This is a genomic window from Brachybacterium sp. AOP29-B2-41 (assembly GCF_052378395.1).
Lineage (GTDB): Bacteria > Actinomycetota > Actinomycetes > Actinomycetales > Dermabacteraceae > Brachybacterium.
Window position 1 is genome coordinate 1 of the sequence record NZ_JBQSXR010000005.1, and the last position, 224,229, is coordinate 224,229.

The window sequence follows — 224,229 nt, forward strand, 5'->3', positions numbered from 1 at the left end:
GCGCACCCCCGTCAAGCCAGAACGACCATTTCCGAAGTGGCCTCGACCACACACGCCTTCCGGCGGCCTTGCGATTGCCAAAAGGCCTGGTCACGGCGCTCTCTTCGCGCTGGTTCCGCGCACCGGCTCATTCCTCGGGTCCTCGAGCACGCCGGTACCCGGGACTCAGGGGTGGGGCACTACTCCTCGGTGGAGAGCGACGATGCCTCCGCTGAGGTTCCGGTACTGGGTCTGCTCGAGGCCGGCGTCGATGAACCATCGGCGCAGCAGCTCCTGGTCCGGCCATTCGAGGATGGACTCCGCGAGGTACTCGTAGGCGTCGACCGTGGTCGCGACCTTGCCCGCCACCGCCGGCAGAGCACGCAGCAGGTACTTCTCGTACACGGTGCGGAACGGCTTCCAGGTGGGAGTCGAGAACTCGCAGACGACGATCCGGCCGCCGGGCCTGACAACCCGGGCCATCTCTGACAGCGCAGTTCTCGGCTCCTGCACGTTGCGCAGCCCGAAGGAGATGACGGCGGCGTCGAAGGAGTCGGTCGCGAAGGGCAGGTGCTGGGCGTCGGCACCCACGAAGGGCACCGGGGCACCACGGCGGCGGCCCTCGGCCATCATCCCGAGGGAGAAGTCTGCTGCGACTACCCGGGCCCCCGCGCGGGCGATCGCGGTGGTCGAGGTTCCGGTGCCGGCGGCGAGGTCCATGACCACATCGCCCTGCTCTATGTCGAGCGCCTCGACCATCAGCTCACGCCACATCCCCACCTGCCCCATGGCGGCGACGTCGTTCATCAGGTCATAACGTTTGGCGATACCGTCGAACATCGTCGCGACGTCGTACGGCTGCTTCTCGAGATCGGCACGGCTCATGCTCCGATCTTCCCACGCAAGTCGTCGCTCGCGGACCGACTGCGGCCCATCCGGCATCCGCTGGAAGAATGGGGACGGGCGCCCCGCACCGTCGGCGCCCCAGGCCCGCCCTCAGGAGGAGAACCCGAATGACCGATGCCAGCTCTGCACGCTCCGCAGCCATCAGCTCCCTGTCCATCCCTCAGGAGCTGCTTCCGGCCGACGGTCGCTTCGGCTCCGGCCCGTCGCGGATCCGTGCGGCGCAGATGGAGGCGCTGCAGTCGGTCTCGCGCTCGGTGCTCGGCACCTCTCACCGCCAGGCTCCGGTCAAGGACGTGGTGGGGCGGGTGCGCTCAGGACTGTCCGAGCTGTTCGCTCTGCCGGAGGGCTATGAGGTGGTGCTCGGGAACGGCGGCTCCACCGCATTCTGGGACGTGGCCGTGTTCGAGCTGATCGAGCGTCGCTCCCAGCATCTGGTGCTCGGAGAGTTCTCGCAGAAGTTCGCCTCCGAGGCCGCGGGCGCCCCGCACCTCGAAGATCCCGAGATTCTGCGCTCCGAACCCGGGGCGCTGCCTCAGGCAGCTGCGAACCCTGATGTCGATGCCTACGCCTGGCCGCACAACGAGACCTCGACCGGTGTGATGGCGCCGGTGCAGCGTCCGGCCGGTGCGGGCCAGGACCAGCTGGTCCTGGTCGATGCGACGTCGGTGGCCGGCGCCGCCGCGGTGGACATCTCGCAGACGGATGCGTACTACTTCGCCCCGCAGAAGGCATTCGCCTCGGACGGAGGCCTGTGGCTCAGCGTCCTGTCCCCCGCCGCGATCGAGCGTGCGCAGCGCCTCGGAGCAGCGAGCGACCGGTGGACGCCGTCGTTCCTCTCGCTCACGAGCGCGATCGAGAACTCCCGCAAGAACCAGACGTTGAACACTCCCGCGGTCGCCACCCTCGTGCTGCTCGCGGAGCAGATCGAATGGATGCTGGCGCAGGGCGGTCTGGCATGGGCGGACGCCCGGACCAGGGCCACCAGCGGAATGCTCCATGAGTGGGCCGCCCGACGCGACGAGATTACGCCCTTCGTCGCGGATGCTGCTGCGCGATCGCAGGTCGTGACCACCTTGGATGTGGACGAGGCGATCGATGCCACGGCGATCACCTCAGTGCTGCGCGCACACGGTGTGGTCGACATCGAGCCGTACCGGAAGCTGGGACGCAACCAGCTGCGGATCGCGACCTTCCCCGCCGTCGGCGAGGACGACACCGCGGCGCTGATCTCCGTGCTCGATCACGTGCTGGACGCGAGCCGCGACGCCTGACGCACACCCCGCAGAACACGACGGCCGGGCCATCCCTGTGGGGTGGTCCGGCCGTCATCATGTTCGGTCGAGTTGGGGCGGGCGTACCGGGAGGGCGAGCGCAGAGGCGGGCTGCCCGGTTCTCTCCCCCGACGTCGGTCAGTGTCGGGGCGGGATGAGGATCTGCCGCAGCAGTGTGGAGGCGTCCCGCAGGCCATCCCGCTGCGCAGGGGTGGCCTCGCCGAGCCGGGCGCGGAGCCACGCATCGCGCTGCTCGCGCCCCGCGAGCACCACCTGCAGGCCCTCTTCGGTCAACGTCACCCGGACCTGCCTGCCGTCGCCGGGGTGAGCGGCCCGCTCCACGAGTCCCGCCTCCTCCAGTCGCCCCAGGATCCTGGTCATCACCGGTGGGCTGACATGTTCGAAGTCAGCGAGGGCGCCGGGGGTGGATTCGCCGGCGCGCTGCAGGTAGGCCAGCACCGAGAACTGCGGCGCGGAGACGGCATCGGAGGCGGTGTGGGAGCGCAGGATCCTGGAGGAGACCAGCAGCACCCGCTGCAGCTCGGCAGCGAGCTCCGCGACCTGGGTCGCCTCAGCTGCGTCCACCCGCCCGGACGCCTCCACGCCCTCGGCGAGAGGACGCTGAGGATCCCTCGCGTCCGCCTCGCCGATGCCGGGGCTCACAGCAGCAGGCCCTCGATCGCGCCGCGCAGGAAGTACACGACGAACATCGCAGCGATGAGGTACATCAGCCAGTGCACCTCGCGGGCCTTGCCGCGCACCACCCGGATCAGCACGTACATGACGAAGCCTGCACCCATGCCGACGGTGATGGAGTAGGCGAAGGGCATCAGGATGATGGTGAGGAACGCGGGCACCGCGACCTCGACATCAGAGAAGTCGATGTCGGTGATCTGGGTCATCATCAGGAAGCCGACCATCACCAGCGCTGGGGTGGCCGCCTCGTAGGGGACCATCGCGACCAGCGGTGAGAGGAAGGTCGAGAGCAGGAACAGCACGCCCACCACGATCGCGGCGAGGCCGGTCCTGGCTCCCTCCGCCACCCCGGAGGTCGACTCGACGAAGCTGGTGTTCGAGGACACGCCGCCCAGGCCACCGGCGATGGCGGCGGCGGAGTCGACGACCAGGATCCGCTGGGAATGCGGGATGTCCCCGTCCTCCTCCACGAGGCCTGCACCGGAGGCGACGCCGACCATCGTGCCCATGGTGTCGAAGAAGTCGGCCAGCAGCAGGGAGAAGACGATGACGGTCGCTCCGATGACACCGGCAGCGGTGATCCCGCCGATGGGGTCCACCGTGAACAGGGTCGCGAAGTCTGGCATCTGGACCGGGAACTCGGAGATCGCCGGGACGTTCATCGCCCAGCCGCCGGGGTTGCCGGCTCCGGAGCCGTCGGGGGCGGCGAAGGCGCCGAGGTGCAGCACTCGCTCGATGACCATCGAGAGCACGGTCGCGGTGATGATCGCGATCAGGATCGCTCCGGGCACCTTGCGGATCCAGAGCACGAACATCAGCAGCAGACCGGTGACGAACACGAAGGTGGGCCAGCCGGTGAGCGAGCCGTCGTTGCCCAGCTGCACCGGGGTGCCTGCGGCGGTGGTCACGAACTTCGCGTTGAACAGACCGAGGAAGGCGATGAACAGGCCGATGCCCACGGCGATGGCGGTCTTGAGGAAGGGCGGGACCGCGTCGAACACCGCTTTGCGGAAGCCGGTGAACACCAGCACGAGGATCACGACGCCCTCGAGCAGCACCATCCCCATGGCACCGCCCCAGGTCATCCCGGGCAGCGGCACCACGGAATAGGCCAGGTAGGCGTTCAGGCCCAGTCCCGCTGCGAGGGCGAGCGGGAACTTGGCCCATGCCCCCATGAAGATGCTCAGCAGACCCGCGATGAGGGCGGTGCCCGCGGCGACCGCGGGGAGGTTCGGCTCGGCGCCGCCTCCGAGGTACATGCCGGTCGAATCGGGGACGGTGCCGATGATCAACGGATTCAGCACCACGATGTAGCACATCGAGAAGAAGGTCACCAGGCCGCCACGGATCTCCCTGCTGAGCGTCGATCCACGCTCTGAGATCTTGAAGTAGCGGTCCAGTCCGGACCGGGGAGCCACGGCCGTCGAGCCGGTGGTCGAGGAGGGGGACGAGGGTTCAGCCTGCTGCATGGGACGAATCGTATCCGTCCTCGACCCTGCCGTTCCCCCCGGCCCGCCTGCGTCAGTCCTGCATCACGTCCAGGGGGTTCTCGACCTCCAGCGAACGGGCGTAGCGGTAGTCGTCCGCCAGCTGCAGCTGTGCCCCGGCGGCTTCGTCGACCACCACGACGACGTCCGGGTGGAGCTGCAGGACGGTCGCCGGCCAGCGTGAGCTGATCGCGCCCTCGACGAGCTGGGCGATGGCAGCGGCCTTGCCGGCCCCGGTCGCGATGAGCACGATCCGGCGCGCCTCGAGGATGGTGCCCAGCCCCTGGCTGAGAGCCCGCACCGGGACGTCGGCGGGCCTGTCGAAGTACCGGGAGTTGTCCGTGATGGTGGAGCGGGTCAATCCGACCACCCGGGTGCGGGAGTTCAGGGAGCTGCCGGGCTCGTTGAAGGCGATGTGCCCATTGGAGCCGATGCCCAGGATCTGCAGGTCCACTCCCCCCGCCTCAGCGATCTGGTGATCGTAGGAGACGGCCTCGGCGATCGGGTCGGCGGCTGCACCGTTCGGGGAGACGACGGCGGCATCGTCGATATCGATGTGATCGGTGAAGTTCTCGCGGATGAAGCGGTGGTAGCTCTGCTCGTGCCCCGCGGGCAGTCCCACGTACTCGTCGAGCAGGAAGGCGCGGCTGCCGGCGAAGGACAGGCCCTCCTCCCGGTGTCGACGGATCAGCTCGGTGTAGGCGGGAACCGGGGACGACCCCGTGGCCAGGCCCAGCACGGCACCGGAGGCGCTGGCCTCCTGGAGCGTGCGTGCGAAGGTGTCGGCGACGACCTGCGCGCCTGCTTCGGCGTCGGCCACGATGTGGATCTCCATACGGTCCTGCCCTTCCGTCCCGGTGCGCCTCGGGGCGCTCCTGCTGGTCTGTCCTGCGCGTTCTCAGAAGCTTCAGAGCATAGCGGCCGACGGACCCGCTCTCGGTGCGCGGCGGGGCCGACCGTCGCGACGGAGATGAAGCAGACACGACGACGCTGCCGCACACCTGGTGTGGGGCAGCGTCGTCGTGTCTGCTGGACGGGCGGGCCGGCTCAGTCCGAGTGGCCCGCTCGGCTCACTTCTTCTTGCCGGAGTTCGCGGCGTACTCGAACGCGGCGCGCGGGGTCTCGGTCTGCGGGATACCGATGATGTCGCGGCGGGAGATCAGGTTGGTAACCCAGCCTGCGACGACGGAGGCCTTGCGGCCGAAGGTCGGCATCGCGTACACGTGGTAAGAGCGGGCCATCACCCAGGCCGGCAGGCCGCGGATGTCGAGCTCCTTCTCGCCCAGCTGCAGGCGGCCGACGCCCTTGTACATGCCGAGGGTCGCCATGACGCCGAGGTTCTTGTGGTAGTAGTCCACGAGCGGACGTCCCTGCACGGAGCGCGCGATGTTGTCGGCCAGGCGCTTGGCCTGACGGACCGCGTGCTGTGCGTTGGGCGGGCAGAACTTGCCCTCGCCCGAGGCGAGATCCGGCACCGCGGCGCAGTCGCCGGCGGCGAAGACATCGTCCATCGGGCCGTCGACGCCGTTGACGCGCAGATCCGCGAGCGCCTCGAGCTTGCCCATCAGCGGGCCACGCTCGGTGACGACGGGAAGGTCGGAGACGTCGGGGTCCGAGAGTACCGGGGCGGGCTTCACGCCGGCGTTCCACACCAGCAGGTCGGTCTCGAACTCGTCGCCGTCGCTGGTCTTGATCACGCCGTTCTCGGCGGAGTTCAGGAAGGTCTCGAGCTTGACCTCGATGCCGCGCTCGCGCAGCTGGTTCAGCACGTAGGCGCGCTGGTCCTCGGTGAGCTCGGGGAAGATGAACGGCGCGCCGTCGACGAGCACGAAGCGAATGTCCGAGGCGTGCAGGTCGGGGTAGTAGCGCAGTGCGTCACGGACCATGTCCTCGGTCTCGGCGACAGCCTCGCCACCGGCGAAGCCACCACCGATGAAGGTGAAGGTGAGCAGGCGCTTGCGCACTGCCGGGTCCTTGGTGGAGGCGGCTTCTGCGAGGTTTCCGAGGATGCGGTCGCGCACGGCGGCAGCCTCTTCGACCTGCTTGAAGCCGATCGCGTTCTCTGCCAGGCCCGGGATGGGCAGCAGGCGCGGCACGGCACCGAGGCCGACGACCAGGTAGTCGTAGGCGATCTCGAGCTTCTCGCCCTCTTCCATGTCCACGACGACGGTCTTCTCGGCGCTGCGGATCGCGGAGACTGCGCCGGTGACGACCTTCGCACCGGGGAGCACCTTGCGCAGGGGCGCAAGGACGTCACGCGGGTGGATGCTGCCTGCGCCGACCTCGGGGAGGAAAGGCGCGTAGGTCATGTACGGGCGAGGGTCGACGACCGTGATCGCGACCTCCGCGCCGAGGGTCTTGCGCAGCTCGGACGCGGTCGTCAGACCGACGGAACCACCGCCGAGGATGAGGACATGGGGCTTACCGCCGAAAGTGTTGGTCATGCCCCCAGCCTAGAACCGTATGGCGTCCGAGACAAAAAGTATGAGACGAAATTGGCCATCCACGGCTCACGCAGGCGCTGAAGAGGCCTCACGGCACCGCATCGAGCAGGTCCAGGGCGATCCCATCGAGGATATCGTGCTCGCTGGTGCGGGTCTCGGTGATCGCTGCGGCCGCCGCCACCCGGCTGACGATCCGGGACCAGATCAGGGCTCCGGCTCCGATCACATCGATGCGACCTGGGTGGATGACCGGTCGGAGGGAGCGCTGCTGCCTGGTCTCCCCGAGCAGGGTCCGGCAGATCGACTCGACCTGATCGATCGGCAGGCTGGCACCGTGGGTGACGTCGGGACGATAGTCCTGGATCCCGGCGGCCACGGCAGTGACGGTGGTCACTGTCCCCGCGACACCGACCAGAGCGGCGGTTCGCTGCAGCGGCACCTCGGCCTCGGCGGCGTCGAGATGAGCGTCGATGTCCGCCGTGGCGGCGGCGATCTCGGCCGCCGTGGGCGGGTCCGAGTGCAGGTGACGCTCCGTCATGCGGACCGAGCCGATGTCCATGCTGATGCGGTGGGTCGGGGTCTGTGTGCCGAGCACCAGCTCGGTGGACCCGCCGCCGATGTCGACCACCAGCCGTGGGCCGTCAGGCAGGCCCTGCACGGTGCTGACCGCGCCTCGGAAGGAGAGGGCCGCTTCTTCCTCCCCGCTGATGACCTCGGGCTCCACCCCGAGGATCTCGCGGATCCCGTCGATGAACAGGTCTCGGTTGGCGGCGTCGCGGGTCGCCGAGGTGGCGACGAAGCGGATCTCCTGACGGGTGACGGCGTGGCGATCGATGAGGATCCGATAGCGGCGTGCGGCCTCGAGAGTGCGCTCCACGGCGACGGGGTCGAACTGCCCGGTGCGGTCCACGCCGAGCCCCAGTCGCACCATCTCCAGCTGCCGCTCGAGGTCGACCATCTCACCGGATGCCTCGTCCCGGCGTGCGATCAGCAGCCGGATCGAGTTCGTGCCGCAGTCGATCGCGGCGACGGGGGCGCTCATCGCGTCTCCGCCTGTTCCGCCGGGGCATCTCCGCAGCGGCAGCGCAGCTCGCCGGCTCCGTCGATGCGCGGCAGCACGAGGTCGGCGATCGGGTTGACGCCAGGGCCCTCTGCGAGGGCCTGCCCGGCGAGCGCGTGGAAGCATTTGACGCGGGTCGGCATCCCGCCGGCGCTGACGTGGTGGACCTCCTCGGCGTCGCCGAGCTCCTCGCGACGTGCGAGGTACCGCTCATGAGCGGCGCGATATGCGCTCGAGAGAGCCTCGTCCTGTGCCAGCTGCTCGGTGAGCTCGGCCATCAGGCCGGTGGCCTCGAGCCGGGAGAGCTCGAGGGTCAGCCAGGGCAGGGTCAGGTAGAGGGAGCTCGGGAAGGGCGTCCCGTCCTCGAGGCGAGGCGCGGTGCGCACCACGGCGGGACGGCCGCAGCTGCAGCGGCGGGCGATGGAGACCACCCCGCGCATGTCCCGGCCGAGCTGCTCGCGCATGACCTCGAGGTCATCCGCGGTGGTCGGGGTCTCGTAGGGCAGAGGAGAAAGTGTTGTCACTGATCGGGATCCTGGTCGGTGGTGTCGTCGGCGGGGTCCTGCTCGGAGACGTCGTCGTCGGTCGACCCCGTCTCATCGGGGATGTCATCGGCGGTCAGGCGGCTGGAGCCTTCCACGCTCTCCCAGAGGACGGAGAACCATTCGCCCTCCTTCGCCGCCTCCTGGGCCTGCTCGGCCTCGGTGAGCGGCACGCCCTGGCCGGAGGTGTCGGTGAGCCGGTACTGGGTCTCCCCCGGCATCGCGAACAGCAGGCGCTCACGGGCGCGCGCGGCGACGTAGGCCGGGTCCTCCCAACGGGCGACCTGGGTGCGCAGATCCTCGACCTGCTGCTCCTGCTGTGAGACCTGTGCGCTCAGCTCGGAGAGCTGCTGGCGCTGGGCCACGTAGGAGTTCACCGTGGGCACGAGTGCGGCCAGGGCGACGACCACCAGGGCCACCAGCGCGAGGGTGCGCCGGGTGATGGTGATCCCCGGCCCCTCCTCCTGAGGGCTTGCCGCGCTGTTGCCGGTGGACGGGCGCGAGGCCGCGACCGGACCGCGCGAACGGGCCGGCACGGCCTTCTTGGACGCCGTGCGCGAGGTGGTGGCAGCAGGACGAGAGGAGGTCCGCGCGCTGGGTCGCCGGCCTCCGGACGCAGCGACCGGGCGCCTCGTCGATCGCGGGGCGCCCGGTCGTCTGCTGGTCATGGCTCGAGGTTACAACCTCGAGCTGAGGACTCAGGCCATTTGCTGCCTGCCTGAATCCCTACGTCTCATTGCTCGCTCAGGCGGTGTACTGAATGCCTGAGCTCCTACCGCTCGTTCCTCGCAGTACGTCGCTCAGGAGGTGAAACGCGGGAACGCGGAGGCGCCAGCGTAGCGCGCTGCCTCGCCCAGCTCCTCCTCGATGCGCAGCAGCTGGTTGTACTTGGCCACGCGCTCCCCACGGGCGGGGGCGCCCGACTTGATCTGGCCGCAGTTGGTGGCCACAGCGAGATCGGCGATCGTGGTGTCCTCGGTCTCACCGGAGCGGTGGGACATCATCGCGGTGAAGCCAGCGCGGTGCGCGAGGTCCACTGCGTCGAGGGTCTCGGACAGCGAGCCGATCTGGTTGACCTTCACCAGCAGCGCATTTGCGGAGCCCTCGGTGATACCGCGGGAGAGGCGCTCGGGGTTGGTGACGAAGAGGTCGTCGCCGACGAGCTGGGTCTTGGCACCGAGACGATCGGTCATGGCCTTCCAGCCCTCCCAGTCGTCCTCATCCAGCGGGTCCTCGATGGAGACCAGCGGGTATGCGTCGACCAGCTCGGCGTAGTACTCGACCATCTCGGCGGCAGTCTTCTGCGCGCCTTCGAAGGTGTAGGAGCCGTCCTTGTAGAACTCGGAGGCGGCGACGTCGAGCGCGAGCGCGACCTCGGTGCCGACCTCGAAGCCCGCCTTGCCGATGGCCTCGACGATCAGGTCGAGAGCGGCGCGGTTGGAGTCGAGGTTCGGCGCGAAGCCGCCCTCGTCGCCCAGGCCCGTGGCCAGCCCGCGCTCCTTGAGGACGGACTTCAGTGCGTGGTACACCTCGGCGCCGACGCGCATCGCCTCGGAGAAGGTCTCCGCGCCGATCGGCGCGATCATGAACTCCTGGATGTCGACGTTGGAGTCCGCGTGCGAGCCGCCGTTGAGGATGTTCATCATCGGCACCGGCAGGATGTGGGCGTTCGGGCCGCCGACGTACTGGTACAGCGGGATGCCGGCGGAGTCCGCGGCAGCGCGAGCGACGGCGAGCGAGACGCCGAGGATGGCGTTGGCGCCGACGGTGCCCTTGTTCTTGGTGCCGTCGAGCTCGAGCATCGCGGCGTCGATCGCACGCTGCTCCTGGACATCCATGCCCAGGATCTTCGGCTGGATATCGGCGACCACTGCGGCGACGGCGTCCAGGACGCCCTTGCCCAGGTAGCGGGACTTGTCGCCGTCACGACGCTCGACGGCCTCGAAAGCACCGGTGGAGGCGCCGGAGGGGACCGCGGCGCGGGCGAACGTTCCGTCATCGAGCAGGATCTCCACCTCGACGGTGGGGTTTCCTCGGGAGTCGAGGATCTCGCGGGCGTGCAGGGCATCGATCAGGGCTGCCATGGGCTGTTCCTTCCGTCGGGTGATGTTCCGTCACGTCCGGTCGGCGCTGACCGTCCATCAGACAGTCTAGGCCGTGCCTCCCGCATCCCGCTCCCGAGTGCCCTCGGTTGCGCTCCGGGACGATTCCTCCTCCGCGGCGAGCTGCGTCCGGGTCCTGGTGAGCAGGGCGCGCAGCGCCGTCTCCGGGTCATCGTCGCGGGACTCGGCGACTGCCACCAGGTCCAGCAGCGCTCGCGCGAGATCTGCTCCCCAGCTGCCGGCGTCCTCTGCCGCCGCGGCCTGATCGGCGGCGGCCAGGAGCTCTTCGAGGCGGCCCTCGGAACGGGCCCGGTGCACCACCTTCGCGGCGGACTGCAGAGCAGGCAGCTGCGCGGGGATGCCGTCGAACCAGCCCTTGCGTCGGTGCCCGCGCTCGGCGTTCTCTGCGGCTTTCACCGCGTGCCACTGGGCGATGATCTGGTCGACGTCCTCGGGATCCCGGAGCGCCTGCTCACGCATGGCTCCGAACACGTGGGGGTTGCGCCGCTCCATCTTCGCGACGAAAGCACGAGCCACGTCATCAACATCCCACGAGGGATCCCCCTCCTGCCCGACCCGGGCGTGGAAGAGGATCTGGAACAGCAGGTCGCCGAGCTCGTCAGCGAGCGCCCCAGGGCCGTGGGCGGCGGGGTCGTCGATCACCTCGAGGACTTCGTGGGTCTCCTCCAGGAGATATCGGGCCAGCGAGGCATGGGTCTGCTGGTGCGTCCAGGCGTCCCCGTCGGGCGCTCGCAGCGCGTCCATCACTGCGACCGCCCGCAGCAGCGCCCCGCCACGGGGGTCCGGGGCGGCGGGCTCGGGCGCCGAAGTCGCAGGCTCGAGCGTCGAGGTCGCAGGCTCGGGCACGGCCGCGAGTTCGAGCTCAAGCTCAAGCTCGAGCTCAGACTCGGGCGCGGGCTGTTCGGGAACGGAGGGCCGCTGAGGTCGGTTCACAGGCGCGAGGCTACTTCGCCGGGGCTCGGGACGTGATCTCCTCCGCCGCTGCCGGGACCAGCGTGCGCAGGATCTCGCGCGCCCAGTCCAGCAGCTCATGGTCCCGCAGCTCGGTGACACCGAAACGAGAGGTCGTCGGTCTGGGCACCAGCACCTGCCGGGTCGCGGGCTTGAGCAAGGTGCCCGGATAGAGCCGCTTCATGCGCATCGCGGCGGAGTCGAGCACCTCGAGGTGCGCGAAGCGGATCATCTTGCCCTGTGCCTGGACCTCGTCGACGCCGGCCGCGCGGGCATCGATCCGGAACCGGGCGACATCCAGCAGCACCTCCACGGAGGCTGGCAGCGCGCCATAGCGATCGGAGAGCTCGGCACGGATCTGGTCGATCTCCGCCATCTCACGCACCGCGGAGAGCTTCGAGTACGCCTCGAGACGCAGCCGCTCGGAGCCGATGTAGTCGTGCGGGATGTGGGCGTCCAGCGGGAGCTCCACTCGGATCTCCTTCTCGGGCGCCTTGCCCTCGCCGCGGAAGGCGGCCACGGCCTCCCCCACCATCCGCACGTACAGGTCGAAGCCGACCCCGGCGATGTGGCCGGACTGCTCCCCGCCCAGCAGGTTGCCGGCGCCGCGGATCTCGAGGTCCTTCATCGCCACCTTCATGCCGGCACCGAGATCGGTGTTCGTGGCCAGAGTGGTCAGGCGATCGTGCGCGAGCTCGGTGAGCGGCTTGGTCGCGTTGTAGAGGAAGTACGAGTAGGCGCGCTCGCTCGAGCGCCCCACCCGGCCGCGCAGCTGGTGCAGCTGGGAGAGGCCGAACTTGTCGGCGTGCTCGACGATCAGGGTGTTGGCGTTGGCGATGTCCAGCCCGGTCTCGACGATGGTGGTGCACACCAGCACATCGAAATCCCGTTCCCAGAAGTCGACGATCACGCGTTCGAGCTGGTGCTCGTTCATCTTGCCGTGGGCGACCTGCACCCGGGCATCGGGCACCAGCTCCCGGAGGTGGGCGGCGACCCGATCGATGTCCTCGACCCGGTTGTGGATGTAGAACACCTGCCCCTCGCGCAGCAGCTCACGACGGATCGCGGCGGTGACCTGCTTGTCCTCCTGCGCGCCGACGTAGGTCAGCACCGGGTGACGCTCCTCGGGCGGGGTGGCGAGGATCGAGAGCTCGCGGATGCCGGTGACGGCCATCTCAAGGGTGCGCGGGATCGGCGTGGCGGACATGGACAGCACGTCCACGTTCGTGCGCATCGCCTTGAGGGTCTCCTTGTGCTCGACGCCGAAGCGCTGCTCCTCGTCGATGATCAGCAGACCCAGGTCCTTGAATCGCACGTTACCGGTGAGCAGACGGTGGGTGCCGATGACGACGTCGACGGTACCGTCGGCGACGCCTTCGATCGTGGCTTTGGAATCCGCGGGATTCTGGAAGCGGGAGAGACCTCGCACCGTCACGGGGAATCCGGTGTAGCGCTCGGTGAAGGTGTCCAGATGCTGCTGGGCGAGCAGGGTGGTGGGCGCGAGGATCGCCACCTGCTTGCCATCCTGCACCGCCTTGAACGCGGCACGCACCGCGATCTCCGTCTTGCCGTAGCCCACGTCGCCGAGGATCAGTCGATCCATCGGCACCGACTTCTCCATATCGCGCTTCACATCGTCGATGGTGGAGAGCTGATCGGGCGTCTCGACGAACTCGAAGGAATCCTCGAGCTCCCGCTGCCAGGGCGTGTCCGGTCCGAAATCGTGGCCGGGCGCGGACTGCCGTGCCGAGTACAGCCGCACCAGCTCGTCGGCGATCTCGCGGATCGCCCGTCGGGCCTTCGACTTCGTCTTGGCCCAGTCCGCGCCACCCATGCGGTTGACGCTGGGATCCTCGCCGCCGACGTACTTGGTGACCTGGTCGAGCTGGTCGCTGGGGACGTAGAGCCGGTCACCGGGCTGGCCCTTCTTCGAGGGCGCATATTCGATGACCAGGTACTCGCGAGTGGTGCGCTTGGCCCCGGTGCCGACGGTGCGGCTGGTCATCTCCACGAACCTGCCCACCCCGTGATGAGCATGGACCACGTGGTCCCCGGGACGGAGCTGGAGCGGGTCCACGACGTTGCGGCGGCGCGAGGGCATCTTCCGCTCCTCGCCGCGCCGCGCTCCCGATTTGCCGGTGAGGTCGCGCTCGGAGGTGAGCACGAGCCGGAGCTCCTCGTCGATGAGACCTTCGACGAAGGGGCCGACGGTGACCACGGCCTCGCCCGGGGCGACAGGCGCCTCGAGCGCGGCGGAATAAACTGCGGGAAGCCCCTCGCCGCGCAGGTTCTCCGCGACGTGGCGGGCACCGCCGGGGCCGACCATGGTGGAGATGACCGTCCAGCCCTCGAGGCGTCGACGCTCGAGGTCCTTCGCGGCGTCCCCTGGCTTGCCGGAGTAGCCGGGGTGGGTGGTGGAGGCGGTGGTGACGTCGACGTCCGTATCGAGCCCGAAGGCGGCGAGGGTGAACCAGGGGCGCCCGCCCTCGCGGGCGTGGCCCTTGGCCTCGGACAGCGGCACGAAGCTCGCCGCACCTACGTCGATCGGCAGGCCGCCACCGGCGGCGGCGCTGGACCAGGCCGCGGCGAGGAACTCATCCGTGGTGGCGACCAGCTCGTCGGCCCGGGCTCGCGCCTTCTCGGGATCCAGGATGAGGAACCGAGCCCCGGCGGGGAGCACGTCGGCGACCTGCTCCATCTCCCCCACCAGCACCGGGCTGAGGGACTCCATGCCGTCCGCGGCGATGCCGTCCGCGATCCTCAGCAGCAGATCCCGCACACCAGGCAGCTCCTCGGCGCGGGCACGGGCACGCTCCCTCACCGCAGGGGTCAGCAGGATCTCGCGGCAGGGCGGGGCGTCGAGCCCCCGCGGCGCGGGATCCAGGGACCGCTGATCGGCGATGGAGAAGTAGCGGACGTCGTCGATCTCGTCGCCGAAGAGGTCCACGCGGACCGGATGCGGTTCAGTGGGCGGGAAGACATCCAGGATGCCGCCGCGCACGGCGAACTCCCCGCGCTTCTCGACCATGTCCACACGCACATAGGCGGCGTCGACGAGATCCCGTTCCAGATCTTCGAGCGGGTAGGTCTCCCCCACGGCGGCGCGCACCGGCCGCAGATCGCCCAGTCCGGTGGCGATCGGCTGCAGCAGGGAGCGCACCGGCATCAGCAGCACGCGGACCGGGATCTCGGTCTCGGGGTGCGCGATGCGTCGCAGGGTGGCCAGTCGCTTGGCGACCGTATCCGCGCGGGGGGAGAGCCGCTCATGCGGCAGGGTCTCCCAGGCTGGCAGCTCGGCCAGGTGCTCGGTGCCGACCAGGGCCGTCAGCGCCGCCCGCATGTCTTCGGTGGCCCGGGTGGTGGCGGTGACCACGACCAGGGGCTGTTCGGCGCTCGCCTGCCGCGCGAGATCGGCGACCAGGAAGGGGAACAGCCCGGTGGCGGCGACGATGCTCCCGCCTTCGCCGCTCTCGGTGCCCGCGGCGATCAGCTCGCGGACTGCCGTGAGGTCGCGCCCGGCGGCGAGCTGGTCCAGGAGCGGTCGCAGCGGAGGCTGCTGGGTGGTCTGGACGGGGGCGGTGGTCTGGGCGGTCATCGGACCTCTCGGGAGTGGAAGCGCTGCTGGGCGGCGGTGAGGCCCTCGAGGATCACGGACTCGACCGCGTCGGCCGCATCGGTGATCAGCAGCTCGAGGGTCTTTCGCTCGGTGGAGCTGAAGGGGGCGAGCACATGGTCGGCGGTGTCGCGGTTGCCGGGCGGCCTGCCGACGCCGACCCGCACCCGCAGGTAGTCCTTGGTGCCCAGGGCCTTGGTGATGTCGCGCAGGCCGTTGTGACCGCCCTCCCCGCCGCCGCGCTTGAGGCGGAGCGCGTCGAAGGGGATGTCGACCTCGTCGTGCACCACGACCACCTGCTCGGGCGCGATGTCGTAATAGGCGGCCAGCGCCTTGACCGGCCCGCCGGAGACATTCATGTAGGAGGTGGTCTTGGCGAGGATGACCCGCTCGTCAGCGCCGGGGAGGCCGAGCCGTCCCTCGAGGACCACCGCCTGGGCCCGACGGGCCGCGGTGAATCGACCGCCGCCGGCGTCCGCGATGTGGTCGAGGACCATCTGGCCGACGTTGTGCCGGGTCGCGGCATACTTCGGGCCCGGATTGCCGAGGCCCACCACCAGATAGGGGCCTGGCCGGCGTTCGCTGGCGGTCATGGGCTGCTCCTTGCTGCTGCTCGATGCTGCGTGCTGCCGCTCGCTGCTGCGTCGTACGGTCCGCTGCTGTCGGCATATCTCGTCGGGATCGGCGCTCAATGCTGCCCGCCGATCTCCGCCCGACCTGGGACGGTCCCGACTTGCGACGGGATCAGCACCGGAAAGGCTCGAGGCGGGGCGGGCTCGACTCGAGACAGGCTCGAAGCGACGCAGAGCGCACAACCCCGGACACAGTACCGGGGCGCCGCGCACAGCGCGACGCCCCGGTCCATGGGGTGTGAGCAACGGAGCGGGGCGACAGCGGCACTGAGCCCGCTGTCTCCGCTCCGGGAGGTCACTTCTCCTCGGCGGACTCTTCCGAGGCCGCGGCCTGGCCCTCGGACTCCTCGTCGGACTCCTCTTCGACGCGCGGGAGCTGCACGGAGGCGACCAGGATCTCGGCGTCGGTGACCAGCTCGGCATCGCCGGGCAGGGTGACGTCGCCGGCGAACAGCTGGTAGCCGTCCTCGGTGCCCTCGACCGAGACCTCGACCTCCTGCGGGACGTTCAGCGCGTCGACCAGGAGGGTGAGGGTCTGCAGGTCGACGAATGCAGCGGCGGGCGCGACGGGCTCGCCGACGAGGATGACCGGGATCTCGACCTCGACCTTCTCGCCCTTGCGGACGGTGATCAGGTCGAGGTGGTTCAGGGTGCGCTTGAGCGGGTGGCGCTGGATCTCCTTGATCAGCGCGAGGTGCGTGGTGCCATCCGTGAGCTGGAGCTCGAGCAGCGCGTTGGGGTTACGGGCGGCCAGGGCGGTGGCGTGACCGGGCAGCGAGAGGTGGAGGGGGGCCTCGCCGTGGCCGTACAGGACGGCGGGGACCAGGCTCTGGGTGCGCAGGCGGCGGGCGGCGCCCTTGCCGAAGTCCTCGCGCAGTTCGACGTTCAGCTTCTCAGCCATGGGGGTGCTCCTCGTAGATGCGTTGGCTCGACGATGAGCGACGCCACGAGGCACAGGGAGCGGGCTCCCGGTACTCCGCACCGCGTCGATCACGGAGGGGCCGCAGCCCGCTCCCTCGCCGAAGTGACCTGGTGACAATAGCACGCGCGAAGGCGCCGCACTCCGAGGACGTGAGGGGCGCCGCATCGGGCGCCGCGGCGCCCTGCGCACTCCCCCGCCCGAAGCGCCAGGGACCTACGTCCCTGCAGGTCACAGCATCTTCTTCGCGACCAAGGTCCCTGCGACGGAGCCGATCTCGAGAATACGGTGCTCTTAGTCCCTGTCACACCACCACGACCCGTTCCCCCGGTGTCGTCGACCGAAAGGCTCTCCCGTGACTGCCACCGCCGTTCCCTCCGCCTCGTCCGTCCCCTCCGCCACCACTGCTGCCGCGACTCACTCCACCCTCACCGGCGCCGAGAAGAGCGGGTGGGGCTACACGGTGCTCGGCGTCACGCGCCTCATGGTCGGATTCACCTTCCTGTGGGCGTTCCTCGACAAGACCTTCGGGCTGGGCTTCGCCACCCCCACCGAGAACTCCTGGCTGAACGGCGGGTCTCCCACCACCGGGTTCCTCGGCGGCTCGATCGCCGGAGGAAACCCCTTCGCACAGGTCTGGGAGTTCTTCCTCTCGATCAACCCGCTCACGGACGTGCTGTTCATGGTCGGTCTGCTCGGCATCGGCGTGGCTCTGATGCTCGGCATCGGCACCCGGGTGGCGGCGGTGTCCGCCGCGGCGATGTACACGCTGATGTATCTGGCGGCCTTCCCCATCGCCACGAACCCGCTCTACGACGATCACCTGCTGATGGCCGTGATCGTGATCGCTATGGCCGGCCTCGCCGCAGGCGACCACGTGGGCTTCGGGAAGTCCTGGAACCGGCTCGTGAAGGGCAATCGCTTCCTCATCTGAGCTGACCGCCGCTGACCACCGAGCGCAGCCCCGGTGCGCGTCCGACGAAATAGAGAACGACCCCGTCTCCCTGCAGGGGGGGGACGGGGTCGCTCTCTTGTGCCCGGGTGCGCCGGGCTCGCCGGGCTCGCCGGGTGCGCCGGGTGCGCCGGGTGCGGTCAGACTTCGCCGTCGAAGAGGCTGGTGACCGAGCCCTCGTCGAAGACGGCTCGGATCGCTCGTGCCAGCAACGGTGCGATCGACAGCTGGGTGAGGCGGTCGAACTGCTTCTCGGGGGGCACCGGCAGGGTGTTGGTGCAGACGATCTCCCGCACGGAGCTGTTCTTCAGCCGCTCGGTGGCGGGATCGGAGAGGATCGCGTGGGTGGTCGCGATGACCACGGAGGACGCTCCGCCTGCCAGCAGGGCGTCGGACGCCTGGACGATGGTGCCCGCCGTGTCGATCATGTCGTCGACCAGGATGCAGGTCTTGCCCTCGACGTCACCGATCACGCGCTTGGCCACAGCCTGGTTGGGCCGGTTGATGTCGCGGGACTTGTGGACGAAGGCGAGGTTCACACCGCCGAGCCGCTTGGCCCACTGCTCCGCCACCCGGATCCGACCAGCATCCGGCGAGACCACGGCGATGTCTTCTTCGCCGTACTTCTCCTGGATGTACTCGGCGAGGATCGGCAGCGCCATCAGGTGATCGACCGGGCGGTTGAAGTAGCCCTGCACCTGAGGGGCGTGCAGGTCCACGGAGATCATGCGGTCCACGCCGGCGGTCTCGTACATGTCCGCCATCAGGCGCGCCGAGATCGGCTCACGACCGCGGTGCTTCTTGTCCTGGCGTGCGTACGGGAAGCTCGGTGCGATCGCGGTGATCCGCTTGGCCGATGCGCGCTTGAGCGCATCGATCATGATCAGGTGCTCCATCACCCAGGTGTTGATCGGCGCGGGGTGGGACTGCAGCACGAAGACGTCGGTGCCGCGCACGGACTCGCCGTAGCGCACGTAGATCTCCCCGTTGGCGAAGTCCCAGGCGTCCATCGGCAAGACCTCGACGCCGAGCTCGGCGGCGACCTCCTGCGCGAGGACGGGGTGTGCCCGTCCGGATGCGAGGACCAGTCGCTTCTCTCCGGGGGTGACGATTCCGCTCATCGCTGCTCGTGCTCCTTGTGCTCATCGGCGGCAGTTCCTGCAGGCGTCTCGGCAGCGGACCCATCGTCAGCGCCGAGGGCAGCGCGTGCCGCGCCCTCGGCCGCGGTCCCCGCGCGGCGTCGCAGCGTCCATCCTTCCATGTTCCGCTGCGAGACCGCGTTCACGCCCAGGGCCCCGGGGGGCACGTCCTTGCGAACCGTGGTGCCGGCGCCGGTGGCCGCTCCGTCCCCGATGACGACGGGGGCCACGAGCACGTTGTGGGAGCCGACGCGCACGTGCTTGCCGATCGTGGTGCGGTGCTTGTTCACGCCGTCGTAGTTGGCGAAGATCGTGCCGGCGCCGATGTTGGTTCCCTCCCCGATCTCGGCGTCGCCGACGTAGCTGAGGTGGGGCACCTTCGCGCCATCGCCGATCTTCGCGTTCTTGGTCTCGACGAATCCGCCGATCTTGCCCTTCGCCCCGAGGTCGGTCCCAGCGCGCAGGTAGGAGAACGGACCCACCGTCGCTCCCGCGCCGATCACTGCCAGCAGCGCGTGGGAGCGGACCACCTCGGCACCCGGCCCCACCTCGGTGTCACGCAGCGTGGTGTCCGGTCCGATCACGGCTTCCTCGCCGATGTCGCTCGCACCGTGGAGCTGGACTCCGGGCAGGATGATCGCGTCCTGGCCGATGGAGACATCGGAGTCGATCCAGGTGGTGGCGGGATCCACGATCGTGACGCCGGCGCGCATATGCCGCTCGAGCGTGCGGCGGTTCATCTCCGCGCCGAGCTGGGCGAGCTGGACCTTGTCGTTGACGCCCTCGACCATCATCACGTCCTCGGTGACGACGGCCCGCACGGAGCGGCCGTCCGCCTGCGCGATGGCGAGCACGTCGGTGAGGTACATCTCGCCCTGCGCATTGTCGGTGCCGATGCGTCCGAGCGCGTCACGCAGCACGGCGAGATCGAAGGCGTAGATCCCGGAGTTGATCTCGTCGATCGCGCGCTGCGCGTCGTCGGCGTCCTTGTGCTCGACGATGCCGAGGACCTCGGTGCCGTCCTCGCTGCGCAGGATGCGGCCGTAACCGGTGGGGTCGGGGACGCGGGCGCTGAGCACGGTGGCCGCAGCCCCGGCGCCTTCATGCGCGGCGACCAGGTCGCGCAGGGTCGCCGGATCGAGCAGCGGCACGTCGCCGTAGGTGACCAGCACGGTGCCCTCCGCGGCGGTGACCTGCTCGAGGCCGCACTGGACGGCGCGCCCGGTGCCGGGGATCTCGTCCTGATCGGCGACGGACACCTCGGAGGCGTGCTCCGCGAGGTGCTCGGCGACGCGATCACGCTCGTGACGGAGCACGACCACCAGCTCGCCGGGGCTCGTGCCCTCAGCGGCGGTCACGGCGTGCACCAGCAGAGATCTGCCCCCGATCTCGTGAAGGACCTTGGGCTTTCGGGACTTCATTCGGGTCCCGGCACCGGCGGCCAGAACTATCACGGCGGCGGGGGCAGTGGTCTCAGCGATTCCCACGTCTGCGGCTCCTCGGGATCGACGGGTGAGGTCTGCGGCACCGCCGCAGGGGCGGTGAGCGTTCCGCCATCAGGACTCGAACCTGAAATTTCAGAACCAAAATCTGAGGTGTTGCCGATTACACCATGGCGGATCGCGTCCGGCAGGGCCTGGCGACGAGCCGGCTCCTCAGGGATCCGGAACGGGCACCCAGCGCCACGGACGCGGCCTGATCCTATCGTCCGTGGCGCCCCTCCCGGACCTCGTCGAGTCCATCGGTGGCACAGGTCGCTCTACCGCCTGCGCCGCTCGGCGACCTGCCGAGCGCGACGTCGTGACGTGCCGAATGCGGTATCGCGCCGTGCCGAGTGCGGTATCGCGGCGTGCCGAGTGCGGTATCGCGGCGTGCCGAGAGGGGTGTGGAAGACTCCGACCATGGCGGAGAACGGGGCAGCCCGCGGTCGATCGACCCGGATGACGGGCAAGGAGCGGCGCGAGCAGCTGGTGGCGGTGGGCCGGCAGCTGTTCGCCGAGAAGGGCTTCGACATGACCACGGTCGAGGAGATCGCGGCCCGTGCCAAGGTCTCCAAGCCGATCGTGTACGAGCACTTCGGAGGCAAGGAAGGGCTGTACGCGGTGGTCGTGGACCGCGAGGTCTCCACGCTGCTGGGGGACCTGGAGAGCTCCCTCCAGAATCAGCGGGAGCACCCCCGGGTGCTGATGGAGCGGGCCGCGCTGGCGTTCCTCGCCTACATCGACGAGAACGAGGACGGCTTCCGCATCCTCGTGCGGGACTCCCCCGTCAGCCACACCCTCGGCACCTTCTCCTCCCTGCTGACAGATGTGGCCGGACGCGTCGAGGAGATCCTCGCCGCCCAGCTCACCCTCCATTCGTATCCGCCTCGAGACGCTGCCCTGTACGCGCAGATGCTGGTGGGGATGGTCGCGTACACCGGTCAGTGGTGGCTCGAGACCCGCGAGCCCCAGAAGGAGATCGTCGCGGCACGCATGGTCAATCTGTCCTGGTACGGACTCAGCGCCCTGCAGAAGACCCCGGCTCTGCGCGGCGACACCCACAGCTGAGCGGCACCTAGACTCGGCTCATGCCCCCTATGCCTGAGGACGCCGACGCATGCCGCCACGACGAGGTCGACCGCATCGTCGAAGGCTGGCAGAGGGCACGCGCCGATCTGGACGTCGCACCGCTGGCGGTGTTCTCCCGCATCTCCCGACTCTCGAGGTATCTCGAGGTCGCCCGCCGCAGTGCCTTCACGGACGCGGGCCTCGAGGGATGGGAGTTCGACATGCTCTCCGCGCTGCGCCGCAGCGGCGAGGATGCCCTCTCCCCCGGCGCACTCATGCACGAGACGCTGGTGACCAGCGGCACCATGACGACCCGGATCGACAAGCTGGTCGCACGGGATCTGGTGAGCAAGAACCGCAGCCCGCACGACGGCCGCGCGGTCGAGGTGAGGCTGCGAGCCGATGGCGTCGCCCGGGTCGATGCGGCGATGGAGCGGCTGCTGGACGCGGAGCAGGAGCTGCTCGAGCCGCTCGCCCCCGACGGACGCTCCAGCCTCGCCGACACCCTGCGCTCTCTGCTGCTGACCTTCGAGTCGGAGACGCCCCGCTCAATGTGAGGGCTTCCCGTGCGGTGGCCGTCGACTCTCTCGTCGCCTCCATCAGCACCGCCGCCACCAGCACCGCCGCCACCAGAGTCGTCGACCGGTCCCGAGGCCCTCGGCCGCAATCAGCGCCGCTGACCGCTCCCAGAGCCGTTCACCGCCATCAGGAATTGTGAGCTGCACGATTCTTCGACAGTCCAGGGTCGCCTGAAGCGCCCGAGCACGCGACCGTTGAGGATGTCTGGCCGTTCGCCCCGCCGCCCCGTCTCCCCGCCATTCCGCCACGACCCACCGACACCACTCTTGAGGACTTCATCGCATGGCTCATCTGCTCGGCACCCAATCCCTGCACGTCGCGCTGCCCGACCGCGTGCTGCTGGATGACATCACCGTCGGGATCGACGAGGGCGACCGGATCGGGGTGGTGGGGCGCAATGGTGATGGCAAGTCCACCCTGCTGCGGCTGTTGGCGCGTTTCAGGGAGCCCGACGAGGGCCGGGTCACCGTGCGCGGCGGGGTCCGGGTCGGTGTGCTGAGCCAGCAGGACGAGGCGACAGCCGAGACCAGCGTGCATGAGCGCGTGCTCGGCGATCGACCGGACTACGAGTGGGCCTCGGATCCGCGGATCCGCGATGTGCTCGAAGGACTGCTCGGGGGCATCGACCTGGATGCTCCGCTGACCGATCTCTCCGGCGGCCAGCTGCGGCGCGTCCACCTGGCAGAGCTGCTCGTGGGCGACTGGGACGTGCTCCTGCTCGATGAGCCCACCAACCATCTCGACGTCGAGGGGATCTCCTGGCTCGCGGAGCATCTGCGCCGACGCTGGAGCCCGAAGGATGGCGGGCTGGTGGTGATCACGCACGACCGCTGGTTCCTCGACGCGGTGTGCACCCGGATGTGGGAGGTGCACGACGGGATCGTCGAGCCCTTCGAGGGCGGCTACGCGGCCTATGTGCTGCAGCGCGTCGAGCGGGACCGGCAGGCGGCGACCATCGAGTCGAAGCGGCAGAACCTGATGCGCAAGGAGCTGGCCTGGCTGCGCCGGGGTGCACCTGCCCGGACCGCGAAGCCGAAGTTCCGCATCGATGCCGCCAATGAGCTGATCGCCGGGGAGCCGCCGGTGCGGGACACCGTCGAGCTGACCCAGCTGGCGACCTCGCGGCTGGGCCGCGACGTGATCGATGTGCTCGATGTCGACGCCGGTTATGACGATCTCACCGTGCTGCGCGATGTCACCCTGCATATCGGGCCAGCGGATCGCATCGGCGTGCTGGGCCCCAACGGGGCCGGCAAGTCCACGCTGCTCGCACTGATCACCGGGGACCTCGAGCCGCAGGCGGGCCGGGTCAAGCGGGGCAAGACGGTGACTGTCCGCCAGGTGTCGCAGCGGCTCGAGGGGCTCGAGGAGCATCTGAACTCCAGGGTCAGCGATGTGGTGGCGAAGTACCGCACCACCTTCCGGGCAGGGAAGGACGAGGTCTCCCCCGGACAGCTGCTGGAGCGTCTCGGCTTCACGACGGCGCATCAGAAGGTTCTGGTGGGAGCACTCTCCGGTGGGCAGCAGCGACGCCTGAACCTGCTGTTCACCCTCCTTGAGGAGCCCAATGTGCTCGTGCTCGACGAGCCGACGAACGACATGGACACCGACATGCTCGCTGCCATGGAGGATCTGCTGGACACCTGGCCCGGGCCGCTGATCGTCGTCTCCCACGACCGGTACCTGCTGGAGCGGGTCACCGATATCCAGTACGCGGTGCTCGACGGTGCGGTGAGGCATGTGCCGGGCGGCGTCGAGCAGTACCTCGCGCTGCGGGCAGAGGGCCTGCGTGAGGATGCGGCATCTGGTGGGTCCTCGTCGGCGAAGGGCGCGGCTGGACGCTCTGCGGGAGCGAAGGCTGCGGGGTCGAAATCTGCGGGAGCGAAGTCAGCGGGTGGCTCCGCTGGCGCTGGCGGCGGCGCGTCCGAGTCCGCATCGAATGTGTCGGGGGCGCAGGCTCATACGGCGCAGAAGGAGCTCGGTGCGATCGAGCGGAGGATGAAGAAGCTCGACAAGCAGACGACGTCGCTGCATTCCACACTCGCGGCGCACGACCAGTCCGACTATGTCGGGCTGCAGAAGATCACCGATGAGCTGCGCGCTGTCGAGGCGGAGATCGAGGAGCTCGAGGAGCGCTGGCTGGAGCTGTCCGAGCTGCTCGAGTGAGGGCGGTCCGGAATCCCTGGAGGCCTCGTGCAGGGACTCCTTACAGGCCGTCGATTTACTGGCTGTCGAGTTGCCAGCTGTCGAGCTACCAGCTGTCGATGATGTCGAGGTGCGGAGTGAAGATGTAGTCGGTGCGCCCCTGGAGGAGCCAGTGCCGATTGCGTCGGGCATTGCGAAATCTCGGATGCGGATCGGTGAGATCGAGAGCCCTGCGCTCCACTCGTGCGAAGGCTCGATGGAACGAAGCATTGGGATCCTCTGGACCACCCGGGGGAACGCCCGCGATCGGGTCGCGCCGTTCTTCGTCGGCGCCGGGATGTACTGCGGAGACCGTGTCATCGTCGGGCGCGCCGCTTTCGGGGTCTGACGCATCTCTCATCTGTCGTGCTGACTCGTCCAGGAGTCTGAGCCCGGTGCCGAGGGGGTCGAAGTTGATGCCCCGTCGCCTGGCCTTCTGTCCGTATCGGCTTGTCCACTCGACAGTGCGTCTGACGCCGTTCTCGTCGGTGATGACCCGGGCTCTCTCGCCGGATTCTTCCTTCTGGTTGTCGCCGACGCACACGCCGTTGCCGTTGAGAAGAGAGGTGGGGCCTCCCTGCGACCAGGGAACGATGTGATCGTTCTGCCGGATGTTCGCGTCGCAGTAGGGCGCGCGACAGGTCTGGTGACCCAGGCGAAGGAATCGGGCGAGGGCGGGCGGGAACTCACGGGAGACGGAATCGACGGCGACGAGCTGCCCGTCCTCTGGGTCGAGGTAGAGCCGACGGAGGGCCATGGTCAGATCGGGGTCGTCCACATCTGACGTCGCCGCATCGAGCATCTCCTGGCGGATGTGTTCGTACGGCACCGGGCCGTAGCCCTCGATGGTGGCGGCGTCGGCGTGCTCGGGTGCGAGCAGGGAGCGGTCCGTGATGATGACGGCGATCTCCAGCGTGGAGGGGTCGATCCCTTCTCCGCGTCCGATCAGGGCATCGGCGAAGAGGTCCGCCATGATCTGCTGATGGCCGCGCCGGTCGCCGTGGGCGCGAGCCTTCTCCGCAGCCACCGAGAGCCCTTTGCGGATTCGGGCCCCGTCGAGCGCCGGCAGGTGCGCGGTGACAGTGCACATGCCGTGCTCACCCCGGCGCACAGTGATGCTGCGATCTCGCTTCGCTGTGCGGTGGCGGTCCGCAGCGCCACGAGGGTCCAGTCCGTGCAGCACCTTGGCTGCTTCACCGGCCAACTCTTCAGGGCCGCAGCCATCGAGGTAGGGCAGGTGGGCCGCGAGGATCTCATCGACCTGGGTGCGCTGAGCGGGGGTTGCCGGCCCCATCGTGCGACCCACCTTGTGCGCAGAGGTGGCAAGGATCCGGCCCTGCGCGAGCGCGGTGAGCATGCCGGGCATGGAGAGGACCAGCCGGCGAGAGGAGGACATCGACTGGCCGACGCAGGACTTCGACTGCTTCAGGGCTTTCGATGTCTCCGAGCGTGCGATCTTCACCGCCTGCTTCGGCGTGTCCTCGCGGCGCAGGGAATCTTCCTTGACCACGTGCTCCAGGTGGACCAGCGCCCGTGCCTGCACCGCTGCGATCGCACCGTTCAGATCCTGGACCCGCGACAGCAGCGAGATGGTCTCGGACGCGGCCAGCTTCTCCAGCGCGAACGACCCGTCCGCACCGATCTCAGCAAGCACGGAACGCACAGCGGTGATGTCGGTGTCACCGATCCACAGCTCTTCGTCGTTCGCGGAGATCGGGAGTGTGCTGCGCCGCCGAATGCGTGCCGCGACGGACCGGGGCCCTGACACCTCCGAGCCCGAGCCCGATCCTTCGCCCGCACCCGCATGGCGAGACGCATCACCAGAAACGCCGCGCCCGGCCTCCTGGGAGTCTGCATCATCACTGTGCGACTGATCTGTCATGGCGCCATTTTCGCACACCTATTCGACGAAAGGAAGGCGCGAGGGAACTCTACCAATCAGTAATCTTGAATTGTGGATAACTGGGAGTGTGGAGGAACCGTCGCGGCAACTGCGAAGTGCGGGAACGGCACTATCCTGCTATTCACGGGCAGCATACGAAGCGGCCAGGCGGCCTCATCGAAGCAGGTCCAGATGTTGTACAACTGAGGGCGCCAAGACACCACATCCACACAGACATTTCCAATCGCTGCTTTCTCTTGCATTATTCACAGACGGAGCCATATAGTCACGTGGGACACGCACGACCGGCGTCCGGACACCGAAATAGCGATCCCTTTACCATCAACTTCGCAATCACAGATCGCACCGAGAGGAACAGCAGGTAGCCGCGGATGACCAGTTTGTCCGCGCTCGATGGGCACCTGGAAGTGCCCCGTACAGAACGAGGTCTCCGGCTACCGGTGGCGATGCTCAGCGCATTGGAAGGTGGCCAGCGCGTCGGAAGGTGGTCAGCGCATTGGAAGGTGGTCAGCGCGTTGGAAAATGGCCAGCGCGTTGGAAGATCGTGAGCCCCATAGAGCCCATGGAGTCCCAGCTCGATCGAGGCCCCGAAACGACGATCTCGCTGCCGGCAGAGTGAAGAGCCCCGACGCATAAGCGCGAGACTCCGTCGCTCGACGCTCAGCTCGCTTCGAGCACGCTCGCCCCCGGCGCGGAACCCCGCGCCACCAGGCAGCTCTCGACGAGTCCATCGCGCATCAGTCCCGCGGCGATTCCTCGGGCCTGCGCTTCGTCCTCGACCAGCACGGCGACCGTCGGCCCTGAGCCGCTGACCAGCGCGGCCGGCGCTCCCAGCCGTTCGGCGGCCTCGACCACCGGCTCCAGGCGCGGATGCAGCGCGAACGCTGCGGCCTGCAGATCGTTGTGCAGGGTATCCGCCAGCAGTTCGAGGTTCGCGCCGCTGAGCGCCTGCAGCTGCCGCTCATCCAGATCCGGCTGCTCGGGCAGTGCACGCCCGTTCGTCAACGAGATCTCGTCGAACTTCCGGAACACCTCCGGCGTCGAGAGGTGACCGCCGGGGACCGCGAGCAGCCAGGTCCATTCGCCATGGGTGAGCACGGTGGTGAGGTCGGTGCCGTTGCCGCGCCCCAGCGCCGTGTGGCCGAGCATCGCGAAGGGGACGTCGGCTCCCAGCTGCGCTCCGAGCTCGCGCAGCTTCTCGCTGCCGAGCCCGGTCCCCCACAGGCGGTCGAGCGCGACCAGCGTCGCCGCGGCGTCCGCCGACCCGCCGCCCATGCCGCCGGCGATCGGCACCTGCTTGTGGATGTGCAGCGCAGCGCCGACCTCCAGAGCGCATTCCTCACGCAGCAGCTGAGCCGCCCGCAGGGCGAGGTTGCTGCCATCCAGAGGGAGCTCTCCGGGGACTTCCGAGGTGAGCTCCAGGCTGAGAGTGCTCGCACGGGTCGCGGTGACCGTCTCGTAGAGGTCGACTGCCTGGAACACCGTGGCCAGGGAGTGATAACCGCGTCCGTCAACCCCGCCCACCATGAGCGACAGATTGATCTTCCCCGGGGCGCGGACGACCACGCGGTCCAGTGCGGACGGCATCAGAGGGCCTCACCCTCGGTCCGTGCCAGCCCCTGTTCCGCCCGGGCGATGGCCCGGAACTGATCGATCTCCAAGGTCTCGCCACGGGCGCCGGGGTCGATGCCGGCGGCGCGCAGGATCTGCTCGGAACGCGGTGCGGTCCCAGCCCAGCCGGCGAGCGCGGCACGCAGTGTCTTGCGGCGCTGGGCGAAGGCGGCATCGATGATCGTGAAGACCGACTCCCGCTCCTCGGCGGTGCCGAGCGGCTGCTCGTGCCGCACCAGCTCCACGAGCGCCGAGTCGACGTTGGGAACCGGCCAGAAGATCTGTCGGGAGATCTTCCCCGCATGCACGGCCCGCCCGTACCAGGCGAGCTTCACGCTGGGGCCGCCATAGGTGCGCGAGCCCGGGCCGGCGATGAGACGGTCCACCACCTCGGACTGCACCATCACGAGGGCCGAGCGGAGGGAGTCGAAGCGCTCGAGCATCGTGAGCAGGATGGGGGTGGCGACGTTGTAGGGAAGATTGGCGACCAGCGCGGTCGGCTCACCCGCTCGGGGCAGCGCAGGCAGCTCGGTCACCTGAAGGGCGTCGTCGTGGAGGAGCTGGAAGCGGTCGTCCTCGACGCCACGGGCACGCAGCGTGAGCGGGAGCAGCTCGGCCAGGCCGCGATCCAGCTCGACGGCGACCACGTCGGCCCCCGTCTCGAGCAGGCCGAGCGTCAGGGACCCCAGTCCGGGTCCTACCTCGAGCACCGCCTGCCCCGGCTCCACGTGGGCACGGCCGACGATGGTCCGCACGGTGTTCGGGTCCATCACGAAGTTCTGCCCGCGCTGCTTCGAGGGCCGGATGCCCGCGGCCTCGGCGAGGTCACGGATATCGCGCGCGGTGAGCAGGAGCCCTGCGCTGGGCGTCGTCTCGCCGCTCATGCCGCCACCTCCAGAGGCCATCGGTAGACATCCTGGGTGGTGGTGCGGATCGCGCGGCATGCCTGCTCCAGGTCGGTGCCCGTCACCTCGGCGATGGTGGCCATGGTGTGAGGGATCAGGTAGGAGGAGTTGGGTCGCCCGCGGTAGGGCACCGGGGTGAGGAAGGGTGCGTCGGTCTCGACCATCACCTGACCGAGTCCCACCTCCGCGAGCGCGGTGCGCAGGTAGCCGGCGCTGCTGAAGGTCACGGTCCCGGCGAAGGAGAGGAACCAGCCGCGATCCACGCAGGTGCGCGCGAACTCGGCATCGCCGGAGAAGCAGTGGAAGACGGTGCGTTCGGGGGCGCCATCGGCCTCGAGGACTTCGAGGACGTCGCGATGGGCGTCCCGGTCATGGATCTGCAGCGGCAGATCGAGTTCCCTGGCGAGCGCGATGTGGGCGCGGAACGACTCGATCTGGGCGGTGCGGGCCTGGTCGTCGTCCCGTGAGGTGCGGAACCAGTCCAGCCCCGTCTCCCCCACGACCACCATTCCGGGGCCGCGCAGCAGTTCGGACACCTCGGCGATCGCCTCATCCAGCCCCACCAGTTCACGGCCCTTTTGGTCCTTGCCCCGTGCATGGAGCGCCGCCTCGTTGGGGTGCACGGCGATACCGCCGCGCAGGGTGGGCGGGCATGTCTCCGAGGCGAGCAGTGCCGCGGTCCAGCGCACCGCCTCGAGATCTGAACCGATCGTGATCTGCGCATCGACGCCGACGGCGGCGGCCCGTGCGACATGGTCGAGCACGCTGAGCTGCTCGTCTCCGTCGGCGAAGTCGAGATGGCAGTGGTTGTCGATCACAGGGAAGGGCAGCGGCTCCGGGATCGCGGGCCAGGAGCGGTCACGCTTCTTCCCGCGAGGATCGATGTCCTCACGGTCGCGCACCGGTGGCGGGACCGCGGCGCCGGACGGGTTCTGGTGCTCAGACGGCATGCGACCATGGTAGGAGGATCAGGGTGAACCCAGGACCAACGGGGCGCCCCCGAGCCGCGAGCGTGACCAGACTGTGCCCGGTTCGGCCAGAGAGGGACCTCAAGCCGGCGCGCTGAGTGAGGTGCGACGCATCCCACCACTCCGGTGCGATAGCTCACGGGCCCGGAGCGAGCGGTGAAGGCCACGATGTGGCAAGATGAGTCGTCGTTGTGCGTCCTTTCGTGCACCCGAGCGCCCCGATTCCTCACGGACCGGGTTCGGGTCGCTGCTCGGGACGGGCGTCAACGCCAGTTCACCCTCCGGACCGTCAAGGAGCATCCCATGGCAGTGCCCAAGTTCAAGATGTCCCGTGCGCGCACGCACTCCCGCCGCTCGCAGTGGAAGGCCAACAACGCCGACCTCGTGCAGGTGACGGTTCGTGGCCGCACCGCTTCCGTGCCGCGTCGCCTCGCAAAGGCGTACCAGCGCGGCCTCCTCCAGATCGAGGACTGATCGACGTACTGCGAGCTTGCGAGCGGTAGGAAATCAGTCGAGTAGTCGCAGACTGATCTCGATCAAGGAGTGATCCGGCGCGGGCCCAGCCCGCTCCACCGAGATCTCCGCCGACGCCCCCGACAGCAGCTGCTGTCGGGGGCGTCGTCATGTTCGCTTCTGTTCGGTGGCAGCGATGATCCGCGCCCCGTCAGCCACGGAGTCGCGGCTGCGGTGCTGCAGCCGCAGTCCCTCACCGCGGCGAGTCAACCGCGATGCCTCAGCTGCGCCGCTTCAGCGCGAGGTCGTAGAGCTCACTCGCGCCGACCCCGGGATGCGCCCGGGCGAGCTCCTTGGCGGCATCCTTGAGCCGCTCCCCTGCCGCAGCCCGGGCCAGCACCTGCTCGACGAGGCTCTCAGCAGTGACGGCGGCGGGCTCGGCCCCTGCCACCACGAGCACCACCTCTCCGAGCACGTCGCCGTCGGCGGCCCAGGCAGCGAGCTCGGCCAGCGTGCCGCGCACGATCTCCTCATGGGTCTTGGTCAGCTCCCGGGCGACAGCGCCGCGGCGGTCCACCCCGAAGGCCTCAGCCATCGCGGCGAGCGTGGCGGCGGTGCGGCGCGGCGACTCGAAGAAGACCATGGTGCGCAGTTCGGATGCGAGCGGTTCCAGCGCTGAGGCCTTGCGGCCCTCGCGCCGCGGAGGGAAGCCCTCGAAGGTGAAGTGGTCCGGGGCGATCCCGGAGGCGGCCAGCGCGGTCAGCACCGCCGAGGGGCCGGGGATCACGGTGACCCGGAAGCCCGCCTCGGCCGCCGCCCGCACTGCCTCGAAGCCCGGGTCGGAGACCACCGGCATCCCGGCATCGGTGACGATCAGCACCCGCTGCCCTGCCGCGAGCGCTTCGAGCAGCACGCCCGTCCGTTCGGCCTCGTTGTGCTCGTGGTACGAGAGGATCCGCCCGCTGGTCTCCACCTCGAGATCGCGCACCAGGCGGGCGAGCCGTCTGGTGTCCTCGGCGGCGATCAGGTCCGCCTCGGCCAGCGCACGCATCAGGCGCACCGAGGCGTCGAGCGGATTGCCGATAGGGGTGGCGGCGAGGGTGAGGACTCCGGGTTCGAGCATCTGGCCATGCTAACCAGCCTGCGGCTCGCGGGCACTCCGCTGTCGCTCCCCGCGCGCCCCGCTGCTCCCGCCGGGTGATGTCCTAGCATGTGCGGGTGCACACGGAGGAGGAAGCCACCCACCGCGCCCCCGTCGAGGACGAGCCGGGCGCGCTGCTCGCCTCCTACCGTCGGCGGCTGAAGACCTTCGACCTGCCGCTGTCCCGGATGGCATGGGCCGGGGCGATGGCTGTGTTCGGGCTGGCACTGGTGCTGCGCCTGTGGGGCCTGGGGTCTGTCGAGGAGCTGATCTTCGACGAGACCTATTACGTCAAGGACGGCTACGCCATCACCCAGGAGGGTGTGGAGATGTCCTGGCCCGAGGAGCCGGACGCCGCCTTCGAGGCCGGGGATGTGGACTCCTACGAGCCCAAGGGCGCGTACGTGGTCCATCCTCCGCTGGGCAAGTGGCTGATCGGCGGCGGGATGCTGCTGCTGGGCGCGGACAACCCCTGGGGCTGGAGGATCTCCTCGGCGGTGCTGGGCTCGATCGCGGTGCTGCTGCTGGCACGGATCGGCCGACGGCTGTTCCGCTCGACCACCGCCGGTCTGATCGCGGGCCTGCTGCTGGCGATCGACGGGGTGTCCCTGGTCCACTCCCGCACCAGCCTGCTGGACCCCTTCTTGATGTTCTTCGTGCTCGCGGCGTTCGGTGCACTGCTGATCGACCGTGATCGCTTCCGCGAGCGACTCGCGCTGGCCTCGGCGGCGATGCACGCCAGCGCCGAGAGCGCCCCTCCGCTCGGGGTCTCAGGCGGGATCCGGCCCTGGCGCCTGCTGGCCGGCCTGCTGCTGGGGATGGCCTGCTCGGTGAAGTGGTCCGGGCTCTACTTCGTCGCGGTGTTCGGGATCATGACGGTGCTGTGGGACTGGTGGGCGCGCCGCACCATCGCCCAGCGCGACTGGCTGCTGGGCGGCCTGGTCCGGGATGCCGTGCCCGCCTTCCTCGCGATCGTCGGCATCGCGCTGGTCACCTATGTGGCGTCGTTCGCCGGCTGGTTCGCCTCTGCGGTCGGCTACAACCGCCACCTCACGGCGGAGCAGGACATGGCCACCGGCAACGGGGTGCTCGACTCGCTGTTGTCGCTGTGGCTCTACCACCGCCAGGCCTATTCCTTCCACGTCGGGCTGGATTCGGAGCATCCCTATGCGGCGCACCCTGCGGGCTGGCTGCTGCAGCTGCGCCCCACGAACTTCTACTACCGCTCCTACGAGTATGGGGAGCAGGGATGCGAGGTCGCCAAGTGCGGCGCGCACATCCTCTCGGTCGGCAATCCGCTGATCTGGTGGCTGGGGACGCTGGCGCTCCTGGTGACGCTGGTGATCGCGGTGGTCTTCCGGGATGGACGGGGCTGGGCAGCGCTGTCGGGAATCGCCGCCGGCTACCTCCCGTGGCTGATGTACACCGACCGCACGATCTTCACCTTCTACGCCGTGGCGTTCTCGCCCTGGCTGATCCTGTGCCTGGCCTATGTGATGACGCTGGTGATCGGTCCCGCCGGCGCGGACAGGGAACGACGGCTGGCGGGCGGTCTGTTCGTCGGCTCCCTGCTGGTGCTGATCGTCCTGGTCTCCGCGTTCTTCTGGCCGGTATGGACCGGCCAGGTGCTCGACGTCGAGCAGTGGCGGTACCGCATGTGGCTGCCGTCCTGGACCTGAGCCGACACGGTACGTCGCGGCAGCACCGGCCGCTACGATTGCCCCATGGCCCCAGATTCCTCAGCGCTGCGTGATCTCGCCCGCGACCTCGGTGTCAGCACCCAGTACTGGGGCTGGGACGGCACCCTCAAAGATGTCGCCGACGACACCTTGCACGCGATCCTCGGCGCGCTCGGTGCGCCCGCGAGCACCGAGGAGGACATCGCCTCCGTACGGCGCGCGCGTGAACGTGCCCCTTGGGAGCGCACGCTCCCCCCGGTGACCGTGCTGCGCGAGGACCGCGCCACCACGGTTCCCGTCCATATCGAGCACGGCACAGCGGTGAGCCTGCACCTGCGGCTCGAGGACGGCGGCCGCCGCGACCTCCATCAGGCTGAGGACCACACCCCGCCCTTCGAGCTCGACGGGACGCTGCGGGGCCGCGCACGCTTCTACGTGCCGCTCGGACTGCCGCTGGGCTGGCATCGACTGGTCGCCGAGACCTCGCAGGGCCCGGTCGAAGCGGACCTCGTGGTCACGCCCGCCCGGCTGACCGTCCACGCCGAGTACGCCGCCCGGCGCGCATTCGGGATCCAGGCCCAGCTGTACTCGGTGCGCTCGGAGCGCTCCTGGGGCATCGGCGACCTCGCCGACATGCGCGATCTCGCCGCGATCAGCGGCGCCCGCCACGGAGCAGACTTCCTACTGGTCAATCCCCTGCACGCCTCCTACCCGACCCCGCCTGTCGAGCCGTCCCCCTATCTGCCGGTCACCCGCCGCTTCACCAGTGCGCTGTACCTGCGCATCGAGGACGTCCCTGAGCACCGGGAGCTGTCCGACTTCGCCCGGCAGCGAGTGAGTCTCCTGCGCGAGGGCGTGTCCGACTGGAACGACCGCGTGGACCGCCTCGAACGCGACGAGGTGCTCACGGCAAAGCTGCAGGCGCTCGAGGAGCTGTTCGCGGTGCCGCTGACCGCGGGGCGCCGAGCGCTGCTGGATGCCTACCGTGCCCGTGAGGGGCAGGGGCTGGAGGACTTCGCGCTGTGGTCCGCGATCGCGGAGTCGGTGCGCGGCACGGCCGATGAGGCCTGCCTGCAGAACCTCGATGAGGCCACCCTCGAGCAGGCCCGTCGCGAGCTGTCCGGGCGGATCGACTTCCACGTCTGGACGCAGTGGCTGCTGGACGAGCAGATGAGCGCCGCCCAGACCGCGGCGCGCGATGCCGGGATGCGGATCGGGATCATGCACGATCTCGCCGTCGGGGTCGAGCAGATCGGTGCGGACTCCTGGCGGCTGCGCAACGTGCTCGCCGCCGGTGTCGGCGTCGGTGCGCCGGCCGATCAGTACAACCAGCAGGGCCAGAACTGGCATCAGCCGCCGTGGCATCCCGAGCGGCTGCGCGACGCCGCCTATCGGCCGTGGCGGGACATGCTGCGCACCCTGATGCGCCATGCGGGGGCGCTGCGGATCGATCATGTGCTCGGGCTGTTCCGGCTGTGGTGGATCCCTGAGGGTCATGGGGCGGCCGACGGCGCCTACGTCTCCTACGACCATGAGGCGATGATCGGCATCCTCGTCCTGGAGGCGCAGCGCTCGAACACCCTGGTAGTCGGGGAGGACCTCGGCACCTTCGAGCCGTGGGTGCGGGACTACCTCGTGGACCGCGGCATCCTGGGCACCTCGATCCTGTGGTTCGAGTACGACGGCGAGGGCCGTCCGCTGCGCGCCGAGGACTACCGCACCCTGTGCATGGCCTCGGTCAACACCCACGATCTGCCGCCCACGGCCGGCTACCTGGCGGGCGACCATGTGGCGCTGCGCCACGAGCTGGGACTGCTCGAGCGGGATCTCGCCGAGGAGCTCGAGGCTGACGCGACCGGTCGCGAGCAGGTGCTCGACGTGCTGCGCGGCGAGGGGCTGCTCGCCCCGGGCGCGGATATCGAGCAGACCGTGCTGGCCCTGCACCGCCACCTGGCACGGACCCCGTCGATGCTGCTGGGCGTCTCGCTCGTGGACTGCGTCGGTGAGCGGCGCATCCAGAACCAGCCCGGCACCGACGAGGAGTACCCGAACTGGCGGATCCCGCTGGCGGACGCCGATGGCACCCCGGTGTCGATCGACGACATCGCGACCGACGAGCGCACCGCGCGCCTGCTGGCGGCGGTGCGCGAGGGCATCAGCTCGCGGTGACCTGACCCCACTCGGCCCGCCGGTCGAGGAACTCGCGGGCTGCGGCCTGCGCACCCTCGAGGTTGTGGTGGGCGCCCCAGCCGCACTGGACCTCATTGGCGGCGGGCACCTCGGTCGCGGTCAGCAGATCCTGCAGCGTGGCCTCGAGGACGGGGGCGAAGCCCTCGGTGGAGTGGTCGCCCACCAGCAGCACGTAGAAGCCGGTGCGGCAGCCCATCGGGGAGACGTCCAGGACGTCGCCGGAGTGGTTGCGCATGTGCTCGGCCATCATGTGCTCGAGCGAATGGACAGTCTCGGACTCGAGGTGGGCGACATTGGGCTGGGTGAAGCGCACATCGAGCTTCGTCAGCACGTCACCACCGGGCAGCTCCTTGCGATCCGCGATGCGGAGGTAGGGCGCGGCGACGGTGCGGTGGTCGAGGTTGAAGCTCTCGACGTTCATGCGGGGCTGCTCGGTCATCGGTGATGCTCCTTCGTGGGCTCGTTCATGGGGCTGGGTCGAGGCTGGTTCGGGGCTGGGTCGGGGCTGGTTCTTGGTCAGCGGCTGGAACGTGAGGTCCGGCCGCGGACCACGCCGACGAATTGCTGGCGCACCGGATCGTCCGCTGCGCGCGGCCAGGCCAGGGCGATACGGGTGGGCTCAGCATCGTGCAGCGGCCGGGCGACGGCATCCTTGCGGTGGTGGAGCCGGGCGAGCGAGAGGGGGACGCGGGTGTAGCCGACTCCTGCGGCGACGACGGCGATCCGTTCTGCCGCGTCGTCGGGGAGGGCGGAGGGGATCTCGGTCTCGTCCACCAGGTCCTCCTCGCCGACCTCGTCGAGCAGGCTGAGCACATTCTCGGTGCCCACCATGATCGCGGCGCGCTCCTCCCACAGCGAGACCATGTGCAGCTCCTCCGCCACCAGCGGCAGACGCACGAAGCACATGTCGACCTCTCCTGCCGTGAGCGCCTCGTGCTGGCGCGAGAGCGGGACGGGGACCAGCTCGAGCCAGGCGTCCCGGTGGCCGGACTTCCATCGGCGCAGGAAACGGTCAGGTTCGACGCCGGGCACGAAGCCGACGCGCAGGGGGGTGGAGTGCATGCCCCCAGCCTACGGCTCCTCGGTCTGTTCTCTCTGCTCCTGCCAGGCTTGTTACGGCCTGCTCTACCGCTCGGGCTGCTCCCGCTGGGTCTAGTCCTGCTGGCTCTGCTCCCGCTGGGTCTGTTCCCGCTGGGCGCGGGCGAGCACTCGCAGCAGATCGGCGGTGAAGCGGCCGGGCGCCTTGAGGTTCACCATGTGGTCGCCGTAGGGAAGCAGCTCCAGACGGCCATGCGGGGCGGCTGCGACGAGGCTCCGCTCATGTGAGCGCAGGTGGTCGCTCCGGCCGTGCAGGAAGGTGACCGGAGCATCGATCCGGCGCAGATCGTCGTGCAGGTCCAAGGAAGCAACCGCGGCGAAGGCGGGGGCGATCACGGAGGCGTCCGCTCGGCCGCCGCGCAGGTAGGCCCGAGCTCCGTCCTGCCCGAGGATCCAGGTGAAAGGGTCACCGCTCCTGCCGCTGCGCATGCCCGGCACGAGATCTGTGCCCCGGATCAGTGCCCCGTACAGGCGGGCTCCACGCGGGCCAGGTTGAAGGGCCGCCCCGCAGGCGGTGAGCGAGCCGAGTGCCCCCGGGACTGCGGCGAGACGCGCGGCGACGTGGATCGCGAGCATGCCGCCGAGGGAGCTGCCCACCAGGTGCACCGGTTCGCCGATGCACTGGTGGCTGTGGAGGACTGCATCCTCGATCGCTGTCACGGCGGCCGGGAGCGTGAACGGCTCACCGCGGCGGGTGCCGTGGCCGGGCAGGTCCGGGGTGACCACCCGGTGCCCCGCGGCGCGCAGGGAGGGCAGCTGGAGGTCCCACTGGCTATGCGAGGTGCGGGTGCCGTGCACCAGGACGACCGGCCAGGGGCCCGGCAGCTGTGCCGCACCGTCGGTGGCGTCCAGCAAGGCGGCGTCAGCGGCATCCAGCGCGGCGGCGTCTGCGGCGTCCTTCGCGGCGGCGTGGTCTGTGTTCATTCCGTCATGCTCACACCAGCGCGCTCGCCCGTGCGGAGCGGTCCAGCAGCTTCGCGAACCGCTTCGGTCGGGAGAGGTTCGCGATATGACCGGCATCGGAGAGGATCACCAGCTCCGCATCCCGGGCGGCCTCGATGAACAGTGCCTCGTGGCGTCGGAACGGATCGTGCTCGCCGTTGATGAACGTGATCGGGACGTCGATCTCCGCGATATCTGCGAGCAGATCGAGACCGCCGATGAGCCGCACCACGGCACGGACCACCCCATGGGCGCGACCACCGCCGTAATAGCGCTTGGCCGCCTTGCGGGTGTGACGGCGGGCGAAGGCGCGGGCCACCCGGGCGTCGGAATCGCCGGGCAGCCAGTCCTTCATCGAGATCCACAGCCCGTAGAGCCGGGCCGTCGCGGGTCCCGGCACGATGGTGCAGTCCGCCGCGACCACCCCGGCCAATCGGCTCGGATGGGTGCCGGCCCAGTGCAGGGTCAGGTAGCCGCCGAGGGACAGCCCGACCAGCAGCGGACGCTCCGCGCACGCGCCGACGGCATCCTCGATCGTCGCCAGCGCACCGTCGAGGCTGAACTCCTCGTCACGACGACGGCCATGCCCGGGAAGATCCGGGGCGATCACCTCATAGCCCCGCTCGCGCAGCCGTCGCACCTGCCCCTTCCACATCGTCCGTGAGGAACGGATGGCATGGATCAGCACGATGCTCTGCGTCATGGTCGTCCGCTCCCCGCTCAGCCCTGCCCGCCGCACGATCTTCCCGGACGACAGCGTAGCGCCGTCCGCGCGGGCACCGGGAGGCCGGGCCACGCGCTCGACCAGATGAGCAGGAGGGTGAGCAGGGGGTGAGCAGGGCGGGTGAGCATGTCCCGTGAACAGGACGGGTGAGCACGGATAGCCTTCGCCCATGCCCAGCTACCGCATGCATGTGCCCATCGGGACGCTCCACCCCGGCTGCTCCCCCGGCGATGTCATGGAGCAGGCCGTGCTCGCCCTCGGCACCCTGCACGTGGTCGAGCAGAAGGAGGTGGAAGCACCTCTGGTGGCCGGACGACGGGTCGGGCGGGTGGCACTGCGCTTCGCGGTCGACGCGAGCGTTCGCAGCACGGAGGATGCTGTCGCGCGCCATGCCCTTGCGGTGGTCATCGAGCATCTCGAGGACACGGCCGCCCGCGTGGCCCCGGGCAGCGCCGTGGTGCTCACCCGAGGCATGGGCGGCCGGTTCCACCCGATTCCCACGACAGCCGGGGCCTGAGAGACGTCAGGCGTGCGGAATGCGGCCGATGGGGGCAATACCGATGGTGCATCATGAGCGCATGAGAATCGCAGTGACGGGAGGCTCGGGAAAGCTTGGACGCACGGTGGTCAGCAGCCTCCGTGACCACGGACATCTGGTCGTGAATCTCGACCAGTCAGGGGAACGGGGCTCCGGTTTCGTGCGCATCGACCTGCGCGATGCCGGCCAGGTGCTCGACGCGCTCACCGGCATCGATGAACAGGCACCTGAGGGGTTCGACGCCGTCGTGCACCTCAGCGCGATTCCGGCGCCGGGGCTCGCGACCAACACTGCGACGTTCCAGAACAACCTCCTCAGCACCTACAACGTGTTCAACGCCGCGATCAAGGCCGGCATCACGAACATCGTGACCGCCTCGAGCGAGACGGTGCTGGGACTGCCCTTCGACACCCCACCCCCGTATATCCCGGTCGACGAGGACTACGCGGCGCGCCCGGAATCGACCTACTCGCTCTCGAAGCACCTCGAGGAGCAGATGGCGATCGAGCTGACGCGCTGGCATCCGGAGCTGAAGATCATCGCACTGCGCTTCTCCAACGTCATGGATGAGGCGGACTACGCCGAGTTCCCGTCCTTCGATGCCGATGCGACGCTGCGCAAATGGAATCTCTGGGGTTACGTCGACGGCCGTGACGGCGCCGAGGCCGTGCGTCTCGCGCTCGAGCACCGGGCCCCTGGCTTCGACCGCTTCATCATCGCCGCCGCCGATACCGTGATGTCGCGCGACAACACCGAGCTCGTCGCCGAGGTCTTCCCTGATGTCCCCGTGCACGGCGACATCGCGGGCAACGGGACGCTGCTGTCGATCGACAGGGCCCGCACCGTCCTGGGCTTCGAGCCGAAGCACAGCTGGCGCAGACCGGTGTGAGGACCGGAGCCCCGTAACTCCAGAGCGCGGGCCCGGGCGGAGGAGTGCTCGAGCACGCGGCGTCGACGTCGTGCTGAGCCCTCCGGCTGAGGTCCTCCGGCTGACGCTGCGCTCGCCCTATCCGTCGATCGGCTGCGGGGCCCGCGCCTCGTCCGCCAGCTCGCGGGCGAGGGAATCTGGCTGATCGCAGAGGTCCGCGCCATCGGTTCCGAGACAGGTCTCCCCGAGCAGCTCGAGCAGCATTCCCGCAGGAATGTCCGTCCTCTCGTGCATCGGGCTGATCGCGCTGACGGTCCACTCCACGGAGGTCGCACCGGGCAAGGGCGCCTGACCCAGCCCCTCGGCCTGCGGCTTCGCCGCGACATGCTGCGGGACGATGGCGATGCCGAGCCCGCGCCTGACCAGGTCGAGCAGGGTGTGGACGTCGTTGACGCTGCAGCGCACCCGGCGGGAGATCCCATGCGCGGCCAGCAACTCATCGTTCAGCGTGCGCACACCCCAGGAAGCACCGAAGTCCACGAACGCCTGCCCGTCCAGCAGATCCCAGCTGAGCCCCGAGTGCGAGGCCAGCGGATGAGCAGGCGGCAGGAGCGCCACCAGCGGCTCATGGCCGAGCGGCAGATGCCGTACGGCCCCCAGATGCCGAGTGGTCGCGACGAAGGCGACGTCGAGGTGCCCGGTGCGCACGGCATCGACCAGCTCATGGGAACCGGACTGGACGAACTCTGTCTCCACCAGGGGATACCGGCGATGGAAGCGCTCCAGGAGTGCGGCGACGTCGACGAGGCCGAGGCACTGCTCGGCACCGACCCTCAGCGAGCCGGTGACGGTGCGGCTGACCCTGACCACGGCGTCGCGGGCCCGCGCCGCCTCATCGAGGATCGCCCGGGCGTGCGGGAGCAGCGCATAGCCCGCGGGGGTGGGCTCGACCCGGCGGGTGGTGCGGTCGAAGAGCGGCGTGCCGAGCTCCGTCTCCAGACTGCGGATCGCCGAGGACAGTCCCGATTGGGAGATGCCCGCGAGGTCCGCGGCGCGCGTGAAGTGCCGCTCCTCCGCGAGGGCGACCACATATTCCATCTGGCGAAGCTCCATTGACCACTCCTGCTTCTCAATCTCATCGATGCAAGCTGTTGGACGTGTAGATTACGCGCTTCTAGTCTGCCCTGCATGACATCAGTTCCCACCCTCACCCTGAACTCCGGCCACCGCATCCCCCAGCTCGGCTACGGCGTCTTCAAAGTTGCGCCGGCTGAGGCCGAGGAAGCAGTGAGCACCGCCCTGGAGCTGGGCTACCGGCATATCGACACCGCCGCGATCTACGGCAATGAAGAGGGCGTCGGCGCTGCGATCGCGCGCAGCGGCATCCCGCGCGACGAGCTGTTCGTGACCACCAAGCTGTGGAATGACCAGCAGGCGGGCGAGGCCCCGCACGACGCGATCCGCACGAGTCTGGAGAAGCTGGGCCTCGACTACGTCGACCTCTACCTCACGCACTGGCCGACCCCCGAGAAGAACACCTACTCCAACGCCTGGGAGAAGCTCATCGAGATCCGCGACGCGGGTCTCTCCCGCTCCATCGGGGTCTCGAACCATCTTCCCGAGCATCTGGATCGCATCGTCAAGGACACGGGAGTCGTCCCCGCTGTCGACCAGATCGAGCTGCACCCGGCCCATCAGCAGAGCGACATCCTGGCCTGGGGTGCCGAGCACGGCATGCACATCGAGTCGTGGGGCCCGCTGGGGCAGGGCAAGTACCCTCTGTTCGAAGCTCCGGCCGTCGCCGCAGCCGCAGCAACGCATGAGGTGTCTCCCGCTCAGGTGGTGCTCCGCTGGCACCTGCAGCGCGGCATCATCGTCTTCCCGAAGTCCGTGCACCGCGAGCGCATGGCCCAGAACCTCGACGTGTTCGGCTTCGAGCTCACCGCGGACGAGGTCTCCAGGATCGACGCCCTCGATCCTCGTGACGGCTCCGGACGCGTGGGCGGCCACCCGCTCGAGGTCAACTGACCGCCCCGCCTTCCGCGAGCAACCTCCACCCCACACGACGACCAAGGGACACGATCTCGACCATGAAGACCTTCACACTGCCGGGCACGGACATCACCGTTCCCAATGTGACCCTGGGACTGATGCGCATCCAGGACAAGACCGATGACGAGGTGCGGACCCTGATCCGTACCGCTCGGGAATCCGGCATCAGCTTCCTCGATCACGCCGACGTCTACGGCTCCGACCTCCACGGCTGCGAGCGACGCTTCGCCGAGGCTCTCCAGCTCTCCGCGAGCGAGCGTGCCGACTGGGTGATCCAGACGAAGGCCGGGATCGTGCCCTCGGGGCCCTACTTCGACTTCTCCTACGAGCACATCATCGAGTCCGTCGAAGGATCGCTCAAGGCCCTGGGCACCGACTACATCGACATCCTCCTCCTGCACCGGCCGGACGCGCTGGTGGAGCCCGAAGAGGTCGCTCGGGCCTTCGACGAGCTCGAGGCCGCGGGCAAGGTCCGTGCCTTCGGAGTCTCCAACCACACGCCCCGCCAGATCGATCTGCTGCGCAAGTTCGTGCGGCAGCCGATCGTCGCCAATCAGGTGCAGCTCTCCATCACGCACTCACCGCTGATCGCCCAGGGCGTGGCGGCCAACATGCAGGCGCTCGATCAGTCGATCACCCGCGACGACGGCCTGATCGACTACTGCCGGCTCCACGACATCACGCTCCAGGCGTGGTCGCCGTTCCAGGCCGGGTTCTTCAACGGACCGTTCCTCGGCTCGCCGGACTATCCGGAGCTGAACGAGGTCATCGATCGGCTCGCGGCGAAGTACGACGTCCCCGCGATCGCGATCGCCGTCGCCTGGATCACGCGCCATCCCGCTCGGATGCAGGTCGTCCTCGGCACCACCACGCCGCAGCGGGTGGCTGATGCGGCGCTCGGCTCCGAGGTTCCTCTCGAGCGTTCGGAGTGGTACGACCTGTTCCGCGCTGCGGGGTACACGGTCCCCTGAGCCCGCCGGCACACATAGCAGAAGCGGCCTCTGCCTGGATGAACTTCCAGGTCAGAGGCCGCTTCTTCGATCGATCTGCGGTGGAGCTAGGGGGATTCGAACCCCCGACCTTCTCATTGCGAACGAGACGCGCTACCAACTGCGCCATAGCCCCATGTCGCTGGGCGACCCCGATAGATTAGCATCGCGGCTGCGGTGCTGTCGCATCGTGATCCGCGCCTTGACGAAGGTCACAGGGGAGGTCACAGCGGAGGTCACAGCGGCGGTCACAGGGGAGGTTGCAGAGGAGGCAAGGCGGCGTTCGCAGCGTTCACCCGGCGCGCACCGCGCCGAGCTCACCGCTGCGCGTCGCGCAGCTCCTGGAGTTCCTCCTGCACGGTGTCGAGCACCGCGAGGCGCTCCTGCCCGGTGCAGGCCACATAGGCGGGCTGGAGGTGGTCGGGGCGCTCCACACCGTCGTCGCCGGGCCAGGTGCGCAGCGAGCCACCGGCGCGGCGCAGGATGTGGAAGCCGGCCGCCACGTCCCAGGAGTTGATCGCGGTCAGGGCCGTCGCGTCGGCCCAGCCGGCGGCGACATAGGCGAGCTCGAGCGCCGCCGAGCCGAGATGCCGCACCGCGGAGACCTCGTCCTCGAGGGAACGGAGGGAGCGTGCCGCATAGTCGGGGAACTGGGAGCCGACGCGCTGACCGGGGAACCCTGCCAGCACCAGGGCGTCGGGCGCCGGCCGGGTGGCGCGTGGGCGCAGCACTCGACCGTTCAGGGTCGCGTCACCATCTGCCGCGGCGAACACCTGGCCGAGCACCGGAGCGTCGATCACGCCGGCGACCAGCTCGTCACCGATCGTCACACCGATCGAGATGCAGAACAGCGGCAGGCCAGCGGCGAAGTTGCTGGTGCCATCGATGGGGTCCACGTAGAAGCTGACCGCCGGCTCGTCACTGGTGTCTCCGGCAGGCTGCTCGGCGGGACGCTCCCCGCCCTCCTCGCCGACGATCCGGGCGCTGGGCAGCAGCCGTCGCAGCTCGGAGACGATGATCTCTTCGCTCGCCCGGTCGTGCTCGGTGACGATGTCGTGGCTGGAGGTCTTGTACTCGCGGGCCAGGCCGTCGCGGTCCAACCCGCGGATGTACTCGGCTGCCGCGAAGGCTGCGGCGGTCGCGATGTCCAGCAGGTGCGAGGGCGAGGGGACGGCGGCGGACGGGGGACGGGGCGCGTTGGTGTTCATCGCGGCCAGGCTAGCCCGCACCGCGCGGTCCCGGGCGGGAGGACGGGGTGCGGACAGCCGGCCCCTGGGCCACTCTCCGGCTGTGTCCTCCCGCCGAACTCCCCCGCTCACCCCAGCAGGTGGCGCAGGTACGGGCTCATCAGCAGACCGTCGGGGTCCGCGGCCTCGCGCACGGCCCGAAAATCGTCGAAGCGTGGATGGAGCCGGGCGAGCTCACGGGCACCGAGCCAGTGCTGCTTGCCCCAGTGGGGGCGGGCGCCGAAGTTCGCGAGAGTCCGTTGCACCAGCAGCAGGTACGGGCCCGCCTCCTCTGCGTGATAGCGGTGAGCGGCGAGATAGACGGTGTCGCGCTGATAGGCGGTGGACAGCCACACGTCATCGGCCGCGGCGCGGCGGATCTCGAGCGGGAAGGTCACGCGAACGCGCTCTGACTCGATACGGGAGCGCAGCGCCACGAAAGCCTCCTCGAAGCGCTCCGCGGGCAGGGCCCATTCGGACTCGTGGAACCGCACTCGCCGCGGTGCCGCGTAGACGGTGGCGGAGTCGTCGACCACCCGGGAGCCGGCGAACGAGCGTGAGGCGATCTCGGCGACGGGTCTGCTCAGCCGCGGCACCAGAGCCGCTGCGCGGCACAGCAGCTCCCAGGCGCCGTTGCCGAGCACCTCCTGCTGCAGGAGCTCAGCCGCCCGAGCGGGGCGCTCCCGCAGGGCATCGGCCGGCAGCCGATGCATGGTGCGCACGGTCGCCCGGTCGGTGCGGGGGAACCAGAAGATCTCGTGGTGGTCGTTCCTGAAGGAGTCCGCGAGGAAGGATCCGACGGCGGGGTCGAGCGCCCGGGTGCTCTCGACGAGCTCGAGGCGGTAGGCCGGCACGCACTGCAGGGTGACCTCGAGCACCACCCCGATCGTGCCGAGCCCCAGCCGTGCCGCCGCGAAGAGCTCGGGGTCCCTGGTCGGGGAGGTGTCCACGACCGAGCCGTCCGTCAGCACCAGCCGCAGGGCGCGCACCATCCCCGCGAAGCCCGTGAAGGTCGCTCCGGTGCCATGAGTGCCGGTCTGGATCGCCCCGGCGATCGACTGCCGGTCGATGTCCCCCATCACCGACAGCGCGAGCCCGTAGGGGGCCAGCAGCTCGGCGACCGCCCACAGCCGTGTTCCGCCGCGCAGCGTGACCAGCCCGGTGGCCGGGTCCGCGCTGACCAGACCCTGGTAGCCGTCGAGGCTCAGGGTGATCCCGTCGGTCGCGACGAGCGCGGAGAACGAGTGCCCGCCGCCGAGCACCCGCAGGGAGCAGCCGCGGGCGCGGGCGGCGTGCACCGCCTCGACCACCCCGTCCTGTGAGGTGGGGCGCAGCTCCTGCTGCGGAGTCCAGCGCACAGCTCCGCTCCAGGTGCGCATCGACGTGCTGCTCGTCCTCATCGGCCGCTCCTCCGGGGCTCGCTGGATGGTCCGCCCGCGGCCCGGAGGGCACCGGTGCGAGAAGGGTTCAGAGGAAGACTGCACCCTCACCGCGGTAGGTGGGGAGGAAACCGGAGATCTCCTCGCCCTGCACGAGGACGTACGCCGCGAAGTGCTCGGCAGGTTCGCCCGCCTTCGCATGCCGCAGCCAGACGGTGTCCCCGACGCGGAGGGCGTCGGCCGCGGGACCGATGACGGGAGTCTGCACCTCCCCCGCCGCCTCCTGCGGGGCGAAGGCGAGGCCGGGTGGATGCGCGATGGTGGGCAGGCGATCCTCCGCCGGCACACCGCTGGCGATCCAGCCGCCGCCGAGCAGGGTCGCGACCCCCGGGGCCGGCCTGCGCACCACGCTCACGCCGAGCAGCAGCGCGGCATGCGGGGTGAAGTCCCGGTAGTGGTCGAACAGCCCCGGACCGACCAGCCCGGAACCGGCGGCGATCTCCGTGACGGCTCCTTCCGCGGCGGTGGACTCGATCGAACCGGTGCCGCCGCCGTTGACGAACTCGAGCTCGACGAGATCGCTCACCGTGGCGACCACCTCTGCGCGTCGGGCAGCGACGTCTGGGCGGGAGAGGCGCTTCATGGCCCGCACCGCGGCACCGTACGGGGTCGCGGCCGCGTCGGTCACCCCGGCGATGTGCCCCTCATACGCCATCAGCCCCACCAGGGCGACTCGTGGCCGGGCCAGCACCTCGCGGGCGAGAGCGACGGCCTGATCGACGCTCCGCACGGGTGACCGCAGCGCTCCGAACCGCAACCCGGGAAGACCGGGAAGAGGGGCATAGGAGACGTCGAGCTCGAGCGCGATCCGGATTCGCCGCCCTCCGACACGGGGGTGGAGATCAGCGGTGGCATCCAGGATCAGGTCGAGCTGCGCGGACTCGTCGACCATCAGCGTGATGGCGTCCAGGGCCTCCGGGCGGGTCGCGAGGCGTCGCAGCGCCCCGCGCTCGGCAGTCGGGTAAGCGACGACGACGTCCCGGGCGCCGTGGTGCACGAGCCACAGCGCCTCAGGGAGTGTGAAGGCGAGGATGCCCGCGTACCCGGGCCGGGCGAGCACCCGCTCGAGCAGGCCTCGCACTCGCAGGGATTTCGAGGCGACGCGCAGCGGGGTGCCGGCGGCGCGGCGCGCGAGGTCCGCGGCATTGGCGTCGAAGGCGTCGAGGTCGAGCACCGCGACCGGCCGCTCGTGGATGCCCGTGCGAGCGAGCAGCTCGTCGAGGTCCTCGAGACGGCGGCCTTCGAGCATCTCAGGCCCGTCGGCGGGCGAGGATCTCGTCGAGATGGAGGTCCTGGGCTGGTGCGAAGGTCTCGTCGACCGCCTCGAGCTCCTCGACCTGTCCGCTCTCCAGCGGCACCGAGGTGGCCAGCATGCTCTGACGATGGGCGGCATGGCGGGTTGCGAGGTCGTCCACCTCGCCGCGCAGCGTGTAGGTGGGACGGGGCACAGAGCGGGGAGTCCACTCCCCCGGCCGGGTGGTCTGCTGGAGGGCGCGCTCGGCGGCATCCTCGAGTGGAGTGCTCTCGGCCGGTGCAGAAGAAGCGACGGGCTCGACGGCGTCGACCACCGTCGCCGGGGTGGTCGAGCTGTCCGCTGCAGTCGCACGGCGGCGGGCGGTCTCCTGCTCAGCTCGCTCCTGGCGGGCGCGGGTCGCGGCGAAAGTCTGCCGGGACCTCCGCTCGAGCTCGCTTCGGCGCAGCCCCACCAGGTAGATCGCGGTGCCGGTCAGCGCGATCACCGGCAGCCACCAGGTGACGGTCTCGGCGACGGCGAGGCCGATCAGCACTGCCGTGACGAGAAGCATGCCGACCAGCACGAGGCGCAGCAGACGGCGGGAGCGGGCACGCTCCTGGACAGGGTCGATGCGGGTACCCGGCTCGGCATCGAATCGGGGACGACGCGTGGGATCGGCGGGGCGCAGGAGCAGACGGTCCTGAGACATGGGCGGGTTCACCTCGGTAGGCATGCGGCGGGCGTGGACGGCCGCGGAGAGGTCCCGCGCCTGGGAGGTCATCTCGGCCTCGTCCGCGGCGCGGGCACGGCCCATCACCTCACGACGGCTTGCTGTGCGCGGCAGGGCATAGGCCAGCCACAGCAGCAGCAGGATGCCGAAGAGGACGGCTCCAAGATTGATCGACTCCACACCCACACACTAATGACACGACTGTGATTCCCCTGGTCACGTCGTGGGCGTGTCGGGAGGAAACTCTCGTTGAAGTCGTCTCAGCACTCCGCGGCCGTCATCACCCGTGACCACTTCCTCCGCGGTGAGGGCGAAGACGAGGTGGTCGCGCCACGCGCCGTCGACATGGATCGCCGCGCGCCGCATCCCCTCCGGCCGCAGGTGGAGCTTCTCGACCACGCGCAGGCTCGCGACGTTCTCAGGGCGCACCGTGACCTCGATGCGATGCAGTCCGAGCTCGGCGAAGAGGTGATCGATGACCAGTGCCACCGACCGCGGCACCAGACCACGCCCCGCCTCCTCGCGGTCGATCCAGTATCCGAGCACCGCGGAGCGCAGTGCGCCGTACTGGATCGGGCCGGCGGTGATCTGCCCGAGGACCGCGCCGCCCCGGCGCGTGATCGCGAGCGGGAGGTGGGTCCCCAGTCGTGCCTGCTCCTCGTTCCAGCGCCGGAGGGTGCGGAAATTGATCGGGGCCCGGCGGCGCTCAGGATCGCTTGCGTCCCACGGACGCAACCAGTCGGCATTGCGCTCTCGCAGCCGGTCGAAGTCGGTGCGGTCCCGCCGCCGCAGGGGTCGTAGGGTCAGCTCCCCGTCGTGCAGGGCCAGCGGCCACACGTGAACCATCGCGTCATCGTAGTCGGCCACGTCCCCACCGACTGTCCCTTCCCCACCGACACGCCATCCCTGGAGTCCAGCTGTCCCTGGAGTCCCAGCTGTCCGTGGAGCCTCAGCTGCTCCTGGAGCTCATATGCCCCATATGGGAGCCTGTCCCCATGGATCCCGAGATGCTGGCCTCGAAGAAGCGGGAGCTGCGCAGGCAGCTGCGAGCCCATCGGGCTGCGGCCTATGGCGGGGAGCACGGTGCGGCCCGACGGGCCAGCGAAGCTCAGCAGCTGCTCGGGCACGCCTCACCCCTGATCACCGCCGTCGAGGCGGCCGTGACCGCGGCGCGGGCTGCAGGGACGGCGCTGCCGCTGGTCGCCGCCTATCACCCCACTCCCTCAGAGGCCGATGTGATGCCGCTGGCCCGCCGGCTCGCGCAGGCGGGGGCCCGCCTGGTGTTCCCCGCCGCCGACGCCGGCACCGAGCTCGAATGGATCGCGTGGGACGGCGACTCCGACTTCCAGGACTCCCCCGGGCGCGGCTTCGGCAAGGAACCGCGCGGTGAGCGCCTGGGCACCGGCGCTCTCCACGAGGTGATGCTCGTGCTCGCCCCCGCCGTGGCCGTGGACCGCTCGGCGACCCGGATCGGTCACGGGGCGGGCTATTACGACCGTTCGCTGACCACGATCCCGCCGAGTGCACAGGTGGTGGCGGTGGTCCACCCGAGCGAGCTGCTCGAGGAGGGGGCCCTGGTGCGCGGCGAGCATGATGTGCCGATCCCGCGCGTGCTCACGGCCGACGGTCTGGTCTCGCTGATCACGTCCGAGGGATCCTGAGGGCTCTGCAGTCGTAAGATGGTCGGCGGTCGGCCCTGCGGCGGACCCGTGCCCATCGATCATCCCGGAGGATCCCGCGTGCCCACGTACGTCTATGCCTGCAAGAGCTGCGCGCATCGTTTCGAGCAGTACCAGAGCTTCAGTGAAGATTCCCTGGTGACCTGTCCCGAGTGCGCAGAGGATGCGCTGCGCAAGGTCTTCGACTCGGTCGGCATCGTCTTCAAGGGATCGGGCTTCTACTCGACCGACTCCCAGACCTCGGGCGCGTCCACCTCCTCCACGGGCTCCGCGAGCTCCGCTGGCGGCGAGTCCACGAGCTCCTCCGCGCCTGCCACTGCCACCGAGTCGAGCACCGCCTCCGCCCCGGCCGCCGCATCGACCACCAGCGCCCAGCCGGTCCCCGCCGCAGCCTCCTGATCTCGCGCCCTGCCCGGGCCCTCTCACCGGGTCGGGATGCACAGCTCATCCCTTCCGCGACCGTTCCTCCCCACCGGGAGGTCATCCACCGCGAGGCCTCCAGCGCCCCGCAGCTACGGTCGGCGACCTAGCGTCCAGGCATGCTCTCCCGACTCCGCAGTCATCTTCCCCACTGGCGCCGTGCACTGCGCCGCCGTCGACGCCTGCTGGCACTGCTGGCCCTCGCGGTCGCGGTCACGGCGGTGCTGCCCTCGCTCCTGCCACCTTCGGCCCGGGGTGTTCAGGTGATCGTCGCGGACGAGGACCTGCCCGCCGGGACGGTGGTGGGACCGGAACATCTGCGCACGGTGCGCACGGCGGAACAGCTGCTTCCCGCAGAGGCCCCGACCGCAGCCGAGCACGTGCTCGGTCGCGCCACCACCCATCCGGTTCCTGCCGGCGCCCCGCTCCTGGACGTTTTCCTCTCCGGAGAGGGACAGCCATCGCTCCCCGAGGGCGCGGTGCTGATGGTGGTTCCCATCCCCGATCTGCTCGCCCCGCATCTGAGTCCGGGGACCCATGTCGAGCTGCTTCCCGCGGATCCCGCTCTGGACTCCCCCGGTGCCATCACCGCCCAGGTGGTCGAGGCCGCCCCGACGACTCCCTCCACCGTCGGGCTGGGAGGTGCCGGCTCCGGTTCGACCCAGATCCTGGTGGCCGTGGACCGTGCCAGTTCTGGAGAACTGGCTCACGCTCTCGGCGCGGGCACCGTCATGGTCGCGGTGATCGGCTAGAGTCCGTGCGGAACCGCTAGCGCGGATCCTCCCCATCCCCGACCCGAGAAGGATGACCCCATGAAGGGTCTCAAGAACTTCGTCATGCAGGGCAACGTCATCGACCTGGCGGTCGGTGTCGTCATCGGCGGCGCCTTCACCGCTCTGATCGGTGCGTTCGTCGCCAATCTGATCCAGCCCGTGATCAACGTCTTCGGCGGCACCAACGTCAACGGACTCTCGTTCAAGATCATCGACGCGAATGAGGCCACCCGGGTGGACCTCGGTGCTGTCCTCTCCGCGGTCATCGCCTTCCTGATCACCGCTGCCGTCGTCTACTTCGTCTTCGTGCTGCCGATCTCCAGCGCACGCAAGCTCGATCGCAAGCGTCGTGGCCTGCCCGAGGAGGAGGAGACTGCGGTGTCCGAGGACATCGTCCTGCTCACCGAGATCCGTGACGCGCTCACGGCGCAGCGTGGTGGCCCCGTCCAGCCCGGCGGCACCACCCCGCAGGTCTGACTCACATGAGCGGTGCTTCGGCACCATCATCCACCGGCGCGGGTCGGGACCATCGGGTCCCGGCTCGCGCCGTTTGCGATGCCTCCCCCGCCGCGCCCGCCTCACCCGCCTCACCCGCCTCACCCGCACCGGAGCCGGTGCCCTCCCCCATCGATGAAGACTCAATCGACGCCGTCATCTCCTGGTTCTCGCGCACCGGGCGCGACCTCCCCTGGCGCCATCAGGGGGTCTCCGCCTGGGCCATCCTGGTCTCCGAGGTGATGCTCCAGCAGACCCCGGTGGTCCGGGTGCTGCCGCGATGGCGGGAATGGATGAGCTGCTGGCCGACTCCCGCCGATCTCGCCGACGCCCCGACCGCTGAGGTCCTGCGCCGCTGGGATCGGCTGGGCTATCCCCGGCGGGCACTGCGGCTGCAGGAGTGCGCCCGCGCGATAGTGCGTGAGCACGGTGGGGAGGTGCCCATCGGCGAGGAGGTGCTGCGTTCGCTGCCCGGGGTTGGTGAGTACACCGCCGCTGCGGTCACCGCCTTCGCGCATCACCGTCGGGCCGTCGTCGTGGACACCAATATCCGGCGCGTGCTGACCCGCTCCCGTCGAGGTCGAGCGCTCCCGGACCGCTCCTACAGCGCGGCCGAGCGCAGCCTCGCCGCACGCAGCCTGCCCTCCCAGCCGGAACGCTCCGTCGCCTGGAACCAGGCGGTGATGGAGCTGGGGGCGCTGGTCTGCACGGCACGGTCACCGCGCTGCGAGGAATGCCCGCTGGCCGCCCAGGGCTGTGCATGGCTGGCCGCGGGACGCCCCGCCCCGGAGACGGACACCCGACGGCGCCAGGCCTTCGAGGGTACGGATCGGCAGATGCGGGGCATGATCATGGCGCTGCTGCGCCGAGACGGCACCGCGACCGAGAAGGAGCTGCTCGACCTGGACCAGGACGATACGGCTCGGGTGCAGCGCTGCGCCGAGTCGCTGCTGAGCGACGGCCTCGCCGTCTCACAGGGCACCGGCCTGCGCCTGCCCTGACCCTGCACCTTTGATCCTGCACCTTTCCAGAAGGGCACGATCGCACGCTCGCTCAAGGCTGAGCAGGTGTGCCGAGCGCTGTTCAGCGCTCGCGGTCCAGGAGCTTGATCATTCGCGTGTTCCCGAGGGTGTTGGGCTTGACCCGAGCGAGATCGAGGAATTCCGCGATCCCCTCGTCCAGTGAGCGCAGCAGCTGGTTGTAGAGCTCGGGGTCCACGCTCTCGCTCATCACCTCGAAACCGTGACGGGCGAAGAATTCCACCTCGAAGGTCAGGCAGAACACCCGCTGCAATCCGAGCTGGAGGGCACGCTCGAGCAGGGCCTCCAGCAGGCGGTGGCCCAGGCCGGTTCCCCGCTGTTCGTCGTGGACCGCCAGGGTGCGCACCTCGGCGAGGTCCTCCCACATCACGTGGAGGGCACCGCAGCCGATCACCCGGCCGTGTTCGTCGGTCGCGACCAGGAATTCCTGGATCGACTCGTAGTAGGACACGAGGTCCTTGCCCAGCAGCACCCCGGTATGGGTCATGGGCTCGACCAGCGAGTTGATCGCTCGCACGTCGGCGGGCAGGGCGGGGCGGATGCTGATGCTCATGCGGGGCTCTCCTCGCCTCGGGCCGCGCTCGGAGATTCGGCGCTGACAGCGATCGGTTCATCGCCCGGCAGCCCGGGACGGGACTGCGTGCGGAATGGATCTGAGTCAGCGGGAGCCTGGACGTCGGGCTGCTGGGATGGGTCGGGCTCTGCCGTGCTCAGTTCAGCTGAGAGGCTCACTGCGGCGGAGTGCTCGGTGGCGGACTGCTCAGGGGCATCGGGCGTGGCTGCGGACTGCGGGGCAGTGGACTCCTCGAGCGCGGCGTCCCGCTCCGTATCCGCGTTCGTGTCTGCCTCTGCCGCGCGTCGCTCCGCACGCCGGTCCAGCGCACGGTGCACAGCTGTGATCAGCCGTTCGACGAGCAGGGCCATCACCACGGCAGCGATCAGCGCGACCGTGATTCCCAGCAGGTGGTTGTCCTCGAACCAGGCACCGGCGAGGGCACCGATCGAACAGGAGTAGACCGCCCAGACGAAGGTGGACAGCAGGGAGCGGGGCCAGAAGTTCCGGTGGGGATAGTGCACCGCGCCGGCGACGAGGTTGACCGCTGTGCGGCCGAAGGGGATGTAACGAGCGGTCATGAGGAAGACCAGAGCCCGCTTCTGCAGGCCCCGGTCGGCGGCCTCGACGGCGGCGCGCCCCTTGCCCTCGCGCAGGAACTTGAAGCGCTCGTAGCCGATCTTGTTGCCGACCAGGTAGCCGACGTTGTCCCCAGTCCAGGCTCCGAGCCAGGCGGCAAGACCGATCAGGAGGATCGAGGGCCTGCCCGAGCTCGACCAGAGGGAGGAGAGGGTGACGATCGTCGATTCGCTGGGCACCGACGGGAAGAAGCCATCGAACGCAGCGAATCCGTACACCACGAGATAGACCCACCAGGCATCAGCAAGGGTCAGGATCCAGGATTCAAGCTGGCCAGTCAGCGACAGCAACCAGTCGATCACGTGAGCTATCGGTCCTCTCCATGGGAATCCGCGGTCAGCCGCTCCGGAGCAGCAGGTCTCACGGGCCGTTCGTGCGCGCCGCCGAGGTCAGCGCTGCGCAGCACCGGTGCCGGCCTCACCCCGAGAGGGTGGGGCCGGCACCAGCCGAGATCAGGCGCTGGCTTCCGCGCTGTCCGTGCCCGGTGCATCCGAGCCTTCGGTCTGCGTCACGACGTCCGCGCGAGCCTGAGTCATCGACTCGAGGTCGACGACCTCGGAGATCGGTTCCAGGGTGCCGTTCTCGCCACGGCGGGTGAAGGTGAGCTCGCCCAGCAGGCCCTCGCCCTCGGCGTCGACGACGATCTCGTCGCCGACCTGGATCTGACCGAACAGGATCCGCTCGGAGAGCGTGTCCTCGATGTCGCGCTGGATGGTGCGACGCAGCGGTCGCGCACCGAGCACGGGGTCGTACCCCTTCTCGGCCAGCAGGCTCTTGGCCCCCGTGCTGAGGCTGAGCGACATGTCCTTGTCCTGGAGGCGCTTCTGCAGCTTGGCGATCTCCAGATCGACGATCTGGACGATCTCCGCCATCGAGAGCTGCGGGAAGACCACGACATCGTCGACACGGTTGAGGAACTCGGGCTTGAAGTGCTGCTTGAGCTCCTCGTGGACCTTCGACTTCATCCGCTCGTAGTCGGTGGAGAGGTCGCCGCCCGCGGTGAAGCCGAGGGACACGCCCTTGGCGATGTCCCGGGTGCCGAGGTTGGTGGTCATGATGATGATCGTGTTCTTGAAGTCCACGACCCGACCCTGGGAGTCGGTGAGGCGACCGTCCTCGAGGATCTGCAGCAGCGAGTTGAAGATGTCCACATGGGCCTTCTCCACCTCGTCGAAGAGCACCACGGAGAAGGGCTTGCGGCGCACCTTCTCGGTGAGCTGGCCGCCCTCGTCGTACCCGACATAGCCGGGAGGCGAGCCGAACAGCCGCGAGGCGGTGTGCTTCTCGCCGAACTCGGACATGTCGAGCTGGATCAGCGACTCCTCGTCGCCGAAGAGGAACTCGGCCAGCGCCTTGGCCAGCTCGGTCTTGCCGACGCCCGTGGGCCCGGCGAAGATGAACGAGCCGCCCGGACGCTTGGGGTCCTTGAGCCCCGCACGGGTGCGACGGATGGCACGGGAGATGGCCTTGATGGCCTCGTTCTGCCCGATGACCCGCTTGTGCAGCTCGTCCTCCATGTTGAGCAGACGCGAGGACTCCTCCTCCGTCAGCTTCACGATCGGGATGCCCGTCGAAGCTGCCAGCACCTCGGCGATGACCTCTTCGCTGACCGTGGTGACGGCATCGGACTCGCCGTGACGCCAGGCCTTCTCCTTCTCCTCGCGCTCCGTCTTGAGCTTCTGCTCCTCGTCCCGCAGGGAGGCGGCGAGCTCGAAGTCCTGCCCGTCGATCGCCTCCTCCTTCTTCTTGCGGGTCTCCTCGATGCGCGCGTCGAACTCCTTGAGCTCGGGCGGCGCGGTGAGCCGACGGATGCGCAGGCGGGCCCCGGCCTCATCGATCAGGTCGATCGCCTTGTCCGGCAGGAAGCGGTCGTTGACGTAGCGGTCGGCGAGGTTCGCGGCGGCCACCAGGGCGGCATCCGTGATCGTGACCTTGTGGTGCGCCTCGTAGCGATCGCGCAGACCCTTGAGGATCTCCACGGTGTGCGCCACCGACGGCTCCTCGACCTGGATCGGCTGGAAGCGGCGCTCGAGCGCCGCATCCTTCTCGATGTGCTTGCGGTACTCGTCGAGGGTGGTCGCCCCGATGGTCTGCAGCTCGCCACGGGCCAGCATCGGCTTGAGGATGCTGGCCGCATCGATCGCGCCCTCGGCGGCACCTGCACCCACGAGGGTGTGGATCTCGTCGATGAACAGGATGATGTCACCGCGGGTGCGGATCTCCTTGAGCACCTTCTTCAGGCGTTCCTCGAAGTCGCCGCGGTAGCGGGAGCCGGCAACCAGGGAGCCCAGATCCAGGGTGTAGATCTGCTTGTCCTTGAGGGTCTCGGGCACATCGCCGGCGACGACGGACTGCGCGAGCCCCTCGACCACGGCGCTCTTGCCGACACCGGGCTCACCGATCAGCACGGGGTTGTTCTTGGTACGGCGGGAGAGCACCTGCATGACCCGCTCGGCCTCGTGCTCGCGGCCGATGACCGGGTCGAGCTTGCCCTCGCGGGCGGCCTGGGTGAGGTTGCGACCGAACTGATCCAGCACCAGAGATCCGGCGGGCTGACCCTCGGCGGGGCCGCCGGCATTGGCCGGCTCCTTGCCCTGGTAGCCGGAGAGGCGCTCGATGACTTCCTGGCGCACGGCCGACGGCTCTGCCTTGAGGCGGGAGAGGACCTTGACGGCCGTCCCCTCGCCCTCGCGCAGCAGACCGAGCAGGATGTGCTCGGTGCCGATGTAGTTGTGCCCGAGCTGCAGCGCTTCGCGCAGGCTCAGCTCGAGGACCTTCTTCGCACGCGGCGTGAAGGGGATGTGGCCGGAGGGCGTCTGATTGCCCTCGCCGATGATGTCGCGGACCTGCTCGCGCACGGCATCGAGGGTCACGCCGAGAGCCTCGAGGGCCTTGGCCCCGACGCCCTCGTTCTCGTGGATCAGGCCCAGCAGGATGTGCTCGGTGCCGATGTAGTTGTGATTGAGCAGCCGTGCCTCGTCCTGCGCCAGGACGACGACGCGGCGGGCGCGATCGGTGAAGCGTTCGAACATGGTCCTCCCCCGTCCGGTGGTGGTGATGGATCGAGACTACGCGGATCCGAGGAGGATGCATCGCCTGTTCGCCGCTGGCGTGATAGCTGTTCGCCGCAGGCGTGATCGGTCGTCATTCCTGGATGCCGGTGAGCGCTCACCGGACGATTCCACTCACGTTCCCCGCTCCACTCCCAGCGGCCGACATGCACCGCCGACCTGTCGGTCGAGCTGCGTCCCCGGACGGCGGCAGCCCCTAAGATGACCCACGTCATACTTTCTGCGTGAAGGAGCATCCCATGGGCGCCATCGTCGGCGGCATCATCCTGTTCGTGCTCGGAGCCATCTCCCGCTTCGCCCTCGAGTTCGACCTGCCGGGCGTGGACTCCACGATGCTCGGCACCATCCTGATGGTCGCCGGGGCGGTGCTCTTCGTCGTGGGCCTGCTGCTCTCACTGCGCTCGCGCAAGACCGTGGTCAACACCCAGAGCGCACCGGGGCACACGGTCTCGGAGCGTCGGGATCCCCCGCCCACCGTCTGACCGTCCTGTCTGACCGTTCCGCTGTCCTGTCTGACCGTCCCGTCTGACCATTCCGTCTGACCCTCACCCCTCGTCCGACCAGAGGCGGCGCCCAGATCCGGGGTGCCGCCTCTGTCTGTCGTTGTCGGTGTTGGCGCAGGGACGGAACCGGCCAGGGGAAGGACAAGGGACCGACGGCGCGCACCTGAATGTCCACCGTCAGCCCGGGGGGATGAGGCGGCGGAGGGGCCCGGACACGGGATACGCTGGATGCCACGACCGCCCGGAGCCGCACGACGCGACGTGCCGACCGGCCTCGAGGCGCGTGACGTGCACAGCGAACGGAGAGATATGGCTGACCTGGACGTGACCCGTGCGGATGCGGTGCTGATCGGTGGAGGCATCGCCAGCGCGACCCTCGCCGCGATGCTCACCGAGCTCGAGCCGAGCTGGAACATCGTGGTCCTCGAACGGCTCCACGAGCTGGGTGCGGAGTCGAGCGACGCCTGGAACAACGCCGGCACCGGCCACAGCGCGCTCTGCGAGCTGAACTACACGCCGCAGGACGTCGACGGCTCCGTCAGCCCTGCCAAGGCGATCTCCATCAACGAGCAGTTCCAGGTCTCGAGGCAGTTCTGGGCGCATCTGGTGGAGAACGACCGCATCGGTGATCCGGCCAAGTTCATCCACACCGTCCCCCACATGAGCTTCGTGCATGGCATGGAGAACGTGGACTACCTGCGCCGTCGACATGAGGCGCTCGCCGCGAACCCGCTGTTCGACCGCATGGAGTTCACCACCGAGCACGCTCAGCTGGCCCAGTGGGCACCGCTGGTCTCCGAGGGCCGACCGGTCACCGAGACCATCGCGGCCACCCGTTCCGCCGACGGCACCGATGTCGACTTCGGGGCCCTGACCCGCCAGATGCTCGACTTCGCCTCCCGCACCGGCACCACGGTCTCGACCGGTTCCGAGGTAGTCGATCTGCGCCGCATGGGTGAGGACTGGGGCGTGATGGTCCGCTCCACCAAGGACGACTCGATCCGGGTGGTGCGCGCGCCGTTCGTCTTCGTCGGCGCCGGCGGCTACGCGCTGCCGCTGCTGCAGAAGTCGGGGATCGACGAGATCCGCGGCTTCGGCGGCTTCCCGATCTCCGGCCAGTGGCTGCGCTGCACCGATCCCGAGGTCATCGCCCGTCACGACGCGAAGGTCTACGGCAAGGCGGCGGTGGGTGCACCGCCGATGAGCGTCCCGCACCTCGACACCCGCTTCGTCGATGGAAAGCGTGCCCTGATGTTCGGCCCTTACGCCGGCTGGTCACCGAAGTTCCTCAAGACCGGCAGCTACACCGACCTCTTCGAGTCGATGAAGCCCTCGAACATCACCCAGATGATGGCGGTGGCTCCCCCGAACCTCGACCTCATGGTCTACCTCGGCTCGCAGCTCGCCGCCACCCACCACCAGCGCTTCGAAGCCCTGCGCGAATACATGCCCGCCGCGCACGAGGGCGACTGGGAGGAGATCACCGCCGGCCAGCGCGTCCAGGTGATCGCCCCTGACAGGGCCAAGCACGGCGTGCTGCAGTTCGGCACCCAGCTGATCACCGCAGCCGACGGCTCGATCGGCGGCATGCTCGGCGCCTCCCCCGGCGCTTCGACGGCCACCAGCATCATGCTGGGCCTGCTCGAGAAGATGTTCCCGCAGCGCATCGAGGCCTGGCGTCCCACGCTCACCCAGATGGTCCCGAGCTGGGGCCGATCGCTCTCCGAGGATGCTGACGAGGCGCACCGCACGCTCTCGCGCACCGCCGAGTCGCTGGGGCTGAGCCACGCCTGACCTCTCACCGGCGCGGCCGCTCCCCTGCAGGGCGCGGCCTCGTCCCCGAGCGCACGACTGAGGAAGAAGGACCACGGATGCGCATCTCGCTGATGACCACCTGCCTGGTGGATGTGATGGCGCCGGACGTCGCCCGGGCGACGGTCACGCTGTTGGAGCGGCTAGGGCACCAGGTGGTGTTCGACAAGCGCCAGACCTGCTGCGGCCAGATGCACACCAACTCCGGCTACTACACGGAGGCGGCCCCGGTGGTGCGGTCCTTCGTCGACACCTTCGAGCCTGCACTGGACACGGTCGACGCGATCGTGATGCCGTCCGGTTCCTGCGTCGGCTGCGTGCGCGACCAGCATCAGCTGGTCGCTCGGCATGAGGGCGACAGCGAGCTGGAGGAACGTGCCGCGGCGGTCTCGGCGAAGACGTACGAGCTCTCCGAGCTGCTGGTGGACGTGCTCAAGGTGACCGACGTCGGCGCATATTTCCCGCACTCGGTGACCTACCACCCCACCTGCCACTCGATGCGGTTCCTGAAGGTGGGCGCGCGTCCGCTCAAGCTGCTGCGGGCGGTGGACGGCATCGAGGTGAAGAACCTTCCCGAGTCCGATACCTGCTGCGGGTTCGGCGGCACCTTCTCCGTGAAGAACGACGCGACCAGCGATGCGATGGTGACCGACAAGGCCGCCAACGTGGTGCGCAGCGGTGCGGACTTCGTGGTCGCCGGCGATGCCTCGTGCCTGATGAACATCGGTGGCAAGCTGCGCCGCACCGGCGCCGCGCCGAAGTCGATCCACCTGGCGCAGATCCTCGCCTCGACCAAGGAGGACCCCTTCGTCCCCTCGGAGACCATCCTCGGGAGATCCGCATGAGTTCTACGAGCACAGTCCACCTCGGGATCCCCCAGGTCCGCCCTCAGCACGCCTCCCCCAGCTCGACCCTGCGGGGCGAGCGCGGCTTCCCGGAGGCCGCACGGGACGAGCTCGCGAATCCCACGCTCCGAGAGAACCTGCGCCGGGCCACCTCGACGATCCAGTCCAAGCGTGCGTCAGCAGTCCGTGAGGTGCGGGACTGGCAGAAGCTCCGCAACGCCGGCAGCGCCTTGAAGTGGCAGGTCACAGATCATCTTCCCGAGCTTCTCGAGCAGCTCGAATCCTCCGTGACCGCAGCCGGCGGCGTGGTCCACTGGGCCCGCGATGCCGAGGAGGCCGGAGAGATAGTCACCGCCCTGGCCCTCGAGCGCGGCGCGCGGGAGGTGCTGAAGGTCAAGTCGATGGCGACCCAGGAGATCGGACTGAACGAGGCGCTCGCCCACGCCGGGATCAGGGCGATCGAATCCGATCTCGCCGAGCTGATCGTTCAGCTGGCCGATGACACGCCCAGCCACATCCTGGTGCCTGCGATCCATCGCAACCGTGCGGAGATCCGGGAGATCTTCCTGGCCTCGATGCCGGACCTCGATGAGTCGATCACCGATGAGCCGGCTGAGCTCGCTGAGGCGGCACGTCGTTTCCTGCGGGAGAAGTTCCTGGACATGCCCGGCTCGGTGGCGATATCCGGGGCGAACTTCGCTATCGCGGAGACCGGCACCCTGGTGGTCGTCGAATCCGAGGGGAACGGCCGCATGTGCCTCACGCTCCCGAAGACGCTCATCTCCGTGGTGGGGATCGAGAAGATCGTGCCGACCTTCGAGGACCTCGAGGTCTTCCTGCAGCTGCTGCCCCGCTCCTCCACCGGGGAGCGCATGAACCCGTACACCACGATGTTCACCGGGGTCCATGACGGGGACGGGCCCGAGGAGTTCCATCTGGTGCTGCTGGACAACGGCCGCTCCGCGGTCCTCGAGGACCCCGAAGGCCGCAGCGCACTGCACTGCATCCGATGCTCGGCCTGCCTGAACGTGTGCCCGGTCTATGTCCGTGCCGGCGGCCACGCCTACGGCTCGACCTATCCGGGCCCGATCGGGGCGATCCTCTCCCCCCAGATGACAGGGATGAGCGGGGACGACGATCCCAACTCGACGCTCCCCTATGCCTCGAGCCTGTGCGGCGCCTGCTACGACGTGTGTCCGGTGAAGATCAACATCCCGGAGATCCTGGTCCACCTGCGGGCGAAGGACGTCGACCGCCGCCGGGAGACCCGTGGAGACTTCCACGGCACGTGGGACATGGCACTGAAGGGAGCAGGCAAGCTCATGTCCTCTCCCCGCGCCTACGACCTCGCGGTGCGCTCCGCCGGTCCCCTGACCTCTGTGCTGGGTGGGAAGAACATCGGCAAGCTCCCTGGTGTGCTCCCGCTGATACCCGGCTGGACCGATCACCGTGACCTGCCCAAGCCCGGCACTTCCTTCCGCTCCTGGTGGGACCAGCACGAGAAGGAGCGCGCAGCGGCCGACGGCGCCGCTGACCCCGTTGGCCCCGAGAGCGCCACTGGCACTGGCACTGGCACTGGCACTGGCACTGGCACTGGCACTGGCACTGGCGAGGCCGCCACGGCGCCACCCGCCGGTCCCGACGCCGCGCCGGACAGCGAGGAGCAGGCATGACCGAGTGGACCGATGCCCGCCCGCAGCGCACCCCGGGGATGAGTGCGAAGGACGAGATCCTCGCCCGACTCCGGACCGCACTGGACGCCCCGCGCCGCGACGAGATCACCGAGGCCGCCGACGTGCCGCGCAGCTATCAGCGGGCCGACGACAAGCAGGAGCTGCGCACAGCACCCGAGAAGGTCCGCGGGGTGCTGGTCCAGCGTCTGGAGGACTACACCGCGGTCGTCCACCGGACCACCCCGTCCGAGGCGCCTGCAGCGGTCGCCGCCGCCCTCGGGGCCGCCCGCACCGTGGTCGTCCCCTCCGGTCTTCCCGATGCGTGGACGACGGCGGTGGAGGCGGAGCTGATCGTCGACGACGGCAGCGCCGACCCGCACCAGCTGGATGCGATCGATGCCGTGCTGACCGGCTGCCACACCGCGATCGCGCTCACCGGCACCATCGTGCTGCGAGGCGACGAGCGGGGCGGCCGCCGCGCGATCTCGCTGGTGCCGGACCATCACGTGATCGTGGTGGACGCCGACCAGGTGGTGCTCGGCGTCCCGAAGGCGATCCAACGCATGGGCGAGCATCCCCGTGCCGCCTGGACCATGATCTCGGGACCCAGCGCCACCAGCGACATCGAGCTGGAACGGGTCGAAGGCGTGCATGGACCGCGCCGCCTCGACGTCGTGCTCATCGAGCCCGCACCGGACCCGACGCCCGAAAGCGAGCCCGAGATCCAGCCCGTGACCCAGCCCGCGACCGACCAGGAGAACACCCGATGAACGATTCCATCCCCACCGAAGGCCTCGAGCTGTCCGTCGGCGACGGCCTTCGTGACCGTGGCGAGCTGTTCACCATCGCGGCCGGGGCATATCGCGCCGAGGTCTCCGCAGTGGGGGCCATCCTCGAGTCGCTCACCCTCAGCGGCCGAGATCTGCTGGTCCGCAATCCCGAGACCGGGCCGATGAAGTTCTACCGCGGCGCGATCGTGGCCCCCTGGCCCAATCGGATCGGGGACGGCCTCTACACCTGGGACGGACAGGAGATCCAGACCCCGCTGACCGAGCCCGAACGGGGCAATGCTCTGCATGGGCTGGTGTCCTTCCAGAGGTTCACCCCGGCGACCGTCTCCGACGACGAGCTGGTGATGATCACGGAGCTGTTCCCCTCTCCTGGCTATCCCTTCCATCTGCTGCTGACGGTGCACTACGCGCTGGACCCTCAGGAGGGCCTGAGCACGACGGTGACCGCCCGCAACCTCGGCGCGCTGGACGCTCCCTATGGGGTCTGCCCGCATCCGTACCTGGTCGCCGGCCCGGAACCGCTCGATGAGTGGTCCCTGGAGTTCGACGCCGGCACCGTGCTCACCGTCACCGAGGATCGGCTCCTGCCCACCGGCACTGCAGCGATCGCGCCCGGGTCGGATTTCGACTTCCGCAGTGCGAAGGTGATCGGCTCGCTGTTCATCGACCATGCCTTCACCGACCTCGGCCGAGATCCGCAGGGACGGCTCACGATCACCGTCAGCGCCCCGGGCGGCACCGGTGTCGAACTCTCCGCAGGTCCGGAGCTGCCGTGGTTGCAGGTGCACACCGGAGACCGACCGGAGCCCGAGAACAATCGGCTCGGACTCGCTGTGGAACCGATGACCTGTCCCCCGGATGCCTTCCGCAGCGGCACGGACGTGGTGCGCCTGAGCCCCGGGGCGGAGCACGCGGCAGCCTGGACCCTGCGCGGCTGGTGAGCGGACCCGCGGAGCACACCCTGCGGCTACGGCGCGAGCCGAGCAGACCGGCGGGTGGCTCCGCGGCATCAGCGCCACAGCATCAGTTCCGCTACGGTGCGGTCGGTGTCGAAATTCTGGTTGACTGTTAAGTATGTTCATCTAACATAGTGGGCATGGTCACAGACGACCCCCCGGCGGCACTGCTGCGAGTCACCCACCTGGTCAAGCACTTCCCCGGCGCGAAAGCGCTCGACGGCGTGGACTTCGACGTCCGTGCGGGCGAGGTGCACTGCCTGCTCGGCCAGAACGGCGCGGGCAAGTCCACGCTCATCAAAGTCCTCGCCGGCGCTCACCAACCCGATGCCGGGCACATCCATTGGCAGGATGAGGCCGTGACGATCGCGTCGCCCACCAAGGCGCTCGACCTCGGCATCGCCACCATGTACCAGGAGCTCGATGTCGTCGACGGCCTGACGGTCGCGGAGAACATCTACCTCGGCCATGAGCTGTCCCACGGTGGAATCCTGCGGCATGCCGAGACCCGCGCCCGCACCCGCGACCTCCTTCGCCGCCTCGGCCACCCGGAGATCCGGCCGTCCCAGGACGTGGGCAGCCTGTCCGCAGCCGGCAAGCAGATCGTCTCCATGGCGCGCGCCCTGTCCCATGACGCCAAGGTGATCGTCATGGACGAGCCTTCTGCGGTGCTCGACCCGGAAGAGGTGGACAACCTCTTCCAGGTGGTCGAGTCGCTCACTGCCGAGGGCCTCGCCGTCATCTACATCTCCCACCGGTTGGAGGAGATCAGGCGCATCGGCGACCGGATCACCGTGCTCAAAGACGGCAGGACCGTCGCCACCGGGCTCGCCGTCGCCGACACCCCGACCGGGGATCTCATCGAGATGATGACGGGCCGCCGGGTCGAGAGCGACTTCGGCGGCGCCGGCGTCGACGAGTTCGGCGACGTGGTGCTGGAGGTCGAAGGGCTGGCGCTCGCGGGAGTGTTCGAGAACGTGAGCTTCGAGGTCCGCTCCGGGCAGATCCTCGGCCTGGCCGGCCTGGTCGGCGCCGGGCGCTCCGAGATCCTCGAGACGCTCTACGGCGCACGACCGGCAGCCGCGGGCACCGTCAGGGTCGCTGGGCGACCGATGCGCACCGGTTCTGTCACTCGCGCCGTCCGCCGTGGCATCGGACTGGCCCCCGAGGAGCGCAAGAGCCAGGGCCTGCTGCTGGATGAACCGATCTATCGCAACATCACGCTCTCCACGTTCGCCCGGTTCGCACGCGGCGGCTTCCTCGACGAGCGTGCTGAGCGTCGGGCCGCCGTGGAGCAGATCTCTGCGCTCCACCTCGCGCCGGAGGATCCGGATCGCTCGATCAGAACCCTCTCCGGAGGCAATCAGCAGAAGGCGATGCTGGCCCGCTGGCTGGTGCACGGATGCAGAGTGCTGCTGCTCGATGAGCCGACCCGCGGGGTCGACGTCGGCGCACGCGCCGAGATCTACGCCCTGATCCGGCGCCTGGCGCGACAGGGCACCGCCGTCGTCGTGGTCTCGAGCGAGATCGATGAGGTCCTGGGACTCGCAGATCAGGTCCTCGTCATCGCGGATGGTGCCGTCGTGCACGACGGCCCTGCGGCACAGATCGATGAGCACGGGGTGCTCGACCTCGTCATGGAAGGAACCGCACATGAGTGATCAGGCATCGCGCAGCGATGGAGGGGCAGCGCTGGACAGCAGCTCCCCGCCCCCGACGACCCGCACGCTGCGGCCTGTGCCGGATCCTGGAGGGCGGGGCGTACGTGCCCGCCTCGGAGGTGGCACCGGACTGGGCCGCAGCCTCGGACTCGTCGTCGCGCTGCTGCTGATCTGTCTCGTGGGCGCCCTGACCAGCGGCGACCGGTTCCTCGATGTCGACAACGTCCTCACCATCGTGCGGGGGGCGGCGGTCATCGGCGTGGTGAGCATCGGCATGACCTTCGTCATCACCGCCGGCGGCATCGACCTGTCTGTCGGCTCGGTGCTGGGCCTCGCGAGCGTCTGGGCGACCACACTCGCCACCCAGGCCATGGCAGAGGACGTGCACTGGCTCGTGATGGTCTTCACCGCAGTCGCGGTCGGCACTGCCGCAGGCATCGTCAACGGAATCGTCGTCTCCTACGGCAAGGTCGTCTCCTTCATCGCCACCTTCGCCATGCTGATCGCCGCCCGCGGCCTCGCCGAGATCATCTCCGGGCGTGGAACCCAGCTGGTCACGAACGACGGCTTCGACGACTTCTTCGGCGGCAGCCTCCTCGGTGTGCCGACCATCGTGTGGATGTTCCTCATCGTCGCGGCAGTCGGCTGGGTGGTGCTGAACCGGACCACCTTCGGCCGCCGGACGGTCGCTGTCGGCGGCAATGCGGAGGCCGCGCGCCTGGCGGGGATCAACATCAGGCGGCACACCGTCTACGTCTTCGCGCTCAGCGGCTTCACCACCGGCCTCGCAGCCGTGATGATGCTCGGGCGCACGGGTGCCGGCAGCTCGACCAACGGGACGCTGTACGAACTCGATGCGATCGCGGCCGTCGTCGTCGGCGGCACCCTCCTCATCGGTGGGCGCGGCACGATCGTCGGCACCGTGATCGGGGTGCTCATCTTCCAGACCCTGACCAACGTCTTCGTGCTGAACAACCTCTCCACCTCGGTGCAGGCGCTGGTGCAGGGCGCGATCATCGTGATCGCGGTCCTCCTCCAGCAGCGATTCGTCGTCCGCGCCAGATCGACCTGAGCCTGCCATCCCAGGCCCCTGATCCCCACTCCGATCCCGATCCCCACTTCAACGCCCACTCCGACGCCCAACCCGCCGCATTTTCGGCCTCTCCCTGCCCGCCACTCCCCCACCACCCCAAGGAGAATGCCCCATGACCGCATCAATGACGTTGCGTCGCCGTGCCACAGCCGTCTTCGCCGTGCTCGCCTCAGCAGCACTGCTCGCCTCGTGCACGGGCAACACCCCGGAGAGCACCGGCGGCGGAGCCGGCGGCAACGAATCAAATGCCGGCAGCAGCAATGACGAGACCGGAGAGACCATCACCATCGGCTTCTCCGCCCCGGCCGCCGACCACGGCTGGATGGCGGCGATGAGCACCCTCACGCAAGAGCTGGCCGCTGAGTACGACGACGTCGAGCTGTTGGTCGCCGAGGGCACGAACGACGTCAACCTGCAGATCAGCCAGATCGAGACCTTCATCAACAATGACGAGGTGGACGCTATCGTCGTGGTCCCCTTCGATGGCGCCGCGCTGACCGGCGTCGCACTGCAGGCGATGGATGCCGGGATCCCCGTCGTCAACGTCGACCGTGAATTCTCCGACCCCAACGCCGCACGTGTGACCGTGATGGGGGACAACTACGGGATGGGCCACAACGCCGGCGAGTACATCTGCGAGCGGGTGGGCGATGATCCCGACGCTGTGATCGCCGAGATCACCGGCATCTCCTCCCTGCCCCTGACCGCGGAGCGCACCCAGGGATTCGAGGATGCGCTCGGCGAATGCGGCCAAGATGTCGACAACCGCGTCGACGCGGACTTCACCGTCCAGGGCGGGGAATCTGCGACCGCCAACCTGCTGCAGGCCGCGCCCGAGATCGACGCCGTCTGGAACCACGACGACGACCAGGGTGTGGGGGTGCTGGCCGCCATCGAGAACGCCGGCCGTGACGAGTTCTTCATGGTCGGCGGTGCCGGCTCGGCGAACATGATGCGTCACATCCAGGACGGTGACTCGGTCGTCGAGGCCACCGTGGTCTACCCCTCCAGCCAGGCAGCCAACGGTGTCGCGCTGGCGCGGCTGCTCGTCCAGGGCAAGTCGCTCTCGGATCTCGTCGAGAACGAGGTCCCCCGCCAGGTCCAGCTCTTCGCCCCGGTGGTGACCAAGGAGAACGTCGACCAGTACATCGACTCGGCCTTCGAGTCCTGAGGCCTGAGGCCTGAGGCCTGAGGCCTCGTAGCGTGAAGGCCCGCCACCGATGGGTGGCGGGCCTTCATGCTGCTGAGGGGCTCTGCGGTCGCTCACCGCGCCCGCGGAGAAGCAGGGATCACTCCCCGTGCGCCTCTTCGTACGCCGTGCGGATGGTGCCGGAGATGCGGCCGCGGTCCGGGACCTCGTAGCCGGCCTCACGGGCCCACTCGCGGATCCGCGCGGAATCGTTCGAGCCGCTGCGCGCGGAGGAGGTGCCACGAGCGCGGCGGCCGCCAACACGGCGCGCCTTCTCCGTCCAGCTGCTGAGCTCCTCGCGGAGCTTCTTCGCGTTGTCCTCGGAGAGGTCGATCTCGTAGGCGACGCCATCCAGGGCGAAGCTCACCGTCTCATCGGCCTTATCGCCGGTGAGATCGTCGATGAGCTCCACGTACGTCTTCCGTGCCATAGGGGTTCTCCCTCGTTGCTGTGACTTCATACTTCTGCGCAAACTCTGGTGAGTTCGCCGTCAGCACCAAGTATCCAGTTCGGCGACGCAGATATCAATATCATTCAGATTTTCAATCAGGCGGAGTGATTCGGTTCATCCCTATCGTGGCGCTCACGATATTCTCGCTCGACCTGACGTTCGATCTCACGCTCACTGCGATCTGCCCGCATAATCGCTCGAATCGTGAACCAGAACAGCAGGCCCACGCCTATCGATGGGAGCAGCGCCCCGGCCTCAAACCAGAATCCCGAGTCCATCTCAGGCCTCAGGCTTCACAAGGGGGAACAGGATGGTCTCGCGGATCCCGAGGCCGGTCAGGGCCATCAGCAGGCGATCCACGCCCATGCCCATGCCGCCGGTCGGCGGCAGCGCGTACTCCATCGCCTCGAGGAAGTCCTCGTCCAGGCGCATCGCCTCGTCATCGCCCTGGGCCGCCAGCTCTGCCTGCTGAGCGAAGCGCTCGCGCTGGATGACGGGATCCACCAGCTCCGAATAGCCGGTGCCCAGCTCGAATCCGCGCACGTAGAGATCCCACTTCTCGACCACGCCCGGCTGCGAGCGGTGCGCGCGCACCAGGGGGCTGGTCTCGACCGGGAAGTCCCGCACGAAGGTCGGCTCGTACAGGTGATCTCCGACCTGGTGCTCGAACAGCTCCTCGACCAGCTTTCCGTGGCCGTACTTCGGGTGATCCAAGTCCAGATCCAGGGAACGTGCGATCTCGCGCAGACGCTCCGGGGTGGTCTCGGGAGTGATCTCCACGCCGAGGGATTCCGAGAGCGATCCGTAGACCGTGATCTGCGCCCATTCCCCGGAGAAGTCGTATTCAGACCCGTCGATGAGGGTCACGGTCTGCGAACCGGTCGCACGCTCAGCAGCTTCTTGGACAAGTGTCCGGGTGAGGTCGCCGATGGTGTCGTAATCCCCGTACGCCTGATAGGCCTCGAGCATCGCGAACTCCGGAGAATGCGTGGAATCAGCACCCTCGTTACGGAAATTGCGGTTGATCTCGAAGACCCGCTCGAGACCACCCACCGCAGCGCGCTTGAGGTAGAGCTCGGGAGCGATCCGCAGATACAGGTCGAGATCGAAGGCGTTCATGTGGGTCACGAACGGTCGTGCCGCCGCGCCCGAGGGGATCACCTGCAGCATCGGGGTCTCGATCTCGACGTAGTCGCGATCGTGGAAGGAGGTGCGCAGGGAGTGCATGACCTCGGCGCGCTGACGCACGGTGTCACGGGCCTCCTGCCGCACGATGAGGTCGACGTAGCGGTGCCGCACCCGGGATTCCTCGGACAGTCCGGCGTGGAGCACCGGGAGCGGGCGCACTGCCTTGGCCGCCATCTGCCACGACTCGGCGAAGATGCTCAGCTCGCCGCGCCGGGATGCGCCGACCCGGCCCTGGAAGAACACATGATCGCCGAGGTCGACATCGGCTTTGAGATCCGCCAGTCGCTGCTCGCCGATGACGGCCTGCGAGGCCATGATCTGCAGGCGCTCTCCGGCACCATCCTGGAGGGTGATGAAGGCCAGCTTGCCGGTGTTGCGCTGGAAGACGACGCGCCCGGCGACGCCCGCCACGTCCTGGGTCTCCTCGCCGGCGGCGAGGTGGCCGTACTGCGCGCGCACCTCGGCGATGGTGGTGGTCACCGGCACCGAGACGGGGTAGGCCTCCTCCCCGCGCGCCAGCAGGCGCTCCCGCTTGGACTTGCGGACCGCGACCTGGTCGGAGGTGTCCGTCGTCTCGAGGGCAGGGGAATTCTCGCTCATGACGGTGATTGTCTCATCACTGCCGCTGGGAATGCCCGCTGGATCAGGGGGCTGTCGCCACTGCCACAGCTGCATCGAGCAACCGGGTGCCCTCGACGCGCCCCGCGAGGACCACCAGGACCTCACCGCGATGGTCCTGACCGACCTGCTCGAGGGTGCCGGGGTCGAGGGCGAGCGCATAGTCCCACTCGATCTCGGCCCGGTCCACGGCCTGCGCGAGAGCGGCCCTGATCCCCGCGACCGAAGGCGCAGCCGCGAGTGCAGCGGAGATCGTGCGCGAGAGCGCGAGCGCCTGGTCCCGGCCCTCCGGGCTGAGGTAGGCGTTGCGGCTGGAACGGGCCAGTCCCGTCGGCTCGCGCTGGATCTCGACCGGCTCGATCCGCACCGGGAGGTCCAGATCAGCGACCAGCCGCTGGATGATGGCCAGCTGTTGGGCGTCCTTCCGCCCGAACACGCTCAGATCGGGAGCGGTGAGCTGCAGCAGCTTGGCCACCACCGTCACCACCCCGTCGAAGTGTCCCGGGCGCGCAGCGCCTTCGAGGATCGTGCCTGCCCGCCCTGCGGTCACGGAGACGGTGGGTGGCAGCACCGGGTACATCTCCTGGACCGAGGGGGCGAAGACCACGTCGACCAGCCCGTCGACGAGGGCGAGGTCCGCATCGAGGTCGCGCGGGTACGCCTCGAAATCCTCGCCCGGGCCGAACTGGAGGGGGTTGACGAAGTCGGTGAGGATCACGTGATCGGCGAGCCCCCGAGCGCGCTGGACCAGCGCCAGGTGCCCGGCGTGCAGGGAACCCATCGTGAAGACCGCCGCGACGGTCCCCGTCATCGCTGCGCGGTGCTCGCGCAGCTCTGCCTTGGTGCTGATGAGCGTGGTGGCACGGCGCTGGTCCGCACCATGCTGCGGCTCGCGGGAGCCAGAGTCCAGGGTCATGAATCGTCCTTCAGCGGCGGATGGTCCTCGAGCAGGTCCCGGATCAGCGCCCGGGTGCCCTCCGGGAGTCTCGCACGGCGCAGGGCCGCGAGTGCGAGGGCACGGTAGGTGGCGGAGGTGTCCCCGGGATCGCCCGGGGCCCCGGTGGCGTCCAGGTCACGCAGTGCCCCGAGGTGGGCGGTGACGGTGCCCGCGTCCCCGCGCATCACGGGTCCGGTCAGCGCCTTGTCCCCGTGACGCAGAGATTCGTCGAGCGCTGCCTCGAGCAGCGGCCGCAGGTACGCTCCCGGATCCTCGATCCCCAGCCGTGACAGTGCGTCACGGGACTGGTCCACCAGCACCACCAGATGATTCGCGGCGTGGGCCAGGGCTGCGTGGTAGAGGGGGCGATCCCCCTCCGCGACCACGACCGCGTCTCCGCCGAGCTCGACCGCCAGCGCGGCCGCGATCGGCAGCAGCTCAGGCGTGGCGGTGATTCCCATCGGGCAGCCGATCAGCCGGGCGAGATCGGCCTGGGTGCCGGTGAACGTCATCGCCGGGTGGAGGGCCAGGGTCGCGCAGCCGGCCTGGGCGAGCGGCGCCAGCACTTCGATGCCGTAGCGGCCCGAGGTGTGCATCACGAGCTGGCCGCCCGGCACCATCCCGGTCGCTGCGATGCCTGCGGCCAGAGGGGCCAGTTGGTCGTCCGGCACAGCCAGGATCAGCATCTCGCTGCGTTCGACCAGGGCCGGCACATTCAGCAGCGGCACTCCGGGCAGGAGCTGCCGAGCTCTCTCGCGGGAGTCGTCGGAGACGGCGTAGGCGCCGGTGATCGCATGGCCCTCGGCCCGCAGCGCGGCGCCGAGGACCGCACCCACCCGGCCGGCCCCGATCACACCGATGCCCAGGCGGGGCGGCATCATCGCTCCCCCTCGAGCTCCACCGGACGGGGCGGCTGCCCGGCAGGTCCGGCGAAGCTCAGGGCGGGCTGCGGCCAGTGCTGGCGGTCCCGGTAGCGGCGCAGCGTGGCCGCATCGCGCGAGAGCACGCTGTGGAGTCCGAGCACCTCGGCGCGGGGCAGGTTGCTCACGGTCACCGTCTCTCCGGCGATCCCCACCTGCAGATCGAGGACCCCGATCTTCCGGTTCAGAGGGCCGTCGTCGACGGAGAGCTGTTGGATGCGCTCGCGGGGAACGATCTCGACGTGCCTGGTCAGCAGTCCCCCACGTTTCACGAGAGCACCGGGCAGCAGCACGGTCACCTCGGTACGACGGGCGATCCAGTACGGCCGTACCTGCGTGCGGAACCCGTCGATCTCGCGTGCCGGGGCGGTGAGCAGGTGCTCGATGTAGGCCTCGTCATCCGCGGTGCCGAGCGGCACGGCGAGGTGGCCGAGGGTGGCACGCAGCTCCTCATGAGTGCCGACGGGAAGCACGTTCTCGGCGCCGTTCTCGCTGTCGTCATCGATGCCGGCGACGGTGGCGGTGGCGGCGGTCCAGCCGGGACCGCGCCAGAGCAGCGGGCGGCGCAGCTCGATGCGCTGGATCCGACCGGAGGCGATGTTGTCGGTGCGCGTGTTGGCCAGGCCCCGTCGCATCCGGAGCCCGCGGTCGGTGAACCGGGAGACGAATCCCCATCCGGATTCGATGCGGCCGAAGATGTACTTCGGGACGGCGATCGCGGCGGGCGCCAGGGCGATGAACATCGCGATGTTGATCCCGTCCTGCCAGATCGCGAGCGCGACGGCGACGGCCACGCCGATGAGGCTCATCACCACGCCGATGAGGAAGCCGATGTCCCGCGCCAGGGAGCGGATGAGCCGTTCGGTGGGCACCTGCGCGATCAGCTCACCGTCGGTGACCCCGTCGACCAGGAGCTGCTCGAGCCGTCCGGAGGCGCCGTCGGTGCTCTCGTTCTGCGGGTGCAGGTCGGCAGTACCTGCAGTTCCCGTTCCCTCGTATCGGTCGGCGCCGTCCGTGGCAGGTTCGCCCACTGTCTCCGGCGCGGAACGCTCGGCGATGCCGAGGATCCCTCGTCGGAGGTCCTCCGCCGCGGTGGACTTCACGTACTCGATGTCGAGATAGGACTCGCCGCCTCCGGCGACCTCGACGCGCACCTTCGCCAGTCCCAGCAGCCGGGCCAGCAGCGGGCGTTCGACGGAGACTGACTCGATCCGGGCCCGGGGTGCGTACTCGCGGGAGCGGCTGATCATGCCGGTGTGCAGCGAGACGCCGTCCTCATCGACCGCGTAGGTGGTGAACCACCAGCTGAGGGTCGAGAACGCGATCGCGATGATCGCAGCGGCCAGCAGCACGCCGACCCCGATGAGAGCGCGACGGATCGTGAACTCGTCGAGCAGCTGGGCGATGTTCTGCGCCGCGATCACCGCGATCACGCCGACCACGATCTTCCAGCCAGTCACCAGCGGGGTGATCGGGTGGGTGCGGTGACGCGGGGTCGAGGGATCCGGCTCGGTCGCGGCCTGGTGATCAGCCGCGTTCAGCAGTCCGCTGTCTGCGGGTGCCGGGCTGGCCGGAGCGGGCGGACCGGTAGGACTGGCCGGGCTGGTGGGACCGCCCGGGTTGGTGGGATCGTCCGGGTTGGACCGGCTGGACGGGCTGGTCGCTGAGCTGCTCACAATGCCGCCATGAGATCGATGCCGCGGTCGGTGAGCAGGGAGCGCAGGCGCTCTGCCTCGGCCTTCGGCAGACCCGGCAACGTTTCGGTGCCTCCGCCCGCGGCCGTGGTGATCGTGAGCGTCGCGAGCCCGTAGCGCCGCTCCACCGGTCCCTCACCGATCTTCACGGACTGCACGCGGCCGTACGGGATCGTGTGGACGGAGCGGAACATGATGCCGCTGGCGATCGTCAGGTCCTCCTCATCGTCCAGGTACCCGATCGCCCGAACCCTGCGCGGGGTGAACAGCAGGCTCTGGACCATGATCAGCAGAGGCAGCAGGCCGCATGCCGCGATCCACCACCATCCCGTCAGCACCGTGCCCACGATCGCGGCGATGATCAGCACCAGCCAGATGGCGTACCCGATGCTCCCCGCCATGTAACGAGCGGGGATGAGCTTCAGCGAGACGGGGCGCAGAGCCTCGGCACCGAGCAGACCCGCAGGGTCGTCGGACAGCACGCGCCCGGACCCTGCGGGGGCACCGGCAGACGCCGCGGGCGCGTCAGCGGACGCCGCAGAGGTGCCGGCAGACGCCGCGGGCGCGTCAGCGGACGCCGCAGAGGTGCCGGCAGACGCCGCGGGCGCGTCAGCGGACGCCGCAGAGGTGCTGGTGGACGCCGCGGGAACGTCAGCGACCGGTGCGTAGAGGTGCTCGTGGGGGTCGTGAGCTGAGGTCATGGGCACCATCGTGTCATCCCGCGGCCACTCGCCGCGCCCACCGTGGGAGGAAGTTGATCCGTCGAAAGTCGACACGGACGGAGCGTCCACGTAGACGCAGGGCTCAGCTGCCAGCGCCTGCGCCTTCCGCTGAGCCCTCGCCGTCCTCCGGCGGCAGCTGGCCCCAGTGCTCGACGATCACGCCCAGCACGCCGAGCACGATCCCGGCGATCGCCGCGGCAGCAGTGGGCAGGACCCCCAGCAGCGGGTCGCCAGTCCCGGTCAGGAGCAGGAACAACGCCTGACCAGCGAAGATCCCCCCGACCACCGTGCCGGTGTATGCGCAGGCACGGGCCAGCAGCACCGTGCGATAGGCGGTGGGCAGATCGATCTGGTGGCGGCGAGGGGCGAAGCTGGGGTGCTCCTTGCGCTGCTGGCTCTCGAGCATGTAGCGACGCAGCGGCAGGCCGTGCACCAGCAGCACCGCCGCCAGCGCCAGCAGCACCAGCGTGGTCAGCCAGCCTGCGATCGGCAGCGAATGGCCACGGGAGGCGAAGGCCTCGAGCATCTGCGCCCCGAAACCCGCACCGATCACGAGGATCAGCACCAGGACCGGCACGTTCAACGGCTTCACGAGATTCCGAACCCCTCGACGACCGGCCCCGGTCGCAGTCCTCCCAGGTCCGCAGCACGGGCCAGCAGAGCGTCAACCGGTCCGTGCCCCGGCAGCTGCGCCTGCGGGCGGGCGGCGTGCCAGGGAGCGAGGACGAAGGCTCGCTCGTGGGCGCGTGGGTGCGGGACCGTCAGCTGCGCGTCCTCGCTCACCCAGTCGCCGTAGGTGATGACGTCCACGTCGAGAGTGCGCGGGCCCCAGCGCACCAGGCGTTCCCGATGAGCGGCATGCTCCGCACGGTGCGCCGCCTCGAGCAGCGCGAAGGGGCCCAGCACCGTGCGCACCCCGATCACCGAGTTCAGGAAGCTGCCCTGCTCCGCGGGCCCGCCGACGGGCGCGGTCTCCAGCACCGGCCCGGTCCAGGCCACGTCGATGCCGTCCGTCGCGGCCAGGTGGGCGAGCGCGCCCTGCAGGTGCTTCTCCCGCTCCCCCAGGTTGGTCCCCAGCGCCAGGACGGCCGAGATCGGCGGGGCGTCCCGCTCGATGCTCACGGTGACGGCGCCGACGGGCAGCCCGACGGGGGCGGATGGCTTATGAACTCGGACTCCGAGACGCCGTACCAGGGGATGTCCGGTGTCCGTCAGGATCCGTGTGGCGATCCGCTCTGCGAGCGTCTCGACCAGGTCGTAGGGGCCGCCGGTCATCTCCTCGTGCACCGCTGCCGCGACCTCGGCGTAGTTCACGGTGCGAGAGAGCGCGTCGGTGGCACCCGCGGGCGCGGTGTCGAGATGGAGCGTCACATCGACCTCGAACTGCTGGCCCAGGCGCTTCTCCTCCTCGAGCACCCCGTGGTGCGCCCAGGCTCTGATTCCAGCCACCTCGATGCGGTCCAGTCGCCCCGGGCCGGTGCCCGGCTGGACGGGCTGCGCCGTCATCGTCGGATGCTCCGACGCAGACGGTCGCCCACTGTCACTGCGGCGACCGAGGATTCGACGTCATGCACGCGTACCGCCCAGGCGCCGTGCTCCGCGCTGTAGGCGCTGATGGCAGCGGTCGCCAGGTCGCGATCCACTCCGAGCGCGCTGAGGAATCGTTTCCGGGACGCCCCGATGAGCAGCGGCAGTCCGTGGGAGCTCAGCGTCGGCCAGTCGGCCAGCACCTCCCAGTTCTGCTCTCCCGTCTTGGAGAAGCCCAGGCCCGGGTCGGCGACCAGGAAGCTGTCCTCCACCCCCGCCTCGCGCAGGGCGGCGAGCCGCTCGGCGAGCTCGGCCGCGCTGTCGCGCGCCACATCGCGGTAGACGGCGAGCTCGTTCATCACGTCGCTGTGCCCGCGCCAGTGCATCGCGATGAAGACCGGCGGGGTGCCCAGGCGGGTGCGGAGCCGGGCCACCTCGCGGCCCATGTCCACGTCGGCACGTCCGGCGGAGACGTCGTTGACGATCAGCGCCCCCTCCTCCACGCTCGCCGCCGCGACGGAGGCCCTCATGGTGTCGACGCTGACCACGACATCCTTCTCCGCGAGAGCTGCGACCACCGGGAGCACCCGGCGCAGCTCCTCGTCCTCGTCCACGCGCGGTGCGCCGGGACGGGTGGACTCCCCGCCGACATCCACGATCGCGGCGCCCTGGTCGACCAGTCGGAGGCCGTGGGCGATCGCGGCGGGCGCATCGTCGTGCGCGCCGCCGTCGGAGAACGAGTCCGGGGTGACGTTCAGGACGCCCATCACCAGGGTGTCGTCGATGTCCAGCCGCTCAGGCAGACCGGAGGGGCGGCGGGGCGTGCTGCTCACTTCGCTCACGCCCTGTTGATCAGGGCCATGGCCTCGCCACGGGTGCTGGGGCTGTCGCGCAGCATTCCTCGCACGGCGCTGGTGACGGTGCGGGCGCCGGCCGCGCGCACTCCTCGCATCGACATGCACATGTGCTCGGCCTCGATCACCACGATCGCCCCGTCGGCGCCGAGCTCGTCCATCAGCGCGTCGGCGATCTGGGTGGTGAGCCGCTCCTGAACCTGGGGCCGGCGGGCGTAGACGTTCACCAGCCGGGCGAGCTTGCTGAGCCCGGTGACCGCGCCGCTGCCGGGGATGTATCCGACGTGGGCTGCGCCATGGAAGGGCAGCAGGTGGTGCTCGCACATCGAGTAGAAGGCGATGTCGCGCACCAGCACGAGCTCCTGGTGCTCGATGTCGAACGTGGTCGAGAGGGGCTCACGGGCATCCTGCGTGAGGCCCGAGAAGACCTCCGAGTACATCCGCGCCACCCGGGCTGGGGTCTCGAGCAGCCCGTCACGGTCGGGATCCTCACCGATCGCGGCGAGGATCTCCCGCACAGCGGCCTCGATCCGGGGCTGGTCCACGCTCATCTCAGCGCTCCGTCCCCTCGGTGCTGCCGTAGTCAGTGCTGCCGTAGCCGTAGCCGGTGCCGCCCTCTCCGGGGGCACCACCCTGCGGGGCGCCCGGGATCTGCGGGCCCTCACCACCGGGGTGCGGCAGCTCGGGGGCGCCCGGCTGCAGTGGCTCCCCGGCGTCGTGCGCCTCGGTACCGGTCGCGGTGATCGTCGCCCCGACGGACGGCGCGGCCAGCGCGGGACGCTCGGCGCTGGAGACCCAGACCTCGCGCGGCGGCTGCTTCTTGACATCGCGGAAGATCACGGCGAGCTCGTGCTCGTTGAGGGTCTCCCGCTCGAGCAGCTCCTCCACCAGGCGGTCCAGCACGTGACGGTTCTCCACGATCACGGCCCAGGCCTCGTCCAGCGCGGTGTCCAGCAGCATCCGGACCTCCTGATCCACGAGGCTCGCGGTCTCTGCGCTGAAGCGGGGGGCCTGCCCCTGCTGCATCCCCACGAACACCTCGTCCTGCTCGCCGGCCAGGGCGACCTGGCCCACGGCGTCGCTCATCCCGAGCTGCATCACCATGGTGCGGGCGATCTTGGTGGCGTTCTGCAGATCCGAGCTGGGACCGGTGGTGACGTCGTGGAAGATGCTCTCCTCCACCGCGTAGCCGCCGAGCGCGTAGGCCAGCCGATCCAGCAGCTCGTTGCGGGACTGGTAGTTGCGGTCCTGGGTGGGGACCACCATCGTGTAGCCGCCGGCGCGGCCGCGCGGCAGGATCGTCACCTTGGTGACGGGGGCGGAGTTGTTCATGGCCGCCGCGACCAGGGCGTGGCCGCCCTCGTGGTACGCGGTCATCTGACGTTCACGCTCGCTCATCACCTTCGAGTAGCGCTGCGGCCCCATGGAGACACGGTCGATCGCCTCATCCAGGGCGCGATTGTCGATGATCTGGTTGCCGGAGCGTGCGGTCAGCAGCGCCGCTTCGTTCAGGACGTTCGCGAGATCGGCACCGGACATGCCGATGGTGCGCTTGGCGACGTGCTCGAGGTCGACGTCGTGCGCGAGCGGCTTGCCCTTGGCATGCACGCCGAGGATCTGCAGGCGGCCCTTCATATCGGGGGCCTCGACAGCGATCTGGCGGTCGAACCGTCCCGGTCGCAGCAGCGCGGGATCCAGGATGTCCACGCGGTTGGTGGCGGCGATGAGGATGACGTTCTGGTTCTCGTCGAACCCGTCCATCTCCACCAGCATCTGGTTCAACGTCTGCTCGCGCTCGTCGTGACCGCCGCCCATGCCAGCACCGCGGTGGCGGCCGACGGCGTCGATCTCGTCGATGAAGATGATCGCCGGAGAGTTCTCCTTGGCGGTGTTGAACAGGTCGCGCACGCGGCTCGCGCCGACGCCCACGAACATCTCCACGAAGTCCGAGCCGGAGATCGAGTAGAAGGGCACGTTCGCCTCGCCTGCCACGGCCTTGGCCAGCAGGGTCTTGCCGGTGCCGGGCGGGCCGTAGAGCAGCACGCCCTTGGGGATCTTCGCGCCGACTGCCTGGTACCGCCCGGGGTCGACGAGGAACTGCTTGATCTCGTCGAGCTCCTCGACGGCCTCCTCGGCGCCTGCCACGTCCGCGAAGGTGACCTTGGGGGCCTCCTTGTTGAACAGCTTGGCCTTGGACTTCCCGAACTGCATCGCCTTGCCGCCGCCCTGGGCGTTCATGATCAGGAACCAGAACAGGCCGATGAAGATCAGCAGCGGGAGGAAGGACAGCAGCAGGGTGGACCACCAGGAGCTGCTGGCGATCTCGTCCGTGTACCCCTTGGCCGGAGCCGCGTCCTCGACGGCCTGCACCACGGCCTCACCGCGCGCGTCGACGTAGGAGAAGCGCACCTCGGTGCCCTTGTTCTCCTCGCCGTCCACGAAGTCCTCGGTCAGGACCAGGTCGACCCGCTGCTGGTTGCCGTCGATGATCTTCGCCTGCTCGACAGTGCCGCCGGCCAGCAGCTCGAGTCCCTGCTGGGTGTCGATCTGCTGATAGCCGTCGCGGCCGAACAGGGAGAACATCGCCATGCCCAGCAGCAGGGCGACGATGATCCACAGCGCCAGCCCGGTGAACGGGCGACGCTTCTTGCCGCCGGAGCTCTTGGACTTGGGGGAATCTGCCATGGGATCAGTCCTCGTAGATCGAGCGCGCGAGGACGCCCACGTAGGGGAGGTTGCGGTAGTTCTCGGCATAGTCGAGCCCGTAGCCGATGACGAATTCGTTGGGGATGTCGAAACCGACGTACTTCACGTCGATCTCCACCCGCGCCGCCTCGGGCTTGCGCAGCAGTGCGGCGATCTCGACGCTCTTGGGACCCCGTGAGCGCAGGTTGGACAGCAGCCACTTCAGGGTGAGCCCGGAATCGATGATGTCCTCGACGATGAGCACGTTGCGCCCGGTGATGTCGCCGGAGAGGTCCTTGAGGATGCGCACGACGCCCGAGGACTTGGTGCCCGAGCCGTAGGAGGAGACGGCCATCCAGTCCATCTCGACCTTGAGGTCGATCTGGCGGGCGAGATCCGCCATCACCATCACCGCGCCGCGCAGAACGCCCACGAGGACCGGCGGTTCATCCGCATAGTCCTCGGCGATCTGCTGACCGAGCTCGGCGAGGCGTTCGCGGATCTGCTGCTCGTCCAGCAGCACGCGGTCGACATCGGGGTGGGGGTGCGTCTGGGGCACGCGGATCTCCTCCATGGAACGTGGTGGGGTGCGTCCGCCGCGGATCACGGATCGAGGCGGCGCCACACCAACAGGCCGTCGCGGCGAGCGACCTCGATCCTACCTGGAACGGGCACCGCTGCCTGACCGTGCCAGGAGACCACCAGCGCATCGATCGCGAGCACCTGGCGTCGGAGCAGCGACTTCGAGGATCCGCCGGTGCTGCCGCCCTGCGGCTTTGCGCGGTCAGCGGAACGCGTGGCGTCGCGCAGGACCCGGGTGCGCAAGGGCGCCGGGGCGGCGGCCAGGGCGTGCACATCCAGGAGCAGCAGATCGCCGTCCTCGCGCAGCTCTCCCCCGTCGCGTCGCAGCGAGGGCAGCAGTGCCTGCGCCTCCCGGTCGAGATGATCCACATCAGGGCGCACCAGGTCGGCGCTGCGGGCCAGGTTCTCGTCGAGTTGTTCACCGAGGATCTCCCGCAGCAGCGGGAGTGCCTGATGCCGTACCCGTGAGCGCAGCAGGGTGGGGTCCGCATTCATCGGGTCCTCCCACCACTGGAGGTCGTGGAGGCGGCAGATCTCCTCGGTGTCGCTGCGCCGCAGTGCCGTGCGCTCGTCGCGTCCGGTGCCCAGGAAGGGACGCAGCAGAGCGCCCCGCGTGCGCGGGATCCCTGCCAACGCCCGAGGGCCCGCTCCTCGGGCGATCCCCATCAGCACCTGCTCGGCCTGGTCATCGAGCGTGTGCGCCATCAGCAGGGCGAGCGCTCCTCGCTCCTCCCGCGCAGACTCCAGGGCGTCGTGGCGGGCGGTTCGTGCCGCATTCTCGATTCCGCCGGGTGCGTCGGCATCGACCTGCACGCGCAGCACCTGCCCTTCGGCGCCGAGCTGCTGCGCCTGGATCAGGGCTCGCTCGGCGACCTCCGCCGACCCCTCCTGCAGACCGTGGTCGACGATCGCCGCCTCCGTCTCCAGGCCCATCCGCGAGCCCACCCAGACGGTCGTCGCCAGCAGGGCGAGGGAATCGGCTCCCCCGCTGAGCCCGACCAGCAGTCGAGGGGCGAGATGGCCGACGGCGGTGTCATCGGCGAGCTGTTCGATGCGCGCGGTCAGCGAGGCGCGCACGGCGGTGCGGGCGCGGGCGATCACCGGGGGCGGGCCGGCCATCAGTCGACCTGCACGATCTCGGCGGCGACCTGGTCCACTGCGGCGCGGGCCGCGGCGGCGTCCGCGCCGTCGAAGCCGTGCACCACGATCGAATAGCCGACGGTGCGACCGTCGGGCAGGACGGCCACTCCGGCGAGGGTGGCGGCACCGCCGAGATAGCCGGTCTTGCCGCGCACCAGGCCGCTCGCATCCTCAGTGCCGTCGGCGTGGAAGCGGTCGGCAAGCGTGCCCGAAAGACCCGCGATCGGGACGTCGAAGAGGATCTGCTCGAGCCTGGGCACCTCTCCGGAGGCCACCTCGGCCAGCACCGCCGAGAACAGGGCGGGCGGCACCCGGTTCTGGCGAGAGAGTCCCGAGCCGTCATGCAGCTCGAGCGCGGCGAGGTCCGTGTCCGGCACCCCGATCTCCGCAGCCAGATCTCGGATCTCGGCCTCGACGGCGGCGGCCGCCCCCACCGGCGTGGTCTCCTCGCCACGGGAGAGCGCGACCAGGTGCGCGAGCAGCTCCGCGGTGGTGTTGTCGGAGATCAGCAGGGTGTGGCGCACGATCTCCGCGAGCGGCTCGGAATGGATCTCGACCGATGGCACGTCCTCGGGCGCCACGCCCTCGGAGAGCGTCCCGGTGACCTCGAGACCCGCCTCGACCAGCAGTTCGGCGAAGCGGCGCGCCGCATCCCCGGCAGGGTCGGTGGATTTGGCGCCGTACTGCTGCCCGTCGAGCCAGCCGCCCTCCAGCGCCAGGCTGGCGGTGGGAGTCACCCACCCGCCGGCGGGGCCGTTGTTCCCCCAGGCCTCATTGGCGCCGCCGACGAGATAGGTGTCATCGAGGACCACCGAGACCTGCGTCGTGCCCTGGCTCGTGGCCAGCTCGGCAGTCCGGATCGCGAGATCGCGCAGCTCCTCCTCGCTGAGAGTCATGTCACCGCCGCCGATCAGGGTCACCACGCCGTCCTGCACGGCGGCTCGGGTGGTGAGCACCTCGTCGCCGCTGTATCGGCGCAGCACCGCGGCGGCGGTGAGCATCTTCAGCGTCGAGGCGGGCACGAGCGCGACGTCGGCCTCCCGTTCTGCGAGCACCTCACCGGTCCCGGCATCGACCACGCTGAACGCCAATCCGCTGTCGACCACGGGCAGCAGGGCTCCCGCAGCCATGCGTCCTTCGAGGTCAGCCGGGTCCACCGGGTCACCGCTGCGATCGATGGGGGGAAGCAGTTCGGAGGCTCCGAGACGTTCCCAGTCCTCCGCCACGGCACGCGGTCCGGAGGCCGGGCCCTCGTCGACCGTAGCGACGGTGAGCACCCCGGGAAAGGCGTCGGTGAGGTCCCCGAGCATGTAGAAGCTCGTGGGCACCGCCGCGCACATCACGATCGCGGTGGTGCGCCAGATGCGTTCCGTTGCTCTCAGGGCCATGACCCCACGATATGGTGTCCGGGTCATTACCAGAGGCCCACGGGGCCGGAGCAATGGAGCGGCTGTCGTGGAATTTGATGTGACCATCGAGATCCCTCGCGGGAATCGCAACAAGTACGAGGTGGACCACCACAACGGTCGGATCAGGCTCGATCGGATGCTGTTCACCGCCACGCGTTACCCGGACGACTACGGCTTCATCGAGGGGACCCTCGGCGAGGACGGCGATCCGCTGGACTGCCTGGTGCTGCTCGAGGAGCCCACCTTCCCCGGCTGCCTGATCCGCTGCCGCGCGCTCGGCATGTTCCGCATGCGGGACGAAGCCGGCGGTGACGACAAGATCATCGCGGTGCCGGTCGGCGACCAGCGTCAGGTGCGCCGCCAGGAGCTGACCGACGTCAGCGAGTTCCACCGCCTGGAGATCCAGCACTTCTTCGAGGTCTACAAGGACCTCGAGCCGGGCAAGAGCGTCGAGGGCGCGCACTGGGAGGGCCGCAGCGATGCGGAGGCGGAGATCCGTCGTTCCTACCGTCGCGCCGTCGGCACTGAGCACGCGAACGCCTTCACGCAGGAGATGTGAGCGTCCGGGGGCGACGCCGCCCCCGTCGCCACCGTCCAGAAGAGGGCCGACCCGAGCGGGTCGGCCCTCTTCTGGTTTCTCGTCCTCGTCCCCTTCGCGGGGCCCAAATTCACTTCGTGCGCATCGTCCGCGCACGAGCACTGAGCTGTGCCCGGCGCGGTACGGCGCGGTGCTCAGGCGTCCAGCGCGCTCTGCTCTCCTGCGAGCTCACCCTCGAGGGTCAGCTCCTGGGAGAAGATCTCGAGCATCGCCTCGACGACCGACTTCGACACCGCCCGGGCGCCGAGCCCCCCGATGACGGCTCCGATGCCGAAGGGCAGCAGCCGCATCAGCCACAGCTTGCCGGTCCGCGCCACCACCCGGCGGCGCACATAGCGCGAGACCTGCTTGCTGATCAGGCCGGGCACGAAGCCACCTCCGCCGTTGAGGACGGAGTGCCACTGCAGCCCCTGCTTGCCCATCGCTTTGGCGATGATCTCGGTGCCGCGCTCGCCGCCGAGCACGCCCATCAGCACCAGGCGGCGGGTGCTCTTGTCGGTCATGTCGACGCCGTGGATCTCCGCCGCGGCAAGGGTGAGGAAGGCGCAGGCCTCGGCGAAGGTGACTCCCTCGCCGACGGTCAGGCCGAGCGCTGCCGCGGTGCCGAGCCCGGGCAGCGCCGCGACGCCGCCGATCCCCGCTCCGGCGGCGGTGGTCAGCGTGGTGAATCGCTTCGTGACGCGCTCGAGCAGCTGCCGATCGGTCTCCTCGGGGTGCTTCTGGCGAAGCTTGTGCACGTAGCTGTGCGCGAGCGGGGCCTGCACCTTCAGCGCGGCATCGATCAGTGCCAGCCAGCGCTCGTCGATCTGCTCGGCGAGCTCGCCATCTGCGGGCAGCGCATCCGGGCCGTTCTGGTCATCGCGCGGGATGCTCGGGTCGCTCTGTGCCACCGTCAGCTCCGTTCTGTGGGGTCATGAACAGGGTCAAGGTACCGCCTCGTGGGGCGCCAGTCTGAAGACTCTTTGGACTGCTGGCTCTTCGGACTGTGCCCGCTCAGCCGATCATGACCTCGCCGTCGCCGAGCTCGGCGATCTCGCCGGTCAGCCCGAGCCGACGCACCGCCTCTCCGAGGTCGGCGTAGTGCGCGGTGTATCCGGCCTCCATGAATGAGCGGGGCACGGAGACGTCATGACACAGGGTGCCGCCCAGGTGGTCGGTCTCGTGCTGGAAGATGCGGGCCGTCCACCCCACGTGCTCTTCGTCGATCTCCTGCAGCCGGCCGTCGGGCAGCAGCTCGGTCGCACGCAGTCGCACCCGTCGTGAGCGCGGCACGATCGACTGCCAGCCGTCTACCGAGAGGCACCCCTCGAAGGCGTAGACCCGCTGCTCTCCGAGCAGCTCGACGACGGGATCCAGCAGGGCGCGCAGAGCGAGCGGGCGCCGCTCCAGCAGATCGTCGTCCGGGTCCTCCCCCTCCTCCGCCGCGAAGGAGTCCTCGACCACGTAGAACCGCAGCGGCAGGCCGACCTGAGGAGCTGCCAGCCCCACGCCCGGCGCCTTGTGCATCGTGATCGTCATCGCCTCGGCGAGCTCGAGCAGGAGCCCGACGTCGATCCGCCCCACAGCGGTCACGGCCTTCCTCCGCAGCGCGGGATGGCCTGCCTGCACTATCCGCAGGGGGTCGCCCTCCTTCGCACGGCGGTCCAGGATCTTCCGAGTCAGCTCAGTGATGTCCACATCGCCAGTATCCCGCAGCCCGAGCGCACTGGGCGCGCTCCAGTCGACGAGGCCGTCCGTGGATTGCGCAGAGTCTCGCACGGGCGTCGGACACGGACGGCGGAGCGGCGGAGGAGCGGGGGCGGAGCGGGGGCGGAGCGGCGGAGAGGCTCCCGCGGGCGACAGAGTCCCGAGACGTGAGACACGCCTCGCCCTGTGCACCCATCCAGATGAGAGCTGGGCTACACTTTATCGAGCCAGTGCGATGAAGCACCCCTCGTGGGAGCGACATCCACTCGGCCACGTATCACTTCACAACGGACCGTCCGGCACGTACCTGCCGGTGAAGGAGAACCACCATGGCAACAGTCACGTTCGATAATTCCTCGCGCGTCTACCCGGGACAGGAACGTCCCGCGGTCGACAACCTCAACATCGAAGTCGGGGATGGCGAATTCCTCGTGCTGGTCGGGCCCTCCGGCTCCGGCAAGTCGACCGCGCTGCGCATGCTCGCAGGCCTCGAGGAGATCGACGCAGGCCGCATCCTGATCGGCGATCGTGACGTCACCGACGTCCCGCCGAAGGACCGCGACATCGCGATGGTGTTCCAGAACTACGCGCTGTACCCGCACATGACGGTCGCCGACAACATGGGCTTCGCCCTGAAGATCGCCGGCAACCCGAAGGCCGAGATCCGCAAGCGCGTCGAGGACGCCGCCGAGATCCTCGACCTCACCGAGTACCTCGACCGTAAGCCCAAGGCGCTCTCCGGTGGTCAGCGCCAGCGTGTGGCCATGGGCCGCGCGATCGTCCGTTCGCCGCAGGTGTTCCTCATGGATGAGCCCCTGTCGAACCTCGATGCGAAGCTGCGTGTGGCGACCCGTACTCAGATCGCGTCGCTGCAGCGCCGCCTCGGCGTCACCACGGTCTACGTCACCCACGACCAGACCGAGGCCATGACCATGGGCGACCGCGTCGCAGTGCTGAACTTCGGCGTTCTGCAGCAGCTCGACACCCCGCGCCGCATGTACGACCACCCGAACAACGTGTTCGTCGCCGGCTTCATCGGCTCCCCCGCCATGAACCTGTTCGACACCAACCTCACCGATCAGGGTGCCGAGTTCGGTGGCGTCGTGGTCCCCGTGGATCGCTCGACCCTCTCGGAGACCGATCAGAGCACGGTCACCATCGGCATCCGTCCCGAGGACCTCGAGATCGCTCCCGACGGCCAGGGCATCGCCGTCGAGGTCGACCTCGTCGAGGAGCTCGGCGCGGACGCCTTCATCTACGGCCGTCGCGCAGGAAGCGAAGAGACGTCCAAGCCGTTCATCGCGCGCGTCGACGCCCGTCGCTGTTGTTTCTGGCACGTCCTCGCGGTGTGCGGTGCGTCCTGACGACGTGACATCATGCCGGGAGTGGTCGAAGCATCCCCGCTCGGGAGAGAATGGAGCAATGGCACCTCTGGAGATCACCGCGTCCCGTGCAGATCCTGCACTGCTGGACCTGCCGTGGGAGGAACCGCTGGAGCAATGGCCCGAGGACATCCTCGCCGCCCTCCCGCGAGGCATCTCCCGTCACGTCGTGCGCTTCGTACGCGTCTCGGGACGAGTCCTCGCCCTCAAGGAGATCTCCAAGAACCTCGCCCAGCGCGAGTACGACATGCTGAGGATCCTGGGACGACTCGGGATCCCCTGCGTGGAGCCCTTCGCCGTGATCTCCGGTCGCACCACTGCCACGGGTGAGCCTCTGGACGCGATGCTGATCACGCGCCATCTCCAGTTCTCCCTGCCATATCGCGCGGTGTTCAGCCAGGTATCCCGCCCGGACACGGCGCACCGCCTGCTCGACGCACTGGCCGTCCTGCTCGTCCACCTCCATCTCGAGGGCTTCTACTGGGGAGACGTCTCCCTGTCCAACACCCTCTTCCGGCGAGACGCCGGCGCCTTCGCCGCGTACCTCGTCGATGTGGAGACCGGCGCGCTCCATGAACGGCTCACCGTGGGCCAGCGCCAGTACGACCTCGACCTCGCCCGCACCAACATCATCGGTGAGCTGATGGACCTCCAGGCCGGGGACATGTTCGACCCCGACGCAGATCCCGTCGCCGTGGGCGACGACCTGGTCTCCCGCTATGAGGACCTGTGGGAGACCCTGACCTCCCGGGAACGGTTCTCCGCGGACGAACGCTGGCGGGTCTCCGCCCGGATCGAGAAGCTCAACGCGCTCGGCTTCGATGTGGGCGAGCTCGAGATCACCACCGACCTCGACGGCACCACGCTGTCGATCATGCCCAAGGTGGTCGACGCCGGGCACCACTCGCGCCGTCTGCTGAGGCTCACCGGGATCGATGCCCAGGAGAACCAGGCCCGGCGGCTGCTCAACGACCTCGACCAGTTCCGCGCCGATACCGAGCAGCAGCTCGAGGACGAGGAGTTCGTAGCTCATGAGTGGCTGAAGGAGCAGTACGAGCCGGTGGTCCGCGCGGTCCCGCGGTCGATGCGCGCCAAGCTCGAGCCCCCCGAGTTCTTCCACGAGATCCTCGAGCACAAGTGGTTCCTCTCCGAGCAGGGCGGGCAGGATGTGAGCCTGGACGACACCGTGCGGCACTACATCCTCAACGTCCTGATCCACCGGCCGGACGAGAGATCACTGGTGACCACCGAGACCTCGGCATTGCCGATCTTCGAATGAGGAGAGGAGCACGTCGCCCCATGCGTCGTGATCAACGCCGGGGCCCGGCGCGCCTGGACAACCTCAGCCTGCGCGAGCAGCTGAAGGTCGACCGGCTTCCGCTGCGCCTGCTCCAGATGATGCTGGGCCTGACAGGATTCGGCGTCTCGCTGGCGATGCTGCTCGAATCCGGGCTGGGCGGTGCCCCCTGGGACGTGCTGCACGCCGCGGTCGCGGACCGCATCGGGCTGAGCGTCGGCTCGGTGAGCATCGCCGTGAGCTTCGTGGTGCTGCTGCTGTGGATCCCGCTGCGCGAACGGATCGGGATCGGCACCGTGGCGAACTCGATCTGGGTCGGAGTGAGCATCGACCTGGGCATGCTGGTGCTCCCCGAAGCGCCCACGCTGCCGATCGCCGTGGCGATGATGATCGCCGGCGTGATCCTCAACGGCATCAGCGGCGCCGTCTACATCGGCGCCCAGCTCGGCGCCGGTCCGCGTGACGGGCTGATGACGGGATTGGGGCGCGTGCTGCGTCGACCTGTCGGCCCGGTGCGCATCGCGCTCGAGATCCTGGTGCTGGCGACCGGGTGGGCGCTGGGAGGCCCGCTCGGGGCGGGAACGGTGCTCTATGCGATCGGGCTGGGCCCGATCATCCAGCTCACCCTCCCGTACGTGACCCTACGGGTGCGGACGGACCCCGAGCGGTCAGTCCCAGCTCAGCAGCGTCGCGCGGCGCAGCCCAGTCCCTGAGGCACCCGCACGCCGAAGCTCAGCCCGGTCCCTGAGCGCCCGCACGCCGGAGAGCTCAGCCCAGTCCCTGACGCGCCCGCACGCCGGAGAGCTCGTACAGTGCGATCGCGGCCGCCACCGAGGCGTTCAGCGATTCCGCACGACCGCCCATCGGGATCGACACCACCTGGTCGCTGAGCTCTCGCGTCAGACGTGAGAGGCCCTTGCCCTCCGCGCCGACCACCAGTGCCGTCGGCTGGGTGCCGAGCTCGAGCTCGCGGGAGGTCACATCGCCGTCCGCGTCGAGGCCGAGCACGAAGACGCCCTCCTCCTTGAGCGAGGTCAGGGCGCGGTTGAGGTTGGTGACCTGGGCGACGCGGACCCGGCCTGCGGCACCGGCCGCGACCTTCCAGACGCTGGCGGTCATCGACACGCTGCGCCGCTCGGGCAGGATCACGCCATGCGCACCGAAGGCATCGGCGGAACGCAGGATCGCGCCGAGGTTGCGGGGGTCGGTGATCCCGTCAAGAGCGACCAGCAGCGGCGGCTCGAAGCGGTCAGCGGCGATGCTCAGCAGGTCGTCGAGCTCGGCGTACTCATAGGGCGGAATGGTCAGGGCGACACCCTGATGCACGGCGTGGTCAGTCATCCGGTCCAGGTCGGTGCGCTGAGCCTCCGCGATCGGCAGATTGCGGGCGGTGGCCAGACGCATGATCTCGCCCACCCGCTCGTCGCTGTCCATCCGGACCATGACGGTCAGCTGCGTGGCGGGGACGCCCTCACGCAGCGCCTCGAGCACGGCGTTGCGGCCCGCGACCTGGTCACTGCCCGGCAGCTTCCGGGCGCCCTTGGCGCCGGGACCGCGGCGCCCGGCTGCTCCACCGGATGCCGCAGCACCGCCCTTGTAGGCCTTGTGGTACGTGCGGTCCTCCGCTTTGGGCGTCGGCCCCTTGCCCTCGAGCGCACGGCGGCGCACACCGCCTGAACCGACGGTCGCGCCCTTCTTGCCCTTGCGCATCGCACCGCGTCGCGTGCTGTTCCCTGCCATCAGATGTCTCCTCAGTCCTTCAGTTCTTGGTGTCGAGGGTCCAACGGGCACCCTCGGGCCCGTCCTCGATACGAATGCCTGCAGCGATCAGGGCGTCGCGCAGCGCATCTGCGCGAGCCCAGTCCTTCTCCGCGCGAGCCGCTTCCCGGGCGGCGAGCTGGGCGGTGATCAGCGAGTCCAGTGCCGCATGCTCGGCGCCTTCAGCGCCCGTGCCGCTCCCCCACCGGTCGGAGAGGGGGTCCAGGCCCAGCACGTCCAGCATGGCGCGCAGCTGGCCCAGACCGGAGGCGATCTCTGCCTCTGCAGCGCCGGCGGCGAGCAGGGAGTTCAGGGAGGACTGCTCGCGGTGGATCACTGCGAGCGCCTCGGGGACCGCGAGGTCATCGTCCATCGCGGCCACGAAGTCTGCGGGCAGCTCGAGCGCGTGCAGCTCGGCCTCGGGTGCCGCCAGCGGATGGTCCCCGAGGAGCTGGGCGGCACGACGCGCCGTGGCGCTGAAGCGCTCCCAGACGGTCTCCGCCTCCCGCATCGCCGTCGCGTTGTACTCGACGGTGGCGCGGTAGTGGCCGCTCACCAGGGCGAGCCGTACGGCCGGCGTCGGATGCTCGGCCAGTGCCCGGGCGGCGGTGACGAAGTTGTCGAGGCTCTTGCCCATCTTCAGACCGTCCACCGTGAGCACCCCGGCATGCATCCACTGGCGGGCGAAGCCGAAGCCGGCGGCGTGGGACTGCGCCTGCTCGTTCTCATGGTGCGGGAAGCGCAGGTCCAGGCCCCCGGCGTGGAGGTCGAAGGTCTCCCCGAGATACTTGCGGCTCATGGCCGAGCACTCGAGGTGCCATCCGGGACGGCCTCGCCCGAAGGGGGTGTCCCAGGCGGCGCTGACGGGCTCCGTGTCCTTCGCCGCCTTCCACAGCGCGAAGTCGCGACGGTCCCGTTTGCCGGGCTCCATCGCCTCGCCGGCGTCCTGCATGTCCTCCAGGGACTGGCGGGTGAGCGACCCGTAGGTGGGGTGGGAGGCCACATCGAAATAGACCGAGCCGTGACCGTCGGGATAGGCGTGGCCACGCTCGATGAGCAGCTGCATCAGCTCGATCATCTCGGGCACATGGCCGGTCGCACGCGGCTCGTAGGTGGGCCGACGATTGCCGATCTCATCGAGCACGTCCTGGAATTCGCGCTCGAAGCGCAGGGACCATGCCCACCACTCGGCGCCCACCTCGGCGGACTTCACGAGGATCTTGTCGTCGATGTCGGTGACATTGCGGATATGGGTCACCGCGAGGCCGCTGCGCTCGAGCCAGCGCACCAGCACGTCGAAGGCGAGGAATGTGCGCAGATGGCCGAGGTGCGGGGCTCCCTGGGTCGTCGGGCCGCAGACGTACAACGACACCGCCCCCGCGCGCACCGGGATGAAGGGTGCGGTCGTACGGGTGGCGGTGTCATGCAGGTAGAGGCTCACGCACCCAAGGGTACTGCCCTCAGGAGCGGCCCACGGCCCACGGCTCGCGCGAAGGTCGGGCGCCCGGCCCGGCGGTTCAGTCTGTGCGAGCGCTGATCAGTCCGTGCGAGCGCTGACCTGCTTGCCGTAGAGCTCGTCGAAGGTGTCGTCATAGGACACCGCATTCTGACGACGCTTGCCCTGCACGGCGCTCACGGCGCCCTGGGCCGTCTCGATGGTGGTCTCAGGTGCCTTGAGCTTCTTGTAGACCACGAAGGCGACGGCTCCGACGACCACGCCGAGCACGATGAAGACGCCCGCGACGATCAGGAACGCGGCCCAGAACGGCAGGCCCAGCGCCTCCAGACCGTTGGCGGCGGCGAACAGCAGCATTACCCAGGCCGAGAGCAGGAGGAACAGGATCACCGCGGCGCAGGCGGCGATGATGCCCAGCTTGATCGCGAGACCGGTGAACTCCTTCTTCGCGATGTCGATCTCATCGTGCACGACACCGAGGAGCTCGTCACGGATGGACTGGACGAGCTCGCCGATGGACCGCTGGGTGGGCGGCGTGCTCGGGTCGTTCGTGGTGTTGATCATGATCTGAGCCTATCGCAGGGGGCAGGTCGTTCGAAGTTCGCGGGATGGGGATCCGTTGATCAGTCCACGGAGATCCGCTTGCGCTTCGTGGTCTCGGGCCGCGGGCCCGCGGAGGTCGTTCGACGCACCACGATGGACGGCGCGACCGCCACGTCCCGGGCCGGGCCCTCATGGCCGGAGACGCGCTCGACCAGGAACTGCGCGGCGAGCGCACCGAGTCGATCGGAGTTGGGATCCACGCTGGTCAGCTGGGACACCCCGGAGGCTGCGAGGGAGGTGTTGCCATATCCGGCCACCGCCAGCTCCTCGGGCACCGCGAAGCCGGCGTCACGTGCCGCGGCGAGCACACCGACCGCGGTGACGTCGTTCGCACAGGTGACAGCCGTGGGGACCCGGCTGCCGCGCAGCAGCATCGATCCGGCGGTCTGGCCGACCTGTTCGGTGAAGTCACCGGGCTCGACCCGCGCGACGTCACCCAGGCCGTGACGGTCCATGGCCTTGCGGAAGGCATCCGCGCGCTCCCGGGCCACGGCCGCACCGACTCCGCCGACGTGCGCGATCTCGCGGTGACCGAGTCCGACCAGATGGTCCACCAGCAGCCCCTGCCCGACCTCGTCGTCGATGCGGACGGTGTCGAACCGGCCGACGAACTCCTGCGAGCAGCCGATCCCGACGAACGGCCGACTGCCGGTGGCCGCGAGCACGCTGTCCATGTCAGCCAGGTCGGAGATCATCAGGAAGCCGTCGACGCCGAGATGGACCAGGTTCTCGATCGCATCCGTGTCGGCGGCGACCGGGTACTCGGGCATGCGGCGACGTGTGGGAACCACCACTGCGGTGCGTCCGGTCGCGGTCAGCTCGATGCGGATCGCCCGCACCAGATCAGAGATCCAGGTGTTGCGCATGGTGTTCACGAGCACCGCGACCACGCCGCGGTGCTCGGTCTCCTCGCTGAGATCCGCGAGCGGGAAGTTCAGCCGTTCGGCCGCCTCCCGGACCCGGCGGATCATCTGCGGCTTGATCTCGTCGGACTCGCGCAGCGCGCGCAGTGCGACCGCGCTGGAGATGCCCAGAGAGTTCGCGACATCGTGAAGGGTACCGCGGCCCTGATCATCGGCCTCGAGCTCAGCGGCTGTCCGCTCGACGTTCTCGATCACCTGCCCGGTGGAGCCGTCATCGGTGGCGGGTGACCCGGTGTCGGAAGCGGGGTCGATGGTCTCGTCGGAGGAAGTGGCGTCACTGCTCATGGACCCATTGAACCGCATTCTGCGACCCGATCCGGATCAGTCCGCGCGATGGAGTCGCGCGAACCCGTCGGACCGGGGGTTTTCCCCCAGTGAGACGGCGGGTGGGCACCGTGGGCCCGGTCCCCTCGCCGCGCATAGTGTCAGGGCATGGACGACTCCTCTGCCCGGGGCGCAGGGCGCTCGCGCTCCCGGCTCGCCCCCTCCGCCCTCGCCTCCGTGGTCGTGGGCGGGCTGCTGTTCTACAGCTGGTTCTGGGCAAGCCTCACCCTGCTGCTCGGCGGGCTCGCCTCCCTGCCCGCTCTCGGCACCGGCCTGCTGCTGCTGATCCCCTGGCTGCTGGTTATGCAGCTCGCTGTACGGGTGGAACGTCGGCGCGCCGTCGCCATCCACGGCATCCCCGTGATCCTTCCCCCGCGTCGGCGCTCGCGCCGCACCGGCATCTCCGGCTGGCTCAGCAACCGCTGGTTCGAGCTCGGCACCTGGGCGTTCTGGCGGGGAGTGCTGCATCACCACCTCGCGATCCTGGTCGCCGGGGCCTTCTTCACCGCGTTCGCGGTGTTCCTCTGGTTCGGCTGGACTGGGTGGGAGGCGGCTCTCGACCAGGGCACCGTGGAGGTGGGAGGGATCGAGCTCTCCCGCTGGTCGCTCGGAGCCATCGGCACCGCAGGCCTGGTGCTGGCCCTGGTGATGCTGGTGCTCGGGGCCCTCGCCGACCGAGGGCTCGCCCGGGGGCTGATCTCCGGCTCCGAGGACGATCTGCGCGAGCAGGTCGCCGAGCTGGCCGAACGCCGGCAGGGGGCGGTCGATGCCGCCGCGCAGGAGCGCCTGCGCATCGAGCGTGATCTCCATGACGGGGTGCAGCCGCGCCTCGTGAACCTCGCCATGACCCTCGGCATCGCGAAGAACACGGTCCGCACCGATCCCGATCGGGCCGAGCAGCTGGTCGGCGAGGCGCATGCGGAGGCCAAAGCCGTGATGACCGATCTGCGTCAGCTCGCGCGAGGCATCCACCCGGCCGTGCTCACCGACCGCGGGCTGGACGCCGCCCTGTCCGCGCTCGCGGCTCGTTCCCAGGTGCCGGTGGATCTGCAGGTCGACCTCGGCACCGAGAGCATGCCGGCCCTGGATCGGGAGCTCGAGGCGGTGGCCTACTTCGTGGTCGCCGAGGCGCTGACGAACATCGCCAAGCATGCCGAGGCGACGGCGGCGGACGTCTTCGTCCACCGGAACGAGTCCGCGCTGCGGGTGCGGATCCAGGACGACGGCCGAGGCGGTGCGCAGGTGCGCCGAGACGGTCTGTCCACCGGCCTGGCCGGGCTCACCGACCGGGTCCGTGCCACCGGGGGCCTGCTCGAAGTCGCAAGCCCCACCGGCGGAGGCACGGCGCTGATCGCCGTGATCCCGCTCGCAGGCCGCACCGCCCCGGTGCCAGAGCTCGCCCACCCCACCACCCAGGAGGACCTCCGATGAGGATCGTGATCGCCGACGACGCCGTGCTGCTGCGCGCAGGACTCGAGCGCCTGCTCACCGAGGCCGGGCATGAGGTGGTCGCCGCAGTCGGCGACGGCAGCGCGCTGCTCAGCGCCATCTCGCAGCATCGTCCCGACCTCGCAGTGATCGATGTGCGGATGCCACCCACCTTCACCGATGAAGGAGTCCGGGCCGCAGTGCTGATCCGGCGCCAGGATCCGGAGGTGTCGCTGCTGGTGCTCTCGCAGTACGTCGAGGAGCGCTATGCGTCCGAGCTGATCGCCGATTCCCCGTTCGGCCTGGGCTACGTGCTCAAGGACCGCGTCGCGGACGTCGACGACTTCCTGGGAGTGGTCGCGAACGTCGGAGCCGGCGGGACCTGGCTCGACCCCGAGGTGGTGCAGCAGATCTTCATCCGCTCCCGGCGCCGCCGCACCCTCGAGGGCATGACCCCGCGTGAGCGCGAGGTGCTCTCGCTGATGGCCCAGGGCCGCTCGAACCAGGCGATCGCCGACACCCTGTTCGTCTCCACCGGGAGCGTCGAGAAGCACATCTCCTCGCTGCTGGGCAAGCTCGACCTCCCTCCAGTCGACGGCGAGAACCGCCGTGTGATGGCGGTCCTGCGCTTTCTGGAATCCGAGGAACGCTGATGACCACCACCCGTCCGCCACTCCCGCCCAGCCCGGCTCCCCCGCCCAGCCCGGCCGCGACGTCCTCCTCCATCGCACCGCCGCAGTCGGCTCAGCCCATGGAGCGCCTCCTGCTCCCCGGGCAGCGACTGACCCCCTCCCCGGACCGGGACCGCCCCTGGCGTGCGCTGACCGTGCTGCTGGGCGCCATCATCGTGCTGCTGATGGTGGGCGGCCTCGCCGTCACGTCCGTCGCGAACTGGGCGTCGGGTCGCGGCTACTCCGAGATCTCCACGACCACTGGACTCGGCACTCCGGCCTCTCTGAACCTGGCCAGCCTGATGGGCACCATCCAGGTGCTGCCCTCAGATGATGTCGACGAGGTGACTCTCGCCCTGGTGGAGCCGGGCACCACGGGGCTCCCCTCACCGCGGGACACCACGCCGGCTCGACTCATCCACGACACCGACCCGACAGGCGCCACGGTGACCGTGCAGCAGCCGCAGAGCCATCTCGGGTGGCCGTGGACGGATCGCACGCGGGATCTGCTGCTGTTGGTCCCCTCCGACCTCGAGCTGTCCCTCGCGATCGACGCCGGCGTGGGCGACGTCGTGGTCGACGGCGATTTCAGCGCCTTGGACGTGCGCACCGATGTGGGCAATGTCGTGCTGGGGCCCCTCGGAGTCACCGACGCGCTGACGGTCTCCTCCGAGGTGGGTGATGTGGACATCGAGCTGGAGTCCCCGGCACCTGCCGACGCCCAGATCACCGCAGCGGTGGGCTACGTCGACCTGCAGCTGCCCACCGATTCCCGCGGCAGCATCAGCATCACCGCTGAACTGGGCGACGTGATGGTCACGGCCCCCGGCACCACCCGCTGGCATATCGACGCCGACTCGGATCTCGGAAGCGTCGGCGTGGATCCGGGCCTCACGGCCGGCTCCGACGCCGGGGACGGCACCCTCATCGTGACCGCAGGCGTCGGCGAGATCACCATCGAACGGTGACCCAGGTCGCCACGAGGCGTGACGAGGACGGGCCCCCGGTCGATGACCGGGAGCCCGTCCTGCACCGTGCTGGGCCCGGCAGGTGCCGGGCCGCAGGCTCAGCCCTTGCTGCTGAGACCCTGCTGGATGAGGTCCATCACCGAGGCATCGGCGAGCGTCTGCGTGTCACCCACCTGGCGGTTCTCGGCGACGTCCCGCAGCAGGCGCCGCATGATCTTGCCGGAGCGGGTCTTGGGCAGCTCCGAGACGATCAGCACCTTCTTCGGCTTCGCGATCGGGCCGATCTCCTTGCCCACATGGGCGCGCAGCATCTCCGGCACGGCATCCTCACCGCCGACCGCAGCGATGGCCTCGTCGTTGCCGGAGCGCAGGATCACGAAGGCGACGGGCACCTGCCCGGTGGTCTCATCGGTCGCCCCGACCACCGCGGCCTCGGCCACCCATTCATGGCTGACCAGGGCGGACTCGATCTCCATGGTGGACAGGCGGTGCCCTGAGACGTTCATGACGTCGTCCACCCGGCCCAACAGCCAGATGTCGCCGTCCTCGTCGCGCTTGGCACCGTCACCGGCGAAGTAGAGGCCCTCGAAGCGGGACCAGTAGGTCTCCTTGAACCGCTCGGGATCGCCCCAGATGCCTCGCAGCATGCCGGGCCAGGGCTGATCCAGCACCAGATAGCCGCTCTCCCCGTTCGCGACGGACTCTCCGGCGTCATTGCGCACATCGGCGCTGATCCCGGGAAGGGGCTGCTGCGCGGAGCCCGGCTTCGTCGCGGTCACGCCCGGCAGCGGGGAGATCATGATGCCGCCGGTCTCGGTCTGCCACCAGGTGTCCACGATCGGGCAGCGGTCGCCGCCGATGACCCGGCGGTACCACATCCATGCCTCGGGGTTGATGGCCTCGCCGACGCTTCCGAGCAGCCGCAGCGAGGACAGATCGAACTTGCCGGGGATGTCCTCCCCCCACTTCATCGCCGTGCGGATCGCGGTGGGCGAGGAGTAGAACTGGGTGACCTTGTACTTCTCGATGATCTCCCACCAGCGACCCTGGTGCGGGCTGTCCGGGGTCCCCTCGTAGATGACCTGCGTGGTGCGGTTGGCCATCGGCCCGTAGACCACGTAGGTGTGGCCGGTGACCCAGCCGATGTCCGCGGTGCACCAGTAGACGTCCGAGGCCGGCTTGATGTCGAAGACGTTGCGATGGGTGTACGCGGCCTGGGTGAGATAGCCACCGGTGGTGTGGATGATGCCCTTGGGCTTCCCGGTGGTGCCGGAGGTGTAGAGGATGAACAGCGGGTGCTCCGCCTCGACCGCGACCGGTGCATGCTCGGCCGAGGCGGTCTCGCGGGCCTCGTGCCACCACACGTCGCGTCCCTCGGTCCACTCGACCTCGCCACCGGTGCGGCGCACCACCAGGACGTGCTCGACGCTGGCGCCGCCCCCGGCGAGCGCAGCGTCGACAGCGGGCTTGAGCGGAAGCTGCTTGCCGCGACGGTTCTGGCCGTCGGCGGTGATGACCACCCGGGCCTCGGCATCCTCGATGCGGGAGCGCAGGGCATCGGCGCTGAAGCCGCCGAACACCACGGAGTGCGGGGCGCCGATGCGGGCACAGGCGAGCATCGCGAACACCGCCTCCGGGATCATCGGCAGGTAGATCGCGACCCGGTCGCCGGTCTTCACCCCGAGATCGGACAGCACGTTGGCCATCTTCGAGATCTCGTCCTTGACGTCCGCATAGGTGAAGGAGGCATCGGAGCCGTCCTCGTACTCCGCCAGCAGCGCGACCTGGGAGCCGTGTCCGGACTCGACATGGCGGTCCACGCAGTTGTAGGCGACGTTCAGGGTGCCGTCGGCGAACCAGCGGGCGAACGGCGGGTTGGACCAGTCGAGGGTCTCGGTGAAAGGGGTCTCCCAGCTCAGCAGGCTGGCCCGCGAGCGCCAGAAGGCGAGGTGGTCGCGCTCCGCTTCCTTGTAGAGGGAGGGTCGGCCGACCGCATTCTGGACGAACTCGGTGGGCGGGGAGAAGGTGCGAGTCTCCTGGGAGAGATTCTCGATCCCGGTGGTGGCGTCGTCGGACATCAGCACTCCTGCTACACGGGCCCCGGGTCGCCGGGGCGGATGGACGCGGACACCGTATCGCAGGAGACCCATGTCACGCGCACCGGTCACACTCCTCGAGCAGGATGCTGCCGCTCCCCCTGCCTCGAGGACAGCTCAGCGCAGCGGACGCTGATGGATCTCCAGGTGCTGCCCATCAGGGTCGGTGACGTGAACGCTGCGGAGGGCACCGCTCTCGACGACCTCCGCGGGATGCCCTGCCGTGGTCAGTCGAAGGGAGAGCTCGGCCAGGTCTCCGGTGGTCTCGAAGCCAAGACGCACCTGCAGCACATCACCGAACTCGGTGCCTGTCGACCGAGTCCTGCGATCCAGCGGACCGGGCTTGTGCAGCCCGAGCACACCCGCCCGCCCGGGGCCTCGCAGAGCGAGGAACCATTCATCGTCCGGCCCGTCAGCGCTGAACCCGAGCGGAGCCGCCCAGGTCGCGTCCCGGTGGAAGTCGTCACTGGAGAGCACTGCGGTGACAGTGAGCCGCGGATCCGGGGAGCTCGCGTCGTGGCCGCGGTACCCATAGAGGTCGATCTGTTCCTCGTTGAGCGCCACCTGCTCCCCCGCCGGTCCGGTGACAACCCCCTGCCGACCATAGGTCTCATCCCATACGTCCACCTCGTACCCTGCCGTCTGCAGGGCATGCGCCGCCACGTCGGTCTCTTCCACTGCGAGGCATAGATCGGTGTCCCCACTGCGCGCACCGGTCGCGGCACCAGCTGCCGCGTGCACCATGACCCGGCCTGCCCCGGCGACGAGCTCTCCGAAGCCGTCCTCTCCCGCAGTCACCGTGGGCGTCATCCCTAGCGTGCACAGGAAGTCGATCATCGCGGGCACATCGGCGCTGAATCTCAGCGGGAGCACGGTCATCTCGGGCACCGCGCCGGGCACGGCGGACTGGGGACTCATCTCGGTCTGGGGGCTCATCTCGGTCTCCTCCTCAGGGAACGGTCTGTCAGGGAACGGCGCGGGCGGGGCACCCATGCTCGGCTCGCGCTCAGGCATCGTCGCCACCGGCGGCGAGTTGCATCCGCAGAGCCTGTTCCACGAAGGCGCTGAGGCTCAGCGATTCATCGATCGCCCGATGCTTGACCTCGATCACGAGATCCTTCGGCAGGTACACGTTGAACTGCACCTTGGGGGTTCGGGGCACGTTCGGCTCATCCTCAACCATGCAAGAATGCTAGCATCATAGATCACTCGATTGAAGAGCAGGCGCAAAGTCTCCGCTGTGGCGCCGTCACGTGGGAGGTCATGAGGAGCACCACGATGGGCGGCGACACGGGGCCACAGCAGAGGCGGCTAACGTAGGGGACCATGGTCCCCGATCCTGCCGCCACAGCCCCGGCGCTCCTCGCCCCGGCCCGCCTGCGCTCCCTGGAGATGCGCAACCGGATCTGGCTGGCACCTATGTGCCAGTACATGGTCGAGGCGGAGGACGGCATCCCCACGGACTGGCACCTGGTGCACCTGGGAGCTCGCGCGACCGGCGGTTTCGGGCTGCTGATCACCGAGGCGACCGCGATCAGCCCGGAAGGCCGCATCAGCCCCCAGGACACGGGCCTGTGGAACGACGAGCAGGTCACCGCCTGGCGACGGATCACCAGCTTCTGCCAGGGGCAGGAAGCGAAGATCGCGGTCCAGCTCGCCCACGCCGGCCGCAAGGCCTCCACCTGGCCGGCACTGCCTCGGTTCCGCAGGCGACGCGGCACGGTGCCGGAGTTCGCCTCCGGCTGGCGCGCCGTCGGCCCCACCTCGGATCCCTTCCCCGGGCTCGACGCCCCGGATGCGCTGAGCCGTGAGGACATCTCCCGGGTGGTCGCAGACTTCGTGGCTGCGGCCCGACGTGCGGAACAGGCTGGCTTCGATGCTGTCGAGCTCCACTTCGCTCATGGCTATCTGGTCCATGAGTTCCTCTCCCCGCTCGTGAACACCCGCGACGACGAGTACGGCGGCGACGGTCCGGGACGGCGCCGGCTCGCGCTCGAGATCGCCTCCGCAGTCCGCGAGCAGTGGCCCGCCGAACGTCCTCTGATCGTGCGCATCAGTGCGACCGACTGGATCGACGGCGGCTGGGACATCGAGCAGTCCCTCGACCTCGCCCGCGAGCTCGAGGGCGTGGGAGTCGACGCCCTGCACGTCTCCACCGGCGGCGCCGTGATCGCGGACATCGCGGTCGGACCGGAGTATCAGGTGGGCTTCGCGCGCACCCTGCGCGATGCAGTGTCGATGCCGGTGGCAGCCGTGGGCCTGATCACGGACCCCGCCGGCGCCCAGACCGTGCTCGAACGGGGCGATGCGGACTTCGTCGCCGTGGGTCGTGCCGCACTGCGTGAGCCGAGCTGGCCGCAACGTGCCGCTCATGAGCTGGGGGTGCGCGATGCGGCGCTGTACCCCGGTTCGTACCAGCGGGGTTCCTGGTGAGTCTCCCCGCCAGCCGACGATGATCCTGATCACCGGAGCGACCGGCGGGATCGGCCGTGAAGTCTGCCTCGCACTGGCCGCACGAGGGGAACAGCTGGTGCTCACCGCCCGTGACAGAGACCGGCTGGAGGCCCTGGCCGCCGAGGTGCGGGCCGCCGGAGGAGGCGCCCGGGTGCTCCCCTGCGACCTGCGCGACCAGCAGGCAGTCGCCGGGCTCGCCGAGACGGTCCTGTCGGAACACGGCACACCGGAGGCGGTGGTCTCCATCGCCGGGCACTCCCTCCGCCGCACCCTCGAGGAGAGCTTCGGCAGGCCCCATGACCTGGTCCGGCTGACCGGAACGAATCTGCTGGGGCCGGCCGCCCTGATGCTGGCGATGCTGGAACCGATGTGCGCCACCGGCACTGGCCGCGTCATCGCCGTCACCAGCGCCTCCACCCGGATCCCCACCCCCGGCTGGGCCGCCTACGGGGCCTCGAAGGCGGCGCTGGACACTTGGTTGCGAGCGGTGCGACCCCAGGCCGCGCGCCATGGGGTGCGGATCGCGATCGTGGAGCTGCCGCTGGTCGCCACGGCGATGGCCGCCCCGACCTACGGCAGCTCGCCCCGCGGCGCGCTCGCTCCCGCGGACGCCGCCCGCCGGGTCCTGCACGCCCTCGATGCGCCCCGCACCCTGCTCTCCCCGCCCTGGGCACGCGCCGGCGCGGTCCTCGCCCAGGCGGCGCCCACTCTGTCCGCCGCCGCTGCGGGCCGGGCCGGGGACCTGATCCAGCGTCTCGCCTCACGAGGGCGCATGGGCGTCGGAGCCGGCGGCCCCGGAGGGCTCACGGGTGAAGAGCCCACAGGTGAAGAGCCCACCAGTGGGAGGATCGGTCCACGATGAAGCTCCTGCGTCCTTCGAGCGCCCTGCGCACCCGACTCTCCCTGCGCCCTCGCGCGGTGGTGCTCCTTGACCAACGGGGTGCGCTGACCGCCGGTGAGCTGCTCGATCAGGTGCAGCTGCACCGCCGATCACGCGGGTCCGCGGCCCAGCCGGGACTCGGTGCACTGCCCGCCGCTGCGTCGCTGCGCCAGGTGCTGGTCACCGCGCTGTCCGGGAACGGGATGCTCGAACTGCGTTCGAGCGGCAGCACCGGGCTGCCCCGCACCCAGCGTCGCGGCCCGCTCACCGTGGCCCAGCTGTCCACCCTGGCCGATCTCGGCCGACGGATCGGGATGCGGCCCGGTCAGAGGATCGCCTGCGCGGCGCCGGGGGTCCACGGCCACGGACTGCTGGTCTCCTTGGGCTCACTCGCCCTGGGAGCCACGCTCGTGGATCTGAGTCATCTGCCGGGCCCCGAGCGGGTAGCACTGCTGCACCGGAGCGCACCGGACCTGCTCACCGGCGTCCCCGTGCATCTGGTGGATCTCCTGACCGCGGACCGGGCGCTCAGCCGGGGACAGGCGCTGCGCATCCCCCGGGTGGTCTCCGGCTCCGATCAGCTATCCTCCGAGCTCCGCGCGGATCTGGCCCGGCATTTCCGGGCTCGTGTGCATGACGTCTACGGGACGACGGAGACCGGCTCGCTCACGGTCGACGGCAGGCCGCTGCGCGGGGTGCGGCTGCGCGAGGCTGACGGCCTGCTGCACGCCCGCACCCCGTTCACTGCAGGGCGCGAGCTGATCACCGATCGTGGAGAGATCTCTGAGGAGGGCATCGTCCGAGTGCTCGGACGTGCAGACGGCACGCTCTCCTCAGGCGGGATGGTGCATGACCCCGCTGCCGTGCTGCGCCTGCTGCGGTCCCAGCGCGGGGTGCTCGATGCGCGCCTGCGAGTGGTGCCGGATGAGCGTTTCGGGGTGAGGACCGTGGTCGAGGTGCAGGTCGCAGGAGCTGAGAGGGGGACGGCGCCCCGCGCGGAGGAGCTGCGGGCGCTGGTGCGCGACCGGCTGGGGGCGGCGTCGGTGCCACGTGAGGTGCTGCTCAGGAGTTCGGGACCGCTCCGCTCAGGCCTCAGCAGTCCGGAACGCTGACCGGGACCGCGGTGACCGCGAGCCCGCCCATCGCGGTCTCCTTATAGCGCGAGTTCATGTCCTTCCCCGTCTGGCGCATGGTCTCGATGACCGTGTCCAGGGAGACGAAGTGCTCGCCCGTGCCGCGCAGCGCGAAGCGGGCAGCGGTGATCGCTTTGACTGCGGCCATGGCGTTGCGCTCGATGCACGGGATCTGCACCAGACCCCCGATCGGATCGCAGGTCAGGCCCAGATTGTGCTCCATCGCGATCTCGGCGGCGTTCTCCACCTGGGCGGGTTTGCCGCCCATCGCCTCACAGAGGGCGGCCGCGGCCATCGAGCAGGCTGAGCCCACCTCGCCCTGGCAGCCCACCTCAGCGCCCGAGATCGAGGCATGCTCCTTGTACAGCGAACCGATCGCCCCGGCGGTGAGCAGGAAGCGCACCGCGATCTCGTCGGGGTCCACCCCTTCGATGTAGGTGGTGGCGAAGTACAGCACCGCCGGGACGATGCCGGCCGCGCCGTTGGTGGGCGCGGTGACCACACGTCCCCCGGCGGCATTCTCCTCGTTCACCGCGAGTGCGGCGAGCGAGACCCATTCGAAGGCGTTCATCGGCAGCCGTACCGGGTCTTCGGCCGAGAGCGAGTCGTACCAGGACGAGGCGCGACGCTTGACCTCGAGACCGCCGGGCAGGATGCCTCCGGTGCGGGTGCCCCGCTCGATGCAGTCGTGCATGGCGCGCCAGATGGTGAGCAGCCCGGCGCGGATCTCCCCGTCGCTGCGCCACTGGCGCTCCCTCAGCAGCATCGCCTCGGAGACGGAGATCCCGCGCTCCTCGCACACCCGCAGCAGCTCGTCGCCGGTGGTGAAGATGGTGAGTCCCTCGTCCTCGGCCGCGACCTCGGCGATCGAGCGGTCCATGTCCGCCTCGTCGACCACGAATCCTCCACCCACGGAGAACATCGGGCGGCGCAGGAGCTCCTGGCCCTCGGCATCCAGCGCGATGAAGGTCATCCCGTTGGAGTGCTGGGGGAGGAACGTCAGCGGGTGCAGCACGATCGAGGAGGGCCGCAGGGCGATCGCGAGGGTGCCGTCCAGCAGCAGCCCGCCCTCGGTCTCGATCTGGGCGACCCGTTCACGACCGGCCACCGGATCCACGGTCTCCGGATCAGCGCCTTCGAGGCCCATCACGACCGCGTCCAAGGTGCCGTGCCCCACTGCGGTGGCGGCGAGAGAGCCGTAGAGATGGACCTCGACATCGGCGACACGTGGGCCGAGCTCCGGATCACCGAGCACCTCGCGCGCGAACGTCCCTGCGGCCCGCATCGGCCCCACGGTGTGCGAGCTCGAGGGCCCGATACCGATCTTGAACATGTCGAAGGTACTGATGCTCATCGCGTGCCTCCTCGGCGCTTCACCTGCTCGTCATCGAGCCATGGTTCCGTCGTTCATCGTCCTCCACGTCGACGCGGGGCGCGAGTCGGCGCGCCGGAGCGTCCACGCCCCTGGCCCTTGCCGGTGCCTTCCGAGCCTCGTCCGGTGCCGGTGGAGCGTCCGCGGGCCTCTCCCCTGCCCGTGCCGGCAGAGCGCCCGCGGTCCCCCGCCTTACCCCTGCCACCAGTACCGCCGGTGGAGCGGGCACCGCTCTGACGGCCCCGTTCCTCCGGGGCGTCGCCATCACGTCCCCGGCCTCCGCCGCGGCGGGCCTGGCTCTGACCCTGGCCCCGGCCCTGGCCCTGGCCCGAACGAGTACTGCTCTGGCCCGAGCGTGCGCCGCGCTGCCCCGAGCGGGCATTGCCCTGGCCCGAACGAGCACCGTCCTCGCCATCCGGATCCTCCCAGGAGGCGCGCCGCTCCTCGTTCGCACGCCGCTCCTCCGCCTTGCCGGCGTCGGCCCCACGGTGGCGGTTGCGCCCCAGGTCGAGCTTGCGCGGCGCGCCCTTGTACTTCACGGTCGCCGGGTCCTCCGCCGGCTCGCCGGCAGGCGTCCTCCCACCGAGCTCAGAGAGGGCAGGAACCTCTGCGGAGTCGACGTCGTCGGCCCAGGTCGGTTCGACCTTGGCTCCCGCGAGGACGTTCCGGGTCTTCGCGATCTGGTGCGGCAGGGCGAGCGTGACCACACTGCCGGTCGCTCCGGCACGTGCGGTGCGCCCGGAGCGGTGCACGTACTCCTTGACGTCATCGGAGGGGTCGACGTGCACCACCATCGTGACGTCGTCGATGTGGAGGCCGCGGGCTGCGACGTCGGTCGCGACCAGCACCGGATAGGCCCCCTCGCGGAAACCGGCCAGCACGTTGGTGCGCAGCCCCTGCTGCTTGTTGCCGTGCAGGGCTGCGGCACCGATGCCGACCTCGACCAGCTCCTGCGCCACCCGCTCGGCACCGAGCTGGGTGCGCGTGAACATCAGCGTGCGTCCCTCACGGGCGCCGAGCTGCGCGGTGACCTCACGCTTGGCGGACGGGGCGATGGCCAGCACGTGGTGATCCATGGTGGCCACCGCGGCGGTCACCGGCGTGGTCTCGTGGCTGACGGGATCGACCAGGAAGTTATCGACGATCTGCTCGACCTGCCCATCCAGGGTGGCGGAGAAGAGCATCTTCTGGGTGCCCATCGGGATCGCCGCGAGGATGTCGCTGACGTCCGGCAGGAAGCCGAGGTCGGCCATGTGGTCCGCCTCGTCGATGACCGTGGTCTCCACCAGGTCCAGCTGGAGCGCGCCGCGCTCGGCGAGATCGATCAACCGGCCCGGGGTGGCCACCACGATCGACACGCCGCGGGCCACCGCGTCCGCCTGCTTCTCGATGTTCATGCCGCCGGCGACCAGCTGCGCCTTGATTCCCACGGCCCGAGCGAAGGGGTGGATGGTGTCCACGACCTGCACCGCCAGCTCGCGCGTGGGCACCAGCACCACCCCGAGCGGACGCTTGCGATGCATCTTGCGACCGCGGAAGCGGGAGGTCATCGCGAGCGTGAAGGCGAGGGTCTTGCCGGAACCGGTCTCGGCACGGGCCAGCACATCACGCCCGGCGAGCGCGTCGGGAAGGATCACGGACTGGATCTCGAAGGCGCTCTCGAGCCCCTGCTCGGCGAGGACCCCGAGGAGCTCATCGGGCAGCGCCATGTCCTCGAACCGCTCGGAACGGCGTGCTGAACTGCGGCGGGCCTTGGGCATGGTGATCCTCCTGACGAAACGGACGTCTCCATCATCCAGCATGCGGGCGTGATGAGAGAATAGGAGCGATGTTGCGCACTCTGATGACCTCGAAGATCCACCGAGCCACCGTCACGCAGGCAGACCTGCACTACGTGGGTTCGGTGACGATCGACCCTGCCCTCACGGAGGCCGCGGGTCTGGTCGAGAACGAGCAGGTCACGATCGTAGACATCACCAATGGCCACCGCCTGATCACCTACGTGATCGAGGGCGAGCGCGACAGTGGAGTGATCGGCATCAACGGCGCCGCAGCGCATCTGGTCACCCCGGGCGACCTGGTGATCATCATCGCGTACGGGCAGCTGGACGAGACGGAGGTCTCCACGCACCGCCCCCGTGTCGTCCATGTCGATGCGCAGAACCGCATCGTGGGCCTCGGCTCCGACGGCGCCGAGCCGGTTCCCGGCAGCAGCGATCAGATCGACGGCCGCACCTCGCACGGGATGCGCTGACCGCTGCCGCACCCCCTGATGTCCGGCGATTGGGCCGCGCGTCCGGCGATTGAACGACGGAACCCCCTTTCCTGCTGGCCGTCTAGGATCAGTCCGGTGTTCACGTCTTCCCTCCTCCCGCCGCTGTGAGCGGGGTTCTGGCCGGCTTCTTCATCGTCTGGTCCATGATCGGTGTGGGCTGGGTGGTCGGACGCACCGGAGTTCTCGGTCCGCACGGTCGCTATGTGCTGAACCGTTCAACCTTCTTCGTCGCCTCCCCGGCCCTGGTGCTGGTGGGGCTGCTCGAGTCCGATGTGCGCGAGGTGCTCTCGCTGCCGATGGCCGTGGCCGGCATCTCGGGGCTCGCCACCGGCGCGATCTTGATCATCGCGGTGGCGCTGTTCACCAGACGTCGAGGCGCGGACCTGGTGATGACCGCGATCAGCGGCTCCGTGGTCAACGGAGCGAACATGGGCTTCCCGATCGCCCTCTATGTGCTCGGCGACATCTCGCACGCACTGCCTGTGATCCTGTTCCAGCAGGCGGTGTACACGCCGCTGTACCTGTTCGTGCTGCATCGGGTCACCGAGAAGGACTCCTCTGGCCCCGCCGGAGTGCTGCGCAGCATCGTCGCGAACCCCACCATCATCGCCTCCGCCGTCGGCCTGCTCCTGGTGCTGGCGGGGGTGAAGATCCCGGCGGTCGCGCTCGAGCCGATCCACTCGTTCGCGGACATGGCGATCCCGGCGATGCTGCTGGCCTATGGGCTCTCCCTCTACGGCTCGCGGCCGCTGGCGAAGGCTGACGGCTATCGCGGGCTGATCGCGGTCGCCTCGGCCTCGAAGCTGCTGCTGATGCCGGTGATCGCGCTGGGAGTGGGGCTGCTGCTCGGGATGCGGGGCGCCTCGCTCTACGAGGTGGTGGTGATGGCCGCCCTGCCCACGGCGCAGAACGTCTATGTCGCTGCAGCCCGCTACCGCGCCTCGGAGAACCTCGCCCGGGACACGGTGCTGATCACCACGATCGGGACCGTGCTGGTGCTGCTGCTGATCTCGGGCCTGCTCGGGGTCTGAGCACTCCCCGAGCACGCTCGAGGGCACGGGCCCCGGCGCGGTAGGATGACCCCGTGACTCGACGGCTCCTGCTTATGCAGCCGCGTCGGACAAGGCCCGCGCCCACCCCGCGCTCCTGAGAGCGTGCCGGTGCGCACATGAGGCACCGATGCGGCTCCCCTCGCCTGCGCGAGGGTTTTTTCATGTCACGAGACGCCTGGCGGCAACCGCCGCACTGATCCTTCGGAGGACGATTCACCCATGAGCGAGGCCCCGCACCGCTACACCGCCGCCGTCGCGGACGAGATCGAGCGCCGCTGGCAGCAGCGCTGGGACGAGGACGGCACCTTCCACGCCGACAACCCCGTCGGCGAGCTGCGCGGCTCTGCCGAGTCGATCGAGCAGGCCGCCGCCACTTCCGGCGGCGCCGCCGCCGAGAAGATGTACATCATGGACATGTTCCCCTACCCCTCCGGGGCAGGGCTGCACGTGGGACATCCGCTGGGATACATCGCGACCGACGTGGTCGCCCGCCATCAGCGGATGATGGGCAAGAACGTCCTCTACACGATGGGCTACGACGCCTTCGGCCTGCCCGCCGAGCAGTACGCCGTACAGACGGGCACCCATCCGCGCATCACGACCGAGTCCAACATCGCGAACATGCGCCGCCAGCTGCACCGGCTGGGTCTGTCCCATGACTCCCGCCGTTCGCTGGCCACCACTGATCCTGAGTTCGTGAAATGGACGCAGTGGATCTTCCTGCGGATCTTCGACTCCTGGTACGACCCCGAGGCCCCGAACGCCGACGGCATCACGGGACGGGCGCGGCCGATCGCCGAGCTGCGTGAGGAGCTGCGCGGCGGCACTGTGGATCCGTTCGCCCTCGCCGACCGCCAGGGCATCGAGCTGCCCGAGGGGTGGGCGGGCCGCTCCCCCGCCGACGTCACCGCCGCCACCGACGCCGAGCTCACGGAGCTGGCCGACTCCTTCCGCCTGACCTACATCTCCGAGACCCCGGTGAACTGGTGCCCGGGTCTGGGCACCGTGCTGGCCAATGAGGAGGTCACCGCCGAGGGCCGCTCCGAACGCGGGAACTTCCCGGTCTTCACCCGCCGGCTGCGGCAGTGGAACATGCGGATCACCGCCTACGCGGACCGCCTCATCGATGATCTGGACCGGGTGGACTGGCCCGAGTCGATCCGCGCCATGCAGCGCAACTGGATCGGACGCAGCCACGGCGCGCAGATCACGTTCCCCACCGCCGGCCTGTCCTCAGCTCCCGAGGCATCCTTCGACGTGTTCACGACCCGTGCGGACACCCTGTTCGGCGCGACCTTCTGCGTGCTCTCCCCCGAGCACGCGCTGCTCACGGATCCCTCGTCCCTGCCCGCAGCATGGCCGGAGGGCACCGAGGAGTCCTGGACCGGTGGCGCAGCCACCCCGCGGGAGGCCGTGGAGTCCTACCGGGCACGTGCCGCCTCTCTCGACGAGGACGAGCGGACCGCGGACGATCGCGAGAAGACCGGCGTGTTCACCGGGCTGACCGCGACGAACCCGATGGACGGCCGCGAGCTGCCCGTCTTCACCGCGGACTACGTGCTGACCGGCTATGGCACCGGCGCGATCATGGCGGTCCCCGCCGAGGATGAGCGAGACTTCGCCTTCGCCACGAAGTTCTCGCTGCCGGTGATCCGCACCGTGCAGCCGCCTGCTGATTTCAACGGCGGCGCCTGGACCGGAGAAGGCCAGAAGATCAACTCCGCGAACGCCGATCTGGATCTGAACGGCCTGGACAAGGACGAGGCGAAGGCGCGCGCGACCGAGTACGCCGAGGAGAAGGGCTTCGGGCGTGCCCGCACCACCTTCCGGCTGCGGGACTGGCTGTTCTCGCGCCAGCGCTACTGGGGTGAGCCCTTCCCGATCGTCTACGATCCGGCGGCGCCCGAGGTGCCGATCCCGCTGCCGGAGTCGATGCTGCCGCTGGACCTGCCCGAGGTCGCGGACTTCTCCCCCAAGACCTTCGATCCCCAGGATGCGGACACCGAGCCGCAGACCCCGCTGTCGCGCGCGACGGAGTGGGCCGAGGTCGAGCTGGACTTGGGCGAGGGTCCGAAGACCTACCGTCGAGAGACGAACACGATGCCGCAGTGGGCGGGTTCGTCCTGGTACCACCTGCGCTACATCGACCCCACCGAGGATGATGTCCTGGTGCGTGCGGAGAACGAGAAGTACTGGCTCGGCGCGCCCGAGGACGGCGGCGTGGGCGGTGTGGACCTGTACGTCGGCGGGGTCGAGCACGCGGTGCTGCACCTGCTGTATGCGCGGTTCTGGCACAAGGTGCTCTTCGACCGCGGCGACGTCTCCAGCCAGGAGCCGTTCCACCGCCTGTTCAACCAGGGCTACATCCAGGCCTTCGCCTACACCGACGCCCGTGGCGTCCACGTCCCCGCCGAGGAGGTCGTCGCAGGGGCCGACGGCACCTTCACCTACCAGGGCGAACCTGTCACCCAGGAGTACGGGAAGATGGGCAAGTCGCTGAAGAACGCGGTGGCACCGGATGACATGTACGAGGAATACGGCGCCGACACCCTGCGCGTGTACGAGATGTCGATGGGACCGCTGGACCTCTCACGGCCCTGGGAGACCCGCGCCGTCGTCGGCTCCCAGCGCTTCCTGCAGCGTCTGTGGCGCCTCGTGGTCGATGAGGAGACGGGGCAGCTGACGGTCACCGACGACCCCGGGGACCGGCCCACGATGCAGGCCACCCACCGGGCGATCGATGGGGTCACCCGGGACATGGAGCGGATGCACTTCAACACCGCCATCGCGAAGCTCATCGAGCTGGTGAACCACCTGACCAAGCAGCTCACCGCCACCGGTTCCACGCCGCGTGCGGCGGTCGAGCCGCTGGTGCTGATGGTCTCTCCGCTGGCCCCGCACCTGGCCGAGGAGCTGTGGGCACGGTTGGGTCACAAGGGCAGCATCTCGCGAGTGGCGTTCCCGGTGGCGGATCCGGAGCTGCTGAAGGCCGAGCAGGTCACCTGCGTGATCCAGATCAAGGGCAAGGTGCGCCACCGCATCGAGGTGGATCCCGGGATCTCCGAGAGCGATCTCGAGGCAGCGGTGATGGCCGAGCCGCGGGTGCAGGAGCTGCTGGAGGGCCAGACCGTCCGCAAGCTGATCATCCGCGCGCCGAAGATCGTGAACATCGTGATCTGAGCTGCTCGACTGAGCTGACGGCCCCGGGAATCCGTAGGACGGGTTCCCGGGGCCGTCTGCTGCTCGGGCTCTGCAGCCCGGCCTCTGCTGCCCGGGCTCTGCTGCCCGGGCTGTCCCGCGCCGCCGACGGTTCCTCCACATCCCTCGTCCATCCACATTCCCCGGCGGTGACCGACGTCCGCAGATCGTGATTGCCTACGGTCTCGCCATGAACACTTTCTGGGGATCCGAGACCGTCGCCCTGACAGAGCTGTCCGCCGAGTTTTCCACCGACGCGGCTCAGCTGGGGGCGGTGATCACCGCTGTTGCACGCACGGTGCACGCCACGGCCTGGTTCGGTCCGGACGCGGAGGATCACCGCCGGTGCACCGATGAGGTGGTCGACACCGTGATCCGGCTGGTCGAGAAGCTGCGGGAGCGCGGCCGGCAGCTCGAGGGCGAGGCCGCGGAGCAGGACGTCTGCTCCCAGCCAGACACCGCTCCCGGGGTGGCCGGAGATCCGCTCGGCGTGCGGGCGACCCCGCCCTGGGTCCCGGACCCGGCCGTGGGACTGCCACCGCTGCAGGGGAAGGGCGGCATGGAGTGGGGGCCGATGATCGGCGGTCCCTTCATGCATCCGGACCCGCAGCGTCTGGCGGATCGACTGCCTCGGCTGCCCGATCTGGACGAGCTCTGGCCGATGATCGGCGGTCCCTTCATGCGGCCGGACCCGCTGCGGACCATCCCCGCGCCTGCTCCGCTCCCCAAGGGAGAGGAGTTCGCGCTGGATCCCGAGATCCTCGCCGAGGCGCAGCTCGATCGGAAGCTCGGACTCGGTGCGATCCCCTTCGTCGGCGCGGCGCAGACGGTGATGGGGGTCCATAGCGGCATGGGGCAGATCTTCGACCGGACGGAGCAGAATCTCGAGGAGATCGGCCTCGGGGCACTCACCCCGGCGGTCTCGGTGGTGCGAGTGCCCCACACCGTCGCCGGGGCCGTGCTCGGGAGCGACTCCGTGCCGGGGCAGGTGATCTCCGGCATCGACCAGGGGCTCGCCAACGTCATGCAGACCAGCGAGGAGGTCTCCTCTGCGATCGGGGACGGCGACCTGGCGGGCATCGTGCGCGCCGGCGAACGCGGGATGTACCGCCATGCAGGTGCGATGGCGGACATCCTCGCCGCCACCCCGGTGCCGGCCATGTCCCGGACGGCCTCGGAGCTGATCGGCACGGGCGCGGATCTCGTGGAACCCGTCAACCCGGGGGCGGCCGCTCCGCTGCGCGCGATGGAGCAGTCGACCCTGGAGTACGGGCAGCAGTGGCAGCGCGGCCTGGACGGAATCACCGATCCGGAGCGCTACTACGACCTGCGCCGTGAGTACCTCCCGGCGCCCTGGGACCCGCAAGGGTGACGTCGAACAGCGTGTCTCTGGATCTCGTTCAGGGATGGGCAGTCCTCCCCATGGCGCACCCTCGTTTGAAGCGCGATCATGGTGGGTATGACCTTCTACGGTGCCGACACCGATCAGCTGCGCGACCTAGCGAGCCGGTTCAACGGCGCCTCGGGGCGGGTCGAGGAGCTGCTGACCTCGCTGCGGGGACTGGTCCATGCGGTGAACTGGGTGGGCCCGGACGCCGATGACTTCCGGTCCCAGTACGACATCGCCCATCAGCGTGGCATGAGCAGCGCTGCTCAGGTGTCCGAGCGCGGAACCCTGCTCGAGGAAGAGGCCGACGAGCAGGATATGACCTCTTCCCCTGGTAACGGCGCGCACGGTGGCTGGAGCGCCAGAAGAGGGTCCGGTAACGGCTTCGGTGGAGGCGGCCCTTTCCCCGCCCCCGGCTCAGGCGACGACGGCTGGAAGGACTCCGCCAAGCACATCGCGAAGAATGTTGGCGAAAAGCTCTCCAGCATGGCCGAAGACAGCAAAGATGCGCCGCCGTGGTTGCGTCGCGTGGCAAAGATGGCACCGATCGCCGGCGCGATCCCTGACGTCGCAGAGGCAGTCGAGAGCTTGAAGGCAGGCGATACCGGGGGTGTGCTTGGGAACAGTGCCGAAGCTCTCGGAAGCGTGACGCCGCTACCACTCATCCAAGGACTCGCGACCGCCAACGACTTTACCGATGGACAGCTGCCAGGTAATCGATCATGGATGGAGACGAGCGGCAACTTCGCCAGCGATACTCACACCGCACGACTCGGCGAATCCATTGGGTCGAAAGTATCGGACGAACTCGGCATGGCGGAGGGAAGCACAGGGCGCAACATCATCACCTCTGGAACAGGTGCCGGAGCTGTTGGCGCGCACATGCTCCTCGCACCTGAAACCTTCGCATCCCAGCATATGACCGCAGCCGCCGACGCGTTGTTTGGGAACTGATCACACGAAGTCGGTTGCGCCCCGTGAATTCTGCCGGACGCCATTGGGCGGTGTCATCTTTGTACAGAATGACACCGCCCAGGCGACTATCCGATCAACCCCCTGCGGCTGAAGCCCCGCTCGCATTCACCTCGGAGCCGCTGACTTCGGCCGTGAGATCTTCGGCAATAGCAAGATCCAACCCGGCTTCATCCTCACGCACGCCGACCTCTACACGCTGACCGTCGTGCACCTCGCCCTTCAGGATCAGCCGGGCCAGCCCGTCGCCGATCTCCTTCTGCACCAGGCGCTTGAGGGGTCGCGCCCCGTACATCGGGTCGAAGCCCTCCGCAGCGAGCCAGCGGGTTGCGGCCTCGTCCACCTCGAGGGAGATGCGACGGTCCCGCAGCCGTGCGGCGACCTCCTGGATCTGCAGGGTGACGATGCTGGTGAGCTGCTCGCGATCCAGGGCGTCGAACATGACGATGTCGTCCAGGCGGTTGAGGAACTCCGGCTTGAAGGAGGCCCGCACCACCTGCATCACCCGTTCGTGCTTCTCCTTCTCGTCGAGCAGCTGGTCCTGGAGCGCATGGGCGCCCAGGTTCGAGGTGAGGATCATGATCGTGGAGCGGAAGTCCACGGTCCGTCCCTGGCCGTCGGTGAGCCGGCCGTCGTCGAGAACCTGCAGCAGCACGTCGAACACATCGGGGTGGGCCTTCTCGATCTCATCGAGCAGCACCACCGAGTACGGCCTGCGGCGCACGGCCTCGGTGAGCTGGCCGCCCTCGTCGTAGCCGACATAGCCCGGAGGGGCACCCATCAGCCGCGCCACGGTGTGCTTCTCGGAGTACTCCGACATGTCGATGCGGATCATCGCCCGCTCATCATCGAAGAGGAACTCCGCGAGCGTCTTGGCGAGCTCGGTCTTGCCCACCCCCGTGGGCCCCAGGAAGAGGAAGGAGCCGGTGGGACGGTCAGGGTCGGAGATGCCGGCGCGCGCTCGGCGCACCGCATCCGAGACCTCGCCGACGGCACGGGCCTGTCCGATCAGCCGCTGACCGATGATCTCCTCCATCTGCAGGAGCTTCTCGGTCTCGCCCTGCAACAGGCGACCGGCAGGGATTCCGGTCCAGGCGGAGACGACATCGGCGATGTCATCGGGGCTCACGTGGTCGGCGACCATCGGCCGTTCCTGCTCGCCGGCGATGCCTGCCTCCTGCTCCTCTGCCTCACGCAGCTGATCCTTGAGCGCCGGGATGTCGCCGTAGAGGATCTTCGAGGCAGCGGTGAGGTCGCCTTCGCGCTGAGCCCGATCGGCCTGCATGCGCAGCTGCTCGAGCTGTGCCTTGAGGTCGCCGACCAGGTTCAGACCGGCCTTCTCCCGCTCCCAGCGTGCCGAGAGCTCCTCCATCTGCTCGGTGCGGTCGGCGAGCTGGGAGCGCACGGATTCGAGCCTGGCGATGCTTCCGGGATCCTCGCTGCCGGAGAGCGCGAGCTCCTCCATCTTCAGCCGGTCCACCTGACGGCGCAGGATGTCCAGCTCCTCCGGGGAGGAGTCCAGCTCCATCCGCTGGCGGGAGGCGGCCTCGTCGACCAGGTCGATGGCCTTGTCCGGCAGCTGCCGGCCCGAGATGTAGCGCGAGGAGAGGGTCGCTGCGGCCACCAGGGCAGAGTCGGTGATGGTGACCTTGTGGTGCGCCTCGTACTTGTCCTTGAGCCCGCGCAGGATCGTCACGGTGTCCTCGACGCTCGGCTCCCCCACGAACACCTGCTGGAAGCGCCGCTCGAGCGCGGGGTCCTTCTCGATGTTCTCGCGGTACTCGTCCAGGGTGGTCGCCCCGACCATCCGCAGCTCGCCGCGGGCCAGCATCGGCTTGAGCATGTTGCCGGCATCCATCGAGCCGTCGCCGGAGCCGCCCGCGCCGACCACCGTATGGAGCTCGTCGATGAAGGTGACGATCTGACCGTTGCTGGTGCGGATCTCGTCCAGGACCGCCTTCATGCGCTCCTCGAACTCACCGCGGTACTTCGACCCCGCGACCATCGAGGAGAGGTCCAGCGAGACCAGCCGCTTCCCGCGCAGGGAGTCAGGGACATCGCCCGCGACGATGCGCTGGGCCAGACCCTCGACCACGGCGGTTTTGCCGACGCCGGGCTCGCCGATCAGCACCGGGTTGTTCTTGGTGCGGCGCGAGAGCACCTGCACGACGCGGCGGATCTCGGTGTCTCGGCCGATCACCGGATCCAGCCGACCCTCGCGGGCGAGCTCGGTGAGGTCCACCCCGAACTTCTCGAGGCTCTTGAAGGTGCCCTCGGGGTTCTGCGAATCCATCTGGTTCATTCGATCATCTCCTGGGGTCAGCTGGGTGACGGCATCGCGAAGTGCTTGAGGGGTCGCTCCGGCGGCGGCGAGCAGCCGCGCGGCGGCGTCCTTGCCGAGAGCGATGCCGATCATCAGATGCTCGGTGGACAGGTAGGTGCGGCGGGCGGTGTCCGCCTCGCGCCGGGCCGCCTCGAGCGCATCGAATCCGGTGCCGACGAAGGTGGGCGAAGAGCCTCCGCTGGTTCGCGGCAGCGAGTCGATCGCCTGCGCGGCGCGCCGGACCACCTCGAGCGGATCGGCGCCGGCTGCGTCCAGGGCGGCACGGCCGATGCCGTTGTCCTGGTCGGCCAGGGCCCACAACAGGTGCATCGAGCTGATCTGCGGGTTGCCGAGCTCGACAGCCTTCTCCGCAGCCGCGGTGACAGCTTCCTGCGAGCGGGTGGTGAACTGGAATTCCACGATGCTCCTCTCCTGGGCGCGTCGGTCGTATGAGGCGTTCGATCAGATCAACGTCAACCAAGTTGAGTCTATTCCGCTCAACTCTAAGAACTTTCGTCACTCAAGGAACTTCGGACGGAGGACCCTCCGGGCATCCGCCAGTCGTCATCCACAACAGCCTTCCACAGCCCCGGGCCTCTCCGCGAGAATGGGATCACACACCTGTAGCATCGCACTGGCACCGTGACTCGTCCGTCCAGGGGAACCGACGTCGACCACGAGCCGCACAGCGATACCTGACACCCCTGCCGCGAAAACAGAGGCCCTCATGTCCCAGCCCCCCTACCAGCAGCCTGGCGGCCAGTACATGCCCAACGGGCGCCCGCGCCCCGGTGCCACGAACTCCGCGCCCGGATCTCCGTCGTTCCAGTCGCAGCCGCGCTATATCGACTACGGCAACCCGCGCGCCTATGACACTTCGGTGCGGCCGGCGTCGGGCCTCACCGCTGCCCGTTTCGCTCCTGCGCAGATCCAACGACCCGACCAGGCCCAGCCGCAGTCGGCCTGGTCCACCCAGACCCGTCGGGTGCAGGAGGTCGCGCAGAACGCCACCCGGCTGCCGGCTGTGAGCATCATGGTGTGGCTCGCGCTGGTGGTGCTCGGCTTCTTCGTGCTGGTGGTCCTGGGCTGGTTCTTCCTCGAGTTCGTGATGACTGCGAGCTCGAGCCCGATCTGGTGGCCGGTCACGGCCTTCCTCGCAGGGATCTCCCTGCTCGTCATCGCGGGGATCATGTTCCTGGCGGACCGCTGGGATCCCCAGCCGCTGCCCCTGCTGATCATCGCGGTGTTCTGGGGAGCAGCGATCGCCGCCGGTCTCAGCTACATCCTGAACACGCTGAACTCGCTGCTGGTCTTCCTGGTCACCGGCAGCGAAGCAGCGGTGGCCTTTGCTGGCCCGGTGATCAGCGCGCCGCTGGTCGAGGAGACCACCAAGGGCCTCGGACTGCTGCTGCTGATGGTGCTCGCACGCCGCTACTTCAACGGGCCGCTGGACGGCCTGATCTACGGCGCCCTGATCGGCGGCGGCTTCGCCTTCACCGAGAACATCATCTACTACACCCGCGGGCTGGAGAGCATGGGCGCCGGGGGCGTGCTGTTCATGTTCATCCTGCGCGGGGTGATGAACATCTTCGGCCACGCGATCTACACCTCGCTCACGGGCATCATCGTCGGCTTCGTGGCGCGCAAGTGGGGCACCATCATGGGCTTCCTGGTGTTCATCCCCGCGCTGATCCCCGGGATGCTGATCCATGCGGCATGGAACTTCTTCGCCGGTCTCGGCGGCGGGATCCCGATCCTGCTGCTGATGTACGGCGCCAAGGCGCTGCTCTCACTGATATGGCTGATCACGATCGTGGCGTTGATCTGGGATGAATCCAGGCTGACCCGAGTCCGTCTGGGTGACTACGCCAACCAGGGCTGGCTCACCCACGAGGAAGTCGACATGCTCGCGACCTGGAAGGGACGGCGCGAGGGCAAGCGCTGGGCGGAGCAGATCGGTGCCAAACCGGTGATGAAGCGGTTCATCCGGGAGAGCGCCGACCTCGCTTCGATCCGTCAGCGGCTGCTCGCCGACGGCGCGAATCCCAAGGTCGTCGAGATCGAGCGGAACCTGCTCAGCCGGCTGACCTCCAACCGCCACGAGCTGCTCTCCTCCGCACGCTGATCTGAACCGGGCGCTCGCGCACCGGACGGGAGCCACCAGGGCCCCGCGTCATCGACGCGGGGCCCTCGTCATGCGGAAGCCCTGTGCTCAAGCCGCGTGCTCACTGGGGCTCAGGACCGGGCCTCACGACCGGATCTCAGGTACGGAGCTTTCAGTGCCGGGGGTCGTGCTCGTCGTCGCCGCCTGTGGAGTCACGTCCTCGCAACCGGTCGAACTGTCGACGCTCCCGTTTGGTGGGCCTGCCGGTACCGCGCTCCCTCCGGGGCGGGGCGGCAGCGAGCTGCGGCGGCGGCTCCGGGCTGTGGTCCTCATAGGCGGTGCGAGCGATCGGGGCACCCACCCGCTTGGTGAGGATCCGGGTGATGACTACGACCCGCTCACGCCCCGGGGAGCGCACCCTCAGCTCATCCCCGACCACGATCTTCTGGGCCGCCTTGGCCGGTTCACCGTTGCGCCGCACATGACCGCCGCGGCACGCCGCGGTCGCCGCCGAACGGGTGGGCATCAGGCGGGCGCTCCACAGCCAGACGTCGAGTCGGACGGTCTGCGGCCCGGCTCCTTCCAGCGACCCAGCCCCTTCCGTGGGAGTGCTCATGCGTGCTGCGGCACGCGCACCAGCGGCCACGGGTCGTGAGCCTCGAGCTGCGCGGCGACCGCGAGCAGGAGCGGCTCGTCGCCCGGCCGAGTGGCTGCCAGCTGCACGCCGAAGGGCAGCTCTCCGCCGTCGATCATCTCCCGATGGATCGGGACCGAGACGGCGGCGGTGCCGAGCATGTTCCAGGTGCTGGTCCACGGGGTGAACGCGCACTGGGCGAAGAAGTCCGCCTCGCCGTCGGAGAGCTGGAGCTCTGCAGGGAAGGCGGGGGGTGCGGCCAGAGTGGGGGTGATGACCAGATCGAACGGAGCGAACTCCTCCAGAGTGCGCCGGGAGAGCGACTGGACCCCGGAGAACGCCAGCGCCAGATCCACGCCGCTGTAGCTGCGGCCGCGTTCGCGCAGCCAGCGGGTCAGCTCGAGCAGCTTCCCCTCCTGCGCAGAGGTCAAGGGAATCGACGCCGCCCCGACGGACCACAGCGGCATGAAGGACTTCCAGTCCTCAGGGGTGAATGGGGCTCGGATCTCGACGGTCTCATGGCCGAGCCCGTGCAGGACCTCGAGGGCACGCTCGAGTCCCCGCAGAGCGGCCGGATGCACCTCGGTCTCCGCGGCCAGCGGCTCCCGCAGCACGGCGATCCGCAGCGGGGCCAGAGCCTGGGAGTCCTCCTCGAGGCGGGCGAGGTAGGAGCGTTCTGAGGCGCGCGAGGGGGTGAAGTCTCCCGTGCGCGGCCCGGCGATGAGGTCCAGCCCGGCGGCCGCATCCCGCACGCTGCGCGCGAGCACACCGTCGGTGCCCAGGCCCATCCCTTCGCTGCCGTACGGCCCGGGTGAGACCACGCCGCGGGAGGGCTTCACGCCCACGATGCCGCAGCACGCCGCAGGGATCCGGACGGATCCCCCGCCGTCGGAGCCATGCGCGAGGGGCACCACGCCGGAGGCGACCGCAGCGGCCGCTCCCCCGCTCGAACCGCCGGCGGTGCGGCGCAGATCCCAGGGGGTCCGGGCGGGCGCGCCGGTCGCCGGCTCGGTGTAGCAGGGCATGCCGAACTCCGGCGTCGTGGTCTTGCCGATGGTGAGGGTGCCGGCATCGAGGATCTTCTGTGCCACGCCGTCGGTCACGGTCGCGATGTTGCCCGCGAGGGCGGCGCTGCCGGCCTCGAAGGGGGCGCCGGCGACCTGGGTCAGGTCCTTGATCGGCAGCGGCACCCCGAGCAGCGGCAGCTGAGCGGCGAGGTCCGCTTCTCGACCGCTGCGACGCGCGTCGGCGAGCCGCTCGGAGACGGTCCGAGCCTGTTCCCGGGTGAGGTCCTCGAGCAGGTGGGCGAACGCGCCGGTCTCGGCACCGACGCCGCGGGCCGCCTCGAGAGTCCGTTCGGCGAGCTCGAGGACGTCGAGCTCTCCGCTGCGCAGGGCGGCGGCCGTCTCGAGCGCGCCGCGCGGCTCCGCGGCATTCATCGCTGCTCCCGAGAGTCGACCGAGCGCGCGCCGGCATCGAGCTGGGCGCTGACATGGTCGATGATGCCGCCCAGCGCCTCGTCGATCTGCTCCCAGGTGATCTCGAAGTCGCTCTCGTCGCCGTACCAGGGGTCACGGATGCCCGTGTCCTCGACCGGAGCCGGCGCGAAGTCCCGCACCATCCGGACCGTCCTGTCGGCCTGCTCGCGACCGAGCACGCGCTGGAGCGGCCCGACATGGTCATGGTCGAGAGCGAGCACGAGGTCGGCGCGGTGCAGCTCCTGCTCATCAAGCTGGCGTGCGCGATGGCTGACCGCATCGATGCCATGACGGCGCAGCAGGTCGCCGGCCCGCGGATCGATCGGATTTCCCACCTCCCACCCGGTGGTGCCCACGGAGGCGACCTCGGCGCGGTCGCCGAGGCCGGCCTGGTCCAGGGCCTCGCGCAGGGCGTACTCGGCCATCGGCGAGCGACAGATGTTGCCCGTGCAAACGGTCAGGATCCGGTATGTCATCGGCCCTCCTGGTCGCGAACGGGGGCCGGGTTCTCCAGCAGGTCGGCATAGTCGGGGTGGCGGTCGATCCATCCCTTGACGAACCAGCACGTGGGGCGGATATTCAGCCCTTGGCCGCGGATATCGTCCAGGGCGTAGCGCACGATCGCGGAGCCGATGCCCTGACCCGAGCGCTCGGGAGCGACGACGGTCGAACGGAGATCCCGCACCTGTACCCCGAGGCCGTCTCCGGCACCCGGTGGCAGATCCTCGTCGCCATAGGCGAGGACAGCGACCAGCTCATCGCCGTCGAGTGCCTCATAACGGTCACGGTCATCATCGTGGACCAGGCGCACCGCGCCAGGTCCGGCGGAGGTCTCATCCATGCCGGTCACGGTACACTGCCGGTCATGCCTCCGCCCCTGATCTGGCACATCACCGAACTGCCCACCTGGGAGGCAGCCGTTCGGTCAGGCTCCTACACCCGCGCGACCCGCGGCCGCGACCTGGCCGAGGAAGGGTTCCTGCACGCGTCCTGGCCGGAGCAGGTCTCGAAGGTCGCCAAGCGGGTCTATCCGGATCGTCCCTCGGATCTCGTGATCCTGGAGATCGACGTGGCTCGAGTGGAGGCCGCCGGCATCGCGGTGGACATCGAAGCGGATGTGGACGGCAAAGGTCGCGGTTACCCCCATATCAAGGGACCGTTGCCCGTGAACGCCGTGGTGCGGCTGCGGCGCACCAAATGGATCGGCCGTGAGTTCGTCGTCGTCGCCTGAATCACGGCGCCGACCGGCCCCAGCCGGTGCCCGGCCCTGTTCGACGGGCTGCGAAGCGGATCGACAGGACTGCGAGCCTGGTCGACAACGCTGCGAGGCAGATCGACAAGGTTGCGAGCGTGATCGACGTGCGGTCAGGCCCCGGCGTACCATCGGGCATGGCCAGGTCACGTCGCTCCGCGAAGTATCTCGACATCCATCCCGAGGATCCTCAGCCCCGGCTCATAGAGCAGGCGGTCTCGGTGCTGCAGGAAGGCGGCTTGATCGCCTATCCCACCGATTCCTGCTACGCCCTGGGCTGCACCCTCGGCAATGTCGAGGCGCTCGATCGGATCCGACGGATCCGACAGGTGGGGAAGGATCATCACTTCACGCTGGTCTGCGCAGACTTCGCGCAGCTGGGTCAGTTCGTGCTGGTCTCGAACCCGGTCTTCCGGCTGGTCAAGAACGCGACCCCGGGGGCCTACACCTTCATCCTCCCCGCCACGAAAGAAGTGCCGCGCAGGCTCGCCCATCCGAAGAAGCACACGGTCGGGGTGCGGATCCCGGACCATCGCGTGGCCCATGCGCTGGTGGAGGCGCTCGGCGAGCCGATCGCCTCCTCGACGCTGCTGCTGCCTGGGCAGGAGGATCCGCCCTCTGAGGCCTGGGTGGTCCAGGATCTTCTCGGCGAGCAGGTGGACGCGATCATCGACTCCGGGGAGGTCGGGATCGAGCCGACCACGGTCGTGGATCTCTCGGGCGGAGACCTGGTGATCGCCCGCGAAGGTGCCGGGGACAGCAGCCGCTTCTGACCGAGGGCGGGCGCGGCGGGGCTGCGGGTGCGGCCCGGCGCGCGTGCCCCGATGTGGGCGTCCCGGGTGCGCGTGCGTCCCGAGGGCCCGGCTCGGCGCTCTAGTCTGCCCTGCCCCGCCCTGCCCTGCCCTGCCGATCAGCGTCAGTGACCCGCCTTCACGCTCCGAGTGCTGAGCACCCTGGAGAACAGCAGGATCCCGACGGCGTAGAGCGGGACCATCCACAGGGCATAGCGCAGGGTCATCGCGTCGGCGAGCACCCCGATCAATGGCGGGGTGAGGAAGAATCCCAGGCGGGCGAACCAGCCGACCACGGTGATCCCGACTCCATGGGGCACCCCGGGAAGGTCATCCGCAGCGCGATAGGCAGCGGGGAAGAGGGTCGCCACGCCCCACCCTGCTGCGGCGAAGCCGATCACCGCGGTCACCGGCGAGGGCAGCAGCAGGGCGAAGCTCATCCCCACCATGGCGATCACACCACCGAGCCGCGCGGTCGTCCGGTCCCCCAGGCGGTCCACCACGGCATCGCCGGTGAAGCGGCCGATCGTCTGCGCCCCCTGCAGGGCCACGAACGCCATACCTGCCAGGAAGGGCGTGGCCGCGAACGTGTCCTGCATGAACAGAGCACCCCAGGTGCTGCCGGCGTCTTCGGTGGAGCCCGCGAACACCAGGACCATGCCCAGTGCAGTCACCAGGCCGAGCGCTCGCAAGCTCATCCCGGCCAGGCGGAAGCCGGTCGGTGCCGCATCGGGAACCTCTGTGGCGGAGGACGCCGACGGGGAGGCGACCGGCGTGCGCTCGGTGCTGTCCGGGCCCGGCAGCATGAAGCGCAGCGAGGCGGCAGCGAGGAGGCCGAACACGATCATGCCGATGATTCCCTGGATCCACAGCGGCAGGCCGAGCTGTGCGCAGGCGGCGCCGAGCAGGCCGCCGACCACCGCTCCGAGCGACCACCAGCCGTGGTAGCTGTTCATGATCGAGCGGCGATAGCGCCGCTCGACCCGCATGCCATGGGCGTTCATCGCGATGTCCGTGATCGCATCGGCTGCTGTCGCCAGCAGCAGCGAGCAGGTCAGCCAGAGCCAGGACCCGGAGACGTAGACCGCCAGATGCGAGACAGATGCGAGCACCTGCAGCACCACGCTCACCCGGGCGGAGCCGAAGCGGGACATCAGGCGGGCGGCGAACAGGCCAGCCAGCAATCCACCGAGAGGGCCGATGCCGATGGCGAGGCCGAAGGCGGTGTTGCTCAGCCCGATCGATTCCACCAGTTCCGGGTACCGGGGCAGGATCGCGCAGAAGGAAGCGCCGTTGAGGAAGAAGATCAGGGAGACGGCCCAGCGGGCTCGTCGCACCGACGCCGGCACGGCGGGGCGCGCAGAGGCGGCGAGCAGAGGATCGTGAGCGTTCACGGTCATCTATTCTGCGCCATACCGCGCCGGAACACACCACGGGTGGCGATCAGGTCACCGCTTCCGGCATACCGTGCCCTTCTCTGCGTTCCGCTCTGCGTTCCGTCACCGGGCCGTACCCGCGCCGTACGCTGGCAACATGTCGACACACATCGGTGCCTCCCCCGGCCAGATCGCCCCGTACGTCCTGATGCCCGGGGATCCTTATCGCGCCCGCTGGATCGCCGAGACCTTCCTCGAGGATCCCGTCCAGTACAACGACGTGCGGGGGATGCTGGGCTTCACCGGCACCTACCGCGGGATCCGGGTCTCCGCGCAGGGTTCCGGCATGGGCCAGCCGTCGATGGCGATCTATGCCCAGGAGCTCTTCGACGACTACGACGTGCAGACCATCATCCGAGTCGGCACCTGCGGCGCGCTCTCGGGGGCGGTGAACGTGAGGGACGTGATCCTGGGCGTGGCCGCCTCGACGGATTCCGCGATGAACGTGCCGCGCTTCCGGTATGTCTCCTTCGCTCCGGCCGCGGATTTCACGCTGGCCCGGATTGCGGCCGAGATCGCCGAGGACCGCATGCTGCCGCTGGTCGCCGGCGGACTCTACTCCGCCGACCAGTTCTACTCACCTGATCCGGAGACCACCCGCATCCTGGCGGGATACGGGGTGCTCGGGGTGGAGATGGAGGCTGCTGCTCTGTACACCCTCGCCGCGCAGTTCTCTCGCCGCGCGCTCGCTCTCTGCACCGTCTCGGATCACCTCCTCACCGGGGAGGAGACGAGCGCGCAGGAACGTCAGGAGACCTTCGAGGACATGATCGTGGTGGCGTTGGAATCGATCGTGCGACTGGAGACGACGCACCCCATAGCCTGAGCGGCGCGCCTCGAACAGCATCCCTGCCGGCGATTCCCGCCAGAAATGACTCGTGCCCGGCCGCCGTGAGGCGCCGGGCACGAGGAATTTCAGGGGAGCTCAGGAGAGGAAGCGCGGCACCAGATCGAAGGTGCCGTACAGCGCGACCATGCACAGCGCGAGGCCGCCGACGAAGAGGCCGACCGAGGGCTCGGTCATCGGCATCATCGACATCATGTAGAGCCCGGCGGCGAACAGCCCGAAGAGCACGATGAAGAGCACCACCGATAGGACGATGTTGTTGCCCTTCGAGGTCACGTTCTCGTCCTGATGCGTCTGCGCATCGGTCGCGTCCGCGACATGCTGGTTGCTCATGCTGCCTCTTCCTCTGTGTCACCGATCTCTGCGTCCGGCACGGGGCTCGGACGACCGTTGCCCATCTTAGACCAGGGAGGGTGTGACCGTGGCCGTGTCGCGGTGGCGGATCGCCGTGAGCAGGCTCTCGAAGATGCTGCGCCCCGCCTCGCCGTCGATCTCGGGGTGCCACTGCACGCCGAGCACGCTCGATCCGTGCTCCGCTTCGACCGCGAGGGCCAGGCCGCTGTCGTGGCGGGCCACGATCCGCAGATCGCCGCGGACGGTGCGGATCCCCTGGTGGTGGAAGGCAGTGACCTCGGCGCGGGTGCCGAGCGCGAGGGCGAGGTCGCTGGCCGCATCGAGCTGCGCCTCGACGCGGGTGGGCTCGAGACCTGTCGTGGGATGGGCGGGCAGGTCCGTCGGCAGGTGACGGTGGAGCTCCCCGCCCTCGGCGATGACGATGACCTGCAGGCCACGGCAGATCCCGAGCACCGGCACGTCATTGCGTCGGGCGGCACGGTACAGCGCCGTCTCGAAGGCGTCCCGCTCCGGGTCTGGGGTCATGTCGGTGGCGAGCGACTCCTCGCCCCAGGCGGTGGGATCGAGATCGGTGCCGCCGGTGAGCACGAGGCCGTCCAGCTCGGCGATCTCTTCGTCGCTCCATTCGTCCTGCGGGGCGATGATCACGGGTCGCGCACCGGCTTCCCGCAGGGCACGCACGTACTGCTCGTTGACCGCCACGGCATCATGGCCCGCCCAGGCGCCGGACATCATCGTGCGGGTCCCCGCGGTCACGCCGATGAGCGGGCGACGAGTGCGCTGCGCCATGATGTTGTCCCTTCCGCAGAGGAGCGATGTTCCGGGCCGTCGGTCGACGACTGGACCCAGTTCATCGCGCCGGCGGCATCGCGGGCGAACTATGTGGCGGAATGTGACAGCAGGTTTGTGACGGGGGACGGGACGGAGCCGAGGGAAGCCGGGATCAGAGCAGGGCGTCGACCTGTCGGTGCTGCTCGATCGCCTGCAGGTAGTAGCCGCGCAGCTGCTCGGCGAGCACCGGCCAGGTCCGCTTGCGCACGGACTCCTCGGCCGCTCGGCCGAAGGCCTGGCGTTTCGCATCGTCGAAGAGCAGATCGCTCGCGTGCTCTCTCAGCTCGTCGAGCATGCCCGGGGAATAGAGCCAGCCGGTGCGGCTGGGGGCGACGAGGTCCACCGGCCCTCCGCGCCGCGGGGCGATCACCGGCAGGCCGGAGGCCATGGCCTCCTGGAGGGTCTGGCCGAAGGTCTCGAGCTCACCGGGGTGGATGAACAGGTCGGCGCTGGCGAGGTGGGCGGCGAGGTCGGTGCCGGTGCGGAATCCGGCGAAGCGCGCCCGGGGCATGAGCCGGCGCAGCGACTCCCCCTCGGGCCCCTCCCCCACGATCAGCAGTCGCACGCCGGGCATGTCATGGATGACCTTGAGATCCTGGACCTGCTTCTCGGCCGCGAGCCGGCCCACGTAGATCACGAGCTTCTCGTCCGGCCGTGCATATCTCGCCCGCAGCGACGGGCTGCTCAGCTCCGGCGAGAACAGGGTGGTGTCCACGCCGCGCCGCCAGAGGTCCACCCGTTCGATGCCGTGCTGGAGGAGCTGGTCCCGGGTCGCGGTCGAGGGGGCGAGGTTCACGGTCGCGCGGTTGTGGACGTCGCGCAGCAGCTGCCAGGTGGCGTTCTCCAGGAACGGCATCCCGTACCGGGCGGTGTATCCGGGGATGTCGGTCTGATAGACGGCGACGGTGGGCACGCCTGCCTTCTGGGCGGCGACCACGGCCCGGCCGCCGAGGATCATCGGTGAAGCGAGGTGGATGACATCGGGCTGGAACTCGTCGATCCGCCGCCGCAGCGCAGCGGCACTGGTGGCGGCGATCCGCACCTCCGAATAGCCGGGCATCGGGGCCGAGGCGACGCGGCGCACCCTCACCCGTCGACCGCAGGCGGTGCGCAGGTGCTTGTCCGCTCCCGGCCACTGAGGGGCGATGATCCCGAGATCGTCACCCGTGGCGGCGAAGTGGTCCACGACGCGGAGCACGGAGCCCGTGACCCCGTTCATGTGCGGAAGGAATGATTCGGAGACGAAGAGAATCCTCACGCCATCGATGATGCTCCTGGTGCTGGTCCTCCGCGCGATGGACGCGTGACATCTGGATGAACACTTGGTCCGCATGAACACTTGGTCCACGTCTGCGGCCGAAAGCCCGGTGGAACAGTGGCCGCCGCCCGGTGGAGCAGCGGCCGCGGCCTGATCATGCGGGCGGCCGCCGCCCGATCGTGCAGAGGGCAGCCGCCCGACGGGGGCAGGGGGCGGCCGCCAGATGGGGCCGGGTGCGACCGCTGGCGCGATCCGGGTCAGAGACGCTGCGAGGCGAGCTTCGCGCCCTCCACCAGCGACTCGAGCTTCGCCCAGGCGATCTGCGGGTGGATGCGCCCGCCGAGACCGCAGTCGGTCGAGCCGATCACGCGCTCGGGGCCGACGATCTTCGCGAAGCGCTCGAGACGCTGCGCGACCAGTTCGGGGTGCTCGACCACGTTGGTGGCGTGCGAGACGATGCCGGGCACGAGCACCTTGTCGGCGGGCAGCTCGAGGTCCTGCCACACGGTCCACTCGTGCTCATGGCGCACGTTCGCCGCCTCGAAGCTGTAGTACTTCGCGTCGATCTCCAGCAGCAGCGGGGCGATGTGGCGGAACTCGATGTCGGTGGTGTGCGGGCCGTGCCAGGAGCCCCAGCAGAGATGGAAACGGGTCTGCTCGGTGGGCACGTTCACCAGGGCGCGGTTCACCGCGTCGACTCGCTTGCGGGTGAAGGTGAGGTAGTCCTCGACGCTCGGCTCGGGGTTGATCTGGTCCCAGTTCTCGGCGATCGACGGGTCGTCGACCTGCACGGTGAGTCCGGCGGCGGCGATCGCCTCGTATTCGGGGCGCATCACGTCGACCCAGGCGTCGAGGAAGGCGTCCTCGTCGCCGTAGTGATCATCGACGATGCGGCTGCCGGAGCCCGGCGAGAGGGAGTTGAGGAAGCCGTGCTCGTACCCAGCGGCCTTGAGCGCCGCCCGGATGTTCCTGGCGTCCTGGTCGACGAGCTCGCGGCCGACGTCGGAGAACGAGACCGGGCCGGTGGCCGCGGGGAACGTGGTCTGCGCGCCGACGGTGATGCCGGAGCTCGGATCCTGGTATGCCTCGGCGAAGGTGGTCCAGTCGCGACGATCGGGGAAGGTGGTCAGGCGCACGTCGCCCGGGCTCGAGCGGACCGGTTCGGCGGAGAAGTGGTCGCTGCCGGTCAGCTCCAGACCGCTGACGCGGTCGAAGATGTACGACCACCAGGAGCCGTAGTTCACGGCCGAGCCCATCAGGTGCCCGTACTCGCCGTCGTTGGGGATCGCGATGCCGATCTCGCGCTGCTTCGCCACCACGTCCACCACAGCCTGGCGCAGCACCTCGCGGAACTCGGCGGTGGGTTCGGGGGTCAGTCCGTCGGCGCCGACGGGGCGTTGCGCATTGGCCGCGATCAGCTCGGGGCTGCGAGGGAGGGAGCCGGCATGGGTGGTGAGGATCTCGGTCATGCACAGAGCCTAGGAGCAATGACGCCCCGGTCGGAAACCGGGGCGTCACAGCTGTTCATATCGGCGGGGCCCACCGGGCGGTCCGGCCCGGGCTCAGTCACGCAGCCAGGCCGGGCCCGGCTCAGTCACGCGGCCAGGTCGGGACCAGGTTGCGGTCGCCGTAGGCCTGCTCGACGCGGCGCACCGGCGGCCAGTACTTCGACTGGATCCGCATCTGGGCGCTGTCGTGGACGGAGTCGTCCTCGAGCGCGGTCCAGCTGCCGGGGTAGACGGCGACCTCGCGGGAGTACGGGTGGGTCCACTCCCCCGTGACGACCGACGCCGCGGTGTGCGGGGCGTTGACCAACGGGTTGTCCTCGGCGGGCCAGGTACCGGCCAGGACCTCCTCGGCCTCCTTCGCGATCATCAGCATCGCGTCGACGAAGCGGTCGATCTCGGCGAGGTCCTCGGACTCCGTCGGCTCCACCATCAGCGTGCCCGCCACGGGGAAGGACATGGTCGGAGCATGGAAGCCGTAGTCGATGAGCCGCTTGGCGACGTCGTCCACGGAGATCCCGGTGCGAGCGGTGAACGGGCGCAGGTCCACGATGCACTCGTGGGCCACCAGACCGTTCTCCCCGGTGTAGAGGATCTCGTAGGACTCGGAGAGGCGGCGCGCCATGTAGTTCGCCGCAAGCACCGCCGAGGCCGTCGCGTGGCGCAGCCCGTCCGGGCCCATCAGCCGGATATAGGTCCAGGTGATCGGCAGGATCGAGGGGGACCCGTAGGGCGCCTGGGAGACCGGGGCACCGCCATGGGGCTGCTCGCCCTGACCGACCACCGGGTGCTCGATCTGCTGCATGGCGGGATGGCCGGGCAGGAAGGGCGCCAGGTGCGCCTTCGCCGCGACCGGCCCGACCCCGGGGCCGCCGCCGCCGTGAGGGATGCAGAAGGTCTTGTGCAGGTTCAGGTGGGAGACGTCCCCGCCGAACTCGCCGGGGCGCGCCACCTGCAGCAGGGCGTTGAGGTTCGCGCCGTCGACGTAGACCTGACCGCCGGCGTCGTGGACCAGCTCGCAGACGGTGCGCACCTCCTCCTCGTAGACACCGTGGGTGGAGGGGTAGGTGATCATGATCGCGGCGAGCTCGTCGCCGTGATCCTTGATCTTCTGCTTGAGGTCATCGAGATCGATGTTGCCGCGGGCATCGGAGGCGACGACCACCACGCGCAGACCGGCGATGACGGCGGAGGCGGCGTTGGTGCCGTGCGCGGAGCTCGGCACCAGGCACACCTCACGGCTGCTCTCGCCGCGCGAGGCGTGGTAGGCACGGATCGCGAGCAGGCCCGCGAACTCGCCCTGCGAGCCGGCGTTGGGCTGCAGGGAGACGGTGTCGTAGCCGGTGAGGTCCGCGAGCCAGGTCTCCAGCTGGGTGATCAGCTCGAGGTAGCCGGTCACGTCCTCGCGGGGAGCGAAGGGGTGCAGGGCGTTGAAGCCCGCCCAGGTGATGCCGGCCATCTCGGTGGCGGCGTTGAGCTTCATGGTGCACGAGCCCAGCGGAATCATCCCCCGGTCCAGGGCGAAGTCACGGTCCGCGAGGCGGCGCAGGTAGCGCATCATCGCGGTCTCGGAGCGGAAGGAGGAGAACACCGGGTGCTGGAGGAAGGGGTCCTCGCGCACCAGGCCGTCCCAGCCGTTGCCGGAGTCGACCTCGGCGAGCTCCTGACCGGGGGTCGGTGCATGGGGGGCGAAGGCGGCGGCGATCGCCTCGAGGTCCGCGACGGTGGTGGTCTCGTCGAGCGAGAGGTGCACGAGGTCATCGCCCACGGTGTGCACGAGGAAGCCGGCGTCCTTCAGGGACTCCGCCACAGCGCCCGCGATACCGGTGGCCCGTACCTCGAGGGTGTCGAAGAAGCTGTCTCCGACGAGCTCGAAGCCGCTGCGGCGCAGCAGGTCCGCGAGGACTGCGGTGCGGTCGGCGACGGTGCGGCCGATGCGGGTCAGTCCCTCGGGGCCGTGATAGACGGCATACATTGCGGCCATCACGGCCAGCAGCACCTGCGCGGTGGTGATCGCGCTGGTGGCCTTCTCGCGGCGGATGTGCTGCTCGCGGGTCTGCAGGGAGAGCCGGTAGGCGGGGTTGCCGTCGGCGTCCTTCGAGACGCCCACGAGGCGTCCCGGCAGCTGGCGCTCGAGGCCCTTGCGCACGGCGACGAAACCGGCGTGCGGGCCGCCGAAGCCGAGCGGGATGCCGAAGCGCTGGGAGGTGCCGACGGTGACGTCCGCCCCGAGCGAGCCCGGGGAGGCGAGCATGGTCAGGGCCAGCAGATCGGCGGAGACGATCGCGATCGCCTTGGTGGACTTCACCTCGGCGATGACGTCGCGGGGGTCCCATACCCGGCCGGAGGCGCCCGGGTACTGGAGGAAGGCGCCGAAGTACTCGCCCTCGGGGGCTCCTTCGCGGGCGAAGTCGACCTCGCGCAGCTCGATGCCGAGCCCGTCGGCACGGCCCTGGAGCACCGCCTTGGTGGCGGGGAGGGTGTCGGCGTCGACCAGGAAGACGTTGCCGTTGCGCTTGACGTGGCGGCGGGCGAGCAGCATCGCCTCGGCGGCGGAGGTCGCCTCATCGAGGGTGGAGGCGTTGGAGAGGTCCATCCCGGTCAGATCGCAGATCATGGTCTGGAAGGTCAGCAGCGCCTCGAGGCGGCCCTGTGAGATCTCGGGCTGGTACGGGGTGTAGGCGGTGTACCAGGCAGGGTTCTCCAGCACGTTGCGCTGGATCACGGCGGGGGTGTGGGTGTCGTAGTAGCCCAGCCCGATCAGCGAGCGGTGGACCGTGTTGCGGTCGGCGAGAGCCTGCAGCTCGACCAGTGCGGCGGGCTCGGTGACGCCGGCGGGGACCACGGAGCTGACGCTCCGGGGGCCCTCGGACTGGTCCAGCAGGATCGTGCTCGGCACCGCAGCGGTCAGCATCTCGTCGAGGGACTCATAGCCCAGGACCTCGAGCATGTGACGCTGCGCGTCGGGATCGGTGCCGACGTGGCGGCGGACGAAGGAGTCGTGAGCATGCGCAGGCGATGCGGTCATGAAGGAGTGCCCCTGGATGTTGCGTGCGGTTCTGGATGGATGGAGCCGTCCGCGCAGCGGTGCGCGGCACCGGCAGGAGGCGGCTGCCCAGCGGCCGCCGCCTCCGCGACGCTCAGGCCTCGGTGAATGCCTTGTAGTCCTCGGCGCTCAGCAGATCGTCGGGCAGCGCCTCGTAGCTGGCCTTGATCAGCCAGCCCTCGTCGAAGGGCGAGGAGTTGACCAGCTCGGGCGTGTCCACGACGGCGTCGTTGATCTCGGTGACCGTGCCGCTGATCGGGGAGAACAGGTCAGAGACGGATTTGGTCGATTCGATCTCGCCCATCTCGGTGCCGGCGGTGATCTCGCCGTCCACCTCGGGCAGGTCGACGTAGACCACGTCGCCGAGCTGCTCGGCGGCGTAGTCGGTCACGCCGATGACGGCCACGCCATCGGACTCGACGCGGACCCACTCGTGGTCCTTGCTGTAGAGGAGTTCTGCGGACATGGGATCAGTCCTTCCGGAGAGGGGTTGGGGGGAAACTCGGGTGGGTTCAAGAGCAGCAGGGCCGGCGGGAGGTCGGCCCGGCATGAGATCGGTCCCGGCGGAAGGTCGGTCCCGGCGGAAGACCAGTCGCTGTTCAGTCGCAGCTCAGTCGCGACGGTAGAAGGGCATCTCGACGACACGGACCGGAAGGTCCTTGCCGCGGACATCGACGATCAGCTCGGTGCCAGCCTCGGCGACGCTGGTGCGCACGAAGCCCATCGCGATGGGGTGGCCGAGGGTCGGGGACAGCGCACCGGAGGTGATCGCCCCGACGTCTCGTCCCTCCGCGTCGCGCACCTGCGCGCCGGCGCGTGCGGCACGGCGGCCCTCCGCGACCAGGCCCACCAGGACCGGACGGTCGGTCAGATCCGCCGCCTCGATCCCCGCGCGGCCGACGAAGTCCTCCTTCGACTTCAGGGCGACGACGCGCGCCATGCCCGACTGCGCGGGGTACAGGTCCCGGCCGAGCTCGTTGCCGTACAGCGGCATCCCGGCCTCGAGGCGCAGGGTGTCGCGGCAGGCGAGGCCACAGGGGGTGAGGCGGTCCCCGCCGACGGCGGTGAGCAGCTTCCACAGCTCCGCGGCCTGGTCGTTCGGGATGTAGAGCTCGAAGCCGTCCTCGCCGGTGTATCCGGTGCGGGCGATCAGCATCGACTCCCCGCGATAGGTGGCTTCGGCGAAGCGATAGTTCTTCATCTCGGTGAGGTCCTCGGCCGAGAGTCCCTCAACCCCGCTGTCCGCGCCGAGCAGCGCATCCAGCAGGATCTGCTCGCTCTGGGGGCCCTGGACGGCGATCAGCGAGGTCCGGGAGGAGGCGTCGTCGACCTCGACGTCGAAGCCCTCCGCCCGGGCGAGCAGCTCGGCGGCGTCGACCTCGGCGTTGGAGGCGTTGGCGACCACCAGGAAGTGCTCGTCGGAGAAGCGGTAGGTGATGACGTCGTCGATCACACCGCCGTCTTCGGTCAGCAGCAGCGAATACTTCGCGCGCCCCACCGACATCGCCGACATCTTCCCGGCGAGCGCATGGTCCAGGGCCTCAGCGGCCTGGGGCCCGCGCAGATGGATCTCGCCCATATGGCTGAGGTCGAAGAGACCGGCGCTCTCCCGCACGGCCTTGTGCTCGGCAAGGTCCGAGTCGTACCGGACCGGCATGCGCCAGCCCGCGAAATCCGTGAACGTCGCACCGAGCGACTCGTGGACCGCCTCGAGGGCGGTGCTGCGCAGGTCCTGCTCAGCCATGGTGCTCCTTACTCGTCCCGGGGAGGCTTGCGCTCCCACCGTCTGCGTCCTGATCTGCCTCACGCGGCACTCTCGCGGCACGGGCGGCACCGAATCTGCCGGGCACAGCACATGCCGCACCGACCAGTGCGCCACGTCGCTGTGTCGCAGGCTCACCATACCGCCCGCGCGGCCACCGCGACGCAGGTGCAGGCACTTCAGTCGCCGGGCATCGGGCCGCGGATCCGGCGCGAGATTCAGCCTGAGAGCGGGCCGTGGATCGGTCCGTGGATCGATTCGTGGATCGGTTCGTGGATCGGTCCATGGGTCCGGCACGAGTTCGGGCCAGGGGCCCAACGACCCTCGACCTGTCCCGAGTACCTAGTACCGTGGGGTGCGTGACAACGGAAGGCACGACAGAGTGGCCGGTACGGATCCACAGCCCACGGCTGGTGATCCGGCCACCAGGCGACGCTGATCGCGCAGCGCTGATCCGCCTGATGACCGATCCCGTCACCCGGGAGTACCTCGGCGGAGCGGTCGACTACGCCTCGCGACAGGCATTGGAGCTGTCACCACTGGGGCTGACCTGGGGACGCTGGGCGCTCGCGCTCGCCGAGGACGACACCATGATCGGATCGATCTCGCTCGGTTACGACCGCGGCGAGCTCGAGATCTCCTATGCGCTGCTGCCGGAGTGGACGGGTCAGGGCTTCGCGGCGGAGTCCTGCATCGCCCTGCTGGACTGGGCCCGCCAGGAGCTCGAGGACGAACACGTCATCGCCATCAGCCAGACCCGCAACAAGCGCAGCGTGGAGCTGCTGCGCAAGCTCGGCTTCACCGTGCGCAAGGGGCTCGAGGAGTTCGGTGCCCAGCAGCTGCTTCTCGAGCGTGCGCTGAGCGTGCCGCTGCCGGAGTACGCCCAGCCCTTGCAGACCGCGGCCGACCCGCCGCCCCCAACGCGCCGCTGAGGTTCCCGGCTCGCTGCTGAGCTTCCCGGCTCGGCGCTGCGGTTCCCGGCTCGGCGCTGCGGTTCCCGGCTCGGCGCTGCGGTTCCCGGCTCGGCGCTGAGGTTCCCGGCTCGGCGCTGCGGGCTCAGTCGCGGGCGACCGGGCAGCTCATGCAGCGCGGACCGCCACGCCCGCGTCCCAGCTCGTCCCCGGCGAACTCGAGCACCTCGACCCCCTGGCCGCGAAGGTACTCGTTGGTGGCCGCGGCACGCTCGTAGGCGACCACCTTTCCCGGAGCGAGGGCCAGCACGTTGCAGCCGTCGTCCCATTGCTCACGCGCGGCGGCGTAGGCGTCCAGCGGCGGGGTGAGCACCCGCAGCGAGGGGACGCCGAGTCCGCGCGCGAGCACCTGGTCCATCTCGTCGGCCGGCCTGGCCCTCGAGACCAGCCGCTCCCCCGGGCGCTCGATCTCGAAGGTCTCCAGCGGCTCGAGCGAACCGAAGCGCAGCATTGACTCCTCGTCCACGACGGTCGTGACGGTGTCCAGATGCATCATCGAACGGCGGTGCGGCAGGGCGACCGCGACCACCCGTTCCACCGACCCGTCGGCCAGCAGATCCGCCGCGAGCCGTTCAACGCCGACCGCGCTGGTGCGCTCGGACATGCCGACGGCGACTACCTGCGGCGACAGCATCATCACGTCGCCTCCCTCGACCGTCGCTGCGCCGGCGCCGTCCCGGCCGACGATGCGCCGGGGTGCGGCGGCGCCTGCGAACTGCGGATGATGGCGGTAGATCAGCTCCAGGTGCAGGCTCTCGCGCCGCCTGGCGGGATGGCGCATCGGGCTGACGGAGACGACGTCCCCGATCCAGGCAGAGGAATCTCGGGTGAACATGTGGTTGGGCAGCGGGTCCAGGACCAGGTGCTCCTTCCCCGCTCGGTGCAGGGCGATCGAACGGGGGCTCACCCCGAGGGCGTCGAGCTCGCCGACGGTGATGCCCCCGATGAGCACCTCGATCAGCGGCCCGGGCGCGAGGTCGGCGAGGGCTTCGTGGAGGTCCTGCACGGCGATGTCCCCGAGCACCGCCGGGTCCAGGGCGCGATGCAGCAGCTCCCGGCGCAGGGCGGGATCGTCCAGCAGGTCGGTGAGCAGTCGGGTCAGCTCGAGCACCTCGACGCCCTCCCCGCGCAGCAGGTCACTGAACTGCCGATGCTGGGCCCGGGCCCGGTCGAGCCAGAGCACCTCGTCGAACAGCAGCCCTTCGCGGGAGTCGGGGGTCAGTCGTTCGAGCTCGGCGCTCGGCTCGTGCACGATCACGCGGCGCAGCGGCGAGATCTCGTCGTGCACCCCGATCGGGAGCTCTGCTGACACTGCCATATGAACTCCTCGGTTCGTCACCTGAGTGCCCTCTGCAGTGAGCGCACGTCCTGTCGGCGGTGCGAGCACGTTAGCAGAGCACGGCACACCGGCCGGTTGCCGCGGTGTGCGCACCACCCTCTCCCGGCGACCCGGTGTGCACATCCCGCCTGGCGATGGCTACGCTGGCGGGGTCCGCATCTGCTCTTGCCTCAGGAGGAACCTGTGACCGCTTCCGCGCTGTCCATCCCCACCACGACTCTCGCCGACGGCACCGCGTTCCCGCTGATCGGGTTCGGCACCTCCAGCATGAAGGGTGTCGAGGGTGCCCGCGCGATCGGCTCGGCGCTGCGCTCGGGATACCGCCTCATCGATTCGGCGGCCCAGTACGGCAACGAGGCCGCCGTCGGGCAGGGGCTGCGGGACAGCGGCGTCGACCCCGACGAAGCGCTGGTGACCACCAAGATCGCCGGCGGGGACCAGGGCCGCGAGGCAGCCCGCGAGGGATACCTCGGCTCGCTGCGCCGACTGGGTCTCGAGCGTGCCGCGCTGGTGCTCATCCATTGGCCGAACCCCTCCCGCGGGCTGGCCCTGGACACCTGGCGCACCCTGATCGACCTGAAGGAGGAGGGGAAGGCCCTGCACATCGGGGTCTCGAACTTCCGCCCGGAGCAGGTGCAGGAGCTGATCGACGCCACCGGGGTGACTCCCGAGGTGAATCAGATCCAGCTCTCCCCCGCCCTGGCCCGCACGGAAGCGGTCGCCTTCCACCGCGAGCACGGCATCGTCACCCAGGCCTGGGGGCCGCTGGGCGGCCGCGACGGGCTCTCCGCGCAGTTCGCGCTGCAGAAGGTCGCGACCAAGCATGGTGTCGAGCCCTCACAGGTCTCGCTGCGCTGGGCGATCGATCAGGACATCGTGGTCATCCCCAAGTCGCAGAATCCCGAGCGTCAGCAGGCCAACGCGACCCTCGACGCGATCCGGCTCGATGACGAGGACCGCACCCTGCTGGCCACCCTCGATCTGGGAGAGGACGCCGCCTGGGACTCCCGCGAGCACGAGGAGTGGTGAGCGCAGCCGGCCGCTTCGCGCCCGGGCCTGAGCATCAGGAGATCGTCTTCCTCACCGGCTCCGGGATCAGCGCCCGCACGGGGCTCGGCACGTTCCGGGGGCCGAACGGCCTCTGGGCGCTCGAACCCGAGACTGAGCAGGCGATGCACGCCGAGCTGCTCCCGGGCTCGCTGCCCCAGCTGTGGCGGGTGTGGGGGCGGATGGCGCGGATCGCGCTCGAGCACGGCCCCACGCCCGGGCATCGAGCGATCGCCCGCCTGGGTGCCCCGGTGATCACACAGAACATCGACGGCCTGCATCAAGCTGCGGGCAGCGAGGTGGTCGCCGAGCTGCACGGCAGCGCCCTGCGCGCAGTGTGCCTGAACGAGCACTGCACCTGGAGGACGCTGCTGAAGCCCGGGGACGGCTCCCGACCCACGGACCACGGCGTGCCCGCGACCTGCCCTCAGTGCGGGGCTCCGCCGCGGCCCGATGTCGTGCTCTTCGACGAGCAGCTCCCGCAGGGCGCTCTCGAGCTCGCGATGCGGCTGGCGAAGCGCGCCGATCTGTTCGTCGTCGTCGGGACCAGCGGGGTCGTGTTCCCCTCCGCGCAGCTGGCACCGCTGGCAGCGGCGCACGGCGCGACGACGGTGCTGATCGACATCGACCCGCCGGTCGGCTCCAGCACGCTCTTCGACCATGTCCTCGCCGAGGACGCCCATGAGGTGCTGCCGGACTGGGAGCGTCGCCGGCATCAGGTGGGCGGGACGTCCTTCCTGGACCCGTTCTCCGTCTGAGGAACTCGGGTCCGATCTGAGGCGCGCCGCATCTGATCTGAGGCACCCGGATCTGATCCGAGGCACCTGAGCTGACAGGTTCCGAGCCCGAGCAGATCGGGCCTCAGATCCAGATCGCGGGGTCCATCTGCTCCTCGGGGTGGGCGGCCCCGGTGCGTACTGTCGCCGGGATGCCGATGGCGGTGGCCTGGGCGGGGACGTCCTTGACGACCACCGCGTTGGCCCCGATCTGGGCGGCCTCGCCGATGACCACCGGACCGAGCACCCGGGCGCCGGCACCGATGGTCACACCGTTGCCGACCGTGGGGTGGCGCTTGACGCGCTCCATCGACCGGCCTCCGAGGGTGACCCCGTGGTAGAGCATGACGTCGTCACCCACTTCGGCGGTCTCCCCCACCACCACGCCCATCCCGTGGTCGATGAAGAAACGGCGCCCGATCGTCGCGCCGGGATGGATCTCCACCCCGGTCAGCGAGCGAGCCCCCTGGGAGAGGACCAGCGCGGGCAGTTTCGCACCACGGGCCCAGAGGCGATGCGCGAGCCGATGGGTCCAGATCGCGTGCAGCCCCGGTGAGGTCAGCATGATCGACAGGTCATCGGTCGCGGCGGGGTCACGGCGATGCGCCGCCGCGAGGTCCTCTCGGACGCTCGCGACGACGTTCATCACCCGATCCAGCGGGCTCTTCGCCATGATCGTGTCCGCGTTCAGTCCGCGAGCTCGGCGTACAGCGGAGTGGAGAGGTAGCGCTCGCCGAAGGAGGGCACCACCACGACGATGGTCTTCCCGGCGAACTCCTCGCGGGAGCCGACGCGGACGGCCGCTTCGATGGCGGCACCGGAGGAGATACCCACCAGCAGGCCCTCGGTGCGGGCCACGGAGCGGGCGCGGGCCATGGAGGTCTCCGCGTCGATGTCGATGACCTCGTCGTAGATCTCACGGTCCAGGATGCTGGGCACGAAGTTCGCGCCGAGGCCCTGGATCTTGTGGGGGCCGGGCTGGCCGCCGTTGAGGATCGCGGACTCCTCGGGCTCGACGGCGAAGATCTTCACCTCGGGCTTGCGCTCCTTGAGCACCTGGCCGACGCCGCTGATGGTGCCGCCGGTGCCGATGCCGGCGACCACGGCGTCGACGGTGCCGTCGGTGTCGTTCCAGATCTCCTCCGCGGTGGTGCGGCGGTGGACCTCGACGTTGGCGGGGTTGTCGAACTGGCGGACCTGGACCGCGCCGGTCTCGGCAGCGATCTCCTCGGCCTTCTCGACCGCGCCCTTCATGCCCTTGGGCGCCTCGGTGAGGATCAGCTCGGCTCCGTAGGCGCGCAGCAGCATGCGCCGCTCCTTGGACATCGACTCGGGCATCGTGAGGATGACCTTGTAGCCGCGCGAGCTGCCGATCATAGCCAGGGCGATGCCGGTGTTGCCGCTGGTGGCCTCGACGATGGTGCCGCCGGGCTGCAGCTGGCCGGACTTCTCCGCGGCGTCGATCATGGCGACACCGATGCGGTCCTTGACCGAGCTGGCGGGGTTGTAGAACTCGAGCTTGGCGACAATGACTGCTTTGACCTCGTCTCCCAGACGGTTCAGCTTCACCAGCGGTGTGCGGCCGACGAGTTCGGAGACGTTCTCATAGATGGGCATGCTGCTCCTTGACGTTGCGTGGCCCGCACGGGCGAGCCCTAAGGTGATCTTGCCCCGATCATAACGGTGTAGGCGGTTCTGGTGCACGACATCGGGGTTCTGGTGCCCGACGCCGTGCGGAACGAGCAGGCGGAGCGGCCAGGTGGAGCAAGTAGAGCAAGTAGAGCGGGTAGAGCGGGTAGAGCGGGTAGAGCGGGTAGAGCGGGTAGAGCGGGTAGAGCGGGTAGAGCGACCGTCATCTACGCTCGGGCCATGCCTTCCGCGCCTCCCTTACAGCCCACCGCTGTCGCTGTTCTTGCGCCTGCTGCCGGTCACTGGATCGCGCAGTGGCGAACTGTCCTCATGGCGTTCTCCATCGCCCTCGTGCTGTCACTGGCGCTCCTCATGACCGGGGGCGCCGCCATCGCGCAGGCCGCGCCTCCCCGCACCGTGACGGTCACAGATCTCAGCGGAGAGGTGGATCCCGACGCGCTCGAGGCTGAGCTCGCAACGGTGGACTTCCGCACCGAAGTGCATCTGGTGGTGCTGGTGCTGGACGTTGCGGAGCTCGGCTTCTCGCCGTCCTCTGACGGGTCACTTGACAGCGCGGTACGGGCCTACGCTGGGGACACGGCCCCGGAGCTGCTCCATTCCAATGGGGTCGGCTATGCCGAGGGCACCGTGATCCTCGCCCTCGACACGACGAATCGCTTTGTCGGCGTCTATGCCGGACAGGACGTGGAACTGCGCGGCGGAGGCCCTGCCGACGTGCAGCAGGCCATGCGCAAGGACGCCCGAGCCGGGAAGTGGGAGCAGGCGCTGCTCGCGGGAGCGGAGACCTATGCCGACCGTCTGAGCCGCCCCTGGTGGCGCGGGGCCGGCGGAATGCTCCTGGCCGCGGTCCTGATCCTTGCCGGAGGCGCTGGCTTGACGCACCTGCTCCGCCTCCGTCGCGGAATTCTGGAGGACGTGGATGAGGCCGATAACCGCCATGCCCAGGTGCTGAGCGCCCGCACCCTCACCGACCGTGCGGCACGCGAGCTTCCCGAGGACTCCGCCTACGCGTATTCCGCACACCGGGCGCATCAGGAGTACACCGCCGGGATCACGACTCTCCAGCAGCTGCGCGATCAGCTCCCGGACACGGGGCAGCGAGGCGCGCTCTGGGGGCTGGTGCCTGCGCAGCAGAAGCTCGGCAGGGAGTATGCACAGACCCTCACCCAGGTCGACGCACTCGGTGACGAGGTCAGGATCTCCAGTGATCTGCTGACCCTGCGAGGCGGATGGCGCGAGCAGTGGGAGAACGAGCTCGAGCCGCTGCACGATTCGCTCGCGGCCCTGCAGGACAACTGCTTCCACTCCCGGAGCATGCCGCGGGCTGAGGCCGAGGCAGCTGCGGCGCTGGTGGACCGCGGACCGCGAATCGCGCAGGAGCTCGACGATCTCACCGCCCGCCTCGACGCCGAGGAGATCACGGCAGATGCCGCTCTGCATCGCCTCGACGAGATCACGCGGCAGCTGAGCGCCGAGGTGGCCGAACTCCGATCAAGGCGCATCAGCCGTCTGGCCGATGACCACGACGAGGAGGGCGTGCTGTGGGACAGTGCCGATGCGCTGGGGGCAGTGCCCTACCGTTCAGTGCGCGAGCGACGCCATACCCGAGAGGCTGCGGGCCGCGGCGAGCAGGACACCTTCTGGAGCATCAGCCCCGTTCGTTGGTACGTGCTCTGGCATGGCGGGTCCTACGCCGCGCTTGCGGATCAGCGTGCCCGGGAGGCGGACCGTGGAGAGTCCGGTTCGCTCCGCTCGGGTCGCGGCAGGGGCGTGCGCACCGGATTCTCCCGCCCTGGTCGCAGAGCGGGCCGGTCCTCAGGCGGGCGGTCCCGTTCAGGGAGCTCGAGCAGGTTCTGACCGTGGCCGGGCGGGCGCCGGATCAGATCCTCGGATCACATTCAGGTTCTGGACCGAGGTCCCCCGCTTCTGCCGACCAACGTCGGACGAGGTCGAGCACCTACGTTCCGTACGCTCGCCCCCATGGACTTCTCGCCCGTACCCGCCGTCCCGCACGCGAGCACCCCGGCCGCCGGGGCCGCTGGGGTCCGCTCGCTTCCACGAGTGCTCGCCCTGTGCGCGCTGCTCCTGCTCGCGTTCTCCGTCCTGGTCCCGGCACCGGCCCACGCTGTACCGCCGAGCACGGTGTCCGTGCTGGACACCACCGGTTCCGTCGAGAAGTCGGCGCTCGAGGACGATCTGGCGGAGGTCGACTTCCGCACCGAGGTGGACCTGGTGGTGCTGGTCCTGGACGTCACGGAGCACGGCTACAGCGCCTCCGAGGACACCGCGCTGAACGACACCGTGCGCGACCATGCCCAGACCTCGGCCCCGGAGCTGCTCTCCCCGGACGGTCAGCACTTCGCCGACGGGACCGTGATCCTCGCCGTGGATCCGGTGGGCCGCTTCCTGGGCACCTACGCCGGTGAGGACGTGAAGCTCAGCGAGGACGAGTTCAACGCGGTGCAGGAGTCGATGACCGAGGATACCCGGGACGGCCAGTGGAATGCAGCACTGCTCGCCGGGGCCGAGGAGTACGCGGACCTGCTGCAGCGGCCCTGGTGGCAGAAGCCCAGCGCCATCATCGCTGGCGCGGTCGCGCTGGGCGCCGCGGTCCTGACCGTCGTGAGCCTTGTCGGTCTGCGCCGTGCGGCCCGTCGTCGCGTGGATCAGTCCCTCCCCCGCTACCGGGACGTGCTGGCCAAGCGCGCGCTCACCGATGCCGCCGCGCGCACCATGCCCACCGCCTCTCCCTACGCACAGGCCATGCTGGAGGAACATGAGGAGTACGGGCAGGGGCTCACAGAGGCGGAGAGGCTCCACGCCGAGCTGCCCGCACCGGAGCATCGCCGTTGGAGCTGGGGATTCGCCTCGGCTCATCGCAGACTCGCGAAGGACTTCGAGAACACCGTCAGCCGGCTGGACGACACCGATGACGCCATCGTCTCCGCAGCCGATCTGCTGCATCGGATAGGTGACTGGCGTACGGCCTGGCAGCGCGAGCTGGACCCTCTGCAGGATTCCCTCTCAGGGCTCGAGGAGGTTCTCGCGAAGCGGGAGGAGATGTCGGAGGCGGAGCGGCAGGCTGCCGCGGAGCTGACAGAGCTCGGTGGGGACGTCGCCCGTGAGATGGACTCCCTCACCGCGCAGCTCAAGGCTGATCAGATCGATCCCGATTCCGCGCTCGAGCGCCTGGACACCCTGACCCGGGAGCTCTCGGCGGCGGTGATGCGGCTCCAGACCGTGCACATCGCCGAGATCGCCGAGGACGACGGGGAGGCCGAGGTGCTGCGGGAGGCCGCCGACGACGTCGACTTCTCCGAAGATGACGAGTACTCGTCACTGCGGGCGCGGCGCCATCGACGAGAACACGGGAGCGCAGGCGGATCCGCAAGTGATCAGTTCTGGAGCCTCAGCCCCGTGCTGTGGTACTCAAGCTGGCACCACGAGTCGACCTCGGCTCTGGAGACGCACCGCAATCCGCCGTCCTCGAGCGGAGGCAGCACCTCGGGCTACTCCTCGGGAGGCTTCTCCGGCGCAGGCAGCTCGAGCCGCTTCTGACCAGGAGACCGCAGCGGCCGGGGCGGTGAGCCCCGCCCGCTGCGTTGCTCAGATGCAGCTCAGTAGACCATCCCCATGTACTCGCGCACCTTCGACAGGGTCTCCTCCGCCGCGGCGTTCGCCTTCTCGTTGCCTGCGCGGAGCACCTGGAAGAGGTAGCCCGGATCCTGCTCGAGCTCGGCGCGGCGGGCGCGCAGCGGGGCGAGGTGTTCGTTGAGCGCCTCTGCGGTGAAGATCTTCAAGGTGCCGGAGCCTGCGTCACCGATCTCCGCGGCGATGTCCTCTGGGGTGCGGCCGGTGGACTGCGCGGCGATGGTCAGCAGGTTCGCGACCTCCGGGCGGCCCTCGGGGTCGAAGGTGATCTGCCGGTCGGAGTCGGTCTTGGCCTTCTTGATCTTCTTGAGGGTCTCGTCGGCGCTCATGCGCAGCATCACGGTGTTGCCGCGGGACTTGCTCATCTTGTGCTCGCCGTCCAGGCCCAGAATGGTCGGGGCCTCGGAGAGCAGCGCATCGGGCTCGGGGAAGAACTCCTCGCCCCCGGCGTAGCGCTCGTTGAAGCGGCGGGCGATCACCCTGGTCTGCTCGATGTGGGGCAGCTGGTCCCGGCCCACGGGGACCAGGTTGCCGTGGCAGAACAGGATGTCGGCGGCCTGGTGGACCGGGTAGGTCAGCAGCAGCCCGCCCATGGCGGACTTCCCGGCGGCGCCGAGCTCGGTCTTGACGGTGGGGTTCCGCTCGAGCTCGGGCTGGGTCACCAGCGACAGGAACGGCAGCATCAGCTGGTTCAGCGCGGGCACCGCGGAGTGGGTGAAGATCGTGGAGCGCTCCGGGTCGATGCCCGCCGCGAGGTAGTCGGTCAGCAGCTCGCGGACCGATCCCTTGATGTCCCCGATGACCTCACGGTCGGTGATCACCTGGTAGTCCGCGACGATCAGCCACGTCTCCACCCCTGCGTCCTGCAGTCGCACGCGGTTGCGCAGCGAGCCGAAGTAATGGCCGATGTGCAGCGCGCCTGTGGGGCGGTCGCCGGTGAGCATGCGCAGGCCGGAGGGGTCCGAGACGATCGTGGACCAGATCTCGTCGCTGCGCTTCTGGGCGGTGTCGTAGCTGGTGCGGGTGGTGTTCGGTGCGGTCACCGCTCCATTCTAGCGGCCCCGCCGGGTGCGGCCGCCGTGGAGCCGCGCACGATCAGCTGCGGGCGCACCACCACCTCGGTGCGCGTGGGGCGGCGTGAGTCCTCGCCGCCGCTGAGGGCGGTGCGCACGGCGGCCCGGGCGAGCGATCCGACGGCCTGGCGCACGGTGGTCAGCGGCGGATTGGTCAGCGAGGCCCAGAAGACGTCGTCGTAGCCGGCCACCGAGATGTCGCGCCCGACGCTCAGGCCCAGGGAGCGCACGCCCTCTAGGGCGCCCGCGGCCATCACGTCGGAGCCGCAGACGATCGCAGTCACCCCGCGCGCGACCAGGTCCCGGGCGGCCTCGTAGCCCCCGGCGTAGGAGAAGTCGGTGAAGGAGACCGGCTGGGGGTCCTCCGCCCAGTCAGCGGTGACCGCCTCGAAGGCGCGGAGCTTCTCGCGCACCGGCCAGGTGTGCTCATCGCCCACGGCCAGACCCACGCGCTCGTGGCCGAGCTCCTGGAGGTGGCTCAGCACCGCGCGCACCGCGTGGTCGTCGTCCGTCGAGAGGAAGGCCGCGTCGAGCTCCTCCTGCACGCCGTTGACGAGCACCAGCGGGATCCCGGCGGCGGTCACCTCGCGGTAGTGGTCCAGGGGGCCGCTCTCCTGGGCGTGGTGCCCGGAGACCACGATGATGCCGACCACGCCGCAGCGCAGAAAGCGTTGCAAGATCTCTCGCTCACGCTCGGCGGTCCGCGCCCGCATCGCCACCAGTGTGGAGGCGCCACGCTCGAACAGCTCCGCCTCGATCCGCTCGGCCCAGGAGGTGAAGACCTGGTTGTCGAGGTCGGGGACGAGCACGCCGACCAGCGGCCCGTCCTCCACCTGGCCAGCGTCGACAACGCGCCCCATCCGGCGCGCCACTTCCGTCACTGACCTGCGGGTCGCCTCGTTCACGCCGGAGCGCCCGTTGAGCACGCGGGAGACGGTCGCCTCGCTCACGCCGGCAGCCTTCGCGATATCGATGAGCCGCGCCATCACGCTCTCCCTCCGGACCCCCGGCATCCTCACCGTGGCCCAATCGTAATCTGCAAGATCTTGCACATTCTTGCACACAGATGGCCTAAGGGTCTACGGTGCTCCCATCAGGCACAGACCTGACAACGGTCGAGAACGACCACGATTCAAAGGAGAAGACGTGCAGATCCGTCGTAAGAGCTTCCTCGCACTGGGTGGCCTCGCAGCCTCCATGACCGTCCTCGCCGCATGCGGCGACGACTCGTCCTCCGGTGGCACCACCGGAGGCGACGCCTCCGACGGCGGCGGCGCCGCGGCCGGCGGCGACTCCTCCGGCCGCCTGGTGATCTGGGCCGACGAGGAGAAGGCCCCCGCACTCGAACCCTCCGCCACGGCGTGGGGCGAGGAGAACGGCATCGAGGTCGTCGTCGAGGTAGTCCCCGGTGACGAGCTCCAGAACAACTTCATCACCGCCAACCAGGCCGGAAACGGCCCGGACGTCACCATGGGCGCCCACGACTGGATCGGGAACCTGGTCCAGAACGGCTCCATCGCCCCGGTGCAGCTGCCCTCGGACGTCGGCGACACCATCGCGCCGATCGGCATCGAGGCCGTCACCTACGACGGCCAGACCTACGGCGTGCCCTACGCGGTCGAGACCCTCGCGCTCTACGCGAACCACGACCTCACCGACACCCCCGCCCCCTCCACCTTCGAGGAGCTGATCTCCGCGGCGGAGGCCGGCGGCGCCGAGAACATCCTCTCTCTGCCGATCGGCGAGGAGGGCGACCCGTACCACATGCAGCCCATCTACACCTCGGCCGGCGGCTACCTGTTCGGCAAGGACTCCGAGGGAAGCCTCGACCCCTCCGACCTCGGTGTGGGCGAGGAGGGCTCCCTCGCCGCGGCGGACAAGATCGCCGAGCTCGGCGAGCAGGGCGTGCTGAAGAACTCGATCAACGGCGACAACTCCATCTCGCTGTTCACCGAGGGCAAGTCCGCGTACCTGATCTCGGGTCCGTGGGCCCTGGCCGACGTGCGCGATGCGGGCTTCGAGTTCACCATCTCCCCCATCCCCGGCTTCGAGGGCATGGAGGATGCCGCGCCGTTCGCCGGCGTGAACTCCTTCTACGTCGCCTCCAACGCGGCCAATGCCGGCTTCGCCCAGCAGTTCATGACCGATGTGGCCTCCTCCCCGGATGTCGCCAAGGCCATGTACGAGGGGAACCCTCTGCCCCCGGTGAACCTCGAGCTGCGCGAGGAGATCGCCGCCTCGGACGAACACGTGGTGATCTTCGCCGAGGCCGCCGAGGCCGCCGATCCGATGCCGGCCATCCCCGCGATGGCCGCGATCTGGGGCCCGCTGGGCATCGCCCAGGCCAACATCGTCGGCGGCGCTGACCCGCACTCGACCATGGAGGGGGCGGGCGAGGAGATCGCCACCGCGATCGGCTGACGTCCCCGAGCCGATCGATCGTGCCCGCCGCCCTCGTGGCGGGCACGATCGATCGGCGTCCTCGCCTCCCGCCACCCTGCACTCCGCCCTGATCCCCTGAAAGGCACAGTCGCCTCATGACCTCGACGCACGCCCCTGCGCACCGGACGCGGTCCACGTCGGTCCCGGCCGTGGTCACCCGAGTCCTGGTGCTCGGCATCACCCTCGCGCTGACGGTGTTCATCGCCCCGGTGCTGATCTCCCAGCAGTCATGGATGTGGCTGACGGTGCTCCTGCTCGCCGCAGCAGGGATATTCGTCCTCTACTCCACCAAGCGCTTCGTGCCGGGCAAGTACCTGTTCCCGGGCTCGGTCTTCCTCGCCGTCTTCCTGATCCTGCCGATCGCCCTGACGGTCGGCTACTCCTTCACCAACTACGGCGACGGCACCCGCGGCACCAAGGAGCAGGCGGTCGGCTCGATCATCGCGAGCTCGGTGCAGCAGAGCCCCGACGCCCCGCGCTACGCCATGACGGTGGCGACCTCGGGCACCGCGGCCGAGGGCCCCTACGAGCTCTTCCTGGTCGACCCCGATGCCGGCACCGTGCTCAGCGGCGACGCCGAGAACGCGCTCGAGGAGGTCCCCGCCGGGGACGTCACCGTCGTCGACGGCCGCGTCACCGAGGTCGACGGGATGACCGTGCTGAACGCGGGCGAGGTCAACGCCATCTACAACGAGCTGATGGAGCTGGCCGTACCGGTGGACGAGTCCACCGCCGTGCGCCCGCTGGGCGTGAACCAGGCCTTCGTGGGAACCACGGTGCTGCAGTACGACGAGGCTGCGGACGCCATCACGGACACCGCGACCGGTGAGGTGTACACCGTCGGCGTGATAGGCGACGAGGAGTACTTCGTGGATTCCGAGGGCCAGCGGGCCTTCTCCCAGAGCTGGCTGCAGAGCGTGGGCATCTCCAACTACGAGCGGCTGTTCACCAACCCGACCGTGGCCAACCAGTTCGTCTCCGCCTTCGTGTGGACGCTGGTGTTCGCCGCCGGCTCGGTGCTGCTGACCTTCGCGCTCGGTTTCGCCCTCGCTCTGATCCTCAACGATCAGCGCCTCAAGGGCCGCCGCGTCTACCGCTCGATCCTGATCATGCCGTACGCGATCCCCGGCTTCATCTCCCTGCTGGTCTGGTCGAACTTCTACAACCAGGAGTTCGGTCTGATCAACCAGACGCTCGGGCTGAACCTGAACTGGTTCGGCGATCCGACGCTCGCGCAGACGGCGGTGCTGCTGACGAACCTGTGGATGGGCTTCCCCTACATGTTCATCGTCTCCACCGGCGCTCTGCAGGCGATCCCCGATGAGCTGACAGAGGCCGCCCGGATGGATGGCGCGTCTCCGCTGCAGGCCACCTCGAAGATCGTGCTTCCGCTGCTGCTGGTGGCCGTGGCCCCGCTGCTGGTCTCCTCCTTCGCCTTCAACTTCAACAACTTCAACGCGATCGAGCTGCTCACCGGCGGCGGTCCGTTCCCCGACGGCTCTGGTCGCGGTTCCACGGACATCCTCATCTCGATGGTCTACCGCATCGCCTTCGGCGGCTCCGGAGCTGATTTCGGCTTCGCCTCCGCGGTCTCCGTGTGCCTGTTCATCCTCACCGGTGTCCTGGCCGCCATCCAGTTCCGATTCACCAACGTCCTCGAAGACGTCAACTGAGCCCGCGGGAGAGGTCCATCATGAGCTCCACCACTGTTCCGCCCGTCAGCACTTCTGCTCCGCAGGTCGGCGCGAAGCACCGCATGCCCTTCGGTCGCTGGTTCACCGAGATCGGCTGGCGGCACGTCGTCGGCGTGTTCGCGGTCATCTTCGCCGTCTTCCCGATCCTGTTCGTGATCTCCGCATCGCTGAACCCGAGCGGTTCGCTGACCTCCGCCGGCCTGGTCCCCACCCAGGGCGTCACCTTCGATCACTACGCGGCGATGCTCAGCGGCGAGCGCGCGAACTTCCTGCGCTGGTACCTGAACACCATCATCGTGTGCGGCGTCGTCGCCACCGGTCAGGTGTTCCTCTCGCTGCTGGCCGCCTACGCCTTCAGCCGCTTCCGCTTCCGCGGCCGCCGCGGCGGCATGCTCGCAGTCCTGCTGATCATGATGTTCCCCGCGATCCTGTCGATGATCGCGGTGTACACGATGATCTCGGACCTCGGCGACGCGGTGCCGATGCTGGGCCTGAACACCCTCGCTGGCTACATCGCGGTGCTGATGGGGGGCGCCTTCGGCCAGGTCTGGCTGATCAAGGGCTTCTTCGACACCATCCCGAAGTCCCTGGACGAGGCCGCGATCATCGACGGCGCCACCCACTGGCAGGCCTTCCGCAAGATCCTGGTCCCCTCGATGACCCCGATCCTGGCGACCACGCTGCTGTTGGCCCTGGTCGGCTCGATGAGCGAGTTCCTGATCGGCTCGATCTTCCTCACCGACGACTCCAAGAAGACCCTCGCCGTGGGCATGTACGGCATGTTCTCCTCGGATCGCTCCAACAATCTGGGCGTCTTCGCCGCCGGCTCGGTCATGGTCATGGTCCCGGTGATCATCCTGTACCAGTTCCTGCAGCGATACATCGTCGGCGGCTCGACCGCCGGCGCCGTCAAGGGCTGACCCGCCCGCCCACCGAACCTCGCCGCACCCACCTGGCCCGTCGGCACGGGCCAGTCGGTGCGGCGCGTCGCATCACCCCCTGTTCCACCGGAAGGACCGCCATGACCCCCCAGACCTCCCTCGCTGCGCGCACCGCCGAGCAGCAGACCTCCCCGGACCTGCAGTGGTGGCGTGATGCCGTCGTCTACCAGGTCTACCCCCGCTCCTTCGCCGATTCCGACGGCGACGGCATGGGCGACCTGCCCGGCGTGACCGCCCGCCTGCCCTATCTGCGCGATCTCGGGGTCGACGCGATCTGGCTCTCGCCCTTCTACACCTCCCCGCAGAAGGACGGCGGCTACGACGTCTTGGACTACCAGGACGTCGACCCCCGCTTCGGGTCGCTCTCCGACGCCGACGAGATGATCGCTCGCGCCCACGAGCTGGGTCTGAAGGTCATCGTGGACATCGTCCCCAACCACTCCTCGGATCAGCACGTGCTGTTCCAGCAGGCGCTCGCGGCCGGGCCCGGCTCGCCCGAGCGAGACATGTACGTCTTCGCCGACGGCAAGGGCGAGGACGGGGAGCTGCCGCCGAACAACTGGACCTCGATCTTCCACGGCCGCGCCTGGACCCGCGTCACCGAGGCCGACGGCACGCCCGGCCAGTGGTACCTGCACATCTTCGACACCAGCCAGCCGGACTGGAACTGGGAGAACCCGCGGGTGCACGAGCTGTTCCAGGACGTGCTGCGCTTCTGGCTGGATCGCGGCGCCGACGGCTTCCGCGTGGACGTCGCCCACGGCATGATCAAGCCCGAGGGACTGCCGGATGCGACGGTCAACTCCACCGGGCTGATCGACATCCCCGAAGGCGAGGTGCCGATCTACTTCGACAACGACGGCGTGCTGGACATCTATCGCGAGTGGCGCCCGATCCTCGACTCCTACGAGGGCGACCGCATGATGGTGCTCGAGGCCTGGATCCCCGAGCACCGCCTGCCGCTGTACATCGGCGACGAGAAGGCGCACCAGTCCTTCAACTTCGGCTTCCTCCAGGCCCGCTGGGGGGTGGAGACGATGCGCGCGGCGATCGAGAAGCCGCTCGCGCTGGCCGATGCGGTGGGCTCCCCCACCACCTGGGTGCTCTCGAACCACGACGTGATCCGGCATGCGAGCCGCTACGGCTTCGCCCCGGACTACGAGTTCGGCGAGGGGCTGCGCCGCGACGAAATCCCCGATGCGGAGCTCGGCCTGCGCCGCGCCCGCGCCGCGACCCTGCTGATGCTCTCCCTGCCCGGCTCCGCCTACCTCTACCAGGGCGAGGAGCTGGGCCTGCCCGAGGTCAGCGACATCCCCGACGAGCTGCGCGAGGACCCCTCCCATCTGCGGGCCGGCGTGCCCGGCCGCGACGGCTGCCGCGTGCCGCTGCCGTGGACGCAGGACGCACCGGGCTACGGCTTCTCCCCCACCGGGAAGAGCTGGCTGCCGCAGCCGGAGGCCTTCGGTCCCCTGGCCGCCGACGCCCAGGACGGGGTGGAGGGCTCGACGCTCGAGATGTACCGCACGGCGGTGCACCTGCGTCGCGAGCTGGGCTTGGGCCGTCCCGATGCCGCGGTGGTCTTCGCCGAGGACCTCCCCGCCGGAGTGCTCGGCGTGATCCGCGGTGACGTCACGATCCTCGTGAACACCACCGACGCTCAGGTCGAGCTGCCGGCCTCCTCGGTCGCAGGCGATCTCGCCTCGGCCGAGGTCCTGGTCGCCTCCGCCCCCACCTCCCCGGGCACGGTCCCGGCGGATACGGCGGTGTGGCTGCGCACCTCCTGAACGTCGCACGGATCACGCCCGGCCGCCGGAGGACGCCGTCCTCCGCGGTCGGGCGTGATCGCGCCGCTAGGATCGCCTCCATGCGTCCTTCCCCCTCGGTCGACCCCGGATTCGACGTCGTCGTGCTCGGGGCCGGGCTGAACTCCCTGAACCTCACCATCGCGTTCCACCAGCAGTACGCGATGCGCTGCACCACGGTGGTGCGCGCCCCCGTGGCGATGAACGAGCGCACCGTGACCTCGGACCTGCTGGTCCTCGGCGCCGACGCGAGCGATGAGGACATGCGCGATGCGCTCATCGATCTCGCCTCGCAGCGGCCGGCCGGCAGGCCGGCGCTCCTGCTGACCAATGCGGACTCCCTGATCGATGTCATCGATCGCTTCCGGGAGGATCTCGAGCAGCATTACCTGCTCGCCCAGGTCGATGCGCAGCTGCTCTCCCGCCTCGCTGACAAGGCGGAGTTCGCGGAGATCTGCGAGGAGCTCGGCATCGGCACCGTGCCGACGGTGATCGTCGACTTCTCCCGCACCTCGGAGCCCGGCTGGAACGGCGGGGAGGAGCTCCCCTGGTCCTACCCAGTGGTGGGCAAGGCAGCGAACACCGCCGAGTATCACCACGTGCAGTTCCCGGGGAAGAAGAAGGTGTTCTTCCTGGAATCCGCCGCCGAGCAGCAGGACCTGGTGCGTCGGCTGCGGGAGTCGGGCTTCACCGGGCGCTTCCTGTTCCAGGAGCTGATCGAGGGCGATGACACCGCCCAGCGCTCGATCACCGCATATCGCAGCAGTCGCGGAGAGGTCACCCTGCTGTGCGCCGCGCAGGTGCTCCTGGGTGAGCACACCCCCGACGCGCTGGGCCGGCCCGCGGCGATGATCACCGGGGACTTCCCGTCGCTGACCACCGCCGCCGAGCGTTTCCTCGACGCGGTGGACTACGTCGGCTTCGCGAACTTCGACGTGAAGATCGACCCGCGCACCGGCCGGGAGTGCTTCTTCGAGATCAACCCGCGCGTCGGCCGCAACAACTACTACGTGACCGCCGCCGGGGAGTCCGTGGCCCGTCACGTGGTCGAGGACCGTGTGCACGGCCGGGATCTCGAGCAGGTGGTGGTGACCGCTCCGGTCCTCTACACGATCCTGCCGCTGCGCCTGGTGCTGCGTTATGTGCGCGATCCCGCTCTGGCCGAGCGGGTCCGCCGCGTGGCGCGCACCCACCTGCGCAACCCCTTCCGGTACGGTCCGGAAGGTCTGTGGATGCGTGCCTATTCGGTCGTCTCCGGACTGAACTTCGTGCGCAAGTACCGCGCCGTCTACCCGCGTCCCACCGACACCGGATTCTGAGCTCCGGTCCGAGCCCCCTGGAAGGTCCTCCCCCGATGCCCGACACCCCGCCCCGCCCGTATGCCGCGCTGCCGAGCTCTGAGGTCGATCTGGTGCTGCTCGGTGGTGACATCGGCATCTATGCGCTCGCGCGCGCCTTCCACGAGAAGTACGGCACCGTCTCCACGGTGGTGACCCGCAAGGTCGCCGGGCCGGTCGCGGACTCCTCGATCCTGCGCACGGTCGAGCTGGGGATGTCCGCTTCGGAGGAGGACATGGTCCAGGCGCTGCTCAAGGTCGGTGCGGACAAGGCCTCGCGCCCCTCCGGCACCCGCCCGGTGCTGCTGGCCAATGCCGACTTCCTGGTGGCGCTGATCGCCGCCCACCGCGAGGAGCTCGGCAAGCTCTTCCATCTGCCGCTGCTGGCCGATGAGGTGCTGCATGCGGTCGCGGACAAGGCGACATTCTCCAAGATGTGCACCGAGATCGACGTGCCCACACCCCGGACGGTGGTGCTGGACTTCGCCTCCGGGACCGCTCCTGAGCTGCCCGAGCTGGACCTGGGCTGGCCGCTGGTGGCCAAGGCGTCGCGATCCTCGGCGTACAACGCGGTCTCCTTCCCCGGGAAGCGGAAGGTGTTCGAGATCGAGGATGTCCACCAGCTGAAGGACCTGATCTCCCGACTCACCGCCGCCGGGTACCGGGACCGCTTCGTGCTCCAGGAGATGATCCCGGGGGATGACACCGCGATGCTCTCGGTCACCGCCTATGTCGATACCCAGGGCGCGGTCACCCTGCTGGGAGGCGCTCAGGTGCTGCTCGAGGAGCACACCCCGGGTGCGCTCGGGAACCCCGCGGCGATGTTCACCACCGACCTGCCCGAGGTGTTCGAGCAGTCGGTGCGCTTCCTCGAGCACAGCGGCTACCGCGGGTACGCGAACTTCGATGTGAAGATCGACCCGCGCGATGGCGTCGCCAAGTTCTTCGAGGTGAATCCCCGCATCGGCCGCAACAACTACTACATGACCGCTGCCGGCGCGAATGTCGCCGAGCCGGTGGTCGCAGACCTCATCGAGGAGCGGGAACTGACGCGCCTGGTGCCGCGCAAGGAGATCCTCTACTCGATCGTCCCCTGGCCGCTGCTGCGGCGCTACATCGTGGACCCGGACCTGCGGGACCGGGTCCAGCAGATCCGCACGCAGGGCACCGTCCATCCCCTGGCCTACGGGGTCGAGGGCAGCAGGCGGCGCCTCTACGTCCTCACCGCGATGGCGAACCAGGTCAAGAAGTTCCTGCAGCACTATCCCCGTCCCTCGGCTCACGGTTTCTGATCCGTCGGCCGGCGGCCCAGGTTTCCTGACCCTCCGGCCAGCGGCTTCCAGTTTCTGACCCGTCGGCCGGCGGCTTCCAGTTTCTGACCCGTCGGCCGGCGGCATCTGAGCCTTCAGCTCGCGGGGACGGGCAGGTGGTCGACATCCCCACCGGACCTGCCTAGTCTGGCGGGTATGACCGAGACCACTTTCCTTCTGACCTCGAACGCCACCCCCAGCGGCTCGGTGGTGGCTCCGCAGCAACTGGTCGCGAGCCTCGGCGGTGAGAACCTCTCTCCCGTTCTCCGCTGGAGCGATGCTCCCGAGGGGACCCGTTCCTTCGCCATCACCTGCTATGACCCCGATGCCCCGACGGGCTCCGGCTTCTGGCACTGGGTGGCGTGGGACCTTCCGGCGTCGGAGAGCTCGCTGCCGCTCGGGGTGTCCCGTGAGGACTCCTCGCTGAAGCAGGCACGGAACGATTTCGGCAACCACGGCTATGACGGCCCGGAGCCGCCGCCCGGGGCCCCGCACCGCTACCAGTTCTCCGTCCACGCCCTGCCCGTGGAGACTCTGGACATCGCTCCGCAGGACCCGCATGTGGGTGCCCGTTTCGCGATCTTCTCCCAGCAGCTCGGCTCTGCGTCGTTTACAGCCCGTTATCAGGTAACGAGTGGAAACACTAGGGGGAAACTCTCCGCGACGGGTCGGGCGCGCCCCGTATCACCGCATCGGGACCGGTCGTAGGCTCAAAACATGAACGGGCCGACATCGCAGAGCATCCACGGAGGTCAAGTATCAGACCTCGGTCTGATACGTCTCCCCCGCACGGCGGACGCGCGCTCGACGCCGGGGTGGGAAGCTGAAGACGTGAACATGCTGACGAAGCGCCCCGGTCCCCGAGCGATGAGCGAGCCGCGCCGCCCCCTGCGCGTACTGATCACCACCGACTGGTGGGAGCCCGTGGTCAACGGCGTGGTCGCCTCCGTCCAGACGCTGCGGCGCGGGCTCGTCGCGCTCGGCCTCGACGTGCGGGTGCTGACACTCTCCCAGGGAATCCGTCCCCATCACGAGCCCGGCGTCTACCGCATCGGCTCGGTCTCCGCGGCGCTGGTCTACGACCGGGCGCGGATCGGCATGCCCTCGAGCCGCCGCGTGCTGCGCGACATCCTGCAGTGGCGACCTGATGTCGTCCATTCACAGGCGGAGTTCTCCACGTATGTGTGGGCCCGTCGCATCGCCCGCACCCTCTCGGTGCCGCTGGTGCACACATACCACACCATCTACGAGGACTACACCCACTACTACTCCCCCAGCCGCACCATGGGCCGCAAGGTCGTCGAGACCTTCTCCCGCCGGGTGCTCGCAGGGACCGACGCCGTGATCGTGCCGACCGAGAAGGTCTCCGGGCTGCTCCGCGGCTACGGCGTGCACCGCCCGCTGCACGTGATCCCGACCGGCCTGGACCTGCGCAAGTTCCGCCCGGCACAGAGCCAGCAGGAGCGTGAGGACATCCGCGCGCTGCGCGCGGAGCTGAGGATCGCGGAGGGGCAGAAGGTCCTGATCTCGATCTCCCGCCTGGCCAAGGAGAAGAACCTCGACGAGGTGCTCGAGATGGTCGCTGCAGCGGACCGCCCCGACGTCGTGCTGGTGATGGTGGGCGATGGACCCCACCGGGCCGAGCTCGAGGCTCATGCCGTCTCGCTCGGCATCTCGGACCGGGTCCGTTTCACCGGGGTGGTGGATCCGGCCGAGGTCCAGCGCTGGTACCGCGTGGGGGACGTGTTCGTCAGCGCCTCCCTCAGCGAGACCCAGGGACTGACCTTCATCGAGGCGATGGCCGTCGGGCTGCCACTGCTCGCCCGTCGTGATCCCTCGCTCACGAACGTGATCATCGATGGCCGCACGGGCTGGCAGTACCAGGATGCCGCTCAGTTCTCGGACCAGCTGAGCGCCCTGCTCGATGATCCGCTGCGACGCGAGCAGATGTCCGTGGCCGCGCTCGAGCACGCCCATGCCACCTTCGGTGATCAGGATTTCGCGCGCAGCGTGCTCAATGTGTACGAGCAGGTCAATGCGCAGCGCCCCCCGCTGATCGACCACCGAGAGTCGGTCGCAGCATGAGCACCAGCACCGACAGCCTCCCCATCGTCCAGACCGTTCGCCCGCTGCCTGCGCCGGTGCGTGAGCAGACGGCCCCGCCCCGGGTTCGCCCGCTGCCGGTGCGCCCGTCGCAGGTTCGCCCGTCACAGGTTCGCCCGCGCCGGGATCCGCTGCGGATCGCCGCCCAGCTCTCCCCGCTGCTGGGGCTGGGCCTCAGCGTCGGGCTGATCTGGTGGGGGCTGCAGACAGGAGTGCTGCAGTCGCTCGAGAATCTGCAGGCGTTCATCGACACGCTGGGGGCCTGGGGACCGATCGTCTTCATGGTGGTCTCCGTCGCCTCAGTCGTGTTCCCGATCGTGCCCGGCGGGCTGCTGGTGCTCGCCGGCCCGGTCCTGTTCGGTGCAGTCGAGGGCACGCTCTACAACTACGCCGCGGTCACTGCCGGCTCGATGCTGAACTTCCTCATCGCCCGGCACGTCGGACTGTCGCTGATCGAGCGGCTGTTCCGCCCGCGCACAGTCGAGAAGTTCCTCGGCTGGACCCGCAGCCCCCATTTCACGCGCGCCTTCGCCACCGCGATCGCGCTGCCCATCGCCCCCGACGATCTGCTCTGCTACATCGCCGGGACCACCAAGATGCGGTGGCGCACCTATGTCTGGATCATCCTGCTGTGCAAGCCGTGGGCTCTGATCGCCTATGGGCTCGGCGTCAGCGCATTGGTGATGCGCTTCCTGCCCTGGTGACACTTCCTGCCCTGGTGAACGGAGCCACGACATGTTCATGAGATCTCGCGCCCTGCGGCGCCCCGCCCCTCTCCGGGAGCGCGCCCTGCGCCGGCTGGATCGGCTCGCGCACGGCGTGCTCCCCGGTGGCGGGCCGCGCGGCGTCCGGCATCCGGACGAGCCGCTGCGGGTGCTGATGCCGCGCGGGCTGACGGGCCTGGCCCGGGAATCGGGCATCGGCGCGGCGATGCGTCATCAGGAGTCGGCGGTGCGCACGCTCGGCCATCAGGTGGTCACCTCTCCCCTGCGCCCCTTCGACGTGGTGCACCTGAACACCCCCTTCCCGGACACTCCGGTGCTGGCGCGGTGGGCACGGCTGTGGCGACGTCCGGTGCTGGTATGGGCCCACTCCACCGAGGATGACTTCCGGGATTCCTTCACCGGGTCGAATCAGCTCGCCCCGCTGTTCCGGCGCTGGATCGCGCACCTGTACCGGCGCGGCGACGTGGTGATCACCCCCAGCGGCTACTCGCGAGATCTCGTCTCCGCCCCGAAGTACGGGATCTCGGCACCGATCCGGGTGCTCTCCAACGGTGTGGACACCAGCTTCTTCCGGGCGGATCCGACGGCCCGGGCGCAGCTGCGGGACCGGCTCGGACTCGCCCCCGACGCCCCCGTGGTGATCAGCGTCGGCATGCATCTGGTGCGCAAGGGGATCCTGGACTGGGTGGAGGTCGCCCGGCAGCTGCCTGAGGTGAGCTTCGTCTGGTTCGGGCGCACGGACCCGCGCCTGCTCACCGCCGAGGTCCAGCGGGCACTGGCGAGTGCCCCGCCCAATGCGCTGTTCCCCGGCTATGTGAACGCGGACCGGCTGCGGGAGGCCTACGCCGGGGCGGATGTCTTCGCCTTCCTCACCAAGGAGGAGACCGAGGGGATCGTGCTCTGGGAGGCGCTGGCCACCGAGATCCCGACCCTGGTGCGCGGCATCCCGCTGTACCGCGACGCGATGCCCGACGGGGTGCTCACGCACCAGGTCTGCGGGGACGGGCCCGAGTTCGCGGGTCAGGTCGCCCGGAAGCTCTCCGCGCTGCTCGCCGGAGAGCTCGAGGACCTCACCGCTGCCGGTCGCCAGGCCGCCGAGGGGGTCGACCTCGCCCAGGTGGCGCTGCAGCTCGAGGAGATCTACCACCTCGCCGGGGTGCTGACTCCTCCCAGCACCGCCGCAGTCACCAGCTCCCCCGCCGTCGGGAGCACTCCCGCAGTCGGGAGCGCCTCCGCGATCAGAAGTGGCGAGATCAGGACCGGCGAGTAGGCCGCCACACCACCAGCGCGCTGCCGCTGCTGCGCCGCCGGGGACGTTCACCGCGGCGCAGAGCGCTGATCTCACCGTCCCGATCGGCGGAGAACACGCGCCGCTGAGCGGGGGTCAACGCGCCGAGCTTCTCGCGAACGCTCTCGAGCTCGCTGACCTCGTCCTGCAGCTCGAGAATCCGCTTGATGCCGGCGAGGTTGATGCCCTGGTCCTGGGAGAGTGCCTGGACCTCCTGGAGGCGGACCACATCGCGGGGGCTGTAACGGCGGCCGCGTCCCCGGGTACGCTGCGGGACGACCAGTCCGAGACGGTCGTACTGGCGCAGGGTCTGCGGGTGCATCCCGGACAGCTCCGCCGCGACCGAGATGACGAAGACCGGGGCGCGGTCATCGAGGCGGTGCGAGAAGGCCATCGGGATGCTCCTTCCGAAGCTCTGCAGCGTGCGGGTGCGTTCTCAGCTCATCGTGCTCAGCAGACGGGTGCTCAGAGGGTGGGTGCTCAGCAGGCGCGTGCTCAGCACGTGGATGCTCAGCGGGCCGCGGCCTCGGTGAGGCCGGCGCGGGGGTCCTCGTCGGCCAGTGCTGCCCGCAGGTCCTCGATGGCCTGCTTCGCCGCGCCGTCGACGTGGGTGGGGACCGCGACCTGCACGGTGACGTGGAGGTCGCCGGTCTTCTTCTTGGTGACCAGTCCCTTGCCCCGCACTCTCAGGGTACGACCGGAGGGCGTGCCGGGCGGGACCTTCACGGAGACGGTGTCGCCGTCGAGCAGCGGGACCGCCACGGTGGTGCCGAGCACCGCCTCGTCGAAGGAGATCGGCACCGTGATGCGCAGGTTCACGCCGTCGGCGCTCCAGACGGGGTGCTCTTCGACGTCGAGGGTCAGGAGCAGGTCGCCGGCGGGCGCGCCGCCGGGGCCGGGTCGGCCCTTGCCGCGCAGGCGGATCTTCTGCCCGTCGTGCACGCCGGCGGGAATGCGCGTGGTGATGGTCCTGCCGTCGACGGTCAGGCGCAGATCGGTGCCCAGCGCCGCATCGCGGAAGCTGACCCGGGTGCGGGCGGAGGTGTCGGAGCCCTTCGCCGGGGCGCGATTCGGCGAGAAGCCGGCGGGACCGGCGCCGCCGAAACCGCCGTTGCCGAAGCCGCCGCCCTGGCCGCCGAACATCTTCAGCAGATCATCGATGTCGGGGTTGCCGGCGCCGCCGCCGGGGGCGGGGCGAGCGCCGGGGTGGCCGCCGCCGCCGAACATCGAGGAGAAGATGTCCTCGAATCCGGCCCCGCCGGGACCGCCCTGGCCGGCGGAGAAGCGTGCGCCACCGGCGCCCATGGCTCGGATCGCGTCGTACTGCTGGCGCTGCTCCTCATCGTTGAGGACCGAGTAGGCCTCGCCGATGCTCTTGAACTTCTCTTCAGCTTTGGCGTCGTCGGGGTGGTGGTCGGGGTGGTACTTGCGGGCCTGGGTGCGGTAGGCCTTCTTGATGTCCTGGGCGCTCGCGTCCTTGGAGACGCCGAGGACCGCGTAGAAGTCCTTGTCGAGCCAGTCCTGTTGGGACATGTGCGTCTCCTTCCGAGAGCGGGGATGGTGAGGGGGTTGGTGCTGTGTGCGATACGGAGAGGGAGGTGCGGGGCCCGCCGGTCGTGATGACCGGCGGGCGCCGCACCGCCTCAGGGGTGGGGAGGGTCAGGCGGGGCCCCGGGTGCCGACCCGGGCCGGTCGCAGGATCCTCTCGTGCATCGAGTAGCCGGGCTGCATGACCATCGAGATGGTGTTGGTCTCGACGTCATCGGCGTCCTCGTGCATGAGGGCCTCGTGGAGGTTCGGATCGAACTGCTCCCCCACGGCGCCGAAGCGCTTCAGGCCATGCGAACCGAGGACCTCCTCGAGCTTCTGGGCGATCGAGTGGAACGGGGTGCCTTCGACGATGTCGCCGTGCTGGCGGCCCAGCTCCACGTCGTCCAGCACGCCGATCAGCGAGCCGAGGACGCGAGCCACTGCCGCGTCCTTGCTCACCTCCGCCGCGCCCTCGATGCGCCGGCGCGAGTTGACGTATTCCGCCTGCTCACGCTTGAGCTGCTCGGAGAGCTCGGTGACCCGGCCCTCGAGCTCGGCGACTCGGCCGGCGTCGGCCGGGAGTGAGGAGTCCTCTCCGCCCTGGGCGGCCTGCTCGAAGAGCGCCGCAGCCTCGGCGTCGAAGGGGTCGACCGGGTCGGTGCCGCCCTGCGCCTCCGCCGCGGGGGTGGACCCCGAGGGACGGACGGAGCCGTCCTCGGGGTTCACCTTGCGCTTGTCGGTGAAGGAGAACCTCGGCTCGCCCTCAGGCCGCTCGCGGTCCTCAGGAGTGCTCTGGCCCTCGGTCATCACTTCTTCTCCTCGTCCTCGTCCACGATCTCGGCGTCGACCACGTCGTCATCGTCAGCACCGGCAGCGTCCTCGGAAGCGCCCTCGGCACCTTCCGCACCCTCGGCCTGCGAGTAGATCGCGGTGCCGACGGCCTGCAGCGCCTCGTTGAGGGAGTCGCGCTTGGCCTCGAGGTCCTCGGTCGAGGAGTCCTCCTTGGCCAGCACGTCCTTGGACTCCTTGATGGCGTCCTCGGCCTTTGTCTTGTCGCCGTCCTGGATCTTGTCCGCGTTGTCCTTGAGCAGCTTCTCGCCCTGGTAGACGAGCTGCTCGAGGGTGTTGCGGGCGTCGGCGTTCTTGCGGCGCTCCTCGTCCTCGGCGGCGTGCTCCTCGGCGTCCTTCACCATGCGGTCGATGTCCTCATCGGACAGGGCGGAGCCGCCGGTGATCTGGATGGACTGCTCATTGCCGGTGCCGCGATCCTTGGCGGTCACATGCACGATGCCGTTGGAGTCGATGTCGAAGCTGACCTCGACCTGCGGGATGCCGCGCGGCGCGGGGGCGATGCCGGTCAGCTCGAAGGTGCCGAGCAGCTTGTTGTCCCGGGTGAACTGACGCTCGCCCTGGAACACCTGGATCGCCACGGAGGGCTGGTTGTCCTCGGCGGTGGAGAAGACCTCGGAGGTCTTGGTGGGGATGGCCGCGTTGCGCTCGATGAGCTTGGTCATCACGCCGCCCTTGGTCTCGATGCCGAGGGAGAGCGGGGTGACGTCCATGAGCAGGACGTCCTTGCGCTCACCCTTGATGACCGCGGCCTGGAGCGCGGCGCCGACGGCGACGACCTCGTCAGGGTTCACGGACTTGTTGGGCTCCTTGCCACCGGTGAGGGCCTTGACGACCTCGGTGACGGCCGGCATGCGGGTGGAGCCGCCGACGAGGACCACGTGGTCGATGTCGGAGACGGAGACGCCCGCATCCTTGATGACCTGGTGGAAGGGTGCCTTGGTGCGCTCGAGCAGGTCCGAGGTCATGTCCTCGAACTGGGCCCGGGTGAGCTTCTCGTCCAGGTGCAGCGGACCGTTCTCGGTCATCGACAGGTACTGCAGCGAGATGCTGGTGGAGGTCGAGGCGCTGAGCTCCTTCTTGGCCTGCTCAGCGGCTTCCTTCAGGCGCTGCAGGGCGATCTTGTCCTTGGACAGGTCCACCCCGTCCTTGTTCTTGACCTGCGAGACCAGCCAGTCCACGACCTTCTGGTCCCAGTCGTCGCCGCCGAGGCGGTTGTCGCCGGCGGTGGCCTGGACCTGGATGGTCGAGCCCTCCTCGTCCTTGCTCACCTCGAGCAGGGACACGTCGAAGGTGCCGCCGCCGAGGTCGAAGACCAGGATCTGCTCGTCGTCCTTGCCCTTCTCCAGGCCATAGGCGAGAGCCGCAGCGGTGGGCTCGTTGATGATGCGCAGGACGTTCAGGCCCGCGATGGTGCCGGCGTCCTTGGTGGCCTGACGCTCGGAGTCCGAGAAGTACGCGGGGACGGTGATGACCGCATCGGTCACGGCCTCGCCCAGGTAGGACTCGGCGTCCTTCTTCAGCTTGCCGAGGATTCGGGCGGAGATCTCCTGCGCGGTGTACTTCTTCTCGTCGATCTCCTGGCTCCAGTCGGTGCCCATGTGGCGCTTGACGGAGGCGATCGTGCGATCGACGTTGGTGACGGCCTGGCGCTTGGCGACCTCGCCGACGAGGACGTCGCCCTGCTTGGAGAAGGCCACGACCGACGGGGTGGTGCGGGAGCCCTCGGCGTTCGCGATGATGGTGGGCTGGCCACCCTCAAGCACGGCGACGGCGGAGTTAGTGGTACCGAGGTCGATTCCGACGACACGGGACATGGGAGCCTGCCTTTCTGCGACGGGTGCGCCGCAACGGGTTCGTGCACTGCCGACCGTCGGGGCCGGCGGCAAGACTTGAGCTGTACTCGCTCAAGTAGAAAACTCTGGATCGACGTTGTCAATCCAAGGATCACTGAACTTGAGCACACTAGACTCAACTTCGTCCTGGCCAGGTTCATTCCCATGCGGCAAGGATGTGGTGCAGGGCACTTTCTGCGCGCTCCTGTCGCGCTCGCAGCACGGCACAGCTCGGATCCCCCTCGACCAGTACCGTGGCGGCATGACTTCAACCGGCGTCTCCGACTACGCCGACTTCCTCCCCGCTTCCTGGCGGGATCGAGTCGAGCTGAAGCCCACGAGCACGTGGTGGAGCTGGCGCAGGCACGACGTCCATGTGCCGCGTCGCCAGAATCCCGATGCTCCCGTGCGGGTGCTGCTCATCCACGGAGCCGGGGCCCACAGCGCAGCGCTCTGGCCGATCGCCTCACTCCTGCCAGCAGATGAGGTGGAGCTGGCCGCGGTTGATCTTCCCCTCTACGGCGAGACGCGGTCCCCGGATTCGAGCGCGGTCCGCTATCAGGATTGGGTCTCCCTGCTCTGCGACGTCGTGGCCTTGGAGGATGACGGGCGGCCGCTCGTGCTGCTGGGCGCCAGCATCGGCGGCATGCTCGCCTACGAGGTCGCCGCCCGCACCGGTCGCGCTGCGGCCGTGGTCGCCACGTCCCTGCTCGACCCGCGCGACCCGCGTGCGCGGGCCGTTATCACGCGTTTCAGCCCGCTCGGCATGCTCGGCGGCCCTCTGGCACGGCTTCTCCCGGAACGCTTCGCGGGACGGCGGGTCCCGATGTCCTGGATCGCCGCTCTCTCGAAGATGAGTCGCAGCCCCGACCTGTCGCGGTTGTGCGCCTCCGACCCCCGCGGAGGAGCCGCCGAGGTCCCGCTCGGATTCCTCACCTCATACCTCACCTACCGCCACACCCCGCCGGAACGGATGACCACCCCGGTGACTCTCGCCCATCCGGCGAAGGACGCCTGGACACCGGTGGAGATCAGCACACGCTGGCTCAGCCGGATCGCCGCCCCGGCAGAACTCGTCATGCTGCGCGAATGCGGCCACTTCCCTATTGAGGACCCAGGACTGCACGATCTGGTCGGGGCTGTCAGCCGGGTGACCCGACAGGTTCAGGGCGGCAGCTACCGTGCTGCTGAGACCGAGAAGGGGGAGGAGGACCATGGACGGTGACGCCCTGCAGGAGATCGTCCATGCTCGCGCCGAGGAGCTCCCGGCTGCGGAGGCGACCCATCCCTTCGGCCCGGAATACGAAGTCTTCAAGGTCGTGGGCGGGATGTTCCTGCTGCTCACCGAGGTGCGCGGGGAGCCGATCGTGGTCCTCAAAGCGGATCCTCGGGACTCCGAGGCGCTGCGGCAGAGCCACTCGGACATCACGCCGGGCTATCACATGAACAAACGGCACTGGATCACGCTCGAGCCGGGCGGGACTCTCGACGCCGAGCTGGTCCGGGAGCTGGTCACCGAGTCGTACCTGCTCGTGGTGGAAGGCCTGCCGCGAGCCAAGCGGCCCGTGGATCCAGGGTCCTTCGGTGCGCGTCCGGGCAGCACGCCGTCCCCGTAGACTCCGCCGCATGAGGCGTGCGGGGGTATCGATCCTGGGATGGGCGCTGCTGGTGGTGGGGGTGCTCGCCTCGGCAGTGCTCCTGGTGCTGCGGCTGGTCCCCGAGCTGCACACCTGGCATCACTACGTCATCGCGATCTCGTCCTTCATCCCGCTGCTGTGGATCCCTGTGCTGGTGGGCTGCCTGGGGCTGCTGCTGGTGCTGCGCGGCCGGTGGCGGCCGCTCGGGGCCGCCGTCCTGATCGCCGCGATGGTGGTCTTCGCCTGGCCGCTGCTGCCGGAGGAGGAGCGGTCCGACATCCCTATCGCGGTCGGCAACACCCTCACGGTGCTCTCGCTGAATCTGCAGTTCGGCCAGGCGGACATCGAGGAGGTCTCCGAGCTGATCACCAGTGACGTCGACGTGCTCGCTCTGCAGGAGTACACCCCTGGGTTCGAGGAGGCGCTCGCGGCGGCGGGCCTGCTGGAGGAGTTCCCGCATCATGTCGGCACCGCCGACACCGACGCGAGCGGCACGATGCTCCTGTCCCGCACCCCGCTCGAGCTCGTCGCCCGGGCCGAGGGGACCGCCTTCGAGAACCTGATCGCGACCACCACCGTCGAGGGCACGGACTGGCATCTCGGGGTGATCCACACCGCGCCGCCGCAGATGGGCGCCGACGCCTGGGCCCGCGACGGCGCGGTGGTCAAGGACCTCGCCGAGCCGTACCTCGAGGAGAACCTGCTGCTGGTCGGCGATTTCAACGCGATCGACCAGCACCACACGATGCGGGAGCTGACCGGAGGCGGCGACCTGTACGACCTCGCGGCGAGGGGACAGGGCGAAGGACTGGGCTGGCATCCCACCTGGCCCACGGGCACGTGGGCCCCGTCGTTCGCCCGCATCGATCACGCGCTGGTCTCCAGCAGGGTGCGCGGCAGTGTGCCGCAGTTCGAGACGGTCGCCGGCAGTGATCACAAAGCACTGATCGTCGAGGTCGCTGCCAGGATCGAATAGCAGCACCGCCGCGTACGGTCAGAACAGCCGTACGTCGGCGCCCTGAGGAGACGCGCATAGGGTTCTCGAGTGGCATCTCTTCACAGCACGGACTCTCCCGACCAGACCTCCACTCCCGTCGCTCGGGACGCGCTCGCCTTCGTGCGGATCGGCGACCCCGAGGCCGTCGCCTTCTTCCGCGCGGCGGATCAGAAGGGAGCCGCTGAGGCCCTGCTGCGTTTCTCCGCAGTCCCGGCGAGCGCGCAGGACGATGAGGATCTGAAGCGCCGCGGCCTTGAATGCACGAAGGCCCTGCCCGATCAGGATGTCCCCGGGTACCGGGCGTCGGTCCAGGCTGCGACGTGGCTGCAGCACCTCTTCTTCGTGTGCGTCCTCGGTGCGGCGGGATGGATACTCGTCTCCTTCTTCACAGGGGACCCCAACCGCGACCCGTACCTCCTCCCGCCCGAGGTCATCTTCCTCCCCGACGCGGAGATCCTGCTGCTCGCCCCGATCGCCTTGATCGCCGTGTATATCCCCGCCCACCTGGCGGTGCTGTGAAGGGAGCGGACCACCACGCGAGCAGTGCTGCGATGGGCGGCGGGCGATCAGGAGAGCAGACAGCTCGGCATCCCCGCCAAGTCCCCGTTCGCAGGGATCATGACCAGCTGGGAAAGGCTGAAGGCCGGTGCTGGCGCCGTGCTCATGATGGACGGCTTCCTGACGGTCTTCCTCTACCTCGTCCGGGCGCCCGACGGGTCCTACGGCCTCTTCCTCGCACCCGTTGTGTGCGCGCTCCCGGTCCTCGCAACCTATCTGTTCTGCGGTGCCCGGTCCCGCCTCGCCCAGCGCCGCCATGTGCTGGTCGCAGACCGGCTGTTCCGGGTGCCCAGTGACGAGGTGGTCTCACTGCCGTCCTCGATGGTCGTCAAGGGCCTGGAGAACCCCACTGCGAGCGACGAGGACTCCGCATGGACAGAGGAGGACGATGAGGACATCGAGGAGTCCGTCGACGTGGACACCGAGTGGAGGACGAGCTTCTCAGCGGGCGCTGCCCCGGCGGACCATCTCGTCGATCCAGAGCGGCGCGAACGGTGAGGTGCAGTTCGGCGGGGTCGGATAGTCCTTGAGCACTTCCAGACGCTCCCCGATGTCCCGTGCCCGTGCACGCAGCTCGGGATTCGTGATCCCGATCTGCGCGAGGCATTCGTTCATCGCCCACTGAAGCCGCTCCGGCGCCGCCGCCATCTCGGCCTCGATCTGGTCGAGCAGCGCCGACTGGTCGATACCCTCAGGCTTCTTCACCACCCTGTCGCTGGTCAGCGCCCAGCCAGCGCTCGCCACCACGGGGTCGGCGTCGGCGAACCATGCCTCCCGCAACGCTTCGCAATGCGGGCTCTTCTTCACGAGGTAGCTGACGAGCCAGTCGTGGACCTTGGGGGTCCCTGCCTCCCGGAGCATCCGGTCCAGGTCCTCCCGGGTGTACTGCTTCGGGCGGGAGATGAGGAGCGCGAGCAGCTTGGGCGTGGAGTCCTCGGCCGGCGCGTCCCACAGCGCGCGGGCGAGCTCGGGCTGCGCCTTGAGCCGCTTGGCGATCGCACGGAGCTTGGTGAGGTTCACGGCGTGGTCGTCGCCGCGCCGGGCATTGACCGCGCGGATCCGCTCGTCCTCGAGCTCTGCCAGCTCGTCGCGCAGCGCGGAGACGACGGTGGTGAGGTCGGTGTTCTCCGGCATGGTGCCCGTCATGATGCGTCCTCCGTCAGTAGTGCGATCCCGACGAGCCTACGACTCGGGGACGCCCCGCCCGAGGCGGAGTCAGCTCCAGCCGGTCAGCTGCGCGAAGATCAGGAATCCGATCGAGATCAGCACCCAGATCCCCAGCAGCGGGGCGTAGAAGCGCGCCCAGCGGTTCCACGGGATCCGGCCTACGGCGAGCGCGGCCATGAAGTACCCGGAGGTGGGATAGATCAGGTTCGTCATGCCGTCGCCGGTCTGGTAGGCGAGCACGGCGCTCTGCCGAGTCACGCCCAGCAGGTCCGACAGCGGCGCGAGCACAGGCAGGGTCACCAGCGCCTGGCCGGAGCCGGAGGGGACGATCAGGTTGAACACGGCCTGGACCAGGAACATCCCGACCACGAAGAGCACCGGCGGCAGGAAGCCGACGGACTCCCCCAGCCCGAACACAATGGTGTCCAGGATGTTGCCGTCCTCGAGGACGATCGCGACGCCGCGGGCGATGCCGACGATGATCGCCCCGGCGAGGACGTCTCGCAGGCCCTGGTCGAAGGCTTCGGCCATGTCCTTGGTCTTCATCCCCGCGACCAGTCCCACGACGATCGCGATCAGGATGAACATGCCCGCGAACTCAGGGAAGAACCAGCCCTGGGTGAGGATGCCCCACACCAGCAGCCCGGCGAGCAGCAGAAGGGCGATGCCCGCGGCCTTCTGCCGACCGGTGAAGGTCGGGGTCGCGGCGAGGTCGAGCTTGTCCCGTTCGCGCACGGTGGTGTCGACGTGGCCATGGAGGACGGAGCGGGTCGGATCCGCGGCGACCCGGCGGGCGTACCAGATGATGTAGCCGATCGCGGTGGCGAGATAGGCGAGGTACAGCGCGATGCGCAGGCCGATGCCGGAGAAGGGTTCGAGCCCGGCGATCTGCTGGCCGAGCCCGGTGTTGATCGGGTTGAGGAACCCGGCGGCGAAGCCGGCGCCGGTGCCGAGCAGCGCGACGGCGGCGGCCACTACCCGGTCATAGCCCAGGCTCAGGATCAGCGGGAGGATCGCCGGGATATATACCAGCGACAGCTCGGGCACCCCGATGAAGCTCGCGATCAGGGAGAAGATGACCATCAGCACGGGGATGACGACGACTCCGCGGCCGGCGAAGAGGCGTGCGATGCCGGCGAGGGCGACGTCGATCAGTCCTGTGCGGCGCACCACCTCGAACATGCCGCCGATGGTGAAGACGAAGAACACGATGGCCCCGGCGTCGACGAGCCCGCGCGGGATGGCGGTGAGCAGCTCGATCGCCGTGACTGGGGACTGCTCGATGAAGGAGAAGCTGTCGGGGTCGACTACTTCACGGCCGTTCGGGCCGGGGACGCGGTCGTACATACCGGCCGGGACGATCCAGCTCAGCACCGCTGCGAGCAGCGCGAACAGGACGAGGATGACGTAGACGTGCGGGAAGCGGTCCTTCGGGGCGGTCTCGTCGGCGACGGGAGCCTCGGCGGCTGGGGTGGACATGATCCTCCGGTGGCGGTCGGTTCTCGGCACATGCTGGCTGCGCCGAAGAGTGCGGGCGGACCCTTACTCATAAGTCGCGCTACATGCTGTCACAAGCAGGCGTAGAGGAGGTAGTGCTGACGACGCAACCGGCCGAACATACTGGGCATATGGAGCCTTCGATCCCGCCACCCGCGTACACCGGCACCGATTTCTACTGCGACGTCGCAATCCCGGATCCCGCAGCGCTCGAGGTGGTCCATCTCGATGAGCGCGTACTGGCCTTCCACCACACCCGCCCCTTCTGGCAGGTGCACGTGGTGGTGGTGCCACGGCGGCACATCGCCTCGTTCACCTCGGCGGGCGCCGCAGATGAGGACGATCTGCGGGCCCTGCTCGAGGTGGTCCAGCAGGTGGCACGCCAGGTGGAACGCGACTATGGCGCCGCGGCAGTGCTCACGAACCTCGGCAGCTATCAGGATTCGAAGCACCTGCACGTCCATGTGCACTCGGGGCCGCAGCGCTGATCCGACACCGACGACACGGCATCACAGCGGGAGCTTGTATCCCACGTGGCTCGGCAGGTAGTCGAGCCGGTCGTAGAAGCGGTGCGCGTCGGTACGGGCCGCATCCGTAGTCAGCTGCGCGAGCCGTGCCCCGTTCTCACGACCCCAACGGTGGGCCCAGTCGAACAGTGCGGTGCCGAGACCGTTCCCCCGCGTCGCAGTGGCAACCCGGACCGCCTCGATCTGCAGCCGGGTGGCTCCACCGCGAGACAGGGAGGGCACCAGCGTGAGCTGCATCGTCGCGACCAGAACAGCGGCGTCATCCCTCACAGCGACCAGGAGCTGGTTCTCGTCACCGTCGATACGCGCAAAAGCCCGCTCATAGGGTGCGAGGTCTGCACCTTCCCGTTCCTGATCGAGTACGTCGTCCGCCAGGAGCGCGACCAGCTCCGGCACCTCGGATGCGGTCGCACGGGAGACGGAGAAGGAGCGGTCGCCGAGTTCGAGGGTGTGCATGTCTCCATTGTGGCGGCTGGGAGGATTGCGGCGGCTGGGAGAGCCGAGCTGGGAAGGGAGGGACCGCGGCATCGCGGACAATGGCTCCATGACCACCAGTGATTTCCTTCCCGGCGCGCAGCGCAGTGCCCAGCTGAGCTTCTCCGATCAGCCGGCATGGATCGTCAAGGACGAGGTCTCCGGCGGCTGGGCGCTGCAGATCGGCGGAGTCGAGCAGTCCCATGTCGACCTCGAGGATCCGACACACATCGTGCACGAGTACCTGCGACGCATGGCCAATGTGCTCGACGAGGCGTGGCCGCGCCGAAAGCCCCTGCGGGTCGCACATCTCGGCGGTGGAGCGCTGACGCTGGTGCGCTATGTCCAGGCCACCCGTCCCGGATCCGCTCAGCTCGTGATCGAGATCGAGCGGGAGCTGCCCACGCTCGTCACCACGGCCCTTCCACTCCCGCAGGGCACCGACCTCGAGATCGTCATCGGGGATGCCCGCGAGCAGCTCGCCGCGATGAAGGATCGGCGCTTCGATGCGATCGTGCTGGATGTGTTCTCCGGGGAGGAGTCACCGGCACATCTGGCCACGAAGGACTTCTACCTCGAGGCGCTCTCCCATCTTGAAGCGGATGGCCTGCTACTGGTCAACGTCGGTGACGACGCCGGCCAACGCTTCCTCGCCGCCCAGGTACGCGAGCTCGAGGACGCCTCCGCCGAAGCCGGCCTTTCGGGAGTGTGGACCCTGACCCACGCCTCGCTGCTGAGCACTCCCGCCGACGGGAACATGGTGCTGCTGACGGGTGGTGCGCTCGCCGCACCAGAGGTCGCCCAGTGGCGTTCGGCCTGGTTGAAGGCGGGCCCGCACCCCGCCGCAGTGCTCGATCCCGGCGAGACCATCGAGGCATTCGGGCTTCATGGTTATCCACATTCTCGGTGAAGCGATGGCGAATCTGAGCGTTCCTGGATAGCGTGACCGTGATCTGACGCACTCCCGGAAGGCACTTCCATGCCCCGTCGCCTACTCAGCGCCGCAGCCGCTGGCGCCCTCCTCCTCGGCCTCGCCTCATGCGGCGACGGCGAGGAGGGACCCGTCACCACTGCCCCGCCGAGCATCAACATCGATGCCCCGAGCGACGGAGGCGGTGACACTGAGCCGAGTGACGGAGGCGGCGCCGAGACCGACGAGCCCACCGCCGCAGCGCCCGACATCCCGCCGCCGGATCCTGCGGAGTACGCAGGGATGGATGAGCAGACGCCTGAGGGGGCGGAGCAGGCGTTCCGGTACTACATCGCCATCACATATTGGGGCCATCAGACGGGCTCCGCTGAGATCCACGAGAGCCTCTATGCCGAAGGATGTGGCACCTGTAGCGAGTTCGGCTCCAGCATCAACTCCGTTTCTAAGAATGGCGCATATTGGTCAACCTTCCAAATCTCCGATTATGGGATAAAGACATATGAAGCGGATAATTTCGACATCGAGGTCGGATATATCTACACGCTTGAGGAGCACATCGAACCAGCGCTGGATGACAAATCTCCAGTCGCAACGCCGGCAAAGGCTTACACGGCAGCCGCAGGCATGAACTGGACTGAGGGAACCTGGGTAGTTGCGGGACTGAATATCACGGAGACTGAAATTGACCTCGATAACTAAACCATCCCGTTCACCCAAGCAGACCTTACTGTCACTGCTTGCTGTATTTATTCTCTCGGCCGGGTGGGCGCCGCCCGTCTTCGCACTCGGCGAGGCGGACACGGAACCCGCCACGGGCGAGACTGCGGAAGAGGTACCGGATGACCCCGTAGGGGATGTAGATAACAATGACAAAGAAGTGGGCGTTGGCGCACGCACAATCGAGGAAGACCTCAGAGGAGGAGGTGATGACCAGCTCGTTGACGAAGAGAAGCCTCCCCCAACCCCACCCCGCTACAGCTACATCTGGGTACCCGTATCTGAGTTCTCCGGATGCGGGACTGATCTGACTTCCGGGTCCACCTGGTCCTGCACTCCACATCCAGATTCCTGCGAGGCCGGGAACGGCAGCCGTTTCGCAGGCGAAGGAGACGCCCTGCAGATCGGCGCCAACACCGGCACCGCAGAACCCGTCGAAGGCGTAACTCAGCGCGGCATCCGCGTCGACAATGAGGGTGACGAAGACGTCGACCTCGGGATCCGCTGCGCGCTGCCTGGCACCCCCGAGTTTGCGGAAGCACCACCCGTGGTAATCACCGTGACGCGAGAAGACTTCGCTCGCCTCCCGGTCAAGCCCCTCGCGGCCCACGCCGGCCCCGTCGACGGCTGGCTGCCGGTCAACATGGTCAATGTCCTGCACACGGACCCCGAGACCCAGGAACTCAGCACCGAGCTGCTGGACACCCCCGTCGCGATCCGCGCCACCCCGATCTCGTATCACTGGGACCTCGGGGACGGGAACACGATCACGACCACGAACCCCGGCAAGCCGTACCCCGCCGAAACCATCTCAGCCACTTACACCCAGGAAGGCTGGTACGACATCACCCTCACCACCACCTTCTCCGGGCAGTTCTCCGTCAACGGCGGCGAATGGCAGGACATCGACGGCACCATCGAGATCGCCTCTGACCCGGTCCCCCTCTACTCCAAATCCCTAGAATCCCGGCTCGTCAACGGTGACGTCCCTGTCGACGAGGACGAAGACCCTTGGATCCCCGAACGCAGCCCCGACACCGAAGGCCCCCAAGACCCCGACGCCAGCCACCGCACACTCTGACAGCCCGCAGACAGAGCCCGGCGCGCTCCCAGAGCGCACCGCGGACACTGCGGCACACGCCCATCGGTATACACAAGTGCGGGACACCCTCGATATCGGGCGGGATTCAGGCCGCAGGCACCTATCCCTGTATACACTCGGCCGTATGCGTGCCAGCGATCGGGCTTACCGGGCCCTCCGTGAGGAGATCATCGACGGCGCCCTCACACCAGGCACGGTCCTCGGTGAAGTGGAGCAGTCCGCACGCCTGGGCTTGTCCCGCACTCCGCTCCGCGAAGCTCTCTCGAGGCTCGTCGCCGATGGTCTGGCGGCACCCGCGAGCGGGCGCGGGGTCGTCGTCACCGCCGTCTCGCTCGCCGAAGCCCCGAAGCTGTTCGACCTGCGCATCGCCCTGGAGACCCTCGCCAGCCGTCGCGCCGCAGAACACGCAGCCCACCCCACCGACGGCCCTGCGCTGCGCGAGACCTTCCGAAGCCTTGCCGACCGCTTCGACCGCGCCACCGTCGACCTTGCCGCCGGCGCCGACCCCACCGGTTACTACGCCCTGACCGCGGAGCTCGACGCCGCGCTCGACAGCGCCAGCGGCAATACCTACCTGGCGGACTCCCTGCGTGGGCTGCGCCTGCATCTGGGGCGCCTGCGCCGCCTGGCCCGCAACTCCCCCACCCGTCTCGCCGCCTCCGCGCGAGAGCATGCCGCGATCGCTCACGCCGTCGCCGTCGGAGATCCGGAGCTCGCCGCCGCCACCACCGTCGTTCATCTCCACCATGCCCTCGCCCACCTGCAGGGCGACCACCCGGAACCCGAAGTCCCCACTGACCACACCGACCCCACTGACCGCACAGACCACACAGACCGCTCTGCGCCCACCCAGGAGAGATCAGCATGAGAGACCACGCCGTCCGCGTCCACCGCTCCGACGAGAACCTGCCCCGCGAGGGCCAGCTGGCCTGGAAGATGGCCGAGGTCGCCGTCGACCCGGTCGAGGTCGACTCCGAGGTCGAGGAGATGATCATCAACCGGATCATCGACAACGCCTCGGTCGCCATCGCCTCCCTGAATCGCGCCCCGATCGTCTCTGCACGCAGCCAGGCGCTCAGCCACCCGGTCTCCACCGGCGGCAGCGGCGCGAGCGTCTTCGGCATCGCCCAGCACACCTCTCCCGAGTGGGCGGCCTGGGCGAACGGCGTGGCGGTGCGCGAGCTGGATTATCACGACACCTTCCTCGCCGCGGATTACTCCCACCCCGGGGACAACATCCCTCCGATTCTCGCCGTCGCCGAGCACACCGGCCGTTCCGGCCAGGATCTGATCCGCGGCATCGCCACCGGCTATGAGCTGCAGGTCGACCTGGTACGGGCGATCTGCCTGCATAAGCACAAGATCGACCACGTCGCCCACCTGGGCCCGTCGGCCGCCGCCGGTATCGGCACCCTGCTAGGGCTGGACACCGAGACCGTGTTCCAGGCCATCGGCCAGGCGCTGCACACCACCACCGCCACCCGTCAGTCCCGAAAGGGCGAGATCTCCACCTGGAAGGCCCACGCCCCTGCCTTCGCCGGGAAGCTGGCCGTCGAGGCGGCGGACCGGTCGATGCGCGGCCAGACCTCCCCGGTCCCGATCTACGAGGGCGAGGACGGCGTGATCGCCTGGCTGCTGGATGGCCCCGATGCCCGCTACACGGTGCCGCTGCCTGAGGCCGGTGAGGCCAAGCGGTCCATCCTGGACACCTACACCAAGGAGCACTCGGCGGAGTACCAGGCGCAGGCCTGGATCGACCTGGCCCGCCGGCTGCACCGCGAGCATCCCGAGACCACCGATCCGGGCAACGTCGCCTCGATCCTGATCCGCACCTCCCATCACACCCACTTCGTGATCGGCTCCGGCGCGAACGATCCGCAGAAGTACGATCCGACGGCCTCGCGGGAGACCCTCGACCACTCGATCCCGTACATCTTCACCGTTGCCCTGCAGGACGGCTCCTGGCATCACGTGGACTCCTACGCCCCTGAGCGGGCCGCCCGCCCCGACACCGTGGCGCTGTGGCACAAGGTCACCACCGAGGAGGATGCGGAGTGGACCCGTCGGTACCACTCCCTGGACCTCACGGAGAAGGCCTTCGGCGGCGCCGTGGTCATCACGCTCACCGACGGCACCGTGATCGAGGATCAGATCGCCGTGGCGGACGCCCACCCCCAGGGCGCCCGGCCCTTCGCCCGCGAGCAGTACATCGGCAAGTTCCGCACCCTCGCCGACGGCCTCGTCGAATCCTCGGAGATCGAACGATTCCTCGAGGCCGCGGCGAACCTCTCGCAGCTGCCCGCCGGGGAGCTGGGTCGGCTGAACATCCAGGCCGCCCCCGGCATGATCGATGCGTCGGCCGGACCGAAGGGGCTGTTCTGATGCTGTCCTCCACCAGGACTCCCGCGCAGAAGCGCCAGGAGCTGCGCGCCCTGCTGACGCCCGGCGCAGCGCAGCCTTTTCCCGGCGCGTTCACGCCGCTGTCGGCGAAGCTCATCCAGGAGAAGGGCTTCCCCGGGGTGTACATCTCCGGGGCGGTGATCGCCAACGAACTGGGGTTGCCGGACGTGGGCCTGACGACGCTGAGCGAGGTCGCTGCCCGCGGTGCGCAGATCGCCCGCTCCACTGACCTGCCCTGCCTGATCGATGCCGATACCGGCTTCGGCGAGCCGATGAACGTGGCCCGCACGATCCAGGAGCTCGAGGACGCCGGGCTCGCCGGCTGCCACATCGAGGACCAGGTCAACCCCAAGCGCTGCGGCCACCTCGACGGCAAGGCCATGGTGGACCTGGAAACCGCGACCCAGCGGATCCGCGCCGCGGCGGACGGCCGCCGGGATCCGAACTTCCTGGTCATGGCCCGCACTGATCTGCGCGCCACCGACGGGCTCGACGCCGCGATCGGCCGGATGAAGGCTCTGGTGGATGCCGGAGCCGATGCGATCTTCCCGGAAGCGCTGAAGGATCTGGGTGAGTTCGAGCAGGTCTGTGCGGCGCTGGACGTGCCGGTGCTCGCGAATATGACCGAGTTTGGGAAGTCCGGGCTGTACACCCGCGAGCAGCTCGCCGCGACCGGGGTCGCGATGGTGATCTACCCCGTCACGCTGCTGCGCGCCGCGATGGGCGCAGCCGAGCGGGTGCTGGAGACGATCCTCGCCGAAGGCACCCAGCAGTCTCGCGTTCCCGAGATGCTCACCCGTGCACGCCTGTACGAACTGGTGGACTATGAGGGCTACAACCGTTTCGACGCCTCCGTGTTCGACTTCGAGGTCCCTGCCGCCCATCGCACGTCCACCACCCCAGACACCGCCGTCGATTCCCAGGAGTGAGCCATGAGCGAGAACGACCAGACCACTGAGATCCGCAAGGGCCTGAACGGGGTCGTCGCCGATGTCTCCGGCATCTCGAAGGTCAACCCCGAGACCAACTCGCTGCTCTACCGCGGCTACCCGGTGCCGCAGCTGGCCGCGACCCAGCCCTTCGAGGCGGTCGCGCACCTGCTGTGGATCGGAGAGCTCCCCGATGCGCAGGAGCTGGCCGAGGCCACCCGCCACGAGCGCACCCACCGGGCCCTCGCCCCCGAGGTGAAGGCGGCGATGGACTCGCTGCCCACCACCTGCCATCCGATGGATGCGGTGCGCACGGCCGTCTCGGTGCTCGGCGCACTCGATCCCGCCGCGGAGGACTCCTCCCCCGGAGCCGAGTTGGAGAAGGCCAAGCGCCTGTTCGCGCAGCTGCCGGCAGTGATCGCCTACGAGCAGCGGCGTCGGCGCGCCGGTGGGCCGACGGAGCCGATCCCGCCGCGCGAGGAGCTGGACTACTCGCAGAACTTCCTGTGGATGACCTTCGGCGAGGAGGCCGCCCCCGAGGTGGTCGATGCCTTCCGCATCTCAATGGTGCTGTACGCCGAGCACTCCTTCAACGCCTCCACCTTCACCGCCCGCGTCATCACCTCGACCCTGTCGGACCTGCACTCGGCCGTGACCGGGGCGATCGGGGCGCTCAAGGGCCCACTGCATGGCGGTGCCAATGAGGCGGTGATGCACACCTTCGACGAGCTCGGCATCCGTCCTGAGGAGACCGAGGCCGAGGCCAAGGACCGCGCCAAGGCGTGGATGGAGGACGCCTTGGCGCAGAAGAAGAAGGTGATGGGCTTCGGGCACCGTGTCTACAAGCACGGCGACTCCCGGGTGCCCACGATGAAGCAGGCGATGGACTCGATGATCACCCACTTCGACCGTCCCGAGATCCTGGGTCTGTACAACGGGTTGGAGCACGCAATGGACGAGGCCAAGGGCATCAAGCCGAACCTCGATTACCCGGCCGGCCCCACCTATCACCTGATGGGCTTCGACACGGAGCTGTTCACCCCGCTGTTCATCGCCGCGCGGGTCACGGGCTGGACCGCCCATGTGATGGAGCAGCGCGCGGCGAATGCGCTGATACGCCCGCTGTCGGTCTACGACGGCCCGGATGAACGCGAGGTGCCCGGCGCCTGAGGGCAGCGCCTCGGGGAGCTGCCCTCCCGAGCGAAGCGCCCGACGCCCCGCCCTGCCGACGCCCCGCCCTGCCGACGGGGCGTGTCCTGCCGACGGGGCGTGGGCGCGTTCGAGCCGCGGGAGCTCCTATAGATGTCAGTCGGCGGGCAGGTCCGGCAGCATGGTCGAGGCGGCGCGGATGTGCGCGGCGGTGAGCTCCGCCGCCTCCTCGGCGTGCCCGCGGGAGATCGCCTGGAAGATCGCATGATGCTGCTCGCGCAGCATCCCCGCGATGTCCTCCCACTGCGCGACCTTCGTGAACGCCTCCATGATCGGAGCCCGCAGCGACGCACGGATCGCCGCGGTCATGTCGGAGAACAGCGCATTGCCGCCGGCCTGGGCGATCGCGACGTGGAACGCGGTATCGGCGTCGTTGAAGTCCTCCCGGCTCACGCCTGGCGCATCCATCACCGCCAGCAGTCGCTCGAGCTCGGCCAGCACCTCGGCATCGGCGCGCTCGGCGGCGAGCGAGGCGCTGGCCCTTTCGAGCAGGATCCGTGTCTCGATGACCTCCTGGAGATGGAAGTTCGACAGCGCGACATGGAGGCGCAGGAACTGCTCCAGGGCGGCGCTCGGCAGTGCGGAGACGAAGGTTCCCGCCCCCCGGCCGGAGCCCACCTCGGAGCGCAGCACCCCGTAGGCCTCGAGCACCCGGATCGCCTCACGCACCCCCGCGCGGCTGACCTGCAGCCGGGAGGCGAGCTCGCGCTCGGGCGGCAGGGGGTCGCCGACGGCGAGCGCCCCGGTCATGATCTGGTCCTCGATCGCATCGATGACCAGCCGGTGCGTGCTGCTGCGCGCGACCGGCCTCCACGCGGCTCCCGCTGTCCCTGAACGGGCGCTCTGCGGTCTGACCTCATTGTCATGCGTGTTGTCGACCATTCTCACGTTCTAGCACAGCCGGCTCTCGAGGGCTACCGGGGTCTTGTCCTCCGGCGCTCGAGAGCCTAGTATCCGTCGTGTGGTCAGACCACACGACGGTCTACCATTCCTTTCCTCACCGACTCACGAGGCACGACATCGACGGCGATGCTGTGCAGCACCGCGGCTGATGTGTGTCGGAGGCTCCCATGTACACCCCAGACCTCGCACCGCTCGCCGGCAGTCTGCTGCTCTCCTCGCTCGTCGCGCTCCTCCCCCTGGTCACCATCTTCGTCACCCTCGGCGTGCTGCGCTGGAAGGCCCACTGGGCAGGCCTCGCCGCACTCGGCGTCGCGATGCTGGTCGCGGCTGTCGCCTACGGCATGCCGGTGGATCTGGTCACCCTCTCCGCGACCGAGGGCCTCGCCTTCGGCCTGTTCCCGATCATGTGGATCGTCCTGAACGCGATCTGGCTCTATGAGCTGACCGTGCGCAGCGGCCGCTTCGAGGACCTGCGCCTGGTGATCGACGCGATCTCCGACGATCCGCGCGTGCAGGCGATCATCATCGCGTTCTGCTTCGGCGGTCTGCTCGAAGCGCTCGCCGGCTTCGGGGCGCCCGTCGCCATCACCGGCGTGATGCTCATGGCGATCGGTTTCACCGCGATGCGCGCAGCGACGGTGGTGCTGATCGCCAACACCGCGCCGGTCGCCTTCGGCGCGATCGCCATCCCGATCATCACCGCTGGAAACCTCACCGGGATCCCCTACGAGCACATCGGTGCCATCATCGGCCACCAGACCCCGTTCTTCGCGGCCGTCGTCCCGCTGTTCCTGGTCTTCCTGGTCGATGGGAAGCGCGGGGTGAAACAGCTATGGCCGCTCGCCCTCGTGGTCGGCCTCGTCTTCGGGATCAGCCAGTACGTCTCGTCCAACTTCATCTCGGTCGAGCTCACCGACATCATCGCCTCGCTGGCCGGTCTCGCCGCCGCCGTGATCATGCTCCAGTTCTGGAAGCCCGAGGGCGGCAGGGACGCCCTGGAGAAGATGCGCGGCGAGCGCGAGCAGGAGGACTCCGACACCGGCCCGGTGGATGCCGGCGGTGCGGGCGTTGCCCTGGCCACCACCCCGCGCACCGATGTGCGGCTCACCCCGGGGCGCGTCGTCATGGCGCTGTTCCCCTACCTCCTGGTGATCGTCATCTTCTCGGCCTCGAAGCTGGTGCCGCTTCTCAGCTCCTTCCTCGCCTCCACCGACCTGAGGATCTCCTGGCCCGGACTCGACGGCAAGGTGTTCACGGCCGACGGCGAGATCGCCGGCAGCACCGTCTACTCCTTCCAGTGGCTCTCCTCCCCGGGCACGCTGCTGCTGATCACCGGCATCATCGTCGCGATCGTCTACAAGCTCTCGCTCCGGGACGCCGCGGACGTCTACCTCAAAAACCTCGTCAAGCTCCGCTATTCGATCCTCACCGTCGCCTCGGTACTGGCCCTGGCCTACGTGATGAACCTGTCCGGGCAGACGATCACTATCGGCACCTGGATCGCCGGCACCGGTGCGGCCTTCGCCTTCCTCTCCCCGATCCTCGGCTGGCTCGGCACGGCGGTCACCGGCTCCGACACCAGTGCGAACGCCCTGTTCGCGACCCTGCAGCAGACCGCGGCCGAGAAAGCCGGACTGGATCCCGCCCTGCTGGTCGCGGCGAACACCTCCGGCGGCGTGGTCGGCAAGATGATCAGCCCCCAGAACCTCACGATCGCCGCGACCGCCGTCGGGCTGCTCGGCCAGGAATCCGCCATCTTCCGCAAGGTGATCTGGTGGAGCCTCGGCATGCTCCTGGCCCTGTGCCTGCTCGTCGGCCTCCAGTCCACCGTCCTGTCGTGGATGATCCCGACCCTCTGACCCAGCTCCGTCCTCGTTCCCACAGCAACCGTCCACCCGCAAGGAGAATTCCCATGGTCAAGCGTCAGGTCCCCCGCCCCGCAGAGCTCCTCGAGCTCATGAAGTTCAAGCAGATCGACCTCGACTCGCGCCGCCGCCGACTCAATTCGGCGCTGTCCATCGATGACCTGCGCACGATCGCGAAGCACCGCACACCCGCAGCGGCGTTCGACTACACCGACGGCGCTGCGGAACGGGAGATCTCGATGACCCGCTCCGTCGAGGCCTTCGAGGACGTCGAGTTCCATCCCTCGATCCTCCACGACGTCTCCCAGGTGGACACCACCACCCGGATCCTCGGCGGCAGCTCCGCCCAGCCCTTCGGCATCGCTCCCACGGGGTTCACCCGGCTGATGCAGACCGAGGGGGAGATCGCCGGGGCGGGCGCGGCCGGTGCCGCCGGGATCCCCTTCACCCTCTCCACGCTCGGCACCACCTCGATCGAGGACGTCAAGGCCGAGAACCCGTTGGGACGCAACTGGTTCCAGCTCTACGTGATGAAGCAGCGGGAGATCTCCTACGGTCTGGTGGAACGGGCGGCGCAGGCCGGCTACGACACGCTGTTCTTCACCGTGGACACCCCGGTGGCGGGGGCGCGCCTGCGCGATGCCCGCAACGGCTTCTCGATCCCTCCGCAGCTGAGCCTGTCCACCGTGGTCAACGCCATCCCGCGACCCTGGTGGTGGTGGGACTTCCTGACCACCGCGAAGCTCGAGTTCGCCTCCCTCAGCGCGACCGGCGGCACCGTCGGCGAGCTGCTGAACTCCGCGATGGATCCCAGCATCGACTACGAGGACCTCGCGCAGATCCGCGAGATGTGGCCCGGGAAGTTCGCCGTCAAGGGGGTCCAGACCCTCGAGGACGCGAAGAAGCTCGCCGACCTCGGGGTCGACGCGATCGTGCTGTCCAACCACGGCGGGCGCCAGCTGGACCGTGCCCCGGTGCCCTTCCATCTGCTGCCCGAGGTGGCCCGCGAGGTGGGCCACGACCTCGAGATCATCCTCGACACCGGGATCCGCAGCGGCGCCGACATCGTCGCCTCGATCGCCCTCGGCGCCGACTTCACGATGGTCGGCCGGGCCTATCTCTACGGCCTGATGGCCGGCGGCCGGGACGGGGTCGATCGGATGATCCAGATCCTCTCCGAGGAGGTGGAGCGGACGATGAAGCTGCTGCAGGTCTCGAGCCTGAGCGACCTCACCCCGAAGCACGTCACCCAGCTGAGCCGGTACACCCGGCTCGGGGAGGGCGCGCGGATCCGCTGAGTCGTCCGGGGCTTCCCCGGTATGAGGACCAGGCATAGAGTCGGGCCATGACCGCCGACGACGCCCTCAGCACCGCAGACACTTCCTCCCCCGACGCCGACGCCACGTTCTCCGCCCCGGATATCAAGCCCCGCAGCCGCACTGTCACCGACGGGCTCGGCGCGACCGTCTCGCGCGGGATGCTCCGCGCGGTGGGCATGGGGGACGCGGACTGGGACAAGCCTCAGATCGGCATCGCGAGCTCCTGGAACGAGATCACTCCCTGCAACCTGTCGCTGGACCGGCTCGCGCAGGCGGCGAAGGACGGCGTGCACGCCGGCGGCGGCTACCCCCTGCAGTTCGGCACCATCTCCGTCTCCGACGGCATCTCGATGGGGCACGACGGCATGCATTACTCGCTGGTCTCCCGCGACATCATCGCCGACAGCGTCGAGACGGTGATGAGCGCCGAACGGCTCGACGGCTCGGTGCTGCTGGCCGGCTGCGACAAGTCCCTGCCCGGCATGCTGATGGCCGCTGCTCGCCTGGACCTGGCCAGCGTGTTCGTCTACGCGGGCACGATCATGCCCGGGCGCGTCACCTTCGAGAGCGGCGAGGAGAAGGACGTCACCATCATCGACGGCTTCGAGGCCGTCGGCGCCTGCGCCCGTGGACTGATGAGCCGCGAGGACGTCGGCCGGATCGAACGCTCGATCTGCCCGGGTGAGGGCGCGTGCGGTGGTTTCTACACGGCCAACACCATGTCGACGGCCGCCGAGGCGATCGGGATGTCGATCCCGGGCTCGGCCACACCCCCGTCGGCCGATCGCCGCCGCGATGCCGATGCCCGCCGCGCCGGCGAGGCCGTGGTGGAGATGCTCCGGCAGGGGATCACCAGCCACGACATCATGACCAAGCCCGCGTTCGAGAACGCGATCGCGGTGGTCCAGGCCTTCGGCGGCTCCACCAATGCGGTGCTGCACCTGCTGGCGATCGCCCATGAGGCCGACGTCGACCTCACCCTCGAGGACTTCGCCCGCATCGGCGCGAAGGTCCCCCACCTCGCGGATCTGAAGCCCTACGGCCGTTACGTGATGAGCGACGTCGACCACGTGGGCGGGATCCAGGTGGTCATGAAGACCCTGCTGAACGAAGGCCTGCTGGATGGGGACTGCCTCACCGTCACCGGTTCCACGATCGCGGAGAACCTCGAGGTCCTCGCCCCCCGCCCGGCCGACGGGAAGGTGCTGCGCCCTGCCTCCGCGCCGATCGCACCCACCGGCGGGATCACGATCCTGCACGGCTCGCTCGCCCCCGAGGGGGCGGTGGTGAAGTCCGCCGGCTTCGAGGAGGACGTCTTCGAGGGCACTGCCCGCGTGTTCGAGCGCGAGAAGCACGCGCTGGACGCCCTGAACGACGGCACCATCACCCACGGCGACGTGGTCGTGATCCGCTACGAGGGTCCCAAGGGCGGGCCCGGCATGCGCGAGATGCTCGCGATCACCGGCGCGATCAAGGGCGCGGGCCTGGGGAAGGACGTGCTGCTGATGACCGACGGACGCTTCTCCGGAGGCACCACGGGACTGTGCGTCGGCCACATCGCCCCGGAAGCCGTGGATGCCGGTCCGATCGCCTTCGTGCGCGACGGGGACCGGATCCGCCTGGACGTGAGCACCGGCGCACTGGACCTGCTGGTGGACCAGGCGGAGCTGGAGAAGCGCCGCGAGGGCTGGGAGCCGCTGCCGCCGAAGTTCACCAAGGGCGTGCTGGGCAAATACGTGAAGCTCGTGAAGTCCGCCTCGACCGGCGCGATCCTCGGGGACTGAGGACGGCGACGGGTGCGCGTCGGCCCGCGAGGACCAGCAGCCCGGCAGAGTGGACCTGCTCCCCCATCCCCCGGGCCGCAGCCTCAGAGCAGCGCGCGCAGCGCTGCAAGGGCCGATCCCCGGGAACCTCGTGCGTCGATCTGGTGCGCGCCGGGCCGCAGGGCGAGCACGTCCTGGAGAGCGCGGACCAGGTCGGCGGCGTCGTCCGGGCCCACGAAGGGGTCGTTGGCGGCCTGCTCGGGACGGTCAGGTGCGCTGCGGCGCGCCGCCAGCCGCTGGGCGAGCGCCGTCTCGTCCAGGACCAGCGCGGCCTCCACGAAGCAGGCGGCACTGTCCGCGGCGAGCTGCTCGAGCTCCTCGAGGAACGCAGTGCGTGCGAGGAACTGCCCGAGGACGACATCGTGCCCGTCGGCGAGGTACCGCCGGATCATCGCCACGGCGAGGCGTCGCGCCTGGAGGCCCGAGGCCGTGAGGTCCTCGTCCCAGCGGCCCAGCGAGTGCTTGATCGCGTCGATGTCCAGGGCGAGCGCGCCGGGGCGCTCGGCCGTGAGCAGCGCGGCGAGGGTGGACTTCCCGCTGCCGGGGGCACCGTTCAGCAGCAGGAGCGTCGGTGCGGCGCGGCCGGGCACCGGCTCGGGGCTCCGCGTCATCTCAGGGCTGCGATGCGACGAGGACGAGTGAGCCCTCGTACTGCGGCAGGGTCCGCAGCGTGCCGTGCCGCGCGTCCCAGGCGCCGCTGTCGAGGTCGCCGCCCAGCTCTTGCGCGAAGTGCTCCGTGGCGTCCTCGGGCACGAAGCTCCATGCCGAGCAGGAGAGCCGAGCTCCCGGATCGAGCAGCCCCTCGGGCCGCCCGTAGTAGGCCTCGTTGAAACCGTCGGTGCAATCCAGCGGGATGGGGACGAGAACGCTGCGGGCGCGCCCGCCAAGTCCTGCCTCGAGCTCGTCGAGCCCCGGATAGCGGCGGGCCTCGGTGGCGGTCACCTCCGGCGCGTACTCGGTGAGCCAGAAATCTTCCACCCGCTGCGGATCACAGGTGAGGATCACGACCGGTCCCCGGGTGACCCTCCGCATCTCACGCAGTCCGGCCGCGGTGTCCTGCCACTGGTGCACGCTGAAGGTGGTCATCGCGGCGTCGAAGGAACGGTCCGAGAAGGGCAGGCTCTCGGCGGTGCCGTCGAGAGCGCGCGACAGGTGCCCGGGGCGCTGTGCACGCATCGACTCCGAGGGCTCCACCGCCGTGACCCTGCGGTCCGTGGGTTCGTAGGAGCCGGCGCCCGCACCGACGTTCAGCACCGTGCTCGCATCGCCGAGCGCCTCGGAGATCACCTCGAACAGGCGGGGATCAGGTCGGCGATACTGCGCGTACTCACGGCCGATCGATCCGTAGTCCGCGTCGCCCGCGCTGCCGTCCGAGGTTCTTGTGCCCATGGCGGCAACCTAGGCCCCGCTCGTAGGGGCGTCAATGGCACCGGCGCCGTGGGCATCGATCGCGGTCACGTGCGGGCTGTCCTGCCCGGAGGTCGTCATCGGCGGAGGATCCCCTGGTCCCCGTCGACGGTGACGACGGCGCCGTCCGGGATCGCTGTCACCGCTCCGGGGACCGCGAGGACGGCCGGGATGCCGAGCTCCCGGGCCACGATCGCCGCGTGCGAGAGCACGCCTCCGGTCTCCGTGACCACGGCCGCGGCGATTCGGAACAGCGGGGTCCAGGCGGGATCGGTGGACCGGCAGACCAGCACGTCACCCGGGCGCACCCGGCGGAAGTCCTGCGGTCCGCGCACGATCCTGGCCGTGCCGGTCGCGACGCCGCCGCTCGCCGGAGCGCCCTGCAGCGTCCCGTGCACCGGATCGCTGCGTTGCGGTGGGCGGGGCACCGGTGCCGTGATCGGCCGCGCCTGCAGCACGTGGAGCCGATCACCGCGCAGGACCCATTCGATGTCGGCAGCGGCACCGAGCACGGAGGCCACCTCATCCCCGAGCGAGATCAGCTCATGAACCTGAGCGTCGCTGAGGGACATCTCGTGCTGCTCCCCGTCCCCGGGCCGTCGCCCGAGAATGCCCCGTGCACCGATCCTCCAGGAGTCCGGAGTGACGACCCCGCTGACGAGCTGCTCACCGGGGCCCCGCACCGCTTCGAGCATCCTCTCCTCACCGGTGAACAGCACTCCGGAGACGTCCGCGTCGAGGTAGCGCTGCACGATCACCGCCATCTCCGGCGCGGTGGACTCCCCTGGCTCGCCCGCCCCTCGGTAGGCGAGTGCATGAGGTGACCATAGGGACGCCCAGCACCGGAGGATCGCCGCCTGGACGGCATCGCTCCCCTGGACCGGAAGGATGCTCTCGTGCTGGCCGGCGGCCGAGGCCCCGGCCGTGTCCTCGTTCGTGGCGGAGGAGCGGACTGCGACCTGGGCGCCAGCGGCACGTCCGGACTCCGTCCGCAGCAGGGGCTCGAGCGCGGCGACCACGGCGGCATCGAGTCGTCCGTGCCGGATCCGCTCGCCCAGCTCGGCGGCGGGGACGGTGTCAGGGCGGAGCCCATGATGGTCCAGGTGCCGGCGGTAGGCCTGGACGGACACCACGACGCCGGCCGGCACTTCGATCCCGACGCGCAGCAGAGCCCCCAGTGCGGCGGCCTTCCCTCCCGACGTCTCGGGGCGGGCATCGCGCAGGTCGTGGAGCATCAGCGCTCCGCTCCCGGCGCGGGAGCGGCGGCAAGACCCACCAGGTGCGAGCTCTCGCCGACGAAGTGCACGAGCGGAGGGCCGTCGTCGTACTCGATGACGGTGAGCGCCGCGTTCGGCATCCCGGCGAGGGACATCCAGCTCTCCGGCGGTGCGCCCAGCGCGTCGCGCACCATCCACGCGATGGAGTAGGCGTGGGTGATCAGCACCTCGTGCGTCGGCCGTGCCTCGGCGGTGTGCGCTCGGGCGAAGCGTTCGGTGAGGCTGCGGGCGATGCGCGACCCCGCGGCCGCTTCCTCCGCTCCGAAGCCGTCGAAGAACCCCGCCCAGGGAGGGGTCACGGCCGCCAGGTCAGGAACGCACGGGATGTGGTCGATGAGCTCCGCCGCCTCGTCCACCAGCACGTGAGGAAGGCTGCGGGCGATCACCGCTGCGCTGTCGGTCGCGCGCGGCAACGGGGAGTGCCAGACCACGTCGATCGGGCAGCCCGCGAGCCGGCGTCCCAGCCTGCGGCACTGCTCGCGTCCGCGCTCGGTGAGCACGCCGAGCGCATCGGCCTCACCGTGTCGGGCGAGGTAGAGGGTGCGCCTGGTCATCGCGCGCTCTCGTTCATCTGGCCCTCGCCCGTGGAGGATCGCAGATCCTGATGGAGCTCGGCCCAGACGGCATGGCAGGACAGGACTCCCACGCCGGTGACCCAGCGGAGGCCCTCGGTGCGTGCTCGACCGACCGCGATGTCGTACTGCGCCGGGTAGCGGCCGAAGCGGGGAAGGCAGTTCAGCAGCGGGGCGAGCAGGGAGCGCAGCTCCCGTCCGAGAGCGGTGAGCGCGGTGAGCAGCTGCTCGAGCTCCCGTGCCCCCTCGGCATCGGGCACGGCTTGCACGGGAGAGGTCGATCGCAGCTGCCACATCGAGACCGTCTCGACGAAGCGGGCATTGATCCCTGCCGGCCGCTCGAATTCGGTGCTCGTCGCGGACAGCACCTCACGTGCTCCCGCTCCGTCCACATCCCGCGCGAGCAGCACGGAGAGGTGGGCCCGCCCGAGGTCGGTGAGAATCCAGCCGTGGGCCTCGGCGAAGCTCAGGGGTTCCACGAGCCCGGTACGGGTGGCCTGGTCGATGACGGTGAGGATCTCGTCAGCGGGGAGCAGGGCGCGATCGGCGATGACGTCGGCATCGGCGAAGCCGGCGAGGCGCAGCGCCTGCAGGGTCAGCAGCTCGGTTCCCGAGCGCGCGACGGTCATGCCGGATCGTGGCCGTCGGGGTCGCTCGCCATCGGCCGCTGCGAGACCCGCTGGTATCGCTGCTGAGCCGCCTGCGGAGACTGCAGGCCGAGCGCTTCGGCGACCTCCGCCCAGGTCATGCCTTCGGCGCGTGCGGTGAGCAGGAGGGCGACCTCGAGCGAGTCCAGATCGGATCGGGCCGTTTCGATCATCGTCAGTGCCGCCTTCAGCTCCTCGGGCGAGGCGGCACCGTCGGCCCGGTTCGCCCGCCACAGGGCATAGCGGAGCAGGGTCGCGGCGTCCGGTGGCTCTGCCGGGTGCTGCCAGGGGCGCGGCGGAAGGTCCTGGGCACCGGCCGTCCGTAGGTGCCGCCGGGCGTCGCTGGGGGTCGCCGGGTCGCTCTCGGTGGTGTCATGCATGTCCCCAGCATTGACCCTCAACACCCTGTTGTCAACACGTTGTTGAGGATCCGGTCTGTGACCGACGTGCCGGGCACCTCGGGCCCTCATGGAACGACTACGGTCATCCGGATGAGCATCGAGAACGGGCAGCCGCTCGAGGGCGGCAACGCCACCGCGGGCGTGGTCCGCGTCGGGGACACCGTGCGCAAGCCCTGGGGGCCGACGACACCGGCCGTGCACGAGCTGATGCGCACGGTCGCGGCGGCGGGGATCGATGTGCCCGCTGTCCGCGGCCGGGACCAGCAGGGTCGGCAGGTCCTCGAGTTCGTGCCCGGCACCTCCGCCCTCGATGCCCCTCCCCTGCGACTTGACGAGCTCAGGAGGGTGGGCCGGATGATCCGGTCGATCCATGACGCGAGTGCAGGATTCGCCCCGTCGGCCCCGGCTCCCTGGGACGCGCTGCTCCCGGTGCCGGAGGGTTCACCGGACCTGATCTGCCACGGGGACCTCACGCCGTGGAACCTGATCCTGGGCGAGCGCTGGGTCTTCATCGACTGGGATGGTGCCGCACCGAGCACCCGGCTGTGGGATCTCGCGTACTCCGCACAGGCCTTCACCCTGAACGATGTCGCCGAGGAGCCGGCCGCCGCGGCTCGTCGCCTGGCCGCCCTGATCGAGGGATACGGGGCCGACGCCGACCTCCGGGCACGACTGCCGCGCACGATGGCGGCCCGCGCCGAGGCGATGTGGACGATGCTGCGCGACGCCGACCGGGAGGGTCGTGAGCCGTGGGGTGCGATGTTCACCTCGGGCCATGGCGAGCATTGGCGGGACGTCGCCGACCACGTCAGGCGGCATGAGCCCGCGTGGGTGCGGGCCCTCTCCGATCTCGGTTCCGCCGGCTGACCGTCGCCAGGAGTGGCGAGCGCCGCGACGGGTTCCCGTGGGCTGTCACACCCCGTCCCTAGCCTCGGGGCATGTCTTCCTCAAGTTCGATCCTCGCGCACCCCGCCTCGGGCGGCACCGCCCATGCGGAGCGGGAGACGATCCGCGCCCTCCTGCTGGAACGTCGCCCGGATCTCGAGCGTCGGTTGCTGGTCGGGCCGAGCGGGGCCCTGCTGATCCCGCTGTCCACCGGGCGCAGCGTCGAGATCGGCCGGATGCGCCGGCGCGGGAGAGCCCGCTGGGTGGTGGTGACCCCCTCGGCCGACGGCGCGACGCTGCGGGAGCCGACAACGCTGGGCACCGTGGTCCGCGCAGCGCTGAGCGCTCTGCAGGAGGCCGAAGCTCGTCACTGACGCTCGACGGCAGCGTGGTCAGGCCGGCGTGATGACGTCCGCGAGCATCCGGACCTGGGCAACGAGGATGCGGTCGCCGACCGCTGCCGCATCGGCTCCGAGCTGTCCGAACACGTGCGCGCTGATCACCCCGACGAGGCTGCTCCACACGGTCAGCGCCGCGAACTCCGTGGCCGGCGTGGTCTCGATGCCGAATTCGACCAGATGGCTCTCCAGCAGCGCAGTGACCTCCGGTGCGAGGTCCGGCACTTCCCAGGAGGCGGCGGTGCCTTCGTGGGCGGCGTCGGCGGCGATGCGCAGCACCGCCTGCATCACCCGCGTGCCCTCAGCATTCGTGGCGTCCGCCGGCGCGCTGTAGTCGCGCACGGGGGTGCCGTACAGGAGCGTCCACCGCTCGGGGTGCGCGATCGCCCAGGAGCACATGCCGCCCCCGAGGGCGAGGAAGCGTGCGCGGGGATCGTTGTCGGCCGTCGCTCCGGCCGCCGCGACAGCGATGTCCACGGTGTCGGCCAGGTCGGCATAGGCATCGACGATCAGCAGGGTGAGCAGGTCATCCCGGCTGCTCACGTAGCGATAAATCGCTGAGGAGACCATTCCCAGGCCGCGGGCGATCTCGCGCACGCTCAGCCCCGCGACCCCCTGCTCGACGAGCTGCGCATTACCGAGCTCGACGATGCGCGCCATCGTGCGCTCGCGCGCGAGAGCCCTCGGGCCGGGAGAGCGAGGTGCGGGAGTCATGGCCGCATCCTCCCACACTACGAGAGCGGTGCTCTTGACTCGAAACCGAGAGCGGTGTTCACTGAACTCACGACATAGAGAGCAGTGCTCACATCTTGGAGGTCCTCATGCATCACCTCGTCATCGGAGAAGGACAGATCGGCCGCGCGATCATCGAGGGCGCCCTCACCGACGGGGACACCGTCACCGTGCTGCGCCGGACCGCGGTGCCGCCGGAGCCGGGTGTCCGCCGTGTCACCGGGGATCTTCTCGATGCCGGCGTGCTCGAAGAGGCGGCCTCCGGCGCCGAGGCGATCCATGCCTGCTTCCACGCTCCCTACGATGCGCGGGTCTGGGCGCGGGAGCTGCCGCCGCGGGAGCTCGCGGTGCTGGACACCGCGGCCTCGGCCGGCATCCCGGTGGTCTTCCCGGAGTCGATGTACGGATTCCAGGGCGGGGCCTCGGATCTCGCCGAAGGGTCCCCTCTGTCGCCGCGCGACGCCAAGGGAGAGATCCGTGGGCAGCTTCTCGCACAGCGTCGGATCCACGACGCCCGCACCCTCAGCCTCGTCGCCGCAGACCTGTCCGGGCCGACGACGGTGGGCACCGGCGCGGCCGTGGTGACCGCGATGCTCATCGAGCGGATCGCCGCGGGTTCGCGGCCGATCGTCGTCGGCGATCCCGCGGCGCCCCACGCCCTGACTTTCGTCCCAGATCTCGCCGCAGCCATGCTCCATGCGGCGCGGCATGCTGACCGCCTGGCTCCCGACGGCGACGCGGTGCTGCACGCACCCTCCGCACCCGCCCGTTCCCAGGCGGAGCTGATCACCGCAGCCAGCGCTCTCCTCGGCGCACGTGGGCGTCGGCCGCTGGTCATCCCCCGCCTCGCCGTGCGCGCGCTGGCACCGCTGAACTCCTTCGCCCGCGAGCTGCACGGCATCGCGGGGCTCTGGTACGCGCCGTGCGTGCTGCGGCCGGGGATCCTCACCACCCAGGCGGAGCTGCAGCCGACGAGCTGGGAGGACGCACTCGAGGCGACAGTGCGGGCGACAGCGCGGGCTATCGCTCGGGAGACCGGGCAGGTAACAGGGCACGCGGCGGTCGTCTGACCGTGCGGCGCGCCCGTCGGCCGCTCCTGCTAGCGTCGCGCCCATGAGCGACAGCGCACATCAGATCGATGCACAGCAGACCGACGGCACGACGGCCTCCGCGGGCGCCTCCCGTCACCTCGACATCGTCATCGAACGCCCCTGGCGCGAGGTCTACGAGTTCGCGAGCGATCCGCGGAACCTGCCCCGCTGGGCAGCAGGGCTCGCCGGCGGCGAGGTGAAGCGCGACGTCACCCAGTGGTCGATGAGCTCACCGATGGGGCGCGTACTGGTCAGCTTCGTCCCCGAGAACGAGTACGGGGTCATGGACCACACCGTCACCCTCCCCAGCGGTGAGTCCGTGCTGAACCCGCTGCGCGTGCTGGCGCTGGACGAGACCCGCTGCGAGGTCGTCTTCACCCTGCGCCGCGGCACGATGTCCGAGAGCGACTTCGCGGAGGACGCCGCGGCGGTCGCCGAGGACCTCGTCATGCTCAAGGAGATCTGCGAGCAGCGGTGAGCCGCCCCGAGCCGGGCCGGTCCCCGATCTGGACCAGCACCGGACCTGAACCGATGTCGGGCCAGCCCGACAATCGCTGACCTGGTGCCAGGATCGGGCGCGCGGTCCATCGCCGCCAGAGTGGAGACATGACCACCATGACCTTGCCCGAGACGCTCGACGCACCTCCCCCGCAGGCCGCCACACCGCTGCAGCGCTGGTCCGTCGGCCGCTGGGCCGCCCCGATCGGTCGCTTCTTCGCCTACTCGCTGATCGCCCTGCTGCTCGGGGCGATCGGCTTCTCGCTCGTCCTCGCGCTGCTCATCGCAGGCGTCTCGACCGTGATCGTCTGGGTGGGCCTGCCGATACTGATCGGTGGCGTGCTGCTCGCCCGCGGATTCGCGGCGGCCGAGCGCGCCCTGCAGTCCTCGATCCTGGACACAGAGCTGCCGACGCCCGCGCCCCGGGCCGCCCCCGCAGGCGCCGGCTGGATGCGCCGCCTCATCACTCCTCTGACAGACCCTCAGAACTGGCTGGACTCGCTGTGGGTGCTGGTGAACTTCCTCCTGGTGCTGATCACCTTCCCCCTCGCGATGGCCTGGACCGTCGGAGCCATCGCCACGGTGGGCGGGCCCGTCGCGACCCTCATCCTCGAGCAGGTGCTGCCGCCCGCCGACAACAGCGGCCTCGGCGAGCTGTTCGGGGTGCCGGAGCCATACGCACTCCCGGTAGACATGGCCCTGCAGTTCCTCATCGGCCTGCTGTTCCTGCTGACCCTCGGCCCCGTGGTGCGCGGCCTGGCCGCACTGCACCGAGGCGTGGCCCGCGGCATGCTGAGCTCGCGCTACCACGAGCAGCAGCAGCTGCTGCGCACCGAGCAGTCGCGCGCAGCCGGCCGCACCGCCGAGTCCACCGCCCTGCGCCGACTCGAACGGGACCTGCACGACGGCCCCCAGCAGCGCCTCGTACGTGCCTCGATGGACCTCGCCCGCGTCGAAGCCCTCGCGGCGAAGGACCCGGCAAAGGCCCAGGCCGTGCTGCGCGAGACGCGTGAGCAGCTGGGGCTGACCTTGGACGATCTCCGTCGCCTCTCCCGCGGGATCGCCCCGCCGGTCCTGGTCGATCGCGGACTCGCCGCGGCACTCACCGAGCTGGCAGCGATCTCCCCGATCCCCACGACGATCGAGAGCCCCGAGCTGACACTTCCCGAGCACGTCGAGATCGGCATCTACTACGTGGTCTCCGAAGCACTGACCAACGCTGCCAAGCACTCCGGTGCCGCCGGCATCGTGGTGGAAGTGGCACGAATCGGGGATGATGCCTGGGTGAGGATCGAAGACGACGGGCGCGGAGGCGCCGAGATGCGCACCGGCGGCGGCCTGGCAGGGCTCGCAGGCCGTGTCGCCTCCCTGGAGGGACGCCTGACGGTGACCTCGCCACCCGCACACGGAACCCGGATCGAGGCCGTGATCCCATGCGAATCCTGATCGCCGACGACTCCGCGCTGATCCGTGAAGGACTGCGCCTGGTGCTCGAGGAGGCCGACCACACGGTGGTGGGCACCGCCGCGACCGGCACGGAGCTGGTGGTGCGCGCCCTCGAACTCCGGCCGGACCTCGTGATCTCGGACATCCGGATGCCACCCAGCCACACCGATGAAGGCCTGCGTGCCGCGCAGCAGATCAGAGCACAGTGGCCGGGAGCACCGATCGTGCTGCTCAGCCAGTACGTGGTGGTCGGCTATGCGACCGAGCTGATCGAGTCCGGGGCCAGCGCCACGGGCTACCTGCTGAAGGACCGGATCTTCGACATCCGCTCCTTCCTCGAGTCGATCGAGCGAGTCGCCGCGGGAGGCGTCGCGATCGACCCGGACGTGGTGGGACAGGTGATCTCCTCCCGCCGGCGCACGCCGCTGGACGAGCTCACCCCGCGCGAGCGCGAGGTGCTCGAGCTGATGGGCGAGGGCCTGACCAATGCGGGGATCTCCGAGCGGCTCTTCATCAGCGGGGGCGCGGTGGAGAAGCACACTCAGCGCCTGTTCGCGAAGCTCGGACTCAGCGAGGACTCGAGTGTTCACCGGCGGGTCACCGCAGTGCTGACGCTGCTGGGCGGCAAGTGACCGTTAGCTGACTGACGGAGCTGCGGGGGAAGGTGGCTGCGGTGGCTGCGGTGGCGTCAGCAGACACAGCTTGCACCGTGGCGACCTTCACCGAGAGCCTCAGCCGGGGAGCCCTCAGCTGGGCTCCGTTGGCGGAGGTGACGGGTCGAGATCGAGCCCGCCAGACAAGACCCACGGATCCTCCCCAGTGCGACTTATCCACAATTCCTCCGGCATTCTTGACTGAAACGAATTGTCTGATTCTGCGTAGGCCCTTCCGGAATTAGGCGACCGCAGGGCCCTCGGGGATTTCCCATGACGTGCCTCCCGCACTCGCAACGCCTGGCCTTGCCGTAAGAACAGCCTTGGACGGGGCTGCGCCAGGTCACGGCGCGGGGAGACCAGACGTGACACCCGTACGATCACCCGCGGGGCCCAGCGGCGAACAGGACCCACATGGACACGCGACCCTTCCTCCACCGAGCCCACATATCCACATTGTTATGCACATTTCTTTCCCCTCGACAGCGTTGTCCACATATTCCAGCTGGGGGTGGTCGACGCATTCGAACCTCCGTACGATCAAGGCATGGATGCAACGACGCAGCACGGCAACGGGGAGGACCCCGGTGAGGATGAGTCTCGCCGGGCTGACGCCACGTCGTCGACGGATGCCCTGTCCGCTGTGGCCGCACATCTCACCCGGATCGAGGCGAGCAGCGAGGCCCGCGCCGTGCTTGCGCAGATCCTCACTGCGACGTTCGTAGCGTTCTCCCGCACCAGTTCGGTTCGCGACGCTCTTCCTGACACGGCACCGGACTCCCCTGGCGAGGCTCTCGCCGTCCTTGCCGGAATCGATCATCTGCGCGCCTCGCTGGCTGCGATGGACGCCGCCTGGCAGGTTGCAGCCGAGCAGAGGATCCGGCGCAGCGATGCGGAGCGCGGGGTGGCAACCGCCTCGCAGGGCAAGGGCGCCAGCCACGAGATCGCCCTGGCCCGTCGGGTCACCCCGGCCGCGTCCTCCTTCTCCCTCGCCTCCGCACGGCGGCTGATCCAGCACATGCCGCGCACGATCAACGGCCTCTGGGAAGGGTCCGTCACGGCGCAGCAGGCCTCCACGGTGGCGGGCGCGCTCTCCACCGCTTCGCCGGCCACCTGTGCACGTCTCGACGAGATCCTTGCCGAGGCCCCTCAGGTCCTGTCCGGAAAGGGCCACAAGAGGCTGCGCGAGGACATCGACGAGATGATCCAGAAGCTCGAGCCGGAGACCTCGCGTCAACGGGCCGAGCGCGCTGCGCGAGAGCGGCACGTGACGATGACTCCGCTGGTCGACGGGATGGCGCGCGTTTCCGCCGTGCTGCGCGCGATTGACGCCGTCGGGATGATGCAGGCCCTGAGCACGCAGGCCGAGTCACTGCGCGCTGCCGGGGAGAAGGCTTCAGTGCCCGCGCTCGAAGCCGATCTGCTGGTCGACGCCGTGCTGCATCCGCATCCTGCGGAGCAAGCATCGGATGGAATGGAAGCGAGCTCCGCGCCGCGCCGTCCTCGTCCCACTCCCCACATCGAAGTAGGCATCGTCGTCTCCGATACGGCTCTGCTGGGCCGCGATGACGATGCCGAGAGCGCACGGCTTGAGGGATATGGAGTCATCCCCGCCCACATCGTCTCCGACACCTTGCAGGGCAGGCCACCGGGTCACCTGCGCCATACCGAGCCGGAGCATCCTGATGAAGAGGTCAGCGCGTTCTATCGACGCCTCTACACCAGCCCCCGCACCGGCGAGCTGATCGCGATGGAATCTCGATCGCGGGCGTTCCCCGCCGGCCTGGCGCGGATGATTCGATGGCGGGACACCACCTGCCGCACGCCCTGGTGCAATGCGAAGATCCGCCAGAGCGACCACGTCATCCCCCATCACCGCGGCGGTCCCACCAGCTACGCGAACGGGCAGGGGCTGTGCGTGCGCTGCAACCTGCTCAAGGAGCATGGACTGTGGGTGATCGTCCGGTGGAATGCGACGGGTGCGATCCCGACTGAACCGGTCTCGCAGACGGAGACGTCACAATATGAGACGTCACCGACTGAAGCCTCACAGCCTGAGCCTTCACAGCCGGAGACCTCGCAGGCGGACAGGCCACCGATCGCCTGGTTCTGGTCGAGTCCGCATGGAGCCCAGGGCATTTCGTATACGCCCGCGATGCTCACCCCGCGGGCTCTCCCAGAGGAACGCCCGGATCTTCCCGGAGCAGACGGACCGGACGCTCCGGATGAACCCGATGCACCAGATGCACCTGATGCACCTGATGCACCTGATGCACCACCGGATCAGCATCTTCCATCGGCCGAGCCACCACCGGATGAACTACCACCGGCGGATCCCGCCCCCGCCTAGAGCTGCCAGCTCTCTACGATGGGGCTGGATGTCACCTGCCCTCCCTCGACTCCGGAGTCGTTTCCATGCCGCCAGTGCTCACGGTCCGCATCCTCGGTGCGGGAGTCTCCGGGCTGGCCTCCGCGATCCGGCTCGCTGCAGACGGTCACCGCGTAGAGCTGGTCGACGAGAGCTTCACGATCCCCGCTGTCGGCACAGCGCTGGTCCTGTTCAGCGCGGCGCGACGGGCGCTTGAACGTCTCGGGGTGTGGGAGGAGGTGTCAGCCGTGGCCGCAGCCCCCGAATCCGGCACGCTGCGAGCGGCCGACGGGCGCATCCTGCTGACGATGCCCGCTGGTGACGCCGTGCTCATCTCGCGCTCCGATCTGGTGCGGATCCTGTTCGAGGCGCTCCCACCCACCGTGCACCTCGTACGTCGGCGTATCGAGGACGTCCGTCCGTTGCGCGCGGGAGCGGACCTCCTGGTCGGCGCAGATGGCGTCCATTCCCTGGTACGCCGCTCTGGATGGCCCTGCACCCCGGAGGCTCGATCGCACGGAATGACCGTCCTGCGCGGCATCACAGAGCTCTCCCCGCCGGAGATCTCCGAGACCTGGGGTCGCGGATGGCTGTTCGGCATCACCCCGCTGCCCGGCAATCGCACCAACTGGTTCGCCTGCGTGCCGGAGCATCGCACTGACTCGCGTGCCGAGGACCTCGCGCACCTGCACGACGTGGTGGGCGGTCATCGCGAGGAGATCGATGCGGTTCTCAGAGCCGCCACTGCGCACTGCACACTCGTCCACGGGATCCACACCGCACCGGCGCTCAGTCCGGTGCGGGAGAACGTCGTGCTGCTGGGCGATGCCGCGCATGCCATGGCGCCGAACCTCGGGCACGGGGCGAATACAGCGCTCCATGATGCTGACGCCTTGGGAACGTCATTGCGCCAGGCGCTGCATGGTCGCACCGCAGCTCGTGCGACGTCGCCGGTGCTGGTACGGCGCGCACTGCATCTCTACAAGCTGCGCCGGGCCCTCCCTGGGCAAGGGTGGCGCGTGGCGTCGGAGCTGATGATGGATCTCGCGATGACGAACGAGCACGCGGATCTGCGTGACCGGGTGCTCGATGGGGTCGGGATGCTCAGCGCGAGATCCTCTCCCGCGCGGTGACCCTCGGCTGGCCCGGTGCAACCGGCCCAGAAAAGCTACCCCAGAAGAACTGGCTCAGTGCAGCTTGCGAGCGAGGGTCGTGATGACGTGCCAGTGCTTCTTGTCGGCCAGGAATCGTCCGTCCTCGTCGCGGATCGAACGGTCCATGACCTGGAAGCCGCGGAACATCGCGTCGATCTGCTCGAGCGGCAGGGTCGCCACGTCCGGGCGCTCCGCCCACGAATCGTTGGTGCCGAAGAAGTCGACCGCCATCACGCCTCCGCGAGGCAGCGCATCGACCAGCTTCCGCCAGACTCCCGGCAGCGCGGCCGGACCCAGCAGGCCGAGCGTGTACGTCGAGTAGACGATCTGAGCAGAAGGGAAGGCAGGGACGGTCGCGATATCGCTGTGGTGGAACTGCACCGAGCCGGTCATCCGCTCGTTCTCCACGAGCCGGGCGGCGAGAGTGTCGTCGCTGTCGTAGGCGTGCACGGTCCAGCCCTGGCGTGCGAATTGAAGAGAATCCGCTCCCGCGCCGGCACCGAGGTCGAGCACGGTCCCCGGCCTCCGGGAACCCCCCGCTGCAGCGATCGCCTTCGACACCAATCGGCGGGCAGGACGGCCCGCCGCGTGGGCGTTCAACGCAGCCCAGTCAACCTTCTCCGCCGTCTCCATGCGTTTCAGACTCCCACCTTGTTGTTGCCCGTTTCAACTTCCCGTGACGCAAGCCGCCCCAAGTTTCGTCTAGGGCGAACACAAGGCCCTCGTGTCCACTGCTCCCCCGCCCCGCCGCTGTGCACTAGAACAAGCTCGAACAAGAAAGCACCGTCCGGCGCGCCTAGGATGGCGGGCATGTCGGCCACCTCTTTGCGCATCGCTGCGGTCTCCCTCCACACCTCGCCGCTCGAGGCTCCCGGAGGAGCGGACGCCGGCGGCATGAACGTTGTGGTGCTCGAGCAGTCACTGGCACTCGCCCGTCTGGGCCATCACGTCGATCTGTTCACGCGCCGCACCGACCCCGCCGCCCCAGCCGTGGTGGAGATCGCCGACGGGGTTCGTCTGTTCCACCTCGACGCGGGCCCTGCCTCCCCTCTCGCCAAGAGCGAGATGGAGCAGACGATCACCCCCTTCCGTGCGGCCCTGCGCGAAGCCCTCACCGACTGTGCACCTGGCCAGGAAAGGGACGGGAGCGGTAGCGGGAACCCGGACGAGAACGGGAACAGGAACGGAAACGGGAACGGGAGCAGCGACGCGAGTGAGGGACCACGCGCAGTGGACTGGGACCTCATCCATTCCCACCACTGGTTCAGCGGGGTCGCCGCGCTGCCCCTTACTCGTGAGCTGGGCATCCCCCACCTGCAGTCCTTCCACTCCGTGGCCGCTCCCGAGGGATCCAGCACGCTGGAGGCCGGTGAGCCTGCTGAGTCCTCCGGGAGGATCCCGGGAGAGCAGTTCGTCGCCACCGGCTCTGATCTGGTGGTCGCCGTCTCGGAGGCCGAGGCGCGCACGATCGGCGAGCGCTACGGCGTGCCGGGATCGAGGCTGACCGTCGTGCGCCCCGGGGTGGATATCGATCGGTTCCGTCCCTGCTCGGATCTCACCGAGCGGCGGGAGCGCCCCACGCTGCTGTTCACCGCACGTCTGCAGCCGCTCAAGGGTCCGGATCTCGCCCTCGAGATCCTCGCGCATCTGCCTCGTGAGCTCGGAGCCCGCCTGGTGCTCGCGGGGGGCGTCTCGCAGGACTTCGCGGGCTATGCCGAGCAGCTGCGAGCTCAGGCTCGGGACCTCGGCATCGAGGACCAGATCGACTTCGTGGGATCGCTGGATCGTGACCAGCTCGCCGAGACGATGCGCTGCGCGGGAGCTCTGCTGCTGACCAGCTGGTCGGAGACCTTCGGACTCGTCGCCCTCGAAGCGCAGGCCAGCGGTACCCCGGTGCTCGCCTGGCGCTTCGCCGGCGGAGTGCAGGAGGCCGTCGACCCCGCAGGGCTGGTGCTGGACAGCCGTGACCCCGATGTCTGGGCTGAGACGCTGCAGTCCCTGCTGCGGGACGCCGACGGCTACCGCGATGCCGTCAGCTCCGCCCGCGAGTTCGCCGCCACCCGCACCTGGGAGGCCACAGCCCGGATCCTCGAGTCGCAGTACTCCCGGCTGCTCGAAGATCGTGCCGCCGAGGAGACGTCATGAATGCTCCCGCTGCCTTCCCCGCCGCTGCCCTCGCCGTCGACCCCTGGGAGCTGCTGGACTCGGCTCGGCTGGTCCTCGCGGTCCACGCCCATCCCGATGACGAGTCCCTCTCCACTGGCGCGCTGCTCGCTTCCCTGGTCGCCGCCGGCACTCAGGTGGTGCTGGTGACGGCCACACGCGGGGAGGAGGGCGAGATCGTCACGGGATCAGTGGCCGCCGACGACCCCCGCCCGATCGAGGAGATCCGAGAGCACGAGATCGAGGCGGCGACCCGCGCGTTGGGGATCCTCGAGCGGCATTGGCTCGGCACCGCCCCCGCTCTCGCCTCAGGGGCGAAGCCGCGGCGTTACCGCGACTCAGGCATGCAGTGGGTGCGCGAGGGCCTGGCCGGCCCCTCCGAGACCGCAGGTGCCGACAGCTTCTCCCATCGCCCCCTCGAACACGCCGTCGAGGACCTCGCGGCACTCATCACCCAGCTGCAGCCCGATGCGGTCATCGGCTATGACGACGCCGGCACCTACGGGCACCCGGACCACGTGCGCGCCCACCACGTCACCGCTGGCGCCTGCGCCCGCACCGGCACGCCCATGGTGGAGGTCGCCAGCGGGGCCCCGGCGGAACCGAGCGACCGACAGGCAGCGTCTGTGTCTGCCGGGTCCGGAGGCGGGGACGGGGCCAGGACCGGGGCCGACGGTTTCTTCTGGCGCGAGCATCCGGCATCCGCTGAGTCTGTGCGCCGTGCGGTTGATGCCTACCGGACCCAGCTCACCGTCGTGGGTGAGGTCCCCGGGGGCATCGCCATCCGCCACGTGGGGGGCCAGGAGGATGTCGTCGAGCTGCGGACGGGGCTACGGCTGGGCCGCTGACGGGGCTGCGCTGGGCCGCGGGAGGGGCTGCGGTGGGTCGCTGACGCTCAGCGTCAGCCTCCCGGCGTCAGAGCGAGATGCTCAGCAGCGTCGGCAGGTGATCGGAGGCTCCCGACAGCCGCTCTTCGCTCACCCGCTCGGTGGCTCGCACTGCACGCGCTTCCTGCACGGTCACCCCAGCGGTGGTCAGGATCGCGTCGATCCGCCTCGCCGGGGAGGCTGCAGGGAAAGTGTGCTCGGCCTGGTCAGCCGGATCAGTCAGCAGCGGCGCGAGGAAGCGCCGTGCACTGCCGCTGGCCGTCTCGTTGAGATCCCCTCCCACGATGACGGGGGCTCCCGCTCCCCGCACCAGTGCCGCGAGATGCTCGGCATGTCGCATCCGGTTGTCCTCCTGGAGCGCGAGGTGCGTCGAGGAGAGCACCACCGCTCCTCCGCCCGGCACGGAGAGCCGCACCGCAGCGACCCCGCGCGGGTAGGTGGAGTTCAGGTCCGACACCGTCTGCGCGACCGGGTGCGCACCGCGCCGGATCACCTGCGCCGCCACCTCGTCGGTCGCGAGGATCGCCAGCCCGCGGCCGCCTGCGCCGCCGACCAGGATCCGGCGATCGATCTGCCGTGCGAACCAGCGCAGTCGCGCCGTCGGCAGCACGAAGCGCGGAGCCTCCTGGATCAGCAGCACGTCGGGCTGCAGATCCTGGACGGCTTCGATCAGAGCGGACAGGTCCCCTCGCAGCTCCCACAGGTTCCAGGTGAGGATCCGCAGAGCCCAGGGGGCCTGTTGAGAAGCCGCCGGTCGTGAAGTCGCGGACACCGGCCTCACACGTCCTCCGCGTGGTCGGGGACCATCGGGGCGATCACCCGTTCGACCAGGCCCTTGAGCTCATCCATCTCGTACCCGGGCCAGCCGAACAGCGTGCGTCGCCACTCCGGCGGCACCGCCTTGTAGCCGAGCGCGCCGCCGATCAGAGAGCCGGTGATGCAGGCGACCGTATCGGTGTCATAACCGGAGCGTGCGGCCGCTTCGAGGGCTGCGACCAGGGCATCGCGCTGATCGAACTTCCCTTCAGGAATCGGCGAGACTCCCGAGATCGCCGCCCAGGCGGCCTGGAAGGCACCGACCACCCATCCGTTGCGGCGGAACATCGCGGGCGTCGACTCCTCGGCCTCTTCGATCCGCTCGACCCACTGCTGGCGGCTCTCCTCAGGCAGCTCGGACAGGCCCACGCGCACATCGACCTCGCCGGTGAGGACCGCGTGCCGTACGGCCAGCCCCCACAGGACGCAGGCCTCGATCGTGTCCTGATGCACGTGTGTCAAGCAGCACACTGCTTCGATGGCCTCGACCGCATCCTCGACAGGCGAGAGCAGATAGGGGAGCACCGAGGCGTGCGCACGCATCAGCGAGCCGTTCCCGGCGGAGGCCGGCAGCTCCTCGAACGTCGAGGCAGCGGCCGCGCGGAAATCCTTGGCCCGCGGGGCGTAGTGGCCGTCCACCCGGGCAAGATCAGCAGCGGCGCGCACGACCTGGGAAGTGAGGGTGCCGATGTCGGGGGTGCCGAGCGACCACGAGTACCACTCGCGCGCGATGTGGTCCTGCGCCGTGTCGATACGCAGGTCATGTCGGTCCGACGCCGCCACGGACGCCTCGAGCACCACGATCGCCATCGCGGTGTCGTCGGTCCACTCCCCCGGCTGCCAGCCCAGCACGCCGCCGCCGATCATGCCGATCTCCTCGGAGTCGAGCACGGGCGGCTGGAACTCGTACGGGGCGCCCAGCGCATCGCCCGTCGCGGCCGCCACGACAGCGCCGATCGCACGCTGCCGCTGAGCGGCGGACAGGCCCGCCTCGCTGGTGTTCATCGCATCCGTCGCCACGCCCCCATGGTTCCACACCCCCGCTGGACGACCTCACCTGCGTCCATCCCGCTACCCTGGTGGGGACCCAGAAGGAGCTTCATGACCGACTCGCCCGCAGCGCCCGCACCGCACTGTGACGACCCCCACGACCACACCGGCCACGACCACCCGCCCACGGGTGCAGATCTGGTCCGGGATCTCGTCAAGGGTCTGTCGATCCAGGCGCTGCTGATCCCTGCACTCGGCATCCTGCTGCTCGTCGCGATCCAGCCGTTCGCGCCCGTGAGCCCCGCTCCGCTCCTGCTCGGATTCGCCCTCGGCGCTCTCCAGCTGATCTCGCTGGTCGCCACCAGCCTGTTCGTGGCGCGCACCCGCAAGCAGCTGGCGATCAACCCCGGCCTGCTCGCCGTGCGCAGCGTCGTCGACGAGCTGCTGCGCGTCGCCACGGTGCTGCTGGCCATACTGCTGTGGCCGGGGGACATCCGGACTGAGCTGGGCATCTGGATCGGTGCCGGCTGCGCGCTGGTCTGGCTGGTCCTCGCCACCGCGCAGACCATCACCACCCGGCAGCGGATCGCCCGCCCCGGTGACTGGTCGAAGGCTGCGATCTCCACCCTGCTGGCGCAGCGGGTCGGAGCCCGCTCCACGGTGGTCATGCGGCTGCTGGACGTGCTCGGCACCGTGCTCTTCCAGGTCGGCGCGACCGTGCTGGTGATCCTCTCACCGGTGCTGGTGATCGGCACTGCGGTGCTCTCGATCGGCACCGGGCTGTCCACCCTGGTGCTCCAGCGCCGTGCCCCCGCTGAACGCTCTCGCACCCCCTGGGCCTATGCTCCGCTCGCCCTCGGAGTCCTGACCGTGGCCCTCGCCGCGCTCGGGATGGGTGCTTTCTGAGCTCCTGCTCCCTGAGCATCTTTCCCCGCACTTCGCATTTCACTCGTACCCCTCACCCCTCGCAGGAGCCGATGATGACCACTGCCCCCACCTCCACGACCCGCCTCTCGGGCCTCTCCCTGGACCAGGTCGACGAGTCCGTCCGCATCCAGGACGACCTGTTCGGTCACGTGAACGGGCGGTGGCTGCGCGAGCACGAGATGCCGGTGGACCGCTCGAGCGACGGCGCCTTCCATGCCCTCCGGGATCTTTCCGAGGAGCGGGTGCGGGAGATCATCGAGGAGGCGGCGACGGATGCGACCGACGCGCCGAGCGGCGAGGTCCCGACCACCGACCATGGCCGTGTGGGCGCCCTGTACCGGATGTTCATGGACACCGACGCGATCGAGAAGGCCGGCTTCGGGGTGCTCGACGAGCTGCTCGACACGATCACCTCCACCACCGACCTCGAGGCCGTCACCCGCACCATGGCCGCGCCCGACTCAGGGGCCTCGGCGCTGCTGTCCTACGTCTGGACCGACGACCGGGACTCCACGAACTACCAGGTCAAGATCCATCAGGGCGGGCTGGGCCTGCCTGATGAGTCCTACTACCGCGAGGACAGCTACGCCGAGATCCGCGAGGCGTACGAGGGCCACCTCGCCCGCCTCTGCGATCTCGCCGGACTGCCCGGCAGGGATGGGCTGGTCGCCGGCGGCGCCGAGGACCTCGCCCGCGCCGTGATGGATTTCGAGACTCGCCTGGCCGGCTGCCACGTGGACGTGGTCCGTCTGCGCGATCGGGAGAAGTCCTACAACCCGATGGATTCCGCCGCGCGCCGCGAGCTCGCCCCCGCCTTCCCCTGGGAGGCCTACATCGAGGGCACCGGCGCTCCGGCGCGGGCGTTCGAGGTGGTCTCCGTGAGCCAGCCCGAGTACGTCTCCGCCGCGGCGGAGCTGCTGGCGGGAGAGGACCTCGCGGTGCTGCGCACCTGGCTCGCCCTCCACGCCGTCTCCTCCTACGCGCCCTACGGGCCGGCCGCGCTCGTCGAGGAGAACTTCGCCTTCTCCGGCCGCGTGCTCTCCGGTGCTGAGGAGCTGCGGGAGCGCTGGAAGCGCGGCGTCGCCTTCGTCGAAGGTGCCGCCGGTTTCGCCGTCGGCCGCGAGTACGTCGCCCGCCACTTCCCCACCTCCCACAAGGAGCGGATGACCGAGCTGGTCGAGGCGCTGATGGACGCCTACCGCGACTCCATCGAGCAGCTGCCGTGGATGACTCCGGCGACCCGCGAGAAGGCGCTCGCCAAGCTCGAGAAGTTCACGCCGAAGATCGGCTATCCCGAGGTGTGGCGCGACTACGACGGTTTCGAGATCGTCCCCGGCGACCTGGTGGCCACCGCCCGCGCCTCCCGCCGCTTCGAGGCGGCCATCGAGTACGCGAAGGTGGGCGGCCCGATCGACGAGACCGAATGGCACATGACTCCGCAGACGGTCAACGCCTACTACAACCCCGGCCGGAACGAGATCGTCTTCCCTGCCGCGATCCTGCAGCCGCCGTTCTTCGATGCGGAGGCGGACGACGCGGTGAACTTCGGCGGGATCGGCGCGGTGATCGGGCATGAGGTGGGCCACGGCTTCGATGACCAGGGCTCCAAGTACGACGGCGACGGCAACCTGATCTCCTGGTGGACTCCCGAGGACCGCGAGGCCTTCGACACCCGTGCCGCACAGCTCATCGCCCAGTACTCCGAGCTCTCCCCCCGTGATCTCGACGAGTCCCATCGCGTCAACGGCGCGCTGACGATAGGCGAGAACATCGGCGACCTGGGCGGTCTCTCGATCGCTGTGAAGGCCTACCTGGCAAGTCACGACGCCGCTGACATCGACGTCGAGCTCGACGGATTCACCGGGCTGCAGCGCGTGTTCTGGTCCTGGGCCACCGTGTGGCGCGGGAAGAACCGTGACCAGGAGGCGATCCGTCGGCTGGCTGTGGACCCCCATGCGCCGATGGAGTTCCGCTGCAACACGGTGGTGGGCCATCTCGAGGAGTTCCACGCCGCCTTCGCGGTGACTGAGGGTGACGCCATGTACCGCGCGCCGGAGGAGCGGGTGACGATCTGGTGAGGCCCGAACCTCCGTTCTATGTGGGGCGCACCCGGCCCTCCTGGATCGGCTGGACCAGGATCGGGATCACCCTGCTGTTCGGCGTGATCCTTGTGCTGCTGATGTCCCAGCGCTCCAGCCTGCCGGGAGTTCTCCTGGTGGCGGCGCTGTTCCTCGCCCTGGCGGTGTGGACCTGGATGGGGCAGTGGACGCGCTTCATCGTGGATGAGCACGGCCTCACCGTGAGCCTGGGCGGCTTCCTGCCGCGCAGGCCGTGGCCGCTGTCGGAGTTCCGCACCGTGCAGCTGCGAGAGCTGCCCTCGTCACGCGCCGGGGTGACCCTCGGCGGTTACGGGTGGCGGCGCGGCACCGTGCTCACACCCCACGCCCAGGAGCTCACCCCTGTCGGGAAGCGGAAGGTCTTCACCGTGGACGAGCCGCGCGCCGCCTACCGGGTGATGGCCACCCGGCCCGGCCTGATGGTCGAGATCATCGGCCGCGGCTCCACCCACTTCATCATCTCGCCGGTCGATCCTCAGGCGACGGCCGAGGCCGTCGACCAGGCGATCCGCGCCCGCCTCTGAGCGGGTGCCGCCACGGCGCCGGGGCTGCTGCTCGGTGATGCCCCCGCGGCCCCGGTCAGGGCGCCCGTTGGGGTAGAGTGGCTCCTTGTCATCCACTGACAGGGGAGCACCGAGCGGTGCTGAGAGTGCGCACCAGGCGCAGACCCTCGAACCTGATCCGGCTCACACCGGCGTAGGGAGTCGGGATATCCGTGCGGCACCTTCGGTGCTGGACGCCCCTTCCGTTGAGGAAGGAGAAGTGATGATTCGTTTCCGCACCGTAGATCTGCTGGTCACGGTTCTGATCGGCGCCGCCTTCGGTGTCGCATTCCTGGGGTACGGCCAGCTGTACACCCTGATCGGGCCGCTCACCGCAGCCTTCAAACCCGCCGAGGGACTCCTGGCCGGGATCTGGTTCCTGCCTGCCGTCCTGGCCGCCCTGATCGTGCGCAAGCCCGGCGCTGCGCTGCTGGCCGAGATGATCGCCGCCGTGCTGTCAATGCTGCTGGGCAGCCAGTGGGGCTGGGGCACGGCGATCTCCGGCCTGATGCAGGGCGGCGGGGTGGAGCTCGCGTTCCTCGCCTTCCGCTACCAGCGCTTCACGCTGCCGGTCGCGATGCTGGGCGGGATGCTCTCGGCCCTGCTGGAGTGGGGCTGGGAGAAGTTCGCCTACTACCAGGAGATGAGCTGGACCTACTCCCTCGTGATGCTCGGCTTCTTCCTGCTCTCCGGGGCGCTGCTGTGCGGCGTGCTGGGATGGGCCGCCAGCCGTGCCCTGGCCGCCACCGGGGCTCTGGACTCGATGCCGGCGGGCAGGGAGCGCGCCCAGCGGGTACGAGCCGCATCGCCCTCCGGAGGATCTGCTGGATCACAGGCTGAGCGCATGGCACCGGACGACGCCCGGGCGTGACGGACCTGTCCCTGCGAGGGCTCACCTGGCAGCCGTACACGCGGGCCGAGCCCACCGTCCTCGACCTCGACCTGGAGATCCCCGCCGGGCAGCGCGTGCTGCTGGCCGGGGCCAGCGGCAGCGGGAAATCCACCGTGCTGCGGGCCCTGGCCGGTCTCCTGGACGAGGAGACCGGAGAGCTGACCGGCAGCGCGCCCGGCCCCGCCCGCCCCGGCGAGCGGGGCCTGCTGCTGCAGAACCCTCTGGACGCCCTGGTCGCGGCGACCGTCGGCCGGGAGGCGGCCTTCGGCCCGGAGAATGCCGCCCTGCCACGTGCGGAGATCCAGGCCCGCACCACCGCGGCGCTCGATGCGGCGCTGGTGGATCTCCCCTCCGACCGTGCGCCGCTGGATGCCTCCGGCGGGCAGCAGCAGCGCCTGGCCCTGGCGGGATCGCTCGCGTTGGATCCCTCGGCGCTGCTGCTGGATGAGCCGACGTCGATGCTCGATGAAGCCACCGCCGCTGCGGTGCGCGAGTCGATCCTGGCCACCGCGGCGGGCCGCACCCTGGTGGTCGCCGAGCACCGGCTCGCACCGTGGCTGGACCACGTGGAGCGCCTGATCGTGCTCGGTGAGCAGGCACAGATCGTGGCCGACGGCCCGCCCCACGAGATCGCAGCCGGCATGACCGCCTCCCCCGCCGCACCCACCCGCTCGGCTCCCCGCGCGCAGCACGAGGGCGCCGTGATCGCGGCCCTGCGGGGCATCGATGCCCAGCGGGGCGGCCTGGCCGTGCTCGACGATCTGACCCTCGAGCTGCGCAGCGGAGAGCTGTGCGTGATCACCGGCCCCAGCGGCAGCGGCAAGACCACGCTGCTGCGCACGCTGCTCGGTCTGACCGCCCCGTCCGCTGGGAGCGTGGAGCGGCCCGCGCCCGAGCACGTCGCCTTCGTGCCCCAGAACCCCGAGCACTCCTTCGTCGCCGGCAGCGTGCGCGAGGAGGTGCTCGCCTCCCCCTGGGCACGCGACGAGCAGCTCGCCGATCAGCTCCTGGAGCGAGCGGGCCTGAGCGACCTCGCCCAGGCCAACCCCCACACCCTCTCCGGCGGGGAGCAGAGACGCCTCGCGATCATCGCCGCCCTCGCCCAGAAGCCTCGCCTGCTGGTGCTGGACGAACCCACCGTGGGACTGGACGCGGCGCGCCATGCGGCGGTGCTCGAGCTGCTGGCCGCCGCGCGAGCCGAGGGCTGCGCTGTGGTGGCGGCCACCCACGACCTAGAGCTGATCGCGCAGGGAGACGTCGAGCACCGCCTGAGCGGGCCGGATGCTGAGGACGGCGGATCTGGCAGCAAGAGCCCCGATCGCACCATCGGCCCGGTCCCCCGCGCTCGCACGATTCCCGCCGACGCACTGAATCCGCTGGTGCTGAGCCTCATCGGGATCCTCGCCGCGATCGGCTCCTTCGCGGTGCAGTCCTGGCAGGGCGGGCTCCTGGCCCTGCTCCCGATCGTGCTGCTGGCGCCACTTGCGGTGCGGTCCGTGCGCGGGGGTCTGCTGCGGCTGACTCCGATCCTGCTCTCGGCCGCAGGCCTGGCCTGGACCTCCGCTCTGCTGGGCGACGCCCCCTCCCTCTCCGCCGAGGCCTGGCTGCTCGGCGCCAAGGAGGCCGCACGCATCACCGTGTTCGTCGCGCCCGGGGTGCTGGCGCTCGGGAGCGTGGACCCCACGGCGCTGGGCGACGCCCTCGGAGGCAGGCTGCGGATGCCCGCCCGCATGATCGCCGCTTCGGTCGCAGGGCTCGTCCGCGCCGGCCATCTGGGCCGGCAGTGGGAGATCATCACCCATGCCCGGGTGCTGCGCGGGATCGGCACCCGCACCTCCCCGAGAATGCTGGCCGGAGCCACCCTGGCCCTGCTGGTCGATGCCCTGCGCGGCGCCCAGCAGCAGGCCCTCGCCATGGACTCACGAGGCTTCGCGACCGCGACCACCCGCACCTGGGCGCTGCCGAGCCCGCTGCGGCGCGCGGACCTGCTGGGCGTCACGATCGCGCTCGGGCTCGCCGTATGGCCGCTGCTCGCGGAGATGCTGGTGGGGTGAGCGCTGCGCGAGCCTGTGCCTCTGAGCTGCCGAGAAGACCGACGGACGACCAGGACACATCCGGCCCGTGACACATCGACCTGCAGGCCTGAGCTATCGAATACGCCTCGTGCGAGCGAACCACAGATACGTCACCACGGGCGTCACGATCCAAGGGATCACGCCGCCGAAAGCGAACAGGATGTAGATGACAGCAAAGGGGATCCATTGCGGGTCGGCGAAGAATTCGGGCAGGTGGCGTCCCAGCGGAAGCAGCAGTGCCACCAGCATCGCGAGCAGAGCTCCGAGGACGAACACCAGCGGCCGTCGTGCGCGCCGATCCGCCCAGGCCAGCAGCAGCGCCCAGGAGAGCGCGGCCAGCACGCCGGCTGCTCCTGCCTCGCCGACTATGGCGACCCCGGCAGCAAGCACCGCCGCCACCCCGATCAGCCACGTACTGACTCGCCTCCGGGGTCTCACCCCGTAGCGCTCCGCCAGAGCCGGCGTGAGGGGTCGCAGCGCCCCTGTCCCCGCCGCACGCTCACTCGATTCTGCCTCCATGAGCGGATGGTAGCCCGCGGCGTCCTCTGGCGGCCCGCAGTACTCTCGTGCAATGACGGATAACGACTCTGCCACCGATGACGCCGTGATCGAGCTGGCCCACTCCCTGCTCGATGCTGCCCGCAACGGCGACTCCGTGACCCTGCTCTCGCTCATCGACCAGGGCGCCCCGGTGGATCTCCGCGATGGCGCCGGAAACTCTCCGCTGATGCTCGCTGCCTATCACGGCCATGCCGAGCTGGTGCGTGAGCTGGCCGTCCGCGGGGCGGACGTGGACCTGAGCAATGATCGCGGTCAGTCACCGCTTGCGGGCGTCGCCTTCAAGGGCTTCACCGCGGTCGCGGAGGTCCTGCTCGGCGCTGGCGCCGATCCGGGGCTGGGCACCCCGAGCGCCCTGGAGACCGCGAGATATTTCGAGCGCGAGGAGATCGTGGCGCTGATCGAGTCACGGGGGGAAGGCCGAGCCGCGGGAGAAGACTGAGTCGCGGGAGAAGATTGAGTCGCGCGGGAAGTAGGCAGGGACGGGACGCTTGCCCGAACGCCGCGCCCGACGCCTCAGCCGCGATCCGGCCGCAGCACCATCGCCACATGCTCGATCCCAGCCTCCATGAACAGCCCGCCGAGGGACTCGAAGCCCATCGCGGCGTACCACTGCTCGAGGTAGGCCTGGGCGTCGATGTGCACCTCGGCCCTCGGCGCGACCTCCCGAGCATGCGCGAGCGCCCCGGCCATCAGCTGACGGCCGTAACCACCGCGTCGGTAATCGGCGCGCACTGCCACCCGGCCGATCCGCACCGTGCCGCCGGGCTCCCTGAGCACCCGCAGGTGCGCCACCGGTTCACCCGGAGCTCCCAACACCTCTGCGGCAACCTCTGCGGCCGGGGCACGCGGGATCGCACGCTCGAGCCACATGAGCGTCGTGGTGGGGTCGAGCTCCCGACCATCCAGATCAGCATCCGTCGCGTGCTGCTCGAGGGTGAAGACGTCCTGGCGGAGCTTGACGAGCAGATACAGCGTGCAGGGGTCGATATCGGCGAGCGCGGCGTGGCGCAGCACGGCACCTGAGGGGTCGGGAACTGGCATGGCAGAAAGGTTACTGCGGCGGCACCTGCTGTGCGTCGACCATCCGGGTGACGGCGGTGCGCCAGTGCTCCACCATCAGCGGTCCGCCGTGGCCCTCGTCCTCGACGATGATCAATTCGCTGCCGGGCCAGGCGCGGTGGAGCTCCCAAGCGGTCAGGGCAGGGCCGGACACATCGCGGCGCCCGTGGATCAGCACCCCGGGAATGCCCGCCAGCCGAGCCATCCCGCCGAGGAGGCCGCTGCCGGGCTCGCCGCCCCATGGCACGGCCCAGTCGGCGACGAACCCGTCGTGCGCCCAGTAGTGAGCGACCAGACGGGCGAAGCCGCGCTCGTACTCGGTCATCGGCTCGTGACCGGCCCCGGCATGCGCGGTGGAGGGTCCTCCCCCGCCGATCCCGATGTGCGCGTCCTCCCAGGTCATCCAGGCGCGGGCGGCGTCGTCGACCAGGTTCTGATCCGCTCCGGTGAGCATCTGCCGATACGCCTCGATGAGTCGGAGCCGCTGCGAGCCGTGGTCGCGACGGTCGAAGCCGGTGTGGTGCTCGGCGAGGGCGGCGACCGTGTCCCAGGCCTCGGGGTAGAGGGCGCCGACTCCCTCGGTGATCCACTCGATCTCGCGCCGGGAGGTGGAGGTGACGGCGAACAGTACCACGCCGAGCACCCGTTCGGGATGAGCTTGGGCGTAGGCGAGGGCGAGGGTGCTGCCCCAGGAGACGCCCTGCACGATCCAGGCGTCGATCCCGAGGTGCTCACGCAGCGCCTCGAGGTCGGCCACCAGGTGGGCGGTGGTGTGGCCCGTGAGATCGACCGGGCCGGGACCCCCGGGCGACGGGGTCGAGCGGCCGGCTCCTCGCTGGCACAGGCCGATGATCCTGACCCGGTCCGCGGGAGAGTTCCGTCGGTAGCCGGGGGTGAGCCGGCCTCCCGGACCGCCGTGCAGGTAGAGGGTGGGCACGCCCTCGGCGCTGCCGGACTCCTCCCAGAAGATCTCGTGGCCGTCGCCGACGGGGAGGTGCCCCTCGGCGGTCGCGGCGGGTGGCGGGGGCATCGCGGTGCTCATGCAGCTTCCTCGGTTGCGTTCCCGGGGGTGAGCGCCCAGGGCGCCGCCGGGTGCTCTCGGCTCCAGCTCGCGCGGCGGCTGCGGACGCTCTGACAGCGCGGGCACCAGAACACGGTCCGGGCGGCGAGATCCGTCGAGCGCACCGTGGTGCCGCACAGCCGGCAGGGCAGAGTCTGGCGGTGGTAGACGTAGAAGGACCGCTCGCGGGAGATCACGTCCGGGTCCTCGTCCCCGTTCTGGCGGGTGCCACGGGAGCGCTCGACGATGCGGGCCTCGAGGTCGCGGTGCTCGGGCTGGGTGGTGACGATCCTGCCGGTGCGGGCGCCGTAGGTCATCAGCGCGACCAGGTCTTCCCACATCTCCTCGAGCATCCCGGTGCTCAGATCCTTCCCGGGCACGAAGGGGTCCAGGCGAGCCCGGAACAGCAGCTCGGCACGGTAGATGTTCCCGATCCCGGCCACGATCTTCTGGTTCATCAGCAGCGCGCCGATGGTGGTGCGGGAGCGGCGCACGGCGCCGATGAAGCGCGCCGGGTCCGCGTCGGCCCTCAAGGGGTCCGGGCCCAGCCGGTCCAGGACCGTCTGCCGCTCCTGCGCGTCCATGATCTCGCAGGCCGTGGGCCCGGTGAGGTCCGCGAGGCCCTGCGGCCCGGCGATCCGCAGCCGGACCGTCGGCCGCGGCACCAGGCGGCGCCAGTCGGCGGTGCCCCCGCGGCCCGTTTCCTCTCCGTCCAGTTGCTCTTCCTGTTCACCGATCCGCAGTCGCGGCGCGCCGATCGCGTGAGCGTCGGTGAAGCCCGGCTCACCGGCGAAGGTCCAGGAGCCGTACAGCCCCAGATGAATATGGACGTGCCGAACCGCCGGGGAGTCGCGGTCGACGTCCTCCGTCGGTGCAAAGGGCAGGAAGAGGTGCTTGCCGACCGCCTCAGCGCCCAGCAGCACCATCCCGTCCAGCTGCGAGGCGTCGGAGAATCGTCCCTGCGGGCTCGAGGTGCGCACGCGCTGTCCGCCGAAGGCCTGGTCGAAGGCGGCGGCCAGTCGGTGGACGGTGTGACCCTCGGGCATCAGTCGGCAGCAGGAGCAGCGGACTTCTCGTACCCGCCGGTGCGCTCGTAGAGGCCCACCAGGTCGATCCGGCGCTGGTGGCGCTCCTCGCCGGGGAAGGGCTCGGCGAGGAAGATGTCGATCAGCGACTCCAGCTCCTCCTCGGTGTGCTGGCGGGCCCCGACGGAGATGACGTTCGCGTCGTTGTGCTGGCGGGCCAGGCGGGCGGTGTCCTCGTTCCACACCAGCGCCGCCCGCACGCCCTGCACCTTGTTCGCGGCGATCTGCTCACCGTTGCCGGAGCCGCCGATCACGATGCCCAGGGACTGCGGGTCTGCGACCACCGCGAGGCCGACGTCGGTGCAGAACGGGGGGTAGTCGTCGAGGGCGTCGTACTCGTGGGCACCGTGATCGGTGACCTCGTGGCCCTTGTTCTGGAGCACCGCGACCAGGCGGTTCTTCAGGTCGAATCCGGCGTGGTCGGTGCCGATGTGCACGCGCATGGAGGGTCTCGCTTTCGGGGTTTCTGCAGGGGCTGGCGGCGCCGGCCGAGGTGACCGGTGGGAGGGTGGGAAGGCGCGGAGGACGGGGTGGGTCAGCTGAAGTCGATGCCGCCGGTGCGGGTGCGCTTGAGCTCGTAGAAGCCGTCGATGGTGGAGAGGGCCTCCATCGCGTCGAACAGCTTCCCGGCATCCTCACCCCGGGGCGCGGGCGAGATGACCGGCCCGAAGTAGGCGGTGCCCTCCCCGAAGGAGATCACCGGGGTGCCGACATCGTCCCCGACCAGAGAGATGGCGCGCTCGTGCGAGGCGCGCAGGGCCTTGTCGATGGCGTCACCGGGCACGTTGTCATAGGCCTCGATCAGAGTGGCGGGCAGTCCGGCATCGGCCAGTGCCTGCTCCGCGACGCGGCGGCGATCGTCTTGGTCCCCGCCCACGTGGTAGCGCTCGCCCCAGGCGGTGTACCAGCGGGCGAACGCGGCATTCCCCTCGGCCTCGTCGATCGCGATCGACAGTCGTGCGGCGCCCCAGGACTGATCGGTGCTGCGCCGGTAGTCCGCATCGAGGTCGCGGCCCTCGTTGAGCACTGCCAGCGACATCACGGAATAGCGCGGGGTGATGTCACGGACCTCGGCGGCGTGGCCGAGCCAGCGGCTCGTCATCCACGCGAAGGGGCAGGCGGGGTCGACGAACAGCTCGACGGTGCGCTCACTCATACGGTCTCCTTGACTCGGGGGCGATGTCACCATTCTGTCATTCGCGGTCGACCTGTGCGGAAACGTCATAGAGGTGACCGGGGCGACACCTCCTGCATGCCAAAAAACATTGCACTGCGCTGGGAGGACGGGTTTGATCAATGCGTGCTCGATTCCCGTCCCGCCTCCGTCGCGGCCCCCGCTCTGCCCCGCGCTTCGGCGCCCGGGGTGATGCGCTCGATCGTCCGCAACCATCGCCGGATGCTGGCGGTGGTGCTGCCGCTGGCGACGCTCTCCGAGGGCATCGAGCTGCTGATGCCGATCGTGCTGGGCCTGGTGATCGACCACGGCGTCCTGGCCGGGGATCTGCGGCTGACGGTGCTCGGTGCAGTAGGCCTGATCGCGATGCGGATCCTCGGCGTGCTGCTGTGGACCTGGACGTTCCTGCAGTCGCAGAAGGCGTGCATGTTCGAGCGTCATCGCCTGCGCGTAGGCCTGACCGGGGCGGTGCTCGACCCTCGATCGCGTGCGGTGCAGCGCCCCGCCGGCGAGGTGCTCTCGATCGCCACGTCGGATGCGGACAAGGCCTCCGATCTGCTGGACATGCTCCCCTGGGTGGTCCCCTCCGCCATCGCGGTGCTCGCGGCCTCCGTGTACCTGGCAGTGTCGGATTTCTGGCTGGGGCTGGCCATGCTGTGCGGCATCGTGGTGATGGTGGTGGTGATCCGGGTGATCACCCCGACCCTGTCCGCCCGCTACGACGATCAGCAGTCCCAGGCCGCGGAGGCCGCCGCCACCGCCACCGACCTGGTCCACGGGCTGCGGGTGCTGCAGGGGCTGGGCGTGCAGAGCCGCGCCCGGGCCACCTACCGTCGGCGCTCCCAGATCGCGCTGCAGGCGGCACTGGTCAATGCCCGCTACTCAGGGATCTCCTCCGGCCTGACCACCCTGGTCACCGGCACCATGCTCGCCGCCGTGGTGGTGCTCGCCGCGCTCCGCGCCCTCGACGGTGCCCTCGCCCTCGGAGTGCTGATCGCGGTCGTGGGGGTCGCCCGCTACGTGATGGGCATGCTCCAGGGGCTGTCCGGCGCGCCGGTGTGGTGGGCGAGCATGTCCACCTCGGCGCGACGGGTGCGGGATCTGTACACGGACCTGGGGCGCACGGTCGACGATCCGGAGCTGGGCCTGGATGTGCTCACCGTCCAGCGCGATGATCGCGGCGATGTCGCCAGCACTGCCGCCGGTACTGCCGGGACCGACGTCGGCCGTCGGGGCGCCGCGGGTGGCCTGCAGCTACCGCAGCTTTCCGTCGCCGACGGCGAGGTCGTCGCGCTGGCCTGTGCGGATGCCCGTGATGCGGAGGCCGCGATCGATGCGGTCAGCGGCCGGGTCGATGCCGGGGCGCGCGTGGGAACCACGCCGATCACGCCTGCCGACCGGCTGACGCTGCGCTCCGAGCTGCTGGTCGAGCCGCACGTGGTCGACCTCTTCGACGGCACCCTGCGCGAACAGCTGGCCACCCGCGCGCCCGCAGGCACCACGGACGGCGCCGACGGCACCTGGGCTGACCACGCCCTGCATGCCGCCGGCGCGCAGGATCTGCTGCGGATCCTGCCCGACGGCTATGACACCCGCATCCTGGACCGCGGCTCGAACCTCTCCGGAGGGCAGCGCCAGCGCATCGCCCTGGCCCGGGCGGTGGCGGCAGATGCACCCGTCCTGGTGCTGCACGACCCCACCACCGCAGTCGACGCCGTCACCGAGCAGAACATCGCCGAGGCGCTGATCGCCGCGCGCCGTCGCACCGACCGGGCCACCCTGCTGGTGACCCGCGCACCGGCGCTGCTGCGCGAGGCGGACAGGGTCGTGTTCATGCAGAACGGAGCGGTCGCCGCTGAGGGCGCGCACACCGACCTGATGGGGATCGAGGCCTATGCGGAGGTGGTGCGACGATGAGCGACATCGACTGGAAGCGCCCGCTGGACGAGGTGCTGGGGGACGACGCCACTGCACGCCGGCAGCTCGCCGAGCATGCGCAGCTGCTGCCGATCGCCGACGCGCGCACCTCCCTGCGGTTCATCACGGCCCGGCTGCGGGAGCACTGGGTCTCGGCACTGGCCACCCTTCTGATCACGATCGGCGGTGCGGTCGCCGCGGCATTCCTGCCGCGGCTGATCGGCGCGGCCGTGGATGTGGTCGTCGACGGCGAGTCGAAGGACCAGGTGTGGATGCTGGGCGGCCAGATCCTGGGCGTCGGCATCCTCCAGGCCGTGCTCATGGCGCTCGGCTGGGCGATGATCTCGGCGCTGGGCCAGCGGATCCTGGCCGGGATGCGCGAGGACGTCATCGATCGGGCGCTGGACCTGCCCGCGCAGACGATGGAGCGCACCGGCATCGGGGACGCCCTCTCGCGGGTTGCCGATGACGTCGACGTCGCCGCGCGCGCGGTCAACAACCTGGTGCCGAACCTGATCCAGCTCGGCTTCCTGGTCGTGATCACGCTGGTGGGGATGGCGACCCTGTCGCCCTGGCTGCTGCTGATGGTGGTCATCATCGTGCCGATGTACGTGCTCGCCGCGACCTGGTACCTGCGTCGCACCGCCCCGATCTATCGGCGGGAGCGGATCGCGATGGGCGCCCGCGCGCAGGGCCTACTCTCGGCGATCCATGGGATCCCCACCGTCCATGCCTACGGCATCGAACGGCGCGAGACCCGCCATGTGGCGGTGCTCTCGGAGACCGCCTCGGTGCTGAACATGCGCGTGATGTATCTCGTGAGCCGCCTGGTGATGGGCCTGAACGTGCCGGAGAACCTGGCGCTGGCAATGGTGCTCCTGCTGGGCTTCGTGATGGTGCAGGTCGGTGGGGCGCCGATCGGTCTGGTCACCGCCGCTGCGATCTACCTGGTCACCCTGTTCTGGCCGATGATGTCGGTGATCTTCAATCTCGATGAGGTGCAGTCGGCGCTCGCGAGCCTGGCCCGGATGGTCGGGGTGATCACCTCGATCGACCCGGCCGCCTCCCCCGGCACCGAACGCCCCGGCGACGCATCGATCCGGCTCGAGCAGGTCTCCCATGCGTACACCTCCGACGAGGAGGGCGTCGAACGGATCATCCTGCAGCCGCTGGACCTGGACATCGCCTCCGGGGAGACGATCTCGCTGGTGGGTGCCTCCGGTGCCGGCAAGTCCACGCTCGCCGCGATCCTCGCCGGCACCCTCGAGCCGCGCCACGGCCGGGTTCTCCACGGCGGTGCGGACCTCGTGCGCGCCGACCTCGAGGCGATGAGGTCCCACGCCTCGATCGTGAGCCAGGACGTCCACGTGTTCCGCGGGACGCTGCGGGAGGACCTGAAGCTCGCGGACGCGGAGGCGAGTGATCAGGAGCTGCGCGAGGCGCTGGGCAGGGTCGATGCGCTCACCTGGGTGGACCGGCTTCCCCAGGGCCTGGACACCCAGGTGGGTGAGAAGGGTGCCCGGCTCACCGCCGAGCAGTCCCAGCAGCTCGCCCTGGCCCGGATCGCCCTGCGCGATCCCGCGGTGCTGATCCTCGACGAGGCCACGGCCGACGAGGGCTCCTCCGGGGCCCGGGTGCTCGAGCGGGCTGCGCTCGAGGTGGCTCAGGGCCGGACCACGATCATCGTGGCGCACCGGCTCTCCCAGGCACGGATCGCCGATCGCATCCTGGTGATGGCCGATGGCGCGGTCGTCGAACAGGGCACCCATGATGAGCTGGTCGCCCAGGGCGGGGACTATGCGCGCCTCTGGGAGGCGTGGAGCAGCTAGGCCATAGGAGGCGAAGCTGCTGGCGCCTGGATGCTCAGACCCTCTGACGCCGGCACCTCTAGCGCCGGCGCAGCCTCAGCACCAGCACGCCCGCGATGCCTGCCAGCAGTCCCAGCACCGTCAGCATCCCGGCACCGCCGAACTTGACCAGCTGGCCCCACGAGGCGTCGATGCCGAGGACCGCGAGGGGACCGTGCTCGAGGGTGGTCTGCCCGAGCTCGAGCACCGATCCCTCGGGCGCGTCCTCGGCCGGGTCGCCCTCCACCTCGAGCGTGAGCACGACGGTGACCGGTTCGTCGCCGGCCGGCTCCGCATCGGCAGGGCGCTGCAGTCTCTGCAGGCTGACCGTGTGCATGCCCGGCAGCCACGCCGAGGCGACGGAGGACAGCTCGGAGCTGCGGTTCCCACGATCCACCGGGGTGGTCATGCCCCCTCCCGCCACTCGGTCAGCAGGGTTCATCCGCCAGCTGCCACCGCCCACGGTCACCTGCCCACGGACGGCGTTGGTGACCCGCAGAGCGAGCTCGCCGGCGGCCTCGGGCTGCGACGTCTCCTCGACGCGCCAGCGCAGGCGTTGCCCCTCCTGGACAGGGATCCTCACCAGGCCCACCTCCCCCGGATCCAGTTCCATGACGTAGGAACCAGGGTCGACCTCGGGCGCCGTCGCGAAGGAGCGACCGGCCTCGAAAGGCTCGTCCTGGGCTGGCGGCACGGGAGCGGCGCCAGCATCCTCGATCTCCTCGGTGACCGCCGGAGCGCCGCCGCCCACCCCGGCGGGTTCGATGGCGATCTGGATCTCGACCGGCAGCGGGCTGTCGTTCGCTCGTGGTCCCCTGCGGGTGATCTGCAGGAACAGCTCATCACCCGCGCAGCCATCGAAGCTCATCACGCCGGAGATGGCGGTCGAGGTGATCGGACCGTCGCCCGTCCGCCCCTGACCGACGTCATCGATCCCGCTGTCCTCGCAAGCATCCCCGCCCGCGGTGAGGAAGGTGACGCCCAGACCCAACTCGCCTCCGCTCCCCGGTACCCCGTCGGCATAGGGCGCGGCGGCGATCGTCGCCGCGGCGTGCACTCGCTGCCCGTTCCCCACCGCGATGCGGTAGTACTTCGAAGTGCCGGCATCGTCCTCGTCGCGCTGGGCTCCGAGAGCGAAGGTGTCCAGGTGGACCCCGGGCAGCAGCAACGGCGCCTGGGCCTGGGAGCCCGCGCCGGCGACCGCCGGTCCGACGGCCTGATAGGCAAAATCCGGCACCGCGGCCGGCTCGTCCGTCGGCTCGGCCCACGCCGCGGGCAGCCCTCCCCACATCAGGAGAGCCGCCACCAGCATCAGCACGGCGATCCCGGGGGCAGGGACGAGGACACCTCGGGCACCGGCTCCCCCGGCACGTGAACCCCAGGCACCGGCGCCCCGTGCACCGCGGTCGCGCGCTGTGCGGCTCATGCGTTCTCCTGAGGTCGGTGGGCGGAGTGGGCCAGCTCGGCGAGGTGGAACTGTTCAGAGGACAGAGTGCCAGATCCTGCGCTTTCGGGCCGACCGACTCGGGCGGGGTGCCCTAGCATGACGTCCATCATGTCCGATGTCATCGCTGGTCGAATCGAACTGCTCACTCCCCTCGCCCGGGGTGCCTCGGGCTCCCTGTGGCGTGCGATCGACCGCCGCTACGGGGCGGTCTGCGCAGCCAAGGTGATGCGGCAGCGGGACGGCGCTGATGTGCTGCGCTTCGTGCGGGAGCAGACGGTCGGTTCCGCCCAGGGGCTCGGGCAGCACCCCCACCTGCTCCCTCCGTACACCTGGGTCGCGGAGGACGACACGATCGTGCTGGTGATGCCGCTGTCGCATGGCGGCACGCTGGCCGGGGCCATCGCGGAGCACGGTGCGCTGTCGCCCAGCCTGGTCGCTCAGCTGCTGCGCCAGCTGCTGGACGCACTGGCGGCGATGCATGAGGCGAACTGGGTCCATCGCGACGTCAAGCCCGCCAACCTGCTGCTGGAGCCCACCGCGGACGGCTCCCCCCACCTGTTGCTCGCTGATTTCGGGATCGCCCTGCATGAGACCGACGTGCGGCTGACGGAGACGGGATTCCGGCACGGCACCCCCGGTTTCATGGCACCCGAGGTCCTCGAAGGGATGGGCACCTCGGCATCCCAGGATGTGTGGGCCGCCGCGGCCTGCGCGCTCGAGGCCCTCGCACCACCGCGGCCCCGGGAACGGCTGCTGCCCGCCGAGCTCCCCGAGCGCGCGCACGACGTGCTCGCCGCCAGTGCGGACCCGGCTGCCCGGCCGCTCGCGCAGCTGCTGCAGGAGATGCTCACCCCCGAGCCGGCAGCGCGACCGGAGGCGGCACAGGCCAGGGACCGGATCCCGCTGCCGTCCTCCCCGCCAGGCTCCTGGTCCCGCGCCGCGAACGGGGCCCTCGTCCAGGTGACCGACCGGATCGAGGCGTCGGACTCGCTGCAGGAGGTCCCCCTCGATGGGCCCGGCAGCCTGGCCGGACTGGCGCCGGGCCTCCACGAACGGCTGAGCGCCCTGTCCCGGTCCGCCAGCTCGCCACCCGCGGCATCGTCCGCCGCCGCTCCTCCGGCGCCGCCAGCGCAGCAGAGGCAGGCCGTGCGGCCGCAGCATTCTGCGGGCAGCTCAGGCTCATCGGGGAACACCACAGAGCGCTTCTTGCACGACCCGACCAGGCGGAGTCCTGCGATGCCGCAGCCCCTTGGGCCGCAGTCCATGGAGCTGCACGGCACCGCGCAGAACCCCGGTGCGCCCTGGGCCGACGCGCAGTCATCACCGTTGCCCCCTGCGCCGGCGCGACCGGTTCCGACTCCTGGTCGCGCCCGGGCGTCGTGGACCGGTGTGCTGCTGCTGGTGATCTCGGCGCTGTGCCTCGTCAGCGCAGGTGTCCTGCTGTGGTCGGCGCTGGGTTGACCCCGCTCAGGCCATTCACCCGTCAGCTGACGCGCCGGGTGACTTCTCGACTCAGTCGCCGGGGCGCACCAGTCCCGACTCGTAGGCGGCGACCACCAGCTGGGTGCGGTCGCGCAGCATGAGTTTTCCGAGCACCCGGGAGACGTGCGTCTTGACCGTCTGCTCCGCCATCACCAGCTCCGCGGCGATCTCGCGGTTCGCCATCCCGCGGGCGACCAGCCGGAGCACGTCCAGCTCCCGCTCGGTGAGCACCGACAGGCTCGCATCAGCGCCATCGGGCCGCTCGGGACGAGCCACGAAATCCGCGATCAACGCACGGGTCACCCGCGGGGCGAGCAGCGACTCGCCCGCGGCGACCACGCGCACGGCGTGGACCAGCTCCTGGGGTGTGGAATCCTTGAGCAGGAATCCACTGGCTCCGGCCCGCAGCGCCGCGAAGACGTACTCATCCGCATCGAAAGTGGTCAGCATGATGATCTTCGGCGGTGTCCCCGGCATCCCGAGCACCTCACGGGTCGCCTCGAGCCCCCCGACGTGCGGCATCCGGATGTCCATCAGCACCACATCCGGACGGGTGCGCGCGACCACGTCCGTGATCCCGGCACCATCGTCCGCGGTGCCGACCACCTCGATCCCGTCCTGGGCGTTCAGCAGAGCCTCGAAGCCGCCGCGGATCATCGACTGGTCATCGACGACCAGCACCCGGAGGGTGTCGTGCGCAGCGGGTTCCATGAGCACACCGTATCCCCGTTCGATGAGAGGTCCCCGCCATGTTCCTGGTCCCTGACCGGCGCAGCCTGCGCCAGCTGGGCCCCGATCTGGCGCTGCTCTTCTCCGGGCTGGGGCTGACTCTGCTCTCCGTGCTGGTGCTGGTCCCGCTCACCGCGGTCTCCGCCATTCTGGCGGTCCTCTGGATCGGCGTCCTGCTGCTGCCCTTGACGCTGACCCTGGCATCCGGTTTCGCCCGCTGGGACCGGGCTCGGCTCCTCCGCTGGGGACTCGAGGTCTCCACCCCGCGATACCGACCGGCGGGACCCGGCGCCGCCGGTCCGCTGCGCCGCGTCACCGATCCGCGCCGGTGGCTCGACCTCGGATTCGAGGGGCTGATCGCCCTGCCGGTGCGCGCACTCACCGGGACGCTCGCCCTGCTCTGGATCCTCGGATCGCTCAGCGGGCTCACGCACTGGGCATGGGGACGGCTGCTGCCTCCGGATACCCGAGAGGTGCCGGGACAGTGGGCGCTGGCCGCGGTCACCGGTCTGATCCTGGCGCTGACCCTCCCTGCCGGCGTGCATCTGCTGGCCCGCCTCGACGCGGTAGTCACCGCATCCCTGCTCGGTGGTGCAGCCCCCGGCGCCCGCCTCCCCGGGGGCGTCCCTGCTGGGGCGGCCAGGATCTCCCCGCTCGCCGCCTCCGACCACCGCCTGCGCGAGAACGCGTGGAGCCGGATGACGATCGCCTACCTCGCCTTCGTGCTGGTGGTCGTCGGATGGCCGGTCACCACCGTGGTCTACGAGGTGCATCCTGCGGCGGCGATGGTGGTCTCCGCAGCCGCCGGCGCCGCAGCCCTGCTGGGAGCGCGCTGGCCCTGGGCTGGCCTCGCGCTCTCTGCTGTTGCCGCGCTCGCGGTGCTGCTGGTGACCGCGCCCGGTCACGGGACAGCGCCCTGGCCATGGCCGGTGACCGCGCTGCTGGCCCATTGCCTCACCCTGGCCGTCCTCGCGATCTTCCATCGCTGGTACTGGGCACTGTCGGCGTGGTCCGCAGGAGCGATCCTGACCCTGCTGGTGCTGCTGGTGACCGACCCGGCGAAGCTGCCGGAAGGGACCCTGCGCGCGGTGACGACCAACGGGGTGGTGCTGGTGGCCATCAGCGGCGGCGTGGTCCTGCTGGGGCTGACCGCCCGGCAGTGGATCCTGGCTCGAGGGCAGGCCGAGCAGGCGCAGAGCGTGAGCGTGGAGGAGATGCGTCGCCGCCGGGAGCTCGAGGAACGGGGCCGGATCGCTCGCGAGCTGCACGACGTGGTCGCGCATTCGATGTCCGTGATCACGGTGCAGGCGGGGACCGCGAAGTACCGCTTGCAGCATCTCGATGCCGAGACCGTCAGCGAGTTCGAGGACATCGCCGGGTCGGCCCGCCAGGCGCTGGGCGAGATGCGTTCGCTGCTGACGATCCTGCGCACCGACGAGTCGATCGCGGAAGTCTCGATGCCGGGCCTCTCCCAGATCGAGGAGCTGGTCGAATCCAGCCGCAGCGCGGGCGCGCAGATCAGTGCCGAGCTCGACGACGTCGAAGTCCTGCCGACGACCGGCCTCACCGCCTACCGGGTGGTGCAGGAGGGCCTGAGCAATGCCCTGCGGCATGCCCGCGGCGCGGCGATAGAGGTCCGGATCCTCCGTCTCGGCGGCGTTCTGGAGATCAGCGTCCGCAACCAGGCTCCCCCGCCGTCGGCTGTCCTGCACGACCCGCTCCCCGGGGCCGGGATGGGGCTGGTAGGCACCCGGGAGCGCGTCGGCGCCCTCGGCGGGACCGTCGAGAGCGGGCCCACGCCGGCCGGTGGTTTCCTGCTGCGAGCACGGATCCCGCTGGCCGACCCCCTACCCGGGTAGGGGGTGGAAGTTCGCTCCGACGAGGGACGCGCCGCACCGCCGCGCCTCGTAACGTCGTGACCATGACCACCACTGTCGAGCCCAGCACCGCTCAGTACCGTGCTGCGGACCACACCCGCGACTACTTCGAGCTCTCCGAGCGCGTCAAGGCCGCAGGACTGATGGGCCGGAACGTGCGCTCCTACATGGTCCGCACCGCGATCCTCGCCGCAGTGTTCGCCGGCGCCTTCACCCTGCTGCTGACCCTCGGGAACACCTGGTGGCAGCTGGCCGTCGCCGTCCTGTTCGGGGTCCTGTTCACCCAGGCCGCGTTCCTGGGCCACGACGCCGCGCACCAGCAGGTGTTCGCCAACGGCCGCCGCAACGAATGGTTCTCCCGGATCATCGGGAACCTCGTGGTGGGGCTCAGCATCGCCTGGTGGAATCGCAAGCACAACAAGCACCACGCCCACCCCAACACCATCGGCCGCGACGGCGACATCGCCCCCGGCTGGCTGGTGTTCGTGCCCGGCGACGCGCAGGAGCGCACCGGGTTCATGGGCTGGCTCCTCCGCCGCCAGGGCTACGCCTTCATCCCGCTGCTGAGCCTGTTCGCCTTCGTGCTCCACTACGAGGCGATCTCCTCGCTGCTGCGTCAGAAGAAGGTCAAGCACCGTGCGTTCGAGCTGACCTTGGTCCTCATCCGGATCATCGGCTTCCCCGTGATCGTCCTGGTGACCCTCGGGCCGGTCCTCGGTGCCGCGTTCCTCGCCGTGCAGCTGGCCGTCTTCGGCATCACCATGGGTGGCTCCTTCGCCCCGAACCACAAGGGCATGGCCCTGATCCCGCAGGGCATGGAGGTCGACTTCCTGCGCCGCCAGGTGCTCACCAGCCGCAACATCACCGGCGGTCGCCTGATGAACATCGCGATGGGTGGGCTGGACCTGCAGATCGAGCACCACCTCTTCCCGCGGATGCCCTCGGCGAACCTGCGCAAGGTGCGGCCGATCGTCCGGGAGTTCTGCGCCGAGCGCGGCATCATCTACACCGAGACGAACCTGATCGCCTCCTACCGAGTCATCATCGGCTACCTCAACAAGGTGGGCCTGGGCTACGCGGACCCGTTCGACTGCCCCCTCGCCTCACAGCTGCGCGGCGCGCCCCTGCCCTCCTCGCAGCTGCGGAGCGCACCCCTGGCCTCCTGACGGCGCGCCGCACCTCCCGCGGAGAGGGAGGCGGTATGGTCGCTCCATACGCCTACCCCTTCACGGGCAGTGCAGCCCCGGCTCGGTGGCCGGTCGGTACGGGGCGTCCGTGGAGGCCGATCCGGCCGGGATCACCACCATGTCTTCCACCCCGCGCTGGTCGCCCGGCGACCAGGTGACCTGGACCTACTACACCCCACAGCACCCCACCCGCACCGTCCGCCCCGGCACAGTCGTGCTGGACGATGACCGCGGTGTTGTGGTCTGGATCGCGCCCGGCACCGAGGTGCTGCTGCCCGTGCTGGAATCCGGTGCAGCGTTGCGCCGTGCCGGGGACGAGGGCATGTTCACCGCGCCCCGCATCCAGTCCAAGCAGCTGTGGACCGGCAACGGCATCCTGATGATCGGGCTGCCGGACTCCCCCTACTCGATCTGGCTGTTCTACAAGGACGACGGCTCGCTGGGCTGCTACTACGTGAACCTCGAGACGCCCTACGAGCGCACCGCGGAGGGCATCTGCACCCGGGACCTGGTGCTGGACCTGGTGGTGCTGCCTCGCCGGGACTGGCACTACAAGGACGAGGACGAGCTCGAAGGCGCGGAGCGCACCGGGTACTTCTCCGCCGAGGAGATCGCCTCGATCCGCGCCGCGGGCCACCGGGCCGAACAGCACATCGCCGACTGGACCTACCCCTTCTCGGCGGGCTATGAGTACTTCTTCCCGGATCCGAAGTGGCCGTTGCCCACGCTGCCCGCCCACTACACCTGGGATCTGGACCTGACGCAGCGCTGAGCAGGATTGCTTCAGCACAGGGAGCCGCTTCAGTTCCGAGGCATGCAGGGTCGGTGGCAGGATGGAGCCCATGTCATCCGAGAACCTCACTCGCGACGAGGCCCGCAGCCGTGCCTCGTTCCTCAGCACCGATTCCTACGAGATCCGTCTTGATCTGACCACCGACGAGCGGACATTCCTCACCGAGACGACGATCCGCTTCTCGTCCACCTCCGCCCAAGACACCTTCGTCGACCTCATCGCAGCATCCGTCGAGGAGATCGAGCTCAACGGTGAGCTGCTGTCCGATCCCGCCTCGCACTTCGACGGAGCGAGGGTGCGCCTGCCCGCGCTCCGCGAGGGCGCGAACACCGTGCGGATCCTGGCGACCGGTCGTTACATGAACACCGGTGAGGGCCTGCACCGCTTCGTGGACCCGGTGGACGACGAGGTCTACCTGTACTCGCAGTTCGAGGTCTCCGATGCGCGCCGCATGTTCGCCTGCTTCGAGCAGCCCGATCTCAAGGCCACCTACCAGCTCACGGTCACCGCCCCGGCGCACTGGCGGGTCATCTCCGTCTCCCCCACCCCCGCCTCGACCCCCGCCGGGGAGGGCATCGCCACCTGGGCCTTCGAGCCCACCGAGCGCATCTCCACCTATCTCTTCGCCCTGATCGCCGGGAACTACCAGGGCGGCACCGGGGAGATCACCACCCGCGACGGCCGGACCATCCCGATGGGCGTCTTCGCCCGCGCCTCGCTCGCCGAGCATGTCGACGCCCAGAACGTCATCGACGTGACCAAGGCCGGCATCGACTTCTACGAGGAGGCGTTCGACCAGGACTTCCCGTTCCGCAAGTACGACCAGATCTTCGTGCCGGAGTACAACATGGGGGCGATGGAGAACCCCGGCGCCATCACCTACGTCGAGGCGTACGTCTTCCGCTCCGAGGTTTCCGACGCGGTGCGCGAGCGACGCGACCTCACGATCCTCCACGAGCTGGCTCACATGTGGTTCGGCGATCTGGTCACCATGCGCTGGTGGGACGATCTGTGGCTGAACGAGTCGTTCGCCGAGTACGCCTCCACGCTCGCGAGCGCCGAGGCCACCCGCTGGACCGGCTCCTGGACCACCTTCGCGTTGTCGGAGAAGGGCTGGGCTTACCAGCAGGACCAGCTGCCCTCCACCCATCCGGTGGTGGCCGACATGGTCGACTTCGAAGCCGTCGAGACGAACTTCGACGGGATCACCTACGCCAAGGGCGCCTCGGTGCTGCGCCAGCTGGTCGCCTACGTGGGCCGGGAGGAGTTCTTCGCCGGGGTCCGCGCCTACTTCGCCAAGCACGCCTGGGGGAACACCGAGCTGACGGATCTGCTGGTCGAGCTCGAGGCCACCAGCGGCCGTGACCTCAGCAGCTGGGCCGAGCTGTGGCTCCAGCGCGCCGGGGTGAACACGCTGCGCCCGGTGATCGAACGTGACGCCACCGGTGCCGTGACCCGCTTCGCAATCTCCCAGACCGCTCCGGCGGAGCACCAGACCCTGCGCCCGCACCGCCTGCAGGTGGGCGGCTTCTCGCTCCAGGACGGGGCGCTGGTGCGCACCGAGTCCGTCGAGCTGGACGTGGACGGGGAGCTCACCGAGGTGCCCGCGCTGACCGGGAAGCGCGCCGACCTGTGGCTGCTCAACGATGGTGACCTCACCTATTCGAAGGTGCGCCTCGACGAGAAGTCCCTCGCCGTCGCGATGGAGCACCTGCGCGATCTGGACGACTCCCTGGCACGGACCCTGCTGTGGTCCGCCGCCTGGGACATGGTCCGCGACGGCGAGCTGCCCAGCCGCCGCTACCAGCAGCTGGTCCTCGCGAACCTCACCGGGGAGGACTCCTCCTCGGTGGTGCGCACCCTGCTGCAGCAGCTGGAGACCGTCGCGGGCCCCTATGCCGCCGTCGACCAGCGGGCCCAGCGCACCGAGGCCGCCGCGAGCGCCGTCTGGGAGCTCGCGGTCGCGGCTGAGGCAGGCTCCGATGCCCAGCTGCAGTTCGTCGAGAGCTTCGCGCATCTGGCCCGCACCGAGGAGCACCGCCACACCCTCGAGGGGCTGCTCGGCGGGACGGTCACCCTGCCGGGCCGAGAGATCGACACCGATCTGCGCTGGAAGCTCGTGATCGCCCTCGCGGTGCTGGGCGGGATCGACGTCGCCGGCATCGACGAACAGCTCGCCGCCGACGACACCCAGTCCGGCCGGAAGCATGCGCTCACCGCGAAGGCGGCGCTGCCCACCGAGGTCTCCAAGGCCAAGGCCTGGCGCCGCACGGTGGAGAAGGACACCCTGGCCAACGAGTCGGTCACCGCGGTGATCCAGGGATTCCGCCGAGTGGTCGACGAGTCGCTGCTGGCCCCCTACCGACAGCGCTACTTCTCGATGATCGACCAGGTGTGGAAGGAGCGCTCGAACGAGATCGCCACCCGCCTCGTGGGCGGCTACTTCCCGCACAGCTATGGCGGTCAGGCCGTGCTCGATGCCGCCGATCAGTGGCTCGCCGATGCCGAGGAAGCCCCCTTCGGGCTGCGCCGCATCATCATCGAGGGCCGCGACACCGTCGCCCGCCAGGAGCGCGTCCGCGCGGCGGACATCGGCTGAGCGACGCGCTGTGAGCCCGCGAACGGCAGGAGCACAGCACAAAAGACGCCGCTGAGCGACGCGCTGTGAGCCCGCGAACGGGGCCGGGGCGAGGCGGGTCGGTGACCCACCTCGCCCTGGACTCCTCCAGACTTCTGGCGGCCCGGGCGATATCGTCGAAAGTATGTTGGACGACCCCCTGGATCTCGAACCGCTGCTGACCTCACCCACCACCGATGAGGCGCTGAGCCTGATGGATCAGCTGCTGCGCTGGCTGGCCACCAGCGGCGTCAAGATCGTCGTCATCCTGCTGGCCGCCACGATCGCGAGTCTCCTGGCCGGTTGGCTGCTGCGCCGGTTCTTCCGCACCATGGTCCAGTCCGGATCGAAGCTCTCCACCGTGGCCGGGACCGTGATCAAACGGGATCCACGCTCGCAGAAGGCGGCCCAGGCCCGTCGCGAACAGCGTGCGCACACCCTGTCTAACGTGGCCCGCAACATCGCGCACGTGATGATCTGGGCCGTGGCCTCGGTGATGATCCTCTCCGAGATCGGGGTGAACATCGCCCCGGTCATCGCGAGTCTCGGGGTGGTGGGCTTGGCGGCCGGCATCGGTGCCCAGACCATCATCAAGGACGTGGTCGCGGGCGTGGTGATGCTCTTCGAGGACATCGTCGCCGTCGGCGACTGGGTGGACATCGAGTACGCCGAGGGCACCGTCGAGTCGATCAACCTGCGCGCCACCCAGGTGCGCGGCATCGACGGGGTGCTGTGGACGGTGCGCAACGGCGAGATCATCCGGGTCGGCAACTACGCACGCGGCTTCTCGAATGCCGTGGTGGTGCTCGACATCGACGCTGCGGCGGATGACGACCAGGTGACCACCGTGCTCGAGTCGGTCACCGCCGAGCTGGCCGCGGATCCCGAATTCGAGGACCAGATCCTCGCCGCCGCGAGCATCACCGGCATGCTCGCCGTGGATGCGAACCGCTACCAGCGCCGTGTCGTGATGCAGACCCCTCCCGGTCAGCAGTGGGGCGTGGAGCGAGAGCTGCGCGCCCGGATCCGAGACGGCTTCGCCGCCGCGGACATCGCCTTCGCCATGCCCCGTTTCGTCGAGACCGTCCAGAAGTGACAGCCCGCAGATGACTCCCACCTTCGTGACCCCCAAGACCGGAGAGCGCCAGCTATGACCACCCCGTCCCCCCAGCCCGAGCAGATCAGCTTCTACGAAGCCGTCGGCGGCCATGAGACCTTCGTACGGCTCGTGGACCGCTTCTACGAGGGTGTCGCCGAGGATCCCGAACTGCGTCCGATGTATCCGGAGGAGGACCTCACCGGGGCGCGCCACCGGCTGTGCACCTTCCTCGAGCAGTACTGGGGCGGTCCGAAGACCTACGGCGAGGAGCGCGGCCATCCGCGGCTGCGGATGCGGCACGCCGTCTTCCCGGTCTCCCCCTCGGCCCGCGATGCGTGGCTGCGACATATGCGCGCCGCCCTCGACACCCTGGACCTCGCACCCCTGCACGAGCAGACGCTGTGGGACTACCTGGATCGGGCCGCGCATTCACTGCTCAACACGGTCGACGGCGGCGAGGCACCGGCGGCCGGGCAGACCGTCCCCGATCAGCTGAGCTGAGCTGGGCTCAGTCGCGGAAGCGCAGCGGTTCGCCGGAGAACTGCTGGAGCTGGTCGCGGGTCTCCTGCTCCAGGCGGACGGGCGCGCCGGACTCGGCGTCGACCAGCACCACCACGGTGCGTGCCCGGGCGTAGGGAGTCCTTGCGTCGGGATCGTCGCGGGTGAGCACGAGGTAGTCGACGCTGAGGCTGGCTCCACCGATCCGGGAGAGCCACAGCCGCACCACCACGCCGTCGCGGCGATGGCCGAGCGGCCGCGCGTATTCGAT

204 protein-coding genes, 2 tRNA genes and 1 riboswitch (1 of these 207 only partly in view) are annotated in these 224,229 nt (G+C 69.5%); of the genes, 101 read left to right on the forward strand and 105 right to left on the reverse strand.

Going from position 1 to position 224,229, the window contains the following annotated elements:
* Positions 1-165 precede the first annotated feature (165 nt).
* On the reverse strand, positions 166-864 hold the full coding sequence (locus ACT3T9_RS06265) for a demethylmenaquinone methyltransferase (protein WP_441445557.1): 699 nt from the start codon (positions 862-864) through the stop codon (positions 166-168).
* 128 nt (positions 865-992) lie between these two features.
* On the opposite strand from ACT3T9_RS06265, the gene serC reads away from it, so the two are divergent.
* Entirely contained in the window at positions 993-2,156 is a 1,164-nt protein-coding gene (gene serC / locus ACT3T9_RS06270; protein WP_441445556.1) for a phosphoserine transaminase, read from the forward strand.
* Positions 2,157-2,294: 138 nt separating this feature from the next.
* Here serC and ACT3T9_RS06275 read toward each other — a convergent pair whose 3' ends face one another.
* The 12 genes from ACT3T9_RS06275 to ACT3T9_RS06330 all read right to left on the reverse strand — a co-directional run bounded on the left by ACT3T9_RS06275 (position 2,295) and on the right by ACT3T9_RS06330 (position 16,605).
* The gene (locus tag ACT3T9_RS06275; RefSeq protein WP_441445555.1) at positions 2,295-2,819 is read right to left on the reverse strand and encodes a MarR family winged helix-turn-helix transcriptional regulator; all 525 of its coding nucleotides are present in this window, start codon (positions 2,817-2,819) and stop codon (positions 2,295-2,297) included.
* A complete protein-coding gene (locus ACT3T9_RS06280) occupies positions 2,816-4,321 on the reverse strand; it encodes an NCS2 family permease (RefSeq protein WP_441445554.1) in 1,506 nt (501 codons plus the stop codon). The genes ACT3T9_RS06275 and ACT3T9_RS06280 overlap by 4 nt, the downstream gene beginning before the upstream one ends.
* Before the next feature lie 52 nt (positions 4,322-4,373).
* On the reverse strand, positions 4,374-5,174 hold the full coding sequence (nagB, locus tag ACT3T9_RS06285; protein ID WP_441445553.1) for a glucosamine-6-phosphate deaminase: 801 nt from the start codon (positions 5,172-5,174) through the stop codon (positions 4,374-4,376).
* Positions 5,175-5,409: 235 nt separating this feature from the next.
* The gene (locus ACT3T9_RS06290) at positions 5,410-6,783 is read right to left on the reverse strand and encodes an NAD(P)/FAD-dependent oxidoreductase (protein WP_441445552.1); all 1,374 of its coding nucleotides are present in this window, start codon (positions 6,781-6,783) and stop codon (positions 5,410-5,412) included.
* A gap of 88 nt (positions 6,784-6,871) precedes the next feature.
* A complete protein-coding gene (locus tag ACT3T9_RS06295; RefSeq protein WP_441445551.1) occupies positions 6,872-7,825 on the reverse strand; it encodes a Ppx/GppA phosphatase family protein in 954 nt (317 codons plus the stop codon).
* Entirely contained in the window at positions 7,822-8,367 is a 546-nt protein-coding gene (locus ACT3T9_RS06300) for a DUF501 domain-containing protein (protein ID WP_444606158.1), read from the reverse strand. Before ACT3T9_RS06300 ends, ACT3T9_RS06295 begins: the two co-directional genes overlap by 4 nt.
* On the reverse strand, positions 8,364-9,053 hold the full coding sequence (locus ACT3T9_RS06305; protein WP_441445549.1) for a septum formation initiator family protein: 690 nt from the start codon (positions 9,051-9,053) through the stop codon (positions 8,364-8,366). The genes ACT3T9_RS06300 and ACT3T9_RS06305 overlap by 4 nt, the downstream gene beginning before the upstream one ends.
* A 132-nt stretch (positions 9,054-9,185) precedes the next feature.
* A complete protein-coding gene (gene eno, locus ACT3T9_RS06310) occupies positions 9,186-10,469 on the reverse strand; it encodes a phosphopyruvate hydratase (protein ID WP_441445548.1) in 1,284 nt (427 codons plus the stop codon).
* Positions 10,470-10,535: 66 nt separating this feature from the next.
* Positions 10,536-11,441: a MazG nucleotide pyrophosphohydrolase domain-containing protein gene (locus ACT3T9_RS06315; RefSeq protein ID WP_441445547.1), complete on the reverse strand. Its 906-nt coding sequence runs from the start codon at positions 11,439-11,441 to the stop codon at positions 10,536-10,538.
* 10 nt (positions 11,442-11,451) lie between these two features.
* On the reverse strand, positions 11,452-15,054 hold the full coding sequence (gene mfd / locus ACT3T9_RS06320; RefSeq protein ID WP_444606159.1) for a transcription-repair coupling factor: 3,603 nt from the start codon (positions 15,052-15,054) through the stop codon (positions 11,452-11,454).
* Positions 15,051-15,665, reverse strand: a complete 615-nt coding sequence (gene pth / locus ACT3T9_RS06325) for an aminoacyl-tRNA hydrolase (protein ID WP_441445545.1) — start codon at positions 15,663-15,665, stop codon at positions 15,051-15,053. The genes mfd and pth overlap by 4 nt, the downstream gene beginning before the upstream one ends.
* Before the next feature lie 334 nt (positions 15,666-15,999).
* Positions 16,000-16,605 carry a 50S ribosomal protein L25/general stress protein Ctc gene (locus ACT3T9_RS06330; RefSeq protein WP_441445544.1) on the reverse strand — a complete coding sequence of 202 codons (606 nt, stop codon included), beginning with the start codon at positions 16,603-16,605 and terminating at the stop codon, positions 16,000-16,002.
* 373 nt (positions 16,606-16,978) lie between these two features.
* On the opposite strand from ACT3T9_RS06330, the gene ACT3T9_RS06335 reads away from it, so the two are divergent.
* On the forward strand, positions 16,979-17,557 hold the full coding sequence (locus ACT3T9_RS06335) for a hypothetical protein (protein ID WP_441445543.1): 579 nt from the start codon (positions 16,979-16,981) through the stop codon (positions 17,555-17,557).
* 158 nt (positions 17,558-17,715) lie between these two features.
* On the opposite strand, the gene ACT3T9_RS06340 is transcribed toward ACT3T9_RS06335, so the two are convergent.
* From ACT3T9_RS06340 to ACT3T9_RS06350, 3 genes are all read right to left on the reverse strand, one after another.
* Positions 17,716-18,696 carry a ribose-phosphate diphosphokinase gene (locus ACT3T9_RS06340; RefSeq protein ID WP_441445542.1) on the reverse strand — a complete coding sequence of 327 codons (981 nt, stop codon included), beginning with the start codon at positions 18,694-18,696 and terminating at the stop codon, positions 17,716-17,718.
* Positions 18,693-20,201 carry a bifunctional UDP-N-acetylglucosamine diphosphorylase/glucosamine-1-phosphate N-acetyltransferase GlmU gene (gene glmU, locus ACT3T9_RS06345; protein WP_441445541.1) on the reverse strand — a complete coding sequence of 503 codons (1,509 nt, stop codon included), beginning with the start codon at positions 20,199-20,201 and terminating at the stop codon, positions 18,693-18,695. Before glmU ends, ACT3T9_RS06340 begins: the two co-directional genes overlap by 4 nt.
* A gap of 61 nt (positions 20,202-20,262) precedes the next feature.
* A tRNA-Gln gene (locus tag ACT3T9_RS06350) sits at positions 20,263-20,334 on the reverse strand.
* 281 nt (positions 20,335-20,615) lie between these two features.
* On the opposite strand from ACT3T9_RS06350, the gene ACT3T9_RS06355 reads away from it, so the two are divergent.
* From ACT3T9_RS06355 to ACT3T9_RS06365, 3 genes are all read left to right on the forward strand, one after another.
* Positions 20,616-21,263, forward strand: coding sequence for a TetR/AcrR family transcriptional regulator (locus ACT3T9_RS06355; protein ID WP_441445540.1), 648 nt, complete (start codon positions 20,616-20,618; stop codon positions 21,261-21,263).
* A 20-nt stretch (positions 21,264-21,283) separates the two neighbouring features.
* A complete protein-coding gene (locus ACT3T9_RS06360) occupies positions 21,284-21,820 on the forward strand; it encodes a MarR family winged helix-turn-helix transcriptional regulator (RefSeq protein WP_441445539.1) in 537 nt (178 codons plus the stop codon).
* A gap of 304 nt (positions 21,821-22,124) precedes the next feature.
* Positions 22,125-24,008, forward strand: coding sequence for an ABC-F family ATP-binding cassette domain-containing protein (locus tag ACT3T9_RS06365; RefSeq protein ID WP_444606160.1), 1,884 nt, complete (start codon positions 22,125-22,127; stop codon positions 24,006-24,008).
* Between the two features lie 85 nt (positions 24,009-24,093).
* On the opposite strand, the gene ACT3T9_RS06370 is transcribed toward ACT3T9_RS06365, so the two are convergent.
* From ACT3T9_RS06370 to ACT3T9_RS06385, 4 genes are all read right to left on the reverse strand, one after another.
* Positions 24,094-25,794 carry a DUF222 domain-containing protein gene (locus ACT3T9_RS06370; protein ID WP_444606161.1) on the reverse strand — a complete coding sequence of 567 codons (1,701 nt, stop codon included), beginning with the start codon at positions 25,792-25,794 and terminating at the stop codon, positions 24,094-24,096.
* Between the two features lie 795 nt (positions 25,795-26,589).
* Positions 26,590-27,516, reverse strand: a complete 927-nt coding sequence (locus tag ACT3T9_RS06375; RefSeq protein ID WP_441445536.1) for a 4-(cytidine 5'-diphospho)-2-C-methyl-D-erythritol kinase — start codon at positions 27,514-27,516, stop codon at positions 26,590-26,592.
* Positions 27,516-28,424 carry a 16S rRNA (adenine(1518)-N(6)/adenine(1519)-N(6))-dimethyltransferase RsmA gene (gene rsmA / locus ACT3T9_RS06380; protein ID WP_441445535.1) on the reverse strand — a complete coding sequence of 303 codons (909 nt, stop codon included), beginning with the start codon at positions 28,422-28,424 and terminating at the stop codon, positions 27,516-27,518. The genes ACT3T9_RS06375 and rsmA overlap by 1 nt, the downstream gene beginning before the upstream one ends.
* Positions 28,421-29,395 (reverse strand): TatD family hydrolase, encoded by a 975-nt coding sequence (locus ACT3T9_RS06385; protein WP_441445534.1) that lies wholly within the window; start codon positions 29,393-29,395, stop codon positions 28,421-28,423. Before ACT3T9_RS06385 ends, rsmA begins: the two co-directional genes overlap by 4 nt.
* A gap of 321 nt (positions 29,396-29,716) precedes the next feature.
* Between ACT3T9_RS06385 and rpmF the strand changes: the two genes are divergently transcribed.
* A complete protein-coding gene (gene rpmF, locus ACT3T9_RS06390; protein WP_096799564.1) occupies positions 29,717-29,887 on the forward strand; it encodes a 50S ribosomal protein L32 in 171 nt (56 codons plus the stop codon).
* A gap of 259 nt (positions 29,888-30,146) precedes the next feature.
* On the opposite strand, the gene rsmI is transcribed toward rpmF, so the two are convergent.
* Positions 30,147-30,989 carry a 16S rRNA (cytidine(1402)-2'-O)-methyltransferase gene (gene rsmI, locus ACT3T9_RS06395; protein ID WP_441445533.1) on the reverse strand — a complete coding sequence of 281 codons (843 nt, stop codon included), beginning with the start codon at positions 30,987-30,989 and terminating at the stop codon, positions 30,147-30,149.
* Positions 30,990-31,078: 89 nt separating this feature from the next.
* On the opposite strand from rsmI, the gene ACT3T9_RS06400 reads away from it, so the two are divergent.
* On the forward strand, positions 31,079-32,686 hold the full coding sequence (locus tag ACT3T9_RS06400) for a dolichyl-phosphate-mannose--protein mannosyltransferase (RefSeq protein WP_444502601.1): 1,608 nt from the start codon (positions 31,079-31,081) through the stop codon (positions 32,684-32,686).
* Positions 32,687-32,731: 45 nt separating this feature from the next.
* On the forward strand, positions 32,732-34,855 hold the full coding sequence (malQ, locus tag ACT3T9_RS06405; protein ID WP_442331930.1) for a 4-alpha-glucanotransferase: 2,124 nt from the start codon (positions 32,732-32,734) through the stop codon (positions 34,853-34,855).
* Here the strand turns inward: malQ and ACT3T9_RS06410 are convergent.
* The 4 genes from ACT3T9_RS06410 to ACT3T9_RS06425 all read right to left on the reverse strand — a co-directional run bounded on the left by ACT3T9_RS06410 (position 34,842) and on the right by ACT3T9_RS06425 (position 37,619).
* A complete protein-coding gene (locus ACT3T9_RS06410; protein WP_441445530.1) occupies positions 34,842-35,315 on the reverse strand; it encodes an S-ribosylhomocysteine lyase in 474 nt (157 codons plus the stop codon). The two genes, malQ and ACT3T9_RS06410, sit on opposite strands and share 14 nt — an antisense overlap.
* A 77-nt stretch (positions 35,316-35,392) precedes the next feature.
* Positions 35,393-35,938 carry a LysR substrate-binding domain-containing protein gene (locus tag ACT3T9_RS06415; RefSeq protein ID WP_444606162.1) on the reverse strand — a complete coding sequence of 182 codons (546 nt, stop codon included), beginning with the start codon at positions 35,936-35,938 and terminating at the stop codon, positions 35,393-35,395.
* A 90-nt stretch (positions 35,939-36,028) separates the two neighbouring features.
* Positions 36,029-36,898: an alpha/beta fold hydrolase gene (locus tag ACT3T9_RS06420; protein WP_444606163.1), complete on the reverse strand. Its 870-nt coding sequence runs from the start codon at positions 36,896-36,898 to the stop codon at positions 36,029-36,031.
* A 10-nt stretch (positions 36,899-36,908) separates the two neighbouring features.
* Entirely contained in the window at positions 36,909-37,619 is a 711-nt protein-coding gene (locus ACT3T9_RS06425; RefSeq protein WP_444606164.1) for an alpha/beta fold hydrolase, read from the reverse strand.
* Positions 37,620-37,809: 190 nt separating this feature from the next.
* On the opposite strand from ACT3T9_RS06425, the gene ACT3T9_RS06430 reads away from it, so the two are divergent.
* Entirely contained in the window at positions 37,810-38,157 is a 348-nt protein-coding gene (locus tag ACT3T9_RS06430) for a hypothetical protein (RefSeq protein ID WP_441445526.1), read from the forward strand.
* A 61-nt stretch (positions 38,158-38,218) separates the two neighbouring features.
* Positions 38,219-39,067 (forward strand): NAD-dependent epimerase/dehydratase family protein, encoded by an 849-nt coding sequence (locus ACT3T9_RS06435; protein WP_442331925.1) that lies wholly within the window; start codon positions 38,219-38,221, stop codon positions 39,065-39,067.
* A 117-nt stretch (positions 39,068-39,184) separates the two neighbouring features.
* On the opposite strand, the gene ACT3T9_RS06440 is transcribed toward ACT3T9_RS06435, so the two are convergent.
* Complete coding sequence (locus ACT3T9_RS06440; RefSeq protein WP_444606165.1) at positions 39,185-40,159, reverse strand: LysR family transcriptional regulator; 975 nt, start codon at positions 40,157-40,159, stop codon at positions 39,185-39,187.
* Positions 40,160-40,234: 75 nt separating this feature from the next.
* Here ACT3T9_RS06440 and ACT3T9_RS06445 point away from each other — a divergent pair, with 75 nt between their 5' ends.
* Positions 40,235-41,074 (forward strand): aldo/keto reductase, encoded by an 840-nt coding sequence (locus ACT3T9_RS06445; protein WP_441445523.1) that lies wholly within the window; start codon positions 40,235-40,237, stop codon positions 41,072-41,074.
* A gap of 62 nt (positions 41,075-41,136) precedes the next feature.
* Positions 41,137-42,069: an aldo/keto reductase gene (locus ACT3T9_RS06450; protein ID WP_441445522.1), complete on the forward strand. Its 933-nt coding sequence runs from the start codon at positions 41,137-41,139 to the stop codon at positions 42,067-42,069.
* A gap of 81 nt (positions 42,070-42,150) precedes the next feature.
* Here ACT3T9_RS06450 and ACT3T9_RS06455 read toward each other — a convergent pair.
* The 6 genes from ACT3T9_RS06455 to ACT3T9_RS06480 all read right to left on the reverse strand — a co-directional run bounded on the left by ACT3T9_RS06455 (position 42,151) and on the right by ACT3T9_RS06480 (position 47,562).
* Positions 42,151-42,223 (reverse strand) — tRNA-Ala (locus tag ACT3T9_RS06455).
* 181 nt (positions 42,224-42,404) lie between these two features.
* Positions 42,405-43,295 carry an inositol monophosphatase family protein gene (locus tag ACT3T9_RS06460; RefSeq protein ID WP_441445444.1) on the reverse strand — a complete coding sequence of 297 codons (891 nt, stop codon included), beginning with the start codon at positions 43,293-43,295 and terminating at the stop codon, positions 42,405-42,407.
* Positions 43,296-43,402: 107 nt separating this feature from the next.
* On the reverse strand, positions 43,403-44,713 hold the full coding sequence (locus tag ACT3T9_RS06465) for a D-arabinono-1,4-lactone oxidase (RefSeq protein ID WP_441445445.1): 1,311 nt from the start codon (positions 44,711-44,713) through the stop codon (positions 43,403-43,405).
* A 67-nt stretch (positions 44,714-44,780) separates the two neighbouring features.
* Positions 44,781-46,001 (reverse strand): alanine racemase, encoded by a 1,221-nt coding sequence (locus ACT3T9_RS06470; RefSeq protein WP_444606166.1) that lies wholly within the window; start codon positions 45,999-46,001, stop codon positions 44,781-44,783.
* A 1-nt stretch (position 46,002) separates the two neighbouring features.
* A complete protein-coding gene (locus ACT3T9_RS06475) occupies positions 46,003-46,896 on the reverse strand; it encodes a hypothetical protein (RefSeq protein ID WP_444592462.1) in 894 nt (297 codons plus the stop codon).
* Between the two features lie 36 nt (positions 46,897-46,932).
* On the reverse strand, positions 46,933-47,562 hold the full coding sequence (locus ACT3T9_RS06480) for a GNAT family N-acetyltransferase (RefSeq protein WP_444601143.1): 630 nt from the start codon (positions 47,560-47,562) through the stop codon (positions 46,933-46,935).
* A 149-nt stretch (positions 47,563-47,711) separates the two neighbouring features.
* Between ACT3T9_RS06480 and ACT3T9_RS06485 the strand changes: the two genes are divergently transcribed.
* The 5 genes from ACT3T9_RS06485 (at position 47,712) to ACT3T9_RS06505 (ending at position 51,084) form a co-directional block, all read left to right on the forward strand.
* Positions 47,712-48,377 (forward strand): 5-formyltetrahydrofolate cyclo-ligase, encoded by a 666-nt coding sequence (locus tag ACT3T9_RS06485; RefSeq protein WP_444606167.1) that lies wholly within the window; start codon positions 47,712-47,714, stop codon positions 48,375-48,377.
* Positions 48,378-48,455: 78 nt separating this feature from the next.
* A complete protein-coding gene (locus ACT3T9_RS06490) occupies positions 48,456-48,794 on the forward strand; it encodes an FmdB family zinc ribbon protein (RefSeq protein ID WP_441445450.1) in 339 nt (112 codons plus the stop codon).
* 140 nt (positions 48,795-48,934) lie between these two features.
* A complete protein-coding gene (locus ACT3T9_RS06495) occupies positions 48,935-49,567 on the forward strand; it encodes an SAF domain-containing protein (protein WP_444606168.1) in 633 nt (210 codons plus the stop codon).
* Between the two features lie 60 nt (positions 49,568-49,627).
* Positions 49,628-50,065 (forward strand): large conductance mechanosensitive channel protein MscL, encoded by a 438-nt coding sequence (gene mscL / locus ACT3T9_RS06500; RefSeq protein ID WP_444606169.1) that lies wholly within the window; start codon positions 49,628-49,630, stop codon positions 50,063-50,065.
* A 137-nt stretch (positions 50,066-50,202) separates the two neighbouring features.
* Positions 50,203-51,084: an A/G-specific adenine glycosylase gene (locus tag ACT3T9_RS06505; RefSeq protein WP_444606170.1), complete on the forward strand. Its 882-nt coding sequence runs from the start codon at positions 50,203-50,205 to the stop codon at positions 51,082-51,084.
* Positions 51,085-51,166: 82 nt separating this feature from the next.
* On the opposite strand, the gene ACT3T9_RS06510 is transcribed toward ACT3T9_RS06505, so the two are convergent.
* The 3 genes from ACT3T9_RS06510 to ACT3T9_RS06520 form a co-directional block, all read right to left on the reverse strand.
* Complete coding sequence (locus ACT3T9_RS06510) at positions 51,167-51,676, reverse strand: amino-acid N-acetyltransferase (protein ID WP_441445454.1); 510 nt, start codon at positions 51,674-51,676, stop codon at positions 51,167-51,169.
* Positions 51,673-52,617 (reverse strand): VTT domain-containing protein, encoded by a 945-nt coding sequence (locus ACT3T9_RS06515; protein WP_444606171.1) that lies wholly within the window; start codon positions 52,615-52,617, stop codon positions 51,673-51,675. Before ACT3T9_RS06515 ends, ACT3T9_RS06510 begins: the two co-directional genes overlap by 4 nt.
* Positions 52,618-52,767: 150 nt before the next feature.
* Complete coding sequence (locus tag ACT3T9_RS06520) at positions 52,768-55,347, reverse strand: ATP-dependent Clp protease ATP-binding subunit (protein WP_441445456.1); 2,580 nt, start codon at positions 55,345-55,347, stop codon at positions 52,768-52,770.
* Between the two features lie 278 nt (positions 55,348-55,625).
* On the opposite strand from ACT3T9_RS06520, the gene ACT3T9_RS06525 reads away from it, so the two are divergent.
* From ACT3T9_RS06525 to ACT3T9_RS06565, 9 genes are all read left to right on the forward strand, one after another.
* Positions 55,626-55,868, forward strand: a complete 243-nt coding sequence (locus ACT3T9_RS06525; protein ID WP_441445457.1) for a DUF6458 family protein — start codon at positions 55,626-55,628, stop codon at positions 55,866-55,868.
* Positions 55,869-56,198: 330 nt separating this feature from the next.
* Positions 56,199-57,683: a malate:quinone oxidoreductase gene (locus tag ACT3T9_RS06530; protein WP_442332121.1), complete on the forward strand. Its 1,485-nt coding sequence runs from the start codon at positions 56,199-56,201 to the stop codon at positions 57,681-57,683.
* A gap of 77 nt (positions 57,684-57,760) precedes the next feature.
* Positions 57,761-58,546, forward strand: coding sequence for a (Fe-S)-binding protein (locus ACT3T9_RS06535; RefSeq protein WP_441445459.1), 786 nt, complete (start codon positions 57,761-57,763; stop codon positions 58,544-58,546).
* A complete protein-coding gene (locus ACT3T9_RS06540) occupies positions 58,543-60,219 on the forward strand; it encodes a lactate utilization protein B (RefSeq protein WP_444606172.1) in 1,677 nt (558 codons plus the stop codon). The genes ACT3T9_RS06535 and ACT3T9_RS06540 overlap by 4 nt, the downstream gene beginning before the upstream one ends.
* Complete coding sequence (locus ACT3T9_RS06545; RefSeq protein WP_444606173.1) at positions 60,216-60,989, forward strand: LutC/YkgG family protein; 774 nt, start codon at positions 60,216-60,218, stop codon at positions 60,987-60,989. Before ACT3T9_RS06540 ends, ACT3T9_RS06545 begins: the two co-directional genes overlap by 4 nt.
* Positions 60,986-61,951 carry an aldose 1-epimerase family protein gene (locus tag ACT3T9_RS06550; RefSeq protein ID WP_444502573.1) on the forward strand — a complete coding sequence of 322 codons (966 nt, stop codon included), beginning with the start codon at positions 60,986-60,988 and terminating at the stop codon, positions 61,949-61,951. Before ACT3T9_RS06545 ends, ACT3T9_RS06550 begins: the two co-directional genes overlap by 4 nt.
* A gap of 155 nt (positions 61,952-62,106) precedes the next feature.
* Positions 62,107-63,627, forward strand: coding sequence for a sugar ABC transporter ATP-binding protein (locus tag ACT3T9_RS06555; RefSeq protein WP_444601139.1), 1,521 nt, complete (start codon positions 62,107-62,109; stop codon positions 63,625-63,627).
* Positions 63,620-64,699 carry an ABC transporter permease gene (locus ACT3T9_RS06560; protein WP_444502575.1) on the forward strand — a complete coding sequence of 360 codons (1,080 nt, stop codon included), beginning with the start codon at positions 63,620-63,622 and terminating at the stop codon, positions 64,697-64,699. Before ACT3T9_RS06555 ends, ACT3T9_RS06560 begins: the two co-directional genes overlap by 8 nt.
* Positions 64,700-64,832: 133 nt before the next feature.
* Complete coding sequence (locus ACT3T9_RS06565; RefSeq protein WP_442332116.1) at positions 64,833-65,891, forward strand: substrate-binding domain-containing protein; 1,059 nt, start codon at positions 64,833-64,835, stop codon at positions 65,889-65,891.
* A gap of 118 nt (positions 65,892-66,009) precedes the next feature.
* Here ACT3T9_RS06565 and ACT3T9_RS06570 read toward each other — a convergent pair whose 3' ends face one another.
* The 14 genes from ACT3T9_RS06570 to ACT3T9_RS06635 form a co-directional block, all read right to left on the reverse strand.
* A complete protein-coding gene (locus ACT3T9_RS06570) occupies positions 66,010-66,339 on the reverse strand; it encodes a histone-like nucleoid-structuring protein Lsr2 (RefSeq protein WP_441445465.1) in 330 nt (109 codons plus the stop codon).
* 300 nt (positions 66,340-66,639) lie between these two features.
* Entirely contained in the window at positions 66,640-68,148 is a 1,509-nt protein-coding gene (lysS, locus tag ACT3T9_RS06575) for a lysine--tRNA ligase (protein WP_441445466.1), read from the reverse strand.
* 43 nt (positions 68,149-68,191) lie between these two features.
* Positions 68,192-69,082: a pantoate--beta-alanine ligase gene (gene panC / locus ACT3T9_RS06580; protein ID WP_442332115.1), complete on the reverse strand. Its 891-nt coding sequence runs from the start codon at positions 69,080-69,082 to the stop codon at positions 68,192-68,194.
* On the reverse strand, positions 69,079-69,984 hold the full coding sequence (locus ACT3T9_RS06585; protein ID WP_444606174.1) for a Rossmann-like and DUF2520 domain-containing protein: 906 nt from the start codon (positions 69,982-69,984) through the stop codon (positions 69,079-69,081). Before ACT3T9_RS06585 ends, panC begins: the two co-directional genes overlap by 4 nt.
* On the reverse strand, positions 69,981-71,699 hold the full coding sequence (locus ACT3T9_RS06590) for a PH domain-containing protein (protein ID WP_441445469.1): 1,719 nt from the start codon (positions 71,697-71,699) through the stop codon (positions 69,981-69,983). The genes ACT3T9_RS06585 and ACT3T9_RS06590 overlap by 4 nt, the downstream gene beginning before the upstream one ends.
* The gene (locus tag ACT3T9_RS06595; RefSeq protein ID WP_444606175.1) at positions 71,696-72,418 is read right to left on the reverse strand and encodes a PH domain-containing protein; all 723 of its coding nucleotides are present in this window, start codon (positions 72,416-72,418) and stop codon (positions 71,696-71,698) included. Before ACT3T9_RS06595 ends, ACT3T9_RS06590 begins: the two co-directional genes overlap by 4 nt.
* Positions 72,419-72,521: 103 nt before the next feature.
* The gene (locus ACT3T9_RS06600) at positions 72,522-73,031 is read right to left on the reverse strand and encodes a DUF3180 domain-containing protein (protein WP_441445471.1); all 510 of its coding nucleotides are present in this window, start codon (positions 73,029-73,031) and stop codon (positions 72,522-72,524) included.
* Positions 73,028-73,945 (reverse strand): 2-amino-4-hydroxy-6-hydroxymethyldihydropteridine diphosphokinase, encoded by a 918-nt coding sequence (gene folK / locus ACT3T9_RS06605; protein WP_442332113.1) that lies wholly within the window; start codon positions 73,943-73,945, stop codon positions 73,028-73,030. The genes ACT3T9_RS06600 and folK overlap by 4 nt, the downstream gene beginning before the upstream one ends.
* On the reverse strand, positions 73,942-74,733 hold the full coding sequence (gene folP, locus ACT3T9_RS06610) for a dihydropteroate synthase (protein ID WP_441445482.1): 792 nt from the start codon (positions 74,731-74,733) through the stop codon (positions 73,942-73,944). Before folP ends, folK begins: the two co-directional genes overlap by 4 nt.
* A gap of 71 nt (positions 74,734-74,804) precedes the next feature.
* Positions 74,805-75,371: a GTP cyclohydrolase I FolE gene (gene folE, locus ACT3T9_RS06615; RefSeq protein WP_441445473.1), complete on the reverse strand. Its 567-nt coding sequence runs from the start codon at positions 75,369-75,371 to the stop codon at positions 74,805-74,807.
* 1 nt (position 75,372) lies between these two features.
* On the reverse strand, positions 75,373-77,505 hold the full coding sequence (gene ftsH, locus ACT3T9_RS06620) for an ATP-dependent zinc metalloprotease FtsH (protein WP_441445474.1): 2,133 nt from the start codon (positions 77,503-77,505) through the stop codon (positions 75,373-75,375).
* Between the two features lie 4 nt (positions 77,506-77,509).
* A complete protein-coding gene (gene hpt / locus ACT3T9_RS06625; protein ID WP_441445475.1) occupies positions 77,510-78,064 on the reverse strand; it encodes a hypoxanthine phosphoribosyltransferase in 555 nt (184 codons plus the stop codon).
* A gap of 44 nt (positions 78,065-78,108) precedes the next feature.
* Positions 78,109-79,206, reverse strand: coding sequence for a tRNA lysidine(34) synthetase TilS (tilS, locus tag ACT3T9_RS06630; RefSeq protein ID WP_441445476.1), 1,098 nt, complete (start codon positions 79,204-79,206; stop codon positions 78,109-78,111).
* Positions 79,206-80,615 (reverse strand): D-alanyl-D-alanine carboxypeptidase/D-alanyl-D-alanine-endopeptidase, encoded by a 1,410-nt coding sequence (locus ACT3T9_RS06635; RefSeq protein ID WP_441445477.1) that lies wholly within the window; start codon positions 80,613-80,615, stop codon positions 79,206-79,208. Before ACT3T9_RS06635 ends, tilS begins: the two co-directional genes overlap by 1 nt.
* A gap of 67 nt (positions 80,616-80,682) precedes the next feature.
* Here ACT3T9_RS06635 and ACT3T9_RS06640 point away from each other — a divergent pair, with 67 nt between their 5' ends.
* Positions 80,683-81,195 (forward strand): inorganic diphosphatase, encoded by a 513-nt coding sequence (locus tag ACT3T9_RS06640; protein ID WP_441445478.1) that lies wholly within the window; start codon positions 80,683-80,685, stop codon positions 81,193-81,195.
* 173 nt (positions 81,196-81,368) lie between these two features.
* Here the strand turns inward: ACT3T9_RS06640 and ACT3T9_RS06645 are convergent, their stop codons facing one another.
* Together ACT3T9_RS06645 and ACT3T9_RS06650 are read right to left on the reverse strand one after the other, a co-directional pair.
* Positions 81,369-82,124 (reverse strand): hypothetical protein, encoded by a 756-nt coding sequence (locus ACT3T9_RS06645; protein WP_441445479.1) that lies wholly within the window; start codon positions 82,122-82,124, stop codon positions 81,369-81,371.
* A 103-nt stretch (positions 82,125-82,227) separates the two neighbouring features.
* Positions 82,228-82,911, reverse strand: coding sequence for a peptide deformylase (locus tag ACT3T9_RS06650; protein WP_441445480.1), 684 nt, complete (start codon positions 82,909-82,911; stop codon positions 82,228-82,230).
* A 338-nt stretch (positions 82,912-83,249) separates the two neighbouring features.
* Here ACT3T9_RS06650 and ACT3T9_RS06655 point away from each other — a divergent pair, with 338 nt between their 5' ends.
* The 3 genes from ACT3T9_RS06655 to yczE are packed head-to-tail and all read left to right on the forward strand — an operon-like array spanning position 83,250 to position 86,312.
* A complete protein-coding gene (locus tag ACT3T9_RS06655; RefSeq protein ID WP_444502577.1) occupies positions 83,250-84,284 on the forward strand; it encodes an ABC transporter ATP-binding protein in 1,035 nt (344 codons plus the stop codon).
* A 58-nt stretch (positions 84,285-84,342) separates the two neighbouring features.
* On the forward strand, positions 84,343-85,581 hold the full coding sequence (locus ACT3T9_RS06660) for a DUF4032 domain-containing protein (protein ID WP_444606176.1): 1,239 nt from the start codon (positions 84,343-84,345) through the stop codon (positions 85,579-85,581).
* A 20-nt stretch (positions 85,582-85,601) separates the two neighbouring features.
* Positions 85,602-86,312: a membrane protein YczE gene (gene yczE, locus ACT3T9_RS06665; RefSeq protein WP_444606177.1), complete on the forward strand. Its 711-nt coding sequence runs from the start codon at positions 85,602-85,604 to the stop codon at positions 86,310-86,312.
* A 55-nt stretch (positions 86,313-86,367) separates the two neighbouring features.
* Here the strand turns inward: yczE and rlmB are convergent, their stop codons facing one another.
* The 4 genes from rlmB to ACT3T9_RS06685 form a co-directional block, all read right to left on the reverse strand.
* Positions 86,368-87,339: a 23S rRNA (guanosine(2251)-2'-O)-methyltransferase RlmB gene (rlmB, locus tag ACT3T9_RS06670; protein ID WP_441444394.1), complete on the reverse strand. Its 972-nt coding sequence runs from the start codon at positions 87,337-87,339 to the stop codon at positions 86,368-86,370.
* 19 nt (positions 87,340-87,358) lie between these two features.
* Entirely contained in the window at positions 87,359-88,798 is a 1,440-nt protein-coding gene (gene cysS / locus ACT3T9_RS06675) for a cysteine--tRNA ligase (RefSeq protein WP_441444393.1), read from the reverse strand.
* Between the two features lie 96 nt (positions 88,799-88,894).
* Positions 88,895-89,377 carry a phage holin family protein gene (locus tag ACT3T9_RS06680; RefSeq protein ID WP_444606178.1) on the reverse strand — a complete coding sequence of 161 codons (483 nt, stop codon included), beginning with the start codon at positions 89,375-89,377 and terminating at the stop codon, positions 88,895-88,897.
* Between the two features lie 59 nt (positions 89,378-89,436).
* Entirely contained in the window at positions 89,437-90,624 is a 1,188-nt protein-coding gene (locus ACT3T9_RS06685; protein WP_441444391.1) for a LacI family DNA-binding transcriptional regulator, read from the reverse strand.
* Between the two features lie 147 nt (positions 90,625-90,771).
* Between ACT3T9_RS06685 and ACT3T9_RS06690 the strand changes: the two genes are divergently transcribed.
* From ACT3T9_RS06690 to ACT3T9_RS06700, 3 genes are read left to right on the forward strand one after another with little or no spacing between them, the layout of a single operon-like run.
* Complete coding sequence (locus ACT3T9_RS06690; protein WP_444606179.1) at positions 90,772-92,094, forward strand: sensor histidine kinase; 1,323 nt, start codon at positions 90,772-90,774, stop codon at positions 92,092-92,094.
* Positions 92,091-92,744, forward strand: coding sequence for a response regulator (locus ACT3T9_RS06695; protein WP_444606180.1), 654 nt, complete (start codon positions 92,091-92,093; stop codon positions 92,742-92,744). The genes ACT3T9_RS06690 and ACT3T9_RS06695 overlap by 4 nt, the downstream gene beginning before the upstream one ends.
* Positions 92,744-93,730: a hypothetical protein gene (locus ACT3T9_RS06700; RefSeq protein WP_444606181.1), complete on the forward strand. Its 987-nt coding sequence runs from the start codon at positions 92,744-92,746 to the stop codon at positions 93,728-93,730. The genes ACT3T9_RS06695 and ACT3T9_RS06700 overlap by 1 nt, the downstream gene beginning before the upstream one ends.
* A gap of 98 nt (positions 93,731-93,828) precedes the next feature.
* Here ACT3T9_RS06700 and acs read toward each other — a convergent pair whose 3' ends face one another.
* The 3 genes from acs to ACT3T9_RS06715 form a co-directional block, all read right to left on the reverse strand.
* A complete protein-coding gene (gene acs / locus ACT3T9_RS06705; protein WP_444502580.1) occupies positions 93,829-95,808 on the reverse strand; it encodes an acetate--CoA ligase in 1,980 nt (659 codons plus the stop codon).
* Between the two features lie 135 nt (positions 95,809-95,943).
* Entirely contained in the window at positions 95,944-96,762 is an 819-nt protein-coding gene (locus ACT3T9_RS06710) for a hypothetical protein (RefSeq protein ID WP_441444386.1), read from the reverse strand.
* Positions 96,763-96,832: 70 nt separating this feature from the next.
* Positions 96,833-97,009, reverse strand: coding sequence for a CopG family transcriptional regulator (locus ACT3T9_RS06715; RefSeq protein ID WP_441444385.1), 177 nt, complete (start codon positions 97,007-97,009; stop codon positions 96,833-96,835).
* A 143-nt stretch (positions 97,010-97,152) separates the two neighbouring features.
* On the opposite strand from ACT3T9_RS06715, the gene ACT3T9_RS06720 reads away from it, so the two are divergent.
* From ACT3T9_RS06720 to ACT3T9_RS06730, 3 genes are read left to right on the forward strand one after another with little or no spacing between them, the layout of a single operon-like run.
* Positions 97,153-98,259, forward strand: coding sequence for an NADH:flavin oxidoreductase/NADH oxidase (locus ACT3T9_RS06720; protein ID WP_441444384.1), 1,107 nt, complete (start codon positions 97,153-97,155; stop codon positions 98,257-98,259).
* A gap of 19 nt (positions 98,260-98,278) precedes the next feature.
* Complete coding sequence (locus tag ACT3T9_RS06725; RefSeq protein WP_441444383.1) at positions 98,279-99,142, forward strand: SDR family NAD(P)-dependent oxidoreductase; 864 nt, start codon at positions 98,279-98,281, stop codon at positions 99,140-99,142.
* Positions 99,139-100,272 (forward strand): AMP-binding protein, encoded by a 1,134-nt coding sequence (locus ACT3T9_RS06730; protein WP_441444382.1) that lies wholly within the window; start codon positions 99,139-99,141, stop codon positions 100,270-100,272. The genes ACT3T9_RS06725 and ACT3T9_RS06730 overlap by 4 nt, the downstream gene beginning before the upstream one ends.
* Here ACT3T9_RS06730 and ACT3T9_RS06735 read toward each other — a convergent pair.
* Both ACT3T9_RS06735 and ACT3T9_RS06740 read right to left on the reverse strand, forming a co-directional pair.
* Positions 100,253-101,647, reverse strand: coding sequence for an L-serine ammonia-lyase (locus tag ACT3T9_RS06735; protein ID WP_441444381.1), 1,395 nt, complete (start codon positions 101,645-101,647; stop codon positions 100,253-100,255). The two genes, ACT3T9_RS06730 and ACT3T9_RS06735, sit on opposite strands and share 20 nt — an antisense overlap.
* Positions 101,648-101,700: 53 nt before the next feature.
* Positions 101,701-103,425 (reverse strand): DEAD/DEAH box helicase, encoded by a 1,725-nt coding sequence (locus tag ACT3T9_RS06740; protein ID WP_441444380.1) that lies wholly within the window; start codon positions 103,423-103,425, stop codon positions 101,701-101,703.
* A 68-nt stretch (positions 103,426-103,493) separates the two neighbouring features.
* On the opposite strand from ACT3T9_RS06740, the gene panD reads away from it, so the two are divergent.
* The 5 genes from panD to ACT3T9_RS06765 all read left to right on the forward strand — a co-directional run bounded on the left by panD (position 103,494) and on the right by ACT3T9_RS06765 (position 110,531).
* A complete protein-coding gene (gene panD, locus ACT3T9_RS06745) occupies positions 103,494-103,919 on the forward strand; it encodes an aspartate 1-decarboxylase (protein WP_441444379.1) in 426 nt (141 codons plus the stop codon).
* A gap of 125 nt (positions 103,920-104,044) precedes the next feature.
* Positions 104,045-104,971: an AEC family transporter gene (locus ACT3T9_RS06750; protein ID WP_444592186.1), complete on the forward strand. Its 927-nt coding sequence runs from the start codon at positions 104,045-104,047 to the stop codon at positions 104,969-104,971.
* Positions 104,972-105,211: 240 nt separating this feature from the next.
* A complete protein-coding gene (leuS, locus tag ACT3T9_RS06755; RefSeq protein WP_444606182.1) occupies positions 105,212-108,172 on the forward strand; it encodes a leucine--tRNA ligase in 2,961 nt (986 codons plus the stop codon).
* A 208-nt stretch (positions 108,173-108,380) separates the two neighbouring features.
* On the forward strand, positions 108,381-109,562 hold the full coding sequence (locus tag ACT3T9_RS06760; RefSeq protein WP_441444376.1) for a hypothetical protein: 1,182 nt from the start codon (positions 108,381-108,383) through the stop codon (positions 109,560-109,562).
* A gap of 87 nt (positions 109,563-109,649) precedes the next feature.
* Positions 109,650-110,531, forward strand: coding sequence for a hypothetical protein (locus tag ACT3T9_RS06765; protein WP_442331738.1), 882 nt, complete (start codon positions 109,650-109,652; stop codon positions 110,529-110,531).
* A gap of 94 nt (positions 110,532-110,625) precedes the next feature.
* On the opposite strand, the gene ACT3T9_RS06770 is transcribed toward ACT3T9_RS06765, so the two are convergent.
* Positions 110,626-113,292 (reverse strand): ATP-dependent Clp protease ATP-binding subunit, encoded by a 2,667-nt coding sequence (locus ACT3T9_RS06770; RefSeq protein ID WP_444606183.1) that lies wholly within the window; start codon positions 113,290-113,292, stop codon positions 110,626-110,628.
* Between the two features lie 307 nt (positions 113,293-113,599).
* Between ACT3T9_RS06770 and ACT3T9_RS06775 the strand changes: the two genes are divergently transcribed.
* Positions 113,600-114,997, forward strand: a complete 1,398-nt coding sequence (locus ACT3T9_RS06775) for a PrsW family intramembrane metalloprotease (protein ID WP_441444373.1) — start codon at positions 113,600-113,602, stop codon at positions 114,995-114,997.
* Between the two features lie 151 nt (positions 114,998-115,148).
* Here the strand turns inward: ACT3T9_RS06775 and ACT3T9_RS06780 are convergent, their stop codons facing one another.
* The 4 genes from ACT3T9_RS06780 to ACT3T9_RS06795 are packed head-to-tail and all read right to left on the reverse strand — an operon-like array spanning position 115,149 to position 117,929.
* Positions 115,149-115,592, reverse strand: a complete 444-nt coding sequence (locus tag ACT3T9_RS06780; RefSeq protein WP_444606184.1) for an RNA-binding S4 domain-containing protein — start codon at positions 115,590-115,592, stop codon at positions 115,149-115,151.
* A complete protein-coding gene (locus ACT3T9_RS06785) occupies positions 115,589-117,049 on the reverse strand; it encodes an amidase (protein ID WP_441444371.1) in 1,461 nt (486 codons plus the stop codon). The genes ACT3T9_RS06780 and ACT3T9_RS06785 overlap by 4 nt, the downstream gene beginning before the upstream one ends.
* The gene (locus tag ACT3T9_RS06790; RefSeq protein ID WP_441444370.1) at positions 117,046-117,564 is read right to left on the reverse strand and encodes a low molecular weight protein-tyrosine-phosphatase; all 519 of its coding nucleotides are present in this window, start codon (positions 117,562-117,564) and stop codon (positions 117,046-117,048) included. Before ACT3T9_RS06790 ends, ACT3T9_RS06785 begins: the two co-directional genes overlap by 4 nt.
* Positions 117,561-117,929 (reverse strand): GNAT family N-acetyltransferase, encoded by a 369-nt coding sequence (locus tag ACT3T9_RS06795; RefSeq protein WP_441444369.1) that lies wholly within the window; start codon positions 117,927-117,929, stop codon positions 117,561-117,563. The genes ACT3T9_RS06790 and ACT3T9_RS06795 overlap by 4 nt, the downstream gene beginning before the upstream one ends.
* Positions 117,930-117,953: 24 nt before the next feature.
* Here ACT3T9_RS06795 and ACT3T9_RS06800 point away from each other — a divergent pair, with 24 nt between their 5' ends.
* Both ACT3T9_RS06800 and ACT3T9_RS06805 read left to right on the forward strand, forming a co-directional pair.
* Positions 117,954-118,319 carry a DUF952 domain-containing protein gene (locus ACT3T9_RS06800; RefSeq protein WP_441444368.1) on the forward strand — a complete coding sequence of 122 codons (366 nt, stop codon included), beginning with the start codon at positions 117,954-117,956 and terminating at the stop codon, positions 118,317-118,319.
* A 158-nt stretch (positions 118,320-118,477) separates the two neighbouring features.
* The gene (locus ACT3T9_RS06805) at positions 118,478-119,113 is read left to right on the forward strand and encodes an L-threonylcarbamoyladenylate synthase (protein ID WP_441444367.1); all 636 of its coding nucleotides are present in this window, start codon (positions 118,478-118,480) and stop codon (positions 119,111-119,113) included.
* A gap of 143 nt (positions 119,114-119,256) precedes the next feature.
* Here the strand turns inward: ACT3T9_RS06805 and ACT3T9_RS06810 are convergent, their stop codons facing one another.
* Positions 119,257-120,525, reverse strand: coding sequence for an MFS transporter (locus tag ACT3T9_RS06810; protein WP_442331737.1), 1,269 nt, complete (start codon positions 120,523-120,525; stop codon positions 119,257-119,259).
* 139 nt (positions 120,526-120,664) lie between these two features.
* Here ACT3T9_RS06810 and deoD point away from each other — a divergent pair, with 139 nt between their 5' ends.
* Positions 120,665-121,393: a purine-nucleoside phosphorylase gene (deoD, locus tag ACT3T9_RS06815; protein WP_441444365.1), complete on the forward strand. Its 729-nt coding sequence runs from the start codon at positions 120,665-120,667 to the stop codon at positions 121,391-121,393.
* 99 nt (positions 121,394-121,492) lie between these two features.
* Here the strand turns inward: deoD and ACT3T9_RS06820 are convergent, their stop codons facing one another.
* The 7 genes from ACT3T9_RS06820 to gcvT form a co-directional block, all read right to left on the reverse strand.
* A complete protein-coding gene (locus ACT3T9_RS06820) occupies positions 121,493-121,747 on the reverse strand; it encodes a hypothetical protein (RefSeq protein WP_441444364.1) in 255 nt (84 codons plus the stop codon).
* Positions 121,748-121,813: 66 nt separating this feature from the next.
* A complete protein-coding gene (locus ACT3T9_RS06825; protein WP_444606185.1) occupies positions 121,814-122,557 on the reverse strand; it encodes a gamma-glutamyl-gamma-aminobutyrate hydrolase family protein in 744 nt (247 codons plus the stop codon).
* A gap of 154 nt (positions 122,558-122,711) precedes the next feature.
* On the reverse strand, positions 122,712-123,857 hold the full coding sequence (locus ACT3T9_RS06830; protein WP_441444362.1) for a glycosyltransferase family 4 protein: 1,146 nt from the start codon (positions 123,855-123,857) through the stop codon (positions 122,712-122,714).
* Positions 123,858-124,114: 257 nt separating this feature from the next.
* A complete protein-coding gene (locus ACT3T9_RS06835) occupies positions 124,115-125,326 on the reverse strand; it encodes a cobalamin-independent methionine synthase II family protein (RefSeq protein ID WP_441444361.1) in 1,212 nt (403 codons plus the stop codon).
* Between the two features lie 121 nt (positions 125,327-125,447).
* On the reverse strand, positions 125,448-128,390 hold the full coding sequence (gene gcvP / locus ACT3T9_RS06840; RefSeq protein WP_441444360.1) for an aminomethyl-transferring glycine dehydrogenase: 2,943 nt from the start codon (positions 128,388-128,390) through the stop codon (positions 125,448-125,450).
* Between the two features lie 112 nt (positions 128,391-128,502).
* Complete coding sequence (gene gcvH / locus ACT3T9_RS06845; protein ID WP_441444359.1) at positions 128,503-128,874, reverse strand: glycine cleavage system protein GcvH; 372 nt, start codon at positions 128,872-128,874, stop codon at positions 128,503-128,505.
* A gap of 144 nt (positions 128,875-129,018) precedes the next feature.
* The gene (gene gcvT / locus ACT3T9_RS06850) at positions 129,019-130,152 is read right to left on the reverse strand and encodes a glycine cleavage system aminomethyltransferase GcvT (protein ID WP_444599626.1); all 1,134 of its coding nucleotides are present in this window, start codon (positions 130,150-130,152) and stop codon (positions 129,019-129,021) included.
* A 431-nt stretch (positions 130,153-130,583) separates the two neighbouring features.
* Between gcvT and ACT3T9_RS06855 the strand changes: the two genes are divergently transcribed.
* On the forward strand, positions 130,584-131,102 hold the full coding sequence (locus tag ACT3T9_RS06855; protein ID WP_444599633.1) for a GNAT family N-acetyltransferase: 519 nt from the start codon (positions 130,584-130,586) through the stop codon (positions 131,100-131,102).
* A 124-nt stretch (positions 131,103-131,226) separates the two neighbouring features.
* Here ACT3T9_RS06855 and ACT3T9_RS06860 read toward each other — a convergent pair whose 3' ends face one another.
* The gene (locus tag ACT3T9_RS06860) at positions 131,227-132,459 is read right to left on the reverse strand and encodes an arginine deiminase (protein ID WP_444606186.1); all 1,233 of its coding nucleotides are present in this window, start codon (positions 132,457-132,459) and stop codon (positions 131,227-131,229) included.
* 204 nt (positions 132,460-132,663) lie between these two features.
* Here ACT3T9_RS06860 and ACT3T9_RS06865 point away from each other — a divergent pair, with 204 nt between their 5' ends.
* Entirely contained in the window at positions 132,664-133,509 is an 846-nt protein-coding gene (locus ACT3T9_RS06865) for an aldo/keto reductase (protein WP_444606187.1), read from the forward strand.
* Positions 133,506-134,285 (forward strand): SIR2 family NAD-dependent protein deacylase, encoded by a 780-nt coding sequence (locus ACT3T9_RS06870; protein WP_441444354.1) that lies wholly within the window; start codon positions 133,506-133,508, stop codon positions 134,283-134,285. The genes ACT3T9_RS06865 and ACT3T9_RS06870 overlap by 4 nt, the downstream gene beginning before the upstream one ends.
* A gap of 103 nt (positions 134,286-134,388) precedes the next feature.
* On the opposite strand, the gene epsC is transcribed toward ACT3T9_RS06870, so the two are convergent.
* Together epsC and cysK are read right to left on the reverse strand one after the other, a co-directional pair.
* Complete coding sequence (gene epsC / locus ACT3T9_RS06875; RefSeq protein ID WP_441444353.1) at positions 134,389-134,976, reverse strand: serine O-acetyltransferase EpsC; 588 nt, start codon at positions 134,974-134,976, stop codon at positions 134,389-134,391.
* A 14-nt stretch (positions 134,977-134,990) separates the two neighbouring features.
* Positions 134,991-135,920, reverse strand: coding sequence for a cysteine synthase A (gene cysK, locus ACT3T9_RS06880; RefSeq protein WP_441444352.1), 930 nt, complete (start codon positions 135,918-135,920; stop codon positions 134,991-134,993).
* Positions 135,921-136,172: 252 nt separating this feature from the next.
* On the opposite strand from cysK, the gene ACT3T9_RS06885 reads away from it, so the two are divergent.
* The gene (locus ACT3T9_RS06885; RefSeq protein ID WP_444606188.1) at positions 136,173-137,810 is read left to right on the forward strand and encodes a DUF5129 domain-containing protein; all 1,638 of its coding nucleotides are present in this window, start codon (positions 136,173-136,175) and stop codon (positions 137,808-137,810) included.
* Positions 137,811-137,933: 123 nt separating this feature from the next.
* Positions 137,934-139,511, forward strand: coding sequence for a DUF5129 domain-containing protein (locus ACT3T9_RS06890; protein ID WP_444606189.1), 1,578 nt, complete (start codon positions 137,934-137,936; stop codon positions 139,509-139,511).
* Between the two features lie 59 nt (positions 139,512-139,570).
* Here the strand turns inward: ACT3T9_RS06890 and trpS are convergent, their stop codons facing one another.
* Positions 139,571-140,647 (reverse strand): tryptophan--tRNA ligase, encoded by a 1,077-nt coding sequence (trpS, locus tag ACT3T9_RS06895; RefSeq protein WP_444606190.1) that lies wholly within the window; start codon positions 140,645-140,647, stop codon positions 139,571-139,573.
* Positions 140,644-141,663, reverse strand: a complete 1,020-nt coding sequence (locus ACT3T9_RS06900; RefSeq protein WP_345078062.1) for a LacI family DNA-binding transcriptional regulator — start codon at positions 141,661-141,663, stop codon at positions 140,644-140,646. Before ACT3T9_RS06900 ends, trpS begins: the two co-directional genes overlap by 4 nt.
* A gap of 160 nt (positions 141,664-141,823) precedes the next feature.
* On the opposite strand from ACT3T9_RS06900, the gene ACT3T9_RS06905 reads away from it, so the two are divergent.
* From ACT3T9_RS06905 to ACT3T9_RS06950, 10 genes are all read left to right on the forward strand, one after another.
* A complete protein-coding gene (locus tag ACT3T9_RS06905; RefSeq protein WP_444606191.1) occupies positions 141,824-143,098 on the forward strand; it encodes a sugar ABC transporter substrate-binding protein in 1,275 nt (424 codons plus the stop codon).
* A gap of 116 nt (positions 143,099-143,214) precedes the next feature.
* Positions 143,215-144,792: an ABC transporter permease subunit gene (locus ACT3T9_RS06910; RefSeq protein WP_442331735.1), complete on the forward strand. Its 1,578-nt coding sequence runs from the start codon at positions 143,215-143,217 to the stop codon at positions 144,790-144,792.
* 20 nt (positions 144,793-144,812) lie between these two features.
* Positions 144,813-145,733 (forward strand): sugar ABC transporter permease, encoded by a 921-nt coding sequence (locus ACT3T9_RS06915; RefSeq protein ID WP_441444346.1) that lies wholly within the window; start codon positions 144,813-144,815, stop codon positions 145,731-145,733.
* A gap of 101 nt (positions 145,734-145,834) precedes the next feature.
* Positions 145,835-147,538 carry a glycoside hydrolase family 13 protein gene (locus tag ACT3T9_RS06920; protein ID WP_441444345.1) on the forward strand — a complete coding sequence of 568 codons (1,704 nt, stop codon included), beginning with the start codon at positions 145,835-145,837 and terminating at the stop codon, positions 147,536-147,538.
* An 80-nt stretch (positions 147,539-147,618) separates the two neighbouring features.
* Positions 147,619-148,875: a carboxylate--amine ligase gene (locus tag ACT3T9_RS06925; RefSeq protein WP_444606192.1), complete on the forward strand. Its 1,257-nt coding sequence runs from the start codon at positions 147,619-147,621 to the stop codon at positions 148,873-148,875.
* Between the two features lie 35 nt (positions 148,876-148,910).
* On the forward strand, positions 148,911-150,185 hold the full coding sequence (locus ACT3T9_RS06930) for a carboxylate--amine ligase (RefSeq protein ID WP_441444343.1): 1,275 nt from the start codon (positions 148,911-148,913) through the stop codon (positions 150,183-150,185).
* 174 nt (positions 150,186-150,359) lie between these two features.
* A complete protein-coding gene (locus ACT3T9_RS06935; protein WP_444606193.1) occupies positions 150,360-150,911 on the forward strand; it encodes a YbhB/YbcL family Raf kinase inhibitor-like protein in 552 nt (183 codons plus the stop codon).
* Positions 150,912-151,040: 129 nt separating this feature from the next.
* Positions 151,041-152,288 carry a glycosyltransferase family 4 protein gene (locus ACT3T9_RS06940; RefSeq protein WP_441444397.1) on the forward strand — a complete coding sequence of 416 codons (1,248 nt, stop codon included), beginning with the start codon at positions 151,041-151,043 and terminating at the stop codon, positions 152,286-152,288.
* Complete coding sequence (locus ACT3T9_RS06945) at positions 152,285-153,010, forward strand: TVP38/TMEM64 family protein (RefSeq protein ID WP_444606194.1); 726 nt, start codon at positions 152,285-152,287, stop codon at positions 153,008-153,010. Before ACT3T9_RS06940 ends, ACT3T9_RS06945 begins: the two co-directional genes overlap by 4 nt.
* A 31-nt stretch (positions 153,011-153,041) precedes the next feature.
* Positions 153,042-154,301 carry a glycosyltransferase gene (locus ACT3T9_RS06950; protein ID WP_444606195.1) on the forward strand — a complete coding sequence of 420 codons (1,260 nt, stop codon included), beginning with the start codon at positions 153,042-153,044 and terminating at the stop codon, positions 154,299-154,301.
* Here ACT3T9_RS06950 and ACT3T9_RS06955 read toward each other — a convergent pair.
* From ACT3T9_RS06955 to dnaK, 4 genes are all read right to left on the reverse strand, one after another.
* Entirely contained in the window at positions 154,285-154,713 is a 429-nt protein-coding gene (locus ACT3T9_RS06955; RefSeq protein ID WP_444606196.1) for a heat shock protein transcriptional repressor HspR, read from the reverse strand. The two genes, ACT3T9_RS06950 and ACT3T9_RS06955, sit on opposite strands and share 17 nt — an antisense overlap.
* A gap of 116 nt (positions 154,714-154,829) precedes the next feature.
* Positions 154,830-155,852: a DnaJ C-terminal domain-containing protein gene (locus ACT3T9_RS06960; RefSeq protein ID WP_441446304.1), complete on the reverse strand. Its 1,023-nt coding sequence runs from the start codon at positions 155,850-155,852 to the stop codon at positions 154,830-154,832.
* A 126-nt stretch (positions 155,853-155,978) separates the two neighbouring features.
* Positions 155,979-156,656 (reverse strand): nucleotide exchange factor GrpE, encoded by a 678-nt coding sequence (locus tag ACT3T9_RS06965; protein ID WP_441446303.1) that lies wholly within the window; start codon positions 156,654-156,656, stop codon positions 155,979-155,981.
* Positions 156,656-158,515 carry a molecular chaperone DnaK gene (dnaK, locus tag ACT3T9_RS06970; RefSeq protein ID WP_442331733.1) on the reverse strand — a complete coding sequence of 620 codons (1,860 nt, stop codon included), beginning with the start codon at positions 158,513-158,515 and terminating at the stop codon, positions 156,656-156,658. The genes ACT3T9_RS06965 and dnaK overlap by 1 nt, the downstream gene beginning before the upstream one ends.
* Positions 158,516-158,795: 280 nt before the next feature.
* On the opposite strand from dnaK, the gene ACT3T9_RS06975 reads away from it, so the two are divergent.
* The 5 genes from ACT3T9_RS06975 (at position 158,796) to ACT3T9_RS06995 (ending at position 162,223) form a co-directional block, all read left to right on the forward strand.
* Complete coding sequence (locus tag ACT3T9_RS06975; RefSeq protein WP_441446136.1) at positions 158,796-159,758, forward strand: alpha/beta fold hydrolase; 963 nt, start codon at positions 158,796-158,798, stop codon at positions 159,756-159,758.
* Positions 159,748-160,149 (forward strand): MmcQ/YjbR family DNA-binding protein, encoded by a 402-nt coding sequence (locus ACT3T9_RS06980; RefSeq protein ID WP_441446135.1) that lies wholly within the window; start codon positions 159,748-159,750, stop codon positions 160,147-160,149. The genes ACT3T9_RS06975 and ACT3T9_RS06980 overlap by 11 nt, the downstream gene beginning before the upstream one ends.
* Before the next feature lie 10 nt (positions 160,150-160,159).
* The gene (locus ACT3T9_RS06985) at positions 160,160-161,146 is read left to right on the forward strand and encodes an endonuclease/exonuclease/phosphatase family protein (protein ID WP_441446134.1); all 987 of its coding nucleotides are present in this window, start codon (positions 160,160-160,162) and stop codon (positions 161,144-161,146) included.
* A gap of 69 nt (positions 161,147-161,215) precedes the next feature.
* Positions 161,216-161,686 (forward strand): hypothetical protein, encoded by a 471-nt coding sequence (locus ACT3T9_RS06990; RefSeq protein WP_441446133.1) that lies wholly within the window; start codon positions 161,216-161,218, stop codon positions 161,684-161,686.
* A 99-nt stretch (positions 161,687-161,785) separates the two neighbouring features.
* Complete coding sequence (locus ACT3T9_RS06995; RefSeq protein WP_441446132.1) at positions 161,786-162,223, forward strand: hypothetical protein; 438 nt, start codon at positions 161,786-161,788, stop codon at positions 162,221-162,223.
* Here the strand turns inward: ACT3T9_RS06995 and ACT3T9_RS07000 are convergent.
* Positions 162,167-162,871: a DNA alkylation repair protein gene (locus ACT3T9_RS07000; RefSeq protein WP_444606197.1), complete on the reverse strand. Its 705-nt coding sequence runs from the start codon at positions 162,869-162,871 to the stop codon at positions 162,167-162,169. The genes ACT3T9_RS06995 and ACT3T9_RS07000 overlap by 57 nt on opposite strands.
* Before the next feature lie 69 nt (positions 162,872-162,940).
* The gene (locus tag ACT3T9_RS07005) at positions 162,941-164,371 is read right to left on the reverse strand and encodes a YfcC family protein (protein ID WP_444606198.1); all 1,431 of its coding nucleotides are present in this window, start codon (positions 164,369-164,371) and stop codon (positions 162,941-162,943) included.
* A 149-nt stretch (positions 164,372-164,520) separates the two neighbouring features.
* Between ACT3T9_RS07005 and ACT3T9_RS07010 the strand changes: the two genes are divergently transcribed.
* Positions 164,521-164,877: an HIT family protein gene (locus ACT3T9_RS07010; RefSeq protein WP_441446129.1), complete on the forward strand. Its 357-nt coding sequence runs from the start codon at positions 164,521-164,523 to the stop codon at positions 164,875-164,877.
* A gap of 21 nt (positions 164,878-164,898) precedes the next feature.
* On the opposite strand, the gene ACT3T9_RS07015 is transcribed toward ACT3T9_RS07010, so the two are convergent.
* Positions 164,899-165,372, reverse strand: coding sequence for a GNAT family N-acetyltransferase (locus ACT3T9_RS07015; protein WP_444606199.1), 474 nt, complete (start codon positions 165,370-165,372; stop codon positions 164,899-164,901).
* Positions 165,373-165,460: 88 nt separating this feature from the next.
* On the opposite strand from ACT3T9_RS07015, the gene ACT3T9_RS07020 reads away from it, so the two are divergent.
* The 7 genes from ACT3T9_RS07020 to ACT3T9_RS07050 all read left to right on the forward strand — a co-directional run bounded on the left by ACT3T9_RS07020 (position 165,461) and on the right by ACT3T9_RS07050 (position 172,639).
* Entirely contained in the window at positions 165,461-166,300 is an 840-nt protein-coding gene (locus tag ACT3T9_RS07020) for a spermidine synthase (RefSeq protein ID WP_441446127.1), read from the forward strand.
* A gap of 69 nt (positions 166,301-166,369) precedes the next feature.
* On the forward strand, positions 166,370-167,020 hold the full coding sequence (locus tag ACT3T9_RS07025) for a DUF6318 family protein (RefSeq protein ID WP_444606200.1): 651 nt from the start codon (positions 166,370-166,372) through the stop codon (positions 167,018-167,020).
* A 565-nt stretch (positions 167,021-167,585) separates the two neighbouring features.
* On the forward strand, positions 167,586-168,119 hold the full coding sequence (locus tag ACT3T9_RS07030; RefSeq protein WP_441446125.1) for a PKD domain-containing protein: 534 nt from the start codon (positions 167,586-167,588) through the stop codon (positions 168,117-168,119).
* A gap of 145 nt (positions 168,120-168,264) precedes the next feature.
* Positions 168,265-169,008, forward strand: a complete 744-nt coding sequence (locus ACT3T9_RS07035) for a GntR family transcriptional regulator (RefSeq protein WP_444606201.1) — start codon at positions 168,265-168,267, stop codon at positions 169,006-169,008.
* On the forward strand, positions 169,005-170,522 hold the full coding sequence (locus tag ACT3T9_RS07040; RefSeq protein ID WP_441446123.1) for an MmgE/PrpD family protein: 1,518 nt from the start codon (positions 169,005-169,007) through the stop codon (positions 170,520-170,522). The genes ACT3T9_RS07035 and ACT3T9_RS07040 overlap by 4 nt, the downstream gene beginning before the upstream one ends.
* Positions 170,522-171,469: a methylisocitrate lyase gene (prpB, locus tag ACT3T9_RS07045; protein ID WP_442332796.1), complete on the forward strand. Its 948-nt coding sequence runs from the start codon at positions 170,522-170,524 to the stop codon at positions 171,467-171,469. Before ACT3T9_RS07040 ends, prpB begins: the two co-directional genes overlap by 1 nt.
* Positions 171,470-171,472: 3 nt before the next feature.
* Positions 171,473-172,639: a bifunctional 2-methylcitrate synthase/citrate synthase gene (locus ACT3T9_RS07050; protein WP_444601134.1), complete on the forward strand. Its 1,167-nt coding sequence runs from the start codon at positions 171,473-171,475 to the stop codon at positions 172,637-172,639.
* 135 nt (positions 172,640-172,774) lie between these two features.
* Here ACT3T9_RS07050 and ACT3T9_RS07055 read toward each other — a convergent pair whose 3' ends face one another.
* Entirely contained in the window at positions 172,775-173,560 is a 786-nt protein-coding gene (locus ACT3T9_RS07055; protein WP_444606202.1) for a FadR/GntR family transcriptional regulator, read from the reverse strand.
* A gap of 188 nt (positions 173,561-173,748) precedes the next feature.
* Between ACT3T9_RS07055 and ACT3T9_RS07060 the strand changes: the two genes are divergently transcribed.
* The 3 genes from ACT3T9_RS07060 to ilvD are packed head-to-tail and all read left to right on the forward strand — an operon-like array spanning position 173,749 to position 178,549.
* A complete protein-coding gene (locus tag ACT3T9_RS07060) occupies positions 173,749-175,440 on the forward strand; it encodes an L-lactate permease (RefSeq protein ID WP_441446059.1) in 1,692 nt (563 codons plus the stop codon).
* 53 nt (positions 175,441-175,493) lie between these two features.
* On the forward strand, positions 175,494-176,744 hold the full coding sequence (locus tag ACT3T9_RS07065; RefSeq protein ID WP_441446060.1) for an alpha-hydroxy acid oxidase: 1,251 nt from the start codon (positions 175,494-175,496) through the stop codon (positions 176,742-176,744).
* 47 nt (positions 176,745-176,791) lie between these two features.
* Positions 176,792-178,549, forward strand: coding sequence for a dihydroxy-acid dehydratase (gene ilvD / locus ACT3T9_RS07070; RefSeq protein ID WP_441446061.1), 1,758 nt, complete (start codon positions 176,792-176,794; stop codon positions 178,547-178,549).
* 83 nt (positions 178,550-178,632) lie between these two features.
* Here the strand turns inward: ilvD and ACT3T9_RS07075 are convergent, their stop codons facing one another.
* From ACT3T9_RS07075 to ACT3T9_RS07100, 6 genes are all read right to left on the reverse strand, one after another.
* Entirely contained in the window at positions 178,633-179,199 is a 567-nt protein-coding gene (locus tag ACT3T9_RS07075) for an AAA family ATPase (RefSeq protein ID WP_444606203.1), read from the reverse strand.
* A gap of 1 nt (position 179,200) precedes the next feature.
* A complete protein-coding gene (locus ACT3T9_RS07080) occupies positions 179,201-179,977 on the reverse strand; it encodes a class I SAM-dependent methyltransferase (RefSeq protein WP_441446063.1) in 777 nt (258 codons plus the stop codon).
* Between the two features lie 95 nt (positions 179,978-180,072).
* On the reverse strand, positions 180,073-181,230 hold the full coding sequence (locus ACT3T9_RS07085; protein ID WP_441446064.1) for a PEP/pyruvate-binding domain-containing protein: 1,158 nt from the start codon (positions 181,228-181,230) through the stop codon (positions 180,073-180,075).
* Entirely contained in the window at positions 181,230-181,826 is a 597-nt protein-coding gene (locus ACT3T9_RS07090) for a histidine phosphatase family protein (RefSeq protein WP_442331724.1), read from the reverse strand. The genes ACT3T9_RS07085 and ACT3T9_RS07090 overlap by 1 nt, the downstream gene beginning before the upstream one ends.
* Complete coding sequence (locus tag ACT3T9_RS07095; RefSeq protein WP_444606204.1) at positions 181,823-182,473, reverse strand: hypothetical protein; 651 nt, start codon at positions 182,471-182,473, stop codon at positions 181,823-181,825. Before ACT3T9_RS07095 ends, ACT3T9_RS07090 begins: the two co-directional genes overlap by 4 nt.
* Positions 182,470-182,871, reverse strand: coding sequence for a hypothetical protein (locus ACT3T9_RS07100; RefSeq protein ID WP_444502624.1), 402 nt, complete (start codon positions 182,869-182,871; stop codon positions 182,470-182,472). The genes ACT3T9_RS07095 and ACT3T9_RS07100 overlap by 4 nt, the downstream gene beginning before the upstream one ends.
* Before the next feature lie 111 nt (positions 182,872-182,982).
* Between ACT3T9_RS07100 and ACT3T9_RS07105 the strand changes: the two genes are divergently transcribed.
* Both ACT3T9_RS07105 and ACT3T9_RS07110 read left to right on the forward strand, forming a co-directional pair.
* Positions 182,983-183,759, forward strand: a complete 777-nt coding sequence (locus ACT3T9_RS07105) for a phosphotransferase (RefSeq protein ID WP_442331723.1) — start codon at positions 182,983-182,985, stop codon at positions 183,757-183,759.
* 71 nt (positions 183,760-183,830) lie between these two features.
* Positions 183,831-184,151 (forward strand): hypothetical protein, encoded by a 321-nt coding sequence (locus tag ACT3T9_RS07110; protein WP_442331722.1) that lies wholly within the window; start codon positions 183,831-183,833, stop codon positions 184,149-184,151.
* 18 nt (positions 184,152-184,169) lie between these two features.
* On the opposite strand, the gene ACT3T9_RS07115 is transcribed toward ACT3T9_RS07110, so the two are convergent.
* Positions 184,170-184,889, reverse strand: coding sequence for a TetR/AcrR family transcriptional regulator (locus ACT3T9_RS07115; protein WP_442331721.1), 720 nt, complete (start codon positions 184,887-184,889; stop codon positions 184,170-184,172).
* A gap of 107 nt (positions 184,890-184,996) precedes the next feature.
* Between ACT3T9_RS07115 and ACT3T9_RS07120 the strand changes: the two genes are divergently transcribed.
* From ACT3T9_RS07120 to ACT3T9_RS07145, 6 genes are all read left to right on the forward strand, one after another.
* Positions 184,997-185,977 (forward strand): NAD-dependent epimerase/dehydratase family protein, encoded by a 981-nt coding sequence (locus tag ACT3T9_RS07120; protein WP_444606205.1) that lies wholly within the window; start codon positions 184,997-184,999, stop codon positions 185,975-185,977.
* Between the two features lie 43 nt (positions 185,978-186,020).
* Positions 186,021-186,476 carry an SRPBCC family protein gene (locus ACT3T9_RS07125; protein ID WP_441446072.1) on the forward strand — a complete coding sequence of 152 codons (456 nt, stop codon included), beginning with the start codon at positions 186,021-186,023 and terminating at the stop codon, positions 186,474-186,476.
* A gap of 128 nt (positions 186,477-186,604) precedes the next feature.
* A complete protein-coding gene (locus ACT3T9_RS07130; protein WP_444606206.1) occupies positions 186,605-187,942 on the forward strand; it encodes a sensor histidine kinase in 1,338 nt (445 codons plus the stop codon).
* Positions 187,930-188,574 (forward strand): response regulator transcription factor, encoded by a 645-nt coding sequence (locus ACT3T9_RS07135; protein WP_441446074.1) that lies wholly within the window; start codon positions 187,930-187,932, stop codon positions 188,572-188,574. Before ACT3T9_RS07130 ends, ACT3T9_RS07135 begins: the two co-directional genes overlap by 13 nt.
* A gap of 568 nt (positions 188,575-189,142) precedes the next feature.
* Positions 189,143-190,945, forward strand: a complete 1,803-nt coding sequence (locus tag ACT3T9_RS07140) for a DUF222 domain-containing protein (protein ID WP_444606207.1) — start codon at positions 189,143-189,145, stop codon at positions 190,943-190,945.
* Between the two features lie 65 nt (positions 190,946-191,010).
* Positions 191,011-192,096 (forward strand): FAD-dependent monooxygenase, encoded by a 1,086-nt coding sequence (locus tag ACT3T9_RS07145; protein ID WP_441444119.1) that lies wholly within the window; start codon positions 191,011-191,013, stop codon positions 192,094-192,096.
* Positions 192,097-192,150: 54 nt separating this feature from the next.
* On the opposite strand, the gene ACT3T9_RS07150 is transcribed toward ACT3T9_RS07145, so the two are convergent.
* The gene (locus ACT3T9_RS07150) at positions 192,151-192,750 is read right to left on the reverse strand and encodes a class I SAM-dependent methyltransferase (RefSeq protein WP_441444120.1); all 600 of its coding nucleotides are present in this window, start codon (positions 192,748-192,750) and stop codon (positions 192,151-192,153) included.
* Between the two features lie 177 nt (positions 192,751-192,927).
* On the opposite strand from ACT3T9_RS07150, the gene ACT3T9_RS07155 reads away from it, so the two are divergent.
* Together ACT3T9_RS07155 and ACT3T9_RS07160 are read left to right on the forward strand one after the other, a co-directional pair.
* Positions 192,928-194,262 (forward strand): glycosyltransferase, encoded by a 1,335-nt coding sequence (locus ACT3T9_RS07155; RefSeq protein WP_441444121.1) that lies wholly within the window; start codon positions 192,928-192,930, stop codon positions 194,260-194,262.
* Complete coding sequence (locus ACT3T9_RS07160) at positions 194,259-195,128, forward strand: PIG-L family deacetylase (protein WP_441444122.1); 870 nt, start codon at positions 194,259-194,261, stop codon at positions 195,126-195,128. Before ACT3T9_RS07155 ends, ACT3T9_RS07160 begins: the two co-directional genes overlap by 4 nt.
* Before the next feature lie 67 nt (positions 195,129-195,195).
* On the opposite strand, the gene ACT3T9_RS07165 is transcribed toward ACT3T9_RS07160, so the two are convergent.
* Both ACT3T9_RS07165 and ACT3T9_RS07170 read right to left on the reverse strand, forming a co-directional pair.
* The gene (locus ACT3T9_RS07165) at positions 195,196-195,939 is read right to left on the reverse strand and encodes an endonuclease/exonuclease/phosphatase family protein (protein ID WP_441444123.1); all 744 of its coding nucleotides are present in this window, start codon (positions 195,937-195,939) and stop codon (positions 195,196-195,198) included.
* A gap of 5 nt (positions 195,940-195,944) precedes the next feature.
* On the reverse strand, positions 195,945-196,988 hold the full coding sequence (locus ACT3T9_RS07170) for an ADP-ribosylglycohydrolase family protein (RefSeq protein ID WP_444606208.1): 1,044 nt from the start codon (positions 196,986-196,988) through the stop codon (positions 195,945-195,947).
* A 96-nt stretch (positions 196,989-197,084) separates the two neighbouring features.
* Between ACT3T9_RS07170 and ACT3T9_RS07175 the strand changes: the two genes are divergently transcribed.
* The 5 genes from ACT3T9_RS07175 to ACT3T9_RS07195 all read left to right on the forward strand — a co-directional run bounded on the left by ACT3T9_RS07175 (position 197,085) and on the right by ACT3T9_RS07195 (position 203,505).
* Positions 197,085-197,879, forward strand: coding sequence for a hypothetical protein (locus tag ACT3T9_RS07175; protein ID WP_444606209.1), 795 nt, complete (start codon positions 197,085-197,087; stop codon positions 197,877-197,879).
* Positions 197,880-197,953: 74 nt separating this feature from the next.
* Positions 197,954-199,978: a M13 family metallopeptidase gene (locus ACT3T9_RS07180; protein ID WP_444606224.1), complete on the forward strand. Its 2,025-nt coding sequence runs from the start codon at positions 197,954-197,956 to the stop codon at positions 199,976-199,978.
* Positions 199,975-200,541: a hypothetical protein gene (locus ACT3T9_RS07185; protein WP_441444126.1), complete on the forward strand. Its 567-nt coding sequence runs from the start codon at positions 199,975-199,977 to the stop codon at positions 200,539-200,541. Before ACT3T9_RS07180 ends, ACT3T9_RS07185 begins: the two co-directional genes overlap by 4 nt.
* Before the next feature lie 90 nt (positions 200,542-200,631).
* A riboswitch (TPP riboswitch) is annotated at positions 200,632-200,737 on the forward strand.
* A gap of 45 nt (positions 200,738-200,782) precedes the next feature.
* Positions 200,783-201,430 carry an ECF transporter S component gene (locus ACT3T9_RS07190; RefSeq protein WP_441444127.1) on the forward strand — a complete coding sequence of 216 codons (648 nt, stop codon included), beginning with the start codon at positions 200,783-200,785 and terminating at the stop codon, positions 201,428-201,430.
* The gene (locus ACT3T9_RS07195) at positions 201,427-203,505 is read left to right on the forward strand and encodes an ATP-binding cassette domain-containing protein (protein WP_442331715.1); all 2,079 of its coding nucleotides are present in this window, start codon (positions 201,427-201,429) and stop codon (positions 203,503-203,505) included. Before ACT3T9_RS07190 ends, ACT3T9_RS07195 begins: the two co-directional genes overlap by 4 nt.
* A gap of 93 nt (positions 203,506-203,598) precedes the next feature.
* Here ACT3T9_RS07195 and ACT3T9_RS07200 read toward each other — a convergent pair whose 3' ends face one another.
* Positions 203,599-203,916, reverse strand: coding sequence for a hypothetical protein (locus ACT3T9_RS07200; RefSeq protein ID WP_444606210.1), 318 nt, complete (start codon positions 203,914-203,916; stop codon positions 203,599-203,601).
* Between the two features lie 181 nt (positions 203,917-204,097).
* On the opposite strand from ACT3T9_RS07200, the gene ACT3T9_RS07205 reads away from it, so the two are divergent.
* Positions 204,098-204,526: an ankyrin repeat domain-containing protein gene (locus tag ACT3T9_RS07205; RefSeq protein WP_345077886.1), complete on the forward strand. Its 429-nt coding sequence runs from the start codon at positions 204,098-204,100 to the stop codon at positions 204,524-204,526.
* Between the two features lie 74 nt (positions 204,527-204,600).
* On the opposite strand, the gene ACT3T9_RS07210 is transcribed toward ACT3T9_RS07205, so the two are convergent.
* The 5 genes from ACT3T9_RS07210 to ACT3T9_RS07230 form a co-directional block, all read right to left on the reverse strand.
* The gene (locus ACT3T9_RS07210) at positions 204,601-205,128 is read right to left on the reverse strand and encodes a GNAT family N-acetyltransferase (protein ID WP_345077883.1); all 528 of its coding nucleotides are present in this window, start codon (positions 205,126-205,128) and stop codon (positions 204,601-204,603) included.
* A 10-nt stretch (positions 205,129-205,138) separates the two neighbouring features.
* On the reverse strand, positions 205,139-206,188 hold the full coding sequence (locus tag ACT3T9_RS07215; protein WP_442331713.1) for an alpha/beta fold hydrolase: 1,050 nt from the start codon (positions 206,186-206,188) through the stop codon (positions 205,139-205,141).
* Complete coding sequence (locus ACT3T9_RS07220) at positions 206,185-207,252, reverse strand: Fpg/Nei family DNA glycosylase (protein ID WP_441444131.1); 1,068 nt, start codon at positions 207,250-207,252, stop codon at positions 206,185-206,187. The genes ACT3T9_RS07215 and ACT3T9_RS07220 overlap by 4 nt, the downstream gene beginning before the upstream one ends.
* Positions 207,252-207,734, reverse strand: a complete 483-nt coding sequence (locus tag ACT3T9_RS07225) for a ribose-5-phosphate isomerase (protein WP_444601159.1) — start codon at positions 207,732-207,734, stop codon at positions 207,252-207,254. The genes ACT3T9_RS07220 and ACT3T9_RS07225 overlap by 1 nt, the downstream gene beginning before the upstream one ends.
* 92 nt (positions 207,735-207,826) lie before the next feature.
* Positions 207,827-208,447, reverse strand: a complete 621-nt coding sequence (locus ACT3T9_RS07230) for a mycothiol-dependent nitroreductase Rv2466c family protein (RefSeq protein ID WP_444601158.1) — start codon at positions 208,445-208,447, stop codon at positions 207,827-207,829.
* Positions 208,448-208,543: 96 nt separating this feature from the next.
* Between ACT3T9_RS07230 and ACT3T9_RS07235 the strand changes: the two genes are divergently transcribed.
* Entirely contained in the window at positions 208,544-210,382 is a 1,839-nt protein-coding gene (locus ACT3T9_RS07235; protein ID WP_442331710.1) for an ABC transporter transmembrane domain-containing protein, read from the forward strand.
* Positions 210,379-212,211 (forward strand): ABC transporter ATP-binding protein, encoded by a 1,833-nt coding sequence (locus ACT3T9_RS07240; RefSeq protein WP_444601157.1) that lies wholly within the window; start codon positions 210,379-210,381, stop codon positions 212,209-212,211. Before ACT3T9_RS07235 ends, ACT3T9_RS07240 begins: the two co-directional genes overlap by 4 nt.
* 58 nt (positions 212,212-212,269) lie before the next feature.
* Here the strand turns inward: ACT3T9_RS07240 and ACT3T9_RS07245 are convergent, their stop codons facing one another.
* A complete protein-coding gene (locus tag ACT3T9_RS07245) occupies positions 212,270-213,655 on the reverse strand; it encodes a hypothetical protein (RefSeq protein WP_442331708.1) in 1,386 nt (461 codons plus the stop codon).
* A 117-nt stretch (positions 213,656-213,772) separates the two neighbouring features.
* Between ACT3T9_RS07245 and ACT3T9_RS07250 the strand changes: the two genes are divergently transcribed.
* Positions 213,773-215,137 carry a serine/threonine-protein kinase gene (locus ACT3T9_RS07250; RefSeq protein ID WP_444606211.1) on the forward strand — a complete coding sequence of 455 codons (1,365 nt, stop codon included), beginning with the start codon at positions 213,773-213,775 and terminating at the stop codon, positions 215,135-215,137.
* Between the two features lie 51 nt (positions 215,138-215,188).
* On the opposite strand, the gene ACT3T9_RS07255 is transcribed toward ACT3T9_RS07250, so the two are convergent.
* A complete protein-coding gene (locus ACT3T9_RS07255; protein ID WP_441444138.1) occupies positions 215,189-215,869 on the reverse strand; it encodes a response regulator in 681 nt (226 codons plus the stop codon).
* A gap of 38 nt (positions 215,870-215,907) precedes the next feature.
* Here ACT3T9_RS07255 and ACT3T9_RS07260 point away from each other — a divergent pair, with 38 nt between their 5' ends.
* The 6 genes from ACT3T9_RS07260 (at position 215,908) to ACT3T9_RS07285 (ending at position 223,961) form a co-directional block, all read left to right on the forward strand.
* Positions 215,908-217,746, forward strand: a complete 1,839-nt coding sequence (locus ACT3T9_RS07260) for a sensor histidine kinase (protein ID WP_441444139.1) — start codon at positions 215,908-215,910, stop codon at positions 217,744-217,746.
* Between the two features lie 62 nt (positions 217,747-217,808).
* Positions 217,809-218,930, forward strand: a complete 1,122-nt coding sequence (locus tag ACT3T9_RS07265; protein WP_444501745.1) for a fatty acid desaturase family protein — start codon at positions 217,809-217,811, stop codon at positions 218,928-218,930.
* 139 nt (positions 218,931-219,069) lie between these two features.
* On the forward strand, positions 219,070-219,723 hold the full coding sequence (locus ACT3T9_RS07270) for a DUF402 domain-containing protein (protein ID WP_441444141.1): 654 nt from the start codon (positions 219,070-219,072) through the stop codon (positions 219,721-219,723).
* A gap of 70 nt (positions 219,724-219,793) precedes the next feature.
* A complete protein-coding gene (gene pepN / locus ACT3T9_RS07275) occupies positions 219,794-222,343 on the forward strand; it encodes an aminopeptidase N (protein ID WP_441444142.1) in 2,550 nt (849 codons plus the stop codon).
* Between the two features lie 163 nt (positions 222,344-222,506).
* Positions 222,507-223,457, forward strand: a complete 951-nt coding sequence (locus ACT3T9_RS07280) for a mechanosensitive ion channel family protein (protein WP_441444143.1) — start codon at positions 222,507-222,509, stop codon at positions 223,455-223,457.
* Positions 223,458-223,511: 54 nt separating this feature from the next.
* Positions 223,512-223,961, forward strand: a complete 450-nt coding sequence (locus tag ACT3T9_RS07285; RefSeq protein WP_441444144.1) for a globin — start codon at positions 223,512-223,514, stop codon at positions 223,959-223,961.
* A gap of 7 nt (positions 223,962-223,968) precedes the next feature.
* On the opposite strand, the gene ACT3T9_RS07290 is transcribed toward ACT3T9_RS07285, so the two are convergent.
* Positions 223,969-224,229, reverse strand: the final stretch of a protein-coding gene (locus tag ACT3T9_RS07290) for an acyl-CoA thioesterase (protein WP_441444145.1). Its footprint extends 270 nt past the window's final position; the window shows 261 of its 531 coding nt (coding positions 271-531); the start codon falls outside the window, past its right edge; the stop codon is at positions 223,969-223,971.

What these genes read in the sequence shown, in the direction of transcription:
- rsmI (WP_441445533.1), bottom strand. Translation starts at nt 30,989, where the DNA reads ATGCTCGAACCCGGAGTCCTCACCCTCGCCGCCACCCCTATCGGCAAT.
- rpmF (WP_096799564.1), top strand. Translation starts at nt 29,717, where the DNA reads ATGGCAGTGCCCAAGTTCAAGATGTCCCGTGCGCGCACGCACTCCCGC.
- ACT3T9_RS06680 (WP_444606178.1), bottom strand. Translation starts at nt 89,377, where the DNA reads ATGATCAACACCACGAACGACCCGAGCACGCCGCCCACCCAGCGGTCC.
- prpB (WP_442332796.1), top strand. Translation starts at nt 170,522, where the DNA reads ATGCTGTCCTCCACCAGGACTCCCGCGCAGAAGCGCCAGGAGCTGCGC.
- ACT3T9_RS07250 (WP_444606211.1), top strand. Translation starts at nt 213,773, where the DNA reads ATGACGTCCATCATGTCCGATGTCATCGCTGGTCGAATCGAACTGCTC.
- ACT3T9_RS06890 (WP_444606189.1), top strand. Translation starts at nt 137,934, where the DNA reads ATGGACTTCTCGCCCGTACCCGCCGTCCCGCACGCGAGCACCCCGGCC.
- ACT3T9_RS06460 (WP_441445444.1), bottom strand. Translation starts at nt 43,295, where the DNA reads ATGAACACCAACGCGCCCCGTCCCCCGTCCGCCGCCGTCCCCTCGCCC.
- ACT3T9_RS06470 (WP_444606166.1), bottom strand. Translation starts at nt 46,001, where the DNA reads ATGCTCGAAGGCCGCCGTCTCGAGGACCTCGACGAGCTGCTCGCTCGC.
- ACT3T9_RS07005 (WP_444606198.1), bottom strand. Translation starts at nt 164,371, where the DNA reads ATGTCCACCCCAGCCGCCGAGGCTCCCGTCGCCGACGAGACCGCCCCG.
- ilvD (WP_441446061.1), top strand. Translation starts at nt 176,792, where the DNA reads ATGACCGCCGACGACGCCCTCAGCACCGCAGACACTTCCTCCCCCGAC.
- ACT3T9_RS06785 (WP_441444371.1), bottom strand. Translation starts at nt 117,049, where the DNA reads ATGAATGCCGCGGAGCCGCGCGGCGCGCTCGAGACGGCCGCCGCCCTG.
- ACT3T9_RS06835 (WP_441444361.1), bottom strand. Translation starts at nt 125,326, where the DNA reads ATGACCGAGATCCTCACCACCCATGCCGGCTCCCTCCCTCGCAGCCCC.
- ftsH (WP_441445474.1), bottom strand. Translation starts at nt 77,505, where the DNA reads ATGGCAGATTCCCCCAAGTCCAAGAGCTCCGGCGGCAAGAAGCGTCGC.
- ACT3T9_RS07280 (WP_441444143.1), top strand. Translation starts at nt 222,507, where the DNA reads ATGTTGGACGACCCCCTGGATCTCGAACCGCTGCTGACCTCACCCACC.
- ACT3T9_RS07050 (WP_444601134.1), top strand. Translation starts at nt 171,473, where the DNA reads ATGAGCGAGAACGACCAGACCACTGAGATCCGCAAGGGCCTGAACGGG.
- ACT3T9_RS06995 (WP_441446132.1), top strand. Translation starts at nt 161,786, where the DNA reads ATGACCAGCTGGGAAAGGCTGAAGGCCGGTGCTGGCGCCGTGCTCATG.
- ACT3T9_RS06805 (WP_441444367.1), top strand. Translation starts at nt 118,478, where the DNA reads ATGGCCAGGTCACGTCGCTCCGCGAAGTATCTCGACATCCATCCCGAG.
- ACT3T9_RS06375 (WP_441445536.1), bottom strand. Translation starts at nt 27,516, where the DNA reads ATGCCGTCCGCACTGGACCGCGTGGTCGTCCGCGCCCCGGGGAAGATC.
- ACT3T9_RS07105 (WP_442331723.1), top strand. Translation starts at nt 182,983, where the DNA reads ATGAGCATCGAGAACGGGCAGCCGCTCGAGGGCGGCAACGCCACCGCG.
- ACT3T9_RS06935 (WP_444606193.1), top strand. Translation starts at nt 150,360, where the DNA reads ATGACCGAGACCACTTTCCTTCTGACCTCGAACGCCACCCCCAGCGGC.
- ACT3T9_RS06775 (WP_441444373.1), top strand. Translation starts at nt 113,600, where the DNA reads ATGTCCCAGCCCCCCTACCAGCAGCCTGGCGGCCAGTACATGCCCAAC.
- ACT3T9_RS06655 (WP_444502577.1), top strand. Translation starts at nt 83,250, where the DNA reads ATGGCAACAGTCACGTTCGATAATTCCTCGCGCGTCTACCCGGGACAG.
- ACT3T9_RS06425 (WP_444606164.1), bottom strand. Translation starts at nt 37,619, where the DNA reads ATGACGCAGAGCATCGTGCTGATCCATGCCATCCGTTCCTCACGGACG.
- lysS (WP_441445466.1), bottom strand. Translation starts at nt 68,148, where the DNA reads ATGAGCGAGAATTCCCCTGCCCTCGAGACGACGGACACCTCCGACCAG.
- ACT3T9_RS06545 (WP_444606173.1), top strand. Translation starts at nt 60,216, where the DNA reads ATGACCGAGTGGACCGATGCCCGCCCGCAGCGCACCCCGGGGATGAGT.
- ACT3T9_RS06330 (WP_441445544.1), bottom strand. Translation starts at nt 16,605, where the DNA reads ATGGCTGAGAAGCTGAACGTCGAACTGCGCGAGGACTTCGGCAAGGGC.
- ACT3T9_RS06595 (WP_444606175.1), bottom strand. Translation starts at nt 72,418, where the DNA reads ATGACCTCAGCTCACGACCCCCACGAGCACCTCTACGCACCGGTCGCT.
- ACT3T9_RS06550 (WP_444502573.1), top strand. Translation starts at nt 60,986, where the DNA reads ATGAACGATTCCATCCCCACCGAAGGCCTCGAGCTGTCCGTCGGCGAC.
- acs (WP_444502580.1), bottom strand. Translation starts at nt 95,808, where the DNA reads ATGTCCGACGACGCCACCACCGGGATCGAGAATCTCTCCCAGGAGACT.
- ACT3T9_RS07170 (WP_444606208.1), bottom strand. Translation starts at nt 196,988, where the DNA reads ATGAACACCAGCGAGGCGGGCCTGTCCGCCGCTCAGCGGCAGCGTGCG.
- ACT3T9_RS06495 (WP_444606168.1), top strand. Translation starts at nt 48,935, where the DNA reads ATGCTCTCCCGACTCCGCAGTCATCTTCCCCACTGGCGCCGTGCACTG.
- tilS (WP_441445476.1), bottom strand. Translation starts at nt 79,206, where the DNA reads ATGGCCGGCCCGCCCCCGGTGATCGCCCGCGCCCGCACCGCCGTGCGC.
- ACT3T9_RS06450 (WP_441445522.1), top strand. Translation starts at nt 41,137, where the DNA reads ATGAAGACCTTCACACTGCCGGGCACGGACATCACCGTTCCCAATGTG.
- ACT3T9_RS06725 (WP_441444383.1), top strand. Translation starts at nt 98,279, where the DNA reads ATGATCCTGATCACCGGAGCGACCGGCGGGATCGGCCGTGAAGTCTGC.
- ACT3T9_RS07040 (WP_441446123.1), top strand. Translation starts at nt 169,005, where the DNA reads ATGAGAGACCACGCCGTCCGCGTCCACCGCTCCGACGAGAACCTGCCC.
- folE (WP_441445473.1), bottom strand. Translation starts at nt 75,371, where the DNA reads ATGAGCGTGGACCAGCCCCGGATCGAGGCCGCTGTGCGGGAGATCCTC.
- panD (WP_441444379.1), top strand. Translation starts at nt 103,494, where the DNA reads ATGTTGCGCACTCTGATGACCTCGAAGATCCACCGAGCCACCGTCACG.
- ACT3T9_RS06910 (WP_442331735.1), top strand. Translation starts at nt 143,215, where the DNA reads ATGACCTCGACGCACGCCCCTGCGCACCGGACGCGGTCCACGTCGGTC.
- ACT3T9_RS06955 (WP_444606196.1), bottom strand. Translation starts at nt 154,713, where the DNA reads ATGGCCTTCTCGCACCGCCTCGATGACCGCGCCCCGGTCTTCGTCATC.
- ACT3T9_RS07255 (WP_441444138.1), bottom strand. Translation starts at nt 215,869, where the DNA reads ATGGAACCCGCTGCGCACGACACCCTCCGGGTGCTGGTCGTCGATGAC.
- ACT3T9_RS07125 (WP_441446072.1), top strand. Translation starts at nt 186,021, where the DNA reads ATGAGCGACAGCGCACATCAGATCGATGCACAGCAGACCGACGGCACG.
- ACT3T9_RS07230 (WP_444601158.1), bottom strand. Translation starts at nt 208,447, where the DNA reads ATGAGTGAGCGCACCGTCGAGCTGTTCGTCGACCCCGCCTGCCCCTTC.
- ACT3T9_RS06340 (WP_441445542.1), bottom strand. Translation starts at nt 18,696, where the DNA reads ATGAGCGGAATCGTCACCCCCGGAGAGAAGCGACTGGTCCTCGCATCC.
- ACT3T9_RS06720 (WP_441444384.1), top strand. Translation starts at nt 97,153, where the DNA reads ATGGTCCCCGATCCTGCCGCCACAGCCCCGGCGCTCCTCGCCCCGGCC.
- ACT3T9_RS06535 (WP_441445459.1), top strand. Translation starts at nt 57,761, where the DNA reads ATGCGCATCTCGCTGATGACCACCTGCCTGGTGGATGTGATGGCGCCG.
- ACT3T9_RS06950 (WP_444606195.1), top strand. Translation starts at nt 153,042, where the DNA reads ATGTTCATGAGATCTCGCGCCCTGCGGCGCCCCGCCCCTCTCCGGGAG.
- serC (WP_441445556.1), top strand. Translation starts at nt 993, where the DNA reads ATGACCGATGCCAGCTCTGCACGCTCCGCAGCCATCAGCTCCCTGTCC.
- rsmA (WP_441445535.1), bottom strand. Translation starts at nt 28,424, where the DNA reads ATGAGCGGCGAGACGACGCCCAGCGCAGGGCTCCTGCTCACCGCGCGC.
- ACT3T9_RS07090 (WP_442331724.1), bottom strand. Translation starts at nt 181,826, where the DNA reads ATGACCAGGCGCACCCTCTACCTCGCCCGACACGGTGAGGCCGATGCG.
- ACT3T9_RS06410 (WP_441445530.1), bottom strand. Translation starts at nt 35,315, where the DNA reads ATGACCGAGCAGCCCCGCATGAACGTCGAGAGCTTCAACCTCGACCAC.
- ACT3T9_RS07215 (WP_442331713.1), bottom strand. Translation starts at nt 206,188, where the DNA reads ATGAGCACCGCGATGCCCCCGCCACCCGCCGCGACCGCCGAGGGGCAC.
- ACT3T9_RS06740 (WP_441444380.1), bottom strand. Translation starts at nt 103,425, where the DNA reads ATGCCCAAGGCCCGCCGCAGTTCAGCACGCCGTTCCGAGCGGTTCGAG.
- ACT3T9_RS07035 (WP_444606201.1), top strand. Translation starts at nt 168,265, where the DNA reads ATGCGTGCCAGCGATCGGGCTTACCGGGCCCTCCGTGAGGAGATCATC.
- ACT3T9_RS07000 (WP_444606197.1), bottom strand. Translation starts at nt 162,871, where the DNA reads ATGACGGGCACCATGCCGGAGAACACCGACCTCACCACCGTCGTCTCC.
- eno (WP_441445548.1), bottom strand. Translation starts at nt 10,469, where the DNA reads ATGGCAGCCCTGATCGATGCCCTGCACGCCCGCGAGATCCTCGACTCC.
- ACT3T9_RS06280 (WP_441445554.1), bottom strand. Translation starts at nt 4,321, where the DNA reads ATGCAGCAGGCTGAACCCTCGTCCCCCTCCTCGACCACCGGCTCGACG.
- ACT3T9_RS07100 (WP_444502624.1), bottom strand. Translation starts at nt 182,871, where the DNA reads ATGCATGACACCACCGAGAGCGACCCGGCGACCCCCAGCGACGCCCGG.
- ACT3T9_RS07120 (WP_444606205.1), top strand. Translation starts at nt 184,997, where the DNA reads ATGCATCACCTCGTCATCGGAGAAGGACAGATCGGCCGCGCGATCATC.
- ACT3T9_RS06430 (WP_441445526.1), top strand. Translation starts at nt 37,810, where the DNA reads ATGCCCAGCTACCGCATGCATGTGCCCATCGGGACGCTCCACCCCGGC.
- ACT3T9_RS06960 (WP_441446304.1), bottom strand. Translation starts at nt 155,852, where the DNA reads ATGTCCCAACAGGACTGGCTCGACAAGGACTTCTACGCGGTCCTCGGC.
- cysK (WP_441444352.1), bottom strand. Translation starts at nt 135,920, where the DNA reads ATGCCCATCTATGAGAACGTCTCCGAACTCGTCGGCCGCACACCGCTG.
- rlmB (WP_441444394.1), bottom strand. Translation starts at nt 87,339, where the DNA reads ATGGCAGGGAACAGCACGCGACGCGGTGCGATGCGCAAGGGCAAGAAG.
- ACT3T9_RS07020 (WP_441446127.1), top strand. Translation starts at nt 165,461, where the DNA reads ATGACCACCAGTGATTTCCTTCCCGGCGCGCAGCGCAGTGCCCAGCTG.
- mscL (WP_444606169.1), top strand. Translation starts at nt 49,628, where the DNA reads ATGAAGGGTCTCAAGAACTTCGTCATGCAGGGCAACGTCATCGACCTG.
- leuS (WP_444606182.1), top strand. Translation starts at nt 105,212, where the DNA reads ATGAGCGAGGCCCCGCACCGCTACACCGCCGCCGTCGCGGACGAGATC.
- ACT3T9_RS06690 (WP_444606179.1), top strand. Translation starts at nt 90,772, where the DNA reads ATGGACGACTCCTCTGCCCGGGGCGCAGGGCGCTCGCGCTCCCGGCTC.
- dnaK (WP_442331733.1), bottom strand. Translation starts at nt 158,515, where the DNA reads ATGTCCCGTGTCGTCGGAATCGACCTCGGTACCACTAACTCCGCCGTC.
- pth (WP_441445545.1), bottom strand. Translation starts at nt 15,665, where the DNA reads ATGACCGCCAGCGAACGCCGGCCAGGCCCCTATCTGGTGGTGGGCCTC.
- ACT3T9_RS07245 (WP_442331708.1), bottom strand. Translation starts at nt 213,655, where the DNA reads ATGAGCCGCACAGCGCGCGACCGCGGTGCACGGGGCGCCGGTGCCTGG.
- ACT3T9_RS06440 (WP_444606165.1), bottom strand. Translation starts at nt 40,159, where the DNA reads ATGGAGCTTCGCCAGATGGAATATGTGGTCGCCCTCGCGGAGGAGCGG.
- ACT3T9_RS07015 (WP_444606199.1), bottom strand. Translation starts at nt 165,372, where the DNA reads ATGCACACCCTCGAACTCGGCGACCGCTCCTTCTCCGTCTCCCGTGCG.
- ACT3T9_RS06525 (WP_441445457.1), top strand. Translation starts at nt 55,626, where the DNA reads ATGGGCGCCATCGTCGGCGGCATCATCCTGTTCGTGCTCGGAGCCATC.
- ACT3T9_RS07190 (WP_441444127.1), top strand. Translation starts at nt 200,783, where the DNA reads ATGATTCGTTTCCGCACCGTAGATCTGCTGGTCACGGTTCTGATCGGC.
- ACT3T9_RS07270 (WP_441444141.1), top strand. Translation starts at nt 219,070, where the DNA reads ATGTCTTCCACCCCGCGCTGGTCGCCCGGCGACCAGGTGACCTGGACC.
- ACT3T9_RS07260 (WP_441444139.1), top strand. Translation starts at nt 215,908, where the DNA reads ATGTTCCTGGTCCCTGACCGGCGCAGCCTGCGCCAGCTGGGCCCCGAT.
- ACT3T9_RS07155 (WP_441444121.1), top strand. Translation starts at nt 192,928, where the DNA reads ATGTCGGCCACCTCTTTGCGCATCGCTGCGGTCTCCCTCCACACCTCG.
- gcvH (WP_441444359.1), bottom strand. Translation starts at nt 128,874, where the DNA reads ATGTCCGCAGAACTCCTCTACAGCAAGGACCACGAGTGGGTCCGCGTC.
- ACT3T9_RS06940 (WP_441444397.1), top strand. Translation starts at nt 151,041, where the DNA reads ATGCTGACGAAGCGCCCCGGTCCCCGAGCGATGAGCGAGCCGCGCCGC.
- ACT3T9_RS06760 (WP_441444376.1), top strand. Translation starts at nt 108,381, where the DNA reads ATGAACACTTTCTGGGGATCCGAGACCGTCGCCCTGACAGAGCTGTCC.
- ACT3T9_RS06685 (WP_441444391.1), bottom strand. Translation starts at nt 90,624, where the DNA reads ATGAGCAGTGACGCCACTTCCTCCGACGAGACCATCGACCCCGCTTCC.
- gcvP (WP_441444360.1), bottom strand. Translation starts at nt 128,390, where the DNA reads ATGACCGCATCGCCTGCGCATGCTCACGACTCCTTCGTCCGCCGCCAC.
- ACT3T9_RS06385 (WP_441445534.1), bottom strand. Translation starts at nt 29,395, where the DNA reads ATGCCGTCTGAGCACCAGAACCCGTCCGGCGCCGCGGTCCCGCCACCG.
- ACT3T9_RS06540 (WP_444606172.1), top strand. Translation starts at nt 58,543, where the DNA reads ATGAGTTCTACGAGCACAGTCCACCTCGGGATCCCCCAGGTCCGCCCT.
- ACT3T9_RS07220 (WP_441444131.1), bottom strand. Translation starts at nt 207,252, where the DNA reads ATGCCCGAGGGTCACACCGTCCACCGACTGGCCGCCGCCTTCGACCAG.
- ACT3T9_RS06415 (WP_444606162.1), bottom strand. Translation starts at nt 35,938, where the DNA reads ATGCACTCCACCCCCCTGCGCGTCGGCTTCGTGCCCGGCGTCGAACCT.
- ACT3T9_RS07095 (WP_444606204.1), bottom strand. Translation starts at nt 182,473, where the DNA reads ATGACCGTCGCGCGCTCGGGAACCGAGCTGCTGACCCTGCAGGCGCTG.
- ACT3T9_RS07285 (WP_441444144.1), top strand. Translation starts at nt 223,512, where the DNA reads ATGACCACCCCGTCCCCCCAGCCCGAGCAGATCAGCTTCTACGAAGCC.
- ACT3T9_RS06565 (WP_442332116.1), top strand. Translation starts at nt 64,833, where the DNA reads ATGACCGCATCAATGACGTTGCGTCGCCGTGCCACAGCCGTCTTCGCC.
- ACT3T9_RS06965 (WP_441446303.1), bottom strand. Translation starts at nt 156,656, where the DNA reads ATGACCGAGGGCCAGAGCACTCCTGAGGACCGCGAGCGGCCTGAGGGC.
- ACT3T9_RS07235 (WP_442331710.1), top strand. Translation starts at nt 208,544, where the DNA reads ATGCCAAAAAACATTGCACTGCGCTGGGAGGACGGGTTTGATCAATGC.
- ACT3T9_RS06945 (WP_444606194.1), top strand. Translation starts at nt 152,285, where the DNA reads ATGAGCACCAGCACCGACAGCCTCCCCATCGTCCAGACCGTTCGCCCG.
- ACT3T9_RS06820 (WP_441444364.1), bottom strand. Translation starts at nt 121,747, where the DNA reads ATGAGCAACCAGCATGTCGCGGACGCGACCGATGCGCAGACGCATCAG.
- ACT3T9_RS07080 (WP_441446063.1), bottom strand. Translation starts at nt 179,977, where the DNA reads ATGGGCACAAGAACCTCGGACGGCAGCGCGGGCGACGCGGACTACGGA.
- ACT3T9_RS06510 (WP_441445454.1), bottom strand. Translation starts at nt 51,676, where the DNA reads ATGAGCATCAGCATCCGCCCCGCCCTGCCCGCCGACGTGCGAGCGATC.
- ACT3T9_RS06560 (WP_444502575.1), top strand. Translation starts at nt 63,620, where the DNA reads ATGAGTGATCAGGCATCGCGCAGCGATGGAGGGGCAGCGCTGGACAGC.
- ACT3T9_RS07205 (WP_345077886.1), top strand. Translation starts at nt 204,098, where the DNA reads ATGACGGATAACGACTCTGCCACCGATGACGCCGTGATCGAGCTGGCC.
- ACT3T9_RS06360 (WP_441445539.1), top strand. Translation starts at nt 21,284, where the DNA reads ATGCCCCCTATGCCTGAGGACGCCGACGCATGCCGCCACGACGAGGTC.
- ACT3T9_RS06365 (WP_444606160.1), top strand. Translation starts at nt 22,125, where the DNA reads ATGGCTCATCTGCTCGGCACCCAATCCCTGCACGTCGCGCTGCCCGAC.
- epsC (WP_441444353.1), bottom strand. Translation starts at nt 134,976, where the DNA reads ATGGCGAAGAGCCCGCTGGATCGGGTGATGAACGTCGTCGCGAGCGTC.
- ACT3T9_RS07085 (WP_441446064.1), bottom strand. Translation starts at nt 181,230, where the DNA reads ATGCTCCACGACCTGCGCGATGCCCGCCCCGAGACGTCGGGAGGGAAG.
- ACT3T9_RS06695 (WP_444606180.1), top strand. Translation starts at nt 92,091, where the DNA reads ATGAGGATCGTGATCGCCGACGACGCCGTGCTGCTGCGCGCAGGACTC.
- mfd (WP_444606159.1), bottom strand. Translation starts at nt 15,054, where the DNA reads ATGACCGCCCAGACCACCGCCCCCGTCCAGACCACCCAGCAGCCTCCG.
- ACT3T9_RS06885 (WP_444606188.1), top strand. Translation starts at nt 136,173, where the DNA reads ATGCCTTCCGCGCCTCCCTTACAGCCCACCGCTGTCGCTGTTCTTGCG.
- ACT3T9_RS06585 (WP_444606174.1), bottom strand. Translation starts at nt 69,984, where the DNA reads ATGATGCCGCCCCGCCTGGGCATCGGTGTGATCGGGGCCGGCCGGGTG.
- ACT3T9_RS07110 (WP_442331722.1), top strand. Translation starts at nt 183,831, where the DNA reads ATGTCTTCCTCAAGTTCGATCCTCGCGCACCCCGCCTCGGGCGGCACC.
- ACT3T9_RS06355 (WP_441445540.1), top strand. Translation starts at nt 20,616, where the DNA reads ATGGCGGAGAACGGGGCAGCCCGCGGTCGATCGACCCGGATGACGGGC.
- ACT3T9_RS06730 (WP_441444382.1), top strand. Translation starts at nt 99,139, where the DNA reads ATGAAGCTCCTGCGTCCTTCGAGCGCCCTGCGCACCCGACTCTCCCTG.
- ACT3T9_RS06530 (WP_442332121.1), top strand. Translation starts at nt 56,199, where the DNA reads ATGGCTGACCTGGACGTGACCCGTGCGGATGCGGTGCTGATCGGTGGA.
- yczE (WP_444606177.1), top strand. Translation starts at nt 85,602, where the DNA reads ATGCGTCGTGATCAACGCCGGGGCCCGGCGCGCCTGGACAACCTCAGC.
- ACT3T9_RS07265 (WP_444501745.1), top strand. Translation starts at nt 217,809, where the DNA reads ATGACCACCACTGTCGAGCCCAGCACCGCTCAGTACCGTGCTGCGGAC.
- ACT3T9_RS06715 (WP_441444385.1), bottom strand. Translation starts at nt 97,009, where the DNA reads ATGGTTGAGGATGAGCCGAACGTGCCCCGAACCCCCAAGGTGCAGTTC.
- ACT3T9_RS06860 (WP_444606186.1), bottom strand. Translation starts at nt 132,459, where the DNA reads ATGGCAGTGTCAGCAGAGCTCCCGATCGGGGTGCACGACGAGATCTCG.
- ACT3T9_RS07145 (WP_441444119.1), top strand. Translation starts at nt 191,011, where the DNA reads ATGCCGCCAGTGCTCACGGTCCGCATCCTCGGTGCGGGAGTCTCCGGG.
- ACT3T9_RS06660 (WP_444606176.1), top strand. Translation starts at nt 84,343, where the DNA reads ATGGCACCTCTGGAGATCACCGCGTCCCGTGCAGATCCTGCACTGCTG.
- ACT3T9_RS06765 (WP_442331738.1), top strand. Translation starts at nt 109,650, where the DNA reads ATGACCTTCTACGGTGCCGACACCGATCAGCTGCGCGACCTAGCGAGC.
- ACT3T9_RS06795 (WP_441444369.1), bottom strand. Translation starts at nt 117,929, where the DNA reads ATGGATGAGACCTCCGCCGGACCTGGCGCGGTGCGCCTGGTCCACGAT.
- ACT3T9_RS07075 (WP_444606203.1), bottom strand. Translation starts at nt 179,199, where the DNA reads ATGACGCGGAGCCCCGAGCCGGTGCCCGGCCGCGCCGCACCGACGCTC.
- ACT3T9_RS06920 (WP_441444345.1), top strand. Translation starts at nt 145,835, where the DNA reads ATGACCCCCCAGACCTCCCTCGCTGCGCGCACCGCCGAGCAGCAGACC.
- ACT3T9_RS06900 (WP_345078062.1), bottom strand. Translation starts at nt 141,663, where the DNA reads ATGGCGCGGCTCATCGATATCGCGAAGGCTGCCGGCGTGAGCGAGGCG.
- ACT3T9_RS06925 (WP_444606192.1), top strand. Translation starts at nt 147,619, where the DNA reads ATGCGTCCTTCCCCCTCGGTCGACCCCGGATTCGACGTCGTCGTGCTC.
- ACT3T9_RS06305 (WP_441445549.1), bottom strand. Translation starts at nt 9,053, where the DNA reads ATGACCAGCAGACGACCGGGCGCCCCGCGATCGACGAGGCGCCCGGTC.
- ACT3T9_RS07025 (WP_444606200.1), top strand. Translation starts at nt 166,370, where the DNA reads ATGCCCCGTCGCCTACTCAGCGCCGCAGCCGCTGGCGCCCTCCTCCTC.
- ACT3T9_RS07065 (WP_441446060.1), top strand. Translation starts at nt 175,494, where the DNA reads ATGGTCAAGCGTCAGGTCCCCCGCCCCGCAGAGCTCCTCGAGCTCATG.
- ACT3T9_RS06480 (WP_444601143.1), bottom strand. Translation starts at nt 47,562, where the DNA reads ATGGTTCACGTGTGGCCGCTGGCCCTGCACGACGGGGAGCTGACCCTA.
- ACT3T9_RS06435 (WP_442331925.1), top strand. Translation starts at nt 38,219, where the DNA reads ATGAGAATCGCAGTGACGGGAGGCTCGGGAAAGCTTGGACGCACGGTG.
- ACT3T9_RS06485 (WP_444606167.1), top strand. Translation starts at nt 47,712, where the DNA reads ATGGATCCCGAGATGCTGGCCTCGAAGAAGCGGGAGCTGCGCAGGCAG.
- nagB (WP_441445553.1), bottom strand. Translation starts at nt 5,174, where the DNA reads ATGGAGATCCACATCGTGGCCGACGCCGAAGCAGGCGCGCAGGTCGTC.
- ACT3T9_RS07060 (WP_441446059.1), top strand. Translation starts at nt 173,749, where the DNA reads ATGTACACCCCAGACCTCGCACCGCTCGCCGGCAGTCTGCTGCTCTCC.
- ACT3T9_RS06975 (WP_441446136.1), top strand. Translation starts at nt 158,796, where the DNA reads ATGACTTCAACCGGCGTCTCCGACTACGCCGACTTCCTCCCCGCTTCC.
- pepN (WP_441444142.1), top strand. Translation starts at nt 219,794, where the DNA reads ATGTCATCCGAGAACCTCACTCGCGACGAGGCCCGCAGCCGTGCCTCG.
- ACT3T9_RS06520 (WP_441445456.1), bottom strand. Translation starts at nt 55,347, where the DNA reads ATGTTCGAACGCTTCACCGATCGCGCCCGCCGCGTCGTCGTCCTGGCG.
- ACT3T9_RS06445 (WP_441445523.1), top strand. Translation starts at nt 40,235, where the DNA reads ATGACATCAGTTCCCACCCTCACCCTGAACTCCGGCCACCGCATCCCC.
- folK (WP_442332113.1), bottom strand. Translation starts at nt 73,945, where the DNA reads ATGACGGCGCAGCCCGTCCAGCCGGGCACCGGCCCGGGGCGACTGGAC.
- ACT3T9_RS06635 (WP_441445477.1), bottom strand. Translation starts at nt 80,615, where the DNA reads ATGGCCCTGAGAGCAACGGAACGCATCTGGCGCACCACCGCGATCGTG.
- ACT3T9_RS07135 (WP_441446074.1), top strand. Translation starts at nt 187,930, where the DNA reads ATGCGAATCCTGATCGCCGACGACTCCGCGCTGATCCGTGAAGGACTG.
- ACT3T9_RS06465 (WP_441445445.1), bottom strand. Translation starts at nt 44,713, where the DNA reads ATGAGGACGAGCAGCACGTCGATGCGCACCTGGAGCGGAGCTGTGCGC.
- ACT3T9_RS06980 (WP_441446135.1), top strand. Translation starts at nt 159,748, where the DNA reads ATGGACGGTGACGCCCTGCAGGAGATCGTCCATGCTCGCGCCGAGGAG.
- folP (WP_441445482.1), bottom strand. Translation starts at nt 74,733, where the DNA reads ATGGGCGTCCTGAACGTCACCCCGGACTCGTTCTCCGACGGCGGCGCG.
- ACT3T9_RS07140 (WP_444606207.1), top strand. Translation starts at nt 189,143, where the DNA reads ATGGATGCAACGACGCAGCACGGCAACGGGGAGGACCCCGGTGAGGAT.
- gcvT (WP_444599626.1), bottom strand. Translation starts at nt 130,152, where the DNA reads ATGGCTGAGCAGGACCTGCGCAGCACCGCCCTCGAGGCGGTCCACGAG.
- ACT3T9_RS07130 (WP_444606206.1), top strand. Translation starts at nt 186,605, where the DNA reads ATGACCACCATGACCTTGCCCGAGACGCTCGACGCACCTCCCCCGCAG.
- ACT3T9_RS06420 (WP_444606163.1), bottom strand. Translation starts at nt 36,898, where the DNA reads ATGAACACAGACCACGCCGCCGCGAAGGACGCCGCAGACGCCGCCGCG.
- ACT3T9_RS06915 (WP_441444346.1), top strand. Translation starts at nt 144,813, where the DNA reads ATGAGCTCCACCACTGTTCCGCCCGTCAGCACTTCTGCTCCGCAGGTC.
- ACT3T9_RS06570 (WP_441445465.1), bottom strand. Translation starts at nt 66,339, where the DNA reads ATGGCACGGAAGACGTACGTGGAGCTCATCGACGATCTCACCGGCGAT.
- ACT3T9_RS06780 (WP_444606184.1), bottom strand. Translation starts at nt 115,592, where the DNA reads ATGAGCACTCCCACGGAAGGGGCTGGGTCGCTGGAAGGAGCCGGGCCG.
- ACT3T9_RS06800 (WP_441444368.1), top strand. Translation starts at nt 117,954, where the DNA reads ATGCCTCCGCCCCTGATCTGGCACATCACCGAACTGCCCACCTGGGAG.
- ACT3T9_RS06930 (WP_441444343.1), top strand. Translation starts at nt 148,911, where the DNA reads ATGCCCGACACCCCGCCCCGCCCGTATGCCGCGCTGCCGAGCTCTGAG.
- ACT3T9_RS07175 (WP_444606209.1), top strand. Translation starts at nt 197,085, where the DNA reads ATGACCGACTCGCCCGCAGCGCCCGCACCGCACTGTGACGACCCCCAC.
- ACT3T9_RS07160 (WP_441444122.1), top strand. Translation starts at nt 194,259, where the DNA reads ATGAATGCTCCCGCTGCCTTCCCCGCCGCTGCCCTCGCCGTCGACCCC.
- ACT3T9_RS06735 (WP_441444381.1), bottom strand. Translation starts at nt 101,647, where the DNA reads ATGAGCATCAGTACCTTCGACATGTTCAAGATCGGTATCGGGCCCTCG.
- ACT3T9_RS07010 (WP_441446129.1), top strand. Translation starts at nt 164,521, where the DNA reads ATGGAGCCTTCGATCCCGCCACCCGCGTACACCGGCACCGATTTCTAC.
- ACT3T9_RS07180 (WP_444606224.1), top strand. Translation starts at nt 197,954, where the DNA reads ATGACCACTGCCCCCACCTCCACGACCCGCCTCTCGGGCCTCTCCCTG.
- ACT3T9_RS06700 (WP_444606181.1), top strand. Translation starts at nt 92,744, where the DNA reads ATGACCACCACCCGTCCGCCACTCCCGCCCAGCCCGGCTCCCCCGCCC.
- ACT3T9_RS06710 (WP_441444386.1), bottom strand. Translation starts at nt 96,762, where the DNA reads ATGAGCCCCCAGACCGAGATGAGTCCCCAGTCCGCCGTGCCCGGCGCG.
- ACT3T9_RS06790 (WP_441444370.1), bottom strand. Translation starts at nt 117,564, where the DNA reads ATGACATACCGGATCCTGACCGTTTGCACGGGCAACATCTGTCGCTCG.
- ACT3T9_RS07150 (WP_441444120.1), bottom strand. Translation starts at nt 192,750, where the DNA reads ATGGAGACGGCGGAGAAGGTTGACTGGGCTGCGTTGAACGCCCACGCG.
- ACT3T9_RS06555 (WP_444601139.1), top strand. Translation starts at nt 62,107, where the DNA reads ATGGTCACAGACGACCCCCCGGCGGCACTGCTGCGAGTCACCCACCTG.
- ACT3T9_RS07225 (WP_444601159.1), bottom strand. Translation starts at nt 207,734, where the DNA reads ATGCGCGTGCACATCGGCACCGACCACGCCGGATTCGACCTGAAGAAC.
- ACT3T9_RS06825 (WP_444606185.1), bottom strand. Translation starts at nt 122,557, where the DNA reads ATGGCGCAGCGCACTCGTCGCCCGCTCATCGGCGTGACCGCGGGGACC.
- ACT3T9_RS06295 (WP_441445551.1), bottom strand. Translation starts at nt 7,825, where the DNA reads ATGAGCGCCCCCGTCGCCGCGATCGACTGCGGCACGAACTCGATCCGG.
- ACT3T9_RS07210 (WP_345077883.1), bottom strand. Translation starts at nt 205,128, where the DNA reads ATGCCAGTTCCCGACCCCTCAGGTGCCGTGCTGCGCCACGCCGCGCTC.
- malQ (WP_442331930.1), top strand. Translation starts at nt 32,732, where the DNA reads ATGGCCCCAGATTCCTCAGCGCTGCGTGATCTCGCCCGCGACCTCGGT.
- ACT3T9_RS06265 (WP_441445557.1), bottom strand. Translation starts at nt 864, where the DNA reads ATGAGCCGTGCCGATCTCGAGAAGCAGCCGTACGACGTCGCGACGATG.
- ACT3T9_RS07055 (WP_444606202.1), bottom strand. Translation starts at nt 173,560, where the DNA reads ATGGTCGACAACACGCATGACAATGAGGTCAGACCGCAGAGCGCCCGT.
- ACT3T9_RS07240 (WP_444601157.1), top strand. Translation starts at nt 210,379, where the DNA reads ATGAGCGACATCGACTGGAAGCGCCCGCTGGACGAGGTGCTGGGGGAC.
- ACT3T9_RS06985 (WP_441446134.1), top strand. Translation starts at nt 160,160, where the DNA reads ATGAGGCGTGCGGGGGTATCGATCCTGGGATGGGCGCTGCTGGTGGTG.
- deoD (WP_441444365.1), top strand. Translation starts at nt 120,665, where the DNA reads ATGTCGACACACATCGGTGCCTCCCCCGGCCAGATCGCCCCGTACGTC.
- panC (WP_442332115.1), bottom strand. Translation starts at nt 69,082, where the DNA reads ATGACCCTGGACTCTGGCTCCCGCGAGCCGCAGCATGGTGCGGACCAG.
- ACT3T9_RS07115 (WP_442331721.1), bottom strand. Translation starts at nt 184,889, where the DNA reads ATGACTCCCGCACCTCGCTCTCCCGGCCCGAGGGCTCTCGCGCGCGAG.
- ACT3T9_RS06290 (WP_441445552.1), bottom strand. Translation starts at nt 6,783, where the DNA reads ATGACCAACACTTTCGGCGGTAAGCCCCATGTCCTCATCCTCGGCGGT.